General features: G+C 68.1%; 223 protein-coding genes, 3 tRNA genes and 1 pseudogene (2 of these 227 cut by a window edge). 110 read left to right on the top strand and 117 right to left on the bottom strand.

Features of this window, described 5'->3' with window-relative positions; genetic code table 11:
* From EDF31_RS03035 to EDF31_RS03025, 3 genes are all read right to left on the bottom strand, one after another.
* A protein-coding gene (locus EDF31_RS03035; RefSeq protein WP_131845102.1) for a HEPN domain-containing protein crosses the window boundary here: on the bottom strand, positions 1-1270 show its 5' portion. Its footprint begins 110 nt before the window's first position; 1270 of the gene's 1380 nt are visible here — the first part of the coding sequence; its start codon is at positions 1268-1270; its stop codon lies beyond the left edge, outside the window.
* A gap of 342 nt (positions 1271-1612) precedes the next feature.
* Positions 1613-2428 (bottom strand): hypothetical protein, encoded by an 816-nt coding sequence (locus tag EDF31_RS03030; protein ID WP_131845101.1) that lies wholly within the window; start codon positions 2426-2428, stop codon positions 1613-1615.
* A 155-nt stretch (positions 2429-2583) separates the two neighbouring features.
* Positions 2584-3078, bottom strand: a complete 495-nt coding sequence (locus EDF31_RS03025) for an ImmA/IrrE family metallo-endopeptidase (RefSeq protein WP_111022545.1) — start codon at positions 3076-3078, stop codon at positions 2584-2586.
* 170 nt (positions 3079-3248) lie between these two features.
* Between EDF31_RS03025 and EDF31_RS03020 the strand changes: the two genes are divergently transcribed.
* The 4 genes from EDF31_RS03020 (at position 3249) to EDF31_RS03005 (ending at position 5917) form a co-directional block, all read left to right on the top strand.
* Entirely contained in the window at positions 3249-3782 is a 534-nt protein-coding gene (locus EDF31_RS03020) for a hypothetical protein (RefSeq protein WP_111022544.1), read from the top strand.
* Between the two features lie 146 nt (positions 3783-3928).
* The gene (locus EDF31_RS03015) at positions 3929-4720 is read left to right on the top strand and encodes an adenylate/guanylate cyclase domain-containing protein (RefSeq protein WP_207896076.1); all 792 of its coding nucleotides are present in this window, start codon (positions 3929-3931) and stop codon (positions 4718-4720) included.
* 23 nt (positions 4721-4743) lie between these two features.
* On the top strand, positions 4744-5316 hold the full coding sequence (locus EDF31_RS03010) for a hypothetical protein (RefSeq protein ID WP_131973730.1): 573 nt from the start codon (positions 4744-4746) through the stop codon (positions 5314-5316).
* Positions 5317-5533: 217 nt separating this feature from the next.
* Positions 5534-5917 (top strand): hypothetical protein, encoded by a 384-nt coding sequence (locus tag EDF31_RS03005; RefSeq protein WP_131845099.1) that lies wholly within the window; start codon positions 5534-5536, stop codon positions 5915-5917.
* Between the two features lie 574 nt (positions 5918-6491).
* Here EDF31_RS03005 and EDF31_RS03000 read toward each other — a convergent pair.
* The 6 genes from EDF31_RS03000 to EDF31_RS02975 form a co-directional block, all read right to left on the bottom strand.
* Positions 6492-8429 carry a TniQ family protein gene (locus EDF31_RS03000; protein WP_111022542.1) on the bottom strand — a complete coding sequence of 646 codons (1938 nt, stop codon included), beginning with the start codon at positions 8427-8429 and terminating at the stop codon, positions 6492-6494.
* Entirely contained in the window at positions 8426-9523 is a 1098-nt protein-coding gene (locus EDF31_RS02995) for an ATP-binding protein (RefSeq protein WP_131845098.1), read from the bottom strand. The genes EDF31_RS03000 and EDF31_RS02995 overlap by 4 nt, the downstream gene beginning before the upstream one ends.
* A gap of 20 nt (positions 9524-9543) precedes the next feature.
* Positions 9544-11709, bottom strand: coding sequence for a Mu transposase C-terminal domain-containing protein (locus EDF31_RS02990; protein ID WP_131845097.1), 2166 nt, complete (start codon positions 11707-11709; stop codon positions 9544-9546).
* 11 nt (positions 11710-11720) lie between these two features.
* Positions 11721-12650, bottom strand: a complete 930-nt coding sequence (locus EDF31_RS02985; RefSeq protein ID WP_111022538.1) for a TnsA-like heteromeric transposase endonuclease subunit — start codon at positions 12648-12650, stop codon at positions 11721-11723.
* Positions 12651-12856: 206 nt separating this feature from the next.
* Complete coding sequence (locus tag EDF31_RS02980) at positions 12857-13111, bottom strand: hypothetical protein (protein ID WP_131845096.1); 255 nt, start codon at positions 13109-13111, stop codon at positions 12857-12859.
* A 267-nt stretch (positions 13112-13378) separates the two neighbouring features.
* Complete coding sequence (locus tag EDF31_RS02975) at positions 13379-14410, bottom strand: hypothetical protein (RefSeq protein ID WP_111022537.1); 1032 nt, start codon at positions 14408-14410, stop codon at positions 13379-13381.
* A 313-nt stretch (positions 14411-14723) separates the two neighbouring features.
* Here EDF31_RS02975 and EDF31_RS02970 point away from each other — a divergent pair, with 313 nt between their 5' ends.
* The 5 genes from EDF31_RS02970 (at position 14724) to EDF31_RS02950 (ending at position 18683) form a co-directional block, all read left to right on the top strand.
* Positions 14724-15644, top strand: coding sequence for a hypothetical protein (locus EDF31_RS02970; protein WP_131845095.1), 921 nt, complete (start codon positions 14724-14726; stop codon positions 15642-15644).
* Positions 15608-16207, top strand: a complete 600-nt coding sequence (locus EDF31_RS02965; protein ID WP_131845094.1) for a hypothetical protein — start codon at positions 15608-15610, stop codon at positions 16205-16207. The genes EDF31_RS02970 and EDF31_RS02965 overlap by 37 nt, the downstream gene beginning before the upstream one ends.
* 244 nt (positions 16208-16451) lie before the next feature.
* Positions 16452-17375, top strand: coding sequence for a metallophosphoesterase (locus EDF31_RS02960; RefSeq protein WP_165901310.1), 924 nt, complete (start codon positions 16452-16454; stop codon positions 17373-17375).
* The gene (locus EDF31_RS02955; protein ID WP_131845092.1) at positions 17368-18246 is read left to right on the top strand and encodes a type II toxin-antitoxin system prevent-host-death family antitoxin; all 879 of its coding nucleotides are present in this window, start codon (positions 17368-17370) and stop codon (positions 18244-18246) included. The genes EDF31_RS02960 and EDF31_RS02955 overlap by 8 nt, the downstream gene beginning before the upstream one ends.
* Positions 18243-18683 (top strand): hypothetical protein, encoded by a 441-nt coding sequence (locus EDF31_RS02950; protein ID WP_131845091.1) that lies wholly within the window; start codon positions 18243-18245, stop codon positions 18681-18683. Before EDF31_RS02955 ends, EDF31_RS02950 begins: the two co-directional genes overlap by 4 nt.
* Positions 18684-18893: 210 nt before the next feature.
* Here EDF31_RS02950 and EDF31_RS02945 read toward each other — a convergent pair whose 3' ends face one another.
* From EDF31_RS02945 to EDF31_RS02925, 5 genes are read right to left on the bottom strand one after another with little or no spacing between them, the layout of a single operon-like run.
* On the bottom strand, positions 18894-19289 hold the full coding sequence (locus tag EDF31_RS02945) for a low molecular weight phosphatase family protein (protein WP_111022532.1): 396 nt from the start codon (positions 19287-19289) through the stop codon (positions 18894-18896).
* Between the two features lie 14 nt (positions 19290-19303).
* Positions 19304-20701: an FAD-dependent oxidoreductase gene (locus EDF31_RS02940; protein ID WP_207896078.1), complete on the bottom strand. Its 1398-nt coding sequence runs from the start codon at positions 20699-20701 to the stop codon at positions 19304-19306.
* Positions 20702-20721: 20 nt separating this feature from the next.
* Positions 20722-21138, bottom strand: a complete 417-nt coding sequence (locus EDF31_RS02935; RefSeq protein WP_131845090.1) for an arsenate reductase ArsC — start codon at positions 21136-21138, stop codon at positions 20722-20724.
* Positions 21139-21158: 20 nt separating this feature from the next.
* Complete coding sequence (locus EDF31_RS02930) at positions 21159-22562, bottom strand: arsenic transporter (protein ID WP_165901309.1); 1404 nt, start codon at positions 22560-22562, stop codon at positions 21159-21161.
* Positions 22562-23965, bottom strand: coding sequence for an FAD-dependent oxidoreductase (locus tag EDF31_RS02925; RefSeq protein WP_123937944.1), 1404 nt, complete (start codon positions 23963-23965; stop codon positions 22562-22564). The genes EDF31_RS02930 and EDF31_RS02925 overlap by 1 nt, the downstream gene beginning before the upstream one ends.
* A 116-nt stretch (positions 23966-24081) precedes the next feature.
* Here EDF31_RS02925 and EDF31_RS02920 point away from each other — a divergent pair, with 116 nt between their 5' ends.
* The gene (locus EDF31_RS02920) at positions 24082-24435 is read left to right on the top strand and encodes a metalloregulator ArsR/SmtB family transcription factor (RefSeq protein WP_123680830.1); all 354 of its coding nucleotides are present in this window, start codon (positions 24082-24084) and stop codon (positions 24433-24435) included.
* A 15-nt stretch (positions 24436-24450) separates the two neighbouring features.
* On the opposite strand, the gene EDF31_RS02915 is transcribed toward EDF31_RS02920, so the two are convergent.
* Positions 24451-24879: a MerR family transcriptional regulator gene (locus EDF31_RS02915; protein ID WP_123937946.1), complete on the bottom strand. Its 429-nt coding sequence runs from the start codon at positions 24877-24879 to the stop codon at positions 24451-24453.
* 109 nt (positions 24880-24988) lie between these two features.
* On the opposite strand from EDF31_RS02915, the gene EDF31_RS02910 reads away from it, so the two are divergent.
* Positions 24989-25945, top strand: coding sequence for a bile acid:sodium symporter (locus EDF31_RS02910; protein ID WP_123938119.1), 957 nt, complete (start codon positions 24989-24991; stop codon positions 25943-25945).
* A 157-nt stretch (positions 25946-26102) separates the two neighbouring features.
* On the opposite strand, the gene EDF31_RS02905 is transcribed toward EDF31_RS02910, so the two are convergent.
* From EDF31_RS02905 to EDF31_RS02865, 9 genes are all read right to left on the bottom strand, one after another.
* Complete coding sequence (locus EDF31_RS02905; RefSeq protein ID WP_123937948.1) at positions 26103-26837, bottom strand: cytochrome c biogenesis protein CcdA; 735 nt, start codon at positions 26835-26837, stop codon at positions 26103-26105.
* Positions 26834-27433, bottom strand: coding sequence for a signal peptidase II (locus EDF31_RS02900; protein WP_123937950.1), 600 nt, complete (start codon positions 27431-27433; stop codon positions 26834-26836). The genes EDF31_RS02905 and EDF31_RS02900 overlap by 4 nt, the downstream gene beginning before the upstream one ends.
* Complete coding sequence (locus EDF31_RS02895; protein ID WP_123937952.1) at positions 27430-28044, bottom strand: TlpA disulfide reductase family protein; 615 nt, start codon at positions 28042-28044, stop codon at positions 27430-27432. Before EDF31_RS02895 ends, EDF31_RS02900 begins: the two co-directional genes overlap by 4 nt.
* The gene (locus EDF31_RS02890; protein WP_123937954.1) at positions 28041-28715 is read right to left on the bottom strand and encodes a thioredoxin domain-containing protein; all 675 of its coding nucleotides are present in this window, start codon (positions 28713-28715) and stop codon (positions 28041-28043) included. The genes EDF31_RS02895 and EDF31_RS02890 overlap by 4 nt, the downstream gene beginning before the upstream one ends.
* A 225-nt stretch (positions 28716-28940) precedes the next feature.
* A complete protein-coding gene (locus EDF31_RS02885) occupies positions 28941-30164 on the bottom strand; it encodes a M23 family metallopeptidase (protein ID WP_123937956.1) in 1224 nt (407 codons plus the stop codon).
* On the bottom strand, positions 30164-30757 hold the full coding sequence (locus EDF31_RS02880) for a copper resistance CopC family protein (RefSeq protein WP_165901039.1): 594 nt from the start codon (positions 30755-30757) through the stop codon (positions 30164-30166). The genes EDF31_RS02885 and EDF31_RS02880 overlap by 1 nt, the downstream gene beginning before the upstream one ends.
* A 13-nt stretch (positions 30758-30770) precedes the next feature.
* Complete coding sequence (locus EDF31_RS19835; protein WP_243648852.1) at positions 30771-31169, bottom strand: M23 family metallopeptidase; 399 nt, start codon at positions 31167-31169, stop codon at positions 30771-30773.
* A gap of 546 nt (positions 31170-31715) precedes the next feature.
* Positions 31716-32123, bottom strand: a complete 408-nt coding sequence (locus EDF31_RS02870; RefSeq protein WP_123937963.1) for a hypothetical protein — start codon at positions 32121-32123, stop codon at positions 31716-31718.
* A 112-nt stretch (positions 32124-32235) separates the two neighbouring features.
* Positions 32236-33201, bottom strand: coding sequence for a cytochrome c oxidase assembly protein (locus EDF31_RS02865; protein WP_123937965.1), 966 nt, complete (start codon positions 33199-33201; stop codon positions 32236-32238).
* Positions 33202-33248: 47 nt separating this feature from the next.
* Between EDF31_RS02865 and EDF31_RS02860 the strand changes: the two genes are divergently transcribed.
* The 3 genes from EDF31_RS02860 to EDF31_RS02850 all read left to right on the top strand — a co-directional run bounded on the left by EDF31_RS02860 (position 33249) and on the right by EDF31_RS02850 (position 36658).
* Positions 33249-33611 carry a metalloregulator ArsR/SmtB family transcription factor gene (locus tag EDF31_RS02860; protein ID WP_123937967.1) on the top strand — a complete coding sequence of 121 codons (363 nt, stop codon included), beginning with the start codon at positions 33249-33251 and terminating at the stop codon, positions 33609-33611.
* Positions 33608-34528 (top strand): cation diffusion facilitator family transporter, encoded by a 921-nt coding sequence (locus tag EDF31_RS02855; RefSeq protein WP_123937969.1) that lies wholly within the window; start codon positions 33608-33610, stop codon positions 34526-34528. Before EDF31_RS02860 ends, EDF31_RS02855 begins: the two co-directional genes overlap by 4 nt.
* Before the next feature lie 174 nt (positions 34529-34702).
* The gene (locus EDF31_RS02850) at positions 34703-36658 is read left to right on the top strand and encodes a cytochrome c oxidase assembly protein (RefSeq protein WP_243648837.1); all 1956 of its coding nucleotides are present in this window, start codon (positions 34703-34705) and stop codon (positions 36656-36658) included.
* An 85-nt stretch (positions 36659-36743) separates the two neighbouring features.
* On the opposite strand, the pseudogene EDF31_RS20240 reads toward EDF31_RS02850, so the two are convergent.
* Positions 36744-38717 (bottom strand): annotated as a pseudogene (locus EDF31_RS20240) (acyltransferase family protein); the annotation flags it as partial.
* A gap of 328 nt (positions 38718-39045) precedes the next feature.
* Here EDF31_RS20240 and EDF31_RS02840 point away from each other — a divergent pair.
* Both EDF31_RS02840 and EDF31_RS02835 read left to right on the top strand, forming a co-directional pair.
* On the top strand, positions 39046-39432 hold the full coding sequence (locus EDF31_RS02840) for a metalloregulator ArsR/SmtB family transcription factor (protein ID WP_123937975.1): 387 nt from the start codon (positions 39046-39048) through the stop codon (positions 39430-39432).
* Complete coding sequence (locus tag EDF31_RS02835; protein ID WP_123937977.1) at positions 39429-41444, top strand: cation-translocating P-type ATPase; 2016 nt, start codon at positions 39429-39431, stop codon at positions 41442-41444. The genes EDF31_RS02840 and EDF31_RS02835 overlap by 4 nt, the downstream gene beginning before the upstream one ends.
* 534 nt (positions 41445-41978) lie before the next feature.
* Here EDF31_RS02835 and EDF31_RS02830 read toward each other — a convergent pair.
* From EDF31_RS02830 to EDF31_RS02785, 10 genes are all read right to left on the bottom strand, one after another.
* A complete protein-coding gene (locus EDF31_RS02830) occupies positions 41979-42617 on the bottom strand; it encodes a cation transporter (protein ID WP_079238224.1) in 639 nt (212 codons plus the stop codon).
* Positions 42614-42961 carry a metalloregulator ArsR/SmtB family transcription factor gene (locus EDF31_RS02825; protein WP_079238223.1) on the bottom strand — a complete coding sequence of 116 codons (348 nt, stop codon included), beginning with the start codon at positions 42959-42961 and terminating at the stop codon, positions 42614-42616. Before EDF31_RS02825 ends, EDF31_RS02830 begins: the two co-directional genes overlap by 4 nt.
* 131 nt (positions 42962-43092) lie before the next feature.
* Positions 43093-43830, bottom strand: a complete 738-nt coding sequence (locus tag EDF31_RS02820) for a cytochrome c biogenesis CcdA family protein (RefSeq protein WP_099051938.1) — start codon at positions 43828-43830, stop codon at positions 43093-43095.
* A complete protein-coding gene (locus tag EDF31_RS02815; protein WP_165903540.1) occupies positions 43827-44315 on the bottom strand; it encodes a signal peptidase II in 489 nt (162 codons plus the stop codon). The genes EDF31_RS02820 and EDF31_RS02815 overlap by 4 nt, the downstream gene beginning before the upstream one ends.
* 23 nt (positions 44316-44338) lie before the next feature.
* Positions 44339-44953, bottom strand: coding sequence for a cadmium resistance transporter (locus EDF31_RS02810; RefSeq protein WP_079238222.1), 615 nt, complete (start codon positions 44951-44953; stop codon positions 44339-44341).
* A gap of 198 nt (positions 44954-45151) precedes the next feature.
* Positions 45152-45958, bottom strand: coding sequence for a M23 family metallopeptidase (locus EDF31_RS02805; RefSeq protein ID WP_123937981.1), 807 nt, complete (start codon positions 45956-45958; stop codon positions 45152-45154).
* Positions 45959-46227: 269 nt separating this feature from the next.
* The gene (locus tag EDF31_RS02800) at positions 46228-46833 is read right to left on the bottom strand and encodes a DUF305 domain-containing protein (RefSeq protein ID WP_079238220.1); all 606 of its coding nucleotides are present in this window, start codon (positions 46831-46833) and stop codon (positions 46228-46230) included.
* A 103-nt stretch (positions 46834-46936) separates the two neighbouring features.
* Positions 46937-47380 (bottom strand): hypothetical protein, encoded by a 444-nt coding sequence (locus EDF31_RS02795; RefSeq protein ID WP_096897504.1) that lies wholly within the window; start codon positions 47378-47380, stop codon positions 46937-46939.
* A 95-nt stretch (positions 47381-47475) separates the two neighbouring features.
* Positions 47476-47790: a metal-sensitive transcriptional regulator gene (locus EDF31_RS02790; protein WP_079238218.1), complete on the bottom strand. Its 315-nt coding sequence runs from the start codon at positions 47788-47790 to the stop codon at positions 47476-47478.
* A 38-nt stretch (positions 47791-47828) separates the two neighbouring features.
* Positions 47829-48506, bottom strand: coding sequence for a hypothetical protein (locus EDF31_RS02785; RefSeq protein WP_123937983.1), 678 nt, complete (start codon positions 48504-48506; stop codon positions 47829-47831).
* A 92-nt stretch (positions 48507-48598) separates the two neighbouring features.
* Here EDF31_RS02785 and EDF31_RS02780 point away from each other — a divergent pair, with 92 nt between their 5' ends.
* From EDF31_RS02780 to EDF31_RS02770, 3 genes are read left to right on the top strand one after another with little or no spacing between them, the layout of a single operon-like run.
* Positions 48599-48856 carry a heavy metal-associated domain-containing protein gene (locus EDF31_RS02780; RefSeq protein ID WP_243648838.1) on the top strand — a complete coding sequence of 86 codons (258 nt, stop codon included), beginning with the start codon at positions 48599-48601 and terminating at the stop codon, positions 48854-48856.
* Positions 48853-51054 carry a heavy metal translocating P-type ATPase gene (locus tag EDF31_RS02775; RefSeq protein WP_123937985.1) on the top strand — a complete coding sequence of 734 codons (2202 nt, stop codon included), beginning with the start codon at positions 48853-48855 and terminating at the stop codon, positions 51052-51054. The genes EDF31_RS02780 and EDF31_RS02775 overlap by 4 nt, the downstream gene beginning before the upstream one ends.
* A gap of 7 nt (positions 51055-51061) precedes the next feature.
* Positions 51062-51565, top strand: coding sequence for a DUF4396 domain-containing protein (locus EDF31_RS02770; protein WP_185094187.1), 504 nt, complete (start codon positions 51062-51064; stop codon positions 51563-51565).
* A gap of 348 nt (positions 51566-51913) precedes the next feature.
* Here EDF31_RS02770 and EDF31_RS02765 read toward each other — a convergent pair whose 3' ends face one another.
* The 3 genes from EDF31_RS02765 to EDF31_RS02755 are packed head-to-tail and all read right to left on the bottom strand — an operon-like array spanning position 51914 to position 54728.
* Positions 51914-52726 (bottom strand): AAA family ATPase, encoded by an 813-nt coding sequence (locus EDF31_RS02765; protein WP_123293741.1) that lies wholly within the window; start codon positions 52724-52726, stop codon positions 51914-51916.
* Positions 52726-54120, bottom strand: a complete 1395-nt coding sequence (locus tag EDF31_RS02760; RefSeq protein WP_131845088.1) for a Mu transposase C-terminal domain-containing protein — start codon at positions 54118-54120, stop codon at positions 52726-52728. Before EDF31_RS02760 ends, EDF31_RS02765 begins: the two co-directional genes overlap by 1 nt.
* Positions 54121-54125: 5 nt before the next feature.
* The gene (locus EDF31_RS02755; protein WP_123293853.1) at positions 54126-54728 is read right to left on the bottom strand and encodes a recombinase family protein; all 603 of its coding nucleotides are present in this window, start codon (positions 54726-54728) and stop codon (positions 54126-54128) included.
* 577 nt (positions 54729-55305) lie between these two features.
* Here EDF31_RS02755 and EDF31_RS02750 point away from each other — a divergent pair.
* Positions 55306-56001, top strand: a complete 696-nt coding sequence (locus EDF31_RS02750; protein WP_123293739.1) for a potassium channel family protein — start codon at positions 55306-55308, stop codon at positions 55999-56001.
* A gap of 34 nt (positions 56002-56035) precedes the next feature.
* Here EDF31_RS02750 and EDF31_RS02745 read toward each other — a convergent pair whose 3' ends face one another.
* The 5 genes from EDF31_RS02745 to EDF31_RS02725 are packed head-to-tail and all read right to left on the bottom strand — an operon-like array spanning position 56036 to position 61188.
* Positions 56036-57397 carry a dihydrolipoamide acetyltransferase family protein gene (locus tag EDF31_RS02745; RefSeq protein WP_123293738.1) on the bottom strand — a complete coding sequence of 454 codons (1362 nt, stop codon included), beginning with the start codon at positions 57395-57397 and terminating at the stop codon, positions 56036-56038.
* Positions 57394-58410 (bottom strand): alpha-ketoacid dehydrogenase subunit beta, encoded by a 1017-nt coding sequence (locus tag EDF31_RS02740; protein WP_123293737.1) that lies wholly within the window; start codon positions 58408-58410, stop codon positions 57394-57396. Before EDF31_RS02740 ends, EDF31_RS02745 begins: the two co-directional genes overlap by 4 nt.
* Positions 58407-59498 (bottom strand): thiamine pyrophosphate-dependent enzyme, encoded by a 1092-nt coding sequence (locus EDF31_RS02735; RefSeq protein WP_200849223.1) that lies wholly within the window; start codon positions 59496-59498, stop codon positions 58407-58409. The genes EDF31_RS02740 and EDF31_RS02735 overlap by 4 nt, the downstream gene beginning before the upstream one ends.
* Positions 59495-60091 (bottom strand): uracil-DNA glycosylase family protein, encoded by a 597-nt coding sequence (locus EDF31_RS02730; protein WP_159573342.1) that lies wholly within the window; start codon positions 60089-60091, stop codon positions 59495-59497. Before EDF31_RS02730 ends, EDF31_RS02735 begins: the two co-directional genes overlap by 4 nt.
* Positions 60092-60123: 32 nt before the next feature.
* Entirely contained in the window at positions 60124-61188 is a 1065-nt protein-coding gene (locus tag EDF31_RS02725; protein WP_243649815.1) for a TDT family transporter, read from the bottom strand.
* Between the two features lie 152 nt (positions 61189-61340).
* Between EDF31_RS02725 and EDF31_RS02720 the strand changes: the two genes are divergently transcribed.
* Positions 61341-62261, top strand: coding sequence for a LysR family transcriptional regulator (locus EDF31_RS02720; RefSeq protein ID WP_235035966.1), 921 nt, complete (start codon positions 61341-61343; stop codon positions 62259-62261).
* 47 nt (positions 62262-62308) lie between these two features.
* On the opposite strand, the gene EDF31_RS02715 is transcribed toward EDF31_RS02720, so the two are convergent.
* The 11 genes from EDF31_RS02715 to EDF31_RS02665 form a co-directional block, all read right to left on the bottom strand.
* Positions 62309-62791 carry a hypothetical protein gene (locus tag EDF31_RS02715; RefSeq protein ID WP_123293733.1) on the bottom strand — a complete coding sequence of 161 codons (483 nt, stop codon included), beginning with the start codon at positions 62789-62791 and terminating at the stop codon, positions 62309-62311.
* 38 nt (positions 62792-62829) lie between these two features.
* On the bottom strand, positions 62830-63078 hold the full coding sequence (locus EDF31_RS02710; protein ID WP_123293732.1) for a hypothetical protein: 249 nt from the start codon (positions 63076-63078) through the stop codon (positions 62830-62832).
* 71 nt (positions 63079-63149) lie between these two features.
* Complete coding sequence (gene ctaD, locus EDF31_RS02705; RefSeq protein ID WP_123293731.1) at positions 63150-64907, bottom strand: cytochrome c oxidase subunit I; 1758 nt, start codon at positions 64905-64907, stop codon at positions 63150-63152.
* 635 nt (positions 64908-65542) lie between these two features.
* Positions 65543-66193 carry an ABC transporter permease gene (locus tag EDF31_RS02700; protein ID WP_347812688.1) on the bottom strand — a complete coding sequence of 217 codons (651 nt, stop codon included), beginning with the start codon at positions 66191-66193 and terminating at the stop codon, positions 65543-65545.
* A 264-nt stretch (positions 66194-66457) separates the two neighbouring features.
* Positions 66458-66736 carry a hypothetical protein gene (locus EDF31_RS02695; RefSeq protein WP_131845087.1) on the bottom strand — a complete coding sequence of 93 codons (279 nt, stop codon included), beginning with the start codon at positions 66734-66736 and terminating at the stop codon, positions 66458-66460.
* Between the two features lie 6 nt (positions 66737-66742).
* The gene (gene eno, locus EDF31_RS02690) at positions 66743-68086 is read right to left on the bottom strand and encodes a phosphopyruvate hydratase (RefSeq protein WP_123340877.1); all 1344 of its coding nucleotides are present in this window, start codon (positions 68084-68086) and stop codon (positions 66743-66745) included.
* A 136-nt stretch (positions 68087-68222) separates the two neighbouring features.
* Positions 68223-68708, bottom strand: a complete 486-nt coding sequence (locus tag EDF31_RS02685; protein WP_123293728.1) for an inorganic diphosphatase — start codon at positions 68706-68708, stop codon at positions 68223-68225.
* 32 nt (positions 68709-68740) lie between these two features.
* Complete coding sequence (locus EDF31_RS02680; RefSeq protein WP_123937995.1) at positions 68741-69118, bottom strand: CrcB family protein; 378 nt, start codon at positions 69116-69118, stop codon at positions 68741-68743.
* Complete coding sequence (locus EDF31_RS02675; RefSeq protein WP_235035968.1) at positions 69115-69618, bottom strand: CrcB family protein; 504 nt, start codon at positions 69616-69618, stop codon at positions 69115-69117. Before EDF31_RS02675 ends, EDF31_RS02680 begins: the two co-directional genes overlap by 4 nt.
* On the bottom strand, positions 69615-70361 hold the full coding sequence (locus EDF31_RS02670) for a 2,3-diphosphoglycerate-dependent phosphoglycerate mutase (RefSeq protein WP_123293726.1): 747 nt from the start codon (positions 70359-70361) through the stop codon (positions 69615-69617). Before EDF31_RS02670 ends, EDF31_RS02675 begins: the two co-directional genes overlap by 4 nt.
* A complete protein-coding gene (locus EDF31_RS02665) occupies positions 70358-70864 on the bottom strand; it encodes a universal stress protein (protein WP_123293725.1) in 507 nt (168 codons plus the stop codon). The genes EDF31_RS02670 and EDF31_RS02665 overlap by 4 nt, the downstream gene beginning before the upstream one ends.
* A 351-nt stretch (positions 70865-71215) precedes the next feature.
* Here EDF31_RS02665 and EDF31_RS02660 point away from each other — a divergent pair, with 351 nt between their 5' ends.
* The 5 genes from EDF31_RS02660 to EDF31_RS02645 all read left to right on the top strand — a co-directional run bounded on the left by EDF31_RS02660 (position 71216) and on the right by EDF31_RS02645 (position 74866).
* Positions 71216-71671: a hypothetical protein gene (locus tag EDF31_RS02660; RefSeq protein WP_131845086.1), complete on the top strand. Its 456-nt coding sequence runs from the start codon at positions 71216-71218 to the stop codon at positions 71669-71671.
* Positions 71672-71779: 108 nt separating this feature from the next.
* The gene (locus EDF31_RS02655) at positions 71780-72379 is read left to right on the top strand and encodes a DUF305 domain-containing protein (protein ID WP_131845085.1); all 600 of its coding nucleotides are present in this window, start codon (positions 71780-71782) and stop codon (positions 72377-72379) included.
* A 52-nt stretch (positions 72380-72431) separates the two neighbouring features.
* A complete protein-coding gene (locus EDF31_RS02650) occupies positions 72432-73628 on the top strand; it encodes a permease (protein ID WP_200849224.1) in 1197 nt (398 codons plus the stop codon).
* A 272-nt stretch (positions 73629-73900) separates the two neighbouring features.
* Entirely contained in the window at positions 73901-74068 is a 168-nt protein-coding gene (locus EDF31_RS19830; protein WP_165901042.1) for a hypothetical protein, read from the top strand.
* Between the two features lie 195 nt (positions 74069-74263).
* On the top strand, positions 74264-74866 hold the full coding sequence (locus EDF31_RS02645) for a recombinase family protein (RefSeq protein WP_131845084.1): 603 nt from the start codon (positions 74264-74266) through the stop codon (positions 74864-74866).
* A 660-nt stretch (positions 74867-75526) separates the two neighbouring features.
* Here the strand turns inward: EDF31_RS02645 and EDF31_RS02640 are convergent.
* Positions 75527-76153, bottom strand: coding sequence for a recombinase family protein (locus EDF31_RS02640; RefSeq protein WP_111057345.1), 627 nt, complete (start codon positions 76151-76153; stop codon positions 75527-75529).
* Positions 76154-76425: 272 nt separating this feature from the next.
* On the opposite strand from EDF31_RS02640, the gene EDF31_RS19825 reads away from it, so the two are divergent.
* Both EDF31_RS19825 and EDF31_RS02635 read left to right on the top strand, forming a co-directional pair.
* Positions 76426-76596, top strand: coding sequence for a hypothetical protein (locus EDF31_RS19825; RefSeq protein ID WP_165901308.1), 171 nt, complete (start codon positions 76426-76428; stop codon positions 76594-76596).
* 201 nt (positions 76597-76797) lie between these two features.
* The gene (locus EDF31_RS02635) at positions 76798-77274 is read left to right on the top strand and encodes a hypothetical protein (RefSeq protein WP_131845083.1); all 477 of its coding nucleotides are present in this window, start codon (positions 76798-76800) and stop codon (positions 77272-77274) included.
* A 20-nt stretch (positions 77275-77294) separates the two neighbouring features.
* Here the strand turns inward: EDF31_RS02635 and EDF31_RS02630 are convergent, their stop codons facing one another.
* The 7 genes from EDF31_RS02630 to EDF31_RS02600 all read right to left on the bottom strand — a co-directional run bounded on the left by EDF31_RS02630 (position 77295) and on the right by EDF31_RS02600 (position 84055).
* Positions 77295-77816 (bottom strand): hypothetical protein, encoded by a 522-nt coding sequence (locus EDF31_RS02630; protein WP_111057342.1) that lies wholly within the window; start codon positions 77814-77816, stop codon positions 77295-77297.
* Between the two features lie 885 nt (positions 77817-78701).
* Entirely contained in the window at positions 78702-80066 is a 1365-nt protein-coding gene (dnaB, locus tag EDF31_RS02625) for a replicative DNA helicase (RefSeq protein WP_111083664.1), read from the bottom strand.
* Positions 80067-80715: 649 nt separating this feature from the next.
* Positions 80716-81168 (bottom strand): 50S ribosomal protein L9, encoded by a 453-nt coding sequence (gene rplI / locus EDF31_RS02620; protein ID WP_111083665.1) that lies wholly within the window; start codon positions 81166-81168, stop codon positions 80716-80718.
* A gap of 14 nt (positions 81169-81182) precedes the next feature.
* Positions 81183-81440 (bottom strand): 30S ribosomal protein S18, encoded by a 258-nt coding sequence (gene rpsR / locus EDF31_RS02615; RefSeq protein ID WP_017887834.1) that lies wholly within the window; start codon positions 81438-81440, stop codon positions 81183-81185.
* Positions 81441-81490: 50 nt separating this feature from the next.
* Positions 81491-82078, bottom strand: coding sequence for a single-stranded DNA-binding protein (locus tag EDF31_RS02610; protein ID WP_123311310.1), 588 nt, complete (start codon positions 82076-82078; stop codon positions 81491-81493).
* A gap of 3 nt (positions 82079-82081) precedes the next feature.
* On the bottom strand, positions 82082-82459 hold the full coding sequence (gene rpsF / locus EDF31_RS02605; RefSeq protein ID WP_131845082.1) for a 30S ribosomal protein S6: 378 nt from the start codon (positions 82457-82459) through the stop codon (positions 82082-82084).
* Between the two features lie 159 nt (positions 82460-82618).
* Positions 82619-84055: a CCA tRNA nucleotidyltransferase gene (locus tag EDF31_RS02600; protein WP_123937113.1), complete on the bottom strand. Its 1437-nt coding sequence runs from the start codon at positions 84053-84055 to the stop codon at positions 82619-82621.
* A gap of 110 nt (positions 84056-84165) precedes the next feature.
* Between EDF31_RS02600 and EDF31_RS20235 the strand changes: the two genes are divergently transcribed.
* The 3 genes from EDF31_RS20235 to trxA all read left to right on the top strand — a co-directional run bounded on the left by EDF31_RS20235 (position 84166) and on the right by trxA (position 89763).
* Complete coding sequence (locus tag EDF31_RS20235) at positions 84166-88290, top strand: DUF6049 family protein (protein WP_243649813.1); 4125 nt, start codon at positions 84166-84168, stop codon at positions 88288-88290.
* 83 nt (positions 88291-88373) lie between these two features.
* Positions 88374-89360: a thioredoxin-disulfide reductase gene (trxB, locus tag EDF31_RS02590; RefSeq protein WP_131845081.1), complete on the top strand. Its 987-nt coding sequence runs from the start codon at positions 88374-88376 to the stop codon at positions 89358-89360.
* A gap of 76 nt (positions 89361-89436) precedes the next feature.
* Positions 89437-89763: a thioredoxin gene (gene trxA, locus EDF31_RS02585; RefSeq protein WP_017887828.1), complete on the top strand. Its 327-nt coding sequence runs from the start codon at positions 89437-89439 to the stop codon at positions 89761-89763.
* Positions 89764-89872: 109 nt separating this feature from the next.
* On the opposite strand, the gene EDF31_RS02580 is transcribed toward trxA, so the two are convergent.
* Positions 89873-90217 (bottom strand): hypothetical protein, encoded by a 345-nt coding sequence (locus tag EDF31_RS02580; RefSeq protein WP_123937114.1) that lies wholly within the window; start codon positions 90215-90217, stop codon positions 89873-89875.
* A gap of 268 nt (positions 90218-90485) precedes the next feature.
* On the opposite strand from EDF31_RS02580, the gene EDF31_RS02575 reads away from it, so the two are divergent.
* The 4 genes from EDF31_RS02575 (at position 90486) to EDF31_RS02560 (ending at position 94186) form a co-directional block, all read left to right on the top strand.
* Entirely contained in the window at positions 90486-91790 is a 1305-nt protein-coding gene (locus tag EDF31_RS02575) for a PLP-dependent aminotransferase family protein (RefSeq protein ID WP_131845080.1), read from the top strand.
* A gap of 60 nt (positions 91791-91850) precedes the next feature.
* Positions 91851-92813, top strand: a complete 963-nt coding sequence (locus EDF31_RS02570; RefSeq protein ID WP_123937115.1) for a D-alanine--D-alanine ligase — start codon at positions 91851-91853, stop codon at positions 92811-92813.
* 150 nt (positions 92814-92963) lie between these two features.
* Entirely contained in the window at positions 92964-93602 is a 639-nt protein-coding gene (locus EDF31_RS02565) for an ATP-dependent Clp protease proteolytic subunit (protein ID WP_131845079.1), read from the top strand.
* The gene (locus EDF31_RS02560; protein WP_131845078.1) at positions 93599-94186 is read left to right on the top strand and encodes an ATP-dependent Clp protease proteolytic subunit; all 588 of its coding nucleotides are present in this window, start codon (positions 93599-93601) and stop codon (positions 94184-94186) included. The genes EDF31_RS02565 and EDF31_RS02560 overlap by 4 nt, the downstream gene beginning before the upstream one ends.
* A gap of 24 nt (positions 94187-94210) precedes the next feature.
* Here the strand turns inward: EDF31_RS02560 and EDF31_RS02555 are convergent, their stop codons facing one another.
* From EDF31_RS02555 to rpmH, 9 genes are all read right to left on the bottom strand, one after another.
* Positions 94211-94519, bottom strand: a complete 309-nt coding sequence (locus tag EDF31_RS02555; RefSeq protein WP_131845077.1) for a helix-turn-helix transcriptional regulator — start codon at positions 94517-94519, stop codon at positions 94211-94213.
* A 179-nt stretch (positions 94520-94698) separates the two neighbouring features.
* On the bottom strand, positions 94699-95664 hold the full coding sequence (locus EDF31_RS02550; RefSeq protein ID WP_123292944.1) for a ParB/RepB/Spo0J family partition protein: 966 nt from the start codon (positions 95662-95664) through the stop codon (positions 94699-94701).
* A gap of 5 nt (positions 95665-95669) precedes the next feature.
* A complete protein-coding gene (locus tag EDF31_RS02545) occupies positions 95670-96557 on the bottom strand; it encodes a ParA family protein (RefSeq protein ID WP_131845076.1) in 888 nt (295 codons plus the stop codon).
* Between the two features lie 81 nt (positions 96558-96638).
* Positions 96639-97319: a 16S rRNA (guanine(527)-N(7))-methyltransferase RsmG gene (gene rsmG, locus EDF31_RS02540; protein WP_131845075.1), complete on the bottom strand. Its 681-nt coding sequence runs from the start codon at positions 97317-97319 to the stop codon at positions 96639-96641.
* Entirely contained in the window at positions 97316-97816 is a 501-nt protein-coding gene (locus EDF31_RS02535; protein WP_111083678.1) for a R3H domain-containing nucleic acid-binding protein, read from the bottom strand. The genes rsmG and EDF31_RS02535 overlap by 4 nt, the downstream gene beginning before the upstream one ends.
* Positions 97817-98785: a membrane protein insertase YidC gene (yidC, locus tag EDF31_RS02530; RefSeq protein ID WP_131845074.1), complete on the bottom strand. Its 969-nt coding sequence runs from the start codon at positions 98783-98785 to the stop codon at positions 97817-97819.
* A gap of 8 nt (positions 98786-98793) precedes the next feature.
* Positions 98794-99174 carry a membrane protein insertion efficiency factor YidD gene (gene yidD / locus EDF31_RS02525; RefSeq protein ID WP_165901008.1) on the bottom strand — a complete coding sequence of 127 codons (381 nt, stop codon included), beginning with the start codon at positions 99172-99174 and terminating at the stop codon, positions 98794-98796.
* Entirely contained in the window at positions 99171-99521 is a 351-nt protein-coding gene (rnpA, locus tag EDF31_RS02520; RefSeq protein WP_131845073.1) for a ribonuclease P protein component, read from the bottom strand. Before rnpA ends, yidD begins: the two co-directional genes overlap by 4 nt.
* A 47-nt stretch (positions 99522-99568) precedes the next feature.
* Complete coding sequence (gene rpmH, locus EDF31_RS02515) at positions 99569-99706, bottom strand: 50S ribosomal protein L34 (RefSeq protein WP_022889115.1); 138 nt, start codon at positions 99704-99706, stop codon at positions 99569-99571.
* A 517-nt stretch (positions 99707-100223) separates the two neighbouring features.
* On the opposite strand from rpmH, the gene dnaA reads away from it, so the two are divergent.
* From dnaA to EDF31_RS02465, 10 genes are all read left to right on the top strand, one after another.
* Positions 100224-101678, top strand: coding sequence for a chromosomal replication initiator protein DnaA (dnaA, locus tag EDF31_RS02510; RefSeq protein ID WP_111083682.1), 1455 nt, complete (start codon positions 100224-100226; stop codon positions 101676-101678).
* Between the two features lie 407 nt (positions 101679-102085).
* Positions 102086-103231 (top strand): DNA polymerase III subunit beta, encoded by a 1146-nt coding sequence (dnaN, locus tag EDF31_RS02505; protein ID WP_111083683.1) that lies wholly within the window; start codon positions 102086-102088, stop codon positions 103229-103231.
* 70 nt (positions 103232-103301) lie between these two features.
* Positions 103302-104189, top strand: coding sequence for a phosphogluconate dehydrogenase (NAD(+)-dependent, decarboxylating) (gene gnd / locus EDF31_RS02500; RefSeq protein ID WP_131845072.1), 888 nt, complete (start codon positions 103302-103304; stop codon positions 104187-104189).
* A 31-nt stretch (positions 104190-104220) separates the two neighbouring features.
* Positions 104221-105420 carry a DNA replication/repair protein RecF gene (gene recF, locus EDF31_RS02495; RefSeq protein WP_131845071.1) on the top strand — a complete coding sequence of 400 codons (1200 nt, stop codon included), beginning with the start codon at positions 104221-104223 and terminating at the stop codon, positions 105418-105420.
* Positions 105420-105920, top strand: a complete 501-nt coding sequence (locus tag EDF31_RS02490; RefSeq protein WP_131845070.1) for a DciA family protein — start codon at positions 105420-105422, stop codon at positions 105918-105920. The genes recF and EDF31_RS02490 overlap by 1 nt, the downstream gene beginning before the upstream one ends.
* A gap of 133 nt (positions 105921-106053) precedes the next feature.
* Positions 106054-108057, top strand: coding sequence for a DNA topoisomerase (ATP-hydrolyzing) subunit B (gyrB, locus tag EDF31_RS02485; protein ID WP_131845069.1), 2004 nt, complete (start codon positions 106054-106056; stop codon positions 108055-108057).
* Between the two features lie 134 nt (positions 108058-108191).
* The gene (gene gyrA, locus EDF31_RS02480) at positions 108192-110849 is read left to right on the top strand and encodes a DNA gyrase subunit A (RefSeq protein WP_243649811.1); all 2658 of its coding nucleotides are present in this window, start codon (positions 108192-108194) and stop codon (positions 110847-110849) included.
* Positions 110842-111249: a DUF3566 domain-containing protein gene (locus EDF31_RS02475; protein WP_027466922.1), complete on the top strand. Its 408-nt coding sequence runs from the start codon at positions 110842-110844 to the stop codon at positions 111247-111249. The genes gyrA and EDF31_RS02475 overlap by 8 nt, the downstream gene beginning before the upstream one ends.
* 75 nt (positions 111250-111324) lie before the next feature.
* Positions 111325-111401, top strand: a tRNA-Ile gene (locus tag EDF31_RS02470).
* Between the two features lie 55 nt (positions 111402-111456).
* Positions 111457-111529 (top strand) — tRNA-Ala (locus tag EDF31_RS02465).
* Positions 111530-111944: 415 nt separating this feature from the next.
* On the opposite strand, the gene EDF31_RS02460 is transcribed toward EDF31_RS02465, so the two are convergent.
* Complete coding sequence (locus tag EDF31_RS02460; RefSeq protein WP_111083687.1) at positions 111945-112520, bottom strand: hypothetical protein; 576 nt, start codon at positions 112518-112520, stop codon at positions 111945-111947.
* Positions 112521-112636: 116 nt separating this feature from the next.
* On the opposite strand from EDF31_RS02460, the gene EDF31_RS02455 reads away from it, so the two are divergent.
* Positions 112637-113176, top strand: a complete 540-nt coding sequence (locus tag EDF31_RS02455) for a peptidylprolyl isomerase (RefSeq protein ID WP_111083688.1) — start codon at positions 112637-112639, stop codon at positions 113174-113176.
* A gap of 7 nt (positions 113177-113183) precedes the next feature.
* Positions 113184-114038: a rhomboid family intramembrane serine protease gene (locus EDF31_RS02450; RefSeq protein WP_131845068.1), complete on the top strand. Its 855-nt coding sequence runs from the start codon at positions 113184-113186 to the stop codon at positions 114036-114038.
* A 513-nt stretch (positions 114039-114551) separates the two neighbouring features.
* Here EDF31_RS02450 and EDF31_RS02445 read toward each other — a convergent pair.
* Positions 114552-114806 carry a cell division protein CrgA gene (locus tag EDF31_RS02445; protein WP_123292935.1) on the bottom strand — a complete coding sequence of 85 codons (255 nt, stop codon included), beginning with the start codon at positions 114804-114806 and terminating at the stop codon, positions 114552-114554.
* Between the two features lie 81 nt (positions 114807-114887).
* Between EDF31_RS02445 and EDF31_RS02440 the strand changes: the two genes are divergently transcribed.
* A complete protein-coding gene (locus tag EDF31_RS02440) occupies positions 114888-115532 on the top strand; it encodes a gamma-glutamyl-gamma-aminobutyrate hydrolase family protein (protein WP_131845067.1) in 645 nt (214 codons plus the stop codon).
* Between the two features lie 212 nt (positions 115533-115744).
* On the opposite strand, the gene pknB is transcribed toward EDF31_RS02440, so the two are convergent.
* From pknB to EDF31_RS02405, 7 genes are all read right to left on the bottom strand, one after another.
* Positions 115745-117565, bottom strand: coding sequence for a Stk1 family PASTA domain-containing Ser/Thr kinase (gene pknB / locus EDF31_RS02435; RefSeq protein WP_131845192.1), 1821 nt, complete (start codon positions 117563-117565; stop codon positions 115745-115747).
* A 133-nt stretch (positions 117566-117698) separates the two neighbouring features.
* The gene (locus tag EDF31_RS02430) at positions 117699-119483 is read right to left on the bottom strand and encodes a serine/threonine-protein kinase (RefSeq protein ID WP_131845066.1); all 1785 of its coding nucleotides are present in this window, start codon (positions 119481-119483) and stop codon (positions 117699-117701) included.
* Positions 119480-120934: a penicillin-binding protein 2 gene (locus tag EDF31_RS02425; RefSeq protein WP_131845065.1), complete on the bottom strand. Its 1455-nt coding sequence runs from the start codon at positions 120932-120934 to the stop codon at positions 119480-119482. The genes EDF31_RS02430 and EDF31_RS02425 overlap by 4 nt, the downstream gene beginning before the upstream one ends.
* Positions 120931-122373: an FtsW/RodA/SpoVE family cell cycle protein gene (locus EDF31_RS02420; protein ID WP_131845064.1), complete on the bottom strand. Its 1443-nt coding sequence runs from the start codon at positions 122371-122373 to the stop codon at positions 120931-120933. Before EDF31_RS02420 ends, EDF31_RS02425 begins: the two co-directional genes overlap by 4 nt.
* Positions 122370-123728 (bottom strand): Stp1/IreP family PP2C-type Ser/Thr phosphatase, encoded by a 1359-nt coding sequence (locus EDF31_RS02415; protein ID WP_131845063.1) that lies wholly within the window; start codon positions 123726-123728, stop codon positions 122370-122372. The genes EDF31_RS02420 and EDF31_RS02415 overlap by 4 nt, the downstream gene beginning before the upstream one ends.
* A 6-nt stretch (positions 123729-123734) precedes the next feature.
* On the bottom strand, positions 123735-124286 hold the full coding sequence (locus EDF31_RS02410; RefSeq protein ID WP_111083697.1) for an FHA domain-containing protein: 552 nt from the start codon (positions 124284-124286) through the stop codon (positions 123735-123737).
* Complete coding sequence (locus EDF31_RS02405; RefSeq protein WP_123292929.1) at positions 124283-124963, bottom strand: DUF3662 and FHA domain-containing protein; 681 nt, start codon at positions 124961-124963, stop codon at positions 124283-124285. Before EDF31_RS02405 ends, EDF31_RS02410 begins: the two co-directional genes overlap by 4 nt.
* A gap of 86 nt (positions 124964-125049) precedes the next feature.
* Here EDF31_RS02405 and EDF31_RS02400 point away from each other — a divergent pair.
* Positions 125050-125136: transfer RNA gene (locus EDF31_RS02400), tRNA-Leu, on the top strand.
* Positions 125137-125222: 86 nt separating this feature from the next.
* Here the strand turns inward: EDF31_RS02400 and EDF31_RS02395 are convergent.
* Positions 125223-125702, bottom strand: a complete 480-nt coding sequence (locus tag EDF31_RS02395) for a hypothetical protein (RefSeq protein WP_131845062.1) — start codon at positions 125700-125702, stop codon at positions 125223-125225.
* A gap of 58 nt (positions 125703-125760) precedes the next feature.
* On the opposite strand from EDF31_RS02395, the gene EDF31_RS02390 reads away from it, so the two are divergent.
* The gene (locus EDF31_RS02390) at positions 125761-126462 is read left to right on the top strand and encodes an NUDIX domain-containing protein (protein ID WP_131845061.1); all 702 of its coding nucleotides are present in this window, start codon (positions 125761-125763) and stop codon (positions 126460-126462) included.
* Here the strand turns inward: EDF31_RS02390 and EDF31_RS02385 are convergent.
* Positions 126445-127062 (bottom strand): TetR/AcrR family transcriptional regulator, encoded by a 618-nt coding sequence (locus EDF31_RS02385; protein ID WP_131845060.1) that lies wholly within the window; start codon positions 127060-127062, stop codon positions 126445-126447. The two genes, EDF31_RS02390 and EDF31_RS02385, sit on opposite strands and share 18 nt — an antisense overlap.
* Positions 127063-127082: 20 nt before the next feature.
* Complete coding sequence (locus EDF31_RS02380) at positions 127083-128618, bottom strand: PucR family transcriptional regulator (RefSeq protein WP_131845059.1); 1536 nt, start codon at positions 128616-128618, stop codon at positions 127083-127085.
* A 92-nt stretch (positions 128619-128710) separates the two neighbouring features.
* Here EDF31_RS02380 and gabT point away from each other — a divergent pair, with 92 nt between their 5' ends.
* The 4 genes from gabT to EDF31_RS19820 are packed head-to-tail and all read left to right on the top strand — an operon-like array spanning position 128711 to position 133184.
* The gene (gene gabT / locus EDF31_RS02375) at positions 128711-130072 is read left to right on the top strand and encodes a 4-aminobutyrate--2-oxoglutarate transaminase (protein WP_131845058.1); all 1362 of its coding nucleotides are present in this window, start codon (positions 128711-128713) and stop codon (positions 130070-130072) included.
* Complete coding sequence (locus tag EDF31_RS02370; protein ID WP_131845057.1) at positions 130069-131601, top strand: NAD-dependent succinate-semialdehyde dehydrogenase; 1533 nt, start codon at positions 130069-130071, stop codon at positions 131599-131601. The genes gabT and EDF31_RS02370 overlap by 4 nt, the downstream gene beginning before the upstream one ends.
* Entirely contained in the window at positions 131598-132986 is a 1389-nt protein-coding gene (locus EDF31_RS02365; protein WP_131845056.1) for an NAD(P)/FAD-dependent oxidoreductase, read from the top strand. The genes EDF31_RS02370 and EDF31_RS02365 overlap by 4 nt, the downstream gene beginning before the upstream one ends.
* Before the next feature lie 36 nt (positions 132987-133022).
* Complete coding sequence (locus EDF31_RS19820; protein ID WP_165901307.1) at positions 133023-133184, top strand: hypothetical protein; 162 nt, start codon at positions 133023-133025, stop codon at positions 133182-133184.
* An 84-nt stretch (positions 133185-133268) separates the two neighbouring features.
* On the opposite strand, the gene EDF31_RS02360 is transcribed toward EDF31_RS19820, so the two are convergent.
* The 5 genes from EDF31_RS02360 to EDF31_RS02340 all read right to left on the bottom strand — a co-directional run bounded on the left by EDF31_RS02360 (position 133269) and on the right by EDF31_RS02340 (position 138547).
* Positions 133269-134633, bottom strand: coding sequence for an NAD-dependent succinate-semialdehyde dehydrogenase (locus EDF31_RS02360; RefSeq protein WP_131845055.1), 1365 nt, complete (start codon positions 134631-134633; stop codon positions 133269-133271).
* Positions 134634-134652: 19 nt separating this feature from the next.
* Positions 134653-136074, bottom strand: a complete 1422-nt coding sequence (locus EDF31_RS02355) for an APC family permease (RefSeq protein ID WP_123937135.1) — start codon at positions 136072-136074, stop codon at positions 134653-134655.
* 161 nt (positions 136075-136235) lie between these two features.
* Positions 136236-137246, bottom strand: coding sequence for an agmatine deiminase family protein (locus tag EDF31_RS02350; protein WP_131845054.1), 1011 nt, complete (start codon positions 137244-137246; stop codon positions 136236-136238).
* A complete protein-coding gene (locus tag EDF31_RS02345; protein WP_131845053.1) occupies positions 137243-138277 on the bottom strand; it encodes a nitrilase-related carbon-nitrogen hydrolase in 1035 nt (344 codons plus the stop codon). Before EDF31_RS02345 ends, EDF31_RS02350 begins: the two co-directional genes overlap by 4 nt.
* A gap of 108 nt (positions 138278-138385) precedes the next feature.
* A complete protein-coding gene (locus EDF31_RS02340; protein ID WP_123311236.1) occupies positions 138386-138547 on the bottom strand; it encodes an aureocin A53 family class IId bacteriocin in 162 nt (53 codons plus the stop codon).
* 285 nt (positions 138548-138832) lie between these two features.
* Between EDF31_RS02340 and EDF31_RS02335 the strand changes: the two genes are divergently transcribed.
* From EDF31_RS02335 to EDF31_RS02305, 7 genes are all read left to right on the top strand, one after another.
* A complete protein-coding gene (locus EDF31_RS02335) occupies positions 138833-139588 on the top strand; it encodes a hypothetical protein (RefSeq protein WP_131973731.1) in 756 nt (251 codons plus the stop codon).
* Positions 139585-140466, top strand: coding sequence for an ATP-binding cassette domain-containing protein (locus EDF31_RS02330; RefSeq protein ID WP_165901305.1), 882 nt, complete (start codon positions 139585-139587; stop codon positions 140464-140466). Before EDF31_RS02335 ends, EDF31_RS02330 begins: the two co-directional genes overlap by 4 nt.
* Before the next feature lie 16 nt (positions 140467-140482).
* Positions 140483-140935, top strand: a complete 453-nt coding sequence (locus EDF31_RS02325) for a PH domain-containing protein (RefSeq protein ID WP_131973732.1) — start codon at positions 140483-140485, stop codon at positions 140933-140935.
* Between the two features lie 34 nt (positions 140936-140969).
* The gene (locus EDF31_RS02320) at positions 140970-142415 is read left to right on the top strand and encodes a PH domain-containing protein (protein WP_165901304.1); all 1446 of its coding nucleotides are present in this window, start codon (positions 140970-140972) and stop codon (positions 142413-142415) included.
* Positions 142412-142675, top strand: coding sequence for a hypothetical protein (locus EDF31_RS02315; protein ID WP_123311226.1), 264 nt, complete (start codon positions 142412-142414; stop codon positions 142673-142675). The genes EDF31_RS02320 and EDF31_RS02315 overlap by 4 nt, the downstream gene beginning before the upstream one ends.
* Positions 142676-142838: 163 nt before the next feature.
* The gene (locus EDF31_RS02310; RefSeq protein WP_131845048.1) at positions 142839-143279 is read left to right on the top strand and encodes a VOC family protein; all 441 of its coding nucleotides are present in this window, start codon (positions 142839-142841) and stop codon (positions 143277-143279) included.
* Positions 143280-143384: 105 nt separating this feature from the next.
* A complete protein-coding gene (locus EDF31_RS02305; RefSeq protein ID WP_131845047.1) occupies positions 143385-144203 on the top strand; it encodes an SDR family oxidoreductase in 819 nt (272 codons plus the stop codon).
* 11 nt (positions 144204-144214) lie between these two features.
* Here EDF31_RS02305 and EDF31_RS02300 read toward each other — a convergent pair whose 3' ends face one another.
* Positions 144215-145045, bottom strand: a complete 831-nt coding sequence (locus EDF31_RS02300; protein ID WP_131845046.1) for a helix-turn-helix transcriptional regulator — start codon at positions 145043-145045, stop codon at positions 144215-144217.
* A gap of 196 nt (positions 145046-145241) precedes the next feature.
* On the opposite strand from EDF31_RS02300, the gene EDF31_RS02290 reads away from it, so the two are divergent.
* Positions 145242-146162, top strand: a complete 921-nt coding sequence (locus tag EDF31_RS02290; RefSeq protein WP_131845044.1) for an SDR family oxidoreductase — start codon at positions 145242-145244, stop codon at positions 146160-146162.
* Here EDF31_RS02290 and EDF31_RS02285 read toward each other — a convergent pair.
* Together EDF31_RS02285 and EDF31_RS02280 are read right to left on the bottom strand one after the other, a co-directional pair.
* Entirely contained in the window at positions 146155-146808 is a 654-nt protein-coding gene (locus EDF31_RS02285; RefSeq protein ID WP_123937138.1) for a DUF1345 domain-containing protein, read from the bottom strand. The genes EDF31_RS02290 and EDF31_RS02285 overlap by 8 nt on opposite strands.
* 493 nt (positions 146809-147301) lie before the next feature.
* The gene (locus EDF31_RS02280; RefSeq protein ID WP_131845043.1) at positions 147302-147679 is read right to left on the bottom strand and encodes a VanZ family protein; all 378 of its coding nucleotides are present in this window, start codon (positions 147677-147679) and stop codon (positions 147302-147304) included.
* A 55-nt stretch (positions 147680-147734) separates the two neighbouring features.
* Between EDF31_RS02280 and EDF31_RS02275 the strand changes: the two genes are divergently transcribed.
* A complete protein-coding gene (locus EDF31_RS02275; RefSeq protein WP_131845042.1) occupies positions 147735-148187 on the top strand; it encodes a hypothetical protein in 453 nt (150 codons plus the stop codon).
* Positions 148188-148192: 5 nt separating this feature from the next.
* Here the strand turns inward: EDF31_RS02275 and EDF31_RS02270 are convergent, their stop codons facing one another.
* From EDF31_RS02270 to EDF31_RS02255, 4 genes are read right to left on the bottom strand one after another with little or no spacing between them, the layout of a single operon-like run.
* Positions 148193-149530, bottom strand: coding sequence for an NAD(P)/FAD-dependent oxidoreductase (locus tag EDF31_RS02270; RefSeq protein WP_131845041.1), 1338 nt, complete (start codon positions 149528-149530; stop codon positions 148193-148195).
* Positions 149530-150894 carry an FAD-dependent oxidoreductase gene (locus EDF31_RS02265; RefSeq protein WP_131845040.1) on the bottom strand — a complete coding sequence of 455 codons (1365 nt, stop codon included), beginning with the start codon at positions 150892-150894 and terminating at the stop codon, positions 149530-149532. The genes EDF31_RS02270 and EDF31_RS02265 overlap by 1 nt, the downstream gene beginning before the upstream one ends.
* Before the next feature lie 2 nt (positions 150895-150896).
* Positions 150897-152339, bottom strand: a complete 1443-nt coding sequence (locus EDF31_RS02260) for an aspartate aminotransferase family protein (RefSeq protein ID WP_131845039.1) — start codon at positions 152337-152339, stop codon at positions 150897-150899.
* Positions 152336-152806, bottom strand: coding sequence for an Lrp/AsnC family transcriptional regulator (locus tag EDF31_RS02255; RefSeq protein ID WP_027466949.1), 471 nt, complete (start codon positions 152804-152806; stop codon positions 152336-152338). Before EDF31_RS02255 ends, EDF31_RS02260 begins: the two co-directional genes overlap by 4 nt.
* Before the next feature lie 145 nt (positions 152807-152951).
* Here EDF31_RS02255 and EDF31_RS02250 point away from each other — a divergent pair, with 145 nt between their 5' ends.
* From EDF31_RS02250 to EDF31_RS02205, 10 genes are all read left to right on the top strand, one after another.
* Complete coding sequence (locus EDF31_RS02250; RefSeq protein WP_131845038.1) at positions 152952-154406, top strand: aminobutyraldehyde dehydrogenase; 1455 nt, start codon at positions 152952-152954, stop codon at positions 154404-154406.
* A 31-nt stretch (positions 154407-154437) separates the two neighbouring features.
* A complete protein-coding gene (locus EDF31_RS02245) occupies positions 154438-155625 on the top strand; it encodes an ABC transporter ATP-binding protein (RefSeq protein ID WP_131845037.1) in 1188 nt (395 codons plus the stop codon).
* Positions 155622-156842, top strand: a complete 1221-nt coding sequence (locus EDF31_RS02240) for a spermidine/putrescine ABC transporter substrate-binding protein (protein WP_207896083.1) — start codon at positions 155622-155624, stop codon at positions 156840-156842. Before EDF31_RS02245 ends, EDF31_RS02240 begins: the two co-directional genes overlap by 4 nt.
* A complete protein-coding gene (locus tag EDF31_RS02235) occupies positions 156839-157774 on the top strand; it encodes an ABC transporter permease (RefSeq protein ID WP_123339295.1) in 936 nt (311 codons plus the stop codon). The genes EDF31_RS02240 and EDF31_RS02235 overlap by 4 nt, the downstream gene beginning before the upstream one ends.
* Positions 157771-158631: an ABC transporter permease gene (locus tag EDF31_RS02230; RefSeq protein ID WP_131845036.1), complete on the top strand. Its 861-nt coding sequence runs from the start codon at positions 157771-157773 to the stop codon at positions 158629-158631. The genes EDF31_RS02235 and EDF31_RS02230 overlap by 4 nt, the downstream gene beginning before the upstream one ends.
* A 611-nt stretch (positions 158632-159242) precedes the next feature.
* Entirely contained in the window at positions 159243-161792 is a 2550-nt protein-coding gene (locus EDF31_RS02225; protein ID WP_131845035.1) for a carboxylate--amine ligase/circularly permuted type 2 ATP-grasp protein, read from the top strand.
* On the top strand, positions 161792-163576 hold the full coding sequence (locus tag EDF31_RS02220; protein ID WP_131845034.1) for an N-acetylglutaminylglutamine amidotransferase: 1785 nt from the start codon (positions 161792-161794) through the stop codon (positions 163574-163576). The genes EDF31_RS02225 and EDF31_RS02220 overlap by 1 nt, the downstream gene beginning before the upstream one ends.
* Positions 163576-165522: a prolyl oligopeptidase family serine peptidase gene (locus EDF31_RS02215; protein ID WP_131845033.1), complete on the top strand. Its 1947-nt coding sequence runs from the start codon at positions 163576-163578 to the stop codon at positions 165520-165522. Before EDF31_RS02220 ends, EDF31_RS02215 begins: the two co-directional genes overlap by 1 nt.
* A 36-nt stretch (positions 165523-165558) precedes the next feature.
* Positions 165559-166722: a DedA family protein gene (locus tag EDF31_RS02210; protein ID WP_131845032.1), complete on the top strand. Its 1164-nt coding sequence runs from the start codon at positions 165559-165561 to the stop codon at positions 166720-166722.
* 62 nt (positions 166723-166784) lie between these two features.
* The gene (locus EDF31_RS02205; protein ID WP_207896085.1) at positions 166785-167699 is read left to right on the top strand and encodes a GNAT family N-acetyltransferase; all 915 of its coding nucleotides are present in this window, start codon (positions 166785-166787) and stop codon (positions 167697-167699) included.
* Positions 167700-167719: 20 nt separating this feature from the next.
* Here EDF31_RS02205 and EDF31_RS02200 read toward each other — a convergent pair whose 3' ends face one another.
* Positions 167720-168616 carry an aminoglycoside phosphotransferase family protein gene (locus EDF31_RS02200; RefSeq protein ID WP_131845031.1) on the bottom strand — a complete coding sequence of 299 codons (897 nt, stop codon included), beginning with the start codon at positions 168614-168616 and terminating at the stop codon, positions 167720-167722.
* A gap of 131 nt (positions 168617-168747) precedes the next feature.
* Here EDF31_RS02200 and EDF31_RS02195 point away from each other — a divergent pair, with 131 nt between their 5' ends.
* From EDF31_RS02195 to EDF31_RS02175, 4 genes are all read left to right on the top strand, one after another.
* Complete coding sequence (locus tag EDF31_RS02195; protein WP_165901303.1) at positions 168748-169725, top strand: matrixin family metalloprotease; 978 nt, start codon at positions 168748-168750, stop codon at positions 169723-169725.
* 213 nt (positions 169726-169938) lie between these two features.
* Positions 169939-174447 carry an RHS repeat-associated core domain-containing protein gene (locus tag EDF31_RS02190; RefSeq protein WP_165901302.1) on the top strand — a complete coding sequence of 1503 codons (4509 nt, stop codon included), beginning with the start codon at positions 169939-169941 and terminating at the stop codon, positions 174445-174447.
* Between the two features lie 609 nt (positions 174448-175056).
* Entirely contained in the window at positions 175057-175638 is a 582-nt protein-coding gene (locus tag EDF31_RS02180) for an acetyltransferase (RefSeq protein WP_131845027.1), read from the top strand.
* A gap of 55 nt (positions 175639-175693) precedes the next feature.
* Positions 175694-176410: an alpha/beta fold hydrolase gene (locus EDF31_RS02175; protein WP_165901301.1), complete on the top strand. Its 717-nt coding sequence runs from the start codon at positions 175694-175696 to the stop codon at positions 176408-176410.
* 8 nt (positions 176411-176418) lie between these two features.
* Here the strand turns inward: EDF31_RS02175 and EDF31_RS02170 are convergent, their stop codons facing one another.
* The gene (locus EDF31_RS02170) at positions 176419-176934 is read right to left on the bottom strand and encodes a GNAT family N-acetyltransferase (RefSeq protein WP_131845025.1); all 516 of its coding nucleotides are present in this window, start codon (positions 176932-176934) and stop codon (positions 176419-176421) included.
* Between the two features lie 454 nt (positions 176935-177388).
* On the opposite strand from EDF31_RS02170, the gene EDF31_RS02165 reads away from it, so the two are divergent.
* Positions 177389-178636, top strand: a complete 1248-nt coding sequence (locus EDF31_RS02165; protein ID WP_131845024.1) for an MFS transporter — start codon at positions 177389-177391, stop codon at positions 178634-178636.
* A gap of 8 nt (positions 178637-178644) precedes the next feature.
* Here EDF31_RS02165 and EDF31_RS02160 read toward each other — a convergent pair whose 3' ends face one another.
* Positions 178645-179130, bottom strand: a complete 486-nt coding sequence (locus tag EDF31_RS02160; protein ID WP_131845023.1) for a GNAT family N-acetyltransferase — start codon at positions 179128-179130, stop codon at positions 178645-178647.
* Positions 179131-179201: 71 nt separating this feature from the next.
* Here EDF31_RS02160 and EDF31_RS02155 point away from each other — a divergent pair, with 71 nt between their 5' ends.
* The gene (locus tag EDF31_RS02155) at positions 179202-179747 is read left to right on the top strand and encodes a cysteine hydrolase family protein (RefSeq protein WP_131845022.1); all 546 of its coding nucleotides are present in this window, start codon (positions 179202-179204) and stop codon (positions 179745-179747) included.
* Between the two features lie 83 nt (positions 179748-179830).
* Here the strand turns inward: EDF31_RS02155 and EDF31_RS02150 are convergent, their stop codons facing one another.
* Positions 179831-180199, bottom strand: a complete 369-nt coding sequence (locus EDF31_RS02150; protein WP_123701528.1) for a helix-turn-helix domain-containing protein — start codon at positions 180197-180199, stop codon at positions 179831-179833.
* 104 nt (positions 180200-180303) lie between these two features.
* Here EDF31_RS02150 and EDF31_RS02145 point away from each other — a divergent pair, with 104 nt between their 5' ends.
* From EDF31_RS02145 to EDF31_RS02135, 3 genes are all read left to right on the top strand, one after another.
* A complete protein-coding gene (locus EDF31_RS02145; protein WP_131845021.1) occupies positions 180304-180525 on the top strand; it encodes a 2-hydroxymuconate tautomerase in 222 nt (73 codons plus the stop codon).
* Between the two features lie 430 nt (positions 180526-180955).
* Positions 180956-181552, top strand: coding sequence for a recombinase family protein (locus EDF31_RS02140; RefSeq protein ID WP_131845020.1), 597 nt, complete (start codon positions 180956-180958; stop codon positions 181550-181552).
* Between the two features lie 26 nt (positions 181553-181578).
* Positions 181579-181752 (top strand): hypothetical protein, encoded by a 174-nt coding sequence (locus tag EDF31_RS02135; RefSeq protein WP_165901300.1) that lies wholly within the window; start codon positions 181579-181581, stop codon positions 181750-181752.
* 57 nt (positions 181753-181809) lie between these two features.
* Here the strand turns inward: EDF31_RS02135 and EDF31_RS02130 are convergent, their stop codons facing one another.
* Together EDF31_RS02130 and EDF31_RS02125 are read right to left on the bottom strand one after the other, a co-directional pair.
* Positions 181810-182307: a hypothetical protein gene (locus tag EDF31_RS02130; protein WP_131845018.1), complete on the bottom strand. Its 498-nt coding sequence runs from the start codon at positions 182305-182307 to the stop codon at positions 181810-181812.
* Between the two features lie 63 nt (positions 182308-182370).
* Entirely contained in the window at positions 182371-182649 is a 279-nt protein-coding gene (locus tag EDF31_RS02125) for a hypothetical protein (RefSeq protein ID WP_131845017.1), read from the bottom strand.
* Positions 182650-182768: 119 nt separating this feature from the next.
* Here EDF31_RS02125 and EDF31_RS02120 point away from each other — a divergent pair, with 119 nt between their 5' ends.
* A complete protein-coding gene (locus tag EDF31_RS02120) occupies positions 182769-183500 on the top strand; it encodes a hypothetical protein (protein ID WP_131845016.1) in 732 nt (243 codons plus the stop codon).
* A gap of 465 nt (positions 183501-183965) precedes the next feature.
* The gene (locus EDF31_RS02115; RefSeq protein ID WP_207896087.1) at positions 183966-184544 is read left to right on the top strand and encodes an NADPH-dependent FMN reductase; all 579 of its coding nucleotides are present in this window, start codon (positions 183966-183968) and stop codon (positions 184542-184544) included.
* Positions 184545-184666: 122 nt separating this feature from the next.
* Here EDF31_RS02115 and EDF31_RS02110 read toward each other — a convergent pair whose 3' ends face one another.
* The 3 genes from EDF31_RS02110 to EDF31_RS02100 are packed head-to-tail and all read right to left on the bottom strand — an operon-like array spanning position 184667 to position 186818.
* Positions 184667-185362 carry a TauD/TfdA family dioxygenase gene (locus EDF31_RS02110; protein WP_131845014.1) on the bottom strand — a complete coding sequence of 232 codons (696 nt, stop codon included), beginning with the start codon at positions 185360-185362 and terminating at the stop codon, positions 184667-184669.
* Complete coding sequence (locus EDF31_RS02105) at positions 185359-185769, bottom strand: NUDIX hydrolase (protein ID WP_131845013.1); 411 nt, start codon at positions 185767-185769, stop codon at positions 185359-185361. The genes EDF31_RS02110 and EDF31_RS02105 overlap by 4 nt, the downstream gene beginning before the upstream one ends.
* Positions 185769-186818 carry a galactosyltransferase-related protein gene (locus EDF31_RS02100; RefSeq protein WP_131845012.1) on the bottom strand — a complete coding sequence of 350 codons (1050 nt, stop codon included), beginning with the start codon at positions 186816-186818 and terminating at the stop codon, positions 185769-185771. Before EDF31_RS02100 ends, EDF31_RS02105 begins: the two co-directional genes overlap by 1 nt.
* A 270-nt stretch (positions 186819-187088) precedes the next feature.
* On the opposite strand from EDF31_RS02100, the gene EDF31_RS02095 reads away from it, so the two are divergent.
* The 10 genes from EDF31_RS02095 (at position 187089) to EDF31_RS02050 (ending at position 198457) form a co-directional block, all read left to right on the top strand.
* The gene (locus EDF31_RS02095) at positions 187089-188243 is read left to right on the top strand and encodes an MFS transporter (protein ID WP_279387361.1); all 1155 of its coding nucleotides are present in this window, start codon (positions 187089-187091) and stop codon (positions 188241-188243) included.
* Positions 188244-188583: 340 nt separating this feature from the next.
* Positions 188584-189642, top strand: coding sequence for a type I restriction endonuclease (locus EDF31_RS02090; protein ID WP_207896112.1), 1059 nt, complete (start codon positions 188584-188586; stop codon positions 189640-189642).
* Positions 189639-190688, top strand: a complete 1050-nt coding sequence (locus EDF31_RS02085; protein WP_131845010.1) for a Shedu anti-phage system protein SduA domain-containing protein — start codon at positions 189639-189641, stop codon at positions 190686-190688. The genes EDF31_RS02090 and EDF31_RS02085 overlap by 4 nt, the downstream gene beginning before the upstream one ends.
* 155 nt (positions 190689-190843) lie before the next feature.
* A complete protein-coding gene (locus tag EDF31_RS02080; RefSeq protein WP_131845009.1) occupies positions 190844-191560 on the top strand; it encodes a GntR family transcriptional regulator in 717 nt (238 codons plus the stop codon).
* Positions 191561-191651: 91 nt separating this feature from the next.
* Positions 191652-192674: a sugar phosphate isomerase/epimerase family protein gene (locus EDF31_RS02075; RefSeq protein WP_131845008.1), complete on the top strand. Its 1023-nt coding sequence runs from the start codon at positions 191652-191654 to the stop codon at positions 192672-192674.
* Positions 192671-193624, top strand: coding sequence for a 3-hydroxyacyl-CoA dehydrogenase family protein (locus EDF31_RS02070; protein WP_131845007.1), 954 nt, complete (start codon positions 192671-192673; stop codon positions 193622-193624). The genes EDF31_RS02075 and EDF31_RS02070 overlap by 4 nt, the downstream gene beginning before the upstream one ends.
* A gap of 11 nt (positions 193625-193635) precedes the next feature.
* Positions 193636-194427 carry an SDR family oxidoreductase gene (locus EDF31_RS02065; protein WP_131845006.1) on the top strand — a complete coding sequence of 264 codons (792 nt, stop codon included), beginning with the start codon at positions 193636-193638 and terminating at the stop codon, positions 194425-194427.
* 171 nt (positions 194428-194598) lie between these two features.
* Entirely contained in the window at positions 194599-195990 is a 1392-nt protein-coding gene (locus EDF31_RS02060) for an MFS transporter (protein WP_131845005.1), read from the top strand.
* Positions 195987-197693, top strand: a complete 1707-nt coding sequence (locus EDF31_RS02055) for a dihydroxyacetone kinase family protein (protein WP_131845004.1) — start codon at positions 195987-195989, stop codon at positions 197691-197693. The genes EDF31_RS02060 and EDF31_RS02055 overlap by 4 nt, the downstream gene beginning before the upstream one ends.
* The gene (locus EDF31_RS02050) at positions 197690-198457 is read left to right on the top strand and encodes a triose-phosphate isomerase family protein (RefSeq protein WP_131845003.1); all 768 of its coding nucleotides are present in this window, start codon (positions 197690-197692) and stop codon (positions 198455-198457) included. Before EDF31_RS02055 ends, EDF31_RS02050 begins: the two co-directional genes overlap by 4 nt.
* Here EDF31_RS02050 and EDF31_RS02045 read toward each other — a convergent pair.
* A complete protein-coding gene (locus EDF31_RS02045; RefSeq protein WP_131845002.1) occupies positions 198450-199292 on the bottom strand; it encodes an NAD(P)H-binding protein in 843 nt (280 codons plus the stop codon). The two genes, EDF31_RS02050 and EDF31_RS02045, sit on opposite strands and share 8 nt — an antisense overlap.
* A 79-nt stretch (positions 199293-199371) precedes the next feature.
* Here EDF31_RS02045 and EDF31_RS02040 point away from each other — a divergent pair, with 79 nt between their 5' ends.
* A complete protein-coding gene (locus tag EDF31_RS02040; protein ID WP_131845001.1) occupies positions 199372-200103 on the top strand; it encodes a TetR/AcrR family transcriptional regulator in 732 nt (243 codons plus the stop codon).
* Here EDF31_RS02040 and EDF31_RS02035 read toward each other — a convergent pair.
* The 3 genes from EDF31_RS02035 to EDF31_RS02025 form a co-directional block, all read right to left on the bottom strand.
* Positions 200100-200774 (bottom strand): response regulator transcription factor, encoded by a 675-nt coding sequence (locus EDF31_RS02035; RefSeq protein WP_131845000.1) that lies wholly within the window; start codon positions 200772-200774, stop codon positions 200100-200102. The two genes, EDF31_RS02040 and EDF31_RS02035, sit on opposite strands and share 4 nt — an antisense overlap.
* On the bottom strand, positions 200771-201982 hold the full coding sequence (locus tag EDF31_RS02030; RefSeq protein ID WP_131844999.1) for a histidine kinase: 1212 nt from the start codon (positions 201980-201982) through the stop codon (positions 200771-200773). The genes EDF31_RS02035 and EDF31_RS02030 overlap by 4 nt, the downstream gene beginning before the upstream one ends.
* 251 nt (positions 201983-202233) lie before the next feature.
* Positions 202234-202920: an SDR family oxidoreductase gene (locus tag EDF31_RS02025; protein ID WP_131844998.1), complete on the bottom strand. Its 687-nt coding sequence runs from the start codon at positions 202918-202920 to the stop codon at positions 202234-202236.
* Positions 202921-203028: 108 nt separating this feature from the next.
* Here EDF31_RS02025 and EDF31_RS02020 point away from each other — a divergent pair, with 108 nt between their 5' ends.
* Both EDF31_RS02020 and EDF31_RS02015 read left to right on the top strand, forming a co-directional pair.
* Positions 203029-203781 carry a hypothetical protein gene (locus EDF31_RS02020; protein WP_131844997.1) on the top strand — a complete coding sequence of 251 codons (753 nt, stop codon included), beginning with the start codon at positions 203029-203031 and terminating at the stop codon, positions 203779-203781.
* Positions 203778-204620 carry a hypothetical protein gene (locus EDF31_RS02015; RefSeq protein ID WP_207896089.1) on the top strand — a complete coding sequence of 281 codons (843 nt, stop codon included), beginning with the start codon at positions 203778-203780 and terminating at the stop codon, positions 204618-204620. The genes EDF31_RS02020 and EDF31_RS02015 overlap by 4 nt, the downstream gene beginning before the upstream one ends.
* A 13-nt stretch (positions 204621-204633) precedes the next feature.
* Here the strand turns inward: EDF31_RS02015 and EDF31_RS02010 are convergent, their stop codons facing one another.
* Positions 204634-205284, bottom strand: coding sequence for a helix-turn-helix domain-containing protein (locus EDF31_RS02010; RefSeq protein WP_243649808.1), 651 nt, complete (start codon positions 205282-205284; stop codon positions 204634-204636).
* Complete coding sequence (locus tag EDF31_RS02005) at positions 205281-206798, bottom strand: APC family permease (protein ID WP_131844996.1); 1518 nt, start codon at positions 206796-206798, stop codon at positions 205281-205283. Before EDF31_RS02005 ends, EDF31_RS02010 begins: the two co-directional genes overlap by 4 nt.
* A 208-nt stretch (positions 206799-207006) precedes the next feature.
* Between EDF31_RS02005 and EDF31_RS02000 the strand changes: the two genes are divergently transcribed.
* The 6 genes from EDF31_RS02000 (at position 207007) to EDF31_RS01975 (ending at position 213239) form a co-directional block, all read left to right on the top strand.
* Entirely contained in the window at positions 207007-208500 is a 1494-nt protein-coding gene (locus EDF31_RS02000; RefSeq protein WP_131844995.1) for an APC family permease, read from the top strand.
* An 80-nt stretch (positions 208501-208580) separates the two neighbouring features.
* Positions 208581-210620: a primary-amine oxidase gene (locus EDF31_RS01995; RefSeq protein WP_131844994.1), complete on the top strand. Its 2040-nt coding sequence runs from the start codon at positions 208581-208583 to the stop codon at positions 210618-210620.
* Position 210621: 1 nt separating this feature from the next.
* Positions 210622-211209, top strand: a complete 588-nt coding sequence (locus EDF31_RS01990; RefSeq protein WP_131844993.1) for a hypothetical protein — start codon at positions 210622-210624, stop codon at positions 211207-211209.
* A 563-nt stretch (positions 211210-211772) separates the two neighbouring features.
* On the top strand, positions 211773-211955 hold the full coding sequence (locus EDF31_RS01985) for a hypothetical protein (protein WP_123292879.1): 183 nt from the start codon (positions 211773-211775) through the stop codon (positions 211953-211955).
* Between the two features lie 18 nt (positions 211956-211973).
* Complete coding sequence (locus EDF31_RS01980; protein WP_131844992.1) at positions 211974-212510, top strand: MarR family transcriptional regulator; 537 nt, start codon at positions 211974-211976, stop codon at positions 212508-212510.
* A gap of 114 nt (positions 212511-212624) precedes the next feature.
* Positions 212625-213239 carry a TetR/AcrR family transcriptional regulator gene (locus EDF31_RS01975; RefSeq protein ID WP_131844991.1) on the top strand — a complete coding sequence of 205 codons (615 nt, stop codon included), beginning with the start codon at positions 212625-212627 and terminating at the stop codon, positions 213237-213239.
* A 133-nt stretch (positions 213240-213372) separates the two neighbouring features.
* Here EDF31_RS01975 and EDF31_RS01970 read toward each other — a convergent pair whose 3' ends face one another.
* Positions 213373-214509, bottom strand: coding sequence for a Gfo/Idh/MocA family oxidoreductase (locus EDF31_RS01970; protein WP_123294463.1), 1137 nt, complete (start codon positions 214507-214509; stop codon positions 213373-213375).
* Positions 214485-215285, bottom strand: a complete 801-nt coding sequence (locus EDF31_RS01965; RefSeq protein WP_207896091.1) for a sugar phosphate isomerase/epimerase — start codon at positions 215283-215285, stop codon at positions 214485-214487. Before EDF31_RS01965 ends, EDF31_RS01970 begins: the two co-directional genes overlap by 25 nt.
* Positions 215286-215540: 255 nt before the next feature.
* Here EDF31_RS01965 and EDF31_RS01960 point away from each other — a divergent pair, with 255 nt between their 5' ends.
* From EDF31_RS01960 to EDF31_RS01940, 5 genes are all read left to right on the top strand, one after another.
* Complete coding sequence (locus EDF31_RS01960; protein WP_123294465.1) at positions 215541-216839, top strand: MFS transporter; 1299 nt, start codon at positions 215541-215543, stop codon at positions 216837-216839.
* Positions 216840-216843: 4 nt separating this feature from the next.
* Positions 216844-218076 carry an MFS transporter gene (locus EDF31_RS01955; protein WP_131844990.1) on the top strand — a complete coding sequence of 411 codons (1233 nt, stop codon included), beginning with the start codon at positions 216844-216846 and terminating at the stop codon, positions 218074-218076.
* Positions 218077-218086: 10 nt separating this feature from the next.
* On the top strand, positions 218087-219409 hold the full coding sequence (locus EDF31_RS01950) for a carboxylesterase family protein (protein ID WP_131844989.1): 1323 nt from the start codon (positions 218087-218089) through the stop codon (positions 219407-219409).
* A 63-nt stretch (positions 219410-219472) separates the two neighbouring features.
* Entirely contained in the window at positions 219473-220063 is a 591-nt protein-coding gene (locus tag EDF31_RS01945) for a TetR family transcriptional regulator C-terminal domain-containing protein (RefSeq protein ID WP_131844988.1), read from the top strand.
* A gap of 78 nt (positions 220064-220141) precedes the next feature.
* Positions 220142-220582: an NUDIX domain-containing protein gene (locus EDF31_RS01940; RefSeq protein WP_123294468.1), complete on the top strand. Its 441-nt coding sequence runs from the start codon at positions 220142-220144 to the stop codon at positions 220580-220582.
* Positions 220583-220586: 4 nt separating this feature from the next.
* Here the strand turns inward: EDF31_RS01940 and EDF31_RS01935 are convergent, their stop codons facing one another.
* The 3 genes from EDF31_RS01935 to EDF31_RS01925 form a co-directional block, all read right to left on the bottom strand.
* Positions 220587-221303: a hypothetical protein gene (locus tag EDF31_RS01935; protein WP_131844987.1), complete on the bottom strand. Its 717-nt coding sequence runs from the start codon at positions 221301-221303 to the stop codon at positions 220587-220589.
* Positions 221300-221488: a hypothetical protein gene (locus tag EDF31_RS01930; RefSeq protein WP_123294470.1), complete on the bottom strand. Its 189-nt coding sequence runs from the start codon at positions 221486-221488 to the stop codon at positions 221300-221302. Before EDF31_RS01930 ends, EDF31_RS01935 begins: the two co-directional genes overlap by 4 nt.
* A gap of 76 nt (positions 221489-221564) precedes the next feature.
* Positions 221565-221933, bottom strand: coding sequence for a VOC family protein (locus EDF31_RS01925; protein ID WP_123294622.1), 369 nt, complete (start codon positions 221931-221933; stop codon positions 221565-221567).
* A 54-nt stretch (positions 221934-221987) separates the two neighbouring features.
* Here EDF31_RS01925 and EDF31_RS01920 point away from each other — a divergent pair, with 54 nt between their 5' ends.
* Together EDF31_RS01920 and EDF31_RS01915 are read left to right on the top strand one after the other, a co-directional pair.
* Positions 221988-222626: a nucleoside/nucleotide kinase family protein gene (locus EDF31_RS01920; protein WP_131844986.1), complete on the top strand. Its 639-nt coding sequence runs from the start codon at positions 221988-221990 to the stop codon at positions 222624-222626.
* 37 nt (positions 222627-222663) lie between these two features.
* Positions 222664-223497: an SDR family oxidoreductase gene (locus tag EDF31_RS01915; RefSeq protein ID WP_131844985.1), complete on the top strand. Its 834-nt coding sequence runs from the start codon at positions 222664-222666 to the stop codon at positions 223495-223497.
* Between the two features lie 116 nt (positions 223498-223613).
* On the opposite strand, the gene EDF31_RS01910 is transcribed toward EDF31_RS01915, so the two are convergent.
* A protein-coding gene (locus tag EDF31_RS01910; RefSeq protein WP_347812689.1) for an MFS transporter crosses the window boundary here: on the bottom strand, positions 223614-224840 show its 3' portion. The gene runs 117 nt beyond the window's last position; the window shows 1227 of its 1344 coding nt (coding positions 118-1344); its start codon lies off the right edge, out of view; its stop codon occupies positions 223614-223616.

The following is a 224840-nucleotide window of genomic DNA, read 5'->3' as shown; positions in this document are numbered from 1 at the left end:
CATGAAGCCGCTGCCCGGATCCGTCCGCACGATGGGCGAGCCCATTCCTCGTCTGGGTGAGATCCGTAGCCCACTCGTCAACATCGGTCAGGATGAGCGAGATCGCTTCCGGAGCAATCGACGAGACGATGTCGAGGAGGCGGTCCCGGAACGTGATCGGCCGTGGGTCGTTCCGAAGTTTTCGGTCGAGCCACTCGCGCTCGTCCAGCGTCTGCATCGCGGCGCACGCGCGCTTTTTGCGATCTGCGAACGTGTCCGGGTCAATATCGCGTCCCCGCTTGAGCTCGCCGAGGGCGCGATGCGTCGCTTCTGCCGCCACAGCGTTCAGGAGCGCCCGTGCTTCCGTGTATCCGCCGGGCGAGTAGTAACTCCCGAAGTAGGCCGAGGTACCTTCCAGTGCCTTCGCCTGCAACGGCATCCATGTGGCTGCAGCCTGTTGGAAAGCCAGCTCGTCACAGGTGAATCGCCACTCGCAGGTCACATCAGCGTCTGGCTCTGCTTCATGGAGATGACGAACGTGGACGGGATAATCCTCACGCCGGCGACTTCCTCCCCGTGGATCCTCGTCTGAAACCGGGATGACGGACATGCCGATCACTCCGCAGGGGGAGCCGGATGCGAGCGTGAGTAGATCCATCCACGCTTTCACTCGGGTGTCCAGTTCAGCGATGGTGCACGGTCCAGGGGCGTCAATGAGGAGTCGTGCCGACATCAGACCGGAGATCGAGATATCGCCCCGGCGGACGTCGAAGTCGAAGCCGCCGACGCGGGTCACCGAGGTGTATGTCCACCCGTCCACCTCGACGGTCTTGTCGGGGACTTCGACGAGGTCGGCGCTCTTGGATTGAAGTTCCGCGGAACATCGTACTCCGTTTGCGCCGGACCAGTGCGCGAAGTTCTCGAGGTGTACCCAGCAGCCCTGCCAAAGCTGTTGGTGTTCTTCTTCCGGAAGGTGCACGCCGACGAAGGCTCGCGTGCCGGAGATACGGTGGTAGTTCGGGCGGTCGCTCAAGCCGAAACGAGCTTCGGAGTGAAGTGTGAGTGCGTCTTGGACTGTGATCCGCTGGTTGCCCGCGAGGCCGTAGATCAGCGGCATTGGTCGTTCGTTGGCGGAGACCGCGTATCCACCGCCAGGGAGTGGTGTCCGCACGGAGAGGTCGAACCCGCCAATGAGTTCGAGAGTGACGTCTCCGCGGTTCGAGATCGTGAGTGTTCCTGGCTGTGAGTCCGGATCATCCGGGAGCCACCAGTGGCCGCGGAACGTCTTCATCTGCGCCTTCTCTTCAAGACCACCCCGCCCATAAGGAGACCGGCCACCATCGGCACGACAAGTTGGGTACCAAACCGCGACAAGTTACGTTTCAAAACGACAACTTGTCCTTCACTTCACACGGACGACACCCGTGTGCACGCAGGCGCAAAGTGTCGCCGTAGAGAGGCTCGGTTACGCGGCTGCGCATCTAATCTGTCGCCGCAGTTGCGTGCGCAAAGTGTCGCTCCGCCACGAACGGCACCGTCACGGGGACCGACGGCGTCCCAGGGCAGGGTTTTATAGCCACCGGTCCCGCTGCCGACCGGTGGCACACCATCTCGCCAGTGTTCGTCGCGCCGATCAGTCGGTTGGTAGATCGTCGTCGACGGCCGAGCCTTGGCCCGCAGGGGGCGGCGGCGTTTCCGCGCCTGTGGTGTCGTTCTCCATCTGGCTCTTCAGAATGTCTTCTGGCCGCCTCGTGAACGCAGGGTTTTCTGACCCTGGCAGGTACAGCGCAGACGGCCAGCCAGGCGTCGCACTGCACGCTTCGCACAACGCAGCGACTTCACTGGGCCCACCTGATCCGGGTAGGAGAGCGCGTTCAGCTGCGTGGACCTTGTCGACATACTCTCGATCAATGGCCAACAACGGGTAGGGACGACCGTCCCAGACGCCCTTCAGCACTTTCCGTCCGAGCAAGCTCATCGGGAGCGTCTCCGTGTCACCTGTCAGTTTCTGGTGCTCGGCGATTGCCCAAGCAACCTCAACGCTGACCGTGAAGTGTCGCGCGGTTGACTCCGAGAGCACCCGGAAACCGGTGTCCACCGAAGGGCCCAAGTAGTCGAACAGATGCGTATTTGGGTTGTAGTTGTCACGCGCTGCTTCATTTAGCGCCACCGTACTGGCTTGGGACTGTGAGGTGCTTGCTGAGGGATCCAATTCGATGAATACGTGCGAATCAGGCCCAGGGAATGTGCCAATGAAAGCGCCTCCGTGGGTCTGCATGCGGTCAGTCTTCGACGTCGCTTTCTCGTACCGCTCCATGGCTTCGAGCCAGACTGCAACAGCGTCTGCAACTGCCTTCTCGTCGCGCACCACGCTGGTAAAAATCATTTCGTCCCCGACAACCTTCCAGAGCTGGAACTCCGGATCGGGTAGGCTGCCTTCTTCTGACACGGCGCCTACGAGGCGGGGAAGCTCTCGATAGAATTCGAGAAACTGGCGACCCCACCCGCCTTCTCGGTCCTCCCGCTGCTTGAACGCGGTAGACCCAACAAGGTCACAGGAGACGAACAGAAGGGATAGGTCGCCCTGGTCCCACGTGGGCCTTCTCACTGCAGTCGAAGAACCTCGGCCTGCACGCGAGCGGCCGCCGGGGAAACGCCGAAACGATCTGCGAGTCGACGCTCGCTTCCGCCGAGTTCGGTCCACGCCTCGACAAATGTGTCTCTAGGCATGAGCAGCGACGCCGCAAACACGTTCGCCTGGGTCTCTCTATGATTCCGGGCACCGCGAGCAAACCGCTCTTCCGCGTCAAGACCCGGCAACCGGTAGTGAAGAAAGTAGTGCCCTAACTCGTGCGCCATAGTGAATTTATCCCGCCACGACGATGTGAACGGCGACAATCGAATTTCGAAGTTTCCCGGCCCGGTCACGATTAGGCCCTCGCGGTCGTCTTCGTTGTAGGTAACGCGGCCACCAAGTTCGCCTACAAGCCTGAGGACATCAGTGGATCCATCCTCGTTGACGACGTTGTGTACTTGCGCGATACGCTCCGCGTACTGCCGGATGCCGGTGTACGACAGCTCATCTGCAGACTGGACCATGATGCCTCCTCTCGGGCTGGGGCTGCTGGACGTATCTTGATAGTAGTGGTAGGAGCCGACAAAACGGTCCGAGCGAGTCGACTAAATATGGCCCGGCTCATGCCCACAGCGAACGGCGGCGGCGCTCGCGCAACCGGCGGCGCGCAGTGCGACCGTCGTAGACTGCCTGCATGTTCAAGCGCCAACCGGTTGAGTCAGCGGACGAGAAGCAGGCGTTCGAGTACGCCAAGCTTGCCGTCAGCGAGACCGGCGCGTGGATCAAGAACGCAGACACCAAGGCCACGATCCTCGCCGCGGGCCTTGGTGCGACCGCGACGGTAACTGCGAGCCGTGCTGCGCCGACTTGGGCGCTGATCGCGGGATCAAACCAGGTGTTGTCGATCGCGGCCGTCATCGCTGTGTCGGTGTTCGTCGTTGGCGCCGTGGGCACGGTGTGGTGTGCAGTACGAACCCTCATCCCTCGCACCAACGTGTCGGGCGGCCGCAACCCGTTTGCCTGGCCGAGCGTGGCGAGCAGCTTTGTGGTCGATGACTCTGAGTTTCAGAAGGCGTCGGCGAAGCAGGCGTGGAATCAGGTCCACGCATTGGCCCTGATCGCGAAGGCCAAGTACGAGGCGTTCGCACTTGCACTGCGATGGTTCATCCTCACAGTGATCGGAGCTGGCGTACTCGTGGCGCTCGCTTCGACCGTCCCGCCCAATTAGGGCTACCGCGCGCAAGTAGTGCTTGAGCCGCCCCTCCCGGCTTGCCGACAGCGCACCCCGTACGTCCCCACTTACGCCGACATGTCGGGGTACGCTTGACCTGTCGGTGGTTCAGGTCATGATGATCGGGACGAAGGGGGATCCCGATGCCAGCAGCGAAGTCCGCGTTCACCGAGCGAGTACTCAGTGCCTATGACGGTCGGAAGACTCTCCGCGCGTCAGCGTCGGAGTCGTTCGCCGAGAACGAGGCTCAGACTTCTCTGCCGCCGTCGCTGCAACACCTCCGCCTGGGTGAGCAGGCCAGCCACGATGTGGCGAGTGTCTTCATAGACCTCCGCGAGTTCACGGCCCGGTCGTTCTGGGACGAACCGGCTGAAGTCGCCAATCTCGCGGACGCGGTCCTGTCGGGGGTCGCGATGATCGTCGAGGAAATGGGCGGGTGGGTAGTCGGCCTGCGAGGAGATGGCCTGTACGCGATGTTCGGCATCGATCCGTTCATCAGTGAGCAGATCGCGGTCCTCACCGCTGCGACAGCTTGCGCGCGAGCGTTGAGCGAGGTTCGTGAGAATCTGAATCCGTGGTTGGAACTGCGCGGCATCGAGCGAGTGCGGGTCCGTGCCGGCGCGGACTTCGGCACCGTCGCGTTCATCCGGAGTGGGACCGTCCACGCTAGCGAAGTGAACCCAGTCGGGTTCTCCGCGAACTTTGCCTCGAAGTGTGAGAAGTACGCGCTCGCTTGGGAAGTCGTAGTCGGCGACCGGTTCGCCCGCTCGCTTGGTGACGCTGTCGAGCATCACGCTGAGTCCCCGAAGTACTACACCCGTCACGGTGAGACGAAGTACTACCACTTCCACGACTTCGCCTGGCGGCGGCTGGTTCCGGCGCTTCCGGGGTTTGCCGAAGACATCCGCGCCGTTTTAAGCGACGCCGGCCGCTGACCGTACGAGAGATCGGATCGACGATGACCCTGCTTCAAGCCCTTCATGCACTCGGCTACGACTCTCCTCGTTGGGTGTCACCGTCGGGACGAGTGGTGTTCACCGATCCGGGTGACGCCGGATCCTCTATCACGAAGCACTCGTTCCACGGCGGTGCAGACGTCCTCGAGCATCCCAGCACTCGGGACTGGTGGACTAACGGGGGAGAACTCGCCCGGGACGTCGAAGCTATGGCATCGGCATTTCCGAGCTTCCGCATCGCAACTGAAGCCGATCGACCGCCAGTGTGGGAAGGCACGATCGACACCGGCTATGGCTTGTTCGAGATCCGGATCGAGCACCGCTTCGACCATGGTCTCCCGCGCATCATCCCCATCAAGCCCTCCCGCCGTGGCGCGAGCCGAGGTGGGAGGTTCATGCGCTCTCCGCACCTGTTCGACAGCGGAACCCTCTGCGTGGCGGAGCCGTCCGACTGGGACGCCGCCAGGGACACGTCGGCCACCGTCGTGGCATGGGCCGCGCACTGGCACGCCTGTTACGTGATGTGGTTCATCAGCGGAATCTGGCCCAGCGACGGCGTCACCGAGAACGAGTGATCGGCAGCGCCTGATGGTCGTGCTCCGCCAACCGTCAGACATCTGACACCTCTCTAATGCTGCCACCGAACTGCGTGCCCGGTGCAGTCCGGCCCGAGTCGACGCTTGCGCCGCGGGAAGCTGGCCGCCCGCCCCCCTGGGAGTCTCTCCGACAGTCATCGCTCGGTAGGGACGTGCAGGCAGCCTTCTCGCGCCAACAATGTGGCAAGCTTACGGGATGAGCGAGATTTCCTCACCGAAACCAAGATGCCCCGAGTCAGATGTTGATCACGCGGCCGCAGAGGCGCCGTTCTGGGCCTCCAGGGCGCCCTGGGTGAGTATTGCAATACTGTTGTCGTCAATCATCATGCTCATCGGCGCAGTACACGCGGGAAACGTGTCATTCGGTGTCGGAGGCTCGCCAAAAACCGGGGTCGCGACCTTCATCCTCGCTGCAGGTGCGCTCACATTACTCGGCGCCGTAGCCCGGGTGGTCGCGCACATGATGCGCACGAGTGCTCTGACGGATTCCATCGATCTCTGTGGCAAGTGGTTCGCACTCGCGGCCGCACTGTGGCTATTTCTGATCGGCTTCATGGTCCTAGGGACAAAACTGGGCTGATGCCCCCGGCGACGACGCACCCCGGGCTATCGATTCTGCTGGATTCGCGCCGGGAAGCAATTAACCCGCTCACGAGCACGTCGAGCGGGGCACACATCGTCAACAATCGCTACAGCGGCTGCAGCGACTCAGGCCCGGTAGGCCAAGGCGTCCATCCCTGCACCTAAGGCTGCTCAGGGCGGCCCGTTCCTGCCGCGTGGCTCCCCGCGGGTGAGATCCGTCCGGCCAGGACCGCGAGGGCGACCTCGGCGACCGGGCAGTTGGTTCCGCCGTGCGATGTCACGCAGCAGGTATGGGGGTCACGGCGGGGTCCACGAGGTCTCGGGCGCAGCTCGGGGCGGGCCAACCTTGACAGGACCGGCGCGGTCGTCCTTACGCTGGTGGGGACATTGGCGAAGCCGGACCGCGTGCTCTCCCGCGCGTTCGAGATCGATCCCGACGCGCGCCGTTCTCAGATGGGCGTCGTTGGTCGATGCTGATGGTCGCTGCTAACCTGCCGCGACCTTGACGCCGGTGATCAGCACCAAATGCGTCTTCCATTTGTCGAGACGTGGGGCGCCCAGTCGGACGCTGACTAGCGAGGTTGCGAGCGACTCTTCCCCGTTCGCTCGGTGTTTCTTGGGGGCCGCGACTCGACCGCCCATTCAAGCTGGCGAGGCGACACACCGGCGTGACGTGCGAGGCCCGCTTTCCCGTCCACTGCAGACGACAGGGCTGCGGCTACTCGCGCCGCCGTTGGCGGCCTGACGAAGAGTCCCTCCGGCACCCGGGGCGGAGTCGGCGACCACACCACGGGCTCGTTCACGCCATGGCCGAGGAGAAAGGACCGCAGATAGAGGTCCAGATGCTGTTGCAGCTCTTCGGTGATGCGGAGCCGGAAGGACGCATACTCATGGCCATCGGCTCGATTCCGCGGGCTCGCCAAGGCCGTCGGCGCGTTGTCGAGCGTGGTGCCGGTGAGGCGCTGGAAAGCGTACCGGCGCGCGTGGATGAGGCGGCGTGCTCCACCGATCCGCACACCAGATGCGTTCGCGATCGCTACCCAATCGCTCATCGGGAGGAGGCCCTCGAAGGGCAACTGGACGCGTCGACGGTAATCGACGGGGCACCCTTCATCGTCAAGCTGCCGGGAGACTATGCCGACAGCTTGTAGCAGCGCGTCGGTCTGTCGCGGTGTCCCGAGCATGGTCGGGCGCAACGCTCGTTTGAGAGCGGTGTCGTTGGCGACTTCGGCAGCGCTCCCGGAGCCGGTTAACCGGATCGCGACACTCAACCCGCGCTGAAGAGCCGGCCCGGTCACCGCGCCGCCGACGTCGAGCCGTTCCGCGATCTCTGGCCAGCACAGATCCGGGACTCCGCTGAGCCTTCGTGCAGCGATGTACGGTCCGGGCACGGTCGTAGCGAGGGCGGTGGTGTCGTGGAGAACCCGCTGGCCGACACCGAAGTCCTGGTCGAGCGCTCGGAGCACGTGACGGCGAAGCGTCGGTGGCGCGCCGGGCCAGCGCGCGAGCAGCTCCCGCACGCTTCCGGGGCCGTGTCCGGCGCCGCGGGGGACGTGAGAAGGCGCGCGGCTGAACGTCACCGTGCGGATGATCGGGGCGGCGGCCTCGGGTGGCATCTGTGTCAGATGGAACGCGGCGCCGGTAAGAGCCGCCATGGCAACGGCGTTCGGTGGGGGTGTCGCGCCGGCGTGGGCCTCGCTGTCAAGCATGCCGCTGAGGAGATCCCGTGGCACGCCGGCGAGGTCGGCGACGAGTTCGGGCAGCTGAGCGGCACGGAGGGCGACGGCTGCTGCTTGGAGCGACCGGATCAGATCCCAGGCCGACCCGTCGCGAGTGGAGAGGATGATCGATGCTTGCGCGATCGCGGGCCACGCGGTGGTCGGGAGCAGGGTCTGGTCCCATGTGTCTGAGAGCCGACCACCGCACACGTCTCGGCTGGGTTTGCCGTCTCGATCACGGAGGGGCGTTTGGCAGGTCGAGGGATCGAAGAGCCGTTGGGTTCGGTCGCGTGTTTCGGTGAGCGGTCGCGTGCACTGCGGGCAGCTGTCGAGGAGTACGCGCTCGTGGATCAGGCAGAAGAAGGTCCACGGGCTGCGCCAGGCGAGGTTGAACACGCCGGGGCGCTCGATGAGGCAGTCGGGGCAGTAGCGGGTTCCTGCGCGCCAAGACCACGGACCGCGGGTGGAGATGCTGGTTGTGCCGGAGGCCGTTTGATCGGTGAGGTTGACGAGTTGCCCGTCGAGTGCGCGCATGGTGGCAGCGTCGAGGGCTGCCGGCGAGATACCGGTCGCTTCGGCGATGTTGTCGCGCACTGCGGCGGGCAGTCCGACTGCAAGGCTCCGCACGAGGGCGGGCGGCACGGTCTCGAGGCCGAACGCTCGGAACAGCGCCCACCGGGACGCGCCGAACGTTTCCCAGCTCCACCGCGTGATCGCTGTGTTCAGCCACTCGCCGCGGTGCAAGCGCAGGGTGGGTCCGAGCTTTGTCGGGGCTGTCAGTCCGTAGCTCATCTCGGAGTTTCGGGGAAGTATCCCCCTGCTTCGAACACGGCCATCCGTCCGGCCCGCCCCGCTTCCACCTCCTCCTGCAGCGGTATCAGGTCGAACACCTCTCGCGTCAGCGTTTCAGCTCCGGAGTCCATCGCGCAGACAGTGGCATCGATGACGAGTCTGGCGAGGGCGTTGAGGTATCCGCTCGTGCGCGCCCACAGGTACACACCGTGGTCGTCAGCGAGCCAACCGGGCGCGGTTGGGACGTCGGAGAGCCGGATCCGCGCTTCGAATCCATCGAGGAGGGCGAACCATTCTTCTCGCCCGGCTTCGTCGTCGATGGCCATTCGGTCGATCTCAAGGGGAATCCATCTCCCGCGAGAGTTCCGGGCTCCGGCTTGCAGCTCCGCGGATCCGCTGTTGTGCAGCACCCAGTCGATGTTGTTGCCGCTGAGCACCACTCGGATGCCGAAGTTGCTCATCCATCTGATGATGTTGTGTACGTTCCGTCCGGTGCGTCCAGAGAAGTTGATGTGCTGGATCTCGTCGATGACGATCAGTTCGAGGCCGGATCTTGTCGCGGCTTCCTTGAAAGCGCGCAGGGGCCTCCGGTCGGCGATCCAGCCCAGCTCGGTGCACGCGAGGTCGATCAGCTCGTTGACCGTCATCGGGCCCTCAAGGTGGATGAAGATCGCGGGCCGGAACTGCTCGAGCGAGCTGGCGACGCCGTCCTCGATGTCGATCGAGCGATTGATCGCGAGACGGCAGAGTTCAGCGGCGACGAACATCTTCGCCAGGGTCGTCTTGCCGACACCGGGTTCGCCCGAGAGCACCAGGGTGTCCTGATTGCGGTCCTCCTGATCGACCGACGATTTCGCGGCGACGCGGAGCGTGCTGAGGACGCGCTCGCCAGCGCTGGTGATCAAGGCGGGCATCGAGCGGAGGAACCGGGCGCGGGCGCGGTCATAGCGGACGCGGTCACGTGGAGCCAGAGCGTCGATCTCCTCACGGGAACGTCGCCGCGGGTCGGGGACGTCCAGGGCGAGGATTCTACGGACGTAACCGCGGTCGTGTGGTGTGAGCAACGCCATGGCACCTTCGTCGAACTCGATCAAGGGACTGGGCGTCAACGCGGTCACTCTGCGCCTCCGGGGAGCGTGAAACTTCGCAGAGCACGGCGCGCGGGCCCCGACTTCGTTCCTGTGGTTGGCGTGTCTGCGGCGTTCATCCCCCCTGAGCTGTCAGAACCCGCGAACGGTCGCGTCGTCGAACCGCCGATGGTCTCTGACGGCCGGGCGACGGGCAGCGCCTGCCGGGAAGATGCGGCCCGTTCTGGTGCTTCGAGTACTGGAACGCCAGCCTCCGGGCTGGTGAGCCGCGCGGCCTGGAGCACGACGAGGTCGTCGATGAGGTCGACGTGGCGCATCCGCTCCAGTCGGCCGGGTTCATCGTGGGCGCCGGCCATGACCTCGGCGATTAAACGGTCGATGTCGTTGTTGCTGAGCCGCTTGTCGGCGTACTGCTCGACCACCCAATTCGTGTGCATGATGCCGAATTGTTCGGTGTGTCGGGTGAGGTACTGCCAGTGAAGGATGTGGAGCGTGCCAGCCGAGTCGAAGCAGTAGGCCCGTCGGAGGTCGTACGGGTCGTAGTGGATGCGCAGCTTTCCGGTTCGCATGACATCGGGGTCTCCCCGCAGGGCCTTGAGGTCGCGGCTCTTGTAGTCAAGTCGTGCGGCGCGGATCCGGTTGCCGGTGCGGATGGTGCGAGCCTCGGAGGGTAGCAACTTGATCCACTCGTGCTCCCACGACACATCCGGAACCCACCCCTGCTCCGACAGCAGCAACCCCCACATCATGAAAGGGCTGAGGCGTTCGAAGGGGTCGCCTGGGACGACCAGACCGGTGTGGGTGCGGTGGTTGTAAATGTCGATGCATTGCCGGAGTCGGCGCTCATACTCCAGCGGCGTCATCCGCGCGTCCGCGGCAGGGTCCTCCCCTTGCTCGTAGACCGAACCTCCCGTGAAGCCGGGCATAAGCGCCTCGAACATGTCCTTGATGGTGCGGAACACCCTTTCGATCTGCGCCTTGTCGGTCGGTGTGTACGAACGTTGCGGTTCGTAATGGATGCCCGCCTCGGCCATGATGCCTGTGGTGTACATCGAGACGTAGGGCCGTCCATTGTCCGCGACGGCTCCCTCAGGGTGGAAGGCTTGCGAGTAGAACGGGCTGATCTCGTGGGGGCTTCCAACGCTGATCTGCTGGAGCGAGAAGTCACCGGGCGACGTCCACGTCTCCGCGAGTTCAGCGGTCTTGGGTCGGAGGACGTCAGCGACGCAGAGGCCGATGGCGAACTGTGGTGTGTCGGCCGTGACCGCCAGTCCGACGATCGCGCGGGTCGCGAGGTCGAGGGCGAGCGTGATGTCGAGCCGAGCCTTCCGTTTTGTGCGCGGATCCGTGACCCAGACATTGGATTTCGTGGTGTCGAAGAGCACCAGCTCGCCGACGCGCGTAGCCAGACGTTGCACATCGGAGATCTCGGGGACGTTCGATGCTGACACCCGGTTCTTCGCATTGGCGCCGAGGTCGGGGAACGCCGCCCGGAGCTCCGCGACCCGCTTGCGGAGGGTGGACGAGTGCGGCATCGGCAGGACGAGCTTTTCGAGCAAGCAGAACGCGAGGAAGCCCCGCACGATGGCGGCGTTGCTCACCGACGATTTCAGATTGTGCTTGTCGATGTACGCGCACAGTTCAGTGATCACCGGTTCCGGCGTCCTGTGAGTCGACGGACGCAGCAGCCGCTTGTCGACGAGTCCGCTGCCGTTGCCGTCCCCGTAGCGTTCCCGGAGCCGCTGGAGCCGCCGCATCGCGCTCTTGTGTTTGATCCGGCCGCCGTTCCTCAGCCCGGCAGTCTGCGTCTGAGCGGCGATCTCTGCCGCGACGGCCGTCGCTCGCCGTCCGACGGGACGCTGTTCCGGATCAAGGTACGGCGGAGGTACCGCATGCGGTGGCGCGTCCGCGTGCAATCCGGTGTTCAGCACCCGCAGCAGGTCCTGGTCTCGATGTAATCGGTCGAGTGCGCTCTTGGAGAGCCTCGCTTCGACGTCGTGGAGTTTCGGAGCGTCGGGGGAGGCTCTGCCGCCTCGTGCCGCGGCGGAGACCTCTCCGAACGGGACTTCGCCGAGTCGCTCACCCAACGGCGTCTTGAGCAGCACCGTCGCTCCGAGCCGGGCGATGACGACATCCTCGCCGTCCCACCGCAGTTTCGCTCCGACCCTCAGCGTATGCGTCGACTTAGCCAACGGGGCTCGACCTATGTGCGGTGGACGATGGACCGCGTTGAGAACGGCACGGTCATATCGACCGCGAGTCTGCGTTCCCACAGGAGCCGCCGGACGGCGACAATCGCGACGTTCGCTGGCACCGCTTGTTCGGCGGCCGCGTTCGCGAGCTGTCGGACAGTCATGCCATCACGGTGAGCGGCCAGCAACGTTGGGGCGGTGTGCGTGAACAGCGAGTCGGGGACGAACGCGCCGGCAAAGTTCGCGAGGTTCTCCAACGCCGTGGGGTCCGAGCCGGTCCAGACGACGTGGCGGATTCCTGCCTGAGCCAACAATCGGGACACCGCCGCGTGCCGCTCGATCGTCTCGGGGCGCTCCGCGTCGTCAGGGCGTTTCACGTCGACGACCAGAACAGAACCGTCGGCTCCGATGAGAACGAAGTCCGGCGTGTGCAGTCGAACCGCCGAGTCTGCCGGGAATTCAAGCGTGAAGGGCTGCGCGGCGACGTGGACAGCGCCTGGGTGCCAGTCCGCGATGAGCACGAACTTCGACTCAAGTTGCGACTCACACATCACCAGATCTCGGACGGTCCGGCTGTAAAACGCGATTGGCTTGTTCAGCTGCCGTGGGCGACGGGAGTAGTCCCGGGTGGGGTGGCAGAGCACAAGATCCCGCAGCGTGAGCGACGAAAGTGTGCGCTCGTAGCCGGAGCGGCCATTAGCGGTGAGGAGGATGCGTGCTCCGCGGTCTCCCTCACGTCGCTCCGGGAACACAATCCGCCGCGGCCCTCTCACGGGACGGGACAGGCGCGCGCGCTGCCCCGGTCGCAGCCGGGATGAAGCCCGCAGGTCCTCGAGCGCGTCCCAGAGGTCCGACAACATCCGCGGTTGAGGCTCGGCGAGCCGTGAGCTTGACGGATTCCACTCACGGAACACGGGCTCGTCCCAGCGCGCAGCGATCATCAGGGGCCTCCTCGGTCGTGAATGGCCTCAGAGTCGCACGGCGCGCGGCGTCGCAATGACCGCGGGACGTCCCCCACCGGCTCGTCCACATATACCCGTATGGGGTACCGTTATGGGCCCCTGATGTCGAATCGTTCAACCTATGGCATGCGTTCACGGGACGCCGCCCTATCGAACCGTGACAGACGACTGCGGATCCGGTGGGGCTAATGGCGAAGGTGGTTTCTCGGCGAACGCTCAGCGTCTCGGGACACTCGGGCGGCTTCGAGCCACCGCTCGACCGCGTCCGCCGACTGGCCCACCGCTTCGGCGAGCATTGGCACGGGTACCCCGGTCTCGTGCGCGTAAAGGGCTTCGCGCGCTCGTGCGCCCTCCAGTTCCAAAATCTCCCGGTGCGCGTCGTCGACGTGTCGGGACGTCGCCGCGACCTGCCGCAGGAGGCGTTCTTCGTTCGAGTTCACAGCGGATGCTCCTCGTCCAGCTGGTTGTCATGGCCTCGGACGGCATGACAAAATAACCAGCAGGGATCCCCATCCGCTCCGAAAATGTCAGTGGCGAAGGGAAGACGGGCTAGGTCTTCTCGGTGCGCAGCCGACGTGTTCGGTTCACCAGCAACGCACGACTTCGTTGACGTGCTCGCCGGTCGCGACGGCTCACCTGACGGGGAGCCTCGTCGCGCGTTCTGGCGTGCTGTTCTGGCTTGATCAGGGTAGCGCTGCTTCGTTGCTTCACCCAGCCCCGAACGCCGACATCGCCGCGTGACGCAGGATGGCCACGTGAGCGAACTCTCCTCGCCCTTGCAGTTCGCAGGCCAAGACAATCGGGTCGACAGTCAAGGAACCAGCAGCTCCGGAGGGGCGCCATGAGCGCGCCGTGGCCGCGAGCGTCGGATCCTGGACGACTCGAATCTCCAGCGAGGCGTCGGCGGCGTCGCTGGGTTCGAATTGACTGTTTCCGGGTGGAGCGTTCACCGCGGCCAGCAACACCAAAGCGGGCGAGAGTGGTGTCGGTTCCAGGGAGCGTTCTGGCAGGAGGAGCGCGACGGTCTCACCGGCTCGGTACCGACTCAGTTCCGTGGCCGCGATCGCCGCCTGCTCCAGAAGCCCCAGGCTCGTCCCAGCACGCGGCCGCCAGTACGTACCCCCGCCGTTCGTGTCATGTTGCAGAAGCGCAGCGTGGTGAGCCAGGCATTCCGTCCACACAAGCTCGGGGTCGCCTGCGACGAAGCCGCGGCCAACGCGCTCTACGCCGGGGAGCCCCTGCTCAACCAGGTACTGCCAGGCCGCGGGCTGTGAGACGCCGGCTTCCCTCGCGAGCGTGGTTGGAGTGCGGGGTTCCGCCGTTCTCAGGAGCGCCCGTTGCAACGCCCACCGGCCGCGCGGCAACCGCCCACGCGAAGTCAGCTTTTTCTGGTGGTCCCTGTTGAAGACGACCAAGTCCCGCTGGTCCACGGCCACCGCGGCCACCGCGGAGTCGTAACGGGCTCGCTCCCGAAGGCTCTTGCTGATCCGGGCGGTCACGTAGAGCACGCCCACCGGTTGGCGCAGCTCACCGCCGGCGGACACAACGGGGCGCGCGCGAGCAAGCGCAGCGACTTCCGCGTCGACGCGCGCTGGCGATGGAGGGCGCTGCGAGAAGCGGATCCGGAAGAGCACGCCCTCGCCCCTTCGCCGCACATCCCAGTGCATCGGATCCTGGGGCACAACCGGGATCGCCTCGGCGCGCATCAGACGCAGCACCTCGGCGAGGTCGTCCCACATGGACGAGAACTATAAGCACTGCGGTCAAATGACGCCAACTTATAGCCGCTTGAAAACAGGTTCGCCAGCGTCGTTTCGAGCGCGCCCATCGGCTCCAGTGCCGCTCTCACCAGGTGTTGTGACATATACCAGCCTAGAACGTACTGTTCCGCGGCGTACAAGATCGCGGACGGCGGCCGACGTTTACGGCTGGACGCGACCAGAACGCCTGCGTAACTTCCCTACACGACGACGGTTCGGTGCCGTCGACGCGATCTGGTCTCGCGCCCTCGACGGGGCGCTGTTTCTGCGTGCCCGCAGAGAGGTGGTTAAGGTGAATCTGACACGTATCGAATCGTTTCCGGACCTGACCGTCCTTCCGGGATTCGCTCCCGCTGTCGTGTCCAGGATCGGCCCGAATCCACCTGGCAGCGCGGCCTCGCACTTTCCCGTCCTCGGCTCGTATATCGCTGGCGTATTAGCGGCGGGCAAGTTCTCCACGCCACCTCGCGTGGTCGTCGCGGACCCCGAACGGATCGTTCCGCGTCTGGCCCCGCCGGAGTGGCTCACCGACCTCGCGGCCGACGACCGCGGACCGTTGGCCCTGGTGAACGGCGACGGAGCCGCGGCAGATGCGTGGACGAACATCACACCGTTCCTTCGAGGCGCAGAGGACGGCGTCCGTCTCCTGGTCGCGTCCGCAACGCCGTGCCACGCTCTTGACATCGACCCGATTCCGACCAGCGACGCCGATGTCAGGGCGTGGTTTCCATCCCACGCGGCGAGGAACTGCTTCCTCAACACCGTGGCCTGGCGCGCCTGGTGCACCGTCGCCGATCTACCCGCCCCGAGACCAGCGGTCAATGAGCACTTCGTGCGGCGCGTGAATGAGCTGCTCGCGAACACGGTCCGAGCGACCGGCGTCGACGGCCTCCTCGACGCCGACCAGCTCTCCGCCGAACACCTGATCCACCACGCCGCGCAAGGCCTCGTGACGGTCGGGGCCCGGATCATTTGCTGCGGGGCGGAGAAAGACATCGCCGCGCACGGCCCACTGTTCCGTCGCTACCTCGGCCCGGCGTGGCCGACGCTGCACGACGCCGTCAGCACGATCAGGGTGGACGCCCTCGATGATCTCAAGGCGTGCCGCCCGGCCCTGGACACCCTCGCGGGATGTGTCCAGAAAGTCGTCGCATCGCTCGGTTGGGGGTGGGGGCAATGGAACGGCAAGTCACGACTAGTGCCGCGCCGCTGACCGGCGACGACAGCGATTCCGACCTCGCGGTCGCACAGCTTGCACGCATCCGAACGTTGGTCCGACGTCGACGCCTTCCAGCAAGCGTGATTTACGGAGCGCTCCTTGACGCGCTCGAGGAGCTGACCTTCGATCCCCCGGCCATCACCCGGCCCGCACTACACGACCCGGTCGCACAACGCGTCGCCTTACATGCCCGTGAGGTGCTTCAGACCCTCTCCGTCCCGGAAGCGGCGCGAAGACTCCACACGACCGCCGCGAACATCCACGACGCGATCGAGGACCAACAGCTCGTCGCGCACGTAATTCACGGCGAAGACCGCCTTCAGCGCTGGCAATTCGCCGACACCCCGTTAGGGGTCCTACCGCACACGGCTCAGATCGCGCGCGCGGTGGCCCAGCGACACATCGGCCCACTCGAGCTAGACGACCACATGGCTACGCCACAGACCCATCTCGTCGCCATGGGCGAGCTGACCCCCATCACCTGGCTCGCCCGCTTCCGCCCAGCAGCCGTGATCAAAGGCCTGGAGCGGATACCTTCGGAAGGACGACGTGAATGACTGGACAAGCTTCGAGCCGCACCCATGCCACCGGGGGACGATGCGCCTGGAAGATGACCGAACGACGCAGCGCGCGCCGTCGGCGCCGCAATGCGTGGACGGTGAAGCGGGTAGTGACATCCGGCGGCGCGCCGGCGATCGATCACCCTGGTCCCGCGACGCGCACTGCTGGGGGCGACCGGGTCAGCGACAAGTTCTGCGTTCGCTCCGGTCCGGCCACGCCGACCTCCGCCGAGGACGCGAGATGACGCTCCGTGGCCGCTCGGTGATCTCGCTCACATCGGCCGAGCGCGATGTCTGGCCAACGCCTGACGGGCAACCGGGATCGCAATGGTCGGATCTCTCCGATCGTCGGATCGCGTTGCTCGGTGACGTCGAGAGCCACATCTGGGCGTTGCGACGCCGCTTCCGGCAGATCGCCGACGTCTCACCCGATGTTCGAACGATCGTGCAGCTCGGCGACCTGCGCTATTCCAGTCCGACGCGCGTGGGCAAGAAGGTCTGGCGCCGGGGAGCTGAACTAGTTGCAGAGGTGGACGCGATGTGCCGGGCGACGGGCGTCGATCGCTTCCTCCTCGTTCCCGGCAACCATGACTGGCCGCAACGGCTGGCTCAGGAGTTCTCAGCGCACCCGGAGAGGCCATTCCGCCTGGGTGAACGTGTGTGGACGATGCCTCGAGGGTTTCGGTTCGGCCTGGCCGAAGTCCGATGCATGAGCTTCGGGGGAGCGGCGTCGGTGGCCCGTTCGACGTTCCGCCCTGATTGGCACCCGTCGGAGCTTCCATCCGAGGATGAATACCGTGCTGCCGCGGCCGGCCCGCCGGTCGACGTCCTGTTCACTCACGAAGCGGTGGACGCGGGTGTCCCGAGCGTTGAGGACGCTATCGCGAGCCCAGCGCCCACGGGCACCGAGGCCTTTGAGATGGAGCAGTCTCGCTGGTCCCGATCCTGGACCACCTGGCTCGCTCGTTCCGTCCAAGCCAAGCGCGTCTTCCATGGACACATGCACGTGTACGGCTACGGCCGCCTGTCCGATACGCAGCGTGTGATCAGTCTCGCGCCCAACTACGTCCGCTACGGCGGCGGTGGCCTTCTCGATCTTCGAACCCTGGAGTTCACGCTGATGCCCGACCACTCCGGTTACTCCGACATGGATTTCGATGTCTGAGCCGGGGGCGGCCGACCGCGGCGAGCACCGTCTCGGCGTGGTCGTGGCGTCCCGCTCGGACGCGAACCTTGTTCGTGCTGTCGCACGGAAGCTCGACGTGACGCCCGAGCAGTTCCTCCTCTCGTCGGCGGTGGTCGCGGCGGAGAAGGTCGTCGCCGCTGATATTGCAAACAGGCATTGGCGGCGCAAGGTCACGAGCCGCTGGCTCACCTTTGTCTCGGAACGGCAGCTCCAAGATCGATTCGCGCGTCTGCTCAGGCGGGCACGCCACGGTGAGGAGATCGTCATCGTGCTGCATGGGCGGCCCGTCGCGCGACTCGCAGGACTTGACGGCCAGCTCGCGATTCCTGACCGTCGTACACGCTTGCCCCGACGCACGTCGCATCGTGGTGAAGGACAAGGCGACGAACGCGCCGCACAGCCCGGATTTGACGGCCTGGAGGCCGATTCGGAGCTTGCGCGTGCTCACCAGGCCGTCGCCGACGGCGCACTCGATCGTGCTCACGACGAGACGATGGCGGCGTTGATCGCGCGCTCGCTCAGCGAAGAGGCGACCAGCCGGCTGCTGCGGCAGCCCGTGGACGCGGTCCGACAAGCGGCCCACGTCGGCCGCTTGTACGCCTTCACGATTGGGGGACGAGCGCACTTTCCTCGCTGGCAGTTCCACGGCCCGGCAGTCTTGCCGTGGCTGAACGTCATCGTCGCCGCGGCCGGCGGTCCGGCTGCAGTAGCCATGCTCCAAACGTTCATGACGACGCCGTCCGATCACCTCTTGGCAGACAACCGCGCTCAAACGCCACGCGACTGGCTCCGCTCAGGACGGAGCGTGGCCCCGGTAATCGCACTCCTCGAAGGACGAAAGCACACGTGACCGACGCACCTGATGGGCAGCCGCTGCTTCTCGCCCACACGACCTTCAACGATGCGGTCTTTCCCGTCACCGTCAACGAGCCCCTCAACGGAGCCGCCGTGACTGAAGTCGCCCTCGCGCCAGAGCCGGTGTGGCTTCCAACGATGGGCCTCCCCACGACCGTCGTTCGTGTCACCTTCAGTTGCACACCCCTACGCGCGACCCAACTGCTCGGAGCAAGAATCGAAGTGGACGTCAACGCGGAACTGACTGACGTATTCTCCGGCGCAGACGTCTACCCAAGAAGCCTCGAGACGGTTCAACCGACCTCGGTCGGTCCCGGCACATTGCAGGTCGAGACGCGGCTCCCCATGTCACCATTCGTATTTACATATCCCCGCAAGCTCGGACTCAGTCTGCGCGCGCAAGCGTCCTCAGACCAGGATGATGCGTGGTGACCGGGACATCGGCCGCTGCAGCCTGCGTGCGCTGCGTCCGCTAAACGACCCGGCGTGGACATGATCGTCCCGGTAGGCGGTGATCCACGGGTCCTCTCCGGCTCAGACGAGAGGTCTGGTTCTACCGTCAGTCCCGCATCTAGCAGAGCTGTGAGCAGCTTCGCTCTGTGCCGTGCTTCTGACTTCGCTTCGTGTCGGGTAGTCCGGTCGCTAGGGCTGCAGGAGCTCTCGCTCGATGCGTGCGGCGACGGCGTCCCGCATCGGGCGCACGTCTCCTGGTGACCAGGAGGTGGGGTCGGGGAACGACCACTCCAGGACCGTGCCGCGTGGTTCGGCGGGGAGATCGAGGCCGGGCTTCATGAGGACGACGATGTCCGCGTGCTCGAGCAGGCCAGCCGTCAGTCGCCGGGGCATGCGTCCGGTGATGTCGAGGCCCAGTTCGCCGACGGTCGCGGCGATCGAGGGGTTCACCTCCTCGGCGGGGCTGATGCCGGCGGAGGTGGCGGTGTATCGGTCGGGGGCGGCGAGTTCGAGGAGGGCGGCGCCGAGTTGTGAGCGGCCGGCGTTGTGCTTGCAGATGAATAGGACGGTCGGCTTCGTGGTCATGGATGCAGGTCCGGTCAGTTGGTGCAGCACGAGGTGTTGCCGGCAGCCGAATCAGGCGGAGTGCAGCAGGTCGCGTCCTCAACGTCGGGAGTGGCGGTGGCGGCTGGGGTGGTGCAGCAGGAGCTGCCGCCGATGTCGGTGGAGCAGACGCCGGTTTCGGGGAGGACGAGTTCGACCAGGCGCGCGGCGGTGTGGTCGCCGGCGAGTTCGGCGGCGATGGAGCGGACCTGCTCGTAGCCGGTCAGGAGCAGGAACGTGGGCGCGCGGCCGTAGGACTTCATGCCGGCAATGAAGAAGTTCGGCTCCGGGTGCGCCAACTCGGCGACACCGTGCGGGGCAACGGAGCCGCAGGAGTGCAGGTTCGGGTCGATCAGCGGTGCGAGGGCTCGGGGCGCTTCGACGATGTCGTCAAGGCCGAGCCGGATCTCGCGAAGCATGTCGAGGTCGGGCCGGAACCCGGTCGCGTTCACGATGACATCAACGGTCACCGCGAAGGGCTCTCCGGCACGTCGGCCGGTGACGGTGACCTGGTCGCCGTCGGGTCGGACATCGTCGATCTCGAACGACGCGATCTGCCGCACCTGACCGGACTCGACAAGCCCGTGGACGGTGGAACCGAGCTGCCCGCGGGCGGCCAGCCCATCGGCTGCGTCCGCGCCGAGCCGGGCGGTGCCGGCGTTCCGGACAGCCCACAGCACGTCGGTACCCGGCGCGGTCTTGGCGAGGCTGGCGAGCTTGATGAGGGTGTTCGCCGCGGAGTGGCCGGCACCGACGACGAGGACCCGCTTCCCCGCGAACCGGGCACGGTCGGCACCGAGGACGTCAGGCAGTGCGTGGACGACCCTGTCGCCGAGATCCGCGGCGGGTGCGAGCCCAGCGGCAGTGAGAGGGTTCGGGGACGTGTAGGTGCCGGACGTGTCGACGACCGCACGGGCAGTGACGTCGTGCGCACCGTCGGCGGTGTGGAGGCGGAGCAGGAACGGAGTGTCGGCGCGGCCGGTGGAGCGGGTGCGATCCATGCCCTGCCGTGACACCGCCTCCACGCGGATGCCGTACTGGATCACCGGTGCGAGCTGCGGGGTCGCTGCCAGGGGTGCCAGGTACGTGTCGATGAGGTCGTGGCCGGTGGGCAGGGATGATGCCCGGGGTGCTTCCCAGCCGGTGGCTTCGAGGAGACGCCGCGCGGCAGGGTCGATGACGTACTGCCACGGGGAGAACAGCCGCGTGTGTCCCCAGGCGCGGACGCTCGTCCCCACGGTCGGCCCAGCTTCGTAGACGACGACGGGGAGGCCGCGCTCGAGGAGGTGCGCGGCGGCGGCGAGGCCGACGGGGCCGGCGCCGATGACGGCAACGGGGAGTCCGGTGAGGCGGTCCGCGTCGGTCCGGGGTGGGACGGTGAGGGTGAGCGTCATGATCTGCGGCTTCCTGGTCGTTACGCGGTTGCGTTGGTGGGCAGCAGCTCGGCGAGGAGCGTCTGGACGCGGTGTTTGATGTCGTCGCGGATGGGGCGGACGTCCTCGATGCCGCGGCCGGCGGGGTCGGTGAGGTCCCAGTCCTCGTAGCGCTTGCCGGGGAAGATCGGGCAGGCGTCGCCGCAGCCCATGGTGATGACGGCGTCGGAGTCGCGGACGGCGTCGGTGGTGAGGATCTTCGGCTGGTTGCCGGCGATGTCGATGCCGTCTTCGGCCATTGCCTGGATCGCGATCGGGTTGATCTGGTCCTTCGGCGCGCTGCCGGCGGAGAGGACCTCGACGCGGTCGCCGCCGAGGGCCTGGGCGTAGCCGGCGGCCATCTGGGAGCGTCCGGCGTTGTGGACGCAGACGAACAGGATCGTGGGCGTGTCACTCATGGGTGTGTGTCTTTCCGGGTTCAGTGGATGAGGGTGAGCCAGCCGGCGAGGGCGGCGAGGGTGATGGCGAGGACGGGGATGGTGAGGACGATGCCGGTGCGGAAGTACTGCCCCCACCCGATGTGGATGCCCTTCTTCTCCAGCACGTGCAACCACAGCAGGGTCGCCAGGGACCCGATGGGGGTGATCTTCGGGCCGAGGTCGGAGCCGATGACGTTGGCGTAGACCATCACCTCGTGCGTGAGCCCGGTCGCGCCGGCGCCGCCGATGGCGAGGGCGGCGATGAGGACGGTGGGCATGTTGTTCATCAGGGACGCGAGGATCGCGATGGTGAACCCGACGCCGAGCGCCGTGACGAGGACCCCGTGGTCACCGAACACGTCGAACAGCTTCGCGAGGTGATCGGTGAGGCCCTGGTTCTGCAGGCCGTAGACGACGAGGTACATGCCGATGGAGAACAGCACGATCTGCCACGGCGCCTCCCGGATCGTCTTCCACACCGGGATCACCCGCCCCGACGGCGCACCCGGCCCGGTGCTGCCTGCGCTGACGGTGGCAGTACCGCCGGTTGCGACGAGGACCGGTGCGGCCTCGGCACGAGCGAAGAGGAACGCGGGCTGCCGTGAAGCCACGGCAACGATGACGACGGCTCCGACGCCGGCGACAGCGGCGAGCGGGACGCCGAGCGGGTCGGCGGCGAAGTAGCCGACGAGCAGCAGCGCCAGGACGACCCAGCCGGCACGGAACGTCGCCCGGTCCGTGATCGCTGCGGCGGGGCTGGTGAGGGCGAGGACGTCGTACCGCTTCGGGATGCTCCTGCCGAAGTAGAGCAGCAGCATCTCGAGGGAGGCCAGGACGGAGACGATGCCGACGGGAATCATGACGGCGGCGTACTCGGCGAAGCCGAGGTGGAAGTAGTCCGCGGAGACGATGTTGACAAGGTTCGACACCACCAACGGCAAGCTGCCGGTGTCCGCGATGAACCCGGTCGCGAGGATGAACCCGAGCGCCGCCTTCTGCGGCATGTTCAGTGCGCGGAGCATCCCGACGACGATCGGGGTGAGGATCAGCGCGGCCCCGTCGTTGGCGAACACCGCCGCGATGACCGCGCCGAGGCCCACGATCAGCACGAAGAGCAGCCGTCCGTTGCCGCGGCCCCAACGGGCGACGTGAAGGGCCGCCCACTCGAAGAACCCGGCCTCGTCGAGGATCAACGAGATCAGCACCACCGCGACGAACGTCAGCGTCGCGTTCCACACGATCCCGACCACGGTCGGGACGTCGGAGAGGCCGACGACCGTGGTGGCGAGGGCGATGACGGCGCCGATGAGCGCGGTGTAGCCGATCGGGAACCCCTTGGGCTGCCAGATCACCACCACGAGCGTCGCGACGAAGATCGCCGCAGCGACCACAGCCAGCACCATCAGGCGCTCACCCCAGCCTGATTCACTGCAGCCTGGTTCGCCGCTGCGGCGGCGCGTTCCCAGCCCTGCGCGGCGACCTGCACAGCGTCCCACGGGGACCCGAGCGGCGGCGTGTAACTGAGGTCAAGATCGATGACGTCGTCCACGGTGAGCTCCGCGTGGAGGGCGGTGGCGAACGTGTCGATGCGCTTGCTGATCTCCGCGGTCCGCTGCCCGACGATCTGCGCACCGAGGAGCCGCCCGGTGGCCTGGTCGCCGGTGACGCTGATCGTCAGCGGGACGGCGCCCGGGTAGTACCGCTTGTGGTCATCCGCGACCGTCACCCGCGTCAGCGGAGACACCTCCAGTGGGCCGGTCTCGTGCTGGCGGAGGCCGGTGCGGGCGGCGACGAGGTCGAACACCTTCACCACCTGCGTCCCCACCGACCCGGCGAACGTCTTCGAGCCGCCGAGCATGTTCTCCCCGGCGACGCGGCCCTGCTTGTGCGCGGTCGTCCCGAGGGGCAACCAGGTGGTGCCGAGGAGGCGGTGGTGCGTCACGACGCAGTCGCCAGCAGCCCACACATGCGGCACACCGGTCCGCATGGACGCGTCGACCACGATCGCGCCGGCCTGGCCGAGCTGCGCTCCGGCGGCGACGGCGAGATCCGTGACCGGGCGGACGCCGACGCAGACGACCACCAGCGCGAACGTGCCCTCCGTGTCACCAGACGCGGAGCCGGTGGCGACGCGCCACTGCCCACCGCCTGCCGGGGTGATCCCGGTGACGGTGGAACCGGTCAGCACGGTCGCGCCGTGGCGTCGGACCTCGGCGGTGACGAGGGACCCGAGTTCCGGGTCGAGGGTAGAGAGCACTTCCGGACCACGCTGGATCAACGTCGTGTCGAACCCACGGGCGACGAGCCCTTCGGTCATCTCCAGGCCGATGTAGCCAGCACCGACCACCGCGACCCGGCTCCCCGCCGGCAGCAGCTCGAGGGCAGCAACGACCTGCTCGGCGTCAGTCATGGAGTGCAGCAGGTGGATGCCCGGTTCCCCGAACGGCACGCCGGCCGGACGGACCGGTTCCGCGCCCGTGCCGATCAGCAGCTCGTCGTACGCGATCTCCTCGTCCCCGGTGGGGCCGGTGACGGTGAGGCGGCGCCCGTCGACGTCGACACTCGAGGCCCAGGTGGAGGAGCGGACGGTCATGCCGGCGGCCTCGAGATCAGCACGGGTGCGGTGCGCGAGGGACGCTTCCGTGGCGACGTCGCCGGACACCCAGTACGGGATGCCGCAGATGGAGAAGTTCGGGAACTCGTCCGCGAGCACCACCGTCACAGCCGTCGACGGGTCAAGTTCACGGGCGCGGAGCGCGGCGGCGATGCCGGCGTCGCTGCCGCCGACGGCGAGGAGGTGAGTCATCAGGCTGGTCCTTCACGGATCGAGCGGGAACCGGAACCCGGCGAGTACATCGAAGCACGTCGATATCGACCAGCGCAAATATAGACGCGTGTCAAAGTCCGTGGGAGGATGAATCCATGACGATCGAGCTGCTTCCCATCCAGGACGTCACCGCGTGCTGCTCGCCCGTCACCACCGAGGCCATGGACCAGGCATCCGCCGAGGTCCTCGCGAAGTCACTCAAAGCGATCGCCGACCCGGCCCGGCTCCGGCTCATCTCGATGGTCGCCGCGCACGACGGCGCCGAAGCATGCGTGTGCGACCTGCAGGAACCGCTCGGCCTCTCGCAGCCGACCGTCTCCCACCACCTCAAGGTGCTCGTCGACGCCGGAATCCTCCACCGCGAGAAGCGTGGCACGTGGGCGTACTTCTCCCTCGTGCCCGGCGCGCTCGATACCCTCGCCGGCCTCATCACCGCACCGACGCGCTAACCCTCGGCCGCGCGGTTACCTTCCGGGACGCCGGGCAGTTGCGCCGATGCCGTCGGCGATGACGCACTGCGTGCTGCAGTGCTCGTCACGGTCCGGGCATCCCGCGAAGTCCTGATCCGCTTGCGCCAACCGCCCGCGGAGCTGCTGCAGTCGGGCGATCTTGTCGTCGATCTCCTGAAGACGTCGGGCGAGGACGGGACGCATGGTGTCGCGGACGTCCGTGCAGGATCGGGTATCAACCGTGACGAGGTGCGCGGCGACGTCGACGAGGGAGAGGCCGAGCTCCTTGCTCGCCTGGATGAACCCGACCCGGTCGATCGCGGCGTCGTCGTAGTCGCGGTACCCGTTCTCGAGCCGGCGGCTGCCGATCAGGCCAAGGGACTCGTAGTACCGCAGCGTGGTCGCTGCGACACCGGTTCTGCGGCTGGCTTCCGAGATGCGCACGTCAGCAGCGTACGGCTTGACCTTCCAGCGCACTGGAACGTTTAGGGTCAACGTTCGTGCACACCCCTGATGCGGCCGGAGCGTTCCGGTGAAGCGGCTCGTCTCCGCGATGGAGGCTCACCAGATCCTGCTCTACCTGGCCGCGATCGCCATCGGCGCCGGAGCCGGACTGGTGCTGCCTGGAGCGGAGCGCCTCGAGGTCGGTATCAACCCCGTCCTCGGACTTCTGCTCTACGCGACGTTCCTCGGGGTGCCGTTCGCCGCGATCGGACGAGCGGTCCGAGACGTTCGCTTCCTCGGCACGGTGCTCGTGCTGAACTTCGTCGTCGTGCCGGTCGTGGTGTTCGCGCTGTCCCGGTTCGTTGCCGGCGACCCGCCACTGCTCTTCGGCGTGCTGCTGGTGCTGCTGACACCATGCATCGACTACGTCATCGTGTTCTCCGGCCTCGCCGGCGGTGCGTCCGCGCGGCTGCTCGCGGCGGCACCCCTGCTGATGTTGATGCAGATCCTGTTGCTCCCCGTCTACCTGCTGCTGTTCATCGGCCCCACCGGGGTCGCCGCAGTCGACATCGGGCCGTTCGTCGAAGCGTTCCTCGTCCTGATCGTCTTGCCGCTGGCCGCAGCCGCGGCGACGCAGGCACTCGCGAAGCGGACGCGTTTCGGCCAACGTGTTGAGGGGCTGATGCAGGGCCTGATGGTGCCCCTCATGATGGCGACCCTGTTCGTTGTCGTCGCTTCACAGGCGGGCGCCGTCGCCGAGAACGTCACCCGGCTCATCGTGCTGGTACCCATCTACGGGACGTTCCTGGCGGTGATGGCCGCACTCGGGACGATCGCCGGCAGAATCGCCAGGCTCGACGTCCCCAGCCGGCGCGCGCTGGTGTTCAGCGGTGCCACGCGGAACTCCCTGGTCGTCCTCCCGCTCGCACTCGCACTCCCACCCGACCTCGGCCTCGCACCGGTCGTCGTGGTGACGCAGACCCTCGTCGAGCTCGTCGGCATGATCATCTACGTACGGCTGGTACCTTGGCTCGTTCCAGCCAGAGTCGGGCCAATGACCACTTGATGCTGGGTCCTGCAGCGGTCGACCACCATTTCGTCAGCGCGGACGAGGCGGCTTCGGCGACGGTGTGCGCGGGGCACCATAGAGGCGACGAGCGACGAGCGACGTGTGGTCGGCGGGTCACTGCGAGATCCACGAGCTGGGTGGGGAGTTCCGGGGGTTACAGGACAACTGTTGTGTTCGCGATCATGCCTTGCAGGATGGACATGATGAGGGTCCAGACCCCGGTCAGCATGGCGATCCCGGTGGCGATGAGGATGCATCCGCCGAGGAGATTGATCGCCCGGATGTGGGTCCGTAGGAACGTCACGGTTCGGCTGGCCCATCCGAAGCCGGCAGCGACGATGATGAAGGGAATGCCGAGGCCGAGGCCGAGGCAGTAGGCCAAGCCGAGGGCTGCGCCGCGGAGTCCTGTACCGGAGTCGAGGCTGAGAGCGGTGATGGTCGCGAGGGTGGGACCAAAGCAGGGCGTCCAGCCCAATCCGAACGTTGCGCCTAGGAGTGGTGCTCCGAGGAGACCGGGTCGCGGTCTCCATGATGTTCGGACGGTCCGTTGGAGTGGACGGAAGAGCCCGATGAACGCGGCTCCCATAATGATGACGATGAGCCCCAGGATGCGGATGATGACGTCCTGCCATCGGAACAGCCACGCGCCAGCGGTGCCGAATGCTGCACCGTAGGCGACGAACACCAGTCCGAACCCGACGACGAAGAGTGCGGCTCCGCCGAGAGTGCGTCGCGTTGTGACCGTGGACGCGGAGCCACTGACGAAGCCCAGGTACCCCGGCACCAGCGGAAGAACGCATGGGGACGCGAACGAAATGAGCCCGGCGAGCATGGCAATCGGAACGGCAGCCAGCATCTGCCCACTGAAGACTGTCTCCTGCAACGTCATCGAGGCTCCTGGTTTCGGGGCTCGGTGGGGTAGTCGGAGGCGCCGGGAGGGCCGTCTTTGCCGTTTTGGGATCGGGGGTTCGGGGACCGAGAGAAGGTGACCGCGAGGATGACGACGCCGACGAGGATGGCGATGTCCGCAACGTTGCCGATCGCGATGTCGGCGTAGTTGATCATGTCGACGACGGCACCTTCGCCGATGTTCTGCCCGCGGGTGAGCCGGTCGCTGAGGTTGCTGGCTGCGCCACCGATCAGACAGCCGACACCGACAGCGATGATGAGTCGGAGGCCGGTCGCCGCCCACACCAGCAGGCTGGCTATCACGAGTGCTGCGAGGACGGAGAGTATCCAGGTTCGTCCTTCTGCGAGAGAGAACGCCGCTCCACGGTTGAACGCAAGTTGCAAGCCGACGAGGTCACCGAGGACGGGGAGGGTCCGGTGCGGGTCGAGGTGCCAGAGCGCCCACAGCTTGGTCTGCTGATCCACGGCCGCGACGAGGACTGCGACCCCGATGACCGTCGCGAGGGAGCGCCCGCGCTGAGAACCTGGGCTGCGGTCGGCGTCGGTCTGGTGACCTGGCGGGGGGTTGTTCCTCACGCTCGGGTGAGTTCGTCTTCGATGAGTGTGGCGAGGGTTCCCGGCCCGCCGATAGCTCCGAGGATCCGCACGGCGACCCTGCCTCGCACGTCGAGAACGATCGTGGTGGGGACAGCGTTTGGCGCCACGTCGCCGGAGAGCGCGAGTTGCATGCGACCGGTGTCGTTGTCGAGGATCGACGGGTACGTCACGTTGAAGCGGCGTTCGAAGGCTTCCGCTGTGCCCTGCGCGTCGCGGACGTTGACGCCGATGAACTGTACGTCTCGGCTTGCGAAGCGCTCCGCGACCTTGTTGAGGTGCTTCGCCTCAGCGCGGCAGGGCGGGCAGGAGGCGTACCAGAAGTTGAGAACGACGACCTGCCCGCGGAGCTCCTCGCTGTTCAGCTGCGTGCCGTCCATCGCGGTCTCGTCAAACTGTACCGGAGCGCTCCGGTTGGACGTTGGCACCTGCGTCACGGTGCCGTCGCCGGAGACGTAGTTCTTCGTTTCGCCGCCGCGGTACTGCGAGCTCAGCGTGCCGTTCTGCCCGCCAGCGCATCCCGCCAGCAGCATCACCGCCATGATCGCCGCCGTTGCGGGCGCGGCTCGTCGCCAAGATGGCCGGCGGGTCATCGACTTTCCTGCACAGCGGCGTCCACTGCGGTCTGCAGGTCAGCGTAGGTCTGCAGGGGAACCACTTCGCCGTTGATGAAGAACGTGGGTGTGCTGTTCACGCCCAGTGTCGTTCCGAGATTGACGTCTCGTTGAATGCGCTCGAGCACAGTCTTGCTGGTGACGTCGCGGTCGTAGCGGCTCATGTTCAGGCCGAGGTCTTTGGCGTAGCCGCGGAATCGTTCGGCCTGAGAGTCGGTGCCTCGCTCGCCCCACTCCTTTTGCGTCTCGTACATGCGCTGGTACATGCCCTCAACCTTGTTCTGCTGGGCGGCAGCCTCGACGGCGGCGGCAGCGGTGCGGGAGTTGCCATGGCCGGGGAGGGGGAAGTACCGGAACCCGAAGGTGACGTCACCTTCGTACTTCTTGCGGAGGTCCTCGACGTAGGGGTAGAACGCCGCGCATGCTTCGCATTCGAAGTCGAGGAATTCGACAACGGTGACGGAGCCCTTGCCAGGGGGCCCGAGGACCCGTGTTGGCGTGACGGCACCGGTTGGGCTCGAGGACGCCGCTGTTGCTGCGGTCGGCGCGGAGGGAACGTAGGCGCGGATGACGAAGACGGCGATGACGATCAGGACGAGTGCGCCGGCGATGAGGCCGGAAACGACACCGATGCGGGTGCTACGAGTCATGAGGTCCCTTTGCTGGGTTGGGAGCGGGGGCGCCGCGTCGAGCGGAACGTGCGAGCAGGAGAACGGTGGCGTGTCCGATGAGGGCGAGCCCGAAGCAGACCGCGCCAATGACGTAGATGCCGCCGGGCCCTGGGCCGTCGCGGAGCAGCATCACGCCGCACACTGCAACGGTGATCGTCAGGACAACGACTTGCACGGCGGACCACGTCGCCCGAATGGGCCCCATCACGCCCCCTTGCCATTGAGGAACGGGGTTGGTGGGATCGCGGTACCGCCCTGACGCACCTCGAAGTGCAGGTGACAGCCAGTGGAGAGTCCGGCATTGCCGACTTCCGCGATTTTCTGTCCGGCGCTGACACGCTGCCCGACAGCAACTTGCACCCCGGCAGGGAACATGTGCGCGTAGTTGGTGGTGACGCCGCCGCCGTGGTCAACCGTGATGAGGTTCCCGTAGCCGCCGTACGGGCCGGCGTAGGTGACGGTGCCGGCGGATGCGGCGTAGAGGCCGGTGCCGCATGCGGCTCCGAAGTCGTCGCCTGCGTGGAGGCGGTAGTAGCCCAGTACGGGGTGCAGCCGGTTGCCGTACGCCTGGTACGAGCGGTACGACGTGATTGGCATCGTCCAACCGGATGCGGAAACCGCGCCGGGGTTCGACGGGGTCTGTGGACGGTTCTGCGCGGCTTGTGCTGCAGCAGCCGCCGCGGCGGCTCGTGCAGCTGCAGCGCGGCGCCGCTCCGCCTCCGTGTATGCCGCCTCCGTGCTCAGCGTCCGGTTGCGCAGCACCGCGAGCTGGTCGTTGAGTTCCCGCTGGCGGCTGCGCTGGGTGGCCTCCGCAGCGGCGGCTTCTGCAGCGGCCGTTGACGCTGCGGTGAAGGCGCCGGCAGCGGTGTTCCGGAGCTGGTCCCGCTTCCGTTTCGCTGCCTTCGCTTGCTTACTCAACGCCGTCGCGGTCCCAGCCTTGGTCGCGGCGTCTCGGAGCGTGGTGTTCATGGTGTCGGTGACTTTGGACGCCGTGCCCAGACGAGAGAGGAGATCGTCAGTGTCCGCCGTGATACTCACCGTGAGATCGCGTCCTGCCGACCGGGAGAGATACGCCGACCAGGACGCGATCTGCTCCTCCGCGCCGGCGGCGTCCGCTCGTGCATCATCGGCCTGCGCGGTGAGCGTGTCGAAGCGGCCCGCCGCAGCGTCTGCGGCATCCTGAGCGACTTGCAGCTCCCGTCCGCGAGCATCAGCGGCCGCCTTGGCCGTCACGGTCGTGTCCTCGAGTTCCGTGACGAGCGCTGCGATCTGCTCGGCCTGCCGGGAGGCGGCCGCCTCATCGCCTCGAGCGCGGAGCACGTCCGCCCAGCTCGGTGCCGGTGCCGTTGCCGCCGCCGCGGGTACTGCAGGCAGCGCAGCGATGACGATCGCGATGATGGTCGCCGCGGCGACCGTGGTGCGCCGCATCATTCGGGAGCCTTTGGACGGCGGCGGGTGATGAGCAGGATCCCGACGACCGCGAGGACGAACAGCCCGGTCAGACCGCCAAGGGCCCAGATCGCCGGACTGGTGTCCCTCCCTCCGCCCTGCGCTGCGGCCGTTGCTCGTGCGGTCGGAGAGGCGCTTGTCGGTGTTGCCGATGGCGTAGTGGCCCGTGCCGTCGGTGTGGCAGATGCGGTGCTGCCGGTGGAGGTGAACTGGTAGCCACCGGAGATCGGGTGCCCATCAACCGAGACGCTCCGCCAGGCAAGGTTGTACGTGCCGGGGGCGGTGACATTGACGGATTTGGTGAGGGTGCTGCCGTCGACTTCCAATGTGCCCGTGGTGACTTCGGCGCCGTTGGGTCCGGTGACGCTGATCACTAGTCCGGATTCCAGCCCCGCCAAGGGCTGCTCGGAGAACGTCAGGGTGACCGTGTCGAGGTCGCCGCTGATGGTGGTGTCTGCGGCGGGCGTTGCTGATGAAAGTGCGTCGTGCGCACTTGCCGGGGCAGCAATGGTCAGTGCTGTGGCGAGCACGGTTGCCGGGATGAAGATTGCGATGAGGGTGCGAAGTCGCACGGGTGCCTTCCTGTTAGAAGTTGCGGCCGGCGTTGCTGCGCAGCCACGCTGCCGGGTCGATGGGAGTGGCGCCGCCCTGATGCACCTCGAGGTGCAGGTGCGCGCCGGTACTCCGGCCAGAAGATCCGACAAGCCCGACTCGAGCGCCAGCGGCGACGCGTTGCCCCGTCCGGAGCGGGGATGAACCGATGATCATGTGGGCGTACAGGGTAGATACGAGCTGCCCGCCGACCTGGTGGTCGATGATCACGTACTGCCCGAACTCAGAGTGCATGCCGGAGACGCGGACCACGCCCGCGGCGACCGCACCGATGGGAGTTCCAGCTCCGGGGGTGAGGTCGAGGCCCTGATGCGCTGTCGAGCAGGTGGCGCATGGCGCGATGCGATATCCGAAGCCGGAGCTCTGCGGCACCGGACCGGGGAACGGCCAGCGAACATCGCCCCCGCCGGTGACGGCGCCCACCTCACCGGCCGCGGTAGCCGGTGCGCTGCCGACCACTGTTGGGGTGCTGACGGTGAAGGAGTCGCGTTGGGCAGTTGGGTCCAATGCGGCGGCTGCTACCTGGAGGCTCTGCCCGCTCACACCGGGGGTGAGGGCTGTCGCCGGCGCGGCCACGGACGCCGTTGCCGGCCCGGGCAGTGCGGCAGTTGCGAAGAGCACGACGGCTGCTGCCGCACTGGTCAACACCAGCTGCGAGGAGACAGCCCTCCTCGGGCGAGCGGGGGAGGGCGCGCCGGCGATGGGTCGCGGACGGGGAAGTGGCCGGTGTTGGAGCTGCCGAGGGGTGCGTGCTCGCTGGGCGTGGCGTTCAGCGTCGAGGGCTGCGCGTCGCGTGAGGGGAGTTGGGGAATCGGGTACGAGGGCGGTCTGGTTCGTCACAGGTCTGCAGGAAGGCTTCCGTTAAGCGGGCAGGACGCTTTTGACGTCCCCGCGTTGCGGGGTCGTCCGGAAGGAGAATTAGACGCGTGCGATCGACAGGACCGTCAGCGAGACCGCTGTCTGGTCGTGCCGGATGAGCCGCGGCCGCAGTCTGGCGAGGACCCGGGACAAGGAGAACAACGGCCGGCGGAGGTCGTGCGCGAGCAGTGCCAGGACGAGGCCGGCACTCATCACCAACGCCGCCAGCCCCAACAATGCGCAGAAGATTCCACTGACGCCCTCATGCTGGTCCACGTGGGCGGTACCGGAGGTGCCCTGTTCCAGTTCGGACACGGTAGATGCGCCAGTGAGGCTCGCCACCGGGTCGTCCGTGTGCGCGGCCAGGTTTTGCAACGTCATCGCACCGAGCAACAACAGAACGGCTGCGATCACCGCGGTGGCAGCACGAAGCAGCCGGAGCGGGAGGAGGTGGCGAAGTGTCGTCATGATGAGGATGGCCCGATCGGTGCGGCCGCATCCATTGTGCAGGACGCTGTCAAGGGGTACAGGTGAGTTCGCTGGGTGTGTCCGGGGTGCCTGAGCATGCGGTGCCGGTGGGTCATCCGTGCTGCTCGTGGGGTGAGGTTGTTCGTCCTTGCAGCCGTGCGAGGTGCGCGTTGTAGGCCTCGAGGTCCGGGTCACCATCGCGATCGATCTCACGGTCCCGCTCTCGACTCTTCCGGGATTCGTGGCGGAACCAGCTGGTCATCAGGATCAGCACTAGGGCGAGTGAGGGTGCTTCCCCATACGACCACGCAAGGCCGCCCGCGAACGCTTGGTCGCCGACTGCGGTGATGCCCCAGGAGGCAGGAATGTTGGTGAACGCGGGTACGAGTGGCACGGTCGCCATCATCAGGATCACTCCGAAGAAGGCGTGCAGCGGCATCTCCAGGAACGCATCCAGGAGTCGGCCGAGGTGCCCTTGTCGGCGTGGCAGTGGGTCGGTTGGGATCAGCGGGGCGGTGAAGAGCACTCCAGCGGCGAGGAATGCGAGCTCGAGGCCGACATGTCCGGCCCACGTCTGGAGGAGGGCGTCCGCGGCGCTGGTGAGGTAGAGGCCGTAGAAGGTGATGAGGAACAGCGGGATCATGAACCCGGGATGCAGCAAGAACCGGCCGAGCCGTGACCGCAGCCCGAACACCGCCGTCTGCAACACCAGCCGACCGGGACCTCGATGCGGTGTTGCTCGGAGGAGCAACGTGCCCGGTGCGCCGAGGACAAGCAGTAGCGGAACCGTCATCATCAGTGTGAGCTGCTGGAACATGAACGCGGAGAACAGTACGAAGCCGTACCCCTCGATGCCGGCACCCATCGTGACGGCAAGCAGTCCGCATCCGGTCAGGAACAGCACGCCACGCCACACCGGCCACGTTCGGCGTTGCAGTCGTAAGCGTAGCCATCCGGTCACGTACCCAGCAGCGAGCAGCACCGCGATGACAGGGATCACGGGCACGGGCTGCAACGTCGGTGCGAGCAACGCAGCGACAGTCGGCGGTGCGGTCGGTATCCACGCCAACGGTTCCATGCCACCCGACGGTAGACACACCACCATCAACATGCAACTATATTCGCATGAGCGAATACACGAATGTTGGGCAGGCGGAGTTCGATGACGCGCACGTCGAACTAGCCGCAGAGATCTTCGCGATGCTCGCCGACCCGACACGTATCCGCCTCGTCCTCGCACTGCGTGAGGAAGAGATGCCGGTGGGGCATCTCGCTGCCGTCGTCGACCGGTCGCAGGCTGCCGTGTCTCAGCACCTCGCGAAGCTGCGCATGGCCCGCATGGTCACCACTCGGCAAGACGGCAACCGGGTCTACTACCGCCTCGCGAACGACCACGCGAACAAGCTCGTGCACGATGCGATCTTCCAGGCCGAGCACACCGTCGGCGACGTGGTCCGTCACCACCACAACACGGAGCACGACGCATGAGCACCTCACACGATCATGGCATCGACGCGCACGCGGTGAACCGCCGCCGGCTCGCGATCGCGTTCGGCATCACCGCAACGATTCTTGTGGCCGAGATCATCGGCGCGATCGCGACGAACAGCCTCGCGCTCCTCGTCGACGCAGCGCATATGCTCACCGACGCCGGCGGGCTAGCCACCGCACTCGTCGCAGCGAACCTCGCACGACGACCCGCGACCGCGAAGCGCACCTGGGGCTTCGCCCGCGCCGAGGTGCTCTCCGCCACGGGACAGGCGGCAGTCCTGCTCGCGGTCGGACTGTTCGTCCTCATCGAAGGGGTGCAGCGGCTCTTCGCACCCCCGGAGATCGCTTCCGGCGGGCTGCTCGTCTTCGGCATCATCGGCCTCGCCGGCAACATCGCGTCGATCCTGGTGCTCGCCTCCGGCCGGAACGCGAACTTCAACCTGCGCGCTGCGTTCCTCGAAGTCCTCAACGACGCTCTCGGATCAGTCGCCGTCATCATCGCAGCGATCGTCATCGCCATCACCGGTTGGGGCGGGGCTGATGCCATTGCAGGTCTCCTCATCGGCATACTCATTCTGCCGCGGGCGTTCAAGCTGCTCCGAGAGACCCTGAATGTGCTGCTGGAGGCCACCCCCACGGGCCTGAACCTCGACGACGTCCGCGCACACCTGCTCGAGCGGAAACACGTGATTGACGTGCACGATCTCCACGCGTCCCAAATCGCGACCGGCCTTCCGGTGCTCACCGCGCATGTCAGCATCGACTCCGCATGCTTCACCGACGGCAGCGTGCCGGCCTTGCTCGACGACCTGCAGCGGTGCGTCGCGGAACACTTCGATGTCAGTGTTGAGCACTCCACGTTCCAGCTGGAACCGGCTGGACACAGCCAACACGAACACACCCCCCACGTCTGATCCCGCGCATCTACCTCCGCCCCTGAGCCTGCTGCGCACCAAGGAAACAGCGGCCCGACAACGACTTGTGATGACCCATTGACTGACACGAACCACCGCTCGGCAGACACGCGCACCGCACCCATTGAGGTAGCGCCCGACACCGTGGCAGTTCGCTCGACACTCACCATCTCAGTGCCACTCGCACTGGCATGCGCGCTGCTCGGGCTCACCCTGACCGGGGCGCTCGGGGAAGCAACACAGCTCGTCGACGCCGGCCGGCTTGTCGACTACGGCCTACCTGTCGCGCGAGTGGTCCACGACGCCATGGCTGCAGTGACGATCGGGCTGCTCATCGTCGCAGCGTTCGCGCTGCCCGGTCAGCGGAAGGAACGGGGCCGGCTCTCCTGGATGCAGTACCGGGCCGCACGCTGGGCGGCGTGGAGCGGCGCGCTGTGGTTCCTCGCCGCCGTGGCCGGAATCGTGTTCACCGGCGCCAACACCATCGGCGCGCCGATCACGAGCTCCGTGTTCGCCCGAACTTTTCCGGAGTTCCTCTTCCGCCTGGAAGCCGGTCAGGTGTACCTCGTCTCCGCAACCGCGGTCCTGGTCGCCACGATCATCGCCGCCTCCGCAACACGTGTGACCAGCATCGCCGTCGCGACGGTCTTCGCCATCTTCGCCCTCCTGCCGCTGTCGCTGTCGGGTCACGCAGCTGGATCCCTCGAGCACGCCAACGCCGTGAACTCCCTCGCGATCCACCTAATCGGCGTATGTGTCTGGGTTGGCGGGCTCACCGCGGTACTGCTGCTGCGCACGATGACCCAGGGCAGCACCGGCCGTGTTGTCGCTCGCTACTCGACCCTCGCCGGCTGGTCCTTCGCCGCTGTTGCCTTCTCCGGAATCGTCAACGCGGCACTCCGACTCACCGGCCCCGTCGACCTGATCACCACCTCATACGGCTGGCTGATCACCGTCAAAGCATCGGCGCTCATCCTTCTCGGCATCGCCGGCGTCGCGCAGCGCAGAAAACTCGTGCCAGGGCTTCTCCGCGACCCCGCCAACCGTCGGCTGTTCGTCCGGTTCGCTCTCGCCGAGATCATTTTCATGGCGGTCGCGATCGGCGCCTCCGTCGCGGTGTCCCGGAGCCAACCGCCGATCCCGCAGACGCCGGAAACCGGGGCAGACACACGTGACGGGCTGATCGGGTTCACCTACCCGCCCACCCAGACCCTGCAGAACTTCCTGAGCGCGTGGCACTGGGACTGGGCATGGACCGCTCTCGCCCTCATCGGCATCGGCTGGTACCTCTTCGCCGTCCGCAAGCTCCACAAGCGCGGCGACAGCTGGCCGGTCGGTCGGACAATCAGCTGGGTCACGGGCTGCCTGATTTTTATCTGGACGATGAACGGCGGCCCCGCCGTTTACGGCATGATCCACTTCTCCTCGCACATGATCCAGCACATGCTGCTGATGATGTTCGTCCCGCTGCCGCTCGTGCTCGGCGGCCCGGTGCTCCTTGCGCTGCGCACGCTGCCGGTCCGCAACGACGGCTCACGCGGCGCCCGTGAGTGGCTGATGCTCTTCGTACACTCCCGCTGGATGCAGTTCCTCGGCAAGCCCGCCGTCGCTGGGATCATCTTCGCCGGGTCCCTTGTGGTGTTCTACTTCACCCCGGCGTTCCAAGCCTCGATGCAGTCACACGAGTGGCACATCGTCATGGTCGTCCACTTCGTGCTGAGCGGCTACCTATTCTTCTGGGTCTTCGTCGGCATCGACCCGGGCCCGCAACGGCCCGCCTACCCGATCCTCATCATCGCGCTCCTGGCGACAATGGCGTTCCACGCGTTCTTCGGCGTCGCAGTGATGACCTCAACCGAGGTCTACGCACTCGACTGGTTCCGCGCACTCGGGCAAACCAACGAAGCCGCACTCCTCGCTGACCAGCACACCGGCGGCGGCATCGCCTGGGGCGCGTCCGAACTGCCGATGGTGTTCGTCGCACTGCTCGTCGTGCGGAACTGGGTCAAGTCAGACAAACGCGACGCCAAACGCCTGGACCGTCAGGCGCAACGCGACGGCGACGCTGAGCTTCGCGCCTACAACGAACAGCTCGCCGCGATGAACGGGCGAGATCGCTCGCGCGAGTGATCTCAGCCGTTACCGTTCGCTTCGTCGCTGGTGAGGCTCGAGCCAGTGCTGCCGTGATGGTGCGCTGCAGGGGACGAGTGAGAGTGTTCGCGTAGGTGCGGGTGATGTGCTGCGAGTCCCGATACACAAGCACGTTCCCAACCACCGCAGGACACCACCCAGCACGACAGAACGACGACGTCAGATCCAGCACCTGTGCACCGCGGATGCGCTGCGCCGCAACAGCGAGGTAGTCCTTCGCCGCGAACGCTCGTCCTGTGCTCAATCGACAGCGGGAGACAGCACCCGGATTCACGTCGAGGCAACGTTGCACACCGGTCCCAGCTGCGGGGGTGTCCCGAATCGCAAGGACAGTGGCCCCTCGGGTAATCACCGGATCCCATGACGCGCGGTAGCCGCGCTGCGCCGCCCGATCATGGTCAGCTCCCACCGGTCGTCCGCGGAGGTCCGCACGAGCGGCCGTGAAGACCAGCGTGTAGGGGGCTTCGGCTTCCAACGAGCGGTCGACGTCGTCGTTCCAGATGGCGCATCGACGTTGATTCGTGTCCGACACGTCCGACCATCGCACGCGTGAGAAGTCGCACCCGCCCTTGACATAGAGGTGCAGCTCCCAGCCTCGTGCGCGAGCAATTTGTATCAACACCGACGACCACTGGTGCGCGTGGGAATCCCCAATCAACGCCACCCGAGTGCCCCCTCGCACCCCGACCACGCAGCTGCGCGCTGCGGTCGTCTGCGCCTGGCACTTGTCCCAGGTCGGGTCGATGTCGTACGCCGCGGTCAAGGTCGCCGGGGTGAATGGTTGTCGCGGATCACCGCTGAGCCGGCAGGAACGGTTCCACGCAGCAGCAGCACCGAAGCAGCCGTCCCCGCGCAACATGGACACGACATCCCGGTCCCGACGCTCCTGACTCTGCAGTGCCGCCCAGCCCGCGGTCGGGACGATCAGCAACACCACCATCAGACCTGCCGCGCCGGCGAGAACAGTGGCTGGACGGTACCGTGAGAGCAAGCCGGAACGAACGCGCTTCTCGATCAAGACGTGTGTCAACTGGGCGAGGATCAGCGCGAACACGACAGTGGCGACGATTCGAACCGGCGGTGGTAGTTCAACAAGTCGCGGGAGCAACAGCGCGACCGGCCAGTGCCACAAGTACAACGGGTACGAGATGGCGCCAAGCCAGAGCACCGGACTCCAACGCAGCATCACCCCGATCACCCCGCCCTCGGCGCCTGCGGCGATGATCAGAGTGGTCGCCGTGACGGGGATCGCTGCAGCAATGCCTGGGTACGGCACCCTTGCCGAGAGTGCGACGCCGGCACCAATCAGGCCCATCCAACCGAACAGAGCAGTTCCAAACCGCAGCCGCGCAGGAACCGAGAACCGTCGCCCGGGGTTTGGCCCAAGCAACGCCAGTAATGCACCGACGCCGAACTCCCATGCGCGCGTATGCGGCCAGAAGTACGCAGCTGCGGGGTCTGAGACCGTCAACCAGATGGAACTGACGACTGAGGCTCCGGTCACTGCCCCCACGACCCAGCGCAACGCCGATTTTCGTGGAACGTACTTCCACACCACCAGGAGCAGGACCGGCCAGCCGATGTAGAACTGCTCCTCGACGCTGAGTGACCAGAAATGCTCAAACGGAGTGGACGGTGTGCCAGCCGCAAGGTAGTCAGTCCTCGACGCGGCAAGCGCCCAATTCTCGACGTAGGCCACACTCGCGGCGAACTGCCCCCCAACCTTCGGCCAGTCTTCCTTCGGATACAACACCGCTGCGGCGATTCCAACGGTGACGAGGACGGCCAGCGCCGAAGGCGCCAATCGGCGAACACGGCGAGCCCAGAACCTCGGGAGGTCTATCCGCCCCTGAGACTGGAGCTCTCGAGCGAGCTGGGTGGTGATGAGGTACCCGGAGACGACGAAAAAGGCATCCACTCCCACAAAGCCGCCACGGAACCAGCCGAAATCCACGTGATACAGCACCACAAGCGCCACGGCGACAGCCCGGATCGCGTGCACGTCGGCTCGGAACGAGCCATACTCCCGAGGCAGCATCGTCCGCGACGCTAGCTACCCCGGGTGAACTCGAAACGACGAGCGCTTGTCGGCCCGGTTCGGCGCCCCAGCTACTGAACGTTTAGCTGATGCGGCGAGGACCATCGCTGCGATTCCGAGCGGCGCGCAGAACACCGCCTCTCGCGTCGTGCACACCGTCAAGCTGCACCGTCGCGGAGGCCGATGGTGCAAGCGCAGGCTTAACCAGTGTGATTGAAACTTGGATCGACGTGGCGCCCAGATGCACGCGGTTGAAACCCGGGGCCCGCGCTAAGCGGCGGGACCTGGTCAACTGGCGATTGGTCATCATGCGCTGTATGGTCATCGCATGCTGACACTTGCTTCGCGGCTTGACGTGATGAACCGGCTCGGCCGGGCGATGGCGGATGAGACCCGTTCTCGGATCCTGTTGAGCTTGCTGGACGAGCCGGGGTACCCGGCCCGGCTGGCTGACGAGCTGACGCTCACGCGGACCAACGTGTCGAACCACCTCGCGTGCCTGCGCGGATGCGGCATCGTCGTCGCGACCCCGGAGGGCCGCCGCACCCGCTACGAAATCGCGGACCCGCACATTACGAAGGCGTTGGAAGCGCTCGTCGAGGTGGTCCTCGCTGTCGATGACGGCGTCGACTGTGCCGACCCCGCATGCGACGTGCCGTTGTGCTGCGACACGACGACGTCCAGTGTCCTGCAGGATATGAAGGCGATCCGATGAGCCGCGAATGCTGCGGGCCGGAGGAGGGGCAGGAACGCCAGCCGCTTGCCGTGCAGGTGCGTCGGCCAGAAAGCGAGCTGAGCCTGCAAGTGACCGGCACCGACTCACACGGCCACGCCGACGATGACTGCTGCAATCACGACGCCGCGGCATCGGAGCACGACGACGACGGACTCGTCCCCGTCTGGCGCGATCGGGCGCTACTGTTCCCGGCCCTCGCCGGCGTGTTCCTGCTGATCGGCTATGGGCTCGACTGGAGCGGTTTCACCGTCGCGGGCACCATCGTGCACGGCGCCGCGCTGCTCGCCGGAGCGTGGACGTTCGTCCCCGGCGCGATCCGTCGGGTACTCCGGGGCCGACTGGGCGTGGGTCTGCTGATGACGATCGCCGCGATCGGCGCGGTTCTGCTCGGCAAGGTCGCAGAAGCAGCCGCGCTGGCGTTCCTGTTCTCAATTGCTGAAGCTCTCGAGGACCGGGCGATGGACCGCGCACGGCAAGGCCTCCGCGCCCTGCTGGACCTGATCCCCAACACCGCCCGCGTCTCTCGACTCTCAGGAGAGGTTGAGATCCCGGCGCAGGAGATCCGAGCGTTGGACCTGCTGGTGGTGCGCCCCGGGGAACGGGTCGCCACAGACGGCATCGTCACCGCTGGTCGGAGCAGCCTCGACACGTCCGCAGTGACCGGCGAGTCCATCCCTGTCGAAGTGGGTCCCGGCGACTCGGTCCCGGCCGGATCGGTCAACGGGCAGGGCGCCTTGCAGATCGAGGCATCAGCGGATGGCCACGACAACTCCCTGACAACCATCGTGCGACTCGTCGAAGATGCACAATCCCGGAAGGGTGAACGCGCCCGTCTTGCGGACCGCATCGCCCGCCCCCTTGTCCCGGTCGTACTCATCGTCGCGGCGCTCGTCGTCGTGTTCGGGTTCATCGTCGGTGACCCGGCGACGTGGACCGAGCGCGCACTCGTTGTCCTTGTCGCAGCATCCCCGTGCGCACTCGCAATCGCCGTGCCCGTCACAGTGATCTCCGCGATCGGGTCGGCGAGCAAGTTCGGCGTCATCATCAAGTCCGGAGCGGCATTCGAGCAGCTCGGCGCCGTCACCGCGGTCGCGTTCGACAAGACGGGCACGCTGACCCGCAACGCCCCCGAAGTCGTCGACGTCGTCACCGCCCCCGGTCACGACCGCCAGGACATCCTCACGGCAGCAGCTGCACTCGAACGACACAGCACCCACCCGCTCGCAGCAGCGATCTCCAACGCCGTGGACCAGCCGCCGGCAGCATTCGACGTCACGGAAGAACCCGGCCGCGGTCTCACCGGAGAGGTCCACGGGCGACGAGTCCGAGTCGGCAGCACGCGCTGGCTGCAAGCCGGAACACTCCAGGCAGACATCGACCGGCTCGAGCGCAACGGTGAAACCGTCGTGGTGGTCGAAATCGACGGCGTCATCACCGGCGTCGTCGGCGTCCGCGACGAGCTGCGCGACGAAGCCGCCGAAACCATCACAGCACTGCACGAAGCGGGCATCCGCACCCTCATGCTGACCGGCGACAATCAACGCACCGCCACCACGCTCGCCGCCCGCGCTGGGATCCACGACGTCCGCGCCGAACAGCTCCCACAGGACAAAGCATCCGCGGTCAACGAACTCCGACGCAACGGTACCGTGGCGATGATCGGCGACGGCGTGAACGACGCGCCCGCCCTCGCGTCCGCAGACGTCGGCATCGCGATGGGCGCCACCGGTGCCGCTGCAGCCGTCGAATCCGCCGACGTCGCATTCACCGGCACCGACCTGCGCGCCATCCCGGCAGCGCTCCTGCACGCACGCCGGGGACGTCGCATCATGACCAGCAACATCGGACTCTCCCTCGCGATCATCGTCGTCCTGTTCCCGCTCGCCCTGGCCGGAGCGCTCGGCCTGGCTGGTGTCGTCCTTGTTCACGAGCTCGCCGAGGTGGTCGTCATCGCCAACGGAGTTCGCGCTGCACGACGACCACGCGCGTGATCCGCTCCAGATCCCGGACCGGGTCACCGTAACCGTGCTGCCGTCGGAGCGGGAGTGAGCATGCAACAGGCTGCCCCTGACAGACAAATACTTGCCGCGGCTCCTGCTCCGCAGCACCCACTAGGTAGAACGCTGACCTACTTCAGTGGATAGCAGCCCCATCGGCAACATCAGCCCGCGTCGCCAGGCACGGCGTGAGGGCGATCATGCCGGCCGCGAGCGGTGAACCATGTCCCGTCCGAGACTGAAGGCAATGCTTGGGTTGAAGACGAGCCCGTCCGTCCGAGGTGACGCCGGGTTAGCTGTTGCGTCCAGCAGCTGAAAGGGCGGGGGTTGGTGAGGCCCCCGCCCTTCTTCTCGCGGCTCTGATCGCAACGCGAGGCAGCCCCAGTTTGCTCATCTGCAGCTGTGCGCGTTGCGGTGGTGTTCTGCATCCCGTTGGTCCGCTCTTCGCCCCGCGAGGCACAGAGTGTGAGCAGCTTCGCTTTGTGTCAGCTTTTGAGCGGTGTTCGGTGTCGCTATGAAGCGGTCGTTTCAGTCGTCATCGTCGTCTTCCACGAGTTCGCCTTCCCACGCTTCGCGTCCTTCGTGGATGGCGAAGAGGGCGATGACGAATCCTGCGACGGGGTCGAGCCAGGCTGCGCCGGTGAGGGTGTAGAGGAGGAGTCCGATGAGGGTCGCGACGCTGAGGAGGACACAGATTCGAGTTTCTGCCGCGTCGGCGAGGATGAGCGGGTCGTCGAGCTTCTTGCCGACTCGGGTCTTGAGTGCGGCGAGGACCGGCATGACGATGATCGAGAGGACCAGCAGCACGATGCTGACCGGGGAGGTCTCCGGTGTTTCGTGGGTGATCAGGCTGCGGATGCCATCGATCACGACGTAGGCGGCGAGGAGGAAGAACGTCACGGCGACGAACTTCAACGTGCGTCGCTCCTTACCCTCGTCCGCTTCGCCGTGGCGGAGCCTGGCGGCGAGGCGGATGCCCACCAGCACGGCGACGATCGATTCGATTCCGGAGTCGATACCGAACCCGATGACGGAAACGAGTCCCGCGGCGATCCCAGCCGTGATGGCGACGATTCCTTCGAGGACGTTGTATGCGACGGTGAACTGCGCGAGGCGGAGCCCTCGTCGGGTGAGCTGCTCCGTTTCGGTTTCGGTGAGCGTGCTCATTCGCCAGCCCTCGCGTCCGAGCCATAGGTGCCGCAGAGATCGACTTGGTAGCCGGTGGCCTGCAGCAGTGTCTCCGCGGACTCGAGGAGGTCCATCAACTCCGGACGGGCGAGGCTGTAGAACACTTGCCGGCCCTGCGCCCGCCCCTCCACGAGTGCGCAGTCGCGAAGGCACGCGACGTGCTCGGAGAGGGTCGATTGGGCAAGACCGAGCTCCGCGACGAGGTCGCTCACGCGAGCTTCCCCGTGGCGGAGTCGGCGCAGGATGCGCAGCCGGGTCGGGTCTGCGAGAGAGTGGAACAGCGATACCGCGGCAAGATCGCCCCGCGCTTCTACGATCGGCATATGCCGATGATATCGGCGTAGCGCGGTTCGTGCGTTCAAGGTCGGCCATTGGTTCTGGGGCGGTGCTTGCTCGATCGTGACCATGGGGATGCCGCCGTCGACCATGCGTTGCAGCGGGCTGCACCTGGGTGTTAGAGGAGCGTGACGTACTGGCCGATGTGTGCGCCGACCGTGTACATCAGCGATGACCACAGTCCGGTGACCATGAGGACACCGATGAGGATCAGCGTGCCACCACCGATCAGGTTCACGGTCCGTAGGTGCCGTTTAACGCGGCTGATCGCGGTGGTGGCCCAGGTGGTTCCAAGGGCGAGGAGGAGGAAGGGGATGCCGAGTCCGAGGCAGTAGGCGATGCCGAGCAGGACGCCGTTCCAGGTGCTCGCGGCTTGCAGGCTCAGCAGGTTGATCGCGGTGAGGGTCGGGCCAAGGCAGGGGGTCCAGCCGAGCCCGAACACGATCCCGAGCAGGGGTGCGCCGGCGATGCCGGTGGCCGGTTTCCATCGTGGTTTGAGGGTGCGCTGCAGGATCCCGAAGCGGCCGATGAACACGAGTCCCATGATGATGACGAAGCCGCCGAGGATCTGCGTGAGCAGGTCGCGCCAGCGGATCAGCCAGAAGCCGGCGGCGCCGAATGCGGCGGCGTAGGCGACGAAGATGACGGTGAAGCCGAGGATGAACAGGAGCACGCCCAGGGTGAGCGTGCTGCGGCGGCGTTGCTCTGCGACACCGCCGATGAAGCCGAGGTACCCGGGGACGAGTGGGAGGACGCATGGTGAGAGGAAGGACACCAGCCCGGCCAGGAGTGCGACCGGCACGGCGATCAGGAGCTGTCCGCTGAGGATCGCTTCCGCGAAGGGGTTCCCGTTCACGCTGATCGCTCCGTGGGCGCGGGCTCGTCCTTGTGCCTGCCCGGCATCAGGAAGCGGATCGCGAATCCGGCGATCCCCAGGGTGGCGAAGATGTCGGCGACGTTGAAGATGGCGAACCAGTCGATGTTGATGAAGTCGACGACTTCGCCGGTGAGTGGCCCGGACTCGGCGCGGGTGATGCGGTCCCAGAGGTTGCCTGCGGCGCCGCCGACGGCGACGCTCATCAGCCCAGTGGCGAGCATGTCGGCGCCGCGCACGGCGCGCACGACTGCCCACGTTGCCAGGCACAACGTCAGGGCGATGATGCCGAGTGCGAGCGGCGGCCCCATCTCGCTGCCGAGGCTGAAAGCGACGCCTGGGTTGAACACGAGCTGGAGGGTCGCACCCGGAGCCAGCTCAATTGTGCGCGACGGGCCGAGGCCGGACAGTGCCCACGCTTTGGTGAGCTGGTCGATGGTGAGCGCGGCCGCGGCGATCAGCAGCACCACGACCACTCGGATGCTTGCTCTCACGAGAGCACGTCGATGAGGCGCACGATCACGCCGGACTCGATCAGGATGTAGAGGCCCAGGCCCGTGAACACGGCGGGCACGAGCCAGTGCTCGATCTTCTCGAGGGCTTCCGTGACGGTCTTGTTCGTCCCCACGAAGCGAGCCACGAGGCACCACACCGCGACGAGCACGAGGAACACCGCAATCGTGACCACGGTGTCCGGGATCGGGGTCGTCCGGAACACCGGCGTGTAGAGGGAGATGTTGTCGGCGCCGTTGGCGATGGTGATCCCGGCGACTCCGAGGACCCCGCCGGCGCGCACTGCCGAGTCGTCGTCATCGTCGTCGTCATCACCGCGTCGTCGCAGAGCACGGACCAACCCCACCAGACCAATACCCAGGGGGATGAGCCCCAGCAGTCCCACCCACTTGTCCGGAACGATGGTGAGCCCCGCAGCAGTGAGGACACTGATCGCGACGAGGGCGATGAAGCCGGCGTACTGACCGACGACGACCTTCCACCCCGGCAACGTTCCACGCGTCGATGCAAGGAACAGAACCGTCAGGACCACGACGTCATCGATGTTGGTGGCAGCAAAGAGACCCACCGCCGCCGCAATCGTGCCGATCATCGGTTCGACTCAACAAGCGGCGGCCGAGACACGGGAACCATCATCCGGCAAGTGATCGTCATACGCCGATCATATCGGTATCGACCGATGATCGGCGACGTGCAGCCGGCCGGCTCTCCACAACGCTGCCGCCGGCCCGGAGGCGATCGTCGGCGCGCGATCGGATGGTTGCCGCGGAGCGGGCTGAGTGGGCGCCGCTCACAAGGTGCGCCCGGCATTCGTTGTAAGCCAGGCAATGGGGTCGATTGGGGTGCTGCTGCCGAGCATGACCTGCAGGTGCAGGTGGGCGCCGGTGCTGGCGCCGGTGTTGCCGACGAGGCCGACGAGCTGCCCGACGGCGACGCTCTGCCCGGCATGCAGCGGTGACGAGCCGAAGATCATGTGCGCGTAGAGGGTGGAGATGGTCTGACCGTCGATCTGATGGTCGATGATGACGTACTGGCCGTACTCCGGGTGGGTGCCCGAGATTCGGACGGTGCCGGCGGCGACGGCGCCGATGGGGGTGCCGGCGCCGGGGGTGATGTCGGCGCCCTGGTGGATCGACGAGCACGCCGCGCACGGGGCGAGGCGGGGGCCGAACGGGGAGCTGACCCGGATGCTGCCGGCGACGGGCCAGCGGATATCGCCGGCGCCGGTGTTCACGATCGTCCCGGTGGGCGCGACTGCAGCCGTGCTACCTGCCGCTGCTGTGGCGCTGTTCGTGGTGCTGGTGGTCGTCTTGGTGATCACGGGCTTCACGGCGGGCTTGGTGACGGTGTAGCCGTCCCGGTCAACGGTCACGGTCAGCCCGGTCGCGGTGAAGCTCTGCCCGGTAGCGGACGGGGTGCCGCCGGGCACGGTGACGGCGGGGCCGGTAGATGCCTGCGCGGGAAGCGCCGCGGCGGTGAACAGCGCCATCGCCGCAGCAGCACCGGTCAGCGGAATCGCCGCCAGCGCCCGGGATCGGAACGTCCGCGTCGGAGCCGGCGCGGCCACCGTCACGGCGGGCAGCGGCGGCCGACTCACGACAGCGGGGGTCCGGCGGATGCGGGGCGTCCGCGGAGCGGGGGGTGTGGCGCGTTCTGCGGCGAGGGCTTCGCGGCGCGTCAGCGGCGTTGCAGTGGGGGTGTGGGGGTGCTGCTGGGGCACAGGCAGGCTCCAAGAAAGACGGCGGACGGGGATGAGCACGTCAGAAGAAACAGGGCCGCTCGGCGGGGTGCTCGAGCGGGAGAGGGGGAAAGCCGGTCGCGGATCGCGGCAGGGAGGGGGGACACCGCCGCGACCCACGGCCGGGGTCACATCGACGCGAGCATGTCCTTCATCTGGCTGATCTGCTCGGTCTGGCTCGACACGATCGACTTCGCCATCGCGACCGCGTCGGTGTTCTTGCCCTTATCGACTTCGGTCTTCGCCATGTCGACAGCGCTGGTGTGGTGCTCGACCATCTGCTGCAGGAACAGCTTCCCGGCGTCCGCCGGGGAGGCACTGTCGAGGGCGTTCATATCGGCGTCGGACATCATCCCGCCCGACATGGAGGAGTGATCCATCCCGGACATGCTCGACATCTCCGTGGGCTCGCCCCAGGCCTTCAACCAGCCGGTCATCGTCTTGATCTCCGGTGCCTGCTCGGCCTTGATTTGCTTCGCGAGCGTGACGACGTCGGGGTCCACGTCGGAGCCCTTGGCGAGGAGCATGTCGCTCATCTCGATGGCCTGCTTGTGGTGCGGCAGCATCCCCTGCGTGAACGTCACGTCCTGGTCATTGTGCGTCGACGAGGACGACGAGGACGACGAGGAGGAGTTGTCCGAGGAGCCGGCGTTGTTGGTGGAGCATCCGGCGAGGGTGAGGCCGATGGTGAGGGCGGCGGTGGCCGCGAGGGTGCGCGTGATGGTGGTGTTCATGGATCCGTTCCCGTGATGCGTCAGGTGTTCCGGGCAGGCGAATACCTGCCCGTGTTCTGGGCATGCGAGAGCTTCCGAAGGGAGCGCTCCCGCCGGGGATGGATCAGATACGGATGATCTGCAGCGCCGTCAGTGATGGCGGCTTGGGTGCCGCGACGCGGCGTGCGACACGGTCCCCGAGGGCGAGGAGGCGTGCGAGGACGTAGAGGACCCCGCCGTTCCGGGTGCGCAGAAGCGCCCACGCGAAGAGGGCGATCGTCAGCGCGCAGGCCATCCCCATCAGGGAGCACATCAGCGCGCACAGGCCGCCATCGCAGCCAGCATCACTGAGCACGCTCACCACCGCGCCAGCCGGCGCGGCAGCGTGCTCGGCTGCGTCGCTGTGGGTGTGCTCGGCCGTCATGGCGGTCATGGCGTGCTCGCCGGTGGTCGCGTGGCCGAGCATGCTGTGCATCAGGACCGTGAACCCGACCAGCAGCAGCAACGCCAGCACCGCCGTGGCCTGCAGCAGCAGGCGGCGGCGCGTGGTGTTCGCGGTGGTGAGCATGCGGATCCGTACTGATGACTGGTCGGGGTGCGGGTTCTATGGTGCAGGACGAGCGCTGAGAGGACAACCGCCCCGTCTGGCGGGCGGAGAGCTGGTTAGGCGCGCACGAGGCGGGCGATCGCGTCGGAGGCTTCCTTCAGCTTCACCGCCGCCTCGTCGCCGCCTTCGGCGACGGCGTCGGTGACGCAGTGCGCGAGGTGGTCATCCAGCAGGCCGAGCGCGACGGATTGCAGCGCCTTCGTCATCGCGGACACCTGGGTGAGGATGTCGATGCAGTACTGCTCCTCATCGACCATCCGCTGCAGGCCGCGGGCTTGCCCCTCGATGCGGCGCAACCGTTTGAGGTAGTCCTCCTTCGCGGTGATGTACCCGTGGTGGTGCTCTGCTGCGGGCGCGGTGGTGTCGGTCATGGACGCTCCTCGGGGTTCACCGATTACGGTAGCGGCGCTCATGCCGCCGTCGACCAATCGAACGGGGTCGGCGCGATCGGCGTACCGGACCCACGGGTGATGACGATGGCGATGTCCTGCTGGTCCTGCAGTTCCAGATCCGGCAGCGGCGTGGTGGTGCGGGTGCCGTTGACGAACACGGCGACGTGCCGGTCGTTCTTCCCGTCGACGTACCCGCCGACCTGCCCGTCTCGCAAGGTCACGTCCCACTCGGTAAAGAGCTGTCCGAGGGTGAACGGCTGCACCTTCGCGGACTCGACGTGCACGATGCCGGAGGTGTCGTGGGTGTGGAGTGCAGACATGCCGCCCCGCTGCACGTCGACGCCGATGTTCGCCGGCACCGCCACCGGCTCCCCGTCCACGGACACGGACAGATGCTGATGGGTGTGCAGCGCCGCACCTTCCATCCCCGCCACCTCGAGCCCGGCAGCCTTCGCCCGCGCCGCCGCATCCGCGGGGGCCGGCCACGGCGGTGCCGCCGTCGCTCCGGACGCTGTTGGCGCCGTGTCGTTGCCACGGTTCAGCGCGGCGACCGTGATCGTGGTGACCGCGGCGAGGACGACGACCACGGCGGCGCCCAGCAGCCACCACCGGCGGGTGCGACTGCGCTGCTGTTCCGCTCTGCGGTCAGCGGCTTTCCGCCGCGCCTCTTCGCGCCGATCAGTTCTGCTCGCCATCACGTCCTCTTTCCGGATGCCGGTTCGGCGGATTGGGAACACATCCGCCCGACCGGCGTTACACTCGCTACGGTACCCCCCTAGGGTACCTGATGAACGTGAACGACGAAGGGATCACCACGATGAGCGAGCAGCTGACGAACACGTACGCCATCACGGGCATGACGTGCGGGCACTGCGTGATGAGTGTCAACGAGGAACTCGCCGCCGTGCCGGACGTCACGGACGTGACGATCGACCTCAACGTCGGCGGTGTCTCCACCGCTCGGGTGACCAGCACCCGCAACCTGCCGCAGGAGGAAGTCTCCGCCGCTGTGGAGGAGGCCGGCTACACGTTGGTCGCATCATGACCACGACCAGCACCCCGCCGGTTGAGCTGACCATCGAGGGGATGACCTGCGCGTCGTGCGCGAACCGGATCGAGCGGAAGCTGAACAAGCTGCCCGGCGTGACCGCGAGCGTGAACTACGCCACCGAAAGCGCCTCCGTCACGCTCCCCGCGGACCTCGCTGTCGACGACGCGATCCGGACCATTGAAGCGGCCGGGTACGGCGCGCACCTGCCCGAACCGGCCGGCGCGGACACCGACGAGCTCGCGCCGCTGCGTCGGCGCCTGATCGTGTCCACGGTGCTCGCCGTCCCGGTGGTGGCGCTGTCGATGGTCCCGGTCCTGCAGTTCCCGGGATGGCAGTGGGCCGTTCTGGTGCTGGCGCTGCCGGTCGCTGTGTGGGGTGCGTGGCCGTTCCATCGTGCTGCCGCGATCAACGCCCGGCATGGGGCCGCGACGATGGACACCCTCGTCAGCGTCGGCGTCGCCGCCGCGACCGTGTGGTCCGTCTGGGCGCTGGTGTTCGGCGGCGCCGGGCACATCGGGATGCAGATGGCGTTCTCCTGGTTCCCGCACCCGGGCGCGGCTCCGGAGCCGTACTTCGAAGTCGCCGCCGCGGTGACGGTGTTCCTCCTCGCCGGCCGGTACTTCGAGGCCCGCGCGAAGGACCGCTCCGGCGCCGCCCTGCAGGCGCTCCTCGCCTTGGGTGCACCGACTGCGCGGGTGCTCCGAGACGGTGTCGAAACCGAGGTGCCGACCGCAGCACTACAGGTCGGGGACCGGTTCGTGGTCCGTCCCGGTGAACGCATCGCCACCGACGGAACCATCACCGATGGCACGAGCGCGATCGACACCAGCGTGATGACCGGTGAAGCGGTCCCCGTCGAGGCCGGCCCCGGCGACACCGTCACCGGTGCGACCGTGAACGTCGGCGGCCGACTCATCGTCGAAGCCACCCGCGTCGGCCACGACACGGAGCTTGCCCGCATCGGCCGGCTCGTCGTGTCCGCGCAGACCGGCAAGGCCGAGGTGCAGCGCCTCGCCGACCGGGTCTCCGCCGTGTTCGTCCCAATCGTCATGGGCCTGGCGGTGCTGACCCTCATCGGGTGGCTGCTGCTCACCGGCGACGTGCAAGCCGCGTTCACCGCCGCCGTTGCGACCCTGGTGATCGCCTGCCCCTGCGCCCTGGGGCTGGCAACTCCCACCGCGCTGCTCGTCGGCACCGGACGTGGCTCCCAGCTCGGGATCCTCATCCGCGGACCCCAGGTCCTCGAGGCCACCCGCCGGATCGACACCGTCGTGCTCGACAAGACCGGCACCGTCACCACCGGCAAGATGAGCGTCCACCAGGTGACCGCCGTCGGTGGGGAAACCGACACCCGGGTGCTCGCCCTCGCCGCCGCCGCGGAAGCAGGATCCGAACACCCGATCGCCCGCGCCATCACCGCAGCCGCCACCGACCACCCCACCGCGGAATCGTTCCAGTCCACCGCCGGGCTCGGCGTCCAAGCCGTCGTCGACGGCACCCTCGTGCTCGTCGGCCGACCCGCGTGGTTGACCGACCAGTGGGCCATCACCATCCCCGAAGCGGTCACGGACGCGGTCCGGACCGCAGAGCGGGGCGGCGCGACCGCGGTCGTTGTCGCATGGGACGGCGCAGCCCGCGGCGTCATCAGCGTCGCGGACACCATCGCGCCGACCAGCCCGGACGCGATCCGACGCCTCCACGACATGGGGCTGCGCACGATCATGCTCACCGGCGACGCTAAAGACGTCGCCCGGACGGTCGCCGCCGAGGTCGGCATCGACGACGTCGAAGCCGAGGTACGCCCCGAAGACAAGTACCGGACCGTCATCCGGCTGCAGCAGCAGGGCCGGTCCGTGGCGATGATCGGCGACGGCGTCAACGACGCCGCCGCTCTCGCCGCCGCGGATCTCGGGATCGCGATGGGTAGCGGCACCGACGCGGCCATGGAAGCCGCCGACATCACCCTCATCCGAGCGGACCTGAGCGCCGCGGCGGACGCGATCGCGCTCGCCCGCCGCACCCTCGGCACGATCAAGGTGAACCTGTTCTGGGCCTTCGCCTACAACGTCGCCGCGATCCCGCTCGCGATGGCCGGCCTGCTGAACCCGATGATCGCCGGCGCCGCAATGGCGCTGTCCTCGGTCTTCGTCGTCAGCAACAGCCTCCGCCTCCGCACCTTCCACACCCGATAGGAGCGACATGGACACCCACGAACACCACAGCATGACCGACCACGACAACCACCAGAACCATGGCGGCGGTCACGCGACGACGACGTGGACGATGGCCGCACAAGCGACCCTGCACTGCCTCACCGGCTGCGCGATCGGTGAAGTCCTCGGCATGGTCATCGGCACCGCGACCGGCCTGCACAACACCGGCACGATCATCCTGTCGATCGTGCTGGCGTTCATCTTCGGCTACGCCCTCACCATGCGCGGCGTCGTCCGGTCCGGGCTGAGCTTCTCCGCCGCGTTCAAGGTCGCCCTTGCCGCAGACACCGTGTCAATCGCCGTGATGGAGATCATCGACAACACCGTCATCGTCGCGGTTCCCGGCGCCATGGACGCGCAGCTGAACGACTGGCTGTTCTGGGGCTCCCTCGCGTTCTCCCTGGTGATCGCGTTCATCGTGACCACCCCGGTGAACCGGTGGATGATCAGCCGCGGCCTCGGGCACGCCGTCGTTCACGGCCACCACTGATCCAAGTGACTGGCCCTCGCGGCCGCCGGAGTGCAGAGGCCCCCTCAAGCTCCAGGGGGCGGCACATCTGGCGGGTGCGACGTACTTGCTGCATGCCCGCCAGATGTGTCAGAATCGTCCTGCGTTCATAGTGCGCGCCAACAGCCGGCCTTCGGGTCGGTTTTTTTGTGCCCGAAACGCTCTACCCGCGAAGGCCCAGCGGCGGCGATCGCTTGCGGCGAGATGCAGGCCTCTCCCCGCCCCTCGATGAAAGGGCGGGGGATGGTGAGGCCCCCGCCCTTCTTCTCGCGGCTGATCGTGTGAGCGGCAGCGCCTCATGGCCCGGTTCGGGCATCGTTCTTTGGCTTGTTAGCTGACGCCAATGACAAGAGTGCTGCGGGCGGCTTCGATGACGTCGTTGGTGATGACGTCGAGTTCGTTGATGCGGAGCACGCGTTGGATCTGCGGGAGGAGTCGTTCAAGGAGGCGGAAGTTACCGCGGGTGATCCGTTCGATGGCGGCGACGGCTTGGGCGTCGGTGAAGTCGTCAGGGTCGAGGGTGTGGCCGAGCTTTCGCCACTGGCGTTCGAGGACGAACAGCAGCTCGTCGTGGCCGAGTGGGCGGTACTGGTGTGCGAAGCCGAGACGGCTGTAGAGCTGCGGGTAGTGCGCGAATTGCTTCTCGATGCCGGGCATCCCGATCAAGATCAGCGCTGTGCCTGTGCGGTCGTACTGATCGCGGAGCCACTCGATCGCGGTGGCGGTAAGCCGTTCCGCTTCGTCGACGATGACGAGCTCGAGCTGGGACGGTGGTTGACCGTGGCGGTAGCTGACGGTGTGACCGATGAGTCGGAGGTGTTCCTCGACGAGGATGTTCGTGTGGCGTAGGTCGTAGTCGAGCTGGTCGCGAAGGGACCGCAGGGAAGCAGCGACCTGCGGCGTGTAGAAGACGGTGCGCGCTCGGTGGGCAGCGGCGTAGACCTTGAGGTCGCTTTCGGATCGAGGACCCCATTGCTTGATGAAGGGTCCGATGAGGTCCCAGTGTGCGTAGCGGCGGGCCGAGAGCGTCTTGCCGACGCCGGCGGCGCCGAAACAGATTCCGATGGTCTGTTGCTTGCGAACGGCGTCGGCGAACTCCGTGAATCGACGGTGTTCCTTGGTGACGACGAACTGGTTGGGCATCACTGGTCCTCCTCGTAGGTACGGAGCCTCCGTCGGCGCTGCTGAGATACGGGCTCGGACGGTGGCTCCTGCGCTGGCGGATGTTCGACGACAGCGATGCGTTCTTGGATCTGTCCGCGGAGCGCTCGGCGGTGCGCGTTTCTCGCGGCCTGGATCTGTTTGAGGGAGACGGTTTCGCTCTGGTGTTCCGGGTTGACTGCGGTGCAGAGGTAGATGTTGCGGTGGAACACGCGGATCTCGGTGATGTCTCGTGGGTCGTAGCGGATCGTCACTGTCGCCCCGACGAACGGTGCCAGTGTTGGTGACGTGTAGCGAAGGCCCTGGAAGCGGATGCCGTCGCGTTGCACGATCCGGGACGCCGGCACGGTCAGGAGAAATCCGTCGAGCTGTTCGAGGGAGTCGGGCATGCGGGCCAGCCAGCCGCCAGCGATCCATGCGTCCACCGGGGACTGTTTCGTTTCCCGGTGAATGCGAGTGTTGTAGCGGCCGATGAACGCCACGACAGCCGCCTCGAGGCCAGCGAGGTCGAGGACTGGTGACGGAGCGGGCGTCTTCGTCGTCAGGTGGCCGGGCAGGCCGGTGAGCAGTTCCGTGTTGACGGTGCCAAAGAACCGCTCAATCTTTCCGCGGCCTTGCGGTCGACCGACTGCGGAGTGCACGATCCGAAGGTGCAGTGATCCGGCGGTTGCACTGAGTCGGTGGCTGGTGAAGTCGGACCCGTGGTCGACGTAGAGCACGTTGGGGATGCCGCAGATGGGCCAATCGGGTTGGACCTTGTGCCAGATCGCCTGCCGGAGAGCGAGCGCGGTGTTCGCCGCCGATGGCGCACCGAGGAACACCAGATACCCGCACACCGCTCGGGAGTAGTCGTCGAGGATGACGGTCAGCCAAGGACGAGCCGGCCTCCCGTCCGGGCCGACAATCAGGATGTCGAGCATCGTGTGATCGGCCTGCCAGACCGCGTTCGGCTGGTCCGCTCGACGCCGGAGGAGCAGCTCGTGTTTATCCCGGTACGATGCAGGCCCGTCGAGCGCCAGGGTCACCATCCCTGGGTCGAGAGCGCGCACGATGTTCTGCACGGTCGAGTACGACGGTGCATCGGCGTCGCGGCCAGCGCAGCGCTCGACCAGGCGCCGGTGGATGGTGGCGATCGAAGGTCGTGGCCGGGTCAGGGCCAGTGCCTCAACCAGAGCCACGAGATCCGGCGATGTGCGCCTGACCCCACGATCCAGGCGAACACTGTCGGAGAGCGCGTCGTAGCCGCCTGTTCGGTAGCGGGCGAGCCACCGCGTCAGGGTCCGACGCGGCACACCCGTTGTGCGGACGAGCTCGGCAAGCGGAATCGCGTCATCGACATGCAGTCGAAGGATTCGCCACCGCTCGTCCGCGTCCACGGTCGCTACATCGACGGGGAGGGCTTGGTGCGTCGAGCGGTCATGACCTCGGTGTGCTTCGCGAGCGTGCGGTAAATGGTCGTCCTGCTGACTCCGAGGACGTCTCCGATCTGCGCGACGGTCATGTCCTGCTGCTCGTACAACCGGCGCGCCGTTCGGACTTGGTCAGAGGACAGCCGCGGTGGACGCCCGCCGGTGCGGCCACGGGCGCGAGCCGCAGCAAGGCCGGCGTTGGTGCGCTCCTTGATGAGGTCCCGTTCGAACTCCGCCAGGGCCGCGAACACGTGGAAGACGAGGCGGCCGCCGGGCGAGGTGGTGTCAATGGTCTCCTGCAGCGACCGGAATCCGACACCACGGTCCGCGAGGCCGTGCAGCTGGTCGATGAGGTGCCGGATCGAGCGCCCGAGTCGGTCGAGACGCCAGACGACGAGTGTGTCGCCGGGGCGGATCTGGTCGAGGAGCTTGTCGAGTTCTGGTCGGTGCTCGAGTGACCCAGACATGGTGTCGACGAATACGCGGAAGCAGCCGGCAGCGTTCAGCGCATCGACCTGCAATGACGCGTCCTGGTCGGTGGTGGATACACGCGCGTACCCGAGGAGGTGCCCCATGAAGAGAACGTAGCGAAACTCGACCAGGAGGGGTAGAGGCGACACGTAGATTCCGGGACTGAGTTCCGCTACAAGACACGCCGTCTCGCATATTGCCGGAGCGTCGGTTCGGACAGTTGTAGCGGAATGGTTCGTTATCGGCACATAGCTAGATCCGGGCTTTGCAGGGAGCCGCTGCGGGTGGTGCTCTCAACGATGGCGTCCGTTTGCCGGTGACGGGTGTGGCGTTGCCAGGACGGGGATGACGCGGGCGCAAGCGTGGAGGGTGAGGTGTCGCATGACGCTGTCGATGGCCATACCGCCGCTGGCGACCACGGCGCGGAGTTCGGGGAGCATCTCGAGCAGTCCGGCAAGTGAGCGACGGCCGCGCCCGATGTCGTCGGGTCGGACGGGAATCGGTGGTTCCCGCGAGGTGAGGGTTAGGCGCAGGATCTGGCGTCCCAGGAGTCCGGTTTCGGGCGGCCCGCTCGGAGCGGGGGTCGACGTGGTCGCGGGGAGGTCTTCGGTAGGTGCTGGCTGAGGCGAGGGGCAATATCGTGCACATGTGAGGTGGACACAGCAGCGGTGGGAACGGGTAATGCGGTGGCCGCTTGCGATCGCGGCGGGAGCGTTTCTTGCTGCGTATGCGGTGGAGGTGCTCGCCGATCATCACGGCCGCAGCGCGTTCGTGTCGGATGTTGTGATCAACGTCACGTGGGCGATGTTCGTGGTGGACTACCTCGTGACGCTCCTGTTGGCGCGTCATCGTGGTCGGTGGTTCGTGCACCATCTGGTGGACCTGGCCGCTCTTGCGTTGCCGTTCCTGAGGCCTTTACGGCTGTTGCGGCTCGCGCAGCTGTTCCGAGTCCTGCAGCGGAGCACCGGGGCTGCCGTTCGCGGGCGAGTGATCGTGTACGTGATTGTGACGACAGCTTTGCTGGTGTTCGTGTCCGCGTTAGCGATCCTCGATGTGGAACGGCATGCCGACGGCGCGACGATTGTGTCATTCGGGGATGCGCTGTGGTGGGCGTTGGTCACGATCACGACCGTTGGGTACGGTGATCTGACCCCGGTGACCGAGACAGGTCGGTTGATCGCCGCGGGAGTGATGATCAGTGGCATCGCGCTGCTGGGTGTAGTTACCGCGACAATCGCGAGCTGGATCATTGATCAGGTCGGTCGACGTGACGACGAAGCACAGATCGCGACCCGGCGTGAACTACGTGAACTGTCTGCCGAGATCCGGTCGCTGCCGGAGGAGCTGCAGCAACGTCGACCGCCGTCGGGTGAATGATTCCCTGCCACGGTGTCCAGATCGTTCCGTGGCGTCATAGTAAGAGTGAGATCGGGTCTTCAAGGAGGCTGGTGAGCGTCTGTAGGTATTGAGCGGCGAGGGCGCCGTCGATGACGCGATGGTCTGCGGAGAGCGTGAGGCGGATCCTGTGGCGGACGACGAGGTTGCCGTCGTGTACGGCAGCGTCCGCCGTCGCTGCTCCAACGGCGAGGATTGCGCTTTCGGGCGGGTTGATGATGGCGGTGAAGGACTCCGCGCCGAACATGCCGAGGTTACTGACGGTGAACGTGCCGCCGGTCATGTCGGCGGGTTGCAGTTTCCGATCCGCCGCACGGGCGCTGAAGGATCGGCTGGCGGCGCTGATGCTGCTGACGCTTCTGGTGTCGGCATGTGTCATGACCGGGACAACGAGGCCGGCCGGCGCGGCCATCGCGATCCCGATGTTCACTGCAGTGTGCTGCGTGATCGCAGGATCCGGGTCGTCTTGGTAGGAGACGTTGATGGCCGGGTGCGCGGCCAGGGCGAGGGCTGCGGCCTTGACGATGAAGTCGTTGAGGCTGACTTTCGCGGTGTCTTGTCTGATCCGTGATGCGTTCACCATGGTGCGCAGATCAATGAGGGCGTCAGCGTCGGCGACGGCGGTGACGGTGAAGTGCGGGATGGTGCGGGCGCTCTCGGTGAGTCGGCGAGCGATCACCTTCCGCGTCCCGGTCATCGGCGTCGTCACGTCCGCGTCGGTGTCTTGCTGATGGTGTGTGGAGGCGCTGCCAGGCACGGGGAGCGTTGCCGTCGACGGGACATCGTGCTCTAAAGCTGCAGCACTCTGGTCCGCGTCGATGATGGCTTCGACATCAGCCCTGACAAGGCGGCCGCCGGGGCCCGATCCGTGAACGGTGGCGATGTCGACGTGGTGTTCGCGAGCGAGTTTGCGTGCCAGTGGGGACGCGAACGCGATGTGCTCTGCCGGCGCGGGTATGCCTTCGGAGCGTTCACGCTGTTGCGGCTCCACGGGGGGATCTTCCGATGTGCGTGCGGGGTGGTCGTGCTCGGATGATGTGTCGAACGCGGGAGCGGGGACGAACGTTGGAGTGGTCGGCGATGTGTGCTCATCGGCGGGCGAGTCCGCGCGTTGGCCATCCGCCGGGCTGAGCGCGGGGCCGGAACCGTCGTCGAGCGTCGCGATGGGAGTCCCTATCGCAACGTTCTCTCCTTCGGGAACGAGGATCTCCGTCAAGGTGCCAGCGTCGTAGGCTTCGTATTCCATGGTGGCTTTGTCGGTTTCGATCTCGACGAGGATGTCGCCGACTTCGACGATGTCGCCGGGGTGCTTGTGCCAGGCGGAGATGGCGCCTTCTTCCATCGTGTCCGACAGCCGCGGCATGGTGATCTGGATCATCGGGACGTTCCGTTCCGGTCGGAGGCGCGCCAGCCGACCGCGTGGAGGGTTTCGTGGACGGCGGTAATCGCGTCCTCGAGCGCGGGAAGGGCCACCGTTTCGAGGGGCTTGGCGTATGGCAGGGGAACTTCGGCCATCGCGACGCGGCGGACTGGTGCGTCGAGGTCGTCGAAGGCGCCGTCGGAGATCGACGCGGCAAGCTCCGCGCCGATGCCGTAAGTGAGCCAGTCGTCTTCAAGGACGACCGCGGCGTGGGTCTTCCGCACGGAACGGATCACGGTCTCGCGATCGAGTGGGCGGAGGCTTCGCAGGTCGATGACTTCGGCGTCGATGCCGTCCTCGGCGAGCCGTGTTGCTGCTTGCCGCGCCAGGTGCGCGGTGCGTGAGTAGCCGATGAGCGTGACGTCAGACCCGACGCGGCTGACAGCGGCGCGACCAATTTCGACGTCGTCGACGTCATCGGGTACGTCGTCCTTGATGTTGTAGAGGGCGAGGTTCTCGAGGAACAGCACCGGGTCGTCGTCCCGGATCGACGCACGCAGGAGCGTACGTGCGTCCGCTGGGGTGGACGGTGCGACGACTTTCATACCGGGTACGAACGCGTAGTACAGCTCCACGTTCTGCGAGTGCGTTGCACCGAGCTGTTGACCGCCGCCACCTGGTGTGCGGATCACTAGCGGTACGCGGCTCTGCCCGCCGAACATGCCGTAGATCTTCGCGGCGTGGTTGACGATCTGATCGAGTGCGAGGAGGGAGAAGTTGATGGTCATGATCTCCACCACCGGTCGCAGTCCGAGCATCGCGGCACCGATCGCGGCACCGGTGAACCCTTCTTCCGCGATTGGGGTGTCGCGGACACGGCGTGGCCCGAACTCCTCGAGCAGCCCCTGAGTGATTTTGTACGACCCTTCGAATATCCCGATCTCTTCGCCGAGCAGGAGCACGTTCTCGTCCGCGAGGAGTTCCTCGCGGAGCGTCATCCGGAGCGCGTCCCGGTAGCTCATCACAGTCATCGGGTCTGCTCCTGACTTGTCGTGGCGGGATAGTTCGTGTCAGTGGGCGGTGGGAACAGCGGCTGTGCAGGGAGCCGGCGCGTGTCGTTCGGGACCGGTGTGGCGTAGGTGTAGTCGAACAGGGTGCTGGGGTCCGGGTGGGCGCTGTTCGCGGCGTAGTCCGCTGCCGCGGTGGCTGCAGCGATGGCGGCGGCGTCCATGGCGGCGGCGGCATCGTCGTCGATGATCTCTGCGGCGATCAGCGCCGCCCGGTAGGCGGCGACCGGGTCGTGCTCGCGGAGCGCTTCCGTTTCGCTGTCGGTGCGGTACTTCGCCGGGTCCACCACCGAATGGCCTTTCAAGCGTTCGGTGGTGAGTTCCAGCAGGAACGGCTCATTTCGACGCGCTGACGCGAGTGCGCGGGTCATCGCTTGCTGCACGGTGACCGGGTGCAGCCCGTCGGCGCGTTCGGCGGCCATCCGGTAGGAGGCAGCGCGCTTGTACAGTTTCGGTTCCGCGGAGGCGTGTTCGACGGTCGTGCCCATCCCGAGCTGGTTGTTGATGATGACGTACACGATCGGCAGATGCCACAGCGCGGCGAGGTTCAACGACTCGTGGAACGCGCCGATGTTCGTCGTCCCGTCTCCGAGCGTGCACACCACGACCTCGTCGCCGCCGCGGTAGTCGATCGCGAGGGCTGCCCCGGTGGCGAGCGGGATTTGCCCGCCGACGATCCCATAGCCGCCGAGGAGCCTCGCGGTGAGGTCGAACATGTGCATGGAGCCGCCCCAACCACTGGAAACCCCGTCGACGCGGCCGTACAACTCCGCCATCACCCGGTTCGGGTCGATTCCGCGGCCGATCGCGTACCCGTGCTCCCGGTAGTTGGTGAACAGGTAATCCATCGGCTGCATCGCGGTCGTGATCCCGGCGACCGCAGCCTCCTCGCCGAGATTCAGGTGGCAGTATCCACCGATCAGGGCTTGCGTGTAGGCGCGGGCGGCGCGTTCCTCGAACCGCCGCACTCGGAGCATCAAGGACAGCAGCTCAGCTTGTTGCTCTTCGGGGATGTTGTCGGGCTCTTGCGTCGGCGTTGTGCGGGAGGTCATAACGGTCTGCTGCTCCTTTGCGCAATTGCCCATCCGACCCGTAACGCATTCACGGCGCGGAGGTGTTGTTCGGCCCGGTGCCGACCGTTGGCCGGTGAGGGGTGTGGCGCGGCGATCACCGGTAGCACAGTCGGGGCGTCTGTCATGGTGAGGTACCGCATGACGCCGTCCAGCGCCGTGGCTCCGAAGGTGACGATCGCGGCCAGTTGCGGAAGCGAGGCAAGGAGCGTCGACAGCGCGGGGATGCTTTCCACCAGATCTGCTCGCGTGGGTCTTCTCGCGAGTTCCCACGGCACGATATTCCACCGCAGGTACGCCGTACGCGGCAGCCCAGATTCCGCACGCGCGCGCCTGAACGCAGCCACTGTCGGGCCGGGATTGTCCTCGCTGCAGATCGCACCCGCGCCGACCGCGATCGTGGCGGGACCGGGCGATTCCATCAGCACCAGGACCTGGGATTCGACCCCACCGGAGTGAGCGTCGAAGCCCGGCACGAATCGCCTGGTCCCATCCGGTGCGAGCCGCCACATCTCCGCCAACCCGTTCAGCGACCGAACATCCGCCGGTGCGAACGTCCGACCGGTGTCGCGCACAGCGGCGGCAGCATCACGTGGTGATCGCCGCATCAAGCTGGCTTCGGGGGCGCGAGGAGGGTGCCGCGGATGACGGAGCCGTGGAAGGTGCGGACGGCAACAGTGATCCACGCGGCGACGAGGCCGGCGTAGTACAGGACGGCGAGGCCAGCGACGACGGTGAGTCCGGAGTGCAGGGCCAGGCCGTTCAGGCCGGTGACGCAGGTGCCGACGGGGAACGTGAACGACCACCAGGTCAGGCTGAACGGGAGGTGCTGCTTCGCGGTGCGGATGGTGATGGCGAGGGCGATGACGGTCCACAGCAGCGCGAAGCCGAGCATCGCGAACCCGTACACCAGCGCCACGACCAGCAGGGCATGCGCGGTACTCGCATCGACAACGGTGGGGGCGTTCGAGGCGAGGAGGTTCACGGCGGTGATCGACTGCCCGACCGGCCCGAGGACGATCCACAGAGTCGGGACCATGCCGGCGGCGCCGACCTTGTGCTGCGCGAGACGGTTCCAGATCAGGGTGATCACGACCAGGGACGTGATGAGGCTGAGGCCGAAGAAGCCGTAGCAGGACCACAGCAGCGTCTCCCGCGCCTGCCCGGCGGGGGCGTAGGGCAGGAGGAGCGCACCGGTGGAGGCAGACACCATCGGCGGGACGATCGGCATCAACCAACCGCCGAACGCGGAGTCGGGCTTGTTCTCGTGGCGGGTGAACGCCAGGTACGGCACGAGCACTGCCGTGAGCAGTCCTCCGATGGTGCCGATGGTCCAGAGGACCCAGTCGATGGTGACGGCGGCGGGGAGGCCGATCCAGTCCTTGCCGAGCAGGATCGTGCCTGCACCGACGGTGAGAAACGCCATTGGCGGGGCGCCGTAGAAGTGCGAGATGACCGGGTGCAGGTGGTGCTTCGCCGCGGTGTCCCGGTAGCGCACCCAATGCAGGACCGTCGCGATGGTGAGGGCGATGAGCAGGATCGCAGCGATTGCCCACACCACCGTCGCGCCGGTGCGCAGCCCTGGGAACTGCAGCGGGAGTGATGCAGCGGCGACGGCGACGATGCCGGTGCCCATGATGGATGCGAACCAGTTCGGAGTCAGGTTCGACACGATATGCCCTGGCCGATCGAGCTCTCGGAACACCGTGCGCCGCTTTGGGGCACCGTGCCGCTTGGTCGTGCTGGGTGCCGGTGCGGTCTGGGTGGTCATGCAGGCAGTCTGACCCCGACCTCGGGCGGGGTGGAACCACGAACTGTTTCGGGGTGGCACAATCATGGTTTGTGAAACGTCGTGTGACGGACCGGAAGCTGGATCTCGACACGTTGGACGTGCTGCAGCGTGTCTCGGAGTCGGGCTCGTTGTCGATGGCTGCGAGCCAGTTGGGCATCACTCAACAGGCGGTGTCAGCGCGGATTGCGGCGGCGGAGCGGATGGTCGGGGTGCAGCTGGTGGTGCGTTCCTCGTCGGGTTCGTGGCTCACCGATGCTGGGGCGACGGTGATGGAGCTTGCCGCACCGGTGTTGGATGCGGCAGCACGATTGGAGGCAGGTGTGCATGCACTGCGGCTGCCATCGGGCACGATCACGGTTGCCGCGTCGCAAACGATCGCGGAGTTGATGTTGCCGGAGTGGTTGTTGCGCTCCCGTCGTGCGGCGCCGGAGATCAGTGTGCGCATGTTGGCGGGGAACAGCACCGACGTGATCGGGTACGTCCGCACCGGCGCCGCTGACATCGGGTTCGTTGAGGGGCCACACACGCCGGTGGATCTTCATGCGATGCCGGTTGCGGACGATGAGCTCACGGTGGTCGTTGCGGCAGAGCATCCATGGGCGTCAGCGGCGTCTGTGACGGCGGCGGATGTCGCCGCGACACCGCTGCTGGTGCGCGAGCAGGGATCGGGCACGCGCGCTGTCGTGGAAGGGTGGTTGCGTGACCAGGGGTTGACGATGGTGGAACCGGCGGCGCAGCTTGATACCACCGCGGTGATTCGCGCGAACGTTCGCTCAGGCGTGGCGCCGGCGGTGATGAGTGTCCGTTCGGTACGTGCGGATGTCGACGCTGGGGTCCTCGTGCGGGTCCCGGTCGATGGCCCATCACCGCTTCGGCGGTTTACCGCGATCTGGTCGACGCCGCCATCAGCCGCGACCGCGGCGTTCCTGCACACCGCAACCCACCCGGTGTAGTCGTCTGCTGGCGAACCGGAGCTGGCGGCCACGGCGTCGCGGGGTTGTCATATTGCGCACGCGTCGTTCCATTCACGGAATGGTGTGTTGGGGTTGGAAACGTCGATGATGGCGTTCGCTGCGGATCGCGGTTCGTCTCGTTGCGTGAACGCCTGCGCGGCTCCGACATCACGGATGGGCGCGCGGACAATGCCGGTACTGGCCCAGATCGTCCAGTCCCAGAGCCCTCGAGCGGGCACTTGCAACAGTCCCCATCCGGTCACGATGAGCACGTCCGCTCCTACCGGGTCGCTGCGGAAGGGAATCGCCACATCCGCTCGTGCTCCCATCGCGGTGATGACCGAAGTGATCGTCTCGTGTTGCACGGCGTAGCCAGCTGCAGTGACCGCGTCACCGAGCGCCGTCGCAACCGCGTGCACGGCGTCGACGGAATCACCATCGACCGCGATGATCGATCGCCGGCCGGCGTACTGCGTGCTCCACTGATGCACCACGTCGCGGTACACGCTGGCGATGGTGTGGGGGGTCATTGGTGCTCCCTTATGTGGCGGCGGGTGTCGGGGACGGATCAAACGGCATGCAGCAGCGGAACGAACAGTGCTGCGGCAGCGATCAAGACGACGAGGGAGACGCCGGTGAGCAGCAGCCGCTTCTGCCGGCGGGGTTGCCCATCTGGTGCGTCGCCCCACACGCTCGCCCGGACGGTGATCTGGTGCGCATCGCCGACCAGACGGCGGATCGTCGGATCGGACAGGTCCAACAGTCCGTTGCGGGCATTGGCCGAGATCTGCGCAGCTTCCCGCATGCTCATCGACATCCGCGACACGCTCCGATCACGTTCCGCGTCGTTGGCACTGAATCGTCTGCGAGACCGACTCGTCCGTTGCATCAGAACGTCTGCCCGTTCTCGTCGCCAACCTGCTTGACAGAATTGCCATGCACCACGGGGCCATCCGGAGCATCTGTGAATGGGCCGCGCCCGATCGGGATGCCAGCCTCAGGGTGATTCAGGTCGAACGCCGGGGACTCCGACCGGATCCTGGGGATCGAGGTGAAGTTGTGTCGCGGTACCGGACACTGGGTTGCCCACTCGAGGGAGCGACCGTACCCCCATGGGTCATTGACCTGCACCTTGGGTGCCTTCCGAGCCGTGATGTAGATATTGAACAGGAATGGCAGGAATGAGATCCCGAGCAGTATCGACCCGATCGTGGAGACCTGGTTCAGCCAGGTGAACCCGTCCTGCGGCAAGTAGGTCGCGTAACGGCGGGGCATGCCGATCACGCCGAGCCAGTGCTGCACGAGGAACGTGGTGTGGAACCCGAGGAACAGTAACCAGAAGTGGATCTTGCCGAGCCGTTCGTTGAGCATCTTCCCGGTCCACTTCGGCCACCAGAAGTAGAAACCGCCGAACATTGCAAACACGACGGTGCCGAACACGACGTAGTGGAAGTGGGCGACGACGAAGTAGCTGTCGGAGAGGTGGAAGTCCAACGGCGGAGACGACAGGATCACGCCGGTAAGGCCACCAAAGGTGAAGGTAATGAGAAACCCGACAGCCCAGAGCATCGGTGTTTCGAATGTCACCGAGCCGCGCCACATGGTGCCGATCCAGTTGAAGATCTTCACCCCGGTCGGGACTGCGATCAGCATCGTCATCAGTGAGAAGAACGGCAGCAGGACGCTGCCGGTGACGTACATGTGGTGTGCCCACACGGTCACCGACAAGGCTCCGATAGAGATGGTGGCGTAAATCAGTGTCTTGTAGCCGAAAATCGGCTTTCGGCTGAACACGGGCATGATCTCGGAGATGATGCCGAAGAACGGCAACGCGATGATGTACACCTCGGGGTGCCCGAAGAACCAGAACATGTGCTGCCACAGCAGCGCTCCACCGTTGGCGGGATTGAAGATCTGCGCGTCGAAGACACGGTCGAGGCCGAGGCCGAAGAGGGCAGCGGCCAATACCGGGAACGCGATCAGTACCAGCAGCGCAGTTACCAGGACGGTCCAGGAGAAGATCGACATGCGGAACATCGTCATGCCGGGGGCACGCATGCAGATGATGGTGGTGATGAAGTTGACCGACCCGAGGATTGATGCGAATCCGACGAGGATGAGCCCGAACACCCACAGGGTGCCACCGAGGCCTGGCGTGAAGGTCGTGTCCGACAGTGGCGCGTACGCGGTCCACCCGAACGATGCTGCACCCTGCGGAGTCAGGAAACCGCCCACAGTGATGAGGCCGCCGAACAGGTAGATCCAGTACGAAAAGGCGTTCAGTCGGGGAAACGCGACATCCGGCGCGCCGAGGTGCAGCGGCATGATCGCGTTCGCAAAACCCGAGAACAACGGTGTCGCGAACAGCAGCAGCATGATCGTGCCGTGCATGGTGAACAGTTGGTTGTACTGCTCCTTTGTCGCCACGATTTGGAGGCCCGGTTCGAACAGTTGCGCGCGGATCACGAGGGCCATGACGCCGGCGAGGAGGAAGAACATGAATGAGGTCATCATGTATAGGTAGCCGATGACTTTGTGGTCGGTGGAGGTGATCCACCGGACAATGATGTTTCCTTTTGCGCCGGTCCGGGGCGCATCGAACACGGGCACCCCGGTGTCGGTGGTGCGCGGGGTTGTGGCGGTCATGAGCTGCCTTTCGACATGCAGTGCAGAGACTGGTTGGGCGAATTCTGCCGGCTCGCTGGGGTCACACGAATAGGACGGCAGCGATCAGGCACGCACTGGGGCTGGCATGAGCCCAGCAGCGCTAGCAGGCTGGCGGTGACGCACCCGGGTCGTGGCATGTGACTGCACCACCTGCTCAGCTTCGGTGACGACGTCGGCGACTGCCTGGTCGTGCATGTCGAATGCATCCGTCGCGACGTAACACCGGCTGCGAGCCGTTCCGTTGAGCGGTCCACCCGAACGTTGATTGGGGCGCATCAGCATGGCTCTCCTGTTCGTGGAAGCGTTCCTGCCGATCTTCCTCGCCGCTCGGGCGGTCGGCAACGGAGATTCGGTTGTGACCACACAACGGCGTGTTGTGTGCGGCGGCGGTTGCGACGCGCAGCGGGCGACTTCCATGCCACCGAGCATCATCGGCACGGTGCACTGGTCGGCACGGTGCACTGGTCGGCACGGTGCACTGGTCCGTGTCGTGGTGTCAGCTCGGCGGAACCGGGCCGGGGTTCACTCGAGCGAACCTGCGTCGGGAGGAAGGGGCGGCGGCGGACTGAGTTTCCTCTGTGCCGGCTGCCGGTGCCGCGCGGGATTTCCGGGTGTCAGCGTGGTCGCGTGGGGCGGGTTGCAACGGGAGCGAGCCAGGCGGTGAGTGCGGTGGCCACGATGCTGCCAGCGCCGATGATGACGGCGAGGACGACGATCTGGAATCGTCCGGCCTCGATGGGCGAAACCCCACCGAAGACCGCGCCGACGAACGCTCCGGGAAGCGTGACCAGCCCGGTCGTTTTCGTCTGGTCCACTGTTGGCACCAATGCTGCGCCGATCGCTCGGCGGACCTGGTCGACGGTGGCCTGCCGTGGCTGCGCTCCAAGGGCGAGCCACCCTTCGACTTCGTCCCATCGGTCATCGACGAGTTCGACGAATCGCCTTCCGGATAAGGTCGAGATCGTCATTGTGTTCCCGATCACGATGCCTCCGATCGCGAGAACGTATCGCGGGGTGAGCGCGATGGCCCCGGTTCCGAAGACGAGTACGCCGGCGACCATGATTCCTGCAGCCATGCACGTCGCGACTGGGACAATGCGAGCGCGGAGCGTGCCGAGCCGTCGAGCTGAGGTAATGGCCGCGACCGTGAACATCACCAAGAGCGCGATGGTGATCAGCGCCGGCGAGCGGATGATCCCTGTCAGCAGCACGCTGATCGCAGCCAACTGCAACACCCCCGCCCAACTGCGAATGCTGGAGCCCACGGTGAGGGTGCGCGCACTGCCAGCAACACCGCCGCCGTAACACCGACGAGAGTGACCACGCCGACGAGAGTGCGGACGGCTTCATCGGAATTGATCAACTCGCTCCTTCCACCGGCGGCCGCCACGCGCTCAGGTTGCAGGCGTACCCAGATCGGGAAGAAAAGAAGGTGTGTCCGGCCAAGGCGCGCGTCCCCTTGCCCTCGGGCAGGACCGCCCGCCTGAGCATCGTTGATTCGGTCCGCCGGATCGCCGGGAGCATGCCGACTATTGGTCACCGCCCTGTCTGCCAAAGTCGACGAGAAAGATGAAGATGCGTTGCCCATCACGCATCTCGTGCGTCATCTCCCGGATCGTACCGATCTGACCATCGCGCGTGAGCGCCTGCTGCAGCGCCGGGACCTGCACAAGATGGTTCACGTCTACGTCGAACCACTCCACATGGTGCGCGTCAACATCGGATGCCATCCAGTCATCTGCTGGTGCGCTTCGGTCCCACCCGTACTGATGCGTCTCCACTGGAGACCATTTCACGATGCGCTGCATTGTCGCTCACCGCTGCCCGATCAAGCCGTAGGGCAGTCCCGGGTGCTGCTCGGCGATTTCGGTGAGCCGGTTGTACTTTGCGACCCGTTCCCCGCGGGCGGGTGCGCCCGACTTGATCTGCCCAGTACCGGTTCCGACGACGAGGTCGGCGATGAACGTGTCCGTGGTCTCCCCGGAACGGTGGGAGACCATGCTGGCCATCCCGATGCTGGTGGCGGTGGCGATCGCACCGAGGGTCTGGGAGACCGTACCGATCTGGTTCGGCTTGATCAGTGCCGCGTTCGTCAGGTGTTGCTCGCCGCCGTCGCGGATGCGCTGGGGGTCGGTGACGTAGAGGTCGTCGCCGACGGTCTGGATCCGGTCACCGAGCGCCGCTTGCATGCGGCGGAACCCCTCATGGTCGTCCTCAGCGAACCCGTCTTCGATGCTGCGGATCGGGTACGTGTCGATGAGCTGCCGGTAGTAGTCGACCAGCCCGTCCCGGTCGAGGCTGTCGTCGAGCATCCGGTACGAGCCGTCTCCGAGGGAGAACTCGTTCGCGGCCGGATCGAGGGCGATCGCCACCTGGTCGACGCCCGGCTCGTAGCCTGCGGCGCGGATCGCGGTGACCAGCAGGTCGAGCGCTTCCTCGGGTGCAGCGATCGATGGTGCGAAGCCGCCCTCGTCGCCGAGGCCGAGGCTACCGAACCGGTCCCGTACCAGACCCGCGAGGGCGTGGTAGACGTCCGCGCCGATGCGGACAGCGTCGGCCATCGTTGAGGCGTTGACGGGGGCGATCATGAACTCCTGGAAGTCCAGCTTGTTCGCTGCGTGCGCGCCGCCGTTGAGGACGTTGAAGTGCGGGACCGGCATCCGCGGCGTCGAGCCGGTGATCTCGGCGATCCACTGCCAGAGTGGGAGGTCCGCGGCGTGTGCGAGGGCCCGGGAGGCGGCGATGGAGGTTGCGACGACGCTGTTCGCGCCGAGCCGGCGGTACCCGGTGGTGCCGTCGAGTTCGGCGAGGGCGGCGTCGACCTGTCCGATCGCGGACCAGGACCGGCCGGTGAGCAGGCCCGCGATGTCGGTGTTGATCAGGTGGAGCGCCTGGGTGATGTCGCGGCCACCGAACGCTGTTCCGCCGTCGCGGAGCTCGACGGCTTCGTGGGCGCCGGTGGATGCGCCCGCGGGGGCGTCGCCGGTGACGGTGCGGCCGTCGTCGAGTTCGAGCAGGACGCGGACGGTCGGGTAGCCGCGGGAGTCGAGGATGCGGGTGCCGTGGACGGCGTCGATGGTGACGGGGTGGTCGCGGTGGGTGACGTACTCGCCCTGGTGGGCTCCGTGGTGGTGGATGCCGCTGATGTAGTCGTTCATGGTGACGCTCCTTCTGGTCGGGTCATGCGTCGTGGTCGTGCGGATGGAAGGGAAAGCCGCGGGGAGGCGGAGGGGACGACCTGCTGGCGATCACTCAGCGCCAGTGCCTCCCCGCGGCGGTCAAGGGGCCCGTGGATCACGGGTGTCGGGTGTGGGCTTCCTGTGCGGTGCGGATGACGGCTTCGGCAGCAGGACGGTTGGCCCACCCGTTGGTGGTGACGTGCTTGCCGTGTTCGATCTCCTTGTAGTGGGAGAAGAAGTGCTCGATCTCGATGAGGGTGTGCTCCGGGACGTCGCTGATGTCCTGCAGGTCTTCGAACCGGTCGTCGCCGGCGGGGACGGCGAGGATCTTGTCGTCGCCGCCGTTCTCGTCGACCATGCGGAGCATCCCGATCGGCCGGACCGTGATGACGACGCCCGGGAACGTCGGTCGGGGCAGCAGCACGAGCGCGTCGAGGGGGTCGCCGTCATCGCCGAGCGTGTCATCGATGGAGCCGTAGTCCTGGGGGAACACCATGCTGGTGAACACGGCCCGGTCGAGCCGGATCCGGCCGGTGGTGTGGTCGACTTCGTACTTGTTGCCGCTGCCGCGGGGAACCTCGATCGTGACGTCGAACAGCATGGGAAGGCCCGTTCCAGGATGTGGGGTGGCGGTCACAGCAGACCGCCAAGGAGGATGCCGGCGATGGCTGCCGCGACCGAGAGGACGAGCATCCCGAGACCGTTGACGGCTGCGGCGGTGATCCGGCCGCTGCGGGCGAGGCGGACCGTTTCGAAGTTGGCGGTACTGAACGTGGTGTAGCCGCCCATCACCCCGGTGCCGAGCACCGCCACGGGGGCTGCGCCGAGGTGACTGGCGGCGCCGACGATGAGCCCGAGCAGCAGCGACCCGGTGATGTTGATCGTCAACGTGCCGACGGGGAGCCGGAACTCCCGGCCGGTGTTGATCAGCCCGTCGAGGAGGAACCGGCCGGCAGCGCCCACGCCGCCACCGGCCGCGACCGCGACCGCGAGGAGGATGCCGGCGTTCATGCGGACACCGTCCGGGGGCGGAACCAGCCGGCGACCACCAGTCCGACCGCGGTCGCGATCGCACCGGCTATGACGGTCAGTAGCGCGTACCCGGTGCCGGCGAGACCGTGGCCGGTGAGGAACAGTGCGGCGGTGGACTCAGCGAGGGTGCTGTAGGTGGTGAAGCCGCCGAGCACTCCCGTGCCGAGCAGCAGACGCAGGACACGGCGGCGGCCCGCGTCGGGACCGCGATGCGCCAACGCTTCCAGGAGCACCCCGAGCAGCAGCGCTCCGCTGATGTTGATCCAGAAGATCGACCAGCTCACCCCGCCGTCTGCTGGGAGCAGCGCACTGATCACGTCGCGCAGGAGTGTGCCGACCGTGCCACCGACCGCGACGAGGCCGACGTACCGCCACCGCAGGTGCACGGGCCGCATGGCCGTTGCGGGGTCGGAGACGTCCACATCCGGGTCGGAGGGGAGCTGATCATCGGGCATCGGGGTGTCCGTTCGGGTGGTCATGTTCCGCCTTCTGCCGCGACCAGCGCCGCGGCGTGGTGCGCTGCTACCGGATCCAGGAACGCCCCACCACGCGGGACGAGAGCACCCGTCGGCGTAAGCTCATACTGCAGCGGCTGCCCCGTGGGCAGGTTCAGTGCGTGCAGTTCCGGCTCCGTGAGGTCGTCGATGCACGCGCACATGGCGCGGAGCGAGTTGCCGTGCGCGACGACGAGGACGCTCCGACCCGACCGCACCATCGGTAGAAGTCGGTCCTGCAGCACGGGTCGGACCCGATCGATGACATCGGAGAGGGCCTCGGTGCGTCGGAGGGCAGCGTCTGACAGGTCGCGCAGCGCGGAACTTGACCGCAGCGCCGTCCACACTTGCAGGGACATCGCCGGTGGTGCGCCGTTCCGGGACCTGCGGATTCGGGTGTATTCGTCGTCGCCGAGCGTTCGGCGGGCATCGGTCTTGGTCATCCCGGTGAGTGCGCCGTAGTTGCGTTCGTTGAGCTGCCAGACCTTCTCCGTCGGGATGGCGATGCCGAGGGTGTCGAGGACCAGTTCCGCAGTGTGCACGGTGCGTTGCAGCGTCGACGTGAGCACCTGGTCCGGCAAGATGCCTGCTGCCTGCAGGAGCCGCCCCGCGGTCACGGCTTGCTGGACACCCTCGACGGTCAACGGTTCGTCGCGGAGGCCGGTGAAGGTGCCGGCCCGGTTCGCGGTGCTTTCCCCGTGGCGCAGCAGCACCAGCCGGCCCGTCACGACGCATCCCACGGCAGGGCGCTCTCGAACCCGACCGGAGCGTGTGGGACGACCACGACGGGACGGTGCTGCTGGTGCGTCAGGCGGGCGGCGACGGAACCGTTCAAGAACTCCGCAACCCGGCGTCGGCCCGTCTGCGACCCGACGACGATCATTACCGCGTCACGTTGCTCCGCCACCGCCGCCAACGCCCGGCTTGGATCTCCAACCCGAGTGAGGATCTCCACCCGGACCGACCGTGCTGCAGCGAGATCGTGGATGACGGCGACGTCGCGGTCGGGCAGCTGCTGCGGTTCGGTGTCCGCCGTGTCCGGATCGATCGGTTCGATGATCTCCGAACCGTCCCGACGAGTTCCTGCGTTCAGCAGCGCCGGATCCACCGCAACACACACTACCGACGCACCGAAATGCTTCGCGATCAGCGTGGCAACGCCGACAACGCTCTCTACCTGCCCGGACTGTACGCCGGCAACGATCGTGCGGGCGGAGTCTGCCTCGACCATGTCTTCTCCCTATCTCGGGCACGCTGACGCGCGCCGTGCTGAGATAGGGACTGTTGTCGACAGGTGTCGAGGTTGGGTCCGGCAAGCCCCACTACCGGGTCCGAAGACACCACCAGTATGCACCCACCACCACGCACCACGACAGGAAAGTCCCTCCGGCTTCTGCGGAAGGGGTACGGCCTCTGAACGGTACGGCCACGCGACGCATACCCCTGTGCTGATCAATCACCCAGCCGCCACAGACAGCACATACCCCCAGGGGGTACAGTGCCATTAAATCTACCTTGCACTGTGACGTGCTCAACGCTGCAGCTCGACACTCCGACACTCACCGACCTGATCGAAAGACTGATGCTCACCACCACCGCCTCCCCGCGTCGCCGGCTGCTGTTGCAGGCCGTAGCGACGTTGGCGCTGCTGCTGCTGGTCGGGTTCACGGTCCTGATGCACACGATGGCCGGCCACGAGCACCCGATGGCAGCTCCCGCCGCCACCACCGAGCACGTCCATGCCGTCGCAAACCGCCACGGGGAGCATGCCGCTCCCGCGGCCGCGGTGCTGACGGTCCTCACCGACGCCGGCTGTGACAGCGGCCTGTGCGCGCTGATGTGCGCGCTGATGTGCTCGCTGATGGGGATGGCGTGCGCGCTGACGATCGCCCTGTTCGCATGGGCGCTAGTGCGCGCACGGACCGGCGGCGTCCTCGCGCTGCTGTCGCGACTGCTTGCGCTGGCTGACCGGCTGCCGCGCCACATCGCAGCACCGAAACCACCGTCACTGACGGCACTGCAGATCATCCGCATCTGATCCTCCCCCTGCGGGACCACACCGCCGCAGGGCGGCTCCCGCATGCCCAGAACCGGGAGGCATCCGCCTGCCCGGACCAATTGACGCATACACGGGAACGGACCTTCCATGCACACCACCACGACCACGCGCATCCTCGCGATCGCCGCCTCGCTCACCCTCGGCCTGACCCTCGCGAGCTGCTCCACCAACAACAGCAGCTCCGACGCGGGCTCGTCCGCCTCGTCGAGATCGGCCGCGTCGGCGCACAACGACCAGGACGTGATGTTCGCGCAGATGATGCTGCCGCACCACGAGCAGGCCGTCGAGATGAGCGACGTGCTCCTCGCCAAGGGCGACGGTGTTGACCCCAACGTCGTCACCCTGGCGAAGCAGATCAAGGCCGAGCAGGGTCCGGAGATCACTCAGCTCACCAGCTGGCTGCAGGGCTGGGGTGAGCCCACGGAGTCGGAGCACCCTGGGTCGGGGCACTCCATGTCCGGGATGATGTCCGATTCCGACATGACCGACCTTGACCAGGCATCCGCGAAGGACGCCGGGAAGCTGTTCCTGCAGCAGATGGTCCAGCACCACGAGGGCGCCGTCGATATGGCCAGGAGCGAAGTCGACAAGGGCAAGAACACCGACGCGGTCGCGATGGCGAAGTCAATCGTGTCGAGCCAGACCGAGCAGATCACGCAGATGAAGGACATGCTCGCGTCCAAGTGACCGGTTCTTCCCCGTTCGTGACCACCCTGTCGCGGCAGAATATGCCCGCGACGTGAAGAAGCAGGTGTATATGTTCGTGATCAACGCAGTCGGTGACGCCCTAGTAGCAGCCGGCTCGATGGGGTGGGAGATCCTCTGGCCCCTCATCCTCGGCTTCACCCTCTCCGGCATCATCCAAGCCGTCGTCCGCACCGACCAGATCACCAAGCTCATGCGCGACGACTCCCCCCGAGCGATCAGCGTCGCAACCGGCCTGGGCGCACTGTCCTCGTCCTGCTCCTACGCCGCCGTCGCCCTCGCACGGGCGCTCTTCCGCAAGGGCGCGAGCCTGTCGTCGGCCATGGCGTTCGAGGTCGCCTCCACGAACCTCGTCGTCGAGCTCGGCCTGATCCTCGCGTTCGTCATGGGCTGGCAGTTCACCGCAGCGGAGTTCGTCGGCGGACCGCTGATGATCATCCTCATCGCCCTCGGGTTCCGGCTCTGGATGCGCGGGAAGATCGTCGACGCCGCCCGCGAACAGGCCGACAAGGGCCTCGCCGGCGCGATGGAGGGCCACGCAGCCATGGACATGTCCGTGCAGGGCGACCAGGGCTTCTGGCGGCGACTGTTCTCGAGGCCCGGGCTCACGAGCGTGTCGCAGTACTTCGTCATGGACTGGGCATCCGTCATCCGCGACATCGTCATCGGCCTACTCATCGCCGGCGCCTTCGACGCCTGGGTCCCGAAGGCGTGGCTGCAAGCACTGTTCCTCGAGGGACACCCGACGCTCGCGTTCCTGATCGACCCGCTCATCGGACCGATCCTGGCGATGGTGAGCTTCGTCTGCTCCGTCGGCAACGTCCCCCTCGCAGCGGTCCTCTGGAACGGTGGGATCAGCTTCGGCGGTGTGATCAGCTTCATCTTCGCCGACCTGATCATCATCCCGATCATCATCATCTACCGGAAGTACTACGGCTGGAAAGCAGCCCTCCGCATCACCGGGATCTTCTACGGCGCCATGGTCCTCGCCGGCTACGCCGTCGAACTGCTCTTCACCCCGCTGCACCTTATCCCCACGAACCGGCACCTCACCATCGTGACGACCTCGATCAGCTGGAACTACACCACCTGGCTCAACATCGTGTTCCTGCTCGTCGCGGCGTTCCTGCTCGTCGTCTTCACCCGCAGCGGCTCATGGCCCATGCTCCGCATGATGAGTGACCACCCCGATACCCACGACCAGGCAAACGCCAAGCACAGCCAGCCCTGACCCGACCGGCCACGCCGACAGGGCAAGCTAGGCCACACAGCATTGTCGGAATCACGCCACAAAGCGTTCCCAGCCACAGCTGATCGCGACGCGAGGTGAGCCCAGTGTGTCGAGCCGCACCTGTGCACGCGGCGAGCTCATCGCGGCACCCACGTGGTTCGGTCATCGATGAACCGTCCCTCGCACCGCGAGGCCCACAGACCTCGGAGCACGCACTGGGCGTGCTCCCGAGAGCCAGCCCACGGGCTGGCAGATCGAACGGTGGAGGTTCCATGCCCCTGTCGATTGAGATCCCCGCTGCCGCTGGCTACGCAGTCGGATTCGCCCTCGCGATGAACTTCATCGCGATCGCGATCCGACAGGCGTGGCCGGTGCTGAGTGACAAGGCTGCCCGCCGCGTCGCTCGCATGCAGCGGGCGAAGGCTGCTTCGAAGAAGTAGCGCTCAAAAAAGACCCCCCTCCATCGTCGGGGAGAGCTCTGTGTCCGTTTCGTACCACAAACCTCCGATTCCGCTACAAGCAAGCCCGAGCACGTCGGACCCTGGCTCGGAGCGGCGAGCCTTGTTGCGAAACTCAGTCCCAGAATCTACGTGCCGCTACCGTGCCTGTCGGTCGAGTTTCGATACGTTCTTCCCATGGGTCACCTCCTCGGGTACGCGCGCGTGTCCACCACCGACCAGGACGCGTCGCTACAGATCGACGCGCTCAACGCTGCCGGCTGCTACCGAGTGTTCGTTGACACCATGTCTGGGTCGCCCCAGCACCGACCCGAGCTCGACAAGCTCCTCGACCAGCTCCGCCCCGGGGACACCCTCGTCGTCTGGCGACTTGACCGGCTCGGCCGGTCCATCCGGCACCTCATCGACCAGTTGCACGGCCTCGCCGAGCGCGGGATCGGGTTTCGGTCACTGCAGGAGACCATCGACACCACCTCGCCCGGTGGCCGGCTCGTGTTCCACGTCTTTGCTGCGTTGGCGGAGTTCGAACGGGATCTCATCAAGGAACGCACCAACGCCGGCCTCGCCGCCGCGCGAGCCCGCGGCCGCACCGGCGGCCGGCCGACACGGCTTTCCGCAGACCAGGTGCGCACCGCGCGACGGCTCTACGAGCAGCAGGACATGACCGTTGCGCAGATCGGCGACGTTCTCGGCGTCAGCCGCACCACCATCTACCGGGCTCTCGCCCGCCACGCTGAACCAGTCACCGCGAGGCGGTCCAAGCCCTCACCGAACCTGTAGCCAGCACTCGACGCGCGCGATTGAGCGCGACGCTGATCGCCGCGAAAACGACGACACAGAGCGAAGCTGCTCACAAGCAGAGCTGACTCAACGAGAACGGGCGGGACGACTAGTGGTCGTCCCGCCCGTTCTCCGTCGGCTTACGCCAGGCCCGCAGCCCTCAAGACTGCGAGCACTACCGGAGCCAGTTCGTGTACGAGACACGCGTACGCGAGCACCACTACCGCGTTCTCGTACGCGCCGCCATTACGGCCAACGTTGGACATGTTCGTACAGTCAGCGATACGATTGACACGTCCGATCAACTTTTTCAGCATGTTTTCCATGTTTGATTTCCTTGGTTTGACATTTATTGCGAAAATGATTCGGCCTCCCCGGCGTGCGCTAACACGTCGATTCCGGGAGGTCGTTTCATGTCCCCGAGGGGGGCTTCTCATTCTACCGGGGACTCCTCCATCTGAGAGTGGGTGTGTAGAAGTTCCTCATCCCTTCCGTGTCGTGATCCCGTCCGGAGGCGCGGTCGATCCGCATGTACATGCCGATCGGTGGGCGAACCCACTGATTAAATTGGCTTCAGAAAGTATTACAAGCAAGTAGTTATCCACAAGAAAACTGGACCTTTAGGCCGTTCCGTGACTCCGGACGCCACGCTCCGCACTCTCACTGGAGGTAACGTCGGGGTGTACGCCGGCCGTCGCTCTGGGCTCGCTCCACTGCTCTGTAGACGGTCGCGCGAGCGACGTCGAACAGTTCGGCCAGCTCGGCTACGGTGTGCTTCGGTGCGCCATCCTCGTTGACCTCGCGTCGCATCGCGACCAGAGCCCGCTCCCGGTTCGGGGTCAACTTCGGGGGCCGGCCTTGCAGTCGGCCCTTCGCCGCCGCGACTCGCAGACTTTCCCTGGTGCGCTGGCGGATGAGGTCGGCTTCGAACTCAGCCACCATTCCGAGGACGTTAAACAGCAGTCGGCCCGCCGGTTCCCGGAGGTCGTACACGGCTCCACCGATGCTGAGCTTCGCGCCCCGATCGGTCAGGTCCGACACGATGCTCGTCGCATTGACAAGGCTCCGAGCCAGCCGATCAAGCTTCGTCACGACCAGCGTCGTGCCACCACAGCAGGCAGCTAGCGCCGTATCGAGACCGGGACGGTCACGATTCGTTCCCGAGAGCCCGTGGTCGACATAGATCCGTGACTCCGGCACGCCGAGCGCCGTCAGGGCCTCACGCTGCTCGGTGAGGTCTTGACCGTCCATCGAGCACAGGGCGTAACCAACGAGTTGTCCGTTCATGCCGGGGAGTCTCGCATGACGGCCGGTCACTGAGACGAGTTTCGGACGGGTCTATCGGACGGGCTCAGAACGGCGTGTCGCGAGTTTTCGAGAGTGTCCGGACGACGTTCGTCTTAGGGACGCCCACTCGGGGGCCCTTCCGCGCATAGAGGGTGTGCGGGTCCCCAGTGGCCCGTGGGAGCGCGACTGGCGTATCAGTCTGAGACTCGGTTCGCGAGCCACGTACAACAGTGGGTAGGCGTACTGCCTACCTCACAGAGAGGTAGTAACCCATGGAGAAGAAGAAGAAGGTCTTCGCGTTCAGCGTGGAGACGACTGTAACGGGGACGCCGCGGCCGCCACGCCGGCCGGCCACGTCGAGTGAAGTCGTCGCCGTTGTGAGTCTCGTGACCACGTTGGTGAGCATCGCCGTCACCGTGACGGCACCGCTCCTCACGAGCTGACCTCTGGGTACTCGCCGGGGCCCGCCTGTGGGGGACACGCTCTCCACAGGCGGGCCGCGGTTGAGGTCGGCTTACGCCGCCCGGCAGCTCGGGCACCGGTCCACATCCTCGGCCGAGCAGCCCCATGCGTAGGACTCGGCGTCACCACATCCGGTCGCACTTCCCCTATCGAGCGTCTCCAGCGGCGGCTACGTTCTTGGTATGGCTACCCGAGATGAGCTGCTGAACGAGGCGATGATTGCGCACCAGCGCCGTACGGACGAGCGCGCGCGAGAGCAGATAGAGGCTGAGCGTGAACAGGCGGCCCGCGCCGTTCGCTTTGTGGAGGACTACAAGGAGCAGTGGAACCACTACCTCGGCGAGAAGCTGTTCAGCTATGCGGCCGCGCCCCATGCGCAACGCGAGTGGTTCGTCTCCGGGCAGTCTCTGGCCGAATACGACCTCACCGAGTCGGACGGTCTCCGGTACGAACAGCGGAGCACGCAGCAGAGGGCTGGAAAGTTCTTCGTTGCGACGTGGATCAGCAATGATGCTGTTCTCAGCCTGCACGTTGACGGGTTCGGCCAGCCGGAGGGGATGTTCGTCAACATCGATGGCTTTGCCCCACAGTCGGTCACCGACCTGGCCGATGTGGGCGAGGAGGTTTCGCGTCAACGGACGAGCAGCGCCCGCTCCTGACTCCCAGTCAGCGGGCCGGCTTACGCGTCACGCTGCCGACGTCGCTGACGTCGCTGACGAGACGTCTCTTCCTCGCCGAACGCTTTGAGCAGCACTTCCTCTAGCTCATGCGCAAGCTTCTGAGCTGACTCCGCGAAGGTCAGTTCAGCCTCGGGCTGTCCCACACGTTCGTCAGCCTGGTCGATGGTCGCGTCGCGGACGAGATGCTGTTTGTCCTTCGGAAGGAAGGTCGCGTACTCGTGAGCGCGATACTGGGCGGTCCGCACGTCCTCCAAGGTGGCCTTTGTGACTGCGATCGTGCCCCAGTCCCAGTCGATCCCGGCATCTGAGTAGGACATATTCGCCACCCCGACCAGTGTTCGGTGGTAGGCCCAGAGCGCGCGCGACGCCTCGTCGCGGCGCTTCCACAGGGCCAGCGTACGATTCGAACGTCCTGTGACGTAAGCGGCAGCGATGCCGCTTCCAAGGCCCGCGATGATCGCGACAGCGTACGTCCAGTAGTCCAAGCTGAGGGCGCTGGCGGCGACGGCGATTTGGTGCATGCAGAGACATTGCCAGAGTGACGGGGCGCTTGACTAGCCAACAGAACCCTGCTGCGCCCGACAGGTGGGGCACCAATTGACGTGCTCTGCTGCAGCACCAGGGCTCCCGCTTCCCAAGAGTCGAAACGAGCACGTAACACGCCGCCGTCGGGTGCAACTACCGCGAGCCAGTGCGGCGTCGGCAGCGCCTCGCGTCGTGGGGGTCGCACGTGCCATCGAGCACCCGATCGTTGCCTCCGCGCTGGACCAACCAGGCGCCGAGCAGCCCCGCCTGATGCAATGCATGAACCACGGACCCTGAGCGGGGGTATTCGGAAGGCTGCGGAGGCACCGCAGAGTCCCGCTTCGCACAAACCTCACGTCGTCCGCGGTAGTCCGCGCATAGATTGCGAGAAGCTTCGAACGCTTCGGGGTACCCCCTCCACGAACCTGGCCATCCTTCGGAGATGCACACTCCGCCCGGAAGGCGGACACAATGTCGACACCACCCCGCACCGTCCCGCTCATCAGCATCGCGGTCGCCGCCATGGTATTCGCGCACGTCGGTCTCGTCGTCGCGATGTCCGTGTTGTCGCCTCAGCCGTGACCCCTACTTCGCGCAGTGCGCGCGGCAGGTGCTCGGCCTGCTGCTGGCCAATCCACCGAAGTTGACGGGCTGAGCCTGGTGACCCGCGCCCTCGGTGAGCGTGCGGGTCATCAGCTCATCGCGGTGCGCTGGCGCCACCCGCCGCCACTGAGGTCGGGGCCGTCGGCGCCGTCGCGTCCCAGTGCCTCGTCATGTCTCCTGCCGTCGAAGCGTCGCCTGCGCATACAAACTGTCGCTCCGCCACAAGGCGACACTTTGCGCGCTCAGGCGACACTTTGAGGCTGCGCGCACAACCCGCCCTACTGCGGCATGTCCACGAACCGCGAGAACATCCCGTGGAACGCCACGGTGATCGTGTCCGTCGGTCCATTACGGTGCTTCGCCACGATCAGGTCGGCCTCACCCTGCCGCGGGTTGTCCTTCTCGTACGCCGACTCGCGGTGCAGCAGGATGACCATGTCGGCGTCCTGCTCGATCGACCCGGACTCACGCAGGTCGGAGATCGCTGGCTTCTTGTCGGCACGCTGCTCGGGACCACGGTTCAGCTGGGACAGCGCGATGACGGGGACCTGGAGCTCCTTCGCCATCAGCTTGAGCGCACGCGAGAACTCGGAGACCTCTTGCTGGCGGCTCTCGACCTTCTTGCCCGAGGTCATCAGCTGCAGGTAGTCGATGACGACGAGCTTGAGGTTGTGCTGCTGCTTGAGTCGACGGCACTTGGCGCGGATCTCGACCAGCGTCATGTTGGGGGAGTCGTCGATGAAGAACGGCGCGTCGTTGATGCGCCCGCGGGTCTGCGCGATGGTGGTCCAGTCGCGGGAGTCGACGGTGCCCTTGCGCATGTTCTGCAGCGGCACGCTGGTCTCGGCGGACAGCAGACGCATGGCGATCTCGGCGCGACCCATCTCGAGCGAGAAGAAGGCGGCGGTCTGGTCGTGCTTGATCGCCGCGGCGCGGCACAGGTCGAGCGCGAGCGTGGACTTACCGAGGGCGGGTCGTGCGGCGACGATGATGAGCTGGCCGGGGTGGAAGCCGTTCGTCAGGCCGTCGAGCTGCGCGAAACCGGTCGGCACGCCGGTCATCTGGCCGTCACGCCCCTTGGCGGCCTCGATCTCGTCGAGGGCGGCGGAGATGGCGTCGGTCAGGGGGACGTAGTCCTCGGTCTGCACGCCACCAGCGACGTTGTAGACCTCGGCCTGCGCGCTGTTGACGAGGTCGGTGACCTCGCCTTCGGAGGCGTAGCCCATCTGCACGATGCGGGTACCGGCGTCGACGAGGCGACGGAGCACGGCCTTCTCGGCGACGATCCCGGCGTAGTACCCCGCGTTGGCCGCGGTCGGCACCATGCTCGTCACGCTGTGCAGGTACTCGGCGCCGCCACCGCGGGAGAGCAGACCGGTCTTGGTCAGCTCGTCGGTGACCGCGATGACGTCGGTGGGCTCGCCGTGCGAGTAGAGCGACAGGATTGCGTCGAAGATGACCTCGTGCTTCGGGACGTAGAAGTCCACGCCACGAGCGGTCTCGATGACGTCGGCGACGGCGTCCTTCGACAGGAGCATGCCGCCGATGGTCGACTGTTCGGCCAACAGGTCGTGCGGCGGGGTGCGTTCCATGCCGCGCTCCGCGTACTCCTGCGGTGCGGGCTCAAGATGCGCGATCGACACACTTTCTCCTCTGTTGAACGACGCAGGGCTGGACACGGTGGTCCGACACCTGCAACGACTTTCTACCCCCAGCGACTGACATCCCCGAGTCGCTGGGCCAAGCTACGGCCGCAGAGTTATCCCCAACAAACGGCCCTGTGGATAACTCTGTGGAGGGATTGCGGAACACGCCGGAATGCTGTGTGGAGAACTGTGGACGAGCCTGTGGAAACATGGCCATGGGAACACACTTTCGACCACCTGACCGGGGGTTTTCATGTTCACACGGTGTGTGGAAAAGTGGGGTTCAAGTACGCCTTGAAGGTTCCGATTTGACACGTTTCTGCTGTGTAAAACGACTTGACAAGCACCCCTCCTGTGGGAAGTGTTCTCGGGCCGTTCCCAGCAAGCCGGGCCGTGCCTGAGAGGTAACCGGCCAGCCAAGCCGAACCCGCCCGTGCAAGCCGAGCCGGGCCTCCCGGCCGTTCTGGACGACCGTGCGTTGATGGTGAGCAGAAGATGTCGAGTGGGGGATCGGGACCCGACCTTTTCTGCTCACCAAGTGAACCCCGCACGCCCCGCGCCCCGCGCCCCGCCCCACACCCCACCAACGCAACGACGGGCGGGCCTCCCGGAGGAGACCCGCCCGTCGTGGAGCGGAACGTCAGTGCTACTTGGCAGCGACGACCTTGAGCGAGATCACGGCAGTGATGTCCTCGCGCAGACGCACGGTGGCCTCGTGGTCACCGACGGTCTTGATGGTCGCGGGGACCTCGACCTTGCGCTTGTCGAGCGAGCCGACGCCCTGCGCCTGGACGGCGTCAGCGACGTCGCCCGGACGGACGGAGCCGAACAGACGACCGTCCTTCCCGGCCTTGACCGCCAGGGAGATGGTCGCGTTCTCGAGCTTCATCTTGAGGTCCTGTGCCTCTTCGATGGTGGCGAGCTCACGCGCGGTGCGCGCGGCACGGATCGACTCGACCTGCTTCTCGCCGCCCTTGGACCACGCGACAGCGAAGCCCTGGGGGATGAGGTAGTTGCGGGCGTAGCCGTTCTTGACGTCGACGACGTCACCAGCGGAACCGAGGCCGGAGACCTCGTGGGTGAGGATGAGCTTCGACATGTGTCGACCTCCGATCAGCGGCCGGAGCCGGCGTAGGGGAGGAGCGCCATCTCACGGGCGTTCTTCACGGCACGGGCGATGAGGCGCTGCTCCTGGACGGAGACGCCGGTGATGCGACGGGCGCGGATCTTTCCACGCTCCGAGATGAACTTGCGAAGGGTCGCAACGTCCTTGTAGTCGATGACGCCGACCTTGATCGACTTCGCGGGAGCGGCGTTCTTGCCGCCCTTGCCGCGAGGCTTCCGGCGGTCGCCGGTGCTCTTTCCAGCCATAGTGATTTGTCCTTAGAAGAAAAGTTGTGTGTCCGTCGGAACCAGGAGGATCAGAACGGGGTCTCGTCGTCGAAGTTGCCGCCGGGGGTGCTCCACACGTCGTTCGACTGTGCGTTGCCGCCGCCCTGCTGGCCACCCTGCGGGGACCACGGCTCGTCCGACTGGCCGCCAGCGGAGGCGTTGCCGCCACCGTTGTTGTTCCAGCCGCCATTGCCGCCGCCCTGCTGACCGCCGCCGTTGCCTCCGCCGACCTGGCCACGACCGCCGCCGCCACCCGCTGCGCGGGTGATCTGTGCGGTCGCGTACCGGAGCGACGGGCCGATCTCGTCGACCTCGAGCTCGATGCTCGTGCGCTGCTGACCCTCACGGTCCTGGTAGGAACGCTGACGCAGACGACCCTGCGCGATGACGCGCGAGCCCTTCGTCAGCGACCCCGCCACGTGCTCGGCGAACTCCCGCCACACACTCGCCCGGAGGAACAGCGCGTCGCCGTCCTTCCACTCGTTCGCCTGACGGTCGAACGTGCGAGGCGTGGAGGCGATGGTGAAGTTCGCCACTGCGAGCCCGTTCTGCGTGTACCGCAGCTCGGGGTCCGCGGTGAGGTTGCCCACCACCGTGATGACGGTTTCGCCGGCCACGGGTTACTCGGCGGTCGCGGTTGCGGAGGCGTTGGCAGCCTTGCGGGCTGCGCGTGCCTCGTCGCGCTGCTTCTGGGCGGCGACCTGCGCGATGCCCTCTTCGGCGCGGAGGACCTTCGTGCGGAGCACGGCCTCGGAGAGACCGAGCTGACGGTCGAGCTCCTTGGCGGCCTCGGGCGAGGACGTGAAGTCGACGACGGCGTAGATGCCCTCGGACTTCTTGGCGATCTCGTAAGCGAGCCGGCGACGGCCCCAGACGTCCACGTTGTCGACGGTGCCACCGTCGTTGCGGATGACAGCGAGGAACTTGTCCAGGCTGGGAGCGACGGTGCGCTCATCGATCTCGGGGTCGAGGATCGCCATCAGTTCGTACTGGTGCATGCGGAACCCACCTCCTCTGGTCTCAGCGGCCCCGGGCAGTTCCCGGGGCAGGAGGGTTGATGCATGTGCCACGGCACGCAGACACGCGCCGGGCAACCTGCACAGACTACCCGACGGCCTGGAGGCGCGCCACCGGTCTGTGGAGAACCGTCGCGTCCGTCAGGCGGTCGCGTCCCGAGCGGCCCACCAGTCGCGCAGGCGCGCCTCGGCAGCGTCGGCGCCGAGCGGCCCGTCGTCCATCCGCGCCTCGAGCAGGAAGCGGTAGGCCTCGCCCACGGCACGCCCCGGCGGGATGTCGAGGATCCGCATGATGTCGTCGCCGGTCAGGTCGGGCCGGATCGAGTCCAGCTCCTCTTGGTCGGCCAGGACGCGGATCCGCTCCTCGAGGTCGTCGTACGCGAACGCCAGGCGATCGGCCTTGCGACGGTTCCGCGTGGTGACGTCCGAGCGGGTGAGCTCGTGCAGCCGTTCGAGCTGCGGGCCGGCGTCGCGGACGTAGCGCCGGACGGCCGAGTCGGTCCAGGCACCGTCGGTGTACCCGAAGAACCGCAGGTGCAGCTCGATCAGGCGGGACACCGCGGCGATGGTGTCGTTGTCGAAGCGCAGGGCCCGGAGCCGCTTCTTCGCGAGCTTCGAGCCGACCAGGTCGTGGTGGTGGAAGCTGACGGCGCCGCCCGGCTCGAGCTTGCGGGTGGCGGGCTTGCCGATGTCGTGCAGCAGCGCCGCGAGCCGCAGCACGGTGTCCGGGGGGTCGCCCGCGTGCCGCTCGGCCTCGTAGCCGATCGCCTGTTCGAGCACGGTCAGGGAGTGCTCGTAGACGTCCTTGTGGTGGTGGTGCTCGTCGATCTCGAGCTGCATCTCGGGCAGCTCGGGCAGGAACCGCTGCGCCAGCCCGGTGTCCACGAGCAGGCGGATGCCCGGCACGGGGTCGCCCGTGCCGAGCAGCTTGACGAGTTCGTCGCGCACCCGCTCGGCGGACACGATGTCGATGGAGTCGACGAGGTCCTGCATGGCGGCACGGACGTCGTCGTCGACGGTGAACCCGAGCTGCGAGGTGAACCGCGCAGCCCGCATCATCCGGAGCGGGTCGTCGCGGAACGACACCACGGCGGCCTGCGGGGTGCGGAGTCGTGCGGCCAGCAGGTCCTCGACGCCGCCGTGCACGTCGACGAGCTCCCGAGCGGGCAGCCGGAGCGCCATCGCGTTGACGGTGAAGTCGCGGCGGAGCAGGTCGTCCTCGATGGTGTCGCCGAACGCGACCTCGGGCTTGCGGGTCTCGCCGTCGTACACGTCGCTGCGGTAGGTGGTGATCTCGACCTGTTCGCCGCGGACCAGAGCGGCGATCGTGCCGAACTGCCGCCCGACGTCCCACGTGGTGCTCGCGATCGGCTCCACGATCGCCAGGATCTCGTCCGGACGCGCACTCGTCGTGAAGTCGAGGTCGGTGACGGGACGACCGAGGAAGGCGTCCCGCACGGGTCCACCGACCAGGGCCAGCTCGTGTCCGGCGTCGGCGAAGGCCCGAGCGAGGAGGTCGACGGGCTCGGTGGTGGCGAGTGCGTCGAGTCGTTCGACGGCCTGGGCAACGGACTGCATGACGGTGCTCATCCTCCCAGATCGAGGCCCCGAGTTCTCCACAACCCCGCGCGCACGGGACCTGTTCATGGTCACGCCTCATACACTCGTGCTCGGCCCGAACCGACCCCGTGGCCCGCTTCCGTATGCACATCCTCCGCACCACGCTCGCCGCAGCCGCGTCGACCCTCGTCGCGCTCGGCCTGGTCGTCGCGCCCGTCAGCGCCCCGCACGCCGATGCTGCGACGGTGTCGTCGGCCAAGACCCACCTCGCCGATCCGGCTGCTGCCGATGCGGGCAAGGCCACGATCTCGGTCGCCCCCGCGCACCGTGGGATCGTCCAGCGCGACCAGGACCTCACCCTCTCGGTGACCGTCACGAACGACACCGACGCCGCGCTGCCCGCCGGCACCGCGGAGTTCGACATCTTCCGCTCCGTGAGCACGCGGGACGTCCTCGCCGACTGGCTCGCCGACACCACCACGACCGGTTACCTCGGCGCCCCGATGGACTCCGTGGACATCCCGGAGGTCCCGGCGCACCGATCGGTCACCATCGACTCGGTCGAGATCGTCTCGGGCAACGTGGCACTCGGCGGGTACTCCTCGTTCGGTGCGCGGCGCATCGCGGCGGAGTACACGGCCGGTGAGACCTTCGCCGTCGCCCGCTCCGCGATCACCTGGTACCCGGACTTCGAGCAGGTGCCGGTCAGCGTCTCCGTCGCGATGCCGGTGACGGTCCCGAAGTCCACGGACGGCATCCTCAGCGCGGCCGTCCTCGCCGCCGCGACCTCGGTGGACGGCACCCTCACCCAGCAGCTCGACGCCGCCGAGGACCACAACGTCGCCGTCGCGGTCGACCCCCGCATCATCGCCTCGATCCGGATCCTCGGCGAGAACGCGCCGTCCGCGGCGACCGCGTGGCTCCAGCGCCTCGAGTCCCTGCGCAACGAGACCTTCGCGTTGTCCTACGCCGACGCCGACGTCACCGGGCTGCGCCAAGCCGGGTCGGACGGCATCCTCGCCCCGATCTCGCTCGACCAGTCCGTGAAGACCGAGAACTTCCCCGGCGCCGAGACCCCCGCACCGACCCCGACCGCGACGCCCGGGCAGACGACGACCCCGAGCAGCACCGCGTCCCCGAGCGACGACGCCACCACCGACGCCGGCTCGGGCGAGACCGCGGAGACGCTGCCGACGACCGAGCAGCTGCTGGACTTCCCGTACTCGATGGACTCCATCGCGTGGCCGGCGGACGGCACCGTGACCGCGGCCGACCTCACGGCACTGCAGCGGGCCGACAAGGACACCACCATCGTGTCGAGCGGGAACACCTCCGCCGGCGCGAACGCCACGGTCTCGGCGTCGGAGAAGATCGGCGACGACCACGTCCTCGTGTCGGACCAGTCGATGTCGTCCCTGCTGCGCGACGCCGCGACCGCACCGGACCGCCAGAGCTGGTCGTCGGCGATGTCCGAGCTCACGGCGACGCTCGCCACCTCGGCGCGCGACGGCACCGCCACGGGGCCGATCTTGCTGACCCTCGGTCGCGACTGGCCCTCGGACTCCACACGCCTCAGCCAGACCCTCGACGCCCTCGAGAGCACCGCCTGGGTGGCACCGGCCGACCTCTCCACGGCGTCGGACGCCACGGCGGGGTCGCTCACGCTCAACAGTGCGTCCACCGGGGCCGACCGCATCGCACAACTCAAGCGCCTCGTGCAGGGCGAACAGGGGCTCTCCGCGTTCGCCACCATCCTCGACACCCCCGCTGAACTGACGGCTCCCGCACGCCTCCGGCTGCTCGCCATCGCCTCGAACGCGTGGCGCGGGGACGACGACGGGCTCCAGGCCGCGGTCGACGTCCGCACAGCGGCCTGGGCGAAGCAGACCACCGAGGTCGGGATCGTCGACTCGAGCAGCCTGACCCTGCTCGGCGACCGGTCCTCGCTGCCGGTGTCCATCCGCAACAGCTCGGACTACCCGGTGACGGTGCACCTGGCCGTCCAGCCGTCGAACTCCGCCCTCCGGATCGTCCGCAACGACATCGTCGTCGAGATCCAACCGGACTCCTCGACCCGAGCGACCGTCCCCGTGCAGTCCGTCGCGAACGGCAAGGTCGAGCTGACGATGTCCCTGTCGAGCCCGACCGGCGTCGCCATCGCGCAGCCGGCCACCGTCGAACTCAACGTCCAGGCGCAGTGGGAGACGGTCATCACCGCCGCCGCAGCGGTCGCCCTGATCGCGATCTTCGGCTTCGGGATCTTCCGCAGCATCCGGAAGCGCATCCGTCGTCGCAACGGCGAACTCGACGACGAGGACGACGACGACCCCAACCGCCCGCTCGCCGTGCAGCCGGGTGCGCCCGGCGCGGCTGCTCCGTCCGCGGGATCGGTCGCCGGACCGGGAGGCCCGGATCACCGCGCCGAGGCGCCCACCGCGTTCGCCGTGGCCGGCTCCGGAACGGCCGCTGTCGCGGCTCCTGGTGGCGACCGCCTGCAGGACGCGATCGCCCGTGCCGGGGCCGAGCCGGGCCTCCCGTCCGACGCCCGTACCAGCCGCGTCGCGGACGCCCGCGACCCCGAGGAGCCGACCATCAGCGCCACCCAGCCCCAGCCCGACGTCGACGCGGAACCGGTCGCGGAGCGAAGCCTGGGGCGTGCGAGTGCGATGCTCGCGGCGGGGACGATGGTGAGCCGGATCCTCGGCTTCGCGAAGACCTTCGTGCTCGCGTACGCCATCGGGCAGAACAAGAGCCCCTCGGCGAACGCGTTCGCCGTCGCGAACCAGCTGCCGAACAACATCTACGCGCTCATCGCGGGTGGCCTGCTGTCGGCCGTGCTCATCCCGCAGATCGTCCGCGCCATGAAGAACGGCACGGACGGCGGACAGGCGTACGTCAACAAGATCGTGACGCTCGGCGGGTCGGTCTTCATCGTCATCACGATCGTCGCGACGGCACTGGCGCCGCTCCTGGTCCGCCTGTACACGACGTCCTCGGACACCCGGAGTCCCGCTGCGACCGACCTCGCCATCGCCTTCGCGTTCTGGTGCCTGCCGCAGATCCTGTTCTACGCGATGTACTCGCTGCTCGGTGAGGTCCTCAACGCCAAGCAGGTGTTCGGTCCGTTCACCTGGGCACCGCTGCTCAACAACGTCATCGCGATCGCCGGGCTCGTGGTGTTCATCGCCCTGTACGGCACGAGCGGCAGCGCCCTCGACGATTGGACGCCGGCGAAGATCGCGCTCCTCGCCGGCAGCGCCTCGTTCGGTGTGTTCGCCCAGGCGGCGTTCCTCCCGCTGTTCTGGCGGCGAGCAGGGCTGTCCTTCCGGCCGGACTTCCGGTGGCGCGGCGTCGGCCTGAAGTCGACGGGAACCGCTGCCGGCTGGCTCTTCGCGATGATCCTGGTGACCCAGGTCGCCGGCATCGTGCAGTCCGCGGTCGCGTGGAAGGGTCAGGGCGACGGACCCGGCAACGCGGTGCTCGGCAACGCGTGGCTCATCTTCATGCTGCCGCACTCGATCATCACGGTCTCCATCGCGACGGCATACTTCACCCGGATGAGCCACGATGCTGCACGCGGCGACCTGGCATCAGTCCGACGGAACCTGTCGCTGTCCCTGCGCATCGTCGGACTCTTCACGGTCTTCGCGTCCGTGGCGCTGGTCGTCGTCGCGGTGCCGTTCGGCCGGCTCTACGAGGGCACGTTCGAGAGCGCCCTGCAGGTCGGTGCCGTCCTGGTCGCCTACATGCCGGGCCTGGTGCTGTTCAGCATGTTGTTCATCATCCAGCGCGTGTTCTGGGCCATGCACGACCACCGGACCCCGTTCCTGATGCAGTGCATCCAGTCCGTCCTGTTCGTCATCGGTGCCCTCGCGGTGTCGACGTTCCCGACCTCCGTGATCGGCATCGGTGTGGCCGCGTGCACGACGCTCGCCGGCACCGCGCAGACGATCGTCGCCCTCGTCCTGGTGCGTCGGAAGCTCGGCAGCATCGAGGGACCGGTCGTGACCCGCTCGCACGTGCAGTTCATCATCGCGGCCTTGATCGCCGGCGTCGTCGGCCTGCTGGTCGTCAACTTCTTCGGCGCGTTCTCCGCAGCCGGGTTCGCGATGTCCGACCGCACCGGGGCACTCATCACCATCGTCCTGACCGGCGCCGTCATGGTCCTCGTGTACTTCGGGGCGCTCGTCGTCGCCAAGAACGGCGAGATCAAGAACGCCGTCGGCATGGTGAAGAGCAAGCTCGGTCGCTGACCGCACGCTTCCCGGACGTCGCGGAATGCCGCGCCGGTACCATGTGTTGACCCGGTCAGCACGCAACGGAAGGGCAGTCAGGCATGCGCCAGCTCATCATCATCGGTTCCGGTCCGGCCGGGTTCACCGCCGGCATCTACGCCGCGCGCGCAGAGCTCAAGCCGCTCATCGTCGCGTCCAGCGTCGAGACGGGCGGGGAACTCACCAAGACGACCGAGGTCGAGAACTTCCCGGGCTTCCCCGAGGGGATCCAGGGCCCCGACCTCATGATCAAGATGCAGGAACAGGCCGAGAAGTTCGGCGCTGAGGTCCTGTACGACGACGCCGTCTCCGTCGACCTCACCGGCGACGTGAAGAAGGTCACCGTCGGCTCCGGCGAGACGTACGAAGCCCTCGCGGTCATCTACGCGACCGGTTCGGCGTACCGCCACCTCGGGATCGCCGACGAAGAGCGCCTCTCGGGCCACGGTGTCTCGTGGTGCGCGACCTGCGACGGCTTCTTCTTCCGGCAGAAGAACATCGCCGTGGTCGGCGGTGGCGACTCCGCGATGGAAGAAGCGACGTTCCTCACCCGTTTTGCCGACAAGGTGACCGTGATCCACCGCAAGGACACCCTCCGCGCGTCGAAGATCATGCAGGACCGTGCTCACAACGACCCGAAGATCGAGTTCGCGTGGAACAAGGAGGTCATCGGCATCCAGGGTGACTCCGCAGTGACCGGCGTGACCCTCAAGGACACCGTGGACGGCACCGAGAGCGAACTCGCCCTCGACGGCCTGTTCATCGCGATCGGCAACGACCCCCGCGTGCACCTCGTGCACGGTCAGCTCGAGCTCGCTCCCGAGGGCACCATCGCCGTCGAGGGCCGCACGTCCAAGGCCGTCGGCGTCCCCGGGGTCTTCGTCGCGGGCGACGTGCTCGACCACACCTACCGCCAGGCCATCACGGCCGCCGGTTCCGGTGCCGTCGCCGCGCTCGACGCCGAGAAGTACCTCGCCGACCTCGAGGACACGCTGACCGACGCTGCTGCGAGCGAGACCCCGGTCGAGCCGGTCACCATCTCCGCCTGACCCGTACGGCCCCCGGAATGCCGGGGGCCCGTCCGCGGTTCCACACCCAGTACCGACTTCTCACGAAAGGACACCCATGTCCAACGCAAAGGCTGTCACCGACGCCACCTTCTCGGACGAGGTCCTCAAGTCCGACAAGACGATCCTCGTCGACTTCTGGGCCGAGTGGTGCGGCCCGTGTCGCGCTGTCTCGCCGATCCTCGACCAGATCGCCGAAGAGCACGCCGGCAAGATCGAGATCGTGAAGCTCAACGTGGACGACAACCCCCAGTCGGCCATGAACTACCAGATCACCTCGATCCCGGCGATGAAGGTCTTCAAGGGCGGCGAGGTCGTCAAGACCGTCATCGGCGCCAAGCCGAAGCCCGCGCTCGAGGCCGACCTCGCCGAGTTCCTCGCGTAGGTCGCACCCGCACCACGAACGCCCCGCCCTCCATTGCATCGGAGGGCGGGGCGCCTTCTTGTTCAGGACCGTTCGGCCGTCGAAGTGCGCTGGTGGCGCGACCTCCCCGTCAGCAGGACACCCAACCGAAGCCGTAACTCGTCGTCGCGTTTCGCATGCTGGTCTTCGCTCCCGGATTCAAAGTCACACAGCTGCCGTTCTGATCCCAACCGATCAGACCAACGACGTTGTGAATCCTCATGGCGACACGCTTCTTGGAGGTGAAGCAGTTCTGAATGGTTGATGTGCCCCCGTTGATCCCGCTGTTGGAGAACTTGATGGCCTGGGGCGAGTTACAGGGCCCCAGTTGAGCACGCGGGTCGCCGGGCGAGGCTTGCGCAGCTGTTCCTCCGAGGAAGAACGTACTGGCCACGGCCGTCGCCACGAAGATCGAGAATGACTTGCTGAACCTCATTGTCTGTCTGCCTTCCGATGCACCTGGGCTGGATTGCGTCAGCCCCCGCTGAGACCATCGCGGTCTCGAATCGACGGTAGTGTTCACACTCTAAATTTCACGTTTGATGTTATAAGTTCGTTACGGGACTATTGGACGGAGCGATGCAAATCTCTCTGTGCAGGGCGTTCGCATGCCACCCGTTGCGGATCGGCCCCCACCGCGCAGCCCGGGCTTCCGGGGTCGATGTCGTAGTGTGGCGGGAATGTCTCACTGATCGGAGCACGGTATGACGAACGGCAACAGCCTCGACCCCTGGTACGACTCCTACGCCCAGCGCACCGCCGGGCTGAGCGCCTCCGAGGTCCGAGCCCTGTTCGCCGTCGCCTCGCGCCCCGAGGTGGTCTCGCTGGCCGGCGGCATGCCGTTCGTCTCGGCGCTGCCGAGAGAGCTCGTCACGGGCTCCCTGGACCGCGTCATGAACGAGCACGCGGCCATGGCCCTGCAGTACGGCGGCGGACAGGGTCTGCGGTCCCTCCGCGAGCACATCGTGGACGTCATGAGCCTCGAGGGCATCCGTGCCAGTGCCGAGGACGTCGTCGTGACGACGGGCTCGCAGCACGCGCTCGACCTCGTCACGCGGCTCTTCATCGATCCGGGCGACGTCGTCCTCGCCGAGTCCCCGTCCTACGTCGGCGCGATCGGTGTGTTCCGGTCGTACCAGGCCGAGACCGTCCACGTGACGACCGACGAGCTCGGTCTGGTGCCCGAGGCGCTGCGTGAGGCGATCGCGAACCTCCGCACGCAGGGCAAGCGGATCAAGTTCCTCTACACGATCCCCAACTTCCACAACCCGGCCGGCGTCACCATGAGCCGGGAGCGCCGCATCGAGGTGCTCGACATCTGCCGGTCGAACAACATCCTGGTGCTCGAGGACAACCCCTACGGACTCCTCTGGTTCGACGAGCCGGCACCGCAGGCGATCCGTTCCATCGACGAAGAGGGCGTCGTGTACCTGGGGTCCTTCTCGAAGACCCTCGCACCCGGTTTCCGGGTCGGCTGGGCGCTCGCACCGCACGCCATCCGCGAGAAGCTCGTGCTCGCCAACGAGTCCGCCGTCCTCGCCCCGAACTCCTTCGGGCAGTACGTCGTGAACGCCTACCTGGACGCCGCGGACTGGAAGGGTCAGGTCGACACCTTCCGGGGCATCTACGCAGAGCGCCGCGACGCCATGCTGTCCGCCCTGGGAGAGTTCCTGCCGGACCTGTCCTGGACGAAGCCGAACGGTGGCTTCTTCGTCTGGCTGACGCTCCCCGAGTCCCTCGACTCGAAGGGCATGCTGCCGCGCGCCGTGAAGGAACTCGTCGCCTACACGCCGGGGACGGCCTTCTACGCTGACGGTCGTGGCGGCGGGCACATCCGCCTGTCGTTCTGCTACCCGACCCCCGAGCAGATCCGCGTCGGCGTGAAGCGGCTCGCCAACGTCGTCAACGACGAGCTTGAGCTGCTCGAGACGTTCGGTCCGACGACTCGGCCGAACAGCGTCGTCCGCGAGACGTCCTCGGTCAGCGCTCCGCCGCCGAACATCTCCTGATCAGCATTTTTCCGCGGTGTGTGGCCCACCAGCACCGTCGTTCCACACCGGAGGACCCCCATGGCTGAGCTCACTCGTCGTCACGTCGTCGTCGTCGCCGGAGGGATCTCGCACGAGCGTGACGTCTCCCTGCGCTCCGGTCGGCGCGTCGCCGACTCGCTGACCGGGTACGGCTGGCAGGTTGATCTCCGCGACGCCGACGCGCTGCTGCTGCCGGCTCTCGCCGAGTCCCGCCCGGACGTCGTGTGGCCGGCTCTGCACGGCGCCTCCGGTGAAGACGGGGCCCTGCGGGGCATCCTGGAGGCGGTGGACATCCCGTTCGTCGGCTCACGTTCCACGTCGGCCCGGTTGGCATGGGACAAGCCGACGGCGTCAGCGCTGGTCGCGCGGGCGGGCGTCCGCACCCCTCGATCCGTCACGCTGTCCCACGACGTGTTCCGCGAGCTCGGCGCCGTCGGGGTGCTCAAGGCCATCGCGGGGGAGCACCCGGTCCCGCTCGCCGTGAAGCCGGCGCGTGGCGGCAGCGCTCAGGGAGTGACCCTCGTCGACGACGTGAACGACCTGCCGCGCGCCATGGTCACGGCCTACACGTACTGCGACGACGTCGTGGTCGAGCAGCTCATCCGCGGCACCGAGGTCGCGGTCGGCATCATCGACACGGGCGACGGGCCGGTGGCGCTCTCCGCGGTGGAGATCGTTCCGCGGAACGGCATCTACGGCTTCGAGGCGCGGTACAACGCGGGGGAGACGACGTTCTACACCCCCGCCCGACTGTCTGACGAGTTCGCGACCGCTGCAGCCGACGCCGCTGTCGCGGCGCACACAGCCCTCGGCCTCCGCCACCTGTCCCGTGTGGACCTCATCATCGACGGCGCCGGAACGCCGTGGTTCCTCGAAGCCAACGTGCTCCCGGGTCTGACCGAGACATCCCTGCTGCCGCAGGCTCTCTCCGCATCGGGGTTCGATCTCGGGTGGACGTACGCCGAGCTCGCCGAGCAGGCGATCCGCGACCACCACGCCTGATCTGCAAGCTCGACGTTCCACGTGGAACATCGGAGTGCGTGAGGGTCGATGTTCCACGTGGAACGTCGCAATCGTGGTTCGCTGCTGAGAGCTGATCCGCTATGAGCAGCAACGGGTGCCCCAGGTCATCTGCGGGCGCACGGTGGACGCATGACCGATTCACCACCCCCCGCAGCCTTCACGACCGAGTACCGGCGAGCCCTTCTCGACCAACGCGTGCTCGTACTCGACGGCGCCCTCGACGACGACAACGGCACGGTCTTGATGACGCAGTTGGTACAGCTCGCGACGGCGGACCCCTGGAACGACATCGCGCTCTGGATCCATTCGCCCGGAGGCTCGGTCCCGGCGATGCTCGCACTCCGGGACCTCATGCGGGTGATCCCCAACGACGTCAGCACGCTCGCACTCGGGATCGCCTGCAGCGCGGGGCAGTTCCTGCTGTCCTCGGGTACTCCTGGCAAGCGACGAGTGCTACCGCACAGCCGGATCCTGATGCACCAGGGATCCGCAGGGATCGGGGGGAGCGCGGTGGACGTGGCTCTACAGGCAGACCACCTCCGTGACACCCGCGACACCGTGCTCGGACTCATCGCAGCGGACACCGGACAGACGGTCGACCGCATCTTCGAGGACTCGCTGCACGACCACTGGTACTCCGCGCGGGAGGCCCTCGACTACGGGTTCGTCGACCTGATCGTCGACGACTTCTCGGTGATCCGGCCCCAGCAGCCGCGTTCCACGATGACAGGCTTCGGCGGGCCTGCGGCAGGGGAGGGAGACCGATGAGCACGTACACGATCCCGAACGTCATCGCGCGTGACGCTCGCGGCGACCGAGTCTTGGACGTCTACTCGCACCTCCTCACCGAGCGGATCATCTACATCGGGACCGCGATCGATGCTGGCGTGGCCAATGCCCTCATCGCGCAACTCCTCTTCCTCGAGTCGGACAACCCGGACTCGGACGTGCAGCTCTACGTCAACTGCGACGGCGGCGACCCGAGTGCCATGCTCGCCGTCTACGACACAATGCGGTTCATCCGCCCCGCCGTCGCGACCACCTGTATTGGGCAGGCAATCGGTGTCGGAGCCGTCCTGCTTGCCGCGGGCGCCGACGGAAAGCGATCGGCACTGCCACACGCTCGGGTGGTGCTCCACCAGCCCGCGGCCCAGGGACAGGGGGCCATTCCCGAGCTCATCCTGCAGGCGGACGAGGTCGTCCGGATCCGGGCCGAGATCGAGTACCTGCTCGCCGAGCACAGCAGCCAGAGTATCGACCGACTCCGAGCCGACACGGACCACGATCGCGTCTTCACGGCCCAACAGGCCCGACAGTACGGTCTCGTGGACCACGTGATCACTCGACGCTGACGGACGGCGCTGACCGTTGACGCTTCACGCAGCGAGGACGAACGCGCTCCGCACTTGTTCGCCACCAGTACCTGCGGAACGTGCTCGCTCGCGGAGCTGTTCTGCCGCCGCCGCCGTCAAGTCCAGCAAGGAGCTCTCGAGTGCGCCGGCCACTGCTGCCAGCATCTCGCTCGAGGGCTCCTTCCGCCCCCGTTCCATCTCCGACAGGTACTGCGGCGACACCCCTGCGCGACGAGCGACGTCCTGCAGGGTGTCCCCGCGGACGCGGCGACGAGCGCGGAGTTCTTGACCGACGACATAACGCCAGAGCGGCTCGGGATTGCGGGATCTCATGATGCGAGCCTGGCAGTGTTCCACGTGAAACGTACGCGCTCCCCGTTCGCTGCTCGTGAACTCGAACCAGCGGAACGGCTCCGCGCCCCGTACCGCGCCGAACGACCCCTCACCGCTCAAGGCACCCGCACCAGGCATGCGAGGCCCGCTACGGGGCGCTCAGCGCCGTTGACGAGCCGTCAGGACGAGACGTCGCTGATCCCCAGCTCCGACAGGATGCGATTGAGGTCGTCACCGTTCGCGAAATCGATCGTCACGGAGCTCTTCCGGGCACCGACGGCGATCTTGACCCGTGTGTTCAGCCGGTCACCGATGCGCTCAGCAAGGTCGTTGAAGTGCGCCTGGTTCTTGGAGGGCTGCGGCGTGGTCTTCGGAGGGGTCTTCGTCGCCAACTGCTGTGCGATCGCTTCGGCAGCGCGCACCGAAAGGTCCTCGTTGACGATCTTCTCGGCGAGGTACTCCATCGCCTCCGCATCCGGGGCAGCAAGGATCGCGCGGGCGTGACCGGCCGACAGCACGCCGGCAGCGACCCGACGCTGCACGGGGGAGGGGAGCCGCAGCAGACGGATGGTGTTGGTGATCTGCGGACGCGAGCGGCCGATGCGCTGGCCGAGCTGTTCCTGCGTGATCCCGAAGTCCGCCAGGAGCTGCTGGTACGCAGAAGCCTCTTCGAGCGGGTTGAGCTGCGCCCGGTGCAGGTTCTCGAGCAGGGCGTCCCGGAGCATCGCGTCGTCTGGCGTCTCCTTGACGATCGCCGGGATGGTCGTGAGCCCGAGTTCCTTGGTGGCGCGGAGGCGCCGCTCACCCATGATCAGTTCGTACTGCGGCTCCGTCCCGGCAGCCCCGGGAATCGGACGGACCACGATGGGCTGCAGCACGCCGATCTCACGGATGGAGTGGACGAGCTCCTGCAACTCTTCTTCGCGGAACTCCTTGCGCGGCTGCTGCCCGTTCGGGATCACGTCCAGCGGGTTGAGGTTCGCGAGTCGGGCCCCCGGAACAGCAACGAGTTCGTCCGCGGTGGGTGCCGACGCCGGCGACCCACCGGTCGGGAAGAACACGTCGACGGGGCGGTCCTGCTGGTCCGTCGCCGTCGGGATAAGCGCGCCGATGCCGCGGCCGAGTCCGGTTCGCTTGGGTGCCATCAGTCTTACGCTCCTCGTGCTGCGATCTCGGCGGCCGCTTCCAAGTAGGAGAGCGACCCGGTGGAGTTCACGTCGTACGCGACGACGCTCTGTCCGTAACTCGGCGCTTCACTCACCCTGACGGATCGGGGGATCATCGCCTTCAAGACCTGGTCACCGAAGTGCTCGCGGACGTCGTTCGCCACCTGGTTCGCCAGGTTGGTCCGACCGTCGTACATGGTGAGCAGGATCGTCGAGACCCGGAGGTTCGGGTTGAGGTGCCGCTCGATGAGCTCGATGTTGCGCAGCAGCTGGCTGAGTCCCTCGAGCGCGTAGTACTCGCACTGGATCGGGATCAGGACTTCCTGGGCCGCCACGAACGCGTTGATCGTGAGGAGACCGAGCGACGGCGGGCAGTCGATGAAGACGTAGTGGTACGGCTCGTCCAGCGACTGGAGGTACAGATCGAGCGCCGTACGGAGGCGCTGTTCTCGAGCGACCAAGGAGACGAGCTCGATCTCAGCGCCCGCGAGGTGGATCGTCGCCGGGACGCACCACAGGGTGTCGGACTCGGGGGAGCGCTGCACAGTGTCGGCCATCGCGGCCTCGTCGACGATGACGTCGTAGATGCTCGCGACTTCAGCCTGGTGGTCGACGCCCAGGGCCGTCGACGCGTTGCCCTGCGGATCGAGGTCGATCACGAGCACCCGTGCGCCACCGTGCGCGAGGCCGGCGGCCAAGTTGACGGTCGTCGTGGTCTTCCCGACGCCACCCTTCTGGTTCGACACGGTGATGATCCGCGTCTTCGGGGGCAACGGGAACTGCTGCGTCGCGATCGCACGACGCCGGCGGTTCAGGTCGGCGATCTCGCGAGCAAGCGGAGTCGACGCGTCGTAATCGGTCGATGAGCTCAACGAGTGCCTCTTCCCCGGTTCGGTGTTTCACGTGAAACGTGGAGCAGCATGGGATCAGTTGTCCCGATCCGAGCCGCAGGGTCAGTCAACTGTAGCCCGGAAGACCCGCGTGGTCTCTGCGACCACACCGTCCCCGAGCTCGAGGACCTCGACGTCCGAGAGGTGCTGGCGAAGGATCACCTTGCGCGCCTTCTCGATCTCGTCGTCGACTCGCGCACCCTTCATCAGGATGAGCTGCCCGCCCGAGCGGACGAGTGGAACCGTCATCGGGATGAGCTTCGACAACGCACTGACGGCACGCGCAGTGACCTGGTCGACCACGATGTCGTCGGAGACGTCCTCGGCGCGGCCGCGGACCACCGTCACGTTCGGCAGGCCGAGCCGGCTCGCCTCACCGGTGAGCCAGTCCACGCGGCGCTCCATCGGCTCGATGAGCGTGAAGTGCACGTCCGGACGGGCGATCGCGAGCACGAGACCGGGCAATCCCGCACCCGAACCGACGTCGGCAACCCGGCCACGGGCCTCCAGGAGGGGCGCCAACAAAGCAGAGTTGAGGATGTGTCGCGTCCAGAGTCGAGGCAGCTCGAGCGGGCCGATCAGGCCCAGCTCCTCGCCCCGGCGAGCCAGCTCGTTCGTGAACGACCGAGCCGTCTCGATCTGATCGCCGAAGAGCGCGGACGCAGCTGCAGGCTCAGCCTCGAGCTCCGGAGCAGCGTCCGAAGGCGCGGGAGCGGTGTCCGCGGACACCGACTCGTCCGTCATCGGGTGACGACCGTGTGGCGGTCCCGACCCTCACCCTCGGACTCCGAGTGGAAGCCCTTCTCAGCGACGAGGTCGTGGACCAGCTTGCGCTCGTACGACGACATCGGGGGGAGTGCTGCGGAGGACGATCCGGCTTCGATGCGCTCGACGGCGGTGTCGACCAGTCGCTGCAGCTCGTCGGCACGAGCGTCACGGGAACCGCCCACGTCCAAGATGAGCCGGCTGAACTCGCCCGTCTCGGCCTGGACGGCGATGCGGGTGAGTTCCTGCAGGGCCGTGACCGTGTCCGGCTTCGAGAGGACGCGGAGCGCCTCGCCGTCGTCGGTGACCGACAGGTAGACGCGACCGGCGCGCTCCTCGATCTCGATGTCCCCGTCGAGGTCGCAGATGTCGAGGAGTTCCTCGATGTAGTCCGCAGCGATGTCAGCCTCGTCACGGGCGTCCTCGTCCGGGACCTCGGTGGTGTCGACGGCTGCGGCGGTGTCCTGCTCGGTCACTTACTTCTTCCCGTTCTTCTTCGAGCGCTGCTTGCCGACCGGCTGCGAACGCTGGGTGGTGACCCGCACGGCCTCGATCTCGGCGGCGCCAGCACCGGCACCGGCCTCGGCGAGGACCGGGTTGGCGATCCCGCGACGCTGGGCCTTCTTGGCCAGACGCGCCTCACGTGCCAGGGCCGCCTCGGAACCGGGCGTCGGCATGCTGCGGATGACGAAGTACTGCTGCGCCATCGTCCAGACGTTCGAGGCGAGCCAGTAGAACATGACGCCGAGGGGGAAGCTCAGACCCGAGATCACGAAGACCAGCGGGAGGATGTACAGCATCATCTTCTGCTGGCGGTACATCGGCGACGCCTTGGTCTCCGGCGACATGTTCTTTGCCACCAGCTGCAGCTGCGTGATGAACTGCGAGGCCGTCATGACGACGATCATGAAGCCGGCGATCGCACGCACTTCCCACCCGGAGGCGTTGGTGAACGTCTCGTGCAGGGGAGCGCCGAACAGGGCCGCGTTGCCGAACGACGCCGCGAGGTCGTTCGTGAGCAGGCCGATGCCCGTCTTGTTGATCTGGGCTTCGTGCAGCACCGAGTACAGCGAGAAGAAGATCGGCATCTGCAGCAGCAGCGGCAGGCAGGAGCTCAGCGGGTTGGTGCCCGTCTCCTTGTACAGGGCCATGGTCTCGCGGCTCATGGCCTCACGCGAGAACTGGTCCTTCTTGCCCTTGTACTTGTCCTGGATCTTCTTCAGCTGCGGCGCGACCTCGAGCATGCGGCGCTGCGACTTGATCTGCCGCACGAAGATCGGGATCAGCGCGGCGCGGACCACGAAGGTCAGGAAGATGATGGAGAGGACCCAGGTGATACCCGCGCCCGGGTCCATGCCGATGCTCTCGAAGATCCAGTGGAAGCCGACGAGGATGGCGGAGACCACCCATTTGAGCGGCCAGAGGACGAATCCGATGATGTCCATGGGGACGGCTACGCCTTTCGAGTGCGCTGGGGGAGCAGGACCGGCCGGGCCGTTCCGACCGCGGGGTGCGGCTGCTGCGGGATCGGCGCGAGGACGAACCCGAACCGGTTGACGACGAACGGGCGACGACGTTCCGTGACGTCGTCGATGCCGCCTGCAGCCCAGGGGTTGCAGCGAGCGATACGCCAGGCGCCCATCGCGGATCCGCGGACGACGCCGTACTGCTGGATCGCTTCGAGGGCGTACCGGGAGCACGACGGGTGGTACCGGCAGACGTTGCCGTACAACGGGGAGATCACTGCACGGTAGGCCCGGAGCACGACGACGCACGCGTTGCGTGGGAGCAACGCGGCGACCCAGGCCAGCCGGGTCCACAGGGTGCGGTTCATGCTGCCTTCTCCACCCCGCGCGCGAAGGAGCGCACGACGTCTTCGAGCAGGGTAGGCCATCCGGCCTGCGATGCGGCTGGCAGTGCGCGCACCACCACGTCGTACCCCACGGGGGAGTCGGCGAGGATGCCGTGCGCGATCGCCTTGAGCCGCCGCCTGATCAGGTTCCGGGTCACGGCGTTGCCCACCGTCTTCGCGACGATGAACCCGAACCGCGACGGTCCGGCAGAGTCCGTCGAGCGACGGACCACGGACACGACGACGTGCGCCGTGGCGCTCTTGCGACCACGACGCACGACGTTCCGGTAGTCGTCCCCGCGGACGATGCGGTTGGCGCTGGCCAACACTGCGATGCCGGGGTCAGACCGAGGACCGGATCAGGCAGTGAGCCTGATCAGGCCGAGAGCTCGGTGCGGCCCTTGGCGCGACGCGCCGACAGGATGGCGCGGCCGGCACGCGTCCGCATGCGGAGGCGGAAGCCGTGCTTCTTGGCGCGGCGACGGTTGTTCGGCTGGAAGGTGCGCTTGCTCATGATCTCTCCACACGGCTGCTCGCGGCGAGCCGTCACGTATGTATGTGTCATCGCTCGGTGTCGAACGACGCAGATGGGCGCGACCAATCGGCCGCAGTCAACTGGTTAACGGTACGTGACAGCAGCGAGCAGGTCAAACGCCGATCGGGCCGGCTTCGGTGCCGGAGGCGTCGAGGACACCGCTGCGGTCCATTCTCCACATTGGGGACAACTTCCGTTCGGTGCCACCCGGCCCGGTCCTTTACAGTGGGGTCATCGATCGGCCCCGCGCCCCGGTACGACAGGGAAGTACTCCTGTCCGACGGATCCGGGCGGTCGTGGACAACACTGTGGACAACCCTGTGGGAACACGCGCGGTACGAGGCGTCGACGAAGCCCCCGAGACCCCGACGAACCGCCGGCGCACGACACGGTCCGCTGAGTGCCACACCCCGCGGCACTCCGGCACGTCCGACCCAGCAGGACGCACCCCGGTCCGGCACCGAACGCACGACACACACCTGGAGACGAGCGCGACATGACGATGCCGGCCGACCCCGTCGAGGACCTCTGGTCATCCGTACTCGGAATCCTCAGCGAAGACCCCCGCATCACGCCGCAGCTCCACGGGTTCCTCAACCTGGTCGAACCGAAGGGCGTCCTCGCCGGCACCCTGTACCTCGAGGTCCCGAACGACCTGACCCGCGGCATGCTCGAGCAGCGGATCCGCATCCCGATCACCGAGGCCGTCGCCCGCATCGGTGACGACTCGGTCGCGAACTTCGCCATCACGGTGAACCCCGACATGGCGTCTGAGCCGCGCGTCGACCCGAACGTGCCGGAATACGCCGAGCCCGTCCAGGAAGCAGTGGAGCAGAGCGCTGCACCCCGCCAGTACATCGAGGCACCCTTCGTGCCGAGCCAGATCGACTCCCCGGGCACGAGCGGCCGGCCGGAGTCGCGGCTGAACCCGAAGTACAACTTCGACAACTTCGTCATCGGCTCGTCGAACCGCTTCGCCCACGCCGCAGCGGTCGCGGTGGCCGAGGCTCCGGCGAAGGCCTACAACCCGCTCTTCATCTACGGCGACTCCGGGCTGGGCAAGACCCACCTGCTCCACGCCATCGGGCACTACGCCGAGAGCCTCTACCCGGGCATCCGCGTCCGGTACGTGTCGAGCGAGGAGTTCACCAACGACTTCATCAACTCGATCGCGAACAACCGCTCGAACCAGTTCCAGCAGCGCTACCGCGACATCGACATCCTGCTGATCGACGACATCCAGTTCCTGCAGGGGAAGGACTCCACGCAGGAGGCCTTCTTCCACACGTTCAACACGCTGCACGACCACAACAAGCAGGTCGTCATCACGTCCGACGTCGCACCGAAGCACCTGACCGGCTTCGAGGACCGCATGCGGTCGCGCTTCGAGTGGGGTCTGATCACGGACGTGCAGGCGCCCGAGCTCGAGACACGCATCGCGATCCTCCGCAAGAAGGCGCAGTCCGACCACCTGCAGGTGCCGGACGACATCCTCGAGTTCATGGCCTCGAAGGTGTCGAGCAACATCCGGGAGCTCGAGGGGACGCTCATCCGCGTCACGGCGTTCGCGAGCCTGAACCGGACGGCCGTCGACATGGCCCTGGTGCAGACCGTCCTCAAGGACCTGATCACCCTCGACGAGGACAACGTCGTCGCGCCGACGGACATCATCAACCACACCGCGGAGTACTTCAAGCTCTCCGTCGACGACCTGTACGGCTCATCCCGTTCGCAGGCGATCGCCACCGCGCGACAGATCGCGATGTACCTGTGCCGCGAGCTCACGAGCTTGTCGCTCCCGAAGATCGGGCAGCTGTTCGGCAACCGCGACCACACCACGGTCATGTACGCGAACAAGAAGATCACCGAGCTCATGAAGGAGCGGCGGTCGATCTACAACCAGGTCACCGAGCTCACGAGCCGCATCAAACAGGACCGCCGCTACCGCTGAGATCGGTACGTCTCCGGGCGCATCCACCATCTGAGACGGTTCCATGGGCCGGAGTTCTCACAGTGTGGATAGCCTGTGGATAACTGTGGAGGACACGCCGCCCGGTTGTTCACAGCGAGGGGGCCTCCTGTGGAAACTGGGGATGGAAGTGGATAGATGAGATTCATTCATCCCGACGTCGCCCACAGCTCGCCCACAAGTCACAACGGTGTAGTTCCCTACGGCCGAGCGGCATGCACAGGGTTATCCACAGTGTGCACAGGCGTTAACACCATTACTCCTGGTTAACGATCCATCTCCTCGGGACAACCTTGTGGACGGCGGGATGACAAGAAATCCGGCCCACGTCCGCCTGTGCCAGAATGGGGCGGCCGGACAGTCCAAGCCGATCGACAGGGGTTCCAGCTGTGAAGTTCGAGGTCAACCGGGACGTCTTCTCCGAAGCCGTCTCCTTCGCGGTGAAACTCCTCCCACAGCGCACGACCCTCCCGATCCTGTCGGGCGTCCTGATCCACGCCGACGGCGATCGTCTGACGCTCTCGTCGTTCGACTACGAGGTCTCGGCGCAGACGTCCATCTCGGCGCAGATCGACGACCCGGGCACGGTCCTGGTCAGCGGTCGCCTGCTGAACGACATCGCGAGCCGACTGCCGAACGCCCCGGTGACCTTCACGACCGAGGACTCCAAGATCTCGGTCTCCTGCGGATCGGCGCACTTCACGCTGCTGTCCATGCCGGTCGAGGAGTACCCGACGCTGCCCGAGATCGGTCCGCAGACCGGTGTCATCCCCGGCGATGCCTTCTCCGAGGCCGTGTCGCAGGTCGCCGTCGCTGCCAGCCGCGACGACGTCACCCCCGTCATCACCGGTGTCCAGCTCGAGGTCGGTGACAACGACCTGTCGCTCATCGCCACGGACCGGTACCGCGTGGCCGTCCGGACCATCGCGTGGGACTCCGGCCGCGTCGGCTCGGACCCGCTGCACGCCCTCGTCCCTGCCCGCACCCTGCAGGAGGTCGGTCGCACCTTCGGGTCGGCGTCCACCGTCTCGGTCTCGATCAGCGGCAACTCGGACCGTGAGCTCATCGCGTTCCACGCCGACGACAAGACCGTCACCTCGCTGCTGATCAAGGGCAACTACCCGCCGGTCCGCCGGCTCTTCCCCGAGAACGTCAACGACCACGCGGTGATCAACACCGCTGAGCTGGTCGAAGCCGTCCGACGGGTCTCACTCGTCCTGGAGCGCGAAGCAGCGCTCCGGTTCTCCTTCACGGTCGACGGGCTCACGCTCGAGGCGATCGGATCCGAACAAGCGCAGGCGTCAGAGTCGATCAGTGCGTTGCTGACCGGAGAGGAAACGGTGGTCTCGCTGAAGCCCGCCTTCCTCCTCGACGGACTGAACGCGGTGCACTCCGAGTTCGTCCGCATCTCCTTCACCAAGACGGAGAACCCCAACAAGCCGGGCCCGGTGCTGATCACCGGCCAGACTTCGCAAGAGGCTGCCGCGACCGATGGATACCGGTACCTGCTGCAGCCCAACCTGCTGCTGCGATAGGCGCAACAGGAACACTGCGCTGACGCACCACCCGCGGACGCAGCGCGACGACGAAACAGAAGAGGAAATCATGCACATCGGTCTTGTCGGCCTTGGTCGCATGGGCAACAACATGCGTGCCCGTCTCCGCAACGCAGGGATCGAGGTCACCGGTTACGACGCGAACCCCGCCGTCTCCGACGTCGCGAGCCTCGCAGACCTGGCGGGCGCCCTGCCCGAGGGTCAGCGACTCGTCTGGGTGATGGTGCCGCACGGCAAGATCACCGACGACGTCATCTCCGAGCTCGCCGGCGTCCTGAACGAGGGCGACCTCGTCATCGACGGTGGCAACTCGAAGTGGCTCGACGACACCACGCACGCCGAGCAACTCGGTGCGCGCGGCATCCGCTACATGGACGCCGGCGTCTCCGGCGGCGTGTGGGGCAAGGACAACGGCTACGGCCTCATGGTCGGCGGTGACGTCAAGGACGTCGAGTTCGCCATGCCGGTCTTCGACGCACTGCGCCCCGAGGGCCCGCGCGAAGAGGGCTTCTCGCACGCCGGTCCGATCGGCGCGGGGCACTACGCCAAGATGGTCCACAACGGCATCGAGTACGCGATCATGCAGGCTTACGGCGAGGGCTACGAGCTCCTCGAGGCCAAGGACCTGATCACCGACGTCCCCGCCGTGTTCGCCGGGTGGCAGCGCGGGACGGTCGTCCGTTCCTGGCTGCTCGACCTCATGGTCCTGGCCCTGAACGAAGACCCGAAGCTCGACGAGCTCGAGGGCTACGTCGAGGACTCGGGCGAGGGCCGCTGGACGCTGGAAGAGGGCATCGAGCTCGCCGTTCCGATGCCGGCGCTGTCGGCGTCGATCTTCGCGCGCTTCGTCTCGCGTCAGGGCAGCGCGTCCCCGACGATGAAGGCCGTCGCGGCGCTCCGCAACCAGTTCGGCGGTCACGCCGTCAAGAAGTCCTAGGACCACCCGGGGAAACCCGGACTCGGCCCGCGTGCACGTCGACCATCTCCAACTCACCGACTTCCGGAACTACCGGGAGGCGGACGTCGACCTCGCACGCGGGCCGAACCTGTTCGTCGGGCGGAACGGACAGGGCAAGACCAACCTGGTCGAGGCGATCGGCTACTTGTCGACGCTCGGTTCCCACCGGGTCCCGACGGATGCCGCGCTCGTCCGCCAGGGTTGCGACGCCGCGATCGTCCGGGCCCGCCTGGCGCACGAGGACCGCAGCATCCTCGCCGAGGTGCAGATCAACCGCACCGGGGCGAACCGTGCGCAGGTGAACCGGTCCGCGATCAAGCCCCGTGAACTCCCGCGCTACTGCACCTCCGTCCTCTTCGCTCCCGAGGACCTCGCCCTGGTCCGTGGCGAACCGGCCGGTCGCCGACGCATGCTCGACGAACTGCTCGGCCAGATCGCACCGCGGATGCAGGGGGTCCTGGCCGACTACGACCGCACGCTCCGCCAGCGGAACACCCTGCTCAAGTCGGCCCGTGCCACCGGCGCCAAGGCCAACGCGCTGTCGACGCTCGACGTCTGGGACGACCGCCTCGTCGGACTCGGTGCCGAGATCGTCGCCGCGCGCGACCACCTGACGCGCCGGCTCGCACCGTTCGTCGCCGAGGCGTACGCCACCGTCGCGGGCGAGGACCACGATGCCTCGATCGCCGGTGTGCTCTCGATCCGTGGCGGTGACCCGGAGGCCGCCGCCGCGACGGACCCGGTCCTCGGCACCCCCGAAGAGCCGGTGAGCGTGACCGCCGCAGCCGAGGCGTTCGCGGCTGCCCTCGAGCGGCGTCGTCGTGACGAACTCGACCGCGGGTTGACCCTGGTCGGGCCCCACCGGGACGACGTCCTGTTCCAGCTCAACGGGTTACCTGCCCGCGGGTACGCCAGTCACGGAGAGTCCTGGTCCTTCGCGCTCGCGATCCAGCTGGCGAGCGCGTCGATCCTGCGGGCGGAGTCGAACCTCGGTGATCCGATCATCATCCTCGACGACGTGTTCGCCGAACTCGACGAATCCCGGCGCGAACGCCTCGGGAACGCCGTGGCCGACTACGAGCAGGTCCTCATCACTGCCGCGGTGTTCGGCGACGTCCCCTCCCAGCTGGCCGCGCACACGGTGCGGATCGAGGCGGGCACGATCGTGACCGACGAGACCGACGCGACCCCGCCGGAAGCCGACGCCTGATGCCCCGCCCGTGGAAGCCGACCGAGCCGTCGCAGCTGTACCGGCACCTCCGGGCCGTCTTCGGCGACCCCTCGAAGCGCGGGGTCGACGCCCGCCGCCGTCGCTCCCGCGAGTTCGACGCCGACACCGTCCCGTACGGCCGCGGCCGTGAGCCCCGAGGGCTCGGTGACGTGGTCGGATCCCTGGCCAACGAGCTCGGGTGGACCGAACCCCTGGCCCGCTCTGAGCTGTTCGTGGACTGGCCGAGCGTCGTCGGTGAGGAACTCGCGAAGCACTCCACGCCGGTCACCATCGACGACGGTGCGCTGGTCATCCGGTGTGACTCGACGGCCTGGGCGACCCAGCTCCGTCTCATGCGTGCCAGCGTCACGACGACCATCGCCGAGCGGCACCCGGAAGCCGGGGTGGAGTCGATCCGGGTTTCGGGGCCGGACGTCCCCACCTGGAAACGCGGCCCCAGGACGGTCCAGGGGCGCGGTCCTCGCGACACCTACGGTTGAGTCGACGAAATCATCCTGTGGTGCCAAAAAAGCCCGCCTGTGGGCCGGATGAGCCCTCGAAAGAGGGGCCTCTGCGGTAGACTGGGAGGTGCAGTGCGCGGGCGTTCCGCGCGCAGGCAGGAGCACGCTCGACATGGCATCAGAATCTGAAGACGACCCGCAGAACCCGCTCGACGCGGAGACCCCGCAGAGCGAACCTTCCTACGGAGCAGACCAGATTCAGGTGCTCGAGGGGCTCGAGGCGGTCCGCAAGCGTCCCGGTATGTACATCGGTTCGACGGGGCCCCGCGGTCTGCACCACCTGGTCCAGGAGATCGTCGACAACTCCGTCGACGAAGCCCTCGCCGGGTACTGCGACACCATCGACGTCACCATCCGTGAAGACGGCGGTGTCCGCGTGGTCGACAACGGCCGTGGCATCCCGGTCGGCATCCACGCGGCCGAGGGCGTCTCGACCGTCCAGGTCGTCCTGACCGTCCTGCACGCCGGCGGCAAGTTCGGCGGCGGCGCGTACGCGGTGTCCGGTGGTCTGCACGGTGTCGGTTCCTCCGTCGTGAACGCGCTGAGCTCCGAGCTCGACGTCGAGGTCCGACAGCAGGGCCACGTCTGGCGCCAGAGCTACACCGACGGCGTCCCGGTCGCACCGCTGACCAAGGACGAACCGTCCGACGAGCACGGCACCACGATCACCTTCTGGCCGAACGCCGAGATCTTCGAGACCGTCGTCTTCGACTACGAGACCCTGCGCACCCGGTTCCAGCAGATGGCCTTCCTCAACAAGGGCCTGCGGATCAACCTGCGCGACGAGCGCACCCCGGAAGACGGGGAAGAGGCGCGGAACGACTCCTTCATGTACGAGCGCGGTCTCGCCGACTACGTCGAGTACATCAACGCGCAGAAGAAGGCCGACCTCGTCCACCCGGACGTCATCGGCTTCGAGTCCGAGGACACCGAGCGCAAGATCGCGCTCGAGGTCGCGATGCAGTGGAACACCTCGTACCAGGAGAGCGTCCACACCTTCGCGAACACGATCAACACGCACGAGGGCGGCACCCACGAAGAGGGCTTCCGCGCGGCGCTGACGTACCTGGTGAACAAGTACGCGCGCGAGACGAAGATCATCAAGGAAAAGGACGACAACCTGACGGGTGACGACATCCGTGAAGGGTTGACGGCCGTCATCTCCGTGAAGCTCGGCGAACCGCAGTTCGAGGGCCAGACGAAGACGAAGCTCGGCAACACCGAGGCGAAGGGCTTCGTGCAGCGCGTCGTCGGCGCCGAGCTCACGCACTGGTTCGAGAGCAACCCGACCCAGGCCCGCGACGTCGTCCGCAAGGCGATCCAGGCGTCGCAGGCTCGACTCGCCGCCCGCAAGGCCCGCGAGACCACGCGTCGCAAGGGGCTGCTCGAGTCGGGTGGCATGCCCGGCAAGCTGAAGGACTGCCAGTCGAAGGACCCGACCCTGTCGGAGATCTTCATGGTCGAGGGCGACTCCGCCGGCGGTTCCGCCGTTCAGGGCCGCAACCCGATGACCCAGGCGATCCTGCCCCTGCGCGGCAAGATCCTGAACGTCGAGAAGGCGCGGCTCGACCGCGCGCTCGCCAACCAGGAGATCCAGTCGATGATCACGGCGTTCGGCGCCGGCATCGGTGAGGACTTCGACCCGGACAAGGCCCGGTACCACAAGATCGTGCTGATGGCCGATGCCGACGTCGACGGCCAGCACATCACCACGTTGCTGCTGACCCTGCTGTTCCGCTACATGCGGCCGCTCATCGAGCGCGGTTACGTGTACCTCGCGCAGCCGCCGCTGTACCGCCTCAAGTGGTCGAACGCCGCACACGAGTACGTGTTCAGCGACCGGGAGCGCGACGCCCTGATGCAGTCGGGCATCGCCGCCGGCAAGCGGATCCCGAAGGACAACGGCATCCAGCGCTACAAGGGCCTCGGCGAGATGGACTACAAGGAGCTCTGGGACACCACGATGAACCCGGACACCCGCACGCTCCTGCAGGTCACGCTCGAGGACGCCGCCGCGGTGGACAGCACCTTCTCGACGCTGATGGGTGAAGACGTCGACGCACGTCGGCAGTTCATCCAGCAGAACGCCAAGGACGTCCGCTTCTTGGACATCTGAACACACTCGACATCTCGACCCTGGCCTGGAGGCGCGGTGCCAGCCGCGTGCTCTGGTCCGGACCACTTGTGGTCGCGTCCACCGCGACGAACGTCACCACGGCCTCCCGGCCGTCAGAAAGGTAACGCAAGCCAATGGCTGACGACAACGAGAACGCCCCCGACGAGCAGCCCGAGATCGTCCACGGCGACAGCGGGGACATCGTCGTCTCCGGTGACCGCATCTCGCAGGTCGACCTGCAGCTCGAGATGCAGCGTTCCTACCTCGACTACGCGATGTCGGTCATCGTCGGCCGCGCGCTGCCCGAGGTCCGCGACGGCCTGAAGCCGGTGCACCGCCGCGTGATCTACGCGATGTTCGACGGCGGCTACCGTCCGGACCGCGCGTTCTCGAAGTGCTCCCGCGTCGTCGGTGACGTCATGGGGCAGTTCCACCCGCACGGTGACTCGGCGATCTACGACGCGCTGGTCCGTCTGGTGCAGCCGTGGTCGCTGCGTTACCCGCTCGCACTCGGCCAGGGCAACTTCGGCTCGCCGGGCAACGACGGCGCAGCAGCCCCGCGGTACACCGAGACCAAGATGGCGCCGCTTGCCATGGAGATGGTCCGGGACATCGACGAGGACACCGTCGACTTCCAGGACAACTACGACGGTCGGACCCAGGAGCCCGCGATCCTGCCGGCACGGTTCCCGAACCTGCTCGTCAACGGCTCCGTCGGCATCGCGGTCGGCATGGCGACGAACATCCCGCCGCACAACCTGCGCGAGGTGGCCGAGGGCGCGAAGTGGGCGCTCGACAACCCCGAGGCGACGCGCGAAGAGCTCCTCGCCGCGCTCATGCAGCGCATCAAGGGGCCGGACTTCCCGACCGGTGCGCAGATCCTGGGCACCAAGGGCATCCAGGACGCCTACCTCACCGGTCGTGGTTCGATCACGATGCGCGCCGTCGTCAACGTCGAGGAGATCCAGGGTCGCACCTGCCTCGTCGTCACCGAGCTGCCGTACCAGGTCAACCCGGACAACCTCGCGATCAAGATCGCCGACCTGGTCAAGGACGGCAAGCTCGCCGGCGTCGCGGACATCCGCGACGAGACCTCTGGTCGCACCGGCCAGCGCCTGGTGATCGTGCTCAAGCGCGACGCCGTCGCCAAGGTCGTGCTGAACAACCTGTACAAGCACACGCAGCTGCAGGAGAACTTCGGCGCGAACATGCTCGCGATCGTCGACGGTGTCCCCCGCACCCTGCCGCTCGACGGGTTCATCTCGGCGTGGGTCGCGCACCAGGTCGACGTCATCGTCCGCCGCACCCAGTTCCGCCTGCGCGAGGCCGAGAAGCGCGCGCACATCCTGCGCGGCTACCTCGCAGCGCTCGACGCCCTCGACGAGGTCATCGCGCTCATCCGTCGGTCGCCCGACGTCGAAGAGGCCCGCTCCGGCCTGATGGACCTGCTGTCCGTCGACGAGATCCAGGCGCGCGCGATCCTCGAGCTGCAGCTCCGTCGACTGGCCGCCCTCGAGCGCCAGAAGATCCACGACGAGGCCGAAGAGCTCGAGCGCAAGATCGCCGACTTCCAGGACATCCTGGCGTCGGAGACCCGGCAGCGCACGATCATCCGCGACGAGCTCGAGGAGATCGTCGACCGCTTCGGCGACGACCGCCGCACCGAGATCATGCTCGGCTACGACGGCGACATGTCGATGGAAGACCTCATCCCCGAAGAGGAGATGGTCGTCACCATCACCCGCGGCGGATACGTCAAGCGCACGCGCAGCGACCAGTACCGCTCGCAGCACCGCGGTGGCCGTGGTGTCCGTGGCGCCCAGCTCCGCGCGGACGACATCGTCGAGCACTTCTTCGTCACGACGACGCACCACTGGCTGCTGTTCCTCACCGACCAGGGCCGGGTCTACCGCGCCAAGGCGTACGAACTGCAGGAAGCGGGCCGCGACGCCAAGGGCCAGCACGTCGCGAACCTGCTCGCGATGCAGCCGGACGAGCAGATCCAGCAGGTGCTCGACATCCGTGACTACGAGGTCGCGCAGTACCTCGTCCTCGCGACCGAGCACGGGCTGGTGAAGAAGACCGCGCTCACCGAGTACGACACCAACCGCACCGGTGGCATCATCGCGATCAACCTGCGCGACGGCGACAAGCTCCGCCAGGCGCTGCTCGTCGACGAGCACGACGACCTGCTGCTCGTCTCACGTCAGGGCATGTCGCTGCGCTTCACCGCGACGAACGACACCCTGCGGCCGATGGGTCGGTCGACCTCCGGCGTGAAGGGCATGTCCTTCCGCGACGGCGACTCGCTCCTGGCCGCACGCGTGGTGTCGGACGACGGCTTCGTCTGGGTGATGACCGAGGGCGGGTACGCCAAGCGCACCGCCGTCGACCAGTACCGCATCCAGGGACGCGGTGGTCTGGGCATCAAGGTGGCGAAGTTGGCGACCGACCGAGGCGACCTTGTGGGTGCTCTCATCGTCGGTGAGGACGACGAAGTGCTCGTCGTGCTGCAATCGGGCAAGGTGGTAAGGTCTGCCGTGGCCGAGGTCCCTGCCAAGGGTCGCGACACCATGGGTGTCGTCTTCGCCAGGTTCGCGGCGAACGACAAGATCATCGCAGTGGCCCAGAACACCGAGCGGAACCTGGTCGACCAGGACGACGCCGAGATCGAGCCAGCGGGCCCGGTGGAGACGGTCAGCCCTTCCGAAGCGGCCCCGGACTCCACTGATCCCATCGACACCGAGCCCGTCGCGGACGAGGCCGGAGAGGACCAGTCAAGCAATGAGTAGTGTCGCCGAGAAGCTCCAGAAGAAGGCGAAGCGACCCGTCGGCACCCGCCAAGTGCGGCTGCGGCTGGTCTACGTCGACTTCTGGTCGATGGTGAAGCTCAGCTTCCTCATCGCCCTGGCCGGCAGCATCGTGATCGTGGTCGCCACGGCGCTGGTGTGGGTCATCCTGAACCAGACGGGCGTGTTCACGCAGGTGGACGCCTTGTTGAAGGACGTCACCGGTCAGAACAGTTACTCGATCATGGACCAGTTCTCACTGGGCCAGGTGCTCGGGTTCTCCATCGTCGTGGGCATCCTCAACGTGGTCGTCGGCACCGTGCTCGGCGCCATCGTGAGCGTCCTCTACAACCTCAGTGTTCGCATCACCGGCGGCTTGCTCGTCGGCTTCACGAACAACTGACACACCCGGGCCGGGTGAGCCGACCGCTCGATTTCGTTCTGCGAGATCCGTGGGGTAGGCTTTCATCCGGTCTGAGGGGCTATAGCTCAGGCGGTTAGAGCGCTTCGCTGATAACGAAGAGGTCCAAGGTTCAAGTCCTTGTAGCCCCACCAGTTCTTCGGAACACACGACAATTCCATCCCGCCGCCGATCACCTCGGTGGCACCCGGGGCCTTAGCTCAGTTGGTAGAGCGCCTGCTTTGCAAGCAGGATGTCGGGAGTTCGATTCTCCCAGGCTCCACTCCCTCTGCACGAGTCCTGCTTCGCTCGTTCCTCGCTCCGCCGTCTTCGGTCGTCGTGCTTGTCTGCGCGCCTTCGGCGACGCGCCGCTCCGCGATGGTTGGGTTCGCCACTCTCCCTGCAGGTTGCTTCTTGTCGAGTGGTCACGACATGCCGCGTGCGGTTTGCCGAGGTGGCTGGAACTGTCGTCTGCGCGTCCGTCGGGCGACAGGATGCGACCTGTCGGTGGCTGCCCCGGGGCGTGTTGCGTGACGGCCCGCCGGACGGGAGGCGCGGTGCCAGGCCGGTGCGGGCCTCCAGGCGGGTGGGTGGGCGCGCTCAGGGCGCGTCACCGCGCGCGGGTGCATGGTCGCCAAGCCCGGGAACGACGAAGGGCCCCGGCGGAGTGCCGGGGCCCTTCGTACGAACCGTGGAGGTCAGGCGGCAGGCTTCTCCGCCGTGTCAGCGTCGTCGGCAACCCACAGGTCGTCGTCGGCGCGGAGCGTCTGGTACGCGGCGTACGCAGCACCAGCAACGGCGACGACGCCGACGATGATGAGTGCGACACCACCGAAGCCGATGCCCTTCTTCTGCTGTGACGGCACGTACTTCACAGCAGCCTTCTTGGCCTTCTTGCCCTTCTTCTGGGCGTTCTTCACGATCTTCTTGACCCGGGGGTCCTTCGCGAGGTCGGTGACGCTCAGCACGGAGCCAGCGGTCGACACCAGTCCGGGGATGACCTCGGACTGGAACTTGTGCGAAGCGTTCTGTGCTGCGGACGTCGCAGCGTGGACCCCGGTCGCGACCGCGGGACGGATCCCGTTGTCGATCGCGTTCTGCACACGAGGGGCGATGTCCTTGCGGGCTGCGTCGGCTGCGTTCGACCGGGCTTCCGCCAGGATCGCGTTCGCGTGCTCGAGGACCTTGCGCTGCTCTCCGAGGAGCGAGGCGGTCTGGCCCTTGAGCTTCTTGATCTGCTTCCGACGCTTGCGCGGGATCTCGATCGTCGTCATCTGGTACCTCCATCGGATCGGCGTGACCCCATCCTGCCACCAGAGTCCCTGACAGGTCACGGAGCCTCACCTGTGGGTCCGGTCCGTACGCAGCCGGTACATGCGAGAATCGGAACATGTCTCTGCACACCGCTGTCGCAACGATCCACACCAACAAGGGCGACATCCGCGTCAACCTGTTCGGCAACCACGCACCGAAGACCGTCAAGAACTTCGTCGACCTCGCCACGGGAAAGCAGGAGTGGACCCACCCGGGTACGGGCAAGGTCTCCACCGACAAGCTCTACGACGGCGTCGTCTTCCACCGCATCATCAAGGACTTCATGATCCAGGGCGGTGACCCGCTCGGCCAGGGCATCGGCGGTCCGGGCTACCGCTTCGACGACGAGATCTCCCCCGAGCTCACGTTCCAGAACCCCTACATCTTCGCCATGGCCAACGCCGGCATCCAGGGCGGCCGTGGCACCAACGGCTCGCAGTTCTTCATCACCACGGTGGCGACGCCGTGGCTGCAGGGCAAGCACACCATCTTCGGTGAGGTCGCCGACGACGAGTCGCGTGCCGTGGTCGACGCCATCGAGGGTGTTCCCACCGACGGCCGTGACAAGCCCGTCGAGGACGTGGTCATCCAGAGCATCGACGTCGAAGGCGTCTGATCCTCACGTGACCGACCAGGCGTACAACCCGAACAACACCTGCTACCGGCATCCGGACCGGCAGAGCTTCGTGCTCTGCCAGCGCTGTGGGCGGACGATCTGCCCGGAGTGCCAGACGCCGGCGGCAGTCGGGGTGCACTGCCCGGAGTGCGTGCGTGAACAGCGCGCACAGTTCGCAGCGAACCGTCGCGCGTCCGGAGCCCCCAGTGGGCTGACGGTCGCGCGACGGCGCTTCGCGATGCTCGACCAGAAGGCGACGGTCGTCATCGTGGCGATCACGGTCGCCATCTGGCTGCTGGACCAGGTCAGTGGTGGCTTCTTCACCAGTCTGCTCGCCTACAACTCGCTGCTGCTACCCACGCAACCGTGGCGAGTCGTGACCGTGCTCTTCGTCCACTCGGGCATCCTCCACATCGTGTTCAACATGTGGGCACTGTGGATCTTCGGCCGGATGCTCGAGAACATGCTCGGTGCCTGGCGATTCGTGGCGCTGTACTTCATCACGGGGGTCTTCGGTTCGATGCTCGTCACGTTCCTCGCTCCCGGTACCTGGGTGGTCGGGGCGTCCGGTGCGATCTTCGGGCTCTTCGCGGCGTTCTTCGTGCTGCAGCGGAGCCTCGGGCAGAACGCAGTGCAGCTCCTCGTGATCATGGGCCTCAACCTGGTCGTCGGGTTCCTCCCGGGGACGAACATCTCGTGGCAGGCGCACGTCGGTGGCATCATCGGCGGCTTCCTGGTGGGTTTCGTGTTCGCCAAGACCCGGAACATCCGGCAGCGGCCCCTGCAGATCGGCCTGCTCGTCGCCACCGCCTTGGTGGGCATCGTCCTCACCGCAGTCGGGTACGCGGTCACCATCGGCTGACCCGACCCGGACACACGTCCACCGAACGCCCCGTCGCATCAGCGGCGGGGCGTTCGTCGTTCCGAGACATCCGTGCGCCCAGCCCGTCGTGCGGCCACTCTCCCGCGGAAGCGACAGTCTGTCGCCGACCTTTCGGCGACATCTGACGCTTTCGCAGGCGGAACGGCGCAGCCAGCCGCGCATTCGTCGCTCCCGCGACTGGACGGCGGACGGGAGGCACGGTGCCAGGCCGCCACGGGCCTCCAGTCCGCCGTCCACAAGGCGTCCGCAGAGTTATCCACAGGTGTGGAGAAACCGGTGAGTTACACGCGTGTGATTATCCCCATTGTGGACTCAGCTGTGGATAACTCCGGGGTCGGGGTGTGGATGACGATGTGGAGAGTGTGGAGAAGTGTGGAGAACCGCCCGGATCCTCGATGATCCGGGGATCAGCGGCAGCAAGTCCTGTGGAGAACGACAACGCCCGCCGCACCAACTGGTGCGACGGGCGTCGGAGTGTCTCGAGGCTGCGGATCAGCGCCAGCGGGTGGTCATGAGGAAGCCGATGAACATGATGCCGAAGCCGACCAGGATGTTCCACGAGCCGAGGCTCGGCACCGGCAGGGTCGCGTTCGAGATGTAGAAGACGATCACCCAGACGAGGCCGATGAGCATGAAGCCGAACATGACCGGCTTGAACCACACCGGGTTCGGGGCGTCCCCCGCGGTGTCGACCGAGTCGGCTCGGGTCCTCCGGGCGGGCTTGGTGCGGTCCTTGTCACTGGCCATGGCCGGTATCCTACCGTGACCACGTGTGTGGATCGGCCCGCAGACCGCTGCACACATCCCCCACGAGTACGGTGAACCGCCATGACCAGGATCCTCGTCGTCGACAACTACGACAGCTTCGTCTACACGCTGAACGGGTACGTCCAGCAGCTCGGAGCCGAGACGGACGTGGTGCGCAACGACGCCTTCCCCGAGTCGGAGATCGCGGACCGCATCGCCGACTACGACGGCATCCTGCTCTCGCCCGGCCCGGGGACCCCGGCAGACGCCGGCGTCTCGATCCCAACGGTGCACGCGGCGATCGCGTCCGGCACCCCGCTGCTCGGGGTCTGCCTCGGCCACCAGGCGATCGCAGAAGCCCTCGGCGCCACGGTCACGCACGCCGACGAACTCATGCACGGCAAGACCTCGCAGGTCGACCACGACGACAGCACGCTCTTCGCCGGAGTGCCGCACCCCTTCACGGCAACGCGGTACCACTCCCTCGCGATCGTCAACGGCACGGTGCCCGACGAACTCACCGTCACGGCCCGGACCGGCGGCGGCGTCATCATGGGTGTCCAGCACCGCGACCACCCGCTGTACGGGGTGCAGTTCCACCCCGAGTCGGTCCTGACCGAGGGTGGCTACCGCATGGTCGGCAACTGGCTCGAGACCACCGGTCTCTCCGGGGCCGCCGAGCGCGCCGACGGGCTCGGCCCGCTCATCGCGACGCACCGCGGCTGACTCGTCAGAGCGCACGCGACGGCGTCGCGTGTCGACGCGCATGGAGCAGTGGACGCGACGACCTGACGGGCCCGCGGACGCGTGGCGGGGGTGCGCCGGGCCTCCTGGCCGTCAGCGTGCCGACGGGAGGCCCGTCACCGGTCCGTCACGCCGCACGCGTGTGCGTGTGGTCGGCGCGACGGCCGCGGTGGCGTCGTTCCTGATCGGGACGATCAGCGACCGTCGCCGTTGTCGCCGCCGGTGTCCCCGTTGTCTCCACCGGTGTCCCCGTTGTCGCCCTTGTCGTTCCCGTTGTCGGACGACGGGGCGTGGGTCGGCTGGCTCGACGCGGCGCAGTAGGTCAGGGCGACGGCACTGCCCTGGGCGACATCGCCCTGCGGGGTGTCCTGCTGCGTCACGAGCCCACCCGTGCACGAGTACGACGGCGACGGCGTCACGGTGAGGCCGAGCTGCTCGAGCGACGCCTTCGCCTCGGAGAACTGCTGGTTCGTGACGTTCGGCAGCTGCACCTTGCCGTTGGACACCGTGAGGTTGATCACGATGCCCTTGGTGTGGAGCGAACCGGACTCGGGGTCGGAACTCATCACGGTGCCCTCCGGCACGTCGGACGAGTAGTCGGAACTGATCGCGCCGACGCGGAAGCCTGCATCGTCCAGTGCCTGCTGTGCCGCTGCCTGGGACTGCCCGTTGAGCTCGGGGACCGGGACCCGCTCGGGGCCGAGGGAGACGACCACGTTGACGCTGGACTTCCGGCCCACGTTGATGCCGGAGCCCGGGTCGGTGCGGATGACCGTGCCCTTGTCGACCGAGTCGGAGTTCTCCTCGACCTTGACCGCCGTCAGGTCCTTCTTCTCGAGGGCGGTGGACGCGGCGCTGAAGGTCGACCCGGTGACGTTCGGCACGCTCACGGACGACGACACCGGCGGTTTGCCCGGCTGCAGGTTCGCGACGAAGAACACGACCCCGACGATGACCGCGACCGTCAGCAGGATGCCGACCCAGATCCACGCCACCGGCGGACGGTTCTGCGTGCGCTGCGGGCGGTGCTCAGCGGTGTCGTCGTCGAGCTCACGGAACGCCGCGGCGGGGTTCGACGTGGTGCGCGGGTCGACCCCGAACAGCACCGTCGAGGCGTCGTTCGCCGCGTTCTGCTGGATCTTCTTGGTGGATGCCGGAACCCGGCCCGCAGCGGCCTGCTGCAGGTCCGAACGGAACTCGGCGGCGTTCTGGAAGCGGCGCGTGCGGTCCTTGACCAGGGCGTGCAGGGTCACGGCGTCGAGTGCCGGAGACACCTCTGGTGTGATCGACGACGGGGCGACGGGCTGCTCGCTGACGTGCTGGTAGGCCACCGCCACCGGGGTGTCGCCGAGGAAGGGCGCACGGCCGGTGAGCAGCTCGAACAGCACGACACCGGTGGAGTAGATGTCCGTACGGGCGTCGACGGTCTCGCCTCGGGCCTGCTCCGGCGAGAAGTACGACGCAGTGCCGAGGATCGACGTGGTCTGCGCGACCGTGGCGGAGGTGTCGGTGATGGCTCGGGCGATGCCGAAGTCCATGACCTTGACCTGGCCGCTGTGCGTGACCATGACGTTGGCGGGCTTGATGTCGCGGTGCACGACGCCGGCACGGTGGGAGTACTCGAGCGCGGTGAGGATGCCCTCGGTGATGCGGACGGCCTCGGCCGGAGCGACGGCGCCCTCGGCGATGATGTCGGAGAGCGGGCGGCCCTCGACGTACTCCATCACGATGAAGGGGACCTGCACCTCGGCGCCCGAGGTCTCGGTCACGGTCTCTTCGCCGGCGTCGTACACGCGGACGACCGTGGGGTGCGCCATACGTGCGGCGGCCTGTGCTTCCTGCCGGAACCGGGTGCGGAACGCCGGGTCGTTGGCCAGGCTCGGCTTCAGGAGCTTCACCGCGACCTTGCGACCGAGACGGGTGTCGTTGCCGAGGTGCACGGTTGCCATGCCGCCTCGGCCGATGACATCACCGATCTCGTAACGGTTGGCGAGGAGGGTGATCCCCGCGGTCACACCTTCTGGCACGTACTCCTCCGTCTGTCCGTCCGGGCTAGTGTACGGCAGCACCACCTGGTGAGACGCTGGTCAGGGAGGGGTCGACCGAACCGTTACCGAACGGTGTCGACAGTCCCCGTCCGGGGGTCGTTCAGTTGCCGTCCATCGGGGCGTCGGTCGGGTCGATGCCGTCGTTCGGGTCGGTCGTGGGCTCCTCGGTGGGCTCGGTCCAGGTGACCTGCGCAGCCTCCGAGGAGTTCGACACCGCTGACCCACCGCCGACGGACGAGCACGCAACCGTGTACGTGAACGTGGTCGGCGCGCCGGGTGTGGCGGCGGCGATCGTCACAGCCGTTCCGGTCGTCGACCCTTCGCTGCTGCCGTTCGAGACCACCGTCCCGTTCGTCACCGTGTACGCGTACGTCGTCTTACTGGTGTACCCAGTGGGGCACTTCTCGTACGTGGGCCAGGTAAAGGTCACACGCCCTGACTCGGACACCGCTCCGGGCGTCGCAGCAGCGGGTGCATCTGGCGTCGGGATGGCCTTGTACGCCTTGATTGAGATTGTCGTCCCAGGCTCGAGACTTCCCTCGGGTGTGAGGGATTGAACGGTCCCGACGAGATCCTCGGAAGGCGCGTTGTCACCGTCCGTGACGTTGACGGTAAAGCCTTGAGCTCGAAGCTGATTGGCGACGTCCTGGGCGTCCTGGCCGTTGTAATCCGAGGCGTTGACCGTGATTCGGGTGTCGACCGGCGTCTGGGACGGGGTCTCCGACGGGGTCTGCGACGGACGCGGGGTCTTCGAGGCGGACTTCGACGGGCTCGGGTCGGGGTCAGCCGGGTTGTTCAGGGCGTACACACCGAAGCCACCCGCGATGGCGAGCACCACGACGATGCCGACGACCCACCAGATCCAGGCGCGCTTCTTCTTCGGTTCCTCGGGCTCGTCCGTCGCCGGGGAGCGCGGTCCGACGGGTCCACCGGCACCGCCGGCGGCCGCACCGGACTGGGTGCCGAGCAGCGCGGTGGCAGCGTCGTTGCCCTGACCCTGCGGCGGGTTGAACGCCACGGTGCCGCCCTGGGCGATGGCGGGGACGGCGACGGTGGCCGCTGCGACGTCACCGCGACGGAGTGCCTGTGCGGCGCGCGCCAGGTTGGCGGCGGTGGCGGGACGATCGGCGGGCTTCTTCGCGATGCACGAGATCACGAGGGCGGCGACGGGCTCGGGGATGTCCCCGGGCAGCGCCGGCGGCTGCTCGTTGATGTGCGCCATCGCGATCGCGACCTGCGACTCGCCCGTGAAGGGACGACGACCCGCCAGGGCCTCGTACGCGACGATGCCGAGCGAGTAGATGTCGGTCGACGGCGACGCCGGGTGCCCGCTCGCCTGCTCGGGCGAGAGGTACTGCACGGTGCCCATGACCTGGCCGGTCGCGGTGAGCGGGACCTGGTCGGCGATGCGTGCGATGCCGAAGTCGGTGATCTTGACGCGGCCGTCCGGCGTGATGAGCAGGTTGCCGGGCTTGATGTCGCGGTGCACGAGACCGACCGCGTGCGCGGCCTGCAGGGCGTTCGCGGTCTGCGCGACGATGTCCAGGACCTTGTCGACCGGCAGCGTGTGCTCGCGCTCGATCATGGTCGAGAGCGCTTCGCCGGGGACGAGTTCCATCACGAGGTAGGCGCTGCCGTCCTCTTCGCCGTAGTCGAAGACGTTGGCGATGCCCTCGTGGTTGACGAGCGCAGCGTGGCGGGCCTCGGCGCGGAAGCGCTCGAGGAACCCGGGGTCGCCGAGGTACTCGTCCTTGAGGATCTTGAGTGCGACGGTTCGGCCGATGACGAGGTCGGTGGCCTGCCACACCTCTCCCATGCCGCCGATGGCGACCCGGGACGAGAGCTGGTACCGCCCACCGAAGGTGAGTCCGCTGGTGGGTCTCATTTGTTCAGCACCGCCTCCATGACTTTCTTCGCGACCGGGGCCGCGACTGTGTTGCCGACTCCCGACTGGCCGAGCCCGCCGCCGTCTCCGACGACGACCGCCACGGCGACCTCCGGGTCCTTCGCGGGCGCGAACCCGGTGAACCAGAGGGTGTAGGGATCGCCTGTTCCGCCCTCGGCCGTGCCCGTCTTCCCTGCGACGTCGACACCGTCGATCTTGGCATTCGTTCCGGTCCCGGCGTTCACGACGCTCTGCATGGCCTCGGTGAGGTCAGCGGACTCGAAGGAGGACAGCGGATCACTGTACTGCCTCGGGGAGAAGGACTCGACCGTCTTCAGGTCGCTCGTGGTGATCGAGTCGACGAGCGAGGGCTGCATGACCTTGCCGCCGTTCGCGATGCCGGCCGACACCATGGCCATCTGCAGCGGGGACACCCGGACGCTCGCCTGGCCGAACGCGCTGAGCATGAGCTGCGCGGTGGAGTCGACCTCGGGGTACTGGCTGGCGGTCGCGGACATCGGGACCTCGATGGCGTCACCGAAGCCGTACTTGTCGGCCATGCTCTTGATCGCGTCGTACCCGAGCTTCTGTCCGAGCTCGGCGAACGGGATGTTGCACGAGTACTGGATCGCCGTGCGGAGCTTGACCTTGTCGCCGCCGCCGCACGTGCCACCCTCGGCGTTGTTGATGTACGAGCTCGTGCCGGGGAGCTGCAGGCGCGACGGGTTCGGGAACGTCGAGTCGAGGTTGTACTTGCCGCCCTCGAGCGCCGCCGATGCCACGACGAGCTTGAAGACGGACCCGGGCGTGTACAGGTCGCCGCCGATCGCGCGGTTCTGCAGCGGGGACGACGAGGCGCTGAGCAGGGCGTCGTACTGCTCCTTGACCTTCGCGGTGTCGTGCGAGGTGAGGGTGTTCGGGTCGTAGCTCGGCTTCGAGACCATCGCGAGGATCTTGCCGGTCTTCGGCTGGATGGCCACGACGGCGCCGCTGTTCGTGCCGAGGGCGTCGTACGCGGCCTGCTGCACGGCGGGGTCGATCGTCAGGTTGACGTTGTCGCCCTGGACGTCCTGGCCGGTGAGGATCGAGTTGAGGTTCTGGAAGAACGAGGCGTCGGAGTTGCCGGAGAGCACGGTGTTCTCCGCGCTCTCGATGCCGGTGTTGCCCTGGCCGATGGTGAAGTACCCGGTGACCGCCGAGTACAGGTCACCGTTCGTGTACTTGCGCTGGTACTCGTACTGGTCGTCCACGGGGGTCGACTCGGCGATCGGGCTGCCGTCGACGAGGATCGCACCGCGCTTGGTCGAGTAGCTGTCCAAGATGGTGCGTGAGTTGCGGGAGTCGGCGCGGAGCGTGTCCGCCGAGAAGAACTGGATCGAGGTCGTCGACACGAAGAGTGCGACGAACATGAGCACGATGACGGTCGAGACACCGCGGAGCTGTCGGTTCATCGACGACGCTCCTTCCTGGTCGCGCGCGCGGACCGCCCGCTCGCGGCGGGGATCGCACCCTGCTGGACGCGTTGTTCGGCTGGGATGGAATCGGTGAGTCGCAGCAGCATCGCGGCGATGATCCAGTTGGCGATGAGCGAGGAACCACCCGCAGCCATGAACGGCGTGGTCAGGCCGGTCACCGGGATCACGCGGGTGATGCCACCGACGACGACGAACACCTGCAGGGCGATCACGAAGCCGAAGCCGACGCCGAGCAGCTTGCCGAAGTCGTCCTGCGCCATGAACCCGACGCGGATGCCGCGCGAGGCCAGCACGATGAAGAGCGCCAGGATCGCGAAGACACCGATCAGGCCGAGCTCCTCGCCGAGCGAGGCGATGATGTAGTCCGCGTTGGCGACCGGCGTGATGTACGGGCGCCCCTGGCCGAGGCCGGTGCCCGTGATGCCGCCGTTCGCGAAGCCGAACAGTCCCTGCACGAGCTGGTAGCTCGCCTGGGTGTCGCGGCTGAAGACCTCTTGGTTGAACGGGTCGAGCCACTGCTCGAAGCGGCCGTGCACGTACTCGAGGACGCTCTGCGCGACGAGGGCGCCGCCGACGAACAGCACGAGGCCGATGGCCACCCAGCTGATGCGCGCGGTCGCGACGTAGATCATCACGAGGAACAGGCCGAAGTACAGCAGCGCCGTGCCGAGGTCGCGCTGGAAGACGAGGACCGCCATCGCGGCGCCCCACATCACCAGGATCGGGCCGAGGTCGCGGGCACGCGGGAACGTCATGCCGAGGAATCTCTTGCCGACGATCGACAGCGAGTCGCGCGCGGTGACGAGGTACCCGGCGAAGAAGAGCGCCATGGTGATCTTCGCGAGTTCGCCCGGCTGGAACGAGAACGGTCCGACGCGAATCCAGACCCGTGCTCCGCCGGGTGCGTAGCCGATGCCGGGGAGCATCGGCAGCAGCAGCAGCGCGATCGTCAGGAACATGAAGATGTAGCGGTAGCGCTGCAGGAACCGGTGGTTCCGGACGACCAGCAGCGTGATGATCGCCAGGACCATCGCGAGCATCGTCCAGACGATCTGCTTCACACCGATGGCGTCCCAGCCGGTCAGGCCGTTGTGGACGTCGATGCGGTAGATCTCCGCGATGCCGATGCCGTTCAGCACGAGGGCGATCGGCAGGATGAACGGGTCGGCGTTCTTGGCGACGACCCGCAGCACGACGTGCATCACGAGCCCCAGCCCGAGGATGCCCCCGCCGACCCACAGCACCGAGGTGTCGAACAGTCGCCCCTTGGTGCCGAGCTGCACGAGCACCATCGCGCCGGCGCAGATGCCGCAGGCGATGACGAGCAGCACGAGCTCGAGGTTCCGAGCACGTGCGGGTTCACGGAGCTTGATCGTGATCGCCTGCGTGAACGACTGGGCGGTGGCGTTGCTCATCGCGAGCCCCGGGTCGGGGACGGCGTGGGCGTCGACGACCGGGTCGGCGACGGCGAGGGTGACGAGGTGGATCCGCCGTCACCGCCGGTACCGGCTTGGTCCTGCCCGGTCTCGGCAGCCTTCCGCAGTCGGTCGACGATGTCCCGCGCGTCGTCGAGCGACTGCGCGTTGATCGTCGAGCGGACGTTCTCGCGGGTGTAGTCCGGCAGCATCGACACGGTGATGTCGGTGTCCTCGTAGACGTCCGACAGCGCCAGTGGTCCGATCGACTGCTGGACGCCCTTGTAGATCGCGACCGTGCCGCGGTCGGTGCCGACGTAGTAGTGGTCCTGGGTGATCCGCCAGCCGAGGAACACGGCCCCGACCAGGGCAGCGACCGCCACCACGAGCGCGACCGTCCACGAGACCCGGCGTCGGATGCGGCGTCGGCGGTCCTCGGCGATGAGCTCCGCGAAGAACTGGTCGGACTCGGGCTCGAAGTGCGAGTCCTCCGGGGCGGTGGTGACCTTGAGCGGGTGCAGCAGGATCGTGGGGAGGCGGATCGGCTTGCGACCGGTCGACGCCTCGAAGGTCAGGGGAGCGGCCGCGGACCCGACGGTGGTGGCCGCGTCGTCGTCGTCGTCGACCTCGTCCGCGGTGACGTCCATGACGACGACGGTGACGTTGTCGGGGGCGCCGTGGTCGAGCGTCTCCTTGACCAGGCGCTGTGTGACCTGGTTGGCGTCCATGTTCGACGCCAGGGCGTGCCGGATGCGCTCTTCGGCCAGGTACGACGACAGGCCGTCGGAGCACAGCAGCCAGCGGTCGCCCGGCTGGATGTCCATGATCGCGGTGTCGACCTCTGGTGCGGCATCGACGTCGCCGAGCACCCGCATGAGCACCGAGCGACGGGGGTGGACCGCGGCTTCCTCCGGGGTGATCCGGCCGCTGTCGACCAGGCGCTGCACGAAGGTGTGGTCCGACGTGATCTGCTGCAGCTCACCGTCACGGTGGCGGTAGATGCGCGAGTCACCGATGTGCGCGATCGCGATCTGTTCGCCGACCCGGATCATCGCGGACACCGTGGTGCCCATGCCGGTGAGTTCCTGGTGCTCGAAGACCGTCTCGGTGATGAGCTGGTTCGCCGCGATCAGGGCCGACTGCAAGGCGAACTCGGCGTCGTGGGCCGAGGGGAACTCGCGGTCCACCTCCCTGATGCGCCGGATCGCGATCGCCGAGGCGACGTCGCCGCCGGCGTGCCCACCCATGCCGTCCGCGACCGCGAACAGGTGCGCCCCGGCGTAGCCGGAGTCCTGGTTGTTCGCGCGGATGCGGCCCACGTGGGACACAGCGGCGCTCAACGTGCGAGCGGTCATGCCGGGTTACCGCCGCAGCTCGAACGTCGTCGTCCCGATCGTGATCGGCGTGCGCTCCGCGACGATCAGGGGAGCGCTCACCTTCTGACCGTTGACGAAGGTGCCGTTCGTGGACTCGAGGTCGGTGAGGAGCCAGCCGTCGGCGCGCAGGTCGAGCCGGGCGTGGTTGGTCGAGGTGTAGTCGTCGCGGATCACGACGTTGGACTCGCTGGAGCGGCCGATCGTGATCGGCCCGCCGCCGAGCGGCATCTCCATGCCCTCACGCGCGCCCTCGGTGATCACGAGGCGCACCGCTGCCGGCGAGGGCGACTGCGTCGCCGCCGTGGGTTGCCCGATGAGGTCGGTGAACGCGCCGCCCGAGGCCGCTGCCGGCGCCGCCGCTGCGGGGATCGTCGGGGTCGTCGGACCGGAGGGAGCCGACTTGGAATCCGTGGGGATCGTGCGCACGCGCTGGCCGAAGAGATCACTGCGCAGGGCGAAGACGATCACGAAGACGAACAGCCAGAGCACCGCGAGGAACGCGAAGCGCAGGACGAGCAGGGTCAGGCCTGTGGTCATCGAGCACCTCCGTCGTTCTCCGGGATCACCCGGAACACCATACGGGTACGACCGATCTCGATGGTGGAGTCCGGCTCCACGATCGCCTGTTGGAAGTGCTGTCCGTTCAGCTTCGAGCCGTTCGTCGAGCCCAGATCCGTGGCCTGGGCGTGCTTGCCGTCCCACAGGACCTCGACGTGCTTCCGGCTCGTCCCGGTGTCCGCGATCGTGATGTCGGCGTCGCTGCCGCGGCCGATCACGGTACGTCCGCGCTGCAGGCGGTGGCGCTGCGAGCCGATGTCGAGGACGGCGATCCAGGCGACGTCGCGCTGCACCGTGGTGGAGTCGATCTGCAGGATGCCCGTCGACAGGGTGCCGTCCTGCTGCAGCCGGATGGTGACCGGTCCGGAGAACGAGTAGTTCTGCGCGACGGCGTGCTGGTGGGCCATCTGCGTGAGTTCGTCGATGAGCGGACGACCGACGTCGTTCATGCGCGTGAAGTCCGGCGGTGCGAGGCGCACGGTGAACTCGTTCGGCACCAGGATGCGCTCTCGCGACACCACGGCGGCCTTCGTGTCGAGCTCACGGCGCAGGGCGCTGGAGATCTCGACCGGCTGCACACCGGAGCGGAAGGTCTTCGCGAACGCGCCGTTCACGGCGCGCTCCAGCCCTCGCTCGAAGTTGTCCAGCAGGCCCATGTGTCTCCAGAGTCGTCGGTCGTCAACCACTGCATGGTAGTGGTTGGCGCAGGGGGCAGTCTGTGCGTGGTAGTGTTTTGGGGCTGGCGCGAGTGGCGGAATTGGTAGACGCGCACGGTTCAGGTCCGTGTGCTGGAAACGGCGTGGGGGTTCAAGTCCCCCCTCGCGCACCAGGCGAAACAGCGAAAGGCCCCGGAGGAATCCGGGGCCTTTCGTGTTCTTCCAGGACGCACCGGACCGGCCGTCGCCGGTGGGCGGATCAGGTCCGATCTGCGTCCGTCGCGTGGTCGGGATCCGGCCAGGAGGCGCGGCTCGACCCCGACACGCCGGGTCCGGAGAACCCGTGGTCGGTTCTTCCCGCATCACTGCGGGCGAAGAACGGGCGCGCGCTGGGCAGGAAGAGGAGGACCGCGGCGACGACCGACAGCGCGATCGTCAGGAGTCCGAGTTCGCCGCTCGTGAGGCTGAGCACCGCACGGGCCACGGCGACGACGACCAGCACGATGCGTGCCACCCGCGACCCGGCGGCCATGCGGAGGACCGCCCACCCGACGAGTCCCCAGACCACGACCGCGACGAGCACCGTCAGGACCGTGCCGATGGCGTTGCTGCCCGTACCCGCCACGAACTGCAGGACGGTCGCCACCAGGCAGATCGCGACCCAGACGAGCCAGAGCACGAACGACACGGTGACGACCTGCGGTCGGTCCGGGCGACGGGTGAACAGTGTCCTGGTCATGGCTGCACGGTACCGGGCGGGCAGGTCGTGCGAGCAGCCGCCCCGCTAGCGTGACCAGGTGACCGATGATCGTGCAGCAGCTCCTCGTCCCGGCGTCGACGTCCCCGATGCCCGTGGGCGGACCGGACTCGACGCCGTCGGCCGTGACCTCGACCGCAACCCCGACGTCGTCGTGCGGGACGTCGAGGTCGTGTCGGACGGCTGGCATGTGCTCCGTCGCACCACGCTCGAAGTCCGGCGCCGGGACGGCCGGTGGGACCGGCAGCAGCGCGAGACCTACGACCGCGGGAACGGTGCCACCGTGCTGCCGTACGACGCCGAGCGCCGTACCGTCCTGCTCACCCGGCAGTTCCGCTGGCCGGCGTACGTGAACGGGCACCCGGACGGCATGCTCATCGAGGCAGCGGCGGGGCTGCTCGACGAGGACGACCCCGAGACCGCCGTCCGCCGCGAGGCCGCCGAGGAGCTCGGCATCCGGCTGGGCGACCTGGTGCGCGTCGGCGACGTCTTCATGAGCCCCGGCTCGGTCACCGAGCGTGTCCACTTCTACGTCGGTGCCTACACACCGGCGGACCGGGTCGAGGCGGGCGGCGGGGTCGAGGACGAGGGCGAGGACATCGAGGTGCTCGAGCTGGCACTCGACGAGGCGCTCGCGATGGTCGAGGACGGCCGGATCGCCGACGGCAAGACGATCATGCTGCTGCAGTGGGTGGCACTGCGGTCAGTGGCACCGCGGCGGGTGTCACCCCGACAGGGCTGACCCGTCCAGGCCCACCGCTCGGGCGATCGTCGTGCGGACCAGGCCCTCGCGGGTCGGTCGGTCGAGGTAGTCGACCAGGGCGTACCCGTTGGTGGCGTCGACGAGCGCGAAGAGCAGGCGTCCCACGCCGTCCGGGTCGTCGGTCCGCAGCACGCCCGCGCGCACCCCGTCGACGACGACCGTGGTCGCGAGGAGCTGCCAGTCGTCCATGACGTCCCGTGCCGCGGTCGCCAGCGCCGCGTTCGTGCGGCCGATGCTCCACGCGTCGGCCCACAGGGTGGCGACGTCGTCGCGCGCGGGATCGGCGATGCAGCCGAGCAGGGTGCGGAGGCCGGAGACGGGGTCGGGCGCAGCGCCGACGATCGCGCGGACCTCGGCGACCTCGGCTGCCGCGACGGTGCGGAACGTCTCGCCGACCAGGTCCTCCATGCTCGGGCGGTAGTGGGCGACGAGCGACGGCGCGACCCCGATCACGGCGGCGACCCCGCGGAGCGTCACCGCCGCGAGGCCCTCGGCGCGCGCCAGGTCGACGGCGGCCGCCGTGATCTGGGATCCGCGTTCGGCCGGGCTCAGGCGCCGGCGGGCCGGTGTCGACGGCATCGTCCCACCGTATCCGCGGGTCACGCGCCCTCGACGACGAAGGCCGCCCACAGGTCGGCACGGGTCGCGAAGACGGTGAGGTCGCGGTCGAGGAGTCGGCCGGCGTGCTCGACCCGGGAGCGTGCGGTGTGGCGGTGGATGCCGAGCACCTGGGCGGCGCGGTCGTACTCGCAGTTCTGCTCGAGCCAGGCGCGGACGGTGCGGGTGAGCTCGGTGCCCGCCGACCGGTCGTGTTCGAGCAGGGGAGCGAGGAACGCGCGGGCGACGGCGCCGGCGTCCACGTCGACGTGGGCCAGGTGTGCGAGGACGCCCTCCCGGGCGAGGTCGCCGAACTCGGTGGTGCCCGGTCGTCCTTCGCGCCGACGGTCCAGGGCCTGCACGGCCTCGGTGCGAGCGCGGCCGAACGACCGGTACGCAGCACCGTCCGACAGGCCGGCCCGGAGGTCGAAGCGCCCGACCAGTTCCTCGACGATCGCGGTGTCGTCGGCGCTCACGCACAGGAAGAGGGCGTCGTCGACGGCGAAGAAGAGCTGTCCGGGCCGGTCCTGCACCCACAGTTCGAGCAGGTCGACGACGGTGTCGAGATCGTGGTCGTCGACGTCGAGGGCCGCGATCCGGACGGGTTCGGCGGGCAGGGGCCCCCACACCTCGCGCGACGTCGACTGGACCACCTCCGGATCGCCGACCGAGAGCATGGTGAGCAGGCCGGTGCGCAGGAGCCCGCGTGCCCGGGCCAGCTCACGGTTCTGCTGCAGCGCGAGTCCGGCGAGGGCGATGACGGACGTCACCACCTCACGACCGGCGCGGTCGAGCGCACCGCCGTTCGCGATCGCGAGCACGCCGCTCAGGTGGCCCCCGCTGCCGAGGGTCTGCAGGGTGAACCCGGTGTGGTGCTCGGTGGTCACCGGCAGGCTCGCCCGCTGTCCCGCGCGCAGCAGGCGCAGTGCCTCGGTCCGGAGCAGCTCGAGGTCCTGCGCGGGCACGCCGTCCGCCGGGTGCCCACGGTCCAGGCGCCCCGACACGTCGAAGAGCCCGACCCAGCCGTCGAGCTGCCCGGAGAGCTCGGCGATCGTGGCGCCGAGCCCGTCCGGGCGCATCGCCGCGAGCGAGATCGCCCGTTGTGCGGCGAGGGCCCAGGCGTTCCGGGCGTTCGCGTCGCGGGCGACCGCTTCGGCGTTCGCCTGCGCGACCGCGATGAACGAGGTCTCGTAGGGCACCTCGAACAAGGGGAGTCCGTACAGCGAACAGGCGGCGACGAGGGCGTCCGGGGTGCCGGCGCGGACGACCTCGGTGCCGAACCCGAGTGCGACGACGCCCCGCTCGACGAGTCGGCGGACGTAGGGGCCGGCGACGTCCTCCGGGACCTCGGCCTCGGCGCCGAACTGGGTGCCCGTGGTCAGCAGTCCCTGCCCGTCGGCCAGGAACGGCGTCGGGTCCTCGAGGTCGGAGCTGTGCAGCCACGACAGCGGTGCGTCGAGGGCGTCCGTGTCCGCGTCGGTCAGCGGGCGGAGGCGGAGGTCGGCACGGTGCAACAGGGAACGCAGCGTCGCGGGCATGGGAGCACCTTATCCACCGGGGCGATCGGACCGGTGCTCGATGTACACGGTGGACAGCCGCCGTGGTCCCCGCAGGCTCCTACCATCGCCGCATGTCCTCCACCGCAGCACCCTCGATCAGTGCGCCCACCGGCGGCCCCTCGCTGCCCCAGGAACGACGGCTCGTCACGGCTGTCCCCGGCCCGCGATCACGCGAGCTCATGGCGCGGAAGGCCGGAGCCGTCGCGGCCGGGGTCGGGGTCGCCGTGCCGATCGCCGTCGTCGCAGCCGGTGGCGGGGTCGTCGTGGACGCGGACGACAACTCGTTCGTCGACCTGGGGTCCGGGATCGCCGTGACCAGCGTCGGCAACGCGCACCCCGCCGTCGTCGCCGCGGTCACCGTGCAGGTCGCTGCCTTCACCCACACGTGCTTCACGATCGCCGCCTACGACGGGTACGTCGCGGTCGCCGAGGCACTCAACCGGCTGACCCCCGGTGACCACGAGAAGCGCACGGCGCTGTTCAACTCCGGCGCCGAGGCCGTCGAGAACGCCGTGAAGATCGCGCGCAAGCACACCGGTCGGCAGGCCGTCGTGGTGTTCGACCACGCGTACCACGGCCGCACGAACCTCACGATGGCGCTCACCGCCAAGAACCAGCCCTACAAGGACGGCTTCGGCCCGTTCGCGCCCGAGGTCTACCGGGTGCCGATGTCCTACCCGTTCCACGACGGGCTCTCCGGGCCCGAGGCGGCGAAGCGTGCGATCAGCCAGATCGAGAAGCAGGTCGGCGCGGCGAACACCGCGGCGCTGCTCATCGAGCCGATCCAGGGGGAGGGCGGGTTCGTCGTCCCCGCGCCCGGGTTCCTCACCGCCCTGTCCGAGTGGACCACGGCGAACGGCGTCGTGCTCATCGCCGACGAGGTGCAGACCGGCTTCGCGCGCACCGGGTCGATGTTCGCGAGCGAGCACGAGGGGATCGTGCCGGACGTCGTCACGACCGCGAAGGGCATGGCCGGCGGTCTGCCCCTGTCCGCCGTGACCGGGCGCGCCGAGATCATGGACTCCGCGCACGTCGGCGGGCTCGGCGGCACCTACGGCGGCAACCCGATCGCGTGCGCCGCCGCCCTCGCCGCGATCGACGCGTTCGAGCACGACGGCCTGGTCGACCGAGCCCGCGAGATCGGGGACGTGCTGCTCGGACGACTCCGTGCCGCACAGAGGACCGACCCGCGGATCGGCGACGTCCGCGGACGCGGCGCGATGGTCGCGATGGAACTCGTGGACCCCGCCACCGGAGAACCGGACGCAGCACTGACCGGGAAGGTGGTGCGGTCCGCGTTCGAGCACGGCGTCATCGCGCTGACCGCCGGCACGTACGGCAACGTCGTCCGGTTCCTGCCCCCTCTGTCGATCGACGACGCCCTGCTCCACGAGGGACTCGACGTCGTCCTGGAAGGACTCGCAACAGCATGACCACCGGCACCACCACCGCCCCTGCGGCCGACCGCACCGACGCCGAACGCGAGTTGCTCGCCCGCGTTCCCACGGGCCTCCTGGTCGACGGCGCATGGCAGCCGTCGGCCGACGGCCGGACCTTCGCCGTCGTCGACCCCGCCACCGGCGAGACGCTGCTCGACATCGCCGATGCAACCCCCGAGGACGGTGTCCGAGCCCTCGACGCCGCGGAAGCAGCCAAGACGGGCTGGGCGAGCACACCGCCGCGGCACCGTGCCGAGCTGCTCCGTCGCGCGTTCGACCTGCTGCAGGAACGCCGCGAGGAGTTCGCGCTGCTCATGACGCTCGAGATGGGCAAGCCGCTCGCCGAGGCCCGCGGCGAGGTCGCGTACGGCGGGGAGTTCCTGCGCTGGTTCTCGGAGGAAGCCGTCCGGATCGGCGGCTCGTACGGCACCAACCCGGAGGGCACCGGCCGTGCCACCGTCTCCCACAAGCCCGTCGGCCCCGCGTTCCTCATCACGCCGTGGAACTTCCCGCTGGCGATGGCGACCCGGAAGATCGCACCGGCGCTCGCCGCCGGGTGCACCGTCGTCGTGAAGCCGGCCGAGCTCACGCCGCTCACGACCCTGCTCTTCGTCGACCTGCTGCGCGAGGTCGGTCTGCCCGCCGGGGTGGTCAACGTGGTGCAGACCACGCGGGCCGCCGACGTCTCCGCGCCGGTGATCGCCGACCCGCGCCTCCGGAAGCTGTCGTTCACGGGCTCGACGCCGGTCGGACGCACGCTCTTGGCCCAGGCGGCGCAGAACGTGCTCCGGACGAGCATGGAGCTGGGTGGCAACGCCCCGTTCCTGGTGTTCGCCGACGCCGACCTCGACCTGGCCGTGGAGGGCGCGCTCGCCGCCAAGTTCCGCAACACCGGGCAGGCCTGCACCGCCGCGAACCGGTTCCTGGTGCACGAGGACGTCGTCGACGAGTTCACGCGCCGGGTGACCGCACGCGTCGAGGCCATGCGCGTCGGACGCGGCACCGAGGACGGCGTCGCCATCGGACCGCTCATCGACGACCGTGCCGTCGACAAGGCGCACCGCCTGGTCACCGACGCGCTCGACCGCGGGGCGACGCTCCGCACCGGCGGACACCCGGTCGACGGCCCCGGCACCTTCTACGCGCCCACGGTCCTGACCGACGTGCAGCCCGGCAGCGACCTGCTCCGCGACGAGATCTTCGGACCCGTCCTGGCGATCCGGACCTTCCGGACCGAGGACGAGGCCGTGGCCGCCGCCAACGACACCGAGTACGGTCTGGTCGGCTACGCGTTCACCGAGGACCCGGCCCGCGGCCAGCGCCTGATGGAGCGGCTCGAGACCGGCATGCTCGGACTCAACACCGGGGTCGTCTCGAACGCGTCGGCCCCGTTCGGCGGGGTGAAGCAGTCCGGCCTCGGCCGCGAGGGCGGCGGCGAGGGCATCGCCGAGTACCTCGAGACCATGTACACGCTGACCCCGGACCCGTTCCGGAGCACCACCACCGAAGGAGCAGCACGATGATCGAGAGCGACGTCGTCGTCATCGGAGCCGGTGTCACCGGCCTGACCGCCGCGAACCGCCTGCGCGCCGCAGGACTGACCGTCACGGTGCTCGAGGCGCGCGACCGCGTGGGCGGCCGCACCTGGACGAACGACATCGACGGGGTCACGCTCGAGATCGGTGGCCAGTGGGTCTCGCCCGACCAGACGGCGCTGCTCGAGACCCTCGACGAACTCGGACTCGACACGTACGACCGGTACCGCGAGGGCTCCAGCGTCTACGTCGACGCCCAGGGCACCCGCACCGAGTACACCGGCGACATCTTCCCGCTGCCCGAGGCGACGGCGAACGAGATCGAGCGACTCGTGACGGTCGTCGACGAGTACGTTGCGGCGGTCGACCCCGCGCGCCCCTGGGAGTCCTCGCACGCGGCGGCACTCGACGAGGTCTCCTTCCGCGCCTGGCTCCACACGCTGAGCGACGACCGCGTCGCCACGGACAACGTCGAACTGTTCATCGCGGGCGCCATGCTCACGAAGCCGGCACACGCGTTCTCGGCACTGCAGGCCCTGCTGATGGCTGCCTCTGCCGGGAGCTTCACGAACCTGGTCGACGCCGACTTCATCCTGGACAAGCGCGTCGTCGGCGGCATGCAGCAGGTGTCGGAACGCCTCGCGGAGCGCCTCGGAGACGCCGTGCTCCTGAACGCGCCGGTGCGCACCCTGCGCTGGACCGACGACGGGGTCGTCGCGCTCGCCGACGGCGGCCTCGAGGTCCACGCCCGGCAGGCGCTCGTCGCCGTGCCGCCGCCCCTGTACTCGCGGATCTCGTACGAACCCCCGCTGCCCCGTCGCCAGCACCAGCTGCACCAGCACCTGTCGATGGGCTTCGTCATCAAGGTGCACGCCGTCTACGACCGGCCGTTCTGGCGCGGCGCCGGGCTCTCCGGCACCGCGTTCAGCCCGTACGAGGTCGTGCACGAGGCGTACGACAACACCGAGCACGGATCAGAGCAGGGCACGCTCGTCGGGTTCGTCTCCGACCAGCACGCCGACGACCTGTTCGCACTGTCGGTCGAGGAGCGGAAGGCCCGAGTGCTCGGTTCGCTCGCGCACTACTACGGCGACGAGGCCCTGCGCCCGGTCGTGTACTACGAGAGCGACTGGGGCACCGAGGAGTGGACCCGCGGCGCCTACGCGGCGAGCTTCGACCTGGGCGGGCTCGTCCGCTACGGCGCCGACCAGCGTGCAGCCGTCGGTCCGATCCGGTTCGCGTCGAGCGACCTGGCCGGGCAGGGGTACCAGCACGTCGACGGTGCGGTGCGGATCGGGCGCGAGGTCGCCGACGAGATCCTGGCCGTGACCCCGGTCGCTGCCGGTTCCGGCGCTGCCGCCTCGTCCGTCTGAACGGGTGCAGCGTCGACCGCGCGTAGCGTCCGGGCCATGAGCGACACGACGGCGAACGGATCCAGCGACCCCAGCGAGGTCGAAGCGCAGTACACCGAGGACCTGCCCGACGGGTCGCCCACGGGCGACGCGACGAAGGACCCGGAGCAGGACAGCGACACGGACTCCGGCGGCGAGCCCGCCGACCCGCAGCAGTAGCGGCGACCGACGAGCAGACGGGAGGCACGGTGCCAGCTGGCACCGTGCCTCCCGTCCGTCGTGGAGCCGGGTCCAGAGCGTCCGTCAGCCGATGCGGATCAGCTTCTTGTTGACGAACTCGTCGGCCCCCAGGGGGCCGAGCTCGCGGCCGAAGCCGCTCGCCTTGACGCCGCCGAACGGCAGTTCGGGGCTGTCCGCGCCGACGATGTTGACGTAGACCATGCCGGCCTCGAGCCGGTCCGCGACGCGGAGTGCCTGGTCGGCGTCGGTCGTGAACAGGTACGAGCCGAGGCCGTACGGGGTGTCGTTGGCGAGTGCGACGGCGGCGTCCTCGTCGGCGACGCGGTACACGGCGGCGACGGGGCCGAAGAACTCCTCGCGGTACGCGTCATTGTCCGGCGTGACGTCGGTGAGGATCGTCGGCACGTAGGCGTTGCCCTGGCGGTCACCACCGGTGACGACGGTCGCACCCTGCGCGACGGCGGACGCGAGCTGCTCCTGCAGCCGGTCCGCGGCGGTCCGGGACGACAGCGGGCCGAGCTCGGCACCGGGCACGGACGGGTCCGTCGGCGAGACCGCGGACATGGCCGTCGTGAACTTCGCCAGGAAGTCGCCGTACAGGTCGTCCACCACCAGGAAGCGCTTCGGGGCGTTGCAGACCTGCCCGTTGCCCTCGAGGCGGGTCGTGACGGCGGACTCGACGACCGAGTCGAGATCGTCGGTGGACAGCACGATGAAGGGGTCCGACCCACCGAGCTCGAGCACGACCTTCGTGAGGTTCCGGCCGGCGATCTCGGCGACGGCGGCACCGGCGCGGGCGGACCCGGTCAGCGAAACCCCCTGCACGCGCGGGTCGGCGATGACGTCTGCGGCCTGGTCGTTCGTCGCGAAGACGTTCGTGTACGCGCCCTCGGGGAACCCGGCGTCGTGGAAGATGCGCTCGATCGCCAGGGCCGACTCGGGGCACTGCGGTGCGTGCTTGAGCAGGACCGTGTTGCCGATGAGCAGGTTCGGACCGGCGAACCGGGCGATCTGGTAGGCGGGGAAGTTCCACGGCATGATGCCGAGCAGCACGCCGATCGACGACTTCCGGATGAAGGCGCTGCCCTCGGAGCCGTCGGCCAGGGTGATCGGCTGGTCGGCGAGGAACTCCTCGGCGTGGTCGGCGTAGTAGTCGTAGATGTCGGCGCAGAAGTCCACCTCGCCCTCGGCCTGGTCGATCGGCTTCGCCATCTCGCGCACGATCGTGGCGGCGAGGTCGGCGTGACGCTCCCGGTACAGGTCCGCGACGCGGTGGAGCAGGGCCGCGCGGTCGGCGACGGTGCTGGTGCGGCCCCACTCGCCGTGGGTCTGGTGGGCGGTGGTGACGGCGGCGCGCAGCTCGTCGTCGGTGATGGTCGGGAACGTCTCGAGGGTCGTGCCCGTGGTGGGGTCGGTGACGGCGTACATGGCGTCCTCTCGTGGTGGGTCAGGCCTGGTCGGTCAGCTGCTTGTTCACGCCGGTGACCGGCTGGTTCTCGTCGAAGCTCTTCGGCAGCACCCGGAAGCCCTTCGTGATGACGAGCAGGTAGGCGAAGCCGATCGCGGCCCACACTCCTCCTGCGATCAGTGCGTCGGCGTGGAGCTGCGACCAGAGCACACCCGTCAGGACCATCGCGAGGCCGGGCAGGACGATGTACTTCCACCGGTCACCCGCGGTGTGGCGGCGGCCCTGCCGGACGGCGAAGTGCACGATGACGCTCGCGTTGACGAAGGTGAAGGCGACGAGCGCGCCGAAGTTGATGTACGACGAGATGGTGTCGAGCGAGAAGCTCATCGCGAGCAGCGTGACCGCCCCGACGAAGACCACGTTGAACACCGGGGTGTGCGTGCGCGGGTTGACGTAGCCGAACACCCGCTTCGGCAGGACGTTGTTCCGACCCATCACCATGAGCATGCGGGCGACGCTCGCGTGCGAGGCGAGCCCCGACGCCAACGCGGCGACGAACCCGGCCGACACCAGGACCGCCTGGAACACCGGGCCACCGACGAGCAGGCCGATCTGGGGGAGCGGGTCGTCGGTGAACTCGCCGAACGGGGTGTTCGTCGGGAACCGCAGCTGCGCGAAGTACGCGGACACCAGGAAGATCGCGCCGCCGAGCAGCACCGTCAGCATGATCGCCTTCGGCATGATCCGGATCGACTTCGCCTCTTCCGTGTACATCGTCACGGCGTCGAAGCCGATGAACGAGAAGCAGACCACCGTCGCACCGGTGAGCAGGGCGGACATCGTCACGCCGTCGTGCACGAACGGCTCGGTGCTCGCGATCGTGCCGGCGCCGGCACCGTGGACGAGTTCGATGACGGTGAAGACCACGAACGCGATCATCGCCAGGATCGCGCCGATGAGCAGCACCATGTTGAGGTTCGACGTGCCACGCATCGACAGGCAGATCACCGTCGTCACGAACACCGTGTAGACGACGACCGTCACCCACGACGGCAGTGCCGGGAACACCTGCTCCAGGTAGAGCCGGATGATCAGGGCGTTCACCATCGGCAGCAGCAGGTAGTCGAGCAGGGACGCCCAGCCGACCATGAACCCGAGGTTCGGGTGCATCGACTCCCGCACGTACGTGTAGGCCGAACCGGCTGCCGGGTAGACCCGGACCATCTTCCCGTAGCTGATCGCCGTCAGGGCCATGATGACCAGCGCGATCAGGTACGCGCTCGGCACGGCGCCGTCGGTCTGCCCGGAGACGATGCCGAAGGTGTCGAACACCACCGTCGGGGTCATGTAGCCGAGGCCCAGGCCGACGATCGCCCAGAGTCCGAGGCTCCGCTTCAGGGAACCGCCGCGCGCAGGTGTTGCCGGTGCTGTCGGTGTGGGGACCGCGGTCGGTGATGCCATGTGCGTGGACTTCCCTGCTGGGTCGGGGGATGGGCAGCGCCGGAGCTGGGCTGGGCAGCGTCGCCCGGACTGGTTCGGAGCAACATACCGATGTGCGAGTGCTCGGTGGACCGGCCGCGGTGTACAGACGTCGGGTAGTTGCTGTACACCGCGGCGATGGATCAGACCGCCGGCTGTTGCTGCGTGATGCAGTGCAGGCCGCCGCCGCGCGCGAAGACCGGACGAGCGTCGATCGAGCGCACCTGACGACCCGGGTACACGTCGGCGAGGATGCCGCGGGCGCGGTCGTCGGCAACGGCGTCACCGAACGCGCAGGCGATCACGGCGCCGTTCACCACCACGTGGTTGACGTAGTTCCAGTCGACCGGGCCGTCGTCGTCGGTCAGGGTCGACGGGGCCGGCAGTTCGACGATGGTCGCGTTCGTGGCCTGCTCGAGCGCCCGACGGATCTGCGGCATCACCAGGTGGTCCGGGTGGCCGGCGTCGGGCTGCGCGTGCAGCAGGACCGTGCCCGGATCGGCGAAGGTCGCGACCATGTCGACGTGGCCCCGGGTCCCGAACCCGTCGTAGTCACGGGTCAGGCCGCGGGGCAGCCAGACCACGTTCGTCGCGCCGATCGTCCGGGCGAGCTCGAGTTCGACGCGCTCGCGGTCGGCGTACGGGTTCCGTCGCGGATCGAGCTGCACGGTCTCCGTCACCAGGACCGTGCCCGTGCCGTCGACGTGGATCGCCCCGCCCTCGTTCACGAGCAGCGACGGGATCCGCCGCGCACCGGCGGCGGCCGCGACCGTGGCGGCGACCTCGGCGTCACGGGTCCACGTCGACCAGGAGTTCGCGCCCCAGCCGTTGAAGACCCAGTCCACGGCGCCGAGCTCGCCGGTCACGTCGTCGACGACGAACGTCGGCCCGATGTCGCGCATCCAGAAGTCGTCGAGGGGCGCTTCGAGCACCTCGACCGCGGTCGACAGCAGGCGACGAGCGTCGGCTCGCGCGACCGGGTCCACGACGATCGTGACGGGCTGGTGCTCGCTGATCGTGTTGGCGGTGGTCGCCCACGTCCGTCGCGCCGCCTCAGCGCTCGCCGCGTCGTCACCGAGCGTCAGGCCGGGGCGCGGGAACGCCATCCAGGTGCGTTCCTGCGGAGCCGTCTCGGGAGGCATCACCCACGTCATGCGCGCACCTCCGGTCCGGCGTCGGTCGCCGCCACCCCGATGGCCGCGACGATCGCGTCGCGTGCGCCGTACGCGTGGCGGTCCTCGTCGACCGGGGCGACGTGCCCCGCGTAGAGGTCGGGGCGACGGGTCACGTAGAAGGGGAACAGTCGGAGCCACTCCGTCCGGGCCTCGAGGTCGAGGTCCGCCACGAGCACCGCGTCAGCGTCACGCGGAGCTTCGGCGAGCACGCGGCCGAACGGGTCCGAGATGAACGACGACCCGTAGAAGGTGATGTCGCCCTCGTCGCCCCAGCGGTTCGGGACGACCATGAACTGGCCGGCGGTGATGCCGTTCGCGACGATGACCTGCCGCCAGATCGGCGCGGTGTCGAAGTCCGGGAACGTCGGCTCGGAGCCGATCGCCGTCGGGTACACCAGGACCTCGGACCCGGCGAGGCCGTAGGACCGGGCCACCTCGGGGAACCACTCGTCCCAGCAGGTCGGTAACCCGAGGCGTGCGCCGAGTCCCGCCGGCTCGTACACCGGGAAGGCGTCGTCGTCCGTGCCCGGGCGGAAGTACGTGTCCTCGTAGTAGCCGGCGCTGATCGGGATGTGGGTCTTGCGGGTCCGACCGACCAGGGTGCCGTCGGGGGCGACGAGGACGGCGGTGTTGTAGCCGCGGGGGTCGTCGGGCTGGTCGTCGTCGGCAGGGCGCTCGTACAGGGAGGCGTGGACGAACACCCCGTGCTCGATCGCCTGTGCGCGGGCGAAGGTGACCGTCGGGCCGTCCTCGAGCGACTCGGCGAGGTCCTTCGGGACACCACTGGCCGGAGTGTCGCCGGGGTAGCGGCGCAGGGTGAGCTCGGGCAGGAACACCGCCGCGGCGCCGTTGGCCGCCGCGGTGGCGATGCCGTCGGCGAGTTGTGCGCGGTGGGCAGCGGGGTCCTCGAGCCAACGCACCTGCACGAGGGCGACGCGGGTCGTGCGGCGGGGTGTGCCGGTGCCCTGGTGCAGCGGAGACGGGTGCGGGGGAGCGATGACGACGTCCATCCCGCCATTGTTGATCACGTGATCAATGTTCGCAAGCTCCAACGACGGAGCCCACCACTGCCAGCAGCAATGGTGGGCTCCGCTGTTACTCCAAGCTGGAGTCGGTCACTAGCGGATGCCGAGGATCTGCTTGATCTTCGAGACGATCCAGTCGATCGCCTGCCCGGCGTTGATCCAGTTGAGAACCCGCTGGATGTTGGCTTTCGCCCAGTTGACGGCGCGAGCTCCGTACTTGGCGAGGAGCTGGAGGATTCGTGCGAACACAGCCATTGCTGCGCCCCCTTCACATGTTGATCGGCATTCAACGGCCCCCCGCGTGCACTCGGCAGTCCGGCCGCTTCGGCGCGGCGAGGACAACCTTGCAGCCCTGGTCGCCACCTGTCAAATGTGAAATTACAAAGCAGACGCGAGTGAAATGATGCCGTCTGGATCAGTTAATCTTCCGGCGAGAGGGGGCGCTGCGATGCTCATGTTCAGGGACAGGTTGAGTGCAATGGAGGCGTCTGTCGTCGAGGTCCGCGCATGGAGACCTTTCCAGCGATCCCGAGGCGGATCATGACGGAGACGTCGGCGGTTGTTCACCGGCGGGGCCGGTGGGCGCGCGCTTGGCGGGCAGAATTCTGCCGTTTCGTGAGTCTGCGTGTGCAAGGCGTCCTACTCGCCGTAGCTTCGGCCGGCGCCATCGCCCTCGGCGTTGGCCGCTTGTTCGCCCTCGGACTCGGGGCTCCTGATGAACAGATCCTCAACGCCGTGGCTGCTGGCGGTGACATCAGCCCCTTCTTCGTCGGCCTCGGCGCTGCGTTGTTCGCATCTGCCGATCTGTCGTCCCGACAGTTCGCACTCACGCTCCTCCAGGTCAAGGGCCGAGTACTGGTGTTCTGCGCGAAGATCAGCGTGCTCGTCTCGACCGCGGTCATCACCGGCGTCGGCGCGATGCTGCTGATCGCGCCGTTCGCCGTGCATCGCGGAGCAGGCGTTGACCGAGTCGCGATCGCCTACTGGCTCGCGGTGCCCGCGTTGCACGCCTTCTTCGCACTGCTGGGCGCTGCGATCGGGATGATCGTACGGTCCGTCGTCGGGACGGTGTTCGTGTACCTCGCGTTCATCTGGGCGCTTCCGCTCGTCGTCGCGATCGCGGGCATATGGGTACCGAGTATTAGCGGTCCACTCCTTCAGATCGCCCCGGTCACCCTGACGGCCGCAATGCTCGACCCAGCTACTCAGATCGGGGCCGCGGCGAGGTTCTGCCTGATGGACGGCGTTCTCCTGGCTGTCGGCTTCGTTTCGCTGCGCCTATGGAGGATCCGATGACCGCGATGATCGAGCTGATCGGGATTCGTCAGCGCTTCGGGAGCCGTGACGTGCTGACGGGCGTCGACCTCGAACTCCGTCGAGGCGAAGTCCTCGGCCTCCTCGGCGCGAACGGTTCAGGGAAGAGCACACTGCTGCGGATCGTCACGGGGATCGACGCGCCGGCTGCGGGTCAGGTCTCGACGGAGCCCGGTCAGCGACGCTCGGATCTTCGGGTCGGCGCACTTCTCGACCCAGGGTGGCTGGACGTTCGACTCACCGGCCAGCAGCACCTGGCCATCGCGCTCATCAACGCGAACGGTCGTGCAGTTCGATCAGATGTCCGAACTCGGTTGGTCGAGGTCGGCCTCGGCGATGCCGCGCGTCGACGCGTGAAGCACCTCTCGCTCGGGATGCGTCAACGGCTCGCGCTCGCGCTCGCGCTCGTCGAATCACCTGATGCGCTCATTCTCGACGAGCCACTCAACGGGCTCGACCCTGACGGCGTCTTGTGGATGCGAAACCTCATCCGCGAGTTCACGAGCAACGGCGGGGCAGTCTTGCTCTCCTCTCACCTCATGGCTGAGATGGAACGGATTGCTACCCGAGTGCTGCTCCTGGCAGAGGGCTCGGTGTCCGAGCTGGAGCGAGACCGCACAGTGCTCGAGCGAACCGTCCGTGTCCATGCCGTGGCAGGGCAGCGCGAGCTGTGCGCGGCGCTCGAGGAGGTATCGGCGACGGTCCGCGAGGATGATGGCGGCATGCTGACGGTCGACGGACTCGACGCTGCCCAAGTGTTCTGTCTCGCCCGAGACGTCGGGGCGGTCCTGACGCACCTCGCAGTCGACGTCCAGAGTCTCGAGGAGCAGTACCGTGACGCGGTCACCGCGGTCCGATGATCCACGAGACGCGGTGATGGATCGGGTCTCGATCGGAGCCGCAGCGCGCGCAGTGATCGTGGCCCGCGTCGAGGCGTGCGGCGGGGCTGTGCTGGTCGCATCGGCTGCTGTGCTCCTCTCTCTTCTTCTTCCTCCGGAGTGGACGCTCTACTGTCGCGTGGGCGCGGTGTTGGCCGGGTTGAGTGCGGCCATCGAGTCGGCGGTCATCGCACCGGCGGGCGTTCGTCAGTTCCGGGTCGAGCTGGCACCCACCGGACTCGTGATCCATCGCGGCGCGTTGTGGCGATCTGTGGAGCACGTTCCTTGGCCGAAGGTCGTGGTCATCCGTCAGCAGACTGGTCCGCTGCTGCACAGGCTCGGGTTGGCAAGGTGTGTCATCTTCACACCGGCGAAGGAGGTCACGCTTCTTCCGATGTCGCCACAGGACGTCCATGTCATCGTCGCAGCGAGTCTGGCCAGAAGTGCCTGATCGGCAGAGGCTCCGGCGCCCGCACGCTCGGCTGTTGATCGTCCGTGGCCTCGCCGCCATTCGCTCCGGCTGGATCGTTCTCGGTTTCCTCGTGACGATCTTCGCCCTCGCGCCGGACGGCTGGCGCATGCCCGTTCTCATCCTCGGTGCCTACTACTCCTACACCAGGTTGGTCGTCGTCTTCCACGACTGGATCTCACTTCGTTACGCAGCGGATGTCTCTGGCGTCAGGATCAGCGAGGGTGTCGTCGGACGACAGGACAAGCTGCTTCCCTGGCGATCTGTTTCGTCCGTGTCGCAGAGTCAGTCGCTGGCACAACGTCTCCTTCGCGTCTCGGACGTGCGGATCTCGGTCAATGCTTCCGATGGTGCCGGAGAGGTAATCCCCAGCATCAGCGAGCGTGAAGCGGCGAGGATACAACGCCTTCACCATCGGGCGTCGCGGTCGGCGCCAGGAGCATCGCCGGTCCGGCGCAAACCTCAGCCGGATCAGCCGCATCGCGGGGCCGAAGCCCAGTCGGTGATCTCACCCGTCCTGCGGGGGTGGGACTTCGTCCTCATCGGTGTGGCATCGGGGGCGTTCCTGTGGTTCATCCCGAGTCTCTACTCGCTGGTCGCCGAATTGGCATCGTTCCTCGGGTCGGCACGAGGAATCCTTCCGACGTTCAACGACCTTCGAGGGATCGGGGGGTGGTGGCTCGCCGTCATCCTGACCGCTTCTGCTGTGTGCAGCATTGCGTACGGATCGCTCTTCGCGTGGCTGAAGTACCGTCGTTTCGTCGTAGCGCTCGGGAGCTCGGGGGAGCTCGTCTTCCAAGCTGGCTTGGCGCAACGAGAGCATCGGGTGGTCGCCGCCAGCGCGGTGTCGGCCTACGCACTCCGCCGTCCTCTCCTCCTCATCCCGCTGCGCCGCGCGTCGCTCCGCGCGATGATCCGTGGTGACGGCGGTCAGATAACAGAGGGCAGGCTGCTCCCGTTGACGAGTGTTTCGAACGGACTGCACATGCTCCACGCCCTCACCGACGTGGATCCCGCCGGGTTTTCGTCCCTGGGACGCCCACAACATGGCTGGTTGATGGCGGGAGGCAGCGCTGGAGTCCTCGCCGGGTTGACCGTCGTGTCCTGGGTCGCGGTCGGCCTCGGACCAGCCCTCGCACTGACAGCGGCGTACCTGCTGATCTGGCGTTATGCGGATTCTCGGTTCGGAAAGATCGACGTCGCCACGAATCAGCGCGGCGTGCGATGGCTCGTAGCGCGTCGAGGGGTCGCGTTCCGATCCGTGTGGCTGATCCCCGAGGAAGCCATTGACTTCTCCCGTTGGAGTGGGGTGTTCCGTCACGCGGGAGTCCAAGTCTTCAACGTTCGAGGCCGTCATGTCGCGCGCCTCACGGTGTGGCCGGTCGACCTTCGCACAAGCCTTCGGTTGCGCCGAACGATCGGTTCTCCGCGGTCATCCACCACAGAAAGGCCAGGAACATGATCGATTTCTTCATCGCGGCAGCGGTCGCGGCATTCTTCGGGATGGCTTGGTTGGCAGGAAAGTACCTGCCGAGATTTGTCGGCCTGTGTTTCCCGCTGCTCGCGATCGTGATGGTCGGTACCGTTGCAGCCAACGCCGGATTGACGTCGGTTCGGGACTGGTTGCTGGGTGGCGTGGTCGTGTGCGTGACGGGTGTCGTCGTTCTCGCTGGCCGGGGGACGCGCCGGGAGCGAGCCCCGCGCCGATCATCAATCGATTGAAGGAGCTCGGTTGACTGCGTGCCGCTGAAGTCATAGCGTCGAGGTCACGAGCGTCAGGCTTGGACTGACGTGCTTACCTCGAAAACCCCCCGCTCAGCGGGGGGTTTTCTGTTCGTCCGGTGGCGGACCCGGGGCACGGAAGCTTCGAGAGTTGGGTGGGGTGATGAGCGAACCCATCGTCACGCCGCTCGGCTTCTCGCACGTGCGCCTCACGGTCACGGACATCCGCCGCAGCAAGGCCTTCTACGAGCAGCTGTTCGGCATGCCGCCCGGCAGTGACTTCAGCGACCAGATCGACGACCCGACGGTCCACGACGACCCGTGGCGGACCTACGGCGGGTGCTCGTTCACGTTCGGCGGGCAGACGCTCGGCCTGCGACCGGTCGCCCCCGCCGAGGACCGGTTCGATCCCGACCGAGTCGGCCTCGACCACGTGTCGTTCCGCGTCGGGTCCGTCGACGACCTGCACGCCGCCGTCGAGCGGCTGGACGCGGCCGGCATCGAACACGGCGACGTCACCGACCTGCAGCCGTTCGGCCTGGTGATCCTGTCCGTGCAGGACCCCGACGACGTCAACCTGGAGTTCGCGGCACCGCGGCCCTGAGCACGGTACGCCGGTGTCCGCTTGCCGCGTCCGTCACCCGGACCTCCAGGTGCCACGGAAGCGGGGAGCGTTGCCTGATCGCGTCAGATCTCAGGAGGAGACAGCATGAGCAAGACCTGGTTCATCACCGGAGCGTCGAAGGGCTTCGGCCGCGAGTGGGCGGAAGCCGCCCTCGAACGTGGAGACTCCGTTGCCGGCACGGCCCGCGACACCGACGACGTGCAAGCACTCGTCGACCAGTACCCGGACACGTTCCTCGGACTGCAGCTCGACGTGACCGACCGTGCCGCGGACTTCGCGGCCGTGCAGCGTGCGGCGGAGCACTTCGGCTCGCTCGACGTCGTCGTGAACAACGCCGGCTACGGCCACTTCGGCATGGTCGAGGAACTCACCGAGGACGAGGTCCGCGCCCAGCTCGAGACGAACCTGTTCGGAGCGCTCTGGGTGACCCAGGCCGCGCTGCCGATCATGCGCGAGCAGGGCTCCGGGCACGTCATCCAGGTGTCGAGCATCGGCGGGATCAGCGCGTTCCCGACGGTCGGCGCCTACCACGCGTCGAAGTGGGCGCTCGAGGGGCTGTCGCAGTCCCTGTCGCAGGAGGTCGCCGGCTTCGGCATCCACGTGACGCTCATCGAGCCGGGCGGCTTCTCGACCGACTGGTCCGGACCGTCGTCGAAGAAGAGCGACGAGATCGCCGCCTACGCCGACGTCCGCGAAGCCGCGTCGAAGCGCCCGTCGGCCGCCGACCCCGGCAAGCCCGAGGCGACCCGCTCGGCGATCCTGAAGGTCGTCGACGCCGAGCAGCCGCCCCTGCGCGTCTTCTTCGGCAAGGCGCCGCTCGGCATCGCCGAGAAGGACTACGAGTCCCGCCTGGCGAACTGGCGCGAGTGGCAGCCGGTGTCGGAGGAGGCGCACGGCGCCTGACGGCCCAGCGGTCAGTGCCGCGTGCTCGTCGCGCCGATCACGGACAGCAGCCGGAGCCGCTCCGCGCTCTCGCTGCCGGGCTCCGCGGTGTGGACCAACAGCGTCTGGGAACTCTCGGGGTCGTTCAGCACCTGACACTGCAGCGTGAGCAGGCCGACCTCCGGGTGGTGGTACCGCTTCACGTCACGGGGTCGCACGCCGACCTCGTGACGTGCCCAGACGTCGCGGAACTCCGCACTCGTCCCGAGCAGGTGTTCAGCCAGGCGCGCTGCGCGGGATCCGGGGCCTCGGCGTGCGAGGACGCCCCGGAGCCCCGAGGCGTACATCCGAGACAGGAACGCGTGGTCCTCGACCGGGTGCACGTCGCGGGACCCGGGGTCGGCGAACCACCGGTAGCCGATGCTCCGGTCGTCGCCTCGGCGGCCGCGCGCGTCACCGGTCAGCTCGACGGCGAGCGGCGTCTGTTGCAGTGTCTCGCCCAGCTCGGTGACGATCTCGGCGAGCCGGTCGAAGATGCGCATCATCCCCGGGCTGACGTGGTCCCCTCCGGAGGCGGCCGCCGGTGGCTCGTGTCCGGCGAGGCGGAAGAGGTGGTCGCGCTCGGCGATCGTGAGCCGCAGTCCCTGCGCGATGGACGCGAGCATCTGGTCGGACGGCTGCGGGCCGCGCTCCCGCTCCAACCGCGCGTAGTAGTCGACGGACATGTTGCTCAGCAGGGCCGCTTCCTCGCGGCGCAGTCCGGTCGTGCGGCGCCGTTGCCCGCGCGCGAGGCCGACGTCCTCGGGCTGGAGTGCAGCGCGACGCCCGCGGAGGAAGTCCGCCAGGGATGCTCGGTCGATCACGGCCCCATCTTCTCCCGGACACGACGGCGTATCCACGGATCATCAGGCCGTGGTTGCGGAGGCGGAGGGCGGGGATGATCGTCGTGAGCGTCGTGAGCGTCGTGAGCGTCGTGAGCGTCGTGAGCGTCGTGAGCGTCGTGAGCGTCGTGAGCGTCGTGAGCGTCGTCCCCGGCGTCCACGACGAAAGAGGCGAACCATGGCACGGACCGAGCAGCTGCCCCTCCCGGACCTCACGGGTCGGAGGGTCCTGGTGACCGGCGCGAGCGACGGCATCGGGCTGGAGATCGCCGCCCGGTTCGCCGGAGCCGGAGCCGAGGTCGTCATGCCCGTGCGGAACCGCGGCAAGGGGGCGACGGCGGCGGCTCGGATCAGCGAGCGGCACCCGGCGGCGTCGGTCGTGCTCGAGGACCTCGACCTGTCCTCGCTCACCTCGATCGGGGCGCTCGGTGACCGGTTGCGGGCCGACGGAACGCCGATCGACGTGTTCGTGGGGAACGCCGGCGTGATGACCCCGCCGGAACGCGGGACCACGGAGGACGGCTTCGAGCTGCAGTTCGGCACGAACCACCTCGGCCACGTGGCGCTCGTCGGCGGAGTGCTGCCCCTGCTCCGAGCAGCGAGCGGCCGGGTCGTGATGCAGACGAGCGTGGCTGCGCGGCGTGCGTCGATCCGTTGGGACGACCTGCAGTCCGAGCGGGACTACGACGGCATGCGGGCGTACGCGCAGTCGAAGCTCGCGTGCGCACTCTTCGCGTTCGAACTCGGCCGGAGGAGCCGCTCCGGCGGGTGGGGTGTCACGACTGCGGTCAGTCACCCGGGCGTCGCCCCGACGAGCCTGCTCACCGCCCGCCCGGAGATCGGCCGCGGCGGCGACACCCCGCAGGTCCGGGTGATCCGGTGGCCGTCGGCGCGCGGGCTGCTCGTGGGGACGCCGGCCACGGCAGCGGAGCCGGCTCTGCTCGCGGCCACGGCTCCGGACCTCGACGGCGGGTTCGCCGGGCCGACCGGCATCGGACAGCTCGGGGGCACGGCCGGACGTCGGGCACCGTGGGCTCCGATGCTCCGGACGGAGGACGCAGCACGGCTCTGGGACGCGTCCGAGGCGCTGGTCAGCTGATGATGTTGACCGCGCGCGAGATGACCAGGGCCAGCAGGATGAACCCGCCGAGTGCCTGGTAGGCCATGATCATCTTCGCGCGCACGGTCATCGGCATCGTGTCCGTCGGGCTGAACGCGACCATGTTCGTCATCGCGACGTAGAGGTAGTCGAGGTAGACCGGTCGCCACGCAGCGGTCTTCGGGTCGGTCTCCTGTGGGAACTGGAAGTCTGCCTCGTCACTCGTCCACAGCTCCGGACGCCGTCGGGCCACCGGCCCGCCCCGGTCGAGCTCCCAGTACACGAGCCCGAACGCGATGATCGTGCTCACCCACACCTGCAGGGCGGTGAGCAGCACGGCACCGCCGTCCGCGTGGCCGCCGAGGAGCAGCTCGATCGTCCGGACCACGGTCAGCTGGTTCGCGACGGTGAGCAGGATCGCCAACGAGAAGGACACCCACCGCGACCAGGTCGTCTCGCGGGTCAGTCGCCGCGGGTTGAAGACGACGAGCGGGATCAGCAGCAGGACGCCGAGCACCGGGACCACCCATGACGGGAAGAACAGCACCTCGCTCGGCAGGAACAGGCTGAGCCCGAGGTTCACCAGGACGGCGATCGCCACCGGCGCGCGGTGCTCGTGCCGGGGTGTGGTCCGCGTCGTCGTCACGGCTCCGAGTGTGGCACTCGAACATCGTTCCGGGCCCGTGCGACCCGTGAGGGTCCGGTCAGTAGGACACCCGTGTCTCTCTCACCGGCACCTGGAACATCAGTAGGCTGGTGGCGGGCCGCGTCACCGCCGGAGCGTGGCCCGAGCAAGGATGAAGCCCACCGCTGGGCAAACAGCGATGGGCTTCGATTTGCTCTCCGAGTGGAGAACGAGGGACAGAACGCGTCCCGAGCTTGAACTCGGAACCAGTGTAACTCGATCACCGTCGGGTCGCACGTCCCTCGGCCCCTGCTCTTCGTGTCCGCCGGCGCTGACACGGAAGGTGGTTCGGATGTCCTCCGACGACGAACCGCGTCGACGCCGTCAGGTGCCGTGGTTGGGGATCGCGACGTTGCTCGTGACCCTGGCCCGGTTCCTGCACGACGTGTGGCGCAAGGGTTGAGCCCAGGGTGTCCCGCGCTCTTGCCGGCGCGGGGCACCCGTCGGGAGCCGCTCAGTCGACGCGCGCCGGCACCCGGTCGTCCTCGACGTCCGCCCGGATCACCGCGGGCGCCAACCCGCGCCGGCCGCGGGTCGCCCACACCGCGGTGACCGGGCGCGGGGCGTCCGCGTCGGTGGCCCGCCCCGACCCGGCGAGCAGTCCCACGAGCGGAGCGAGGAGCGTGCCGACCACGGCGCCGGTGGTGTTCGCGAGCAGGCCGGCGAACACGCGCCTCCGGGCGACCGCGTGCCGGGCGAGAGCACCGAGGGGCACGAAGAGCAGCACGTTGAACAGGACCTGCGCGGACGCCGGGTCTACGGTACTGACCGCCAGGGCGGACGGAGCCGATGTCAACCGCTCGGAGGACCCGGGATCGATCCGACGTCGCACGGGGTCGCGTCGCCCGGGGGACGATCCGCGGGCGCTCGGTGCGCAGGCTGATGGCATGTCCGAACGCAACCGTCCCACCGTCCGTCTCCTCGCCGCCGTTGTGGTCGCCGGCTCCGTCGCGGTGCTCGCGACCGGGTGCAGCTTCGTCCAGCAGCAGACGGGCGATGCCTGGTCCGTGACCTACGAGGTCAGCGTCGACCAGCCGAGCGGGGCCGCGCTCACCGACGTGCGCGTCGAGGGCGCGGAGAAGCGCGGCGACGCCCCGGAGGTGCACCGGCTCGGCACGCAGGAGACGGGCACGCAGGAGACGAGCACGCAGAAGACGGGTATCTGGGAGCACGAGTCGATCGTCCTCGCCGAGCAGCGCGCCTCGGTCCGGGCGACCCCGGCGCGGGGTGCGGCGGCGACGTGCCGGATCCTGCTCGACGGCAAGCGCGAGATCGCCACGGAGACCGCTGCCGCGGGTGAGCCCGTGACGTGCTCGGTCGACACCCCGGCGTTCGACTGAGTGGATCAGCCGCCGACGGGCGTCGCGAGCACGAGCGGGTCGACCTCGGAGCCGAGCAACCGCCCGGCCGCCCGCAGTCCGGACAGCAGCGCGCCGTGCACGGTCGCCGGGTCGTCTCCCCACGTGGCCTCGCCGGCGAGTTGCACCCGGCCGGACGGCGCTCCGAGCAGGTCGTGGTCGTCCGGTGACGCCCCGACGTGCAGGTACGAGTAGGAGCCGCGTGCGAACGGGTCGTCGGCCCACCGGGTGATCCGGAACGCCTCCGGTTCGGGGACCGACGGGCCGAACATCCGCCGCAGGCCGCCGATGCCCTCTTCCACGATCATGGCGTCCGGCAGGGTCTCGAGGCGCCGGGCCCCGGTCCCGCCGACCAGGGCGGCCAGCACGGGCGCTCCGGTCACGCGGGACATGTCGTACCAGGAGTGCCAGTCGACACCGGCCGACCCCTGCTGGCGGACCACCCAGGACTCGCCCCAGAACCGCTCCGGGAACCGCAGGAACACCTTGTCGTAGACGCCCATCCCGAGGCGGCCCATCGCACCGGTGACCGTCTCGGCGAGCGGTGGGTCGAACGTCACGTCGCCGGCCTGCAGCACCCCGAGCGGGACGGTCACGACGACGTCGTCCGCCGTGACCGACGAACCGTCGGCGAGTCCGACCACGACACCCGTCGCGGACTGCGTCACCGACCGCACGACCGCGGACAGCCGGACGTCGAGCCCCTCGGCCAGGGCGGCGGCGTACTGCGCGTAGCCGCCGGGGAACACCACCTCGTCGCCGGGGACGTGTTCCTCTTCGAGGCCGCGGGCGTCGAGAACGGTCACGGGTGCGCCGCAGAGGTCCTCGGAGCGGTGCGCCGTGTACTCGCGGACCCGCGCGGCCCGGTCGCCCTGCCACTGCAGGGACCGCAGCACCGTGTCGACGGCGGCCGCGTACGTCGAGGGCGGTGGAGCGTGTGCGACGACGGTGTCCAGGGCGGCGTCGACGGTGTGCAGGTCCGCGACGAACGCCGAGGCCGAGGCCTCGGACAGCGGTGCGCCGGAGGGGCCGTGCCACGCGATCGGCCGGCCGTCGAACTGGAAGCTCCCGACGGTGAACTCCACGGTCTCGATGCCGAAGCGGGGCGCCAGGGCCCAGAGCGGGTTGCCGTCGACACCGTGGATCCACGAGGCGCCGAGGTCGACGGGCACGCCGAGCGCGGTGTCGGTCCAGGTGCGGCCGCCGATCCGGTCGCGGGCCTCGAGCACGACGACCCGCTGGCCGTCGAGTGCGAGCGCCCGGGCAGCGGCGAGCCCGGCGACCCCGGCTCCCACGACGACGACGTCGGCATCGAGTGCAGCCATCAGTGGCCTCCTGTCAGGGGTGCCATCAGCCGCGCCGCCAGGCTCGGCCGTCCGGTCAGGGCTTCTTCGCGGTCGGCCAGGTCGGTCGCCACGAGCCCGGCGTTCGCCCCGAGGAACCGGAGCGGCTCGGGCTCCCAGTCGGGCGAGCGGTGGTTCACCCACGGCAGCGCGGTGAGCGGCGACGCGACCCCGCGCACGAGGTCGGCGAGCGTCCGCCCGGCCAGGTTCGTCGTGGAGAGTCCGTCACCGACGTAGCCGCCGGCGGTGCCGACGTGCCCGTCCCAGGTGACGGACGCGCACCAGTCGCGCGGCACCCCGAGCGGGCCGCCCCACGTGTGGGTGATCGGGGCGTCGGCGACGGCGGGGAACAACTCCACCAGGGACTTCCGCAGGTGCTCGAAGACGCGTGGCACTCGGTCGTACCCGGGGGTGATCGCGGACCCCCAGTGGTACCGGGCTCCGCGTCCGCCGAACGCCAGTCGGTCGTCTGCCGTGCGCTGCCCGTACACGAGCAGGTGCCGGTAGTCGGAGAACGTCTGCCCGTGCTCCAGGCCGATGCGGTCCCACGCCGCCGCGGGCAGCGGAGCGGTCGCGATCATGAGCGAGTAGAGCGGCAGGATCCGCCGCTTCGTCTGTTCGAGCTGTGCGCCGTACCCCTCGACCGCGATGACGACCGCGCCGGCCGTGACGGTCCCCCGCGACGTGACCACACGCCCGTGGTCCCACGACGAGGCGGGCGTGTGCTCCGCGATCCGGACGCCCCGGGCCTCCAGGGCGGCCGCCAGGCCACGCACCAGTGCAGCGGGCTGGACCCGCGCGCAGTCCGGGGTCCACGCGACCCCCGCCGATCCGGCGGCATCGCCGGGCCGAGCCGGGCGCCAGGTCATGGCGTCGCCCCACTCGGCCGACGAGGCGACCTCGTCGTGCGCCGCGCGTTCCTGCACGGCGGACCGCGCGTAGAGGACGGTGCCGCCCTTCACGTAGTCGCAGTCGACCCCGGCTTCGGACGCTGCGCGCCCGACCTCGTCGACGGTGTCGCGCATCGCTGCGCGCAGCGCGAGTGCTGCGTCGCGGCCGTGCTCGCGCGCGACGGACTCCGCGGAGCGCGGGAACAAGGCCGAGCACCAGCCCCCGTTGCGACCGGAGGCGCCGAACCCGGCGATCTCGCGTTCCAGGACGACGATCTGGAGGCCCGGGTCGGCCTGGAGCAGGTACCAGGCGGTCCAGAGACCCGTCAGTCCACCGCCGACGATCGCGACGTCCGCGGTCGTGTCGCCGTCGAGCGGCGGCCGGGGCGCCAGGTCGTCGCGTCCGGTGGACGCGAGCTGGTCGAGCCAGAACGAGACGCCCCGGTAGCCGCTCACGGTCAGATCTTCGACGAGGCCTCGGACAGGACGCTCCGCAGGATCGACGTGATCTCGCGGAACTCCGGCTGCCCGATGGTCAGCGGCGGAGCGAGCTGCACGACCGGGTCGCCGCGGTCGTCGGCCCGGCAGTACAGCCCGGCGTCGAACAGCGCCTTCGACAGGAACCCGCGCAGCAGCCGCTCCGACTCGTCGTCGTCGAAGGTCGTCTTGGTGGCCTTGTCCTTGACGAGCTCGATGCCGTAGAAGTAGCCGTCACCGCGGACGTCCCCGACGATCGGCAGGTCCTTCAGGGTGTCGAGCTCGGCCTTGAACAGCGGCGCGTTCTGCCGCACGTTCGCGAGCAGGCCCTCTTCCTCGAAGATGTCGAGGTTCTCCATCGCGACGGCGGCCGACACCGGGTGCCCGCCGAACGTGTACCCGTGGTAGAAGGTCGTGTCGCCCTTGGAGAACGGCTCGAAGAGCTTGTCGCTGATGATGGTCGCGCCGATGGGGGAGTAGCCCGAGGTCATCGCCTTCGCGCACGTGATCATGTCCGGCACGAAGTCGTAGGTGTCGCAGGCGAACATGGTGCCGATCCGGCCGAAGGCGCAGATCACCTCGTCGGAGACGAGCAGGACGTCGTACTCGTCACAGATCTCGCGCACCCGCTGGAAGTACCCGGGCGGCGGGGTGAAGCAGCCGCCGGAGTTCTGCACCGGCTCGAGGAACACCGCCGCGACGGTGTCGGGGCCCTCGAACTCGATCATCTCGCGGATGCGTTCGGCCGCCCAGAAGCCGAACTGCTCCTCGGTGCCGCCCGGGAAGCCCATCTCCTCGGCGCGGTAGTAGTTCGTGTTCGGCACCCGGAAGCCACCGGGCGTCAGGGGCTCGAACATCTGCTTCATCGCCGGGATGCCGGTGATCGCCAGGGCACCCTGCGGGGTGCCGTGGTAGGCGACCGCGCGCGAGATGACCTTGTGCTTCATCGGCTTGCCCTGGAGCTTCCAGTAGTACTTCGCGAGCTTGAAGGCGGTCTCCACCGCCTCGCCGCCGCCCGTCGAGTAGAAGACCTTGTTGAGGTCACCGGGGGCGTGCTCAGCCAGGCGGTCGGCGAGCTCGATGGCCGCCGGGTGCGCGTAGGACCAGATCGGGAAGAAGCTCAGCGTCTCCGCCTGCTTCGCGGCCATCTCGGCCAGGCGCTTCCGCCCGTGGCCGGCGGCGACGACGAACAGGCCGGAGAGCCCGTCGATGTAGCCCTTGCCGTGGCTGTCGTAGACGTGGTGGCCCTCGCCGCGCACCATGATCGGCACGTCGGCACCGGCCTGGTTCGCACCGTGCCGGGCGAAGTGCATCCACAGGTGGTCCCGGGACTTCCGCTGCAGGTCGGCGTCGCCGACCGGGGCGAACGGGTCGTAGGAGTGGAGCCGCGTGGGCTGTCCGGTCGTCTGGTCTGAGATGGTCATCGCGTTCCCCAGTCGTAGAGCTGTTTGCGGAGTTGCAGGTAGACGAAGGTCTCGGTGCCGGCGACGCCCGGGATGGCCCGGATCGTGCCGTTGAGCAGTTCGATCAGGTCGTCGTCGTCCTCGCAGACGACCTCGACCATCAGGTCGAAGCTGCCGGCGGTCATGACGAGGTAGTCGACCGCCGGCAGCTGTTCGAGGGCATCGGCGACTGTTCGGGTGTCACCGCTGACCCGGATGCCGATCATCGCCTGCCGGTGGAAGCCGAGCTGCATCGGGTCGGTGACCGCGACGATCTGCATGACGCCGGTCTCGGTGAGCTTCTGGACGCGCTGCCGGACCGCCGCCTCGCTGAGACCGACGGCCTTGCCGATCTCGCCGTACGGACGGCGGCCGTCCGCCTGGAGTTGTTCGATGATCCGCTTCGAGGTGTCGTCGATCGGTCCCGGACGTCGTGGTGCTGCCGCCATGCCGGACAGCATGGCAGCGAGGCTCGGAGCGCGCAAGGGATTCCGTTGTGAACACCGTGTTTCGCGACGATTTCCGTTGTTACGGTTCTCCACAACCTCCGAATCCGTCTTCCGAACCGCCGGAATCCGTGTCAGGATCACCGCCATGCTGGACACGACGGAAACGGTGACCACGACGCACGAGGTGCGCAACTTCGTCGGTGGGTCGTTCGTCGAGTCGGGCGCGGACACCCGGTTCGACCTGGTCGACCCCACCACCGAGCAGGTCTACGGCACGTCCCCCGTGTCCACGGCCGCCGACGTCGACGCCGCGTTCACGAGCGCGAGCACCGCCTTCGCGACCTGGCGCCGCACGACCCCCGGCGAACGGCAGCTCGCGCTGTTCCGGATCGCGGACGCCATGGAGCAGCGGGCATCGGAGTTCGCCGACCTCGAGTCCCTCGACACCGGCAAGCCCCGGGCCACCCTGGTCGAGGACGAGATCCTGCTGTCCGTCGACCAGATCCGCTTCTTCGCCGGAGCCGCCCGCAACCTCGAGGGCCGCAGCGCCGGCGAGTACATGGCCGACCACACCTCGTTCGTCCGGCGCGAGCCCATCGGCGTCGTCGCCCAGGTCACCCCGTGGAACTACCCGCTCAACATGGCGGTGTGGAAGTTCGCCCCGGCGCTCGCCGCGGGGAACACCACCGTGCTCAAGCCGAGCGACACCACCCCGCTCTCCACCCTGCTGCTCGCCGAGGTCGCCGCCGAGTTCCTGCCGCCCGGCGTGCTCAACGTAGTCGTCGGCGACCGCACCACCGGCGCCGCGATGATCGACCACCCCACCCCGCAGCTCGTGTCCATCACCGGGTCCGTCCGCGCCGGCACGGAGGTCGCCCGCGCCGCCGCCGGCGACCTGAAGCGCACCCACCTCGAGCTCGGCGGCAAGGCCCCGGTGATCGTGTTCGACGACGCCGACATCCCGTCCGCCGTCGCCGGCATCGTCGCCGCCGGGTTCTTCAACGCCGGGCAGGACTGCACCGCCGCCACCCGGGTGCTCGTGCAGGACGGCATCCACGACGAGTTCGTGGCGGCGCTCGCCGCCTCGGCACGTGCGACCGCGACCACCGGCGCCGACACGGCCACCCCGTACTTCGGCCCGGTGAACAACGCGAACCAGCTCGCCCAGGTCCGGTCCTTCGTCGACACCCTCCCCGACCACGCCACGATCGAGCTCGGCGGCGGGCGGCAGGGCGACGTCGGCTACTTCCACCAGGCCACGATCGTGTCCGGCCTGCGCCAGACCGACCGCATCGTGCAGCAGGAGGTCTTCGGCCCCGTGCAGACCGTGCAGCGCTTCACGACCGAGGACGACGCACTGCGCGCCGCGAACGACGTCGAGTACGGGCTCGCGAGCTCGGTGTGGACGACCGACCACTCGCGGGCGATGCGCTTCGCCCGTGACCTGGACTTCGGGTGCGTGTGGATCAACACCCACATCCCGATCGTCGCCGAGATGCCGCACGGCGGCTTCAAGCACTCCGGCTACGGCAAGGACCTGTCCCAGTACGGGTTCGACGACTACACCCGCATCAAGCACGTCATGTCCTACATCGGCTGACCCCGATCCTTCCGAAGCAGCAGGAGGCACCATGGCAATGACCGGCACGTTCGCCGAATCCGGAGCCGATCTCCGACTCGAGCAGATCACCAAGTCGTTCCCCGGCCACACCGCCGTCGACGCGCTGGATCTGACGGTGCCGGCCGGCTCGTTCTTCGCCCTGCTCGGCCCCTCCGGCTGCGGCAAGACCACGACCCTGCGACTGGTCGCCGGGCTCGAGGAGCCCACGAGCGGCACCATCACGATCGGCGGCGAGGACGTCACCGACACGAAGCCCTACCAGCGGCCCGTCAACACGGTGTTCCAGAACTACGCGCTGTTCCCGCACATGAGCGTGCTCGACAACGTCGCGTTCGGCCTGAAGCGGCGACGGATCCCGGACCCGATGACGAAGGCGCGCGAGGCCCTGCACCTGGTCGAGCTCGACGCCTCGGCCGACAAGCGCCCCGCTTCCCTGTCCGGCGGCATGCAGCAACGCGTCGCCCTGGCCCGCGCGATCGTGAACCGGCCGGCCCTGCTCCTGCTCGACGAGCCCCTCGGCGCGCTGGACCTGAAGCTCCGGCACCAGATGCAGCTCGAACTCAAGACGATCCAGGCCGAGGTCGGGCTCACCTTCCTGCACGTCACCCACGACCAGGAAGAAGCGATGACGATGGCCGACACGGTCGCCGTCATGAACGGCGGCCGGATCGAGCAGATGGGCAGCCCCCAGGACCTGTACGAGCTGCCCCGGACCGCGTTCGTCGCGAACTTCCTCGGCCAGTCGAACCTGCTCGAGGGCGAGGTCCGCGGCACCGACGGCCCGCTGCTCGTGGTCGCGACCCCGGCGGGCACCATCGCCGTCCCGGCCGACCGCGCCGTCCGGACCACGGGCAGCGTCGTCGTGGGGGTCCGCCCCGAGAAGCTCAAGATCCGCACCTCGGAGCCCACCCCCGAAGCCGGCCGCAACATCCTCGGCCCCGGCCGCGTGGTCGACGTCTCGTTCTCCGGAGTCAGCACGCAGTACCTGGTGGACGTCCCCGGAGCCGGCCGCGTCTCCGTCTTCGCGCAGAACTCGAAGGGTGGACCGCGGATCGCCACCGGCACCGAGGTCTGGCTCACGTGGGGCGTCGACCACGGTTTCGGCCTGGAGGCGCACCCCGCGTCCGACCAGACCGTCACCACCCACGCGGCCACGGGCCTCCAGTCCGCACCCGCCACGGCAGGATCGCTCGCGTGACCGGCGGGGGACCCGGCCCGGACCTGCTGCGCGGACTGACGTCCGCGCGCGTCAGCCGACGCGGCCTGCTCGCCGGCGGAGGAGCCGCCGCGCTCGCGGCGCTGCTCACGGGGTGCAGCATCAAGGGCTCAGCCGCCTCCGGCGCCGAGAACGCCGTCGACTGGACCGCGTTCTGGAAGGACGCCACGGCGACGAAGCAGCTGAACTTCGCGAACTGGCCGCTCTACATCGACTCCGACCACGGAAAGTCCGAGTCGCTCGCGCTGTTCCAGAAGGCCACCGGCATCAGCGTCGACTACCAGGCGGTGATCCAGGACAACGCGACGTTCTACGCGACCGTCTCGCCGATCCTGCGGGCGCAGGGTGCCACCGGCTACGACCTGGTCGTGATGACCAACGGGTTCGAGCTGACCCAGATGATCAAGAACGGCTTCGTGTGCGAGCTCGACCACTCGCGGCTGCCGAACTTCGCGGCGAACGCGGGTGACTCGGTGAAGGACCCGACGTACGACCCCGGCAACAAGCACTCCGTCGTCTGGCAGACCGGGTTCACCGGGATCGCCTACAACCCGAAGTACATCGACCGCGAGATCACGTCGTTCCAGGACCTGCTCGACCCGGCGTTCGCGGGCCGCGTCGGGCTGATGAGCGACAACACCGAGCTCGGTTCCCTCGGGCTGCTCGCGAACGGCATCGCCCCGGAGACGTCCACCCCGGCGGACTGGCGGAAAGCGCAGGCGTGGTTGCGGAAACTGCGCCCGAGCGTGACCGGCTTCTACGACCAGAGCTACATCAACAAGCTCGAGAACGGCGACACCTGGATCACCCAGGCGTGGTCCGGCGACGTCTTCCAGGCGCAGCAGTCCGGGTTCGAGGACCTGAAGTTCGTCACGCCGGAGGAGGGCCAGATGATGTGGCACGACAACCTCATGATCCCCCGGCAGGCAGCGAACCCGGTGGCCGCCCTCGAGTGGATGGACTTCTACTACACGCCGAAGATCGCCGGCATCGTCGAGGACTGGGTCAACTACGTCTGCCCGGTCCCCAGCGCCGAGGCCTACGTCCGCGACGAGCTCGACGACGCGACGGTGGCGGACAGCCCGCTGGTGTTCCCGGACTCCGACGTGCTGGACCGGTCGCACGAGTTCCGGGTGTTCGAGAACTACGACGAGTACTCGGAGTGGAACGGCATCTTCAACGCGGTGGTGCAGTCGTGACGGCCGTCGGGGTCGCCGGCCCGGGTGCCGCACCGACACCGGGTGCTGGTCCGGCACCGGTCCGTCGGGGACGCCGTCGCAGCACGCCCTTCCTGCTCGCGCTCGTGGGGACCGCGTACCTCTGCGTGTTCTTCGTCATCCCGCTCGTGTCGGGGCTCATCGTCTCGCTCATGTCGGGCAACCCGGACGACGGGTACACCTTCACGTGGAACTGGGGGATCTACGGCTCGCTGTTCATCGACCCGCAGGTGCCCTACCTGACGTTCCTGCTCCGGTCCCTCTGGTACGGCGCCGCCGCCACGGTCGTGACCATCATCGTCGGCTACCCGGTGGCGTACTTCATCGCGTTCCGGGTCTCGCCGCGGTGGAAGAACCCGCTGCTCATGCTCGTGTTCGTGAGCTTCCTGGTGTCGTTCATCATCCGCACCGACATGTGGGCGTTCGTGCTCGCGTCGCAGGGTCCGGTCGTCACCTTCCTGCAGGCGATCGGCCTGGCCGGCAAGGACTTCCACATCCTCGGTACCGGCGGCGCGGTGATCTTCGGCGACGCCTACAACGACCTGGCGTTCATGGTGCTGCCGATCTACGCCGCGCTCGAACGCATCGACCCGCGACTCGGCGAGGCCGCCAACGACCTGTACGCCGGCAAGTTCCGGGCGTTCTGGCACACCACCCTGCCGCTGTCCCGCTCGGGCATCTTCGCCGGCGTCCTGCTCGTGTTCATCGACAGCGTCGGCGACCCGGTGAACTCGGCGCTGCTCGGCGGCACGAACACGTACACGATCGGCCAGGCGATCCAGGACGCCTACTCCGGCAACCAGCAGTACAACGTCGCCGCGGCACTGTCGACCGTGCTCATGGTCGTGCTCGGCATCATCCTGTTCATCTACGCCCGCGTCTCCGGCACCGACGACCTCGAGGACCTCGTATGACCGCCGTCGCACCGACTCGTCCGTCCACCGCGACCGCCTCGTCGCCCGTCGTCCACCGCCACGGCGTGAACCGTCGCGGGCCCTGGCTCGCGATCGTCTACTGGGTCACCATCGCGATCACGCTCGTCCCGATCGTCTACATGATCGTGTACTCGTTCAACGACGCCCCGACGAACCGGCTGTCGTTCGCGTGGAACGGTTTCACGACGTACTGGTACGCGAACCTGGTCAACGTGTCCGGGCTCGGAGCCGCGTTCGTCACCTCGGTCGTCGTCGCGTTCCTGGCCGCGATCATCTCGGTCGCGATCGGGCTGCCGCTGGCCCTGGCGCTCGAGCGGTACCGGTTCCCCGGCCGCGGTGCTGTGAACGCCGTGGTGTTCGCGGACATCGCGGCGCCGTCCATCGTGGTCGGCTCGGCGTCGCTGTCGTTCTTCCTGTCCGTGGGGCTCGGCACCGGGTTCCTGACCGTGCTCATCACCCACGTGGCGTTCGACGTCGCGTACGTCGTGGTGGTGCTCCGCGCCCGGATCTCCGGCACGTCGCGGGTGCTCGAAGAGGCAGCGAGCGACCTCGGGGCGACGCCGCTCCAGGCCTTCCGGCTCGTGACGCTGCCGTTGCTCGCGCCGGGCATGCTCGCGGCCGGGCTGCTCGCGCTCGCGATGTCGATCGACGACTACGTCATCACCTCGTTCGTCGCCGGGCCCGCGGTGACGTTCCCGCTGTTCGTTTACGGCGCCGCGAAGGCCGGGATGCCGCCGCAGGTGCTGTGCTTCGGGACGCTCGTGTTCGCGGTGGGGCTGCTCGTGGCGCTGCTGAACGGTGCGCTGAACCGGCGCCTGGCCCGGACGCGCGGGTAGGCGCCGCACGCACGGTGCGAGGTGCGTGGCCTGGTGCGAGGTTCCGTACTCCGTGCGAGCCCGCGCGCCTCGCACCGAGCACGGAACCTCGCACGGGGTGACGAAGCGTGCACGGTGCGGGCGGGAGGCGCGTGGCGGGCTGGCGCCGTGCCTCCCGTCCGGCGGGTGGTGTGCGTCCACAGCACGGTGCGGCTTTCGCGGGCTGGTGCGGGGTTGCGCGCGTGGTGCGCGCTTGTAACCGGGCACGGTGCGTGGAACCTCGCACGGGGTGGCGAGGTGCGCACGGTGCGGGCGGGAGGCGCGAGGCGGGCTGGCGTCGTGCCTCCCGTCCGAGCGTGTGGTGCGTCCACAGCACGGTGCGGCTTTCGCGGACCGGTGCGCGATCCGCGCGGGTCGCACGGTGCGAGGTGAGTGAGCTGGTGCGAGGTTGCGCGCGTGGTGCGCGCTTGTAACCGGGCACGGAGCGTGGAACCTCGCACGGGGCGGTGACGGGCGCACGGTGCGGCCGGGAGGCGCAGCGCTCGTGACGCTCGATTGACGGGCGTGTTACGGGCGCGAGTCGGGCGGTGTGCCGCGGCGCACGCCACAGCGGCCGCGCGTAGGTTCCAGCCATGAGTGCAGAGCTGACGCTCGGCGCCGAGGAAGAGCTGCACCTCATCGACCTCGAGTCCGGCCGACTTTCCGCGAAGGCCCCGCGCCTTCTGCCCAAGCTGCCCGCCGACCGCTTCGGCGCGGAACTGCAGCGCACGACCATCGAGACGAACACCCCCGTGGTGCGTACCCTCGACGACCTGCGGCGGGTGATCGTCGACCTGCGCCGTGAGCTCAGCGCCGCGATCGCGCCGGCGGGGGTGACCATCGCGTCGGTGGGTACGGCGCCGCGGTCCGAGTACGCCGACTTCGAACTGACCAGCGGCGGACGCTACGGCCGGATGCAGGAGCAGTACCGGATGCTCGTCGACGAGCAGCTCATCTGCGGCCTGCAGGTGCACGTCGGTGTGAGCGACCGCGACCTGGCGGTGCAGATCGCCCAACGGGTCGCGCCGGTGCTGCCGGTGCTGCTGGCCCTGAGCGCATCGAGTCCGTTCTGGAACGGGCAGGACACCGGGTACTCGTCGTTCCGCAGCATCATCTGGCAGCGGTGGCCGTCGGCCGGCAGCTTCGGACGGGTGTCGAACGCGGCGGAGTACGACAAGGTGCTCGACGACCTGATCGCGTCGGGGGTGATCGCCGACAAGAAGATGGCGTACTTCGACGTGCGGCCGTCGTCGCACGCTCCGACGCTCGAACTCCGGGTCTGCGACGCCACCCCGATCGTCGACGACGCGGTGCTCATCGCCGGGTTGTTCCGGGCCGCGGTGCGGAAGGCCGAGATCGCCGTCGAGTCCGGCGCCGAGTGGCACCCCCGCAGCGAACCCCTGCACCGTGCAGCGATGTGGCAGGCGGCGCGCACGGGGCTGAGCGGCGAACTGCTCGGCCTCGGGCAGCACCCGGACCGCCTGCCCGCCGAGGTCGCCGTCCGGCAACTGGTGTCCCGCCTGCGCCCGGAACTCGAGGAGCTCGGCGACTGGGGCACCGTCACGGACCTGCTCGAGGACACCCTGGCCCGCGGCAACTCCACCGATCGACAGCGCACCGCGTACGCCGAGCGCGGGGAGCTCGACGACGTCGTGACCCTGGTGGTCGAGGACACGGCCGGCACCCCGTCGGGGCGCGACGAGGGACCGGCGGTCGCGGTCCCCGGGTACCGCGTGCGCGCCGGCGACGAAGCGGTCGGCCCCGGTGCCCGCCCCCGTCCGGCGTTCCGCGACCTGGCGACGTACTTCACCGCCTGGGACGCCGACACCACGAACGAGCACTGTGCCGCGCGCGACGCCTGGACCCGCGAGCACGAGGTCGGCTTCGTCGTGGACGGCGGCGTGCAGGCGTTCGGGTGCGACCTGGTGCCGCGGACGATCAGCGCGTACGAGTGGTCGCAGCTGGAGCGCGGCCTCGGGCAGCGCGCACGGGCGATCGAGCTGTTCCTGCGCGACGTGTACGGCGAGCGGCGGATCGTGGCCGACGGGGTCATGGACGAGCACCAGTTCGTCGGGGCGAACGGCTGGGACCCCGACGCCTCGCGCCTGCCCGGTCACGCGGTGCGGGCACCCGTGCTCGGCTTCGACCTGGTGCGGAACGAGTTCGGCGGTTGGCGGGTGCTCGAGGACAACGTGCGCTCACCCTCGGGTGTGGCGTACGGCATCGCCCTCCGCGAGCTCATGGACGACGTCGTGCCCGACGCGCCCCGTCCGGCGCTGTTGCGGGACCCGCACGGCGTGACCGACCGGCTGCGCGAGACCCTGCGCACCAACGCGACCGCGGTGACCGGCAACCCGGACCCGGTGCTCGCACTCGTCAGCGACGGCCCCGCCGCCGGCGCGTGGTTCGAGCACCGCAGGCTGGCCGACGGAGCCGGGCTGCGCCTCCTGGCCGGGTCCGACCTGGACGTCCGTGACGGACGCGTGGTCGACGCGACGACCGGCGACGTGCTCGACGGGCTGTACCTGCGGATCGACCGCGACGTGCGGGCCCTGACCGCGGACCACGCGCCGGAGCTGGGCGCCCGCGTCCTCGACGTCGCCGAGGCCGGACACGTCCACCTGTCGAACGCTCCGGGCAACGCCCTGGTCGACGACAAGGCGATGTACGTCAACGTGCCGGACCTGATCTGGTACTACCTGGACGAGAAGCCGCTGCTCGAGTCGGTGCCGACGTACCGCACGAGCATCGAGGGCGAACGCCTGTCGGTCCTCGACCGGGTCGGCGAACTCGTGACGAAGCCGGTCGACGGCGAAGGCGGACGCGGGGTCCTGATCGGGCCGAGCGCGAGCGCCCCGGAGGTCGCCGAGCGACGGCGCGAGATCGCCGCGGACCCTGCTGGTTGGGTCGGGCAGGAAGTGGTGCAGCTGTCGTCGCACCCGACCATCGGACCGGCGGGCCTCGACCCACGGCACGTCGACCTGCGCGCGTTCGTCTACCTGACCGGCACCGGAGCGGACGACGCGCACCTGGCCGACGTCGCGCTGACCCGGGTCGCGCCCGAGGGCAGCATGGTCGTGAACTCGTCGCGCGGCGGCGGCGCCAAGGACACGTGGATCATCGGGACGACAGGGGAACGCTGATGTGTGGACTCGCGGGTGAGATCCGGTTCGACGGCACGGCCACGGACGTCGGAGCAGTGGCGCGGATGACCGGGTGCATGGTGCACCGCGGCCCCGACGGTGACGGGCTGTGGGCACGCGGACCGGTCGCGCTCGGGCACCGACGGCTGTCGATCGTCGACCTGTCCACCGCCGGTGCGCAGCCGATGGTGCTGCCCCGGGCCGGACTGACGATCGCCTACAACGGCATGGTCTACAACTACGAGCAGCTGCGTGACGAGCTGCGGGGCAAGGGTCACGAATTCTTCTCGACGTCGGACACCGAGGTCATCGCCGTCGCCTACGCCGAGTGGGGCACGGCCTTCGTCGAGCACCTGATCGGCATGTTCGCCATAGTGATCTGGGAGCACGCCAGCGGCCGACTCGTCCTCGCGCGGGACCGGCTCGGCATCAAGCCGTTGTACGTGGCACAGGTACCTGGCGGGCTCCGCTTCGCGTCGTCCCTGCCCGCGGTGCTGGCCGGCGGCGGCATCGACACGTCCATCGACCCCGTCGCCTTCGCGTCCTACATGAGCTTCCACTCGATCGTGCCGGCACCCCGCACGATCCTGTCCGGTGTCGGCAAGCTCCCGCCCGCCACCGTCCGGGTGATCGAGCGCGACGGTACGTCCCGCGACACCGTCTACTGGGAGCCGCGGTTCGAACGCGACCCCGCCAGGGCCGACTGGACCGACCAGGACTGGGAGCAGGCGTTCATCGGCTCGCTCCGCACCGCCGTCGAACGCCGCATGGTGGCCGACGTCCCCGTCGGCGTGCTGCTGTCCGGCGGCATCGACTCGTCCCTGGTCGTCGGGCTGCTCGCCGAGGCCGGGCAGCAGGACCTCGCCACGTTCAGCATCGGCTTCGAGGCGGCGGGCGGTGAGTCCGGCGACGAGTTCGAGTACTCTGACCAGGTCGCGGAGCACTTCGGGACCGACCACCACCGCATCCACATCCCCTCGACGCGCCTGCTCGACGGCATCGACGGTGCGGTCGCCGCCATGAGCGAGCCGATGGTCAGCCACGACTGCGTCGCGTTCTACCTGCTGTCGCAGGAGGTCTCGCAGCACGTCAAGGTGGTGCAGTCCGGCCAGGGCGCCGACGAAGTGCTCGCCGGCTACGACTGGTACCCGCCGCTCGCCGACGTGCCCCGCGACCAGGCCGCCGAGGCGTACCGCTCCGTGTTCATGGACCGCCGCTGGCCGGTGCTGCAGGGCCTGCTCGGGGAGCGGTGGAAGAGCGACGACGACACCCCGTCGGCGTTCGTGGACGCTGCGTTCGCGGTTCCGGGCGCGGAGACGAGCGTCGACGCTGCGCTCCGCAGCGACACGATGACGATGCTCGTCGACGACCCCGTCAAGCGCGTCGACAACATGACGATGGCGTGGGGGCTCGAGGCCCGCGTGCCGTTCCTGGACCACGAGTTCGTCGAGCTCGCCGGTGCGATCCCACCCGCGCTCAAGCTGTCGGACGGCGGCAAGGGCGTCATGAAGCGAGCGTCGCGCGGCATCGTCCCCGACAGCGTCATCGACCGCAGCAAGGGGTCGTTCCCGGTGCCCGCGATCCGCCAGCTCGAGGGCCCGTACCTGGAGCGCGTCCGTGACGCGCTGCACGCACCCGAGGCGCGGGAGCGCGGGCTCTTCGACCCGGGTACGGTCGAGCGGATGCTCCAGGACCCGAACAGCACGCGGACCGAGATCGGCGCGAACGCGCTCTGGCAGCTCGGCCTGATCGAGATGTGGTTGCAGCAGCAGGGGGTGCGTTGATGCAGCCGGGAGGCGCGGCGAGCGTCGCGTCGTCGGCGGACGTCCGTCCCTCGGGCACGACCAGGGCCGCGGCCGACCTGGGTGAGCGGCTCGCCGCCGCCTGGGGGTCGTGGGGCCCCACCATGACCCGGAACGCCCGGCGCGTGGCGTTCGTGTCCGACCGGCACGGCACCCCCGAGGTGTTCGTGCAGGACGTCGTCGTCGACGGCGAGCTGCCCGAACCGATGCGGATCGCGCTGTCCGACGACCCCGTGACCCGGGTGTCGTGGTCGTCCGACGGGGAGTGGCTCGCCGTGGCGATCGCGACCGACGGCGGCGTGAAGCAGCAGGTCTGGGTGGTCCGGCCGGACGGCACCGACGCCGCGCAGATCGCCGGTTCGCGCTACCAGCACGCCGAACTCGGCCCGTGGAGCCGCAGTGGTCACCGGGTCGTCATCACGCTGCCCTCGACCGAGGCCGAGCAGCCGGCCCGTTCGTACTTGGTCGACCCGGTGTCTGGCGACCGCGACGACCTGGCCGTCGGCGAACTCATCCACATCCTCGACCTGTCGGTGGAGGAACGGCTCGTCGTGCTGAGCGACGGGCAGCGCGGCCAGGAGTTCGTCGTCGTGGTCGACCGGTTGACCGACGAGAGCCACGCCCTGTTCGCCGACGACCCCGACGGGTCCGCCGAGATCGCGTTCCTGCGGCCCTCGCCCGCGAGCGAGACCAGCCCCCTCGTCGCCTACGTCGCCACCGAGGCCGGACTGCCCCGCCGCGGACTCGTCGCCCAGCCGGTCGGCCCCCACGGCTGGCGCGGTACGCCCCGACGGATCATCGAGCGCGCCGACGCCGAACTCGAGTACCTCGACGCCGACGACGCCGGCCGCACGCTGCTGCTCGTCTGGAACGTCGACGGGCGCAGCGAACTCGACCTCATCAACACCCACGACGCCTCGCGCACCCCGGTGCCGGACCTGCCCGGGTACGTCGTCACCGACCCGGTGCTGAGCCGTGACGGCCGGAGCGTGCTGCTCGCCGTCGAGGGACCGACCCGACCGCGAGAACTCTGGCGGCTCGACACGAACGCGCTCACCTGGAGCCGGGTCACCGACGTCCCCGCGCTGCCGGACGTGCAGCTGGTCGAGCCGACGCTCGAGCGGTTCGCCGCCCGTGACGGACTGGAGCTGACCGGCTGGCTGTACCGGGCGGTGGAGCCAGCCACGTCGTCAGCCGTCGGCACTCGTGCTGCTGCTGCCGTGCCTCCCGGCCCGCGCGCAGCGCTCGTCCACCTGCACGGCGGACCGGAGTCGCAGGAGCGACCCACGTTCTCACCGCAGCACCAGGCGCTCGCCGCAGCGGGCGTGACCGTCCTCGCCCCGAACATCCGCGGTTCGTCCGGGTACGGCCACGAGTTCGTGCACGCCGACGACCTGGCCCTGCGCTGGAACGCGCTCGCCGACGTCGTGGACTGCGCACGGTTCCTGGTGTCGAACGGGTACGCCGACCGCTCCCGGGTGGCCGTCGAGGGCCGCTCCTACGGCGGGTACGCGACCCTCGCATCCCTGGCGTTCACGCCCGACGTGTTCGCAGCAGGTGTCGCCGTGTGCGGGATGAGCGACTTCGCCACGTTCTACCGGGACACCGAACCGTGGATCGCCTCTGCCGCTGCGACGAAGTACGGGCACCCCGTCGACGACGAAGCGCTGCTCGCGGCCCTGTCGCCGATGCGGGCGATCGACGACGTCACGGCGCCGTTGCTCGTCGCGCACGGTGAGCTCGACACGAACGTCCCCATCGGCGAGGCGCACCAGGTGGTCGCGGCGCTGCGGGAGCGGGCGCACGACGTCGAGTACCTGGAGCTCGCGGGTGAGGGGCACGAGTACCGACGGGCGTCGTCGCGGGCGCTGCTGGTGCGGCGGATGGTGGAGTTCGTCGACCGAGCGCTGCGTCATCCTCAGGGCTGACGTCGGGACTACTGATATTCGGTATCGTCACATTTCATGGACATCCTGAGCTGGATCACCGAGACCGCTGGCGACGTCCCCGAGGTACTCCGGGCGGGGATCGCGGCGCTGTTCGCGGCGCTCGAGGTCCTCGGGCTCGGCCCGTTCTTCCCCGGGGAACTCGCCGTCCTGTTCCTCGGCGCCTCGTTCGAGGACGTTCCCGGGGTGCTCCTGCTCATCGCCGGGGTGACGGTCGGTGCCTCGGTCGGTGACCACGTCCTGTACTTCCTCGGCCGCAAGGTGGGGCCGCGACTCCGCAAGGGTCGACTCGTCCGAGCGATCGGGGTCGAGAAGTGGGACGTCGCGATCGGTGTCGTCGAACGCCGCGGAGCCTGGGCCGTCGTCTCCACGCGACTCGTCCCCATCGTCCGGTCCCTGACCCCGATCGCCGCCGGCGTGAGCGGCATGCCGCAGCCGCGCTTCACCGTCGCGTCCCTGATCGGCAGCCTGACGTGGGCGATCGCCTGGGGCGGGACGGGGTTCGTCCTCCGGTCGTCGCTCGGTCTGGCCGAACAGATCCTCGGGCAGAGCACCTGGGTGGTCCTCGCGGTGGTCGGTGCCGCGGTCCTCGTGGTCCTGCTGGTGCGTGGTGTCCGCCGGCGTCGACGCGACGGGCTGCCGCTCGTCGCACCGTCGACGCCGCGTCTCGTCAGCGCAGCGGTGCAGATCGCTGCGACCGTGGCGTTCGCGGTGGCCGTGGTCCTGACCGCGACGGCGTCGGACTCCACGACGACGGCTGTGCTCGCCGCAGTCGCGGCCGTCGGGTGGGTCGGAGTGCTCGTCGTGCCGCACGCTCCTGCACTCGCCATGGCGACCACGGCCGGTGGCACCGCCGCCCGCCTCGGGGTCGCGACGGCGGCGGCTTCGGCGCTCGTGGCCGTTCACGCACTCCCGTTCAGCATCGGGTTCGTCGTCGTCGGCATCCTGTTCGCGGTCGAACTCACGCGGCCGGTCGGCGGGTCCGTGCGTCCGCTCGAACGCACGGTGCTCGCGATGGCGTTCTGCGCGCTCGCGATCGACGCGGCCCCGTACGCGTGGGGGCCGCTGTCCGCGCTCGTCGGTGCCGCGTCGGTGCTGCTGTTCGCCGTGGTCGTGGTGGGTGCGGTCGCCGCCAGCGCCAACCTGCGCCGACGTTCCGTCACGGTCGCCGTCGTCGACTGACGTCGGCGGTCACCGGGCGCAACGATTCGTCGCGGCCCCGCCTGCGGACGCAAGATGGACGCATGACCACCCGCGCCCGTCCGACGGCCCCGACGCGACCCGGTGAGGTCGAACTCACGAACCCGCTCGACGTGCTCCACGTCGTCCAACGTGCCACGAACCACTACGCCTCCGGGGTCGTCGCGGACACCGCCGGGTGGGCGGACGGCGACCGTCGGCGGATCGAGGACCTCGGGTTCCGCGGCGGCGACGCCCGCGGCGAAGCGATCCGGACGCTCGACCTGACCATCGCCGACGACGGCACCCCGACGCGTGTGCTCGACGCGCCCGCGATGGCCGCGCTGAACAGCCACCACACGCGGTTCGCCGAGCGGCGCGGCGACGTGGTCCGCTACCAGACCGACGTGTCGGTGTGGACGGGCATCCCTGCGCAGCCCACACCGCAGGACTGGGAGGACGTCCGGTCGCTGCTCGGTTCCGGCGGGATGCTCGGCGTCGGTGCCGCCGCTGTCCTGCCATCGGGGTGGGCGCTGGTCGAGGGTGCCGGGGGTGTGCAGCTCACCGGTGAGGCCATCGAGGGGGTTCCCGACGCCGAGGCCGTCGTGCTGACGTCGGACGACGTGCCGGAGATGACCGCCCTGGTGGAGCGGACGAAGCCGGGGCCGTTCCTGCCGCGCACCATCGAGCTCGGCACGTACCTGGGCATCCGACGGGACGGACGGCTCGTCGCGATGGCGGGGGAGCGCCTGCACCCGCCGGGGTGGACCGAGATCAGCGCGGTGTGCACGGACGAGGGGTACCGGGGGCAGGGGTTCGGGCGGCGGTTGGTGCTCGCCGTCGCGCACGGGATCCGGGAGCGTGGGGAGACGCCGCTCATGCACGCGGCTGCCGGGAACACCGGGGCGATCGGGTTGTACCAGCACCTCGGGTTCCGGCTGCGGGATCGCGGGGCGCCGCGGTTCGTGCGGGTGCCGTGAGCTGCGTTCGGCCCTGACCGTCAGAACGCGGCGAGGGCGTCCCGGAGCATGTCGTGGCCCTGTGCCTCGAAGCCCTCGTCGCCGACGGCGTAGGCCCAGGTCGCGGTGCCGACTGCTTCGCGGAGCTGCAGCCAGCGCCAGGCGTCCGACTCGCGCGGATCGTCGCCGTAGCCATCGAAGAACGCCGCTTCGAGGGTCGGATCGTGCTGCCAGTGGAGCACCGCGAGGCGGGTGAGGTCGAACGATGCCGGGCGCCAGCCGAAGCGGCCGAAGTCGATGACGCGGAGTCGGCGGCGGTGATCGCGGCTGTCGCGGGAATCTTCTTCGTCTTCATCGTCGTCGACGATCCAGTTGCGTGGGTGGAAGTCGCCGTGGGTCGGCACCAGGGGCTCGTCCGGGGAGTCGGAGGGCAGCATCTCGAGCGCCGCGCGGATCCGGGCGACGACGTCTGCCGAGATCCGGTGCGGGGCATCGAGCGCGCGGAGGGCCTTCGCCTGTTCGTGCAGCAGGAACGTCGGGTCGTGCCGGGTGCCGTGGTCGTGCAGACGCCGGAGGACCGCGCCAGCCTGCCGGTGGACGTCGGGGGCGTGCTCGTCCACGGTGCCGAGCGCGAGGTGACCAGGGACGCGCTCGAGGACGAGGACGCGGTGCTGTTCGTCCGCGGCCACGAGGGCACCGGTGTCCCCGGCAGCGCGCAGGGCGTCGGTCACGGTCCGGTGCGCCTCGAGTTCCCGGGGGAAGTGAGTGTTGTCCCGGCCGGACGCCTTCACGGTGTAGCTGTCGTCGCCGTCGACGACGTGCAGGACCCTCGTGTCGAGGAGGCCCCACGAGTCGTCCGCCACGAAGACCGCGTCGGGGAGCGTGCGGAGCACGAACGCGATCTGGTGGTCGTCGAGTCCGGTGTCGCCCCAGTGCATGGCGGCACGCTACCCGGTCCGCTCTGCGCACCGCGGCCGTTCTGGGGGCTTGTCGGCCCTCCCGCGCCCCCGGACACTGATGCAGCCGTCCGCCACCGTGGTTCGGGTGCGGTGTGATCAAGGAGGGCGTAGTGCGCACGTCGTCGAAGTCCGCAGCCGCGGTCGTACTCGGGCTCGCCCTGACGGCGGTCGTCGCCGCACCGGGAATCGCGGGAGCGCCAAGCTGCCAGAGGAGCACCATCTCGATCCACGACCTGGCGTCCGGGTGTCGCGTCAGCTCCGGCGTGGTCGCGCTCGAGGACGGCCGGACCTTCGCGATACCCGCAGCCGGCGTCACGCTCACCGCTGCCCCGGTCGCCGAAGGGGACACCGACCCCGGTGACGTGGTGATCGCGAACCGTGGTGCCGCGGGCATCGCCGTGCAGGTCGACGAGGTGTGGGCCGGATCGCCCACCGCCGTCCGGCAGGAACGCGCAGCGAAGCAACGGCGAACACTCGGGGCGACGATCCGCGGGACTGCCTCGAACGGCGGCGCCACGACGTCCGCGAGCTGCGGGAGCAAGGCGTACGTGCTGACCGGCGCGCACTGGGAGTCGCCGATCCGGTGGCGGTACAACCCGACCGGGGCGAAGGTGTCGAAGGCCGCAGCGATCCAGCGCGGTGCCGAGGCCTGGACCGGCACGATCACGGCGTGCGGTCAGACGGTCCAGTCGACGGCGGCACAGGAGTACCTCGGCACCGCGAAGCAGCAGGCTGCGGTCACCGCCGATGGTGGCTGCGGGACCTCGAACCGGACGAGCGTCGTCGGGTGGGGCAAGCTGCCGTCGAAGACCCTGGCGCTGACGTGCATCTGGTCCTTCACGGGCGGGGACGCATTCGAGACCGACCAGCGGTACTCGACGAGCCACCGGTGGGGATCGACCAGCACCTGCTCGGGCAACCGTTTCGACCTGCGCGGCATCGCGACGCACGAGTGGGGGCACTCGTACGGGCTCGGGCACACGGCGCAGAAGTCCGGCCTCGTGATGAAGCCGTCGTCGACCGTGTGCGACACGGCGCAGCGGACGCTCGGGCTGGGGGATGTGCGGGGGATTGCGGCGCTGTACTGAGCGGTGCTGGTCCACCCCGCCTGTATCGGTGCGACGCTCGTCGTTTCGATCCCCACATGTGGGGGTGCGGTGGTGAGTGATGCTCCGTAACGTGCTGTGGAGTTGCACAGTGCAGCCATGGGGGCTGTGCGCTGGTGCGACGTGCTGAGGGGTTCTTTTCGCGTGTTCGCTGCGTCGTTGTCTGGTCGTGTTCGTGGAGTTCTGCTGGCGGTGGTGACATTGGTCGCGCTGCTGGGTTCGTTGCTGGTGGTGGTGTCGCAGCCGGCACCGGCGCAGGCGGCGGTGACCGGTACGGGCGGGCAGTACGTGCCGATGCCGTCCAACGCACGTGTGCTGGGTGGCGCGACCGAGAAGGGCGTGTTCCGCACCGTCAAGGTTGCTGGGGTCGCTGGTTTGCCGTCGTCGGGGATCGGCGCGGTGACGATGATGGTCACGATTGCTGACCCGTCGGGGTCTGGTCAGTTGCAGATGCGCGCCGACGATGCCGACACGACGACGCTGATGATGATCTACAACTCTGGTGTCGGCGGGAACACGTCGAACACGGGTCTGCTCGCGGTCGCGGATGACGGCACGATCCAGGTGCGGACCGAGACGGCGCAGTCGAAGGTCGTCATCGACATCACCGGCTACTACACGTCGACGAAGAACGGCGTGTCTGCCGGTGGGTTTGTGGCGATGTCGCCGTCCCGAGTGCTCGATTCCCGTGGCGGTATCGGTGCCGCGCAGGGGCAGATCCCAGCAGGTTCGCAGCGCACCATCCAGGCAACCGGCTCGAACGGCATTCCGGCTGGTGCGGCGGCGGTGGCGGTGAACATCATCGTGATCAACCGTGAGGCCAAGGCCGGTTACGTCCGTCCCACCCCGACTGGTGAGACCCGCAGCACGGGTGTCCTGAACTACAACTCAGTCGAGGGCCAGACGACGGCGATGAACGCGCAGGTCGCGTTGAACGCCGATGGGAAGTTCAGCATCGACACCGCTGAGGGCGGGGGGAAGATCGACCTCGTCGTCGACATCCAGGGCTACTTCCTGAAGTCGAACCCGGGTGGCGGCTTCACCCCGCTGAACGGTCGACTCATCGACACCCGCAACGGTGGGAGCATCGCTTCGGGTGCATCGTTCACGGTGCAGGTCGGCGGTGTCCAGGGAGCTCCGACCGTGGAGGGCGGCTTGTCGGCTGCCGCAGTGACGTTCACCGCGGTGAACGACAGTGGTGCTGACTCGTACGCGAAGATGTGGGCCGATGGTGCGGCTGAGCCGGAAGCATCCGCGATCAGCTCCGACCGGACGTCGAAGATGACGAACACCGTCGTCGCACCGGTCGGTGCGAACGGGAAGATCCGCATCAAGAACATGGGCAAGGGGGCGATGAACTACCTCGTCGACCTGCAGGGTGCGTACAACTCGCTGCCCGGTGGCCCCGGCAACACGAACCGCACCGGTCAGCGGACCTCGGCGACGACACTGCCGTTCCCAATCACAGACCAGACCAACGCGTCCGTCGATGTCGGAACCGGCAACCTGCTGGTCACCACGACGGCGATGAGCCTGCCGGGCGTGACGCAGAACACCACGATCGGGGCCGCGTACAACTCGCGCAGCACCACCGTCGGTGACGTCAACACGATGGACGCGAACCGGTGGCAGTACGCCCTCGCGGGTGCTGGTGACCTCACCGCGAACGCAGCCGGTGTCATCTACACGGACGCGGCCGGGACGACGTGGCAGTTCCGTCCGTCCGGGAGCCAGGGTGCGTTCATCAGCCCGGCTGGTCTGCAGCAGACCCTGACCCGTGTCGACAACTCCACGACGCACGAGTACACGCTGAAGGGGTGGACGTCGAACTCGACGACGCACTTCAACCTCGCGGGCCAGCCGACGTCGATCGTGGACCGGAACAAGAACCAGATCAGCTTCAACTCCGACGAGCCCGGCTTCACCCTGAAGTCCCTCGTCTCGACCGCGGGTGTCACGGCGGCGCGGACGGCGAACTCGTCGTACGCGAACGGTGTGCAGACGTTCTCGCAGACCAGTGGCTCGAGCAAGCGGAGTGTGTCGTGGACGAAGAACAGCACCGGTGACATCACCACGTACACGGACGCGCTCGGCAAGAAGACCACCTTCGGGTACACCAGCGGTGACCTCACCTCGATCACGGCACCCACCGGCGGCGTGACGGCGTTCACGTACGACTCGTCCGACCGGATCACCAAGGTCGAACAGCGCAACACCACCGCGGGTTCCCCGGGGACCGCTGTGACGCGGTTCTCGTACAAGGACGACACCACCACGCTGGTCGCCGACCCGCGGTCCGACCAGTCGGCTGCTGTGGCGGATGCCAAGCACACCACGTACACGCTCGACGGCAACGACCTCGTCAAGAAGGCCGTTGACCCGGCGGACCGTGAGCGTTCCAAGACGTACAACCCGGCGAACAACGGGGTCGCGACGTCGCAGGTCGGCGCTGACGGCGCTGACGGTACCGGCACGACGACGAACAAGTACGACAAGAACGACGGTCAGTCGTTGACGCAGTCCCAGTCCAGCTCCGGATCGACATCGACAACGGACTACGCATCAGGCGCTGCGACGGCGTACCTGCCGTCGAAGGTGACGTCGAGCTCGAAGACGTCGACCTCGATGGGGTACGACGGTGTCGGCAACCAGACGTCCTCGCAGTCGGGTAGCGATCCCGCGGCCATGGCCGAGGTTGCGTACAACAAGAAGGACGACGGCGACAAGTACGCCTGGGGTGCGGTGAAGACCGCGACCGCTCCTGGGAACAAGGGCAACCCGACGAAGTACTTCTACGACACCCACGATCAGCTCGGCTCGATCACCCCATCCACTGACACCAGCCTCGGTGAGCAGAAGTACTCGTACGACGACTTCGGCCGTGTGCGCAATCACACCGACGGTGGCGGTGGGGTCACCACCTACACGTACGACAACGACGACCGTCTCCTGACGACAGAGTTCGACGACGGCACCGCGACGGTGACGAACACGTACGACGGCAACGGCAACCGTCTCACCGAGACCTCTGCCACGGGCACGATCACCAGCACGTACGACCAGCGGAACCGGCTCACCTCCACGGTGAACACCGCCGGCGGCGGCACCGTGTCCTACGGCTACGACCTTGCCGGGAACACGGTGAAAGTCACCGACGCACAGGGCACCGTCACGCACGAGTACGACCCCTCCGAGGTGCTCACGTCGACGACCTACCCGACGAACTCCGGTACGGCAAAGCAGCTGTACAAGACCGACGACCACGGCCGCCGCACGGACACCTGGCTCAACGCGACACCGAACGCGGACCCGGCAAAGGACCCCGAGGTGTGGGCCGCGCATCAGAAGCTGACCTACGACAAGTCCGGCAAGGTCACCCGCGTCCAGGCCTCGGCCGACAGCGCCGCCCCAAAGGTCATCGTCGACACCACCTACTGCTACCTCGAGGGTGTCGGCGTCGGTTCGGCGTGCACGGCGACGGACGGGAAGAACGACCGCGATCGACTGCAGTGGCTGAAGGACAACATCAGCAAGCAGACCACCGAGTACGACTACACCACGAAGGCCTCCGACGGCACCACCTCGAACACGACCCGTCTGCAGAAGGCTACCCAGGCCGGCGGCGACACGAACAGCACCTGGACCTACACGTACGACTCAGCGGGGAACCGGCTCACCGAAACGGTGACGGGTGACCGCAGCACGTCGCAGGCGTTGAAGTTCAACGCTGTCGGTCAGATCACCAACAACGGGTACTCGTACGACGGCACCGGCAACATGACCGCCGCACCTGGCGCCACGTTCACCTACAACGGTGCGCAGCAGATGACGTCGTCGACCAAGGACGGGAAGAAGACCACGTACAGCTACGCTGGCGCGGACATGAACCGGCTCCTGTCGCAGCGCACCGAAGACGGACCCGAGTACCGGTACACGTACGGTACGGGCCTCACATCCCGCGAGGTCGTCGGTACCGGGGCCTCCTCCGTGCTCACGGATCCGACCACCGGGCAGCCGTTGAACCTGCGAACCACGGACGGCACCACGTCGATGTGGGTCCTCGACGGCATCGGCAACCCCGCCGCTGCGATCGCTGACACCGGGGAGAAGGCGTATACCGTCAGCTACGACCCGTACGGGACCGAAGTGGTCACCTACGGTGAAAACAGCCAGCAGTGGAAGCAGAACCCGTTCGGCTTCAAGGCCGGCATCCGCGCCGGTGAGGGCAACAGCCTTACCAAGTTCGGCTACCGCTGGCAGACAGCGGACACTGGCGGTTGGACGCAGCGCGACACCCTCGACGCACCACTCGACCCCAACAACGCCAACCGCTACGCCTACGCGGCTGACGATCCGATCAATGGCAGCGACCCGACAGGACGCAACTACTGGCAGAACGGTTTTCAGTTCTGCGTGGTTGTTTGCGTCAACTGGGGAACCACCGATGACGGATACGGTCACAAAAATGGATACTTTGGAACTGGCGGTGCGTTGGGCCTTTCCGCGTCGGCTCTGGCCACTAACCAGACCGGAAGCCCTTCTACCGGGTGGAACGGTGGTATCGGTTGCACGGTCGGGGCCGGCCTCGTGGGTGATGTAGAGCTGAGTAGCCCCACCACTTCTCCGTATCCCACCACCATGGGCCTCGGAGGCGGGCTCGGGGCAGGAGCGTCATGTGGTATCAGCATGTCTTACACTTGGTAAGGTTGTAGGTGCCATCATGAATCCACATGTCTTCTTCGGAGTAATCGGGATCGTCGCCGTTGTGATTGGATCGATTGTTAATATTTTTCCAGACGCAGCGCGCAAGGCTGTTCTGAAACAGCCTTCTTTGCTGCCGAAAGAAACCGCGAAGCGGCTGTATAGCCGAACCCTTGTCCGCACTGTCGGCGTAGGCCAGGTGATAATTGGGGTCGCCTTTATTATTCAATGGGTTGTCAGTGAGGCTGGCTAACCTGGATCTGTCAGGCGCAGGCCCGCGATCCGGAGTTGCCCTTCCTGTGTGCGACGAGTTCCGCGGCTACGACGTCCCGATTGGCTTTCACCTACCCCACAACCATCAACAAGCAATCGCCATCGGTCGCTGGCTTGCGAGACGACCGCGGACACGATGACTGCGACGATCAGCGGGACGCCAATACACGGCACCCATGGGAGCACTCCCGCACCCATCGTCACTCCTCCCGCTCACCACGTCGGCAGGACCGGACTGCAACCAACCTAGCGAGTAACGCCGTGCGGGGCGGTTCGACATGGTGTCCGTAAGCCGATCGCCTATCGATACTTCGTCTGAGGCCGTGCCAAGATCGAGCCATGGGGGAAACAATTGTGCTGCCGGCCAAGGCGCCGAGGCGAGCGGCACTTGAAGCCGACGGGTGGGTCGTCGTGGCTCGGTCGTTCGGGGCGAAACTCGACTCCGACAGCATCAACCACCAGAGGTTGCACACGTTGATCGCCGAGGCCGGAGTATCGGTGCGTGAACTCGGAAACGTCGACGTCACTGCCGTCCTGCGGCTAGACGCCATGACGATTGAGGACTACCCGGGGAGCGTTGCGACGCAACACACACCCCTCGACCGGCATGCAGCGACGCCGAGTGTTTCGAGGCGAGCGTTCGGTGCGTTCGGGCCGGACGGCGATCTGATCTCGATGACCTTCGTGGACGTCGACGGGACAGAGGCGGAGACCCATTTCACCGTTGTTCACCGAGCCTGGCGTAGTCGGGGGCTGAGCATCGCCGTCAAGGCAGCTTCCGTCCTCGTGCTCGCGGCAGAGGGCGTCACGCGGTTCCGCACAGGAGGTTCCGCGGACAACACCGCGATCCTGCGAGCAAACGACGCGGTCGGCTACGTCCGCGACGAGGAGTGGGTAACGCTCGCGCAAGACGCCCGATAACCGATCGGCTATCGAGGCAATCGGCTGGTGGAGCGGGATGTGCTTCGATACCCCGATGAAGCTTCACGTTGAGGTGCATGGCCGGGGGAAACGTACGGCGGTGCTGCTACACGGGATGACCGGATCACATGAGAGTTGGTGGCGAGTCGTCCCGCTGCTGGTCGAGAGCGGCTACCGCGTTCTTGCGGTCGATCTCCCGGGCCACGGGCTGTCGCCCCGCGACGACACCATGACGGTGGATCGCGCCGCTCGGTCGATCGCGGAGTCCATTGCCGACGATTGCGGGTCGGTGCTCAACCTGGTGATGGGGCATTCGTACGGTGGGCTGCTCCTCGCCGCGGCTGTGGACACCGCGCTGCTCACACCGGAACTCTCGGTCTACATCGACACTCCATTCACCACACGCGGCGGCTGGGATCGAGCCGAGCTCACCGCTGAGTACGAGCAGGACAAGCGGGCTCGCACCTATGACGGGCTCCGAGCATCGCGGCCGTTCTACAGCGACCAGGACTGCGTGGTCGAGGCTCGGGCAGCGGAGCACTTCGATCCGGCCACTGCGGCCGCGCCGGCGACGGGCCCTGGGGTCTCTTTCGAGCCGGAGCCGGGATCGATCATCGTTCGAGCGAAGCCGAGCTCGTATGTCGACGACGAGACGGCGGCTAGGCACCGTAGCCGGGGCGTGATCGTCCGTGACGTTCCCGGTGCTGCCCACTCTGTCTGGTACAGCCACTTCGACCAGTTCGTCGCCGCACTGCCCGAGGTGTTCCAGTAGCCCATCCTCTACCGGACCAGCTCGCGTTCGTAGAGGCTGGAGGCGAGTTGCCGCCCGCCCTCGAGGGCCGTTACCGACACGTCACGAACGTGCCGAAACCCTTGCTGTTCGTAGAAGCGCCGCAAGCCCGGGTTGTCCGTCGCGCAGTCAAGCCGCACGACGGCCGCCCCGCTGTCGGCAGCTCTTTGCGCTACCCACGCCAGCAGTCGTTGCCCGAGCCGGCTGCCCCGATGCGTCTGCGCCACGGCCAGTCGGTGCACGTACGCAGCGGGATTGCGCTCCATGCCCCACGTCTCGGAGTCCGAGTCGGACACCGTGACCATGGCAACAATTGCCTGGTTCTGGCGCACGACGAAAAGATTCCCCTGCTCGGCGTCGCGGAGCAGAACGGCGTCCGGCACGGGGTCTTGCCACTGGTCGATCCCGCGCGAGCGCAGCCACTGCCTCGCACCGTCGATGAGCCCCTGGGCCGTAGGAACGTCCGCGGCGGTGGCCGTGTCGACCGCCAGTACGTCTTGATCCATAGGGCGACGCTACGGGGTGACCTCAGCGGACACGAGCGGAAGCGCCGCCGCGGGCCGCCCTGCAGCCGATCGGTTACGGGGCAGACGCTTGCACGACCCCCACGGCCAGGCAGACGACGGCGCCGCAGTAGATGACGACGACGGGAACGAGCGTGAACCGAGTCCACCACTGCTCGGACCTGACCAGCCTCCGCACGCCAAGCTGCGCCCAACGCCTATAGGCGTAGCGACCGAGCCTCTTGCGCAACAGGAATTCCACCGTCGCGAAGATCGCCAGCGATACGCCCAGGCCCACCCAACTACTCGTCGGCATTTCGACCCCTCACTCATCCGACGGTAGAGCACGTTCGGCCGTCTCGTTGAGCGATCGGCGAACGGACACGCCTCGGGCACTTGGGCCGGGCGTGGTGCGATTTGTCTTGCTCGCAGCGTTGCGGTCTGCCAGCGTTGGCGCATGGGCGACCACGTGACCACGCTGCGTCGAGTGCCCGGGTTCCGCCCATACTGGTCTGCCGCGACCGTCTCGTCGTTCGGATCAGCAGTGAGCGCGGTCGCCGTGCCCGTTCTCGTGGTGACGGTGCTGCACGCCAGCCCGTTCGAAGTAGGACTGGTCAACGCTGCCCAATTTCTGCCGTACGCATTGTTCGGGCTGATCATCGGCGCCTACGTCGATCGCTTCCGGCGCAAGCCACTCCTGATCTGGGCGAGTGTCGGTCGTGGCGTGTGCCTGGGCGCAGTCCCCGTGCTTTGGTTGACCGGGCTCTTGAACCTCTGGGCGGCGGCGGCGGCGTTGTTCGTGTTCGGCATCTTGTCCGTCGTGGGATTCGCCGCGACGCAGTCCCTCCTCCCTCGGATCGTCCCTCGTCCTCTCCTGCTGGCAGCGAATGCGCGGGTGGATCAGAGTGACGCGGCAGCGCAGACGGTGGGCCCGGCTCTCGGCGGTGTCCTGGTCAGCATCGCGACCGCTCCGGTGGCTATAGCGCTCGACGCGGTGAGCTACTTCGTCGACGCTGTCCTCATCGCCCGGGTCCGCGTTGTCGAGCAAACGGCAGCACGCGTGGCGGGTGCGCGGCTGCGGAGCGACATCGCTGAGGGTCTGCGGTGGACGTACGGTCATCCGATGCTCGCACCGCTGGCGCTGTCGACACATCTCTGGTTCCTCGCCAACGCCGCCGGACTGACGGTATTCGCGACCTTCGCGCTCCGCACCCTCGCGCTCCCAGCGGCCGTGTACGGGGCCATCCTCGCCGTCAGCGGAGTCGCGATGCTCCTCGGCGCCACTGCGGCGCCGCGCCTCGGCACCCGTTTCGGCGCCGGCCGGACGATCATCGCCGCACGAGCCGCCTACCCGGTCGCGTGGGCGGCCATCGCGCTCGCGACCGTTGGCCTCGGCGTCGCAGCACCGCCGTCGACCGTCGTGGTCTTGTTCGTCGCGTTCGCCGTACACGGCGCTGCCGCGGGCTGCGAAAACGCGAACGAAATGAGCCTCCGCCAGACCGTCACACCCGACGCGCTTCTCGGCCGGATGAACAGCACGATGCGCAGCGCAAACAGAACCCTTGCGGCTGCGGGAGCAGTGGGTGGCGGCGCTCTGATGACCGTCGCTGGGGATGGTGTCGCGCTGCTCGCGGTGACCGTCGTATTCGCTGGCGCCGTCGTCGTGGCGATGTGCTCACCACTCAGGACGAACGCCGTTCGATAGAGGATCGGCTACCGGGCAGTACCGCCAGGTGCGTAGCGGAGGGCTTGGAGGTCGCGCATCCACGCGACCTCCCGCTCGAGCTGACCGGTTTCGGTGAAGAGGCGCACCTGTTGGGTGTCGAACAGCACGGCCGCGAGCTCATCCCGGTTTGCCGGACCGAATCCGAGTTTCTGCCAGAAGGGCCCAGATCGGCGTGAGAAGAGCCACGCCCGCGTCGCGCCCGAGTTAGCTGCTTCGTGGAGGGCGAATCTCGCGAGACGGGTGCCGATACCAGCGGTGCGTCGTGTGCTCGAGACTGCGACGCTCCGGATCAAGACGTCTGCACCGTCAGTGCTGGCTTCATAGCCAGTGCTGCCGACGATCCTGCCATCGGGGTCGCGCTCTACCCACACTCGGACCGCGGTCGAGTCGAGCCCAGCGATAGTGAGGTCAGCTTCGCTGAGGAAAGCGCGGAGCTCCTGGACATCGTCGTTCGTCACCGGCGAGTAGGTCATAACTCATGCTCTCGCACCACGCCGCCCGGTCAGGGATCGGCCGCCGGACGCGTTGGTTGAGAGGATTGGGTATGCTCGCTACAACTGCGCTTCTCGTCATTGACCTTCAGCGCGGCGTCGTGCAGGGCTGCTTCGACGCCGACGGTGTGCTCCATCGCACCGCGCATCTCATCGAGCGCGCGCGATCAACAGACGTGCCGGTGGTGTGGGTGCAGGACCACGGCAGCTTCGCGGAGGGCACCGTTGAGTGGGCACTCGCGGCACCGCTCGAACGCAGGTGCGACGAGCCGGTCGTTCGGAAGGAGTACCGCGACTCCTTCGCAGATACCGACCTCGCCGATGTCCTGGGCGCTTTGGGCGTGCAACATCTCGTCGTTGCTGGCGCCCAGAGCGACTACTGCATCCGGACGACCACGCAAGCAGCGGCCGCGCGTGGGTTCGACGTCACGCTGGTGTCCGACGCACACACGACGACGGACGTCGAGTGCGACGGCGTCCTGATCACTGGCGAGCAGATCGTCGCACACACGAACATGTTCTTCGACAGCTTGCGATACCCGGGCCACAAGTATGCCGCTGAGCGACACGACCAGGTGGAGCTTCAGCCCGCCCGGTAGACGATGGGCTATAGGGCACTGCTAGTTTCCAGAGCACCAGCGGGGAGCGCTAACGGAGGGACGTCAGAGGACCGTGAGTGCAATCAGGTGGACCTGGCGTCGTGAGCATCAGCCCCGGCCCTGTGCTGATTCGAGCGCCACGCACCCCATCGGTGGAGTTCTTGGAAGACGGTTTCGAGACTTCGTCCCTCTGCCGTGATGCGGTAGGTGACCTGCGGCGGGACAGTCGGGGTGACTTCGCGTTCGACGAGGTTGGCTCCGACGAGGCGACGGAGCTCGCCGGAGAGAACTTTCTGTGAGATTCCGTGGACGCGGCGCTGGAGGTCGGCGTACCGACGTTCGCTCTGCAGGAGCTCCCACAGCACGAGCATCGACCACTTCCCTCCGATCAGGTCGGTTGTCCGTCGGACCGTCGACTCGCAGAATCCGCCCTGTCGCTCGCCCGTGTCCATGCGTCCCTTCCTCGAGGTGCGTTCCTAACGGCAAAGTGCCGTCTTCCGGAGCTGGCACTGACTGACGCAAGCTCGTCGGGTCGAACCAACGAAAGGACCGCACCATGCCCATCATTCACATCGACATCGTCCCCGAACTCATGCGCGGGGACCGACAGGTCCAGTACAAGACCATGGCCGCCGGGATCACGGACGCGTTCGTCGCGAGCACCGGAGCGCCCGTCGAGTCGGTGCACGTCCTCATCACCGAGGTCTCCGACACGAAGTACTCCGTCGGCGGCGTGCTGCTCCACGAGAAGATGGCGTCACCCGGGGTAACCGACTGATCGGCAAACGGGGCGCGCGGCCAACATGTGCGCGCGGCGACCGCCGTCGGGTGGTTCACCCGGCGGAGGTCGGTCGCTCGTCTGAGACGAGTGCGACCAGGATGGTGCCAGAGCGTCTCCTGGACCGTCCCGGTAGCCGGTCGTTCACCGCTACACGACAACTGTCGCCTTGGGAGGGTCCCGTTGTCTACTGCAGCCTGACTGGGGGTATTGCCGTATGACTGCCCCGCAAAACTGCCCGGTGCTGGGGCGTCAAACGCTACAGACCCTAACGTCTCGGGAAACTGTAGTTTTTCGAGACGCGGGCGTGAGACAGATCGCCACATCGGCGAGATCAGCATCCAAGCGGGGTCACTGTGTCTCGGAAAGTCGTCTCGACATGGTCGGGGTGTTTCGCGGCGGTGGAGGGGTTTTCTGAGACACTTGCGGGGTGAGGCTTCTCGGGTATACGCGTATCAGTACTGGTGCACAGGATGCGCAACTGCAGGTTGATGCATTGGTGGCGGCGGGGGTGCAGGAGCGGGACATCTTCGCCGACGTCACTTCGGGCCGGAAGGAGGCCGCGGCTCGTCCCGGCATGGGGCGGCTGCTCGAGCACGCGACCAGCGGGGACACGGTGGTGGTATGGCGAGTGGACCGGCTCGGGCGGTCGCTCGTTGATGTGTTGAGCACGGTGGCGATGTTGGGGGAGCGGGGGATCGGTGTTCGGAGTGTGTCGGATGGGATTGATCCGGCGACGTCGACGGGTCGGCTGATGTTGAACCTGATGGCGACGTTGGCGGAGTACGAACGCGAGCTCATCGTCGAGCGCGTCACCGCCGGCATCGCTGCAGCGCGGGAGTCCGGGACTCGGTTTGGCCGGCCGCCGTCGGATCCGGCGGTGATTGGCCGGAAGCTCGCGATCGTGAACGAGGCTCGCGCTGCCGGCCATACCGCGGCGGACGCTGCGAACCTCGTCGGATGGTCACGCGCGACGCTGTACCGCCACCAGGCCGCTACGGAGCGCGTCATGGGGGAGGAGCGGTGATCAACGAGCGTGCGAAGGGATTCGCGATGCGACATCCGGCGGAGTTCGTTCGGTGGTGGCGTGGCCGTGAGGGGTGGGAGTCCGAAACCACCGCCGGCATCCCGACCGGCTGGTCACCGAAGGGCCTCTACCTCCGCGTCGACGGCCGCACCGTGGTGCTCGACCGGGACGAGTGGTCGTACTGCGACAGCAGCAGCTGAGCGGTAAGGCCTCTTTGATTTGACGACGTCCGCGGCGCCGGTTCAGGCAGCGCCCGGTTATGCGTGAACTCGGCCCTTTGGCGCTTTCGCAACCGTGCGGCTCCAGGAGTTCTTCACGGGCGGGAGCGACTCGAGGAGCTCGTTAGCGCGGCGGACGTCGGCTTGCGGGGCCCTCACCTTGTGGCGGTCCTGGACAGCGTTCAACTCGCGGACAACTTTCGACACCTCGATGTACAGCACTGGGGCGTGAGCGGTGACCCACCCGTTGCCCTTGATACCGTCCACCACGACGGTGAGCTGCGCGAGGCGTTCGACCTGGTGGGCGTATGCCGCGGTCACGGCCCGCCGCTTGCGTCGGCTGATCCGTCGCGCGGCGGTTGCGTCCACGATCGTGGCGCGGTCGGCGCGAGCAGCATCGGTGGAAAGCGTGTTGAAGCTGGCCATGACGCTGCCGGTGTAGCGGCTCCCCGACGCGATCGACACGCTCGCGATCGCCGCCACGGCTGACATCACGGCGGTAGCGAGTGACAGCCAGGGAATCACTTCAAGTGTCACGGGTGCGCCTTCCGATGGGGTGACGATGCGAGCGGCACCACGTTGGCGCCGCTCGGGAGGTGCCTACTGCTGGGCTTGAAGCCAGATGATGACGGCGACGACGATCGCAGCGAAGAGGCTTGCGGAGATGACCATGCCGTTGTCACGGCTGTGCTGGTCATGGTGGATGCTGCAGTACCCGCCATGTGGCGTCGGGTTCTGGCAGTACACGTTCCGGCCACGAGACCGGTTCGGAGCAAGGCACGAGCGTGCCGGCTCCCGACGCGTATGGCGGTAGCGCGCGCGAAGAACTGCGCCACCCACAACCGCAATGGCCACCAGCACCGCGAACACGATCAGCATTTCCAACCCCCGCACCGGCCTATCGGCCGGGTTGACGGCTGCGGTAGCCGCTTCGCACATGCGAATTGCTCGGGCTGTGCAGCCTGTCCCGGTTTCCGTCGGGATGGCAGGATGGGCCCATGGGGGATATCAAGCAGCGAACGTGGGCCATCGGAGCCGCCATCACCATCACGGTGGGATGCGCACTCACCGGATGCGTCTCGAGCGGCAACGCCTACACTGACCGGGGCGAGGGAGCAAAGACGGCGACTGCAACACCGTCCGCACCTGCCGGTCTGACGGAGGACGTGCTGTCTGGGGCGGTGCTGACCACAACGGAATTATCGGTTGGCGGCTGGGCCGAAAAACCCAGCAGCGACTCCACCAGTGACGGTGCGACGTCGACCGATGCGGAAGGGCCCGGCGCCTGTGGCGCCGACTTCTCCGATCTACTTGGCGAGGATCTCGAGAACACTGCGCAGAGCGGTCGCGACTGGACTCGAGAGTCCACCGGCGCGTACCTCAACGTCGGTACGTTTGCGGACCCGGACGCAGCCGAGCATGTGCAAGCGATCACTGATGCTGTGCGGGGGTGCCCGACCGAGGGGAGCACCTTCACCATCGATGGTGCCGAGGAAACCATTGTCACCACGGTGAAGGATCTCGGCTCGTGGGGCTCCGCCACGTACTGCGGCGGATTCGAAGCGCGCGGGGCCACCACGGTCGCGGGAACGACATGCATGATCGCTGGCGACGGATACGGCGTCACGGTGCTCGTTGGCGCCGCGTACTCGTTCGACGTGCCAAAGGACGCCGAGGTGCAGCAAATCGTCGAAGCCGCGTACCAGAAGGCCGACGCGCAGCTCGGCTGATGCGTATGGGTCCAGACCCATGCTCAGAGCCGTTAGACGTCCACGGTTGGGCGCGCACCGGGGTGAGCCTGTCGGGACGGTCCATGACCAGCATCATCCCGACACGACGTGCTCAATCCGCGGACGGCCCAATCGCGGAAGTCGTCGGCGTGATCGCGCGACAGCCGTCACGGTTCGACGCGTCATACTGCAGGAGACCTACGCCGAGCTCGGTGCCACGGACGCTGCCGTTGACGCCGCGCTCGCTAGGCTCACCGCCATTTGGAACGACGCGCAGGCGCTCGACTCTGATCTGGATCACGCAGCTACTCCGCACGAGCGGGCGCTAGCGCCAGATATCCCGAGCTAGCCGGTGTCTTCCACCTCGATGTCGGCGTGGACCTGGTTCATCGGTTGGCGGGCTGACGAGACGACAGTTGGGCAATGTCACCGCTGTGTACTGTCTCCGCTCGGTACTGTGCAGAGGTGAGCTTTCTGCGTTTGCCGGTCATCTCCTGCAGCCTCGACCCGGCGAGCATCAGTCGCCGTCTTGCCGAGCGGTCGGCCACGCTGCTCACTGTGGCTGGACACCAATCGGAGGTCATAGATCTCGCAGCAGTTAACCTGCCGCCATTCGACAACGACCGCATCTTCGAGAGTGACTCGATCCGCACTCTACACGCTCTCATCCGTGAGGCTGACGGAGTGGTGTTGGCGTTCCCGATCTACAACTGGGCGCCGTCCTCGATCGTCAAGTCACTGCTTGAGGCCACGGGCGCAACCGGAAACGGGCGTCGTGCGGCGTGGTTCGACAAAGTGATCACGTTCGTCTGCGCCGCGGGCCTGCCGCACAGTTACATGGCGACCGCGGCGCTCGGACAGTCCCTGATGCTCGACTTCAAGTGCGTCGTGAACCCGTACGCGGCGTACTTCTCAGAACGAGACTGGGACGCGGGATCGCTGACCGTTGATCGAGCCGCTCGGCTGGAGAAGACCATGACGGTGCACGCCGAACTCGCAACCCTGCTCCAGGGGCGAACATACTCGTCGGACTGGGAAGTCTGACACCCGATCGCTGTTCTTGACCGCAAGCGCCATATGAGCGGAGAGGCGACGGCTGGCACCTACCAGGTGCCAGCCGTCGGGCGCTCATCCTGTCGAAAGCGCTGTGGAGGATCAGGTGAGGATTAGAGCATTAGCGTCCGCAACATCTCACGTGCGCCACTGAACGTGAGCCTGCCGTGGAGGTAGCGTTCGTTGTCGATGATGTATCCGTCCCCGGGTTCGAGCGGGAAGGTGAACGTCCTCGCCGCGATGGCTTCACGGAGCACTTCGACGGCATGCAAAGCTTCAGCGGAGAAAAACCCGTTCGAGTCAATCCGAAGCCGGATCTTCCAGCGGTCGTTGTCCTTCCAGATCACGGGCCCGCTGTACTGCTCCGAACCGGACTTGTAGATCGCAGCGTTCTCAGCAGCGAGCTTCTCGACCACCCAAGGAGTGTCACGCAGGAGGTCTTCAACCACGGCCTGACCATCCGCCATCGTGCACTGTCCACCGCTGCCCTCGTTCTTCGCGCACCACAGTGTGATGTATTTCGGCACGACGTCGTTCCCGGACCCGTCAGTATGCGGACGCAGTGGGCCGGCCGCGAGCCCCGCGTAGCCGTCTAGGCCCTCCTTGTCGGGAACGTGCTTCACGACGGTGACGGTGTCGGGTTCCGCATCGCGGTGCATGAGGAGGTCCCCGAATCCTCGACTGAAAGTCAGGAGTTCGTCTCGGGAAGCGAGCTTGAATAGTGCGATGCCGTCGCTATCGACTTGCTGCTTGAGTTCTGCTGCGCGGTCGACGTCGCTGGGTCGTGTCAGTTCGATGGTGTCCGTCATTGGATCCCTTTCTGTTGACGGTCGTGCAGGTACGTGGCAGCGGCTCTGATGGTGGTGGCGTACTGCGAGGGCATGCTGAGCCCGTCGAGTTCGTCGATGGTGAAGAACGCAAGCCGCGAGTGTTCGTGGCTCGCCTGGATGGTCGCGGGGCCGATGAAGTGGGCGAGGTAGCTGGCAACTGCAACGCGGCCTTCATGAGGTATGTCGTAGTACCAGATATCGATGAGATGGTCGATGCGGATGGGAACGCCAGCTTCTTCGACGAGTTCGCGGGCGATGGTGTCGGCGGGTCCCGAGTCTTCGGGGTCTGCTCGCCCGCCGAGCAATTCCCACTCGTCGCGAGGGTTAGTGCCCAGGAGCACTCGTCCTGCGTCGTCGAAGAGGACGGCTTTGAACGAGACGTCCATCAGTTGATCCGGTTTCCGGAAGCTGGGGCGATCGTCGTCATGATTTCCTCCCGGCTTTCGCGCATTCGCGGACGCTCGTGGTGCAGGTGGCTGAGGAGCTCGGGGTGTCGACGAACGTTGGTCCGGGCCTCGATCCGGTTGATGAAGTCGCGGTCCTCCCCGCCCCAGCCAATGAACCGTTCATCGAAGCCGTCGACGGCTCGGTAGAGCGCGGCCGTGAGGAACACGCATCCACCGGGAGGATGCGTGATGACGTAGCCAGTACGGCCGGCGTCTCCGGGCTGCTCACCCCGTCGGATCGCTGCGCTGTCCTCGGTCAGTAGGCAGAACATGTCCGAGTACGGCAGGTGCGCCTCGTCAGGTCGCGTGGCAACGCGAGATGCGTTCCGGGCAACGAAGTGCTCGTCCGGTGCGATGTCGCCATCGAGCAAGCAGAGAACCGCATCGGAGGGCGCTGCTTCAACACCCGTGTTAAGGGCGAGCGCCTTGTTGAACGGGCCCGTGTAGGGAAGCCGTATGAACGTATCGACTCGAGAGACGAGATCGTCTGGAACGGCCGTCTCTGCTGCTTCTTCGACAACGATGATCGAGTACTGATCTCTTGGTAGTTGCTGACGTTCGAGGGCACGAACAACCGTGTCGAGATTCGCGGTACGCAGGGGCGTGTCACTGCTCGAGCGGAACGGGATCACGATCGCGACGTGCTGGCTGGCGGGCCGCGCGGGCGGCATGGCCGCCTGCTCGGCTGTGGAGCGGTGGAACAAGAGCCGACTGTGCGACTCGATCTCATCCGCGAGCATCACCATCTCCGCGCTGGCCGGTTGCATCTCGAGCTCGGCGCGGAGCTCAAGGAACAGGGCGGCAGCGTCGACAGGTTCTCCGAGGTCGCGAGCGACCAGTCCGAACCAACGCGCAGCGGCAGCATTGGCGTCCTGGCTTGATGCCCAGCAGGTCGCGCTGACATCCCGCGACTTCGGATCCAGATACGCGACTGCTGCGCCGGCGATCGAGTTCCGCGGATCGAAGGTTCGCCCCCGGATGAAGCTCATCGGCCCACTCCCGACTGGTATCCCCAAGCAGTCGACGGCGCGGTGTTGATCGGTTTCCACATCGTGAGAGGCCCCCCTTGGCCTGGTACGAATTGGTTGGCGCTCAGCGCCGTAGAACGTATCGTTCACCTGCACGTTACGTCTTGTTCACCGTCGAGTCCAGGGGGAGCCATCCGACCTCCAAGTTCAGAGCCGACCGATGCAACCACGCCAGCCGACTCCGCAAGAGCGGTTGCGTCGCCCCTACCGGGACACGTTCAGGCTCCGCGCATTGCAGGGGTTGTCCCGACCGCGGCGTTCGCTTGGGGATTGCAGTTCGCGTTTTTCAACCCGGCGCTCGCCCTCATCCTCGCTGGCCACTTCAACGCCACCGCAGCGCAGATCGGTCTCGCGCTCGGGCTGTACAACGTCAGCGGTTTCGTCAGCTCGCTCGTGATCCCGCTACTCGCGGACCGACGACGCAACTACCTCACCCCGATCATGTGGTCGGGACTGGCAACCATGCCGCTGATGGCGGTCCTGGGGCTCACAACGAACCTAATCGCAGCGGTCGCTGCGCTGATCGTGTTCGGCGGTCCCGCAAGCGTCGGCTCGTCTCTGCTGTTCGCGCACCTCCGGTCCACCGGGTTCCCACAGCGCTCCATCATCAACACCCGCGCGGTCGTTTCCTTCGCCTGGGTGGCGGGCCCTCCGATCGCCACCCTCCTCGCCGGAGCCTTCGGAGACCGCGCTGTCCTCCTCGCGATCGCGGTGATCGCAGCGCTCGGACTGATGACGACGTTCATCCTCCGACGGCGGTCCTCCGCACTCGACGTGGGACACGCGGCCGCCACGAACGAGGCCGCGAGCGGGCAGCTTCCCGTCATCGCGATCGGCAGCATCGGCATCGCGTTCGTGGCGCTTCAGGCCACGAACTACGTCGTGACGTCCGTTCTCGCGCTCTACGTCAGCCGCACCCTGCACCTGCCCGTCGTCTGGGCCGGCGTTGCGCTCGCTGTGGCCGCCGCCGCCGAGATCCCAGCGCTGCTTTTTGCTGGCAGGCTCGCCACCCGTTTCTCGAACCTGACCCTCATCGCCGCTGCCTGCGTTGTCGGCGCCTGCTACTACGTCGCGATGGCCTTCGTGCAAGGGCCCATCGAGCTTGTCGCCGCACAACTACTCAACGCCGCGTTCTTTGCCGTCATCGCCGGTGTCGGACTGACGCTCTTCCAGGACGTCATCCCTCGACCAGGGCTGGCGTCAGGGTTGTTCACCAACGTTCGACGGGTCGGTGCAGTCGTCTCCGGTGGACTCGTCGCGCTCACGACGCTCATCGGCGGCTACCGGAACATGTTCCTGATCTGCGCTGGGCTGACACTTGTAGCACTGTGCATCATCCTCGCCGTCAGCATCTCAACACGTCGACGAGCAGCAGCTCAGCCGTAACGGTTACACCTCGCCGTCTCGGCACCTTGGTTCGCTGCGCATCTGCTGACGCGGCCTGCCGCCTCCTCGAGCGGTTGTTGCACGGCCTCTGGACCCGCCAGCAAGTGTGTCGAGAAGCCCCACCACGGGCCCTAGAACTACAGCGACGCGTGAAGTCGCAGTGGCGGCGGTGGGGTATACCCCAGAGCTACATGGGCGGTGCGACAGTCGCGAGTGACTCCTCGTCCCGCAAAGTGGAGACGTCAAATGAACCTGAGAGGGCTTCATCTGCAATAGCGTCTGTCTAGACAGAGGAGGAACAGCGGAGTTCGAAGAGCGTCTCGCTGCGTTGGCGACGAAGGTGCAGAACCAGCGCGAGGCCATCCAGACCGAAGAAGCGACGAAGAACGCGTTCGTCATGCCGTTCATCTCGACGATCCTCGGGTACGACGTGTTCAACCCGCTGGAGGTCGTGCCCGAGTTCACGGCGGACGTGGGCGTGAAGCGCGGCGAGAAGGTCGACTACGCGATCATGCGCGACGGCGAGGTGCAGATCCTCATCGAGTGCAAGAAGTCGACCGAGCCGCTGAAGATCGAGCACGCGTCGCAGCTGTTCCGGTACTTCTCCGTCACGAATGCCAGGATCGCGGTGCTCACGAACGGCGAGGTCTACAACTTCTACACGGACCTCGACGCGCCGAACAAGATGGACGACCGCCCCTTCCTCGTCCTCGATCTCGCTGACATCGACGAGACCCTGCTGCCGGAGCTCAGCAAGCTGACCAAGGACGTCTTCGACCTGGACTCGGTGATCAGTGCCGCCGAGGAGCTGAAGTACGTCGGGTCGATAAAGCGGGCCATCGCTGCGCAGTTCCGTGAGCCGGAAGAGGACTTCGTGCGTCTCTTCACGTCACGCGTCTACGACGGTCGCTTCACCCAGGAGGCCCGTACCCAGTTCACGACCCTGGTCGCGAAGGCATCGAAGCAGTTCCTGAACGAGCAGGTCAACGATCGGTTGAAGACGGCGCTCGGCGCCTCGTACAGCGCTCCGGTCGGAGCCGAGGCCCCGTCCGAAGCGATGACGAGCGCGGCGGTGGCTGAGGACGACCTCGACCGCGATACCGAGATCGAGACCACGCTCGAGGAACTCGAGGGCTACCAGATCGTCAAGGCGATCGCCTGCAGCGAGGTCAAGCCGGACCGCATCGCCCACCGCGACCAGAAGTCGTACTTCGCCGTCCTGCTCGACGACAACAACCGCAAGCCCATCGCGCGCCTGTGGTTCAACGGCAAGAAGCAGAAGTACCTCGGGCTGTTCGACGAGAACAAGATTGAGACGAAGCACCCCATTGAGAACGTGGATGATATTTACCTAAACGCGGAATGTATTCGAGCTACCGTGGCTCGGTATGAGTCATGACCAATTCGCCTTACGAAGACCCAGTGCTGGCGCTCCAACTTAATAGTGATATCGACCAGCAAGGCGTGCTGAGTGTTACACATGTTCAGGTCAAACGCGGCCCTAGAGCTTGGAAGACGGCATCGTTGTTCCGCTATGGTGATGGTGACACAGGCGAGATCACTAATGAAAAGCTCACTGTTAAAACCTGGACCCGCAAGGCGGACAACGACAGTTATCACTTCGAGGAGCAGCCCAAATATACTTGGACTTGCGAAGGCGCTGAGATTGAGGCAGTTCTGGCTCTAATCACGGCTGAGTTACCCCACGACGGAACGTTCTACTTCACTCCCAATCGAGCTTCCGCGCTGCTTGCGCGAACCTTGGCTAGTGAAGGTGATACCGCAGTTGCCGTGGTGAGTGAGTTGCTGCAAAAGCCCGCAGTTCGCGCTGCACTGGTTGGGAGCGATGCGGTGTCTTCCGCTACGGCGCTTTTGACCCATCAGAGTAGGTCAGTGGCGCTGGACCGATTGGAGACAGTCGCCCTCGATCCAACAAGTATCGAGAACGACTTGCAAAAGGCTTTAGAGGGTCAATGGTGGTTGTTCGGTGGGCAGTACATTGGTGAGGCTGGCCGGCGCTCCTTTCACGTGCTAGACCAACTCGATATTCCTCTGCTCCGCGCCGACGGGTCGCTTCACGTCGTAGAGCTCAAGAGGGCGCAGATACCCGCCCTCATCAAAAAATACAGAAATCATTATATCGTCGGGTCCGAAGTTCATGACGCCGTTGGGCAGGCAATGAACTATCTTCGCTCCTTTGATGAGAGCGCCCCGGTGATTTCGCAGGATTTCGGAGTTGATGTGAGGCGATCGTCAGCGACGGTCGTGATCGGGCACAGCGACTTTGTCGCTGGCGAGGCCTCCCGCAAAGATGTGTCTACTACACTCCGGACCTACAATAGTCATCTGTCGCGCGTACAGGTTATTACGTTCGACGACCTCATCGATGGGGCCCGCGCTGCTCTCAAAGCTTCTGATTTGGCCGGTGAACCTGAGCTGACATAAGAGCGCCATATCGGCGCGCGGGGAGGGGTGACCAACCCATGGGCGACGTGAGTGCGACGTCGAGGCGACATCGAAGAAGGTGTTGGACCTGATGGCGCACGCTGACTCCGAGCCCCCACACTGAGCCCGAGTCGTGGATTCTCTAGGATCGACCCATGTCGACGACCATGCCCGGCTTCGGGACGGAACGCATCGCGCAGCTCGGCCTGCGTGACCGCGTCTACGACCGGGTGCTCGAGGTCCTGATGGGCCACGACGTCGAACCCGGCATGCGGCTGTCGATCGATGGGCTCGCCCGAACCCTCGGCGTCTCCCCGACGCCGGTGCGCGAAGCCCTGGTGCAACTCGAACGCACCGGCCTCGTCACCCGTGAAGCGAACAAGGGGTACCGGGTCTCCCCACCCCTGGCCGGCGACCAACTCGAGGCACTGTTCGACGCCAGACTCATCGTGGAGAGCGGCGCCGTCGAGCTCGCTGCGCGCGGTGACGTCGACGCCCTGCGGGAGCGGCTCGGCGCGGCGCTCGACGAGCAGGCTGCGGTGGCCGACGAGGTCGCGGCGGTCGGTGCGGCTGAGGCGTCGGAAGAACTCATGGCCCGGTTCTTCCGCAGCGACTGGCAGTTCCACCAGCTGATCTTCGACGCGACGCGGAACCCGTTCCTCGAGGAGATGTCCGAGATCATCACGACCCGCGTGCACCGGATGCGGCAGATCGTCGAGGGCGGCGGGGACGACACCGACCGCGCCGTCCACGAGCACCGAGCGGTGGTCGATGCCCTCGCGGTCGGGCCGGCCGAAGCGGTCGCGGCGATGCGGCACCACATCGACGCCGTCCGGCTCCGGTCGCGCGAGGACGCTTCGCACACGAGCTGATCCCGCAGGGGTTGCGCTCTGTCGAGGTGTGAGTATCTTTCCTATAGGAAAGAGGTTCACCGCCGAACCCCGACATGCGAAGGAGCATTCCGTGAGCACACCGCAGGACTGGGTCGACCAGGATTGGGACCCCACCACCTGGACGTCGGACACCTGGCCGATCGCCGCCTGTCTGCACGGCTTCGCCCAGGTCACGCGCGATGGCACTGCGTTCCACGATGCCCCGGCCGCGGTCTGGGACGACGTGTTCGCACAGATCGCAGCCGCAGGGTTCTCGCTCGCTGAACTCGCCGACAGCCACATCCGCCCCGCGGACCTCGAGCGCTCCCGCCGCGACGAGCTGTTCGCCGTCGCGAAGGCGCACGGCATCGGGATCCCCTCGGTGCACCTGCAGCGCAAGAGCGTCATCCAGCCCGGACACGAGGAGGACAACCTCGCCTACGCCCACCGCACCATCGACGCGGCGGCCGAGTGGGGCATGCAGGTGTTCTCGACGGGCCTGCACCAGCCGTTCAACGAGGCCCAGAAGTGCGCGCTGTGGTTCTGGACCGCGCAGGGCCCGAAGGACCCGGACGACCCCGAGGTCTGGAACGCGGCGGTCAAGCGACTGCGGGAGCTCGGTGAGCACGCTGCCTCCGTCGGACTGCCGATGGCCCTCGAGCTGTACGAGGACACCTACCTCGGCACCGCCGACAGCGCCGTGCGACTGGTCGAGGACATCGGGCTCGACAACGTCGGCCTGAACGCGGACGTCGCCAACCTCATCCGCCTCCACCGGCCGATCGAGGACTGGCGGGAGCTCTTCGCGAAGACCATGCCGCACACGAACTACCTGCACGTGAAGAACTACACGCGTGACGAGGCCGGCGACGGCAGCTGGGCGACGAGCGCGCCGAGCACGATGGAGACGGGCCTCATCAACTACCGCCAGGTCCTGCGCGACGCCGTCGCCGACGGGTTCCGCGGGATCGTCATGACCGAGCAGTACGGCGGGGACAGCCTCGGCGTCTGCGCAACGAACCAGCAGTACATCCGATCCGTCCTCGCGACGACGAAGCTCGACGCGACGGCGACCCCGACTGCAGCAACCAGCACCGAAGGAGCAACCCGATGAGCACCCTCGACATCGCCGTCGTCGGATCCGGCTACATGGGCGGCGGGATCGCCCAGGTCCTCGCCCTCGCCGGCCACACCGTCCGGATCGCCGACGTCTCGGCCGAGATCGCCGCGTCCAACCGCGCCCGCCTCATCGCAGAGACCGAGCAGTTCGTCACGGACGGCCTGTTCCCCGCGGACGCCGTGGCGCGCGTCGACGCGCACCTCATCGCAGCCGCCTCCATCGAGGAAGCGGTCGCCGAGGCCGACTTCATCGAGGAGGCCGTCCCCGAGAAGATCGAGATCAAGCACGCGACCCTCCGCCGCATCAGCGAAGCCGCCCGCCCCGACGCGATCATCGGCTCGAACACCTCGACGATCCTGATCGAGTCGCTGGCCGAGGCGGTCGTCGGCCCGGAACGGTTCCTCGGCGTGCACTTCTCGAACCCGGCGCCGTTCATCCCCGGCGTCGAGCTCATCCCGCACCCGACCACGGACGAGCACGCGATCGCGGTCGGCGAGACCGTCGTCGCCGCGACCGGCAAGCAGTCGGCGCGGGTGAAGGATTCGACCGGGTTCGTGCTGAACCGCCTGCAGTACGCGCTGTTCGAGGAGGCCACGAAGATCGCCGACGAGGGCATCGCCACCCCCGACGACATCGACACCATCGTGCGGACCACGTTCGGATTCCGCCTGCCGTTCTTCGGCCCGTTCGCGATCGCCGACATGGCCGGTCTCGACGTCTACGCGTTCTGCTTCGAGTCGCTGCAGACCCGCTGGCCCGAGCGCTTCGCCACCCCGCCGTCGCTGCAGCAGCACGTCGACGCGGGCGAGCTCGGCACGAAGTCCGGCGCCGGGTACCTCGAGGTGCCGGCCGACCGGACGCCGGAACTCGTCGCCTACCGCAACAAGGCCTACGTCGCGATGCAGAAGCTGCTCGACGACCTCGGCCCGGCCCCGATCCACTGAGGGGGACGAGCATGAACACGAACACGAACACGAACACGAACACGCAGAACCAGCCCCGCACCGCCGTCCTCACCGGAGCGGCATCACCGCGTGGCATCGGTCGCGCCACCGCCCACCACCTGGCCGAGGCCGGCTGGGACATCGGCATCATCGACCTCGACCAGACGGCGAGCGAGCAGGTCGCCGCCGAGATCCGTGAGCAGCACGGCGTCCGTGCGGTCGGCGTCGGCGCGAACGTCGCCGATGAGTCCGCGGTCCGGGCGGCGTTCGACACGATCGAGGCCGAGCTCGACCCCGTCGTCGCTCTCGTCAACCTGGCCGGCGTCTCGTCCGCGCACGCCTACCTCGACCTGCCCGAGGGGGAGTGGCACCGCGTGCTGTCGATCAACCTCGACGGCGTGCACTTCGCCAGCCTGCGGGCAGCGGAGTCGATGGTGCAGCACGGCTACGGCCGCATCGTGAACCTGTCGTCGGTCTCGGCCCAGCGCGGTGGCGGCACCTTCAGCAAGACCCCGTACACGGTGGCGAAGGCCGGCGTGATCGGCCTGACCCGTGGCCTGGCCCGCGAGCTCGGCCCGCGCGGCGTCACCGTCAACGCGATCGCTCCCGGCCCGATCGACACCGACATCATGGGCGGCACCCTGACCGAGGAGCGCAAGACCGAGATGGCAGCGGACGGCGTGCTGTCGCGCATCGGCACACCGCGGGACATCGCCGCGGCGATCGCGTACCTGATCAGCGAGGACGCCGGGTTCGTCACCGGCCAGACGCTGAACGTCGACGGCGGCCTGTACATGCACTAGAGCCGACCGGCCACGGATCGCGCGCCGTCCGCGCGACGCGATCCGTGCCTCCCGTCCGACAGGCCGAACGGCCAGACGGCCAGACGGCCAGACGGCCGAACGGCCAAACGGCCACCAGGCCCGACCGCCGGACGCCCCGAAACCGCACCGTGCTCGCAAAGGAGCGAACCCGTGTCACTTTCCCCTGCCCCCGCGCTCGGGTCGACGAACGACCCCGGCCTCAAGTCCGCCATCGGCAAGGCGACGAAGCACCTGATGCCGATGCTCGTCATCCTGTACTTCGTCGCGTTCCTCGACCGCACCAACGTCGGGTTCGCCGAAGAGGCCCTGAGCGTCGACCGCGGCATCTCCGACGCGGCCTTCGCGCTCGGCGCCGGCATCTTCTTCATCGGCTACGCGATCTTCGAGATCCCGTCGAACCTGCTGCTCAAGCGCTTCGGTGCCCGGTTCTGGCTCGCCCGCATCGCGGTCACGTGGGGCATCGTCGCCGCGTTGTTCGCCTTCACGACGAACGACACGATGTTCATCGTCCTGCGCTTCATCCTCGGAGTGACCGAAGCGGGGCTCTTCCCGGGCGTGATCATGTACCTGTCGGAGTGGTTCCCGAACAAGGTGCGCGTGCGGATGTTCGCGATCTTCTACCTGGCGCAGCCGTTCTCGCAGATGATCGGCGCTCCGTTGTCCGGCGGACTGCTGAGCTTCGGCGACCAGGCGACCCCGTTCCACGGCTGGCAGGTCATGTTCTTCGGCGAGGGGATCCTCGCGGTGCTCGCCGGCATCGCGGCCCTGGTGTTCCTGACGAACAGTCCGCAGCAGGCGAAGTGGCTCGAGCCGGGCGAGAAGCAGTCGCTCACGGCGGCGATGGCGCGCGAGGACACCGCCCGCAGCGCGGACGGTCCGACCGGCATCTGGAAGGCCATGGCGAGCGGCCGGGTCTGGTACTTCACGATCATCTACTTCTGCCTGCAGGTCGCCGTGTACGGCACGACGTTCTACCTGCCGCAGCAGGTCTCCTCGCTGCTCGGGCAGGACGTCGGGTGGCAGGTCGGGCTCGTGACCGCGATCCCGTGGCTCGTCGGACTCGTCGCTTGCTACCTGGTCGGTTCGAAGGCGGACTCGGTCGGTCGCCGCCGTCGCTGGGGGACCATGTTCTACATCACGACCGGGCTCTCCATCCTCGGGTCGGCGTGGGCCGGCGCGAACGGGCAACCGATCCTGGGCATCGTCTTCATCACGCTGGCGGTCGCGAGCTTCCTGGCTGTCGGCCCGATCACGTGGGCGTACCCGACGGCGTTCCTCACCGGGGCAGCCGCCGCGGCGGGCATCGGCCTGATCAACTCGCTCGGCAACCTCGGCGGGTTCGTCGCCCCGATCATGCGCACGGCGATCAACGAGGTGGTGCCGACCGACAGCGGTGCGTTCGGGATCGTCTCGCTCGGGGTCCTGGCGTTCCTCGCGGCGGTGATGATCTCCTGCACGAAGTTCTTCCGGGGGTCGAAGGCGGATGATCTCCTCGACACCTCGCATGTCCGCACCACGACGTCGAAGGAGACGAACGCGTGACCAGACTGTTCAACGACCCGGCGGACTTCGCCGACGAGGCGACCGACGGCTTCGTCGCCGCGAACGAGCGATGGGTGCGGAAGGTGCACGGCGGCGTCGCCCGCGCCACCACCAGCCCCGACGGCACGGTCGCCGTCGTGATCGGTGGCGGCTCCGGCCACTACCCGGCGTTCGGTGGACTCGTCGGGCCGGGCCTGGCAGCCGGTGCCGCGATGGGCAACCTGTTCGCCAGCCCCAGCGCCCAGCAGGTGGCCGGCGTCGCGCGGGCCGCCGAGCACGGCGGCGGGGTGCTGCTGAGCTACGGCAACTACGCCGGTGACGTCCTGAACTTCGACGCCGCGGCCCGCACGCTCGAGGCCGACGGCATCCCGGTCCGGACCGTCCGCGTCACCGACGACGTGGTGAGTGCGGCCGCGGACCGCGCGCAGGAACGGCGTGGCATCGCGGGCGACCTCTGCGTCTTCAAGGTCGCCGGTGCCGCCGCCGAGCAGGGCCGCAGCCTCGACGAGGTCACGGCCGTCGCCGAGCGCGCCAACGACCGCACGCGGTCGTTCGGCGTCGCGTTCTCCGGGTGCTCGCTGCCCGGCGCCGAGGAACCCCTGTTCACGGTGCCCGAGGGGCGGATGGCCATCGGCATGGGCATCCACGGCGAACGTGGAATCGACGAGACCGACGTGCCGACGGCGTCCGAGCTGGCGTCGCTGCTGGTGACCCGACTGCTCGACGAGCTGCCGGCGAGCGTGACCCCCTACGGCGCGCGCGTCGTCCCGATCCTGAACGGGCTGGGCAGCGTCAAGTACGAGGAGCTCTTCGTCGTCTACCGCTCGGTGCAGCAGCGGCTGGCTGACGCGGGGGTCGTCATCGTCGAGCCCGAGGTCGGCGAACTCGTCACGAGCTTCGACATGGCCGGCGTCTCGCTCACCCTGTTCTGGCTCGACGACGAACTCGAGGAACTCTGGGCGGCAGCCGCGGACACCCCCGCGTACCGCAAGGGCGGTGCCGTCCCGCAGGAACGCGTCGACCCCTCCACCGTGGAAGCGGACGCCGAGGGCGTCGCCATCGGCGCTGCGAGCGACGACTCGCGCGCGGTCGGCGAGCAGGCTGCGGCCGGCTTCGCCGCCGTCCGCGCGCTCCTCGACGAGCACGCCGACGAGCTCGGACGCATCGACGCCGTCGCGGGTGACGGCGACCACGGCATCGGCATGCAGCGCGGCGCGCACGCCGCAGAGGCCGCAGCCACGGACGCAGTAACCTCCGGCGCAGGTGTCGGTTCCGTCCTGCGGGTCGCCGCAGACGCGTGGTCCGACAAGGCCGGCGGCACGTCCGGTGCGATCTGGGGAGCCGCCCTGGAGGCACTGGGTCGCGTCCTCGGGGACGACGAGCGTCCGACAGCCGCCACGGTCCAGAGCGCGGTGCACGCCGCCACCGAGGCCGTCCTCGCGTTCGGCGCGACCACCGGCGACAAGACCATGGTCGACGCGCTCGTGCCGTTCGACGAGATGCTGCGCACCCGGGTCGACGCTGGAGCGTCGCTCGCGGACGCCTGGGCCGACGCCGTCAGCGCCGCCCGCGACGCCGCCGACGCCACCGCGTCGCTCGTGCCGAAGATGGGCCGCGCACGCACCCACGCCGAGCAGGCCGTCGGCACACCGGACCCCGGTGCGGTGTCCTTCGCGCTCATCGTGGAGACCCTCGCACCGTGATCACCATCGGGGTGTCGCTGAAGACGTACTTCTCACACGCCCGGACCCTGGAGTGGGCCGCGGCCGTCGCGGAGATCGCCCGGCGGCACCCCGCGACCCGGTCGGGAGCGGCCTCGCTGTTCGTGACGCCGACGTTCCCGGCGCTCGTGCCCGTGCGCGACGTGCTCTCCGGGTCGGGGGTGCTCCTCGCCGCGCAGGATCTGTCGTGGGCCGACGAGGGAGCGTTCACCGGCGAGGTCTCCGGCGCCGAACTGCGGGAGATCGGGGTCGACCTGGTCGAGATCGGGCACGCCGAACGACGCTCCCTGTTCCACGAGGACGACGTGACCGTCACCGCCAAGGTGCACGCGGCGTTCCGCAACCACCTGCGCCCGCTCCTCTGCGTCGGGGAGGCGACCCGAGCCTCCCGTCCGGGTGCAGCGGAAGCCGTGGCGGAGGTGACCGCGCAGCTCGACCGTGGTGTCTCGACGGCCGTCGCTGACGGACTGGGCGGGGCGCTGACCGTCGCCTACGAACCGGTGTGGGCCATCGGCGCTCCCGCGCCGGCGCCGGACGACCACATCGTCGCGGTGCTCGCGGGGATCGAGCAGCACCTCGCCACGCGGCCCGAACTGCGCGGGAGCACGGTCCTGTACGGGGGCAGCGCCGGGCCCGGTCTGCTCACCCGGGGTGCCGGACGGATCGGCGGCCTGTTCCTCGGTCGGTTCGCGCACGACCCGGCTGCGGTCGAGGCGATCCTCGACGAGGTCGCAGCCCTCAGCTGAACTGGTCCTCGACCGTGCGCGGTGCGCGTCCGAGCAGTTCACCGAGCAGGGGATCGGTGCCGGCGAACAGGCCCTGTGCTGCAGCCTCGTACATGCCGAGCAGGAACCCCACCATGTGCGGGTCCTGTCCGGCGGCGACCGCGCGAGCCCGCCACTCGTCCTCTCCGAGGGCCTCGAAGCCGATGCTCCGGCCGGTGCGCTCCGATGCGGAGTCGGCGAGGTCGGCGAAGGTCGGGGCCGCCGGCGCGGTGAGCGTCACCGGGCCGTCGAAGGGCTGCTCGGCGAGCAGGATGCGAGCGGCTGCCTCGGCGGCGTCCTCACGCGCGGTCCACGACACCGGGCCGTCGACGGGCACGGAAACGGTGCCGGTGGTCTGCCACGGTCCCATCAGCCACGTGGTGCTGTGGGCGTAGAACCCGTTCCGCAGGCTCGTCCAGGGCAGGCCAGACTCGCGGAGCAGGTCCTCGGTCGCGGCGTGGTGGGCCGCGGGGACGAACGGCGACCGGTGCGCTGCACCTTGGTGGCTCGTGTACAGGACGCGGCCGACGCCGGCGGTCACGGCCGCGGCCACGGCGGAACGGTGCAGCGCGACGGCGTCCGCACCCGGGTCGTTCGACGAGACGAGCAGGAGCTGGTCGGCACCGGCGAAGGCGCTGGCGAGCGTGTCGGGCTCGGCGTAGTCGCCTCGGCGGACCTCGACGCCCTGGTCGGCGAACCGCTGGCCCTTCGCCGGATCGCGGGTGACGACCACGAGCTCGCTCGGGTCGACCTGTCCGAGCAGGTGGTCGGTGGTGGCGCCGTTGAGTGCGCCCGTGGCGCCGGTGATGACGATCATGGGATCTCCGAATCAGTGGTAACAGCCAAGTCGTATCGACGGTAACACACTGATAGCACTGGTCCGTTATCGTTGTTCCGTGATCGACCAGGGAACCCAGCGCGAGGAGACACGAGCGCGCATCGTCGAGGTCGCGGGCTCGATGCTGCGGGAACTCGGCGCGGCCGCGGTGACCACCCGCGCAGTCGCCGACGGCGCAGGCGTGCAGGCGCCGACGATCTACCGGCTGTTCGGCGACAAGGACGGGCTGCTCGAAGCGGTGGCTGAGCACGCGATGACGACCTTCGCTGCGGTGAAGGCCGACGCGGTGCGGGCAGCGCGTGACGGACGGACGGACCCCGTCGACGACCTGCGCGCCGGGTGGTCGATGACGATCGGGTTCGGGCTCGAGAACCCGCACCTGTTCGTGCTGCTGAGCGACCCCGAGCGTGGTCGGCGCTCAGCAGCGGCGCGGGCCGGCACGGCGTTGCTCGCCGAACGGATCCAGCGCGTGGCCGAGGCCGGGCGGCTCGCCGTGCCGGAACGACGTGCCGTGGAGCTCGTGCACGCGGCCGGCACCGGCGCCGTCCTCGCGGTCCTGGCCGCCCCGGTGGACGAGCGGGACCCGTCGCTCGCCGACGACGTGCTCGACGCCGTGCTCGGCCGGATCCTCGTGCCGAGCGCGTCGACGACGGACGACGGCGGCGCGGGCGGCGACGCCGTGACGAGCGCTGCGATCACGCTCCGTGCTGCTGCACCCCGGCTGGATCGGCTGTCGGCTGCCGAGCGGACGATGCTCGCGGAGTGGCTCGATCGGATCGCGACCGGCTAGGACCCGTCGCGGGTGCCCGCCAGCCCGTGGTCGTGCGCGTAGACCACGAGCTGCACGCGGTCACGGAGCGAGAGCTTGCCGAGGATGCTCGAGATCTGGGTCTTCACGGTCGACTCGGTGACGTACTCCTTCGTCGCGATCTCGGCGTTCGAGAGCCCGCGCGACGCCCAGCCGAACACCACCCGCTCCCGCTCGGTCAGCGCCTGGAACTCGGACGGCTGCGGAGCCGGTGCCTTCGCGACGTCGGCGCCGAAGAGCTGCGCGAGGTCGTTCGGAGCGATCACCGAACTGCCCTCGTGGACCGCCCGGACCGCCGCGAACAGGAACGTCGGGGTGGCGTCCTTGAGCAGGAACCCGCTCGCACCGAGCCGGATCGCGGTCGCGGCCGCGGGGTCGAGGCCGAACGTGGTGAGCACCACGACGCGGGGGAGCGGCCCCTCGACGGCACCGGAGAACAGCTGACGGACGGTCTCGACACCGTCCATGCCGGCCATCCGCATGTCGAGCAGCATGACGTCGGGTCGGAGTTCCTGGATGCGGGCGAGGGCCTCGGCACCGTCCGCGGCCTCGCCCACCACCTGCATGTCGTCCTGCGCGTCGAGCACCACGCGCAGACCGGCGCGGAACAGCGCCTGGTCGTCGGTGAGCAGGATCGTGATCGGTTCGGTCATCGGACGGGTCCCCCTTGGACGTCGAACGGGATGCGGGCGCGTGCGGCGAACACGTCGTCCAGCGCGGCGGCGTCGAACGACCCGCCGAGTGCGGTGAGACGGGTGTGCATGCCGTCGATGCCCCGGCCGGACCCACCGGTGGTGCCGTCACCGACGACGTTCTCGACCTCGAGCACGACGTCGGCGCTCCGCCAGGTCTCACGGACCACGACGGGCAGCCCCGGCGCACCGTGCCGGAGCGCGTTGGTGAGCATCTCCTGCAGCACGCGCCGTGCTGCAGTGCCGGTGTCGGGCCCGAGCGTGACCGGGACCCCGCGGACGGTGCGGTCGACGTCGACTCCGGCGTCGCGGATGCCCTGCACGATCTCCTCGAGCGAGCCAGGATCGGTCGTCTCCCCGGAGCCGTCGATGTGGCCGAGGACCTGGCGGACCTCGACCAGGGAGCTGCGGGCGGTGCTGGCGATGGTGGCGCTGACCTCGCGGATGCGGGCCTCGTCAGCCAGGAACGGGACCGAGTCGGCCTGCGCGATGATCACCGCGAGCGAGTGGCCGACGACGTCGTGCACGTCACGGGCGATGTCCGCGCGGATGCGCTCCGATTCCGCGACGTCGATGGCACGGGTGGCGGTCGCCTCGGCCTCGGTGGCCACCGCCTCGGCGCGCGATGCGGCTGCCTCCGCATCGGCGCGGCGCACGGACTCGCGATCGCGCGACCGGAACGCCCGGACGGCGACCCCGCCGGCCCACACCCCGAGCAGCGCGGTGACCGGCGCGGCCATCGCGAGGAACGCCTGGTCGCGGGGGCCGTTGAGCAGTACCAGGTACCGGAAGCCCGTGACGGCGAGGTAGAACGTCGCGCCGACGCCTGCGACGAGCGCGAGCACCCCGGAGAGGATGACCTCGGTCCGGGTCCCGACCACGGCCGCGGTGCCGATGACGACGAAGATCGCGAGGTCGACGAGCGACGGCCGCTCGCCACCACCGACCTGGATGATCCCGAGGGCGACCACCATGAGCATCGCCGCGGACGGGGAGACCCGTCGGAGCGCGATCGCGCCGGCGGCGGCGAGCACCGCGAAGAAGCTCGCGTGCTCGAGCTCGACCTCGAGCGGCAGCAGGAAGACCAACGCCGCCAGGACCGCCCACGCCACGTCGACGACGATCGAACGGGTCGCGAGCGGCCGGATGAACGTGCGCCGGTCCGTCACGGCTCGATCATCGCATGCCGCCCACGTCTCGCAGCGCGGACCGTCGTCACGCGCCAGGGGTCATGGCGGCGAGGGCGATGACGGTGGTGGCGAGGATCGCGGCGCAGAGCAGCAGCGTGGCGATCGTGTGTTTGGTCGAGGACTCCATGTGACCAGACTCGCGGCCCGGACGGCTCCGGGCATCGGGCGCAGGTGCGAAGCGCCTCGTCCCTGCGGGTGAAGCCAGGGGGCGAGCACCCGGTACTCGGGGATCAGACGACGACGGATCCCCGCTGGCGGTGCGCGATCGAGATCGACTCCCCGGACACCGCGTTGCGCGGCGACGACAGGAACGCGACGAGGTCGGCGATCTGCTGGGGGGTCGAGTCGCCGGGGCCTCCGGGTCGGACCTCGGCGGACGGGGTGTCCGTCACCGTCCCGGGGTTGACGACGTTCACCGTGATGCCGGTGCCCGCCACGTCGTCGGCCAGGTTCTTCGCGATGACATTCACCGCCGTGTTCCGGAGCGACGCCGTGATGTTGCCGGAGAAGTAGGCGTTCTGCCCGCTCACCACGACCACACGGCCGAACCGGGCCTCGCGCTGGGCGGGGAGCACGGCGTTCGCGACGCGGAGGAACCCGAGCGCCTTGCCGTCGATCGCGTCGAGGACCTGTTCCGGGTCGGACTTCCGGTCCGGGTCGAGGGTGCTCGCGCTCGGGGCAGCGGTCACGACTAGCACGTCGATGCGCCCGTGCCGCTCGAGGACGGTGGCGACGCCAGCGTCCACCGACTCCTGCGAGGCGGTGTCGATCGACACGCTGCCGTCGGAGTCGTCGGCGCTGCGGGACGCGACGACGACGGTCGCCCCCTCGGCCCGGAGGCGGTCGGCGACGGCGGCACCGATGTACCCCTTGCCTCCGACGACGAGTGTGACACGGTTCTTGAGTTCGAGGTCCACGCGCCCACGCTATGCCGATCGCCGGGCCGAGGTCATGGGGCGCAGTGCATGTGTTCTCGAATTCGAGACGACACACTGCAACTGTCTCATCAATGATACGATAGCGGGATGCAGATCGACCAGGTCATCCCCGAACTCCGCGGCACCGCTGGCTTCGGTGCGACCCGGATCGCTGTCCGTTCCGGAGTGAGCCGGCCGACGGTCTACCGCATGCTCGGTGGCGCGCCGCCGCGGGTCGACGACCTCCGCGAGCTCGCCATCGCGGCGGGCTTCGACCTCGAGGTCACCCTCTCCGTCCTCAGCGATCCCCTCGCAGCGGTGGCGGCGCGGTCACGTCTCGGCGATGACCGCCTGGCCGACTGGGCCGACCCCGCGTCCGAGTGGGTCGCACGTCTCCAGCGGTTCGTCGGGACGGCGGAGCACGCGGACGCTGCTGCCGTGATCGCGGAGGCCGGAGCTGCGGCCGGTCCGCTCCACCGGGACGGAACCGTCCTGCTCACCGCCGACACGTGGGACATCGATCGCCTCGTGTCGGCCGGACGTGCGTCGAACGCGCCGTGGGCGCTGTCCGGCTGGGCGGCGCTCGACGCACTCGGCATCGGTGACGGCATCGTCGCGCCGACGATCGTCTGGACCGAGGATCCCCGCGCGTTCGCCCAGCTCCTCGGTGACACGTTCCGCCGCGGACGGGGCGCGGCCGTGGACGTCGCCGTCGTGCCCGCGCACCCGTCCGTGTTCATCGGCGCGACCGAGATCGAGGCGGTCCACCTCGTGGACCCACTCCAGGGCCTCATCGACGCCGCCGGCCTCGGGGAGTCCGCCCGGAGCGCAGTGGCGCAGTACGCGGGGGGTGGCCGATGAGTCCGCAGCAGCCGTGGGACCTCGGCCCTGGCTCGTACGTCAAGCGGCCGGCGCGGCCGACGCCCGTCCCACCCGCGGAGCGCGCCGGATCGGTCCGGACGGCACCGGACGAGGCCCTCGCCGCGACCGGGGTGTCGTGGGACGCAGCCCGGATCGACCTCGGTCGCATCGGACGGTCGTCGTCCTCGCGTGCGCGCCACCGCTTCAGCGCCGTGCTCCCCGATCTCGTGTGGAACGCCGCAGCGCTCGAGGGCAACACCTTCACCCTGCCCGAGGTCCGGACGCTCCTGGACGGTGTCACCGTCGGCGGGCACCCCATCGAGGACGAGCGGCAGGTGTTCGCGCTCGTCGACGGCTACACGCATCTCGACGCGCTCGTCGCGTCGCAGGGATTCGTCCTGTCGAAGGTCGTCTCGGACGACCTGCACGGCCGCGTCGCGGTGCACGAGGCCATCGAGTCCGGGGCCTTCCGCGGGGAGGGCGACGTCGGTGGCGGTGGAGCCGTCCGGTTGGCGTCAGGCGGCGTGGTCGACGGTGTGCCGCAGGACGAGCTCGAAGAGCGGTTCGCATCGATCTGTGCGTTCGTCGGAGCGCTGGAGGACCCCCGGGAACGTGCGTTGGCCTACTTCGCAGCGGCGACACGCTCGCAGTTCTACTTCGACGGCAACAAGCGCACGGCTCGCCTGATGATGACGGGTCTGCTCATGTCGGAGGGGTACGACGCGGTGAGCATCCCGTTCGTGCGCCAGTTCGAGTTCAACCAGGCGTTGGACGTCCTCTTCACGCGGGACGATGCGACCCCGCTGATGGCATTCGTCGCCGACTGCGCTGCGTCCTGAGCGAGGTCCTTCCTCACCCGAGCAGCGGCTCGAGCCGCGTCACCGCCCGCCGCAGGTGCACCAGTGCGTCCCCCGGCGACGACACCCGGGCGGCCGGCGCCGACAGGGTCAGCCCCGCCACGAGTTCTCCGCGCTCCCCGCGGACGGGCAGCGCCAGGCACCCGAACCCCGCCGTGAACGCGCCGACCTGGTGGACCGGGCCGAGGCCCCCTTCGGCGTGCAACCGCCCCATCGCACTCGACCCGGGCGTCGCCCGCAGTGCGGCCTCGTCGAGCAGGGGGAAGTCCGGGTCGACGTCGATGTCGCGCACACCGGCGGCGTCGTAGCGCGCCAGGTGCACGCCCGCCCGGACGGCGGAGCGGACGTCGGCGAGCACCGATCGCACGGCTCGGGGCAGCGGTGCGAGTGCCGGAGCCGGCGACACCGCGGCCAGGTCGGCGACCTTGTGGCCGAGGGCGAAACCGCGCAGGTCCGGCAACCGGACGAGGTACTCGTCCTCGACGAGCAGGGTGATGAGCCGGTACGTGGTGGCCCGCGGCATCCCGAGGGAGTCCGAGATCTGCTGAGCGGTGACACCCGGTCCCGCGTGCGCGGCGGCCTCCAGCACCGCGAGGGCGTTCTGGATCGCCTTCGGCTGCCGCGCGCGGAGTCCGGGTTCGCTCACCGCACCTCCGCCTGGTGGCCGGTTCCGGCGGACGGACGGGAGGCCCCCAGCAGGTCCGCCTCGACCGGCACGTCGTACACGGCGCGGCTCCGACCCCGTCGCCAGGGTCGCCGACGCGTGGCCACCAGGAACGCGACCACCACCGCGGCGACCGACCCGACGGCGATGGCGACGGCCGGCCAGCGGGTCGACGCCGCCTCGACCCCGAGGTAGGTGAGCAGGACGGCGGTGAGCAGGATCCCGGTCGTGACGGCGACGACCGCGACCCCCGCCGTCAGCTCGCCGATGCGCCGCAGGAACATCGGTGCCGCGAAGCACGTCAGGGCGTAGGCGGCGATGTACCCGAGGGCGGCGACGACGAGCTCGGCCTCCATCAGTGTCCACGTCGGGATCCCGCTCGCCAGGCCGAGCACCGGCAGCACCGTGAGCACGCCGCACGCGACCGCGCCGGCCACGAACGGGGTCCGGAAGCGTGGCGACGCCCGACCGAGCACCCGGGGCAGGACCCCCTCGCGGCCCATCGCGAACAGGACCCGCACGAGCGCCGTGGTCGAGGCGATCGCGCACGCCGTGAACGACGCCGCGATCCCGAGGTCGAGTGCCCACCCGATCCACTGCATGCCGAAGGCGTTCGCCAGCTCGTTCACGGGCGAGGCGCTCGACGCGAGGTCGGCGCCCACGGCGGCGAACCCCATCTGCTGGGCCGCAGCGCTGACCACGTAGAGGACGCCGGCGACCAGGACGGTCCACGAGATCGCGCGGGGGATCGCCTGGAACGGGCGCCGGGCCTCCACACCGAGCACCGACGCGCTCTCGAACCCGACGAACGCGGTCACGGCGAGGGCGGTGCCGACCGCGAACGACGCCGGCTGCGTCGGCCCGAGGGCGACGGCGGAGGCGTCGGCCGGGTGCAGGCGCGCGACCAGCGCGACGATCAGGACCACGATGACCGCCACCGACAGCGACTCGACGAGCAACGTCAGCCGGGTCGACAACCGGACCCCGAGCGCGATCACCGCGAAGACGGCCGCGCCCATCACCAGCACCACGACGATCGTGACCAGGGCGTCGTCGCCGGCGGCCGGCACGAAGCGGGACAGCAGGTAGTCGAGGTAGTAGCCGCTGCCGGTGAGCGAGAACATCGCAATGAAGCCGTACCCGAGCAGCAGGGCGGCGCCCGCGACGACCCCGGCGACCGGGCCGAGCCCGAGCGAGACGTAGGTGTAGAGCGACCCGGTGCCGGCGACGCGTCGGACGAACTGGTTCACCGTCCGCCCGACGAGGAACGACAGCGCCATCGCGGCCAGCAGCGACCACGTGGCCCCCTGGCCGGCGACCGTCGCGACGAGGACCGGGATCGTGGTCGCTGCGGCGGACGGTGCCACGGCGGACACCGACTGCGCGAGCACGTCGACCGGGCCGATGCTCCGCCGCGACAACCCGTCGACGGGGGAGCGCGTGCCGACGCCGGGCACCCGTGGCGGGTCGGCGATGGCTCGGTCGAGCGCGGTCATGCGGCAACCGTAGGGCTGCGCCGTTGCGCCCGTGTCTCGGTGGTGTTTCGGCCGCGTCTCACGCAAATGAGACGCCTCCGACGAGCACGTCCCATTCGGCGGCGACAGGGCTTCACGCCGGTGGAACGGCACCGCAACGGCGGCGCGGGACCGTGGTCACACCCAGCACCACCACCAGCGTCCCACCCACCCGAACCGGAAGGCCACGATGTCCAGCATCACGAAGGACCCCGCGTCACTCGGAGCCGCACCCGCGCCGCAGCGGACCATGCGCGGCTCGCTCGGCGTCACCGCGATCGTGTTCATGGTCGTCGCGGCCGCCGCCCCGCTCACCGTCGTCGGCGGCGCCGCCCCGCTCGGCATGCTGCTCGGCAACGGGGTCGGATTCCCGTCGCTGTACGCCGCGTCGGCCGTCGTGCTGCTGCTGTTCTCGGTGGGGTTGGCGGCGATGACCCGGCACGTGCCGCGGCCCGGCGCGTTCTTCACGTTCGTCGGGCACGGCCTCGGGCGCCCGGCCGGTGCGGGAGCCGCCACGCTGGCGCTCCTGACGTACACGACCATCCAGGTCAGCGTGCACGGGTACATCGGGTACCTGCTCGGGGTCACCGTCACGGGCCTCGGCGGGCCGGACATCCCCTGGTACGTCTGGTCGCTCGTCGTCGTGGCCCTGGTCGGGATGCTCGGCTACCGGCACATCGACCTGTCGAGCAAGGTGCTCGGCGTGATGCTCGTCGGCGAGGTCGGCATCGTGCTCGTCCTGGTCGCCGCGATCGTGTTCCGCGGCGGGGCCGACGGCCTGTCCCTCGCACCGTTCGAGCCGACCCAGATCATGTCCGGGTCGCCCGGCGTCGGGCTGATGTTCGCCATCGCCGCGTTCATCGGGTTCGAGGCCACCGCGATCTTCCGCGACGAGGCGAAGGACCCGGAGCGGACCATCCCGCGTGCGACCTACACGGCCGTGATCGGCATCGGCGTCTTCTACACACTCGCGTCGTGGGGTCTCGTGATGGCGTGGGGCCCGGACGGCATCCTCGCCGAGGTCGCGAAGGACCCGGGGTCGCTCATCCTCACCACCGCCGCGCAGTACATCGGCAGCGCCGGGGAAGCCGTGCTCAACGTGCTGCTGCTGACGAGCATGTTCGCCTGCGTCCTGTCGTTCCACAACGTGATCACCCGGTACCAGCACTCGATGGCGAACGCGTCGCTGCTGCCCGGCCGGCTCGGCGACGTGCACCGGAAGCACGCGTCGCCGCACACCTCGAGCCTGGTGCAAACCGTCACCGCCGCCGTGCTGATGGTGCTGTTCGCGGTGCTCGGCCTCGACCCGGTGCTGCAGGTGTTCAGCTGGTTCGCCGGCGTCGCCACCCTGGGCGTCGCGATCCTGATGGCCGCGACGAGCCTCGCCGTCATCGTGTACTTCCGCCGCAACCCAGGTGACCGGCGGGTCTGGAACACCATCGTGGCCCCCGTCCTCGGGTTCCTCGGGCTCGTCGCCGCCGCCGTCCTGATCTGGGTGAACTTCCCGACGCTCGTCGGCGACGTCGACGCCTCGGGCGCGAGCGTCTTCGGCGTCGTGAGCATCGTGCTCACCGGCCTGGTCGTGGTCGTCCCCGTCATCGGCGTGGTGCAGGCGCTGGTGCTGCGACGTCGCAGTCGGAGCCGCTACGAGCTGATGCTCGACCGTCTCGCCACCGAGAGCTGACCCGCCGGGCGCACCACGCGCCTCCCGGCCGAACCGACCTGACCCCACGCACGACGCAACGCGCAAGGAGCACCACGCACATGACGATCACCGACCCGACCACCGTGACCACCGACGCAGCCACCACCGAGCACCCGCTCGGCAGCCTGACGCCCGACGAGTTCACCGCCGTCCGCGACCTCGTCACGGCGCAGCCGGACTGGACCGACACCACCCGCTTCGCCTACGTCGGCCTCGAGGAGCCGCACAAGCAGGAGGTCCTGGCGTGGCAGGCCGGCGACGGCCCCCTGCCGGACCGCACGGCCCGGGTGATGCTGCTCGACATGGCGACCGGTCGCTCCACCGACCGCGTCGTGTCGATCACCACCGGCACGGTGCTGCGGACCGACGTGCTCGACGGGTCCCGTGGCCAGCTGCCCGTCCTGATCGAGGAGTTCGACGCCGTCGGCGAGATCGCGAACGCGGACGAGCGCTGGGTCGCTGCCCTGGCGAAGCGCGGACTGTCCGCCGACGAGGTCAAGTGCGTGCCGCTGTCCGCCGGGTACTACGACTACCCGGAAGAGGTCGGTCGGCGCATCCTGCGCGTGCTCGCCTTCAAGCAGGACCACCCGGCCGACCACGTGTGGGCGCACCCCGTCGACGGCCTGTCGGCGTACGTCGACGCGGCGAACCGGGCCGTCACGCGGATCGTGGACGTGGCGGACATGCCCGTTCCGACCACCTCGGGGAACTTCGACGACCCCGCGGTGCAGGGCGAACCGCTCGACCTCAAGCCGATCGTCATCACCCAGCCCGAGGGGCCGTCGTTCCGCGTCGACGGCGAGTTCGTCGAGTGGGCGAACTGGCGGTTCCAGGTCGGCTTCGACGCCCGCGAGGGACTCGTGCTCCGCCAGCTCTCGTGGCAGGACGGCGAGCGGCTGCGCCCGATCGTGTACCGGGCGTCGATCGACGAGATGCTCGTGCCGTACGGCGACCCGTCTCCGGTGCGGTTCTGGCAGAACTACTTCGACACCGGCGAGTACCTGTTCGGTCGCTTCACGAACTCGCTCGAACTCGGCTGCGACTGCGTCGGCGAGATCCAGTACTTCGACGCCGTCCTGGCCGACGAGCTCGGCAACCCGCAGACCATCCGCAACGGCATCTGCATGCACGAGGAGGACTTCGGCACGCTCTGGAAGCACGGCGACATCTACACCGGCTCGCAGGAGGTCCGTCGATCCCGGCGCCTGGTGATCTCGTTCTTCACCACCGTCGGCAACTACGACTACGGCTTCTACTGGTACCTGTACCTGGACGGCACGATCGAGTGCGAGGCGAAGCTCACCGGCGTGCTCTTCACCAGCTCGTACCCGGGGCGCTCGGAGTCCGGCGACGACTACCCCTACGCCTCCGAGGTCGCCCCCGGCCTCGGTGCCCCGTACCACCAGCACCTGTTCTCGGCGCGGCTCGACATGATGGTCGACGGGCTGTCGAACGCCGTGGACGAGGTCGACGCCGTGCGGGTGCCGGTCGGACCGGGCAACGAGCACGGCAACGCGTTCACGAAGTCGGTGACCCGGATCGCGTCGGAGTCGTCGTCGGGTCGTCTCGCCGACGCCTCGAAGGCGCGCACGTGGTTCGTGTCGAACACCGAGGAGCGCAACCACCTCGACCGCCCCACCGGCTACGTGCTGTACCCGCAGGACGCCCCGGTGCTGCTCGCCGACGACTCGTCCTCGGTCGCCGCGCGTGCCGAGTTCTCCCGCAAGCACCTGTACGTCACGCAGTACGACCCGGCGGAGCGCTTCGCCGCCGGCGACTTCGTGCACCAGAACCCCGGCGGCGACGGGGTCGCCCGCTACGTCGAGGGGGACCGACCGCTCGACGGCGAGGACATCGTGCTCTGGCACACCTTCGGCCCGACGCACTTCCCGCGGCCCGAGGACTGGCCCGTCATGCCGGTCGACTACGCCAAGTTCACGCTCAAGCCGTACGGCTTCTTCCCGCGGAACCCGGCCCTCAACGTGCCGGCCGCGATCGGTGCGACCGCGGCGTCGCACTGCTCGCACCACGCGTCCGGTGGCGTCGAGGCGGCGCACGACGCCGTCGCCCACGACCACGGGCACGGACACGGACACTGACGTGACCGACCTGCTCGGGCTCGCCGCGATCGTGCCGGCGTCCGCCGGGGCCTGTTGCACGGTCGGGGCGTGGCGCCCCGGCCGTGCGGTCGACGTGGTGGCGGCAGTGGTGATGGTGGACGGGGCCTTCGGGCCGCGCGTGCTGCCCGGGGTGCTCTGGTTCGTGGTGCTCGCGCTGCTCGCCGTGGTGGTCGCCGCGGTGCACCGGATGCAGAGTGCGTCCGGCGCGTCTGGTGCGTCCGGTTCGGTCGGGAGGCCCGGGTCGGCTCCGTCGGTCCGGGTCGCGTCGGCGCACGGTCGGTTCGGGCGACTGCACGCGGCGCTCGGTCTGCTGGTGATGGGCGCGCTGGGCGTCGGCATGGCGCACGACCCCGGCATGACCGGCATGGCGGGTGTCGGCATGCACGGACACGGCGGTGCGGTCGCGGTCACGTGGCAGGTCGTCCTCGGCGGCCTGACCACCGGCTACCTGCTGCTCACCGCCCACATGGTGCGGGACGGCATCCGGCGTCGGACCCGCGCGCTCCCCGTCGTCGAGACGCTCGCCATGGGGATCGCGGTGGCGGTGATGGCCGCAGCGATGGTCTGACGGCTCCGGAAGGCATCCCGCGACGATGGAACCGCCGCGGGATGCCTCGAGCACCTAGCCCTTCCGCCCCAGGTCGTACAAGAACCGCGCCACGGTCACGAGCAAGCTCGCGATCCCCAACCACGGAACCTGACGCCTGCGGTCGGACTCGTTGTCCTTCGACATCGAGTCCTCCTCTCGGTGTCAGCCGGCCGACACGAAAGAGCGGAGAGCCAGGGATGCGTACGCGAGCGTGCCCGCGTACGCTTGCTCCCGAGCGCTCAGCTCGGGAAGACTTGTTTCCCTGGCTTTCCACTCGGAGAGCTGATCGAAGCCCACCACCGTTGCTGCGGTGGTGGGCTTCAACTTTGCCCGGATGCACTCCCCGGCGAGAGTGGCATCTGATGTGCAGCGTATCGGCGGGTCTTCGACCGCAGGCCGCCGCCGCGCGCTGATGTGCGACGCGAACTGTTCGGCGCGCGAAACGTACAGTTTGCGAACCGTTCGTTGCGGAAAACGTTCACGTCGTGAAAGAGTTCGAGCGTCCGCACGGGACGAACGGCCGCAGAAGGGCGGGATCAGACATGCACAGCACGTACTCCGGGATGCCTCGGGCGGCACGGATCGGTGGCAGCCACACCCGCATCGGTCTGACCGACCCGGCCGTCATCGACGCCTACGTCGAGCGCCGCATCGAGGACCCGTCGCTCCTCGCCGGTCGCGCCGAGCCGGCGTACGCCGACTTCTTCACCGTCCCCGCCGCGTAGCAAGGAGCGCATGATCACATGCCGTTGACCGTCGTCCGTCGAGAGCACGTCCACCTCTACGCCCACGAGCCCCGATCCGAGGCCGCGAAGACCGCCGTCGACGCGCTGCTGCGCCTCCAGCACGCCGAAGAGCAGCAGATCGAGTCCGCGCGCATCGAGAGCGGGCTGAGCAAGAACGAGTCCCTGGCGATCCGGTACATGCTCCAGGCCCACCGCGACGGCCGCACCATGGGCCCCAAGGACCTCGCCGTCATGCTGACCGTGTCGAACGCCTCGGTCACGAAGCTCGTGGACGCGCTGGTCGACAAGGAACTCCTCGTCCGCACCGCGCACCCCACCGACCGTCGCGCGCAGGTCCTCGAACCCACAGACCTCGCCGCCGAGAAGATCGATGCCTCGTACGCCCGCTTCCACGAGGCCGTGGTCGGGGTCCTCGACCACCTGTCCGATGCCGACAACGCCGTCCTCGCGGAGTCGCTGACCAGGATCGTCGACGCGCTCGCCGACGGTGAGTCGGCACCGGTCGACGAGTACACCGTCGACGACCAGGACTGACGCGACCCGGGGCAGTCGACGCGACCCCCTGCGGGCAGGAGGCGCGGTGCGGTCCCGCCACGGGCCTCCAGTCCAGGGGGTGGCGCTAAAACCTTCCAGCGGTAAGTTGGGTGCATGACGCACCCCGCCGACGACGACGCGGCCCCGCCGCGACGCGGCGGGTACCGCAAGGGAGCCGAGCGCCGGACCCAGATCCTCGACGAGATGATCCGCATGGTCGCGGAACAGGGCGTCGACGCATCGTCGTTGCGGTCCGTGGCCGAGGCCCTCGGGATCACCCACGCGGCGCTCCGCCACTACTTCCCCAGCCGTGACGAACTGCTGCTCGCCGTCTACCGCGAGCACGAGGTGCGCGAGCAGGGGGCGCCCGACCGGTTGAAGTCGGCGATCGGGGACATGCGCGACAGTGCCTCGCGCAACCGTGCGGTGCCGGGCCTGGTGCAGCTCTACACGACGCTCGCGGCCGACGCGGTGCAGGAGGGGCACCCGGCGACCCGTGACTTCATGCGGGAGCGGTTCACGCGGCTCCGGGCCGACCTGGCCGCGTTGATCGCGGCGGACCAGGCGGCGGGACGGATCCGCGGCGACCTGGACCCGGTCGACCTCGCTTCGCTGAGCATCGCGGCGTCCGACGGGCTGCAGGTGCAGTGGTTGCTCGACCCCGAGGCCGTCGACGGCGAGAAGGTGCTGCGGTTGCTCGAGCAGATCGTGCCCGCGCCGCCGGAGTGAGCGCGGCGCGGGTGCGCTTGTGCGGCCCGCGCTTCGCGGCGTGCGTTTCGTGAGCAGAAATGGTCGGGTCCCCGTTCGGGACCCGACCATTTCTGCTCACCAGGTGCGGCGCGGTGCGCGACGCACGACGTGACTACGCGTTCGCGGCCTCGGCGAGGACCGCGGCGGCGGGGTCGAAGTCCTCGGGAAGCGGCTGGATCGGGTCGATCGACGAGGTGATCTCGACGGACTGACCCGACTCGGCGGCGTCGCGGATGCCGAGCATGACATCCAGTGCGTGCGACGCGACGGCACCGGAGGCGCGCTCCGGGCGGCCCTCGGCGATCGCGCGGGCCAGCTCGACGACACCCGTGCCACGGCCCCAGGTGGAGCCCTTGTGCGTCAGCGTGGTCGGCTCGTCCTTGCCGAGCGTCCACAGCGTGCTGTCGCCGTCGAAGACGTTCGGGTCCGGCAGCACGATGGTGCCCTCGGAGCCGTTGATCTCGACGAAGCCGTTGCGGGGCAGCGCGTGCTGGAACGACAGGGTCGTCTGGGCCGACTGGCCGCCCTCGAACGAGATGAGCGCTGCGTGGTGCGTGGGCACCTCGACGGCGAACTCGGTGCCGGCGCGGGGGCCGGAACCGATCACGCGCGTCTCGCGGGACTTCGACGACACGGCCTGCACGCGCGAGGCGGCGCCGAAGGCGTGCAGGAGCGTCGTGACGTAGTACGGGCCGATGTCGAACAGCGGACCGGCGCCCTGGGCGTACAGGAACTCGGGGTCCGGGTGCCACTGGTCCGGTCCGGGCACGTGGAACATCGTCGTCGCGGTGAGCGGCGTGCCGATGTCGCCACGGGCGATGGCGCGGATGGCGGTCTGGATGCCGGCACCGAGGACGGTGTCGGGGGCGCAGGCGTAGCGGACACCGGCGGCGGCAGCGGCTGCGAGCAGCTCCTGCGCGTCCGAGGCGTTCGTCGCGACCGGCTTCTCGCTCCAGGTGTGCTTGCCGGCAGCGATGATCTGCTGCCCGACCTTGGCGTGCTCGGCGGGGATCGTGATGTTCACCACGATCTGGATGTCGTCGCGGGCGAGGAGCTCCTCGACCGTGCCGGACGCGGGCACGCCGTACTTCTCGGCCTGGGACGCGGCGCGCTCGAGGATGAGGTCGGCGACCATCAGGACCTCGACGTCGGCGAACTGGGTCAGGTTCGTCAGGTACTGGTCCGAGATGTTCCCCGCACCGATGATGCCGACTCCGATGCGGCTCACTTGTCGTTGTCCTTCAGCCATGCGAGGGACTCGGTGATGCCCTGGAAGACGTCGCCCGAGTAGGCGTCGAACTCGACGACGCGGATGGCCTGCGGCGCCGCGGCGAGGATGCCCGCCACGTTCACGTCGCCCTGGCCCGCGGGGGTCTGGTTCTCGAACGCACGCTGCAGCGCCTCGGGCACGACGAGCGCGCTCTCCGACGAGGGCAGCGCGGTGAGGATGTCACCGTCGACCTTGCCGTCCTTGACGTGGATGGCGACGACGCGGTCGCCGAGTGCCTTCAGGACGGCGGGAGCGTCGGCGCCACCGACGGTCGCCCAGAAGGTGTCGAGCTCGAGCACCGTCTCCGGGCTGATCTGCTCGACGAAGTGGTCGTAGACCGTGCGGCCGTCGACCTTGTTCGTGAACTCCCACTGGTGGTTGTGGTAGCCGAACTTCAGGCCGCGCGAGGCTGCCTCGGCGGTCAGGACGTTGACGCGCTCCGCGATCTTCGCGACGTCGTCGGCGGTCTGCCAGCGGTCGGTCGGGATGAACGGGTCGATGACCGTCTGGATGCCGAGGCGCTCGGCGGCGTCCCAGATCGGCGCGGTGTCCTCGGCGTCGATCACGGCGACGTGGCCGGACGGCGCCTTGAGGCCGGTCGCGGCGAAGGCACGCTCGAGGTCCGTGGCGCGCTCGACGAACGCGTAGGGCTCGACGTTCTCGTACCCGATCTCGGCGACACGGGCGATGGCCTTGTCGAGGTCTTCGGCGATGGCGTCTCGCAGCGAGTACAGCTGCACAGAAGTGGTGGGCATTGCAGAGGCTCCTTCGGTCCTGTCTGGGGGTCGCGACTCCCAGGTGTCGAAGCACTGGGTGTCGCAGTCCGTCGAGGAGCGATGCTCCACGGCGAGATCGATGACGACGCTACCCCAAAAACCACCCGGTGTGTAGTTTTTGCGTCCTCCCGTGTCGCACGTCATTACATGAACGACACCTGTCGATGTATGCTCAGCCAGTCAAAACCGTGCACAGGACGGTTTTGGCCACCAGCATCGACTCGAGGAGGCGTCATGAGCACACCCGAACCCGGCAGCCCGGCACTGTTGCACCCCGAAGAGGGCATCACCCAGCCGATCAGCACCGTGAAGGTGGGCATCGGCTACCAGATCGCCCTGTTCCTCGGGCAGTTCGGCCTCTTCGTCGCACTCATGGCACCGGTCTACGTCAGCATGCAGCTCAAGGCGCAGGCCCTGGTCGGCGACGACGCGGCGAACGTCATCGGCTCGGTGCTGCCGATCGGCGCGTTCGGTGCGCTCATCATGAACCCCCTCGCCGGCGCGCTGTCCGACCGCACCCGCACCCGTTGGGGTCGTCGTCGGCCCTGGCTGCTGAGCGGTGTCGTCGTCTTCGCGATCGCCCTCGCTTGGATCGCCTACTCGCCCGACGTCCTGAACCTGACGCTGGCCTGGCTCCTCGCCCAGCTCGCCGCCAACGCGACGCTGGCCACCCTGCTCGCGAGCTTCGCCGACAACGTGCCCCAGCTGCAGCGCGGCCGCTCGTCGAGCATCATCGCCCTCGCGCAGAACATCGCCGTACTCGCCGGCACCTACCTGTCGGTGTTCTTCGTCGCGAACCTGCCCGTGCTGTTCATCGCACCCGGCATCCTGGCGATCATCCTCGTCGCGGTGTACGCCGTGGTCGCCCGCGACGACCTGCCGACGTACAAGCTGAAGAAGTTCACGTTCCTGAACCTCATCGCCTCGTTCTGGACGAACCCGATCAAGAACCCGGACTTCGCGTTCGCCTGGTGGTCGCGCTTCCTGATCATCTTCGCCACCTTCATGTTCACGACCTACCGCCTGCTCTACATGGAGAAGCACCTCGGCATCGAGGACGCGAAGGAGGCCACTGCGGCCGTCGCCTTCGGTGTGCTGCTCTACACGATCGCGCTCCTGGTCAGCGCGGCGCTGTCCGGCTGGGCGTCCGACAAGATCGGCCGTCGGAAGGTCTTCGTCGGTGGCTCGACGGCGATGTTCGCCGTCGGCCTGGTCGTGCTCGCGCACGCCGACACCGTGAACGGCTTCTACGTGGCCGAGGTCATCATGGGCTTCGCGTACGGCATCTACTCGGCCATCGACACGGCGCTCGTCGTCGACGTGCTGCCGAACGCCGACCGCCCCGGCAAGGACCTCGGGGTCATCAACATCGCCAACGCGCTGCCGCAGTCGCTCGCTCCGGCCGTCGCACTGTTCTTCCTCAAGATCGGGTCGGGCGACGCCGCCGACAACTACACGCTCATGTGCTGGGCCGCCGGCGCGATCGCCATCATCGGTGCCCTTGTGGTGATCCCCATCAAGCGGGTTCGATAGCCGGATGCACACCTCCGGGGTCGACGTGGACCGCAGCCAGCTCGCCGGGTGGCGGAACGCGATCATCGTCGCGTTCGCCATCGGTGGGATCAGCCTGGCCGGCTGGGGTCCCAGGCTCCCGGAGCTCCGCGTCGAGCTCGGTGTCGACATCGGCACCATCGGTCTCATGCTCGGCGGTGTCACGATCGGCTCGATCGGCGGCCTGCTCAGCGCCGCCCCGCTGCTCCGGCGCCTGGGCGGCCGACGTGCCCTGACGGCGGTCGCCGTCCTGGTCCCCGCCGCACTGGCGCTCATCGGCGTCGCCGCTGCGCTGCACTCCGTGCCGCTCGCGAGCGTCGGGTTCGTCGTCGCCGGTGCCGGGATCGGCGCGCTCGACGTGATGGCGAACGTCGAGGGCACGGCGATCGAGGCGCTCGCCGGTCGCACGCTGCTCCCGTTGATGCACGCCGCCTGGTCGGGAGGCGCGGCCCTCGGCGCCGGGATCGCCGCCCTCTGCGCGTGGCTGGGCATCACCCCCTCGGCCCAGTTGATCGGTGAGGCCGTCGTCATCCTGGTGGTCGGCGTGATCGCCATGCGTGCGATCCCGGACGGCACGCGCGCCGAGGAACACGACACGACGCTCACCCCGCGGCAGCGCCTGCGGCAGTGGGCGCGCGGCTGGGCGGACGTCCGACTGCTGCTGATCGGCGTCGTGATGCTCGGCGTCGAACTCGGCGAGGGGTCGGCGAACAACTGGCTCGCCCTGGCGGCCACCGACGGACACGGCCAGACGGCGACGGTCGGCGCACTCTTCTTCACCGTGTTCGCGGTCTCCGAGGCCGCGACGCGCGTCTTCGCCGGCCCCGTCGTCGATCGGCTCGGACGGGTCCGGACGGTCCGCTGGACGACCGCGCTCGGCATCCTCGGCGCCGTCCTGTTCATCGTCGGCACGACCTGGTGGCTCACGCTCATCGGCGTGGTCCTCTGGGCGGTCGGCGTCTCGATGGGGTTCCCGCTCGGCATGTCGGCAGCGGCGCAGAGCGGCCCGAACCCGGCTGCCCGGGTCAGCGTCGTCGCGTCGATCGGGTACTTCGCGAACTTCGCCGGCCCGCCCGTCATCGGCGCGATCGCCGAGCAGGTCGGCGCGCTCAGCGCGCTCTGGTTGATCGCCGTGCTCTTCGTGGCCGCCTTCGCCGCATCCGGGTCGCTGCGTCCGGTCGCCGAACCGACCCACGAGCGGGTCAGCGACCCTCGGTAGCGTGGAGCCCATGCTCGACGCGACGCCTGCCCCGTTCGACACCCCGGCCGGCCGGATCGTCGGGACGGTGGACGGCGACGTCGTCCGCGCGCTCGGGATCCCCTACGCGCGGGCCGACCGGTTCGCGCCGCCGGAGCCGATGCCGCCCTTCGCGAGCGAACTGCACGCGTCGACGCCGTCCCCCGTGGCGCCGCAGCCGCACGCGCAGTTCGTCGACCAGCTGCTCGGCGAGGTCGAGGACATCACCGTCGACGAGCACTGCCAGCGCCTGTCGATCACGCTGCCCGCCGACGTGACGCCCGACGAGCGCCTGCCCGTGATGGTCTGGATCCACGGCGGCTCGTACGTCATCGGCGGCGGCGACCTGCCGATCTACGACGCCCGCGACCTCGTGACCGAGCAGCGCGTGATCGTGGTGTCGGTGACCTTCCGGCTCGGGGTCCTCGGGTTCCTGGGCGACGGGGCGTCGATCCCGGCGAACCTCGGGCTGCTCGACCTGCTCGAGTCGCTCCGCTGGGTGCAGGCGAACATCGCCGCGTTCGGTGGCGACCCCGACCTCGTCACGGTGTTCGGGCAGTCGGCCGGCGGCGACGCAGCAGCCCACCTGATGATCAGCGACGGCGCGGCCGGGCTGTTCCGCCGGGCGATCATCCAGAGCGCACCGCTCGGGCTGTCGCGCGGTCGTTCCCGCATGAACCGCGCGATGATCCGGGCGGTCGGTGCCGTGCACGCCGACACCCCGCTCGACGACCTGCTCGAACGACAGGCCCTCGGCACCCGGGCTGCTGCGCCGTACGGACTCGCGGGCGGGATGCCGTTCGGCACCCAGTACGGGTTCGCCCCGTTGCCCGCCGAACGCGACCTCGACGACGCCTGGAGCCGAGTCGCTCCCGACGTCGACGTCCTGATCGGTTCCGCGACGGACGAGACCGGCATGTACGTGCCGTTGGTCCGCGGTCTGTCGCGGGTCGCTCGGTCACGGATCCTGCGCCCGGCGCTCCGCTGGTGGGTGGTCCGTCCGCTCTCCGACGTCATCTACGGCCGCGACGTCCGACGCTTCACCGCGCGGCACCGCCGAGCCGGCGGGCGGGCGACGTCCTACCGGCTCCTCCGTGGCGTGACGACCGCGCCGACCGGCGCCGTCCACATGAGCGACCTGCCGCTGTTGCTCGGCGGCCGCGAGGCCTGGGCCGGCACCCGATTCGTCCCCGAGCGCGACTGGCCCGAGGTCGAGCGGCGCGGCCGGGCCTTCCGTGCGATCTGGGCCGAGTTCGCCCGGACCGGCGCCGTCACCGCCCCGGACGACGAGACGCTGACGTTCGACCAGTACTGACCGTCTTCGCGCCCCCTGAACTGGCGGTCGCGTGGTCGCTCCCGGGACCGGACAATCGTCAGCATGCCCACGCCCGACGCCGATCTCCGTGCACGCATCGTGTCCGGTGCGATCGCGGCGTACCGCGCGACGGACTTCCACCGGGTCGGACCGGACGAGGTCGCCGAGCACGCAGAGGTGCCGGTCGCCGAGGTCGGCCGAGCGTTCCCGATGTGGGAACTCCTCGTCGTCGCGGTCATCGACCGGTGGAACAACGGCAGCCGACTCGCGCTGTGGCCCGTCGCCGAACGGGACGGTGCCGTCGCGTACCTGCGCGCCCGACTCGAGGCCGGCATCACGGACCCGGCCCTCGTCCGGCTCCGGATCGCTGTGCTCAGCGCCGCGTCGAACCCTGGCCACCCGGCAGCCGGGTGGTTCCGCACCCAGTACACCCGGGCGTTCGAGGACCTCACCCTCGCCCTGGTCCGTGACGTCGTCGCTGCCCGCGAGCCACGGGGCGCCTCGCCCCGGCACGCCGCCGAGCAGCTCATGGCACTGTTCGAGGGGCTGCAGCTGCAGGCGATGGTCCGCGACGACGCCGAGCCGCTGAGCGGCTTCGACCGCGCCGTCGCCCGGATGCGGGTCGGCTGGGCAGCAGCGCGCGTCGACGCCTGAGGACTCCGAGCGGGAGCACGGACGGGAGGCACGGCGCGGCTTGCGTGCGTCGGCTCGCCCACCTGGCATGGTCGGCCCATGGAGTACACCGACTACGACACCCGGCTCGCCGCGTACGGCGTGATCACGGACGGTGACCGGGTGCTCCTGGCGAAGCTGCGCTTCCCTGAAGCCGGCACGTGGACGTTGCCGGGCGGTGGCGTCGAGTTCGACGAGACCGTCGAGCAGGCCGTCGTGCGGGAGGTCCGCGAGGAGACCGGGTACGAGTCCGAGGTCGGCGCCCTGCTCGGCGTCCGGCACCACGTCGTCCCCGCGGAGCGCCGGATCCACGCCAACGGTCGCCCGATGAAGGCCGTGCAGGTCGTGTTCCGCGCGACGGTCGTCGGCGGCACACTGCGCGACGAGATCGACGGGTCGACCGACGAGTCGCGCTGGCTGCCCATCGCCGAGCTCCCGCACCACCGGCACGGGCTGCTCGTACCCGTCGCACTGGCGTGGGCGGGTGCGCTCACCCGCTGACCCCTCATCCGGCGGCCAGCGTCGCGAACTGTGTCGGGATCTCAGCGGGTGCCGGCGGCTGGACGGACCACCCGAGTGCGCGGAGTGCCTGGGCGGTCTCGGCGGGGAACTGACGAGCTGTCGCCGCCGCTTCACCTCGGCGCCAATGCTTCCGGAATTCGTGCACCGCTGACCGCCAGGTCGGGAGCGAATCGACGCCGCACTCGACGATGACGAACTCGACCACGTCGGCGAGACTCGGTCGGAAGTGCGGGCCGCCGAGCGGGAAGTGCAACGAGGACAGCCGAGCGGCGTCGCGACGCCCTGATCCGTTGTCGCCCGCCCTGGCCAGCAATGCACTGAACGAGCCGCGCTCGGCGTGCAGGTGCCAGTGCGACTGCGGGGTGGCGGTCAACGCTTCTTGGAACTCGAAACGGACCAGCGGTTGCCGGTCGTCTGCGAGGAACAGGGTGAACCGGCTCTCGTTCACCTCGAGCGCGTCGAGGTGGTCGAACCAGCGAAACCGCATCGACAGCGTGACGTCGGCGGTGTGGACGCCTCCGACCGTCAGACTGACTCGCGGGGTGCTTCCTACCTCTGGAGCAGGCTGGATGACGATCGTCCCGCTCGGCACGTCGAGGTCGTAGTCGACTCGCGCCCCGTGTCCGGGCAGGCAAGCGTCCAGGAGAGCCTGCGCGAGTTCCATCTGCTGTTGCGCCGCTGACTCCGCACTGCCGGTCATCGCTCGCCCAGCAGGAAGGAGATGCTGTCGAGCCAGTCCTGCGCCAGAAACTCGTCGATGAAGAGATCGCGCCACTGCTCGGTCGGCTCGAACTCTCGTTCATCGAGGTCCCACTGCGCCCGGACCCGCGCGCGTTCGATGAGGAGTTCCTCGCGGGTCCAATGTCGTCCCACCACAGCGGTCATGGCCGTCCTCTCGTCGTTGTGGGAAGACGGTAGGGCGGTCAGTGGAGCCGGCGCGAGCTTTCTGAACACAACATGTTCACTCGGCGACGACGCTCAGGACGTTGCCCGACGGGTCGGTGAACCAGGCGATGAGCGGCCCGCCCTTGCGGTTCACGCCCTTCTCGTCGGTCATCCCCTCGTACTGCAGGAACGTGATGCCCTTCGCGGTGAGCTCGTCCACCGCGGCGTCGACGTCCGGCACGGGGAAGTTCAGCACCGTGAAGGCAGCCGGTTCGTGCGCAGGGCCCTTCGGGTACACGAGGACACCGTGGCCGTCGCCGAGCTGCAGGAAGAGCATGCCGTGGTCCTCGGTGACCTCGACCCCCAGGACGTCCTGGTAGAACTCCTTCGCCTCCGGGACGTCACGTACCGAGAACCCGCTGAACGCCTTCGTCGCATCGACCATGCCGCCAGTGAACCACCCCGGTCCGGTGTCGGCGCGCTCTGCCAGGATGGGGCCGTGAGCCACCCGGACAGCAGCGTCGACGACGCCGTCGAGCGTGCGGTCGAGCTGGCCTCGGCGGGGCCCCGGGCAGTGCTCGGCATCGCGGGGGCTCCCGGTGCCGGCAAGTCGACCCTGGCCCGCCGCGTGGTCGCCGCCGTCGACGAGCGACTCGGGGCCGGCACGGCGGTGCAGGTGCCGATGGACGGCTTCCACCTGTCGAACGCCGCGCTCGACGCCCTCGGCCGGCACGACCGCAAGGGCGCCGTCGACACGTTCGACGCCGACGGCTACGTCGCCGTGGTCCGACGACTCGTCGCTGCCGACACCACCGTGTGGGCGCCGGACTTCGACCGCCGCATCGACGAGCCCGTCGCCGGCAGCATCGCCGTCCCGCCGACCGCCCGGCTCGTGGTCTCCGAGGGGAACTACCTGCTCGACGATGCCGAACCGTGGGCAGCGCTCGGCGACCTGTTCACCGAGACCTGGTTCTGCGCCGTCGACGACGGGGTGCGGGTCGACCGCCTGGTCGGTCGGCACATGCGTCACGGACGCGACCACGACGCCGCGCGCGCCTGGGCGGTGGAGGTCGACGGCGTCAACGCGGCGAGGGTCGCGCCCACGGTGATCCGTGCCTCCAGGACGGTGCGGACGTGACCATCAGAACGACGCGACACCGATCGAAGGAGCGACCATGACCATCGCCATCACCGGAGCGACCGGCAACATCGGGGGCGCCGTCGCACGCGCGCTCGCCGCGGACGGCGTGCCGTTCCGGATGATCGTGCGCGACGCAGCGCGCGCGCCGGAGCTGCCCGGCGCCGAGGTCGCGGTCGCGACGTTCGCCGACGCCGACGCCAGCCGGGTGGCGCTCGAGGGGGTCGACGTGCTCCTGATGGTGTCGGCGGCCGAGGCCGAGGACCGGCTCGACCAGCACCGCACCTTCGTCGCAGCAGCTGCCGAAGCCGGTGTGCGGCACGTCGTCTACACGTCGTTCCTCGGCGCGGCCGAGGACGCGACCTTCACCCTCGGGCGCGACCACTGGGCGACCGAGCAGACGATCCGCGCGACCGACACGGCGTACACGTTCCTGCGGGACAGCTTCTACCTGGACTTCGTCGAGGACCTGGTCGGCGAGGACGGCGTCATCCGCGGACCGGCAGGCGACGGCGCCATGGCGGCGGTCGCCCGCGCGGACGTCGCCCGGGTCGCGACGGCCGTGCTGCAGGACCCGGGTGCGCACGTGGACCGCACGTACGAGCTGACCGGGCCGGCGGCGATCACGCTCGCCGAAGCCGCCGCGGTGGTGACCGAGGTGCGTGGCCGGACGGTGACGTACCACCCGGAGACGTTGGACGAGGCGTACGCGTCTCGTGCGCAGTGGAACCCCGAGCCGTGGCAGGCCGACGCCTGGGTGAGCACCTACACGGCGATCGCCGAGGGGGCTCTCGCGCACGTGTCCGGCGACGTCGAGCGGATCACGGGCCGGCGCCCGATGTCGCTCCGCGAGGTGCTCGCCGCGCGGTAGTGGGCGCGGGCGGGGCGCGGGCGGGACTTCGTGAGCAGAAATGGTCGGGTCAGGTGCGGCGACCCGACCATTTCTGCTCACGAAGCGCCCCCGCAGAGCAGCTCGCGCGGCGCCCCTCAGGACACGCGGCGCGCGGCGAGCGTGCCGACGACCCCGAGCGTCAGCACCGACACGAGCACGACGAGCAGCGGTGCCGTCCAGTCCCCGGTCGCACCGTGCAGCGCCCCGGCGACGAGCGGCCCGGCCGAGCCGATCAGGTACCCGCCGCCCTGCACGAACGCGGACATCCGACGGGCATCGGCGTCGCTCGACACGATCCGCACGATCACGATGAAGATCACGGTGATGCCGCCGCCCTGGGCCGCGCCGCCGAGCACCGACCACAGCAACCAGAGCTGCGGGGCGAAGAGCAGCCCGAGGGGCATCGCCAGCCACAGGAACGCGACGAGCGCGATGATCGCCCGCGGCCGCCACTTCGCCGCGAGCAGCGGGACCCCGAGCGCACCGACCACGGCCAGGATCTGGAACACCGACGAGCTCGCCCCGGACGACGCCTTCGAGAACCCGATCTCGTCGTGCAGCAGGGTCGGGATCCAGGCGGTCAGGGCGTAGTACGAGAACGCCTGGCCACCGAAGGCCAGCGTGAGCCCCCACGTGATGAGTCGTCGTGCAGGACGGACCGGCTCGGCGGCGGTGGCAGCAGCAGCGGCCGCCGCGGCCCGGTCGGCGCGGATCGTCCGGATCGCCCCGGTGTCGAGCACCTGGTCGATCGGACCGGTGATCGGCAGGGGCTCGTCGTCGTCGGAGCGCACCGGGCGGCGCCACGCGGCCCGGGCGCCCACCGCGTACGTCCAGGCGAACCCGGCGATGACCGCGAAGACCGCCCACACGGCGATCGCGACGGGCCAACCCCACAGCGCCGCCAGGGGAGCGGTCGCGAGTGAGGTGATCATCGACCCGACGTTGAGCGCCGACGTGTAGACGCCGGTGACCAGCCCGACACGCTCCGGCGAGGTGTCCCGCCGGATGACGACGGGGATCACCACGTTGCCGATCGTGATGCCGATGCCGATCACCGCGGTGCCGATGAGCAGTGCGGCGGACGACGGCATCGAACGCACCACGGTGCCGGCGAGCACGATGACGAGCGACAGGGACACCGCACGCTCGGGGTCGGCCTTCGCGATGACCCAGCTGGCGAACGGCGTCGCCAGGGCGAAGCAGAGCACGGGGATCGTCGTCAGCAGCCCGGCGATCGTGGACGTCAGGCCGAGGTCGAGCCGGACGTCGCCGATGACCGGGGCCGTCGCGACGATCGGCCCGCGGAAGTTCAGTGCGATGAG

It is taken from the genome of Curtobacterium sp. PhB142, from assembly GCF_004341255.1.
GTDB lineage: Bacteria > Actinomycetota > Actinomycetes > Actinomycetales > Microbacteriaceae > Curtobacterium.
The sequence above is the reverse complement of the archived record's forward strand: the minus strand, read 5'-3'. Positions and strand labels throughout refer to the sequence as shown.

What these genes read in the sequence shown, in the direction of transcription:
- EDF31_RS03025 (WP_111022545.1), bottom strand. Translation starts at nt 3,078, where the DNA reads ATGGTCCAGTCTGCAGATGAGCTGTCGTACACCGGCATCCGGCAGTAC.
- EDF31_RS03020 (WP_111022544.1), top strand. Translation starts at nt 3,249, where the DNA reads ATGTTCAAGCGCCAACCGGTTGAGTCAGCGGACGAGAAGCAGGCGTTC.
- EDF31_RS03015 (WP_207896076.1), top strand. Translation starts at nt 3,929, where the DNA reads ATGCCAGCAGCGAAGTCCGCGTTCACCGAGCGAGTACTCAGTGCCTAT.
- EDF31_RS03010 (WP_131973730.1), top strand. Translation starts at nt 4,744, where the DNA reads ATGACCCTGCTTCAAGCCCTTCATGCACTCGGCTACGACTCTCCTCGT.
- EDF31_RS03005 (WP_131845099.1), top strand. Translation starts at nt 5,534, where the DNA reads ATGAGCGAGATTTCCTCACCGAAACCAAGATGCCCCGAGTCAGATGTT.
- EDF31_RS03000 (WP_111022542.1), bottom strand. Translation starts at nt 8,429, where the DNA reads ATGAGCTACGGACTGACAGCCCCGACAAAGCTCGGACCCACCCTGCGC.
- EDF31_RS02985 (WP_111022538.1), bottom strand. Translation starts at nt 12,650, where the DNA reads ATGATCGCTGCGCGCTGGGACGAGCCCGTGTTCCGTGAGTGGAATCCG.
- EDF31_RS02975 (WP_111022537.1), bottom strand. Translation starts at nt 14,410, where the DNA reads ATGTGGGACGACCTCGCCGAGGTGCTGCGTCTGATGCGCGCCGAGGCG.
- EDF31_RS02965 (WP_131845094.1), top strand. Translation starts at nt 15,608, where the DNA reads ATGGAACGGCAAGTCACGACTAGTGCCGCGCCGCTGACCGGCGACGAC.
- EDF31_RS02960 (WP_165901310.1), top strand. Translation starts at nt 16,452, where the DNA reads ATGACGCTCCGTGGCCGCTCGGTGATCTCGCTCACATCGGCCGAGCGC.
- EDF31_RS02955 (WP_131845092.1), top strand. Translation starts at nt 17,368, where the DNA reads ATGTCTGAGCCGGGGGCGGCCGACCGCGGCGAGCACCGTCTCGGCGTG.
- EDF31_RS02945 (WP_111022532.1), bottom strand. Translation starts at nt 19,289, where the DNA reads ATGACCACGAAGCCGACCGTCCTATTCATCTGCAAGCACAACGCCGGC.
- EDF31_RS02940 (WP_207896078.1), bottom strand. Translation starts at nt 20,701, where the DNA reads ATGACGCTCACCCTCACCGTCCCACCCCGGACCGACGCGGACCGCCTC.
- EDF31_RS02935 (WP_131845090.1), bottom strand. Translation starts at nt 21,138, where the DNA reads ATGAGTGACACGCCCACGATCCTGTTCGTCTGCGTCCACAACGCCGGA.
- EDF31_RS02930 (WP_165901309.1), bottom strand. Translation starts at nt 22,562, where the DNA reads ATGGTGCTGGCTGTGGTCGCTGCGGCGATCTTCGTCGCGACGCTCGTG.
- EDF31_RS02925 (WP_123937944.1), bottom strand. Translation starts at nt 23,965, where the DNA reads ATGACTCACCTCCTCGCCGTCGGCGGCAGCGACGCCGGCATCGCCGCC.
- EDF31_RS02920 (WP_123680830.1), top strand. Translation starts at nt 24,082, where the DNA reads ATGACGATCGAGCTGCTTCCCATCCAGGACGTCACCGCGTGCTGCTCG.
- EDF31_RS02910 (WP_123938119.1), top strand. Translation starts at nt 24,989, where the DNA reads ATGGAGGCTCACCAGATCCTGCTCTACCTGGCCGCGATCGCCATCGGC.
- EDF31_RS02905 (WP_123937948.1), bottom strand. Translation starts at nt 26,837, where the DNA reads ATGACGTTGCAGGAGACAGTCTTCAGTGGGCAGATGCTGGCTGCCGTT.
- EDF31_RS02895 (WP_123937952.1), bottom strand. Translation starts at nt 28,044, where the DNA reads ATGACCCGCCGGCCATCTTGGCGACGAGCCGCGCCCGCAACGGCGGCG.
- EDF31_RS02890 (WP_123937954.1), bottom strand. Translation starts at nt 28,715, where the DNA reads ATGACTCGTAGCACCCGCATCGGTGTCGTTTCCGGCCTCATCGCCGGC.
- EDF31_RS02885 (WP_123937956.1), bottom strand. Translation starts at nt 30,164, where the DNA reads ATGCGGCGCACCACGGTCGCCGCGGCGACCATCATCGCGATCGTCATC.
- EDF31_RS02870 (WP_123937963.1), bottom strand. Translation starts at nt 32,123, where the DNA reads ATGACGACACTTCGCCACCTCCTCCCGCTCCGGCTGCTTCGTGCTGCC.
- EDF31_RS02865 (WP_123937965.1), bottom strand. Translation starts at nt 33,201, where the DNA reads ATGGAACCGTTGGCGTGGATACCGACCGCACCGCCGACTGTCGCTGCG.
- EDF31_RS02860 (WP_123937967.1), top strand. Translation starts at nt 33,249, where the DNA reads ATGAGCGAATACACGAATGTTGGGCAGGCGGAGTTCGATGACGCGCAC.
- EDF31_RS02855 (WP_123937969.1), top strand. Translation starts at nt 33,608, where the DNA reads ATGAGCACCTCACACGATCATGGCATCGACGCGCACGCGGTGAACCGC.
- EDF31_RS02840 (WP_123937975.1), top strand. Translation starts at nt 39,046, where the DNA reads ATGCTGACACTTGCTTCGCGGCTTGACGTGATGAACCGGCTCGGCCGG.
- EDF31_RS02835 (WP_123937977.1), top strand. Translation starts at nt 39,429, where the DNA reads ATGAGCCGCGAATGCTGCGGGCCGGAGGAGGGGCAGGAACGCCAGCCG.
- EDF31_RS02830 (WP_079238224.1), bottom strand. Translation starts at nt 42,617, where the DNA reads ATGAGCACGCTCACCGAAACCGAAACGGAGCAGCTCACCCGACGAGGG.
- EDF31_RS02825 (WP_079238223.1), bottom strand. Translation starts at nt 42,961, where the DNA reads ATGCCGATCGTAGAAGCGCGGGGCGATCTTGCCGCGGTATCGCTGTTC.
- EDF31_RS02810 (WP_079238222.1), bottom strand. Translation starts at nt 44,953, where the DNA reads ATGATCGGCACGATTGCGGCGGCGGTGGGTCTCTTTGCTGCCACCAAC.
- EDF31_RS02800 (WP_079238220.1), bottom strand. Translation starts at nt 46,833, where the DNA reads ATGAACACCACCATCACGCGCACCCTCGCGGCCACCGCCGCCCTCACC.
- EDF31_RS02795 (WP_096897504.1), bottom strand. Translation starts at nt 47,380, where the DNA reads ATGCTCACCACCGCGAACACCACGCGCCGCCGCCTGCTGCTGCAGGCC.
- EDF31_RS02790 (WP_079238218.1), bottom strand. Translation starts at nt 47,790, where the DNA reads ATGACCGACACCACCGCGCCCGCAGCAGAGCACCACCACGGGTACATC.
- EDF31_RS02785 (WP_123937983.1), bottom strand. Translation starts at nt 48,506, where the DNA reads ATGGCGAGCAGAACTGATCGGCGCGAAGAGGCGCGGCGGAAAGCCGCT.
- EDF31_RS02780 (WP_243648838.1), top strand. Translation starts at nt 48,599, where the DNA reads ATGAACGTGAACGACGAAGGGATCACCACGATGAGCGAGCAGCTGACG.
- EDF31_RS02775 (WP_123937985.1), top strand. Translation starts at nt 48,853, where the DNA reads ATGACCACGACCAGCACCCCGCCGGTTGAGCTGACCATCGAGGGGATG.
- EDF31_RS02770 (WP_185094187.1), top strand. Translation starts at nt 51,062, where the DNA reads ATGGACACCCACGAACACCACAGCATGACCGACCACGACAACCACCAG.
- EDF31_RS02765 (WP_123293741.1), bottom strand. Translation starts at nt 52,726, where the DNA reads ATGCCCAACCAGTTCGTCGTCACCAAGGAACACCGTCGATTCACGGAG.
- EDF31_RS02755 (WP_123293853.1), bottom strand. Translation starts at nt 54,728, where the DNA reads ATGGGGCACCTCCTCGGGTACGCGCGTGTATCCACCACCGACCAGGAC.
- EDF31_RS02750 (WP_123293739.1), top strand. Translation starts at nt 55,306, where the DNA reads ATGCGGTGGCCGCTTGCGATCGCGGCGGGAGCGTTTCTTGCTGCGTAT.
- EDF31_RS02745 (WP_123293738.1), bottom strand. Translation starts at nt 57,397, where the DNA reads ATGATCCAGATCACCATGCCGCGGCTGTCGGACACGATGGAAGAAGGC.
- EDF31_RS02740 (WP_123293737.1), bottom strand. Translation starts at nt 58,410, where the DNA reads ATGACTGTGATGAGCTACCGGGACGCGCTCCGGATGACGCTCCGCGAG.
- EDF31_RS02735 (WP_200849223.1), bottom strand. Translation starts at nt 59,498, where the DNA reads ATGACCTCCCGCACAACGCCGACGCAAGAGCCCGACAACATCCCCGAA.
- EDF31_RS02715 (WP_123293733.1), bottom strand. Translation starts at nt 62,791, where the DNA reads ATGACCCCCCACACCATCGCCAGCGTGTACCGCGACGTGGTGCATCAG.
- EDF31_RS02710 (WP_123293732.1), bottom strand. Translation starts at nt 63,078, where the DNA reads ATGTCGATGAGCATGCGGGAAGCTGCGCAGATCTCGGCCAATGCCCGC.
- ctaD (WP_123293731.1), bottom strand. Translation starts at nt 64,907, where the DNA reads ATGACCGCCACAACCCCGCGCACCACCGACACCGGGGTGCCCGTGTTC.
- EDF31_RS02695 (WP_131845087.1), bottom strand. Translation starts at nt 66,736, where the DNA reads ATGCAGCGCATCGTGAAATGGTCTCCAGTGGAGACGCATCAGTACGGG.
- eno (WP_123340877.1), bottom strand. Translation starts at nt 68,086, where the DNA reads ATGAACGACTACATCAGCGGCATCCACCACCACGGAGCCCACCAGGGC.
- EDF31_RS02685 (WP_123293728.1), bottom strand. Translation starts at nt 68,708, where the DNA reads ATGCTGTTCGACGTCACGATCGAGGTTCCCCGCGGCAGCGGCAACAAG.
- EDF31_RS02680 (WP_123937995.1), bottom strand. Translation starts at nt 69,118, where the DNA reads ATGAACGCCGGCATCCTCCTCGCGGTCGCGGTCGCGGCCGGTGGCGGC.
- EDF31_RS02675 (WP_235035968.1), bottom strand. Translation starts at nt 69,618, where the DNA reads ATGACCACCCGAACGGACACCCCGATGCCCGATGATCAGCTCCCCTCC.
- EDF31_RS02665 (WP_123293725.1), bottom strand. Translation starts at nt 70,864, where the DNA reads ATGGTCGAGGCAGACTCCGCCCGCACGATCGTTGCCGGCGTACAGTCC.
- EDF31_RS02660 (WP_131845086.1), top strand. Translation starts at nt 71,216, where the DNA reads ATGCTCACCACCACCGCCTCCCCGCGTCGCCGGCTGCTGTTGCAGGCC.
- EDF31_RS02655 (WP_131845085.1), top strand. Translation starts at nt 71,780, where the DNA reads ATGCACACCACCACGACCACGCGCATCCTCGCGATCGCCGCCTCGCTC.
- EDF31_RS19830 (WP_165901042.1), top strand. Translation starts at nt 73,901, where the DNA reads ATGCCCCTGTCGATTGAGATCCCCGCTGCCGCTGGCTACGCAGTCGGA.
- EDF31_RS02645 (WP_131845084.1), top strand. Translation starts at nt 74,264, where the DNA reads ATGGGTCACCTCCTCGGGTACGCGCGCGTGTCCACCACCGACCAGGAC.
- EDF31_RS02640 (WP_111057345.1), bottom strand. Translation starts at nt 76,153, where the DNA reads ATGAACGGACAACTCGTTGGTTACGCCCTGTGCTCGATGGACGGTCAA.
- EDF31_RS19825 (WP_165901308.1), top strand. Translation starts at nt 76,426, where the DNA reads ATGGAGAAGAAGAAGAAGGTCTTCGCGTTCAGCGTGGAGACGACTGTA.
- EDF31_RS02635 (WP_131845083.1), top strand. Translation starts at nt 76,798, where the DNA reads ATGGCTACCCGAGATGAGCTGCTGAACGAGGCGATGATTGCGCACCAG.
- EDF31_RS02630 (WP_111057342.1), bottom strand. Translation starts at nt 77,816, where the DNA reads ATGCACCAAATCGCCGTCGCCGCCAGCGCCCTCAGCTTGGACTACTGG.
- rplI (WP_111083665.1), bottom strand. Translation starts at nt 81,168, where the DNA reads ATGTCGAAGCTCATCCTCACCCACGAGGTCTCCGGCCTCGGTTCCGCT.
- rpsR (WP_017887834.1), bottom strand. Translation starts at nt 81,440, where the DNA reads ATGGCTGGAAAGAGCACCGGCGACCGCCGGAAGCCTCGCGGCAAGGGC.
- rpsF (WP_131845082.1), bottom strand. Translation starts at nt 82,459, where the DNA reads ATGCACCAGTACGAACTGATGGCGATCCTCGACCCCGAGATCGATGAG.
- EDF31_RS02600 (WP_123937113.1), bottom strand. Translation starts at nt 84,055, where the DNA reads ATGCAGTCCGTTGCCCAGGCCGTCGAACGACTCGACGCACTCGCCACC.
- trxB (WP_131845081.1), top strand. Translation starts at nt 88,374, where the DNA reads ATGCGCCAGCTCATCATCATCGGTTCCGGTCCGGCCGGGTTCACCGCC.
- trxA (WP_017887828.1), top strand. Translation starts at nt 89,437, where the DNA reads ATGTCCAACGCAAAGGCTGTCACCGACGCCACCTTCTCGGACGAGGTC.
- EDF31_RS02580 (WP_123937114.1), bottom strand. Translation starts at nt 90,217, where the DNA reads ATGAGGTTCAGCAAGTCATTCTCGATCTTCGTGGCGACGGCCGTGGCC.
- EDF31_RS02575 (WP_131845080.1), top strand. Translation starts at nt 90,486, where the DNA reads ATGACGAACGGCAACAGCCTCGACCCCTGGTACGACTCCTACGCCCAG.
- EDF31_RS02570 (WP_123937115.1), top strand. Translation starts at nt 91,851, where the DNA reads ATGGCTGAGCTCACTCGTCGTCACGTCGTCGTCGTCGCCGGAGGGATC.
- EDF31_RS02565 (WP_131845079.1), top strand. Translation starts at nt 92,964, where the DNA reads ATGACCGATTCACCACCCCCCGCAGCCTTCACGACCGAGTACCGGCGA.
- EDF31_RS02560 (WP_131845078.1), top strand. Translation starts at nt 93,599, where the DNA reads ATGAGCACGTACACGATCCCGAACGTCATCGCGCGTGACGCTCGCGGC.
- EDF31_RS02555 (WP_131845077.1), bottom strand. Translation starts at nt 94,519, where the DNA reads ATGAGATCCCGCAATCCCGAGCCGCTCTGGCGTTATGTCGTCGGTCAA.
- EDF31_RS02550 (WP_123292944.1), bottom strand. Translation starts at nt 95,664, where the DNA reads ATGGCACCCAAGCGAACCGGACTCGGCCGCGGCATCGGCGCGCTTATC.
- rsmG (WP_131845075.1), bottom strand. Translation starts at nt 97,319, where the DNA reads ATGACGGACGAGTCGGTGTCCGCGGACACCGCTCCCGCGCCTTCGGAC.
- yidC (WP_131845074.1), bottom strand. Translation starts at nt 98,785, where the DNA reads ATGGACATCATCGGATTCGTCCTCTGGCCGCTCAAATGGGTGGTCTCC.
- yidD (WP_165901008.1), bottom strand. Translation starts at nt 99,174, where the DNA reads ATGAACCGCACCCTGTGGACCCGGCTGGCCTGGGTCGCCGCGTTGCTC.
- rpmH (WP_022889115.1), bottom strand. Translation starts at nt 99,706, where the DNA reads ATGAGCAAGCGCACCTTCCAGCCGAACAACCGTCGCCGCGCCAAGAAG.
- dnaA (WP_111083682.1), top strand. Translation starts at nt 100,224, where the DNA reads ATGACGATGCCGGCCGACCCCGTCGAGGACCTCTGGTCATCCGTACTC.
- gnd (WP_131845072.1), top strand. Translation starts at nt 103,302, where the DNA reads ATGCACATCGGTCTTGTCGGCCTTGGTCGCATGGGCAACAACATGCGT.
- EDF31_RS02490 (WP_131845070.1), top strand. Translation starts at nt 105,420, where the DNA reads ATGCCCCGCCCGTGGAAGCCGACCGAGCCGTCGCAGCTGTACCGGCAC.
- gyrB (WP_131845069.1), top strand. Translation starts at nt 106,054, where the DNA reads ATGGCATCAGAATCTGAAGACGACCCGCAGAACCCGCTCGACGCGGAG.
- gyrA (WP_243649811.1), top strand. Translation starts at nt 108,192, where the DNA reads ATGGCTGACGACAACGAGAACGCCCCCGACGAGCAGCCCGAGATCGTC.
- EDF31_RS02475 (WP_027466922.1), top strand. Translation starts at nt 110,842, where the DNA reads ATGAGTAGTGTCGCCGAGAAGCTCCAGAAGAAGGCGAAGCGACCCGTC.
- EDF31_RS02460 (WP_111083687.1), bottom strand. Translation starts at nt 112,520, where the DNA reads ATGACGACGATCGAGATCCCGCGCAAGCGTCGGAAGCAGATCAAGAAG.
- EDF31_RS02455 (WP_111083688.1), top strand. Translation starts at nt 112,637, where the DNA reads ATGTCTCTGCACACCGCTGTCGCAACGATCCACACCAACAAGGGCGAC.
- EDF31_RS02445 (WP_123292935.1), bottom strand. Translation starts at nt 114,806, where the DNA reads ATGGCCAGTGACAAGGACCGCACCAAGCCCGCCCGGAGGACCCGAGCC.
- EDF31_RS02440 (WP_131845067.1), top strand. Translation starts at nt 114,888, where the DNA reads ATGACCAGGATCCTCGTCGTCGACAACTACGACAGCTTCGTCTACACG.
- EDF31_RS02430 (WP_131845066.1), bottom strand. Translation starts at nt 119,483, where the DNA reads ATGAGACCCACCAGCGGACTCACCTTCGGTGGGCGGTACCAGCTCTCG.
- EDF31_RS02425 (WP_131845065.1), bottom strand. Translation starts at nt 120,934, where the DNA reads ATGAACCGACAGCTCCGCGGTGTCTCGACCGTCATCGTGCTCATGTTC.
- EDF31_RS02420 (WP_131845064.1), bottom strand. Translation starts at nt 122,373, where the DNA reads ATGAGCAACGCCACCGCCCAGTCGTTCACGCAGGCGATCACGATCAAG.
- EDF31_RS02415 (WP_131845063.1), bottom strand. Translation starts at nt 123,728, where the DNA reads ATGACCGCTCGCACGTTGAGCGCCGCTGTGTCCCACGTGGGCCGCATC.
- EDF31_RS02410 (WP_111083697.1), bottom strand. Translation starts at nt 124,286, where the DNA reads ATGACCACAGGCCTGACCCTGCTCGTCCTGCGCTTCGCGTTCCTCGCG.
- EDF31_RS02405 (WP_123292929.1), bottom strand. Translation starts at nt 124,963, where the DNA reads ATGGGCCTGCTGGACAACTTCGAGCGAGGGCTGGAGCGCGCCGTGAAC.
- EDF31_RS02395 (WP_131845062.1), bottom strand. Translation starts at nt 125,702, where the DNA reads ATGACCAGGACACTGTTCACCCGTCGCCCGGACCGACCGCAGGTCGTC.
- EDF31_RS02385 (WP_131845060.1), bottom strand. Translation starts at nt 127,062, where the DNA reads ATGCCGTCGACACCGGCCCGCCGGCGCCTGAGCCCGGCCGAACGCGGA.
- EDF31_RS02380 (WP_131845059.1), bottom strand. Translation starts at nt 128,618, where the DNA reads ATGCCCGCGACGCTGCGTTCCCTGTTGCACCGTGCCGACCTCCGCCTC.
- gabT (WP_131845058.1), top strand. Translation starts at nt 128,711, where the DNA reads ATGTCCTCCACCGCAGCACCCTCGATCAGTGCGCCCACCGGCGGCCCC.
- EDF31_RS02370 (WP_131845057.1), top strand. Translation starts at nt 130,069, where the DNA reads ATGACCACCGGCACCACCACCGCCCCTGCGGCCGACCGCACCGACGCC.
- EDF31_RS02365 (WP_131845056.1), top strand. Translation starts at nt 131,598, where the DNA reads ATGATCGAGAGCGACGTCGTCGTCATCGGAGCCGGTGTCACCGGCCTG.
- EDF31_RS19820 (WP_165901307.1), top strand. Translation starts at nt 133,023, where the DNA reads ATGAGCGACACGACGGCGAACGGATCCAGCGACCCCAGCGAGGTCGAA.
- EDF31_RS02360 (WP_131845055.1), bottom strand. Translation starts at nt 134,633, where the DNA reads ATGTACGCCGTCACCGACCCCACCACGGGCACGACCCTCGAGACGTTC.
- EDF31_RS02355 (WP_123937135.1), bottom strand. Translation starts at nt 136,074, where the DNA reads ATGGCATCACCGACCGCGGTCCCCACACCGACAGCACCGGCAACACCT.
- EDF31_RS02350 (WP_131845054.1), bottom strand. Translation starts at nt 137,246, where the DNA reads ATGACGTGGGTGATGCCTCCCGAGACGGCTCCGCAGGAACGCACCTGG.
- EDF31_RS02345 (WP_131845053.1), bottom strand. Translation starts at nt 138,277, where the DNA reads ATGGACGTCGTCATCGCTCCCCCGCACCCGTCTCCGCTGCACCAGGGC.
- EDF31_RS02340 (WP_123311236.1), bottom strand. Translation starts at nt 138,547, where the DNA reads ATGGCTGTGTTCGCACGAATCCTCCAGCTCCTCGCCAAGTACGGAGCT.
- EDF31_RS02335 (WP_131973731.1), top strand. Translation starts at nt 138,833, where the DNA reads ATGACGGAGACGTCGGCGGTTGTTCACCGGCGGGGCCGGTGGGCGCGC.
- EDF31_RS02330 (WP_165901305.1), top strand. Translation starts at nt 139,585, where the DNA reads ATGACCGCGATGATCGAGCTGATCGGGATTCGTCAGCGCTTCGGGAGC.
- EDF31_RS02325 (WP_131973732.1), top strand. Translation starts at nt 140,483, where the DNA reads ATGGATCGGGTCTCGATCGGAGCCGCAGCGCGCGCAGTGATCGTGGCC.
- EDF31_RS02315 (WP_123311226.1), top strand. Translation starts at nt 142,412, where the DNA reads ATGATCGATTTCTTCATCGCGGCAGCGGTCGCGGCATTCTTCGGGATG.
- EDF31_RS02310 (WP_131845048.1), top strand. Translation starts at nt 142,839, where the DNA reads ATGAGCGAACCCATCGTCACGCCGCTCGGCTTCTCGCACGTGCGCCTC.
- EDF31_RS02305 (WP_131845047.1), top strand. Translation starts at nt 143,385, where the DNA reads ATGAGCAAGACCTGGTTCATCACCGGAGCGTCGAAGGGCTTCGGCCGC.
- EDF31_RS02290 (WP_131845044.1), top strand. Translation starts at nt 145,242, where the DNA reads ATGGCACGGACCGAGCAGCTGCCCCTCCCGGACCTCACGGGTCGGAGG.
- EDF31_RS02275 (WP_131845042.1), top strand. Translation starts at nt 147,735, where the DNA reads ATGTCCGAACGCAACCGTCCCACCGTCCGTCTCCTCGCCGCCGTTGTG.
- EDF31_RS02270 (WP_131845041.1), bottom strand. Translation starts at nt 149,530, where the DNA reads ATGGCTGCACTCGATGCCGACGTCGTCGTCGTGGGAGCCGGGGTCGCC.
- EDF31_RS02260 (WP_131845039.1), bottom strand. Translation starts at nt 152,339, where the DNA reads ATGACCATCTCAGACCAGACGACCGGACAGCCCACGCGGCTCCACTCC.
- EDF31_RS02255 (WP_027466949.1), bottom strand. Translation starts at nt 152,806, where the DNA reads ATGGCGGCAGCACCACGACGTCCGGGACCGATCGACGACACCTCGAAG.
- EDF31_RS02250 (WP_131845038.1), top strand. Translation starts at nt 152,952, where the DNA reads ATGCTGGACACGACGGAAACGGTGACCACGACGCACGAGGTGCGCAAC.
- EDF31_RS02245 (WP_131845037.1), top strand. Translation starts at nt 154,438, where the DNA reads ATGGCAATGACCGGCACGTTCGCCGAATCCGGAGCCGATCTCCGACTC.
- EDF31_RS02230 (WP_131845036.1), top strand. Translation starts at nt 157,771, where the DNA reads ATGACCGCCGTCGCACCGACTCGTCCGTCCACCGCGACCGCCTCGTCG.
- EDF31_RS02225 (WP_131845035.1), top strand. Translation starts at nt 159,243, where the DNA reads ATGAGTGCAGAGCTGACGCTCGGCGCCGAGGAAGAGCTGCACCTCATC.
- EDF31_RS02220 (WP_131845034.1), top strand. Translation starts at nt 161,792, where the DNA reads ATGTGTGGACTCGCGGGTGAGATCCGGTTCGACGGCACGGCCACGGAC.
- EDF31_RS02215 (WP_131845033.1), top strand. Translation starts at nt 163,576, where the DNA reads ATGCAGCCGGGAGGCGCGGCGAGCGTCGCGTCGTCGGCGGACGTCCGT.
- EDF31_RS02210 (WP_131845032.1), top strand. Translation starts at nt 165,559, where the DNA reads ATGGACATCCTGAGCTGGATCACCGAGACCGCTGGCGACGTCCCCGAG.
- EDF31_RS02205 (WP_207896085.1), top strand. Translation starts at nt 166,785, where the DNA reads ATGACCACCCGCGCCCGTCCGACGGCCCCGACGCGACCCGGTGAGGTC.
- EDF31_RS02200 (WP_131845031.1), bottom strand. Translation starts at nt 168,616, where the DNA reads ATGCACTGGGGCGACACCGGACTCGACGACCACCAGATCGCGTTCGTG.
- EDF31_RS02180 (WP_131845027.1), top strand. Translation starts at nt 175,057, where the DNA reads ATGGGGGAAACAATTGTGCTGCCGGCCAAGGCGCCGAGGCGAGCGGCA.
- EDF31_RS02175 (WP_165901301.1), top strand. Translation starts at nt 175,694, where the DNA reads ATGAAGCTTCACGTTGAGGTGCATGGCCGGGGGAAACGTACGGCGGTG.
- EDF31_RS02170 (WP_131845025.1), bottom strand. Translation starts at nt 176,934, where the DNA reads ATGGATCAAGACGTACTGGCGGTCGACACGGCCACCGCCGCGGACGTT.
- EDF31_RS02165 (WP_131845024.1), top strand. Translation starts at nt 177,389, where the DNA reads ATGGGCGACCACGTGACCACGCTGCGTCGAGTGCCCGGGTTCCGCCCA.
- EDF31_RS02160 (WP_131845023.1), bottom strand. Translation starts at nt 179,130, where the DNA reads ATGACCTACTCGCCGGTGACGAACGACGATGTCCAGGAGCTCCGCGCT.
- EDF31_RS02155 (WP_131845022.1), top strand. Translation starts at nt 179,202, where the DNA reads ATGCTCGCTACAACTGCGCTTCTCGTCATTGACCTTCAGCGCGGCGTC.
- EDF31_RS02150 (WP_123701528.1), bottom strand. Translation starts at nt 180,199, where the DNA reads ATGGACACGGGCGAGCGACAGGGCGGATTCTGCGAGTCGACGGTCCGA.
- EDF31_RS02145 (WP_131845021.1), top strand. Translation starts at nt 180,304, where the DNA reads ATGCCCATCATTCACATCGACATCGTCCCCGAACTCATGCGCGGGGAC.
- EDF31_RS02135 (WP_165901300.1), top strand. Translation starts at nt 181,579, where the DNA reads ATGCGACATCCGGCGGAGTTCGTTCGGTGGTGGCGTGGCCGTGAGGGG.
- EDF31_RS02125 (WP_131845017.1), bottom strand. Translation starts at nt 182,649, where the DNA reads ATGCTGATCGTGTTCGCGGTGCTGGTGGCCATTGCGGTTGTGGGTGGC.
- EDF31_RS02120 (WP_131845016.1), top strand. Translation starts at nt 182,769, where the DNA reads ATGGGGGATATCAAGCAGCGAACGTGGGCCATCGGAGCCGCCATCACC.
- EDF31_RS02110 (WP_131845014.1), bottom strand. Translation starts at nt 185,362, where the DNA reads ATGACGGACACCATCGAACTGACACGACCCAGCGACGTCGACCGCGCA.
- EDF31_RS02105 (WP_131845013.1), bottom strand. Translation starts at nt 185,769, where the DNA reads ATGGACGTCTCGTTCAAAGCCGTCCTCTTCGACGACGCAGGACGAGTG.
- EDF31_RS02100 (WP_131845012.1), bottom strand. Translation starts at nt 186,818, where the DNA reads ATGAGCTTCATCCGGGGGCGAACCTTCGATCCGCGGAACTCGATCGCC.
- EDF31_RS02085 (WP_131845010.1), top strand. Translation starts at nt 189,639, where the DNA reads ATGACCAATTCGCCTTACGAAGACCCAGTGCTGGCGCTCCAACTTAAT.
- EDF31_RS02080 (WP_131845009.1), top strand. Translation starts at nt 190,844, where the DNA reads ATGTCGACGACCATGCCCGGCTTCGGGACGGAACGCATCGCGCAGCTC.
- EDF31_RS02070 (WP_131845007.1), top strand. Translation starts at nt 192,671, where the DNA reads ATGAGCACCCTCGACATCGCCGTCGTCGGATCCGGCTACATGGGCGGC.
- EDF31_RS02065 (WP_131845006.1), top strand. Translation starts at nt 193,636, where the DNA reads ATGAACACGAACACGAACACGAACACGAACACGCAGAACCAGCCCCGC.
- EDF31_RS02045 (WP_131845002.1), bottom strand. Translation starts at nt 199,292, where the DNA reads ATGATCGTCATCACCGGCGCCACGGGCGCACTCAACGGCGCCACCACC.
- EDF31_RS02035 (WP_131845000.1), bottom strand. Translation starts at nt 200,774, where the DNA reads ATGACCGAACCGATCACGATCCTGCTCACCGACGACCAGGCGCTGTTC.
- EDF31_RS02020 (WP_131844997.1), top strand. Translation starts at nt 203,029, where the DNA reads ATGCAGATCGACCAGGTCATCCCCGAACTCCGCGGCACCGCTGGCTTC.
- EDF31_RS02015 (WP_207896089.1), top strand. Translation starts at nt 203,778, where the DNA reads ATGAGTCCGCAGCAGCCGTGGGACCTCGGCCCTGGCTCGTACGTCAAG.
- EDF31_RS02005 (WP_131844996.1), bottom strand. Translation starts at nt 206,798, where the DNA reads ATGACCGCGCTCGACCGAGCCATCGCCGACCCGCCACGGGTGCCCGGC.
- EDF31_RS02000 (WP_131844995.1), top strand. Translation starts at nt 207,007, where the DNA reads ATGTCCAGCATCACGAAGGACCCCGCGTCACTCGGAGCCGCACCCGCG.
- EDF31_RS01995 (WP_131844994.1), top strand. Translation starts at nt 208,581, where the DNA reads ATGACGATCACCGACCCGACCACCGTGACCACCGACGCAGCCACCACC.
- EDF31_RS01985 (WP_123292879.1), top strand. Translation starts at nt 211,773, where the DNA reads ATGCACAGCACGTACTCCGGGATGCCTCGGGCGGCACGGATCGGTGGC.
- EDF31_RS01980 (WP_131844992.1), top strand. Translation starts at nt 211,974, where the DNA reads ATGCCGTTGACCGTCGTCCGTCGAGAGCACGTCCACCTCTACGCCCAC.
- EDF31_RS01975 (WP_131844991.1), top strand. Translation starts at nt 212,625, where the DNA reads ATGACGCACCCCGCCGACGACGACGCGGCCCCGCCGCGACGCGGCGGG.
- EDF31_RS01970 (WP_123294463.1), bottom strand. Translation starts at nt 214,509, where the DNA reads ATGGCTGAAGGACAACGACAAGTGAGCCGCATCGGAGTCGGCATCATC.
- EDF31_RS01965 (WP_207896091.1), bottom strand. Translation starts at nt 215,285, where the DNA reads ATGCCCACCACTTCTGTGCAGCTGTACTCGCTGCGAGACGCCATCGCC.
- EDF31_RS01960 (WP_123294465.1), top strand. Translation starts at nt 215,541, where the DNA reads ATGAGCACACCCGAACCCGGCAGCCCGGCACTGTTGCACCCCGAAGAG.
- EDF31_RS01955 (WP_131844990.1), top strand. Translation starts at nt 216,844, where the DNA reads ATGCACACCTCCGGGGTCGACGTGGACCGCAGCCAGCTCGCCGGGTGG.
- EDF31_RS01950 (WP_131844989.1), top strand. Translation starts at nt 218,087, where the DNA reads ATGCTCGACGCGACGCCTGCCCCGTTCGACACCCCGGCCGGCCGGATC.
- EDF31_RS01945 (WP_131844988.1), top strand. Translation starts at nt 219,473, where the DNA reads ATGCCCACGCCCGACGCCGATCTCCGTGCACGCATCGTGTCCGGTGCG.
- EDF31_RS01940 (WP_123294468.1), top strand. Translation starts at nt 220,142, where the DNA reads ATGGAGTACACCGACTACGACACCCGGCTCGCCGCGTACGGCGTGATC.
- EDF31_RS01935 (WP_131844987.1), bottom strand. Translation starts at nt 221,303, where the DNA reads ATGACCGGCAGTGCGGAGTCAGCGGCGCAACAGCAGATGGAACTCGCG.
- EDF31_RS01930 (WP_123294470.1), bottom strand. Translation starts at nt 221,488, where the DNA reads ATGACCGCTGTGGTGGGACGACATTGGACCCGCGAGGAACTCCTCATC.
- EDF31_RS01925 (WP_123294622.1), bottom strand. Translation starts at nt 221,933, where the DNA reads ATGGTCGATGCGACGAAGGCGTTCAGCGGGTTCTCGGTACGTGACGTC.
- EDF31_RS01915 (WP_131844985.1), top strand. Translation starts at nt 222,664, where the DNA reads ATGACCATCGCCATCACCGGAGCGACCGGCAACATCGGGGGCGCCGTC.